This window comes from Kribbella sp. NPDC056951, from assembly GCF_042674205.1.
GTDB classification, from domain to species: Bacteria; Actinomycetota; Actinomycetes; order Propionibacteriales; family Kribbellaceae; genus Kribbella; species Kribbella yunnanensis.
The window spans coordinates 7,598-238,283 of the sequence record NZ_JBHUQZ010000008.1; the positions used below are offsets into that span (position 1 = coordinate 7,598).

The following is a 230,686-nucleotide window of genomic DNA, read 5'->3' on the forward strand; positions in this document are numbered from 1 at the left end:
CCCCACCACCCACCCCTCCCGTTGTGGGTGCAGACCCTGTTCTTTCTTTTTTGCGGGGGGTGGTCGCCCCGGCCTTCCAGCCGGTCACCACCCCCCTCGGTGAGGAGACACCTCGTGCTCTACTTCGTGGCGCGCCGCCTGGTCAGCGCGCTCAGTGTCGTGTTGGTCACGCTGATCGCGACCTTCGCGCTGTTCTTCGTCGCGCCGACCGACCCGGCGGCCGCGATCTGCGGTGATCGCAACTGCACCCAGGAGCGATACAACGAGATCAAGAAGAACCTGCACCTGGACCAGCCCAAGGTGCAGCAGTTCGCGGAGTACACCGCGGGCATTTTCGCCGGACGGACCTTCGAGACGTCTGGCGTCATTCAGGAGTGCAACGCACCCTGTCTGGGGTACTCCTTCAAGAACGACCGTCCGGTGACGCAGATGCTCAAGGACCGGTTACCGGTCACGGTGTCGCTGGTCGCCGGGTACGCCGTACTGGTTCTGACGATCGGTGTCTTCGTAGGCTCGATGGCTGCGAAGCGACGCGGGACGCTGGGCGACCGGGCGCTGATGAGCAGCACCTTGATCCTCAGTTCGGTGCCGTACTACATCGTGGCGCTGATGATCTCGCTCTACTTCACGATCCTCTACCCGATCCTGCCTCGTGGCGGATATACGCCGATCACGGACAACGCGGGCAAGTGGGCGGCCGGGCTGCTCACGCCCTGGCTGGTGCTGGGCATCTACAACTGCACGGCGTACGCGCGGTACTCGCGGGGCTCGATGGTGGAGACCCTGAGTGAGGACTACATCCGGACGGCGCGGGCCAAGGGCCTGTCGGACCGGAAGGTGACCTACAAGCACGCGCTGCGCTCGGGCATGATCCCGGTCATCACGATCTTCGGTCTGGATGTCGCGGGCAGTCTGGCCGGCGCGATCTTCACCGAGCGGATCTTCGACCTGCCCGGTCTGGGCAACCTGGTCCTGCAGAGCCTGGAGACCTACGACCTGCCCGTCATCATGGGCACCGTGCTGGTCGCCTCCGTGGTGCTGGTGGCGATGAACTTCCTGGTGGATATCGGCTACAGCCTGATCGACCCGCGGGTGAGGCTTTCGTGACCACTCCCGCCCCAGAAGACCGGAAGGACAGCATGGCCGAGAACGCAGGCGAGCAGCCGGCCGCAGCGGCGGCGGCCAAGCGCGGCCCGTCGGTCGCGACCCGTGAGCGCCGTGCCGGCCTCATGAACCCCAGCGGCGAGACGCCGTACCTCGTGGTCGAGGACCTGACGGTCAAGTTCCCGACCGCCGACGGCATCGTCAGCGCGGTGAACGGGCTGAGCTATTCGGTACCGCTCGGCCGCACGCTGTCGATCGTCGGTGAGTCCGGCTCCGGCAAGTCGGTGTCGAGCATGGCCGTGATGGGGCTGCACGACCGCAAGCGCACCCAGATCACCGGATCGATCAAGCTCGGCGGTGACGAGCTGATCGGCCTGTCCGAGAACGACCTGATGAAGATCCGCGGTGACGCGGTCGCGATGGTCTTCCAGGACCCGCAGTCCTCGCTGCACCCGCTCTACACGGTCGGCAACCAGATCTCCGAGGCCTACCGGGTGCACCACAAGGTCTCCAAGGACGTCGCCAAGAAACGCGCCCTGGAGATGCTCGACCTGGTCGGCATTCCCAACCCGGTACGGCGCTTCGGTCAGTACCCGCACGAGTTCTCCGGCGGTATGCGGCAGCGCGCCATGATCGCGATGGGTCTGGTCAACGACCCGAAGCTGATCATCGCCGACGAGCCGACCACCGCGCTCGACGTCACCGTCCAGGCACAGATCCTGGACCTGCTGAACAACCTGCAGAAGGAGTTCGGTTCGGCGATCGTCCTGATCACCCACGACCTGGGTGTGGTGGCCGAGATGGCGGACGACGTACTGGTCATGTACGCCGGTCGCTGCGTCGAGTACGGAACCGCCGAGGACGTGCTGGCGAACCCGCGGATGCCCTACACCTGGGGCCTGCTCGAGTCGATCCCGACGGTGTCGGCGGCGAGTGAGAAGCTGCGCCCGATCAAGGGTCTGCCGCCGAGCCTGCTGAACCTGCCGAGCGGCTGCTCGTTCAACCCGCGCTGCCCCTACAAGGACCGCGTCAAGGGTGAGCGCTGCACCACCGAACTGCCCGAGCTGCTGCCGGTCGACGGCGCCGGAGCCCACACGTCCCGTTGTCACCTGCACGACAAGGCCTCGATCTACGAGACCGAAGTCCTGCCGAGACTGAGCTGACGAGCGGACTGAGGAGACAGATGAGCGACACAGTACGTCCGATCGACCAGCCGGCCGCTCAGGGCGAGACGCTGCTTCGGGTCCGCGACCTGAAGATGCACTTCCCGATCAAGGAAGCCGCCGGTCTGGGCCGGACGAAGAAGGTCGTCCAGGCCGTCGACGGGGTCAGCTTCGACCTCAAGGCGGGGCAGAGCCTCGGCCTGGTCGGCGAGTCCGGATGTGGCAAGTCCACCACCGGCCGGATGATCACCCGGCTGCTCACCCCCACCTCGGGTGAGATCAACTTCAAGGGCACCGACATCGCCCGGCTGAAGGAGCGCGAACTGCGCCCGTTCCGCCGCCAGCTGCAGATCGTCTTCCAGGACCCCTACAGCTCGCTGAACCCGCGCCAGACGGTCAGCAACATCATCAGTACGCCGTTGCGCGTGCACAAGCTGGTCAAGAAGGGCGAGGAGCTCGGCCGGGTCCAGGAGCTCCTGGAGCGGGTCGGCCTGAACCCGGAGCACCACAACCGCTACCCGAACGAGTTCTCCGGCGGCCAGCGGCAGCGCATCGGGATCGCCCGCGCACTTGCGGTCGAGCCCGAGGTGATCATCGCCGACGAGCCGGTCTCCGCGCTCGACGTGTCCATCCAGGCCCAGGTGATGAACCTGCTGGAGGACCTGCGGCGTGACCTCGGGATCGCGTTCGTGTTCATCGCGCACGACCTCGGTGTGGTTCGCCACTTCTGTGACGAGGTCGCAGTGATGTACCTGGGCAAGATCGTCGAGCAGGGCCCGCGGGAGCAGATCTACGGCGCTCCGCAGCACCCCTACACCCAGGCGCTGCTGTCCGCGGCTCCGGACCTCGGCACGATCCGCGGCGTACCGCCGAAGGAGCGGATCCGGCTGGTCGGCGACGTACCCTCGCCGATCGACCCACCGAGCGGCTGCCGTTTCCGCACCCGCTGCTGGAAGGCCGAGGACATCTGCGCAACGCAGGAGCCGAAGCTCGAAGGCAAGCCGCAGTCGGCTCCCGGCCACGCCGCAGCGTGCCACTTCGCGGAGCCGAAGGTCGACCTCGTCGCCGAGATCGCCTGACCTGCAAGCACAAAGACCCCCTGCCTATCGGGCAGGGGGTCTACTTGTTTGGCCCTCCTTGGAGGTCCAGCCGTAGCCGGATGCCTGAGGTTGGAACCGGTGGGCCCCCGCCGCGCAGGGGGTCAGGAGGGGGCCCACCGGGTCTGGGGGGTGGTTAGGCTCGGCCGTGGGCTTGGCGGCTGCGGCGGCTGAGGGAGTCGATGGTGACGGCTATCAGGAGGACGCCGGCGGTGACTACGTAGCGGACGCTGGAGTCGAGGCTGAGCAGGGCGAGGCCGTTCTGGATCGACATGATCACGAAGGCGCCGAGGAGGGCGGAGTAGGCCGAGCCGCGGCCGCCGAAGAGGCTGGTGCCGCCGATGACGGCGGCTGCGATCGCGTTCAGGTTGGTGTCGGTGCCACCGCTGCTCTGGCCGACGGCGACCAGGCGGGCGGCGGCGAGGATGCCGCCGACGGCGGCGAAGGTGGAGCAGGCGGCGAAGACGGACAGGTAGATCATCCGGACGTTGATACCGGCGCGGCGGGCGCCTTCGACGTTGCCGCCGACCGCGACGACCGAGCGGCCCCAGCGGGTTCGGCGGATGGCGAAGTCGGTGACGACGACGAGGGCCAGGAAGAGCAGGAACATCGACGAGACGCCGCGGTCGCCGTTCAGGATGATCGCTGGGATCGCCAGTACGGCGGCCAGGGCGACGGCCTTGATGGCGATCATCGAGTGCGGGGCGGCGGACAGGCCGGCGGCGAGTCGGGCGCCGCGGGCGCGGAGGCGGGTGAGCACGTAGGCCACGACGACGACGGCGATCAGGCCGTACGACAAAGCCGGCGGCAGGAAGCTGCGGGCGGCGAAGCCGACCAGGGCCGAGTCGAACGGGAAGTTCAGGGTGCCTTCCTTGCCGAGCACCAGCAGTTGCAGGCCGAGGAAGCCGAGCAGACCGGCCAGCGTGATCACGAAGCTCGGCACGCCGAACCTGGTGAACAGTGCTCCGTAGAACAGTCCGATCACCAGCCCGAGCACGACGGAGATGATCAAGGAGATCACCAACGGCCAGCCCTGGTTGACGAAGGTGACGCCGAGGACGGCCGCAGCCAGGCCGCTCACCGAACCGACGGACAGGTCGATCTCGCCGAGCAGCAGGACCAGAACGATGCCGAGGGCAATGACTCCGATCGAGGTGGTCTGCAGGGTCAGGTTGACCAGGTTGCGGCTGGACAGGAACGAGCCGTTGGCGATCTGGAAGACCGCCCAGATGATGATCAGGCCGATCACCACCGGGACCGAACCCAGGTCGCCGGAGCGCAGCCGGCTGGTGAAGGCGGAGATCGCGCCGCTGACACCACGGCTGGCGATCAGGCGCTCGTCCTGCAGGTCGGCGGGCAGCTGGTCCGCGGTGACAACCGCGTCGCCGTTGCCGTTGGAGTCCTGCGGCCGGGTCTCGGATCCGTGCACGGTCATGATGCCGAGCCCTCCTCCCGCGTCCGGCGCGCCGCGCGCTCGGAGACGGCATTGTCGGTCGCGCCGGTGATCGCGGCGATGATGTCCTGGCTCTTGGTCTCGCTGACCTGGAAGACGCCGTTGTTACGGCCCAGACGCAGTACGGCGACCCGGTCGGCCACCGCCATCACGTCGGCCATGTTGTGGCTGATCAGGATGACCGCGAGACCGCGTTCGCGCAGCCGCTCGACGAGGTTCAGCACCTCGGCGGTCTGAGCGACGCCGAGGGCCGCGGTCGGCTCGTCGAGCATCACGACCTTCGGGTCGCCGAGCAGGCTGCGAGCGATCGCGACGGTCTGCCGCTGTCCGCCGGACAGGCTGGCCACCGGGATCCGCACCGAGGGGATCTTGGCCGACAGCTGCCGGAGCAGCTGCCAGGAGGAACGCTCCATCTCGATCTCGTCCAGCACCCGGCCCTTGCGCAGTTCGCGGCCGAGGTAGAGGTTCGCGACGACGTCCAGGTTGTCGCACAGCGCGAGGTCCTGGAAGACGGTCGCGATGCCCAGCTGCTGAGCCTCTGCCGGGCTCCCGACCCGCACCTCCTTGCCGTCGAACACCATGGTGCCGTCGTCGGCGGTGTAGACCCCGGCGATCGTCTTCACCAGCGTCGACTTGCCGGCGCCGTTGTCGCCGACCAGGGCGAGCACCTCACCGGCGCGGACGTCGAGCTCGATGTTCTTCAGGGCCTGCACGGCCCCGAACCGCTTGGAGATGCCCCGCAGCGCCAGCACCGTCGAGGTACCGGGTGGGGCGGGGGTGGGAATGACAGTCACTCGATCAGCCTCCTGAGGCTTCGTTCTGCCCATGATCCCGGCGTGGGCGCTGTCGGGGTAGGGCGACAAGGCAACGAACAAACATCCGACGCCGGTTCCGCCTCGACCTCACTCGGGGCGGAACCGGCGGCGGGGGTCAGCTCAGGCCGGCCGCGGTGCAGGCGGCCTGGAACGACGCGGTGCAGATGTCGGTCACCTTGTAGATGCCGTCCTTGACGACGGTGTCCTTGATGTTCGCCTTGGTCACGGCGACCGGGTCGAGGATCGTCGAGGGGACGCCCTTGAAGTCACCGGTCGACTCGGCCTTGCCGCCGCCGGCCAGGGCGACGGCAGCCTTCGCGGCGGCCTCGGCCTGCGGCTTGACGGCCTTGTAGATGGTCATCGCCTGGTCGCCGGAGACGATCCGCTGGATCGCGGCGAGTTCCGAGTCCTGACCGGTGACCGGCGGCAGCGGGGTCACGCCGCCACCCTTGAGCGCTGCGATGGCGCCGCCCGCCGTACCGTCGTTGGCCGCGTACACGCCGACCAGACCGTTCTTGATGGCGCTCAGCTGGCCTTCCATCCAGGCCTGGGCCTTGTCCGGGCTCCAGTCCGGGGTGTCGAACTCGGCGGCGATCTTGAAACCGCTGGAGTCGAGCACGCTGTGCGCGCCCTTCTTGAAGTCGGCGGCGTTCGGGTCGGTCGGCGAACCGTTGATCATGGCCAGGTTGCCGGAGGTCTTGCCGGCCGCCTTCAGGGTGTCCACCAGGGTCTGTGCCTGCAGCTTGCCGACGGCCTCGTTCTCGAACGAGACGTAGTAGTTGGCGCCCTCGATGAACCGGTCGTAGGCGATCACCGGGACGCTCTGGCCCTTGGCCGAGGCGACGACCGCGGCGGCGGCCTTGCCGTCGACCGGGTCCAGGACGAGCACGTTCGCACCCTGGGTGAGCGCGGCCTCGGCCTGCTGTTGCTGCTTGGCCGGGTCCTGGTCGGCGTTGCTGTAGATCAGCTCGCAGTCCGCACAGGCCGCCTTCAGGGCCTCGGTGAACAGCGGCCGGTCGAGGGCCTCGTACCGGGTGGTCTTCGACTCGGGGAGGAGCAGGGCGATCTTCTTGCCGCCGCTCTTCGAACCGCTCCCGGAGCCGCCGTCGTCGGAGCCACAGGCAACCAGCGAGACGGCAAGGGCCGAGACGGCGAGGCCGAGGCCGACGAGACGAGGTACTGACACGGACATATGCGACTCCTTGACGTGAAGGCCCGAGTAGGCCTGACCGAAGTCAAGACCCATCCCGGCTTTGACGTCAAGACTTGAATTCAAGAAATAGACATATCGTTGTTACGCGACTGTCTAATTCACCAGTGACTGCGTGGCGTGACTGTGGCTGAGCAGCGACGCGAGATGGATGGCTCCGAGGACGTCGGCTTCGTCACCCAGCGCAGCCGGTCGGAGCTCGACGGTAGCGGCCGCGCTCGGAATCGCGCACCGGTCGAGTGCCTCCCGAAGGGGGAGCAGGACCAGATCACCGGCCTCGGCGAGCAGGCCGCCGACCACGATCACCTCAGGATTCAGCAGGTTGACCAGCCCGGCCACGGCGACCCCGACCCGGCGGCCGGCGTCCTCGATCGCCCGGCGACAGCCGACGTCGTCCGCCAGAGCTCGGTGCACGATGTCCTTGAGCCGAAGCGGTCCGTGCGAAGCGGCCAGGCTGCTGATCAGCGCCCGGGATCCGACGAACGTGTCCAGACAACCACGGTTACCACAGCGGCAGATCGGCCCGTTCTCGTCGATTGTCACGTGCCCGATCTCGCCCGCCGTACCGGCCGAGCCGCGGAAGATCTCGCCGTTCAGCACGATGCCTGCGCCGACGCCGTACGAGAACTTCAGGTAGCAGCCGTTCTGAACCCCTTGCAGTGCGCCGTTCCGCAGCTCGCCGAGGGCCGCGAGGTTGGCCGTGTTGTCGAGGGCAACCGGTGCGCGCAGGTAGCCGGTCATCGCCTCGGCGACATTCACTCCACGCCAACCCGGCAGTACGGCGTCAGACCCGGCCTGGTGACTCACCGAGTCGACCGGTGTCGGCAACCCGAACCCGATCGCGGCAATCTCCTCGACCCCGGAACTGACAGTCTCGGACAAGTCGGCCAGCAGTCGCGCCACCCGCTCCATCCCGTCGTCGGCCGCGTGATCAGCCTGCAGCGGCATCGACTGCTGCGCGAGAATCTCGCGAGACTCGTCCGCGATCGCAACCCGGACATCCCTCTCCCCGAACGCAACCCCAGCCAACAATCCACCACCAGACGCAAGGCTCACCAGTACGGCGCGACGTCCGTTGCGGATGCTGCGCGACAACCCGACCATGCCGGCCTGGTCGAGCTCGCGCACCATGTTCGACACGGTCGCGGCCGACAATCCGGACGCGGCCGCGATCTCGACCTGCGTCAACGGACCGTGCTGCCGGACAACCCCCAGAACGCGCGCACGATTGGCTTCGCGCAGCGAAGTCTGCGACCCAGGCGCGGAGCGGCTTGCGTTCATTACATAAACATAACGGATCGCGGCGTGGTTGCACCCACACACCGCCCGACAACCGCCGACATGATCCTCCGCCTCACTCAAACCCCCAACGCCCCGCCCCAGACCCTAATCCACCCACCCCTCGCAGCCAGCCCCCGACGCACCCCACCTTGAGCACCCCTCAACCACCACGCCCCCCGCGCCACGACCGATCCGTGCTCAAGGTGATGCGTGCGGCCTTGAGCACGGCTCGACCATTTGTCGGCCTGCGATGTGGTTGAGGGGTGCTCAAAGTGGGGTTAGGGCTAGGGCGGTGAGGGTTACGGGGAGGGTTAGTTCGATGGCGGCGCCTAGTACGTCGCCTGTGGTGCCGCCTAGGGCGGATTGGGCTCGGCGGGTGGTGGCTAGGGCGGTTAGGACGGCTAGGAGGATGGTTAGGGCGGTGGGGGCGGGGGACGCGCTGAGCCAACCTGTGGTTTTGGGTGCGGTTAGCGCGGTTAGGGCTAGGGCGGGGACTAGTACGGCGAGGGTGGTCAGGAGGGCGGTTCGGGGGTGGACTGTGGCGGCTACTAGGGCGCCTAGGCCTTCGGGGCGGGCTGGGGGGATGGTGGTTCGGCAGGTCCAGGGGAGGGTTAGGCGGCTGGCGGTGGTGGCGATCAGGATGGCTTGCCAGCCGAGGTTGGCATGGAGGCAGGCTGTTAGGGCGGCTACGTCGACCAGGAGGACTCCGACGATGCTGACTACGCCGAAGGGGCCGATGTCGCTTTGTTTCATGATGCGGAGCATGGTTTCGCGGTCTCGGCGGCTGCCTAGGGCGTCGGCGAAGTCGGCCAGGCCGTCCAGGTGCAGGCCGCCGGAGAGGGCGGCTACGGCCAGGACGCCCAGTACGGCGGCGAGCAGGTCGGCGTCCGGTCGTACCAACTGGGCGAGGGCGACTACGCCGGCTGCGATTGCGCCGAGTACGGCGCCGACCAGTGGGGCGAGGATCATCGCTCGGCTGCCGACAATGCGGTCGACGTGGGACGGCATTCCGGCGGGGAGGATGGTGAGCAGGCCGAAGGCGAGGCGTAGTGAATCGATCATGTGAGCGGGAGGGTTCGGCCGGCGATCGTGTAGAGGGCCTGGTCTGAGGCGAGGGAGATGCTGGTGTTGAGGCGGCCCATCAGGTCGCGGAAGAGGCGGGTACCGGGGTCGGCGGGGACCACACCGGAGCCGATGTCGTTGCTGACGGCAACCACGATGCGCGGGGTCGCGGCCCAGGCTGCGGTGAGAGCGGCGATGCGGTCCTCGACCAGGGCTGCGCGGGTCAGGTCGGGCCAGATCTCGAGGGCGTCCATGGTCCGGGACAGCCAGAGCGTCAGGCAGTCGATCAGCAGCGGCTGACCGGGTTCCGAGAGCAGCGGGACGAGGTCGATCGTCTCGACCAGGCCCCACGACGACGGCCGCCGGGCCTGATGCTTGGCGACGCGCTCGGCCCACTCAGCACTACCCGAGTCGTCTCCGCCAGTGGCGACGTACAGGACGTTCGGTACGTCGGCCAGCAGCCGCTCGGCCGCCACGGACTTGCCGGAGCGGGCGCCGCCGAGGATGAGGGTGCGGTCAGGCATGCGGACTCCTTGGCTCGAAAACCACCGGGGTGTCGAAGGCAGCCTTCCGGGCGGTACGGCGGAACGCGTTCAGCACCGGCCGACCGAGCACCAGCACCAGTACGGCGCACAGCACGCCGCGCGGTATGTCCCAGCCAAGCGACGTCGCCACGACGAACAGCAGGTACCGGTGCAGGTTGTCCACCAGCGCGTCACCTGGGATGAACGAGAAGTCGCTGCCGAAGGTTGCGTACGGCCAGAACCACAGGTTCATCACCACGCCGTACAAGACACCAGCAACGAGCGAGTACGTCGCCAGCAGCAGCACCTCGAGTCGCCCACCAGCCCGCGGTAGCAGGCCGGCCAGACAGCCCACCCACGCACAGGCGAACATCTGGAACGGCATCCACGGTCCGACGCCACCACTGATCAGCGCACCACCCAGCAACGACACCGACCCCAGCACGAACCCGAACCCAGCCCCAAAGGCACGTCCGGCCAGCACCAGCAGAAAGAACCCAGGCTCCAAACCGGCCGTCCCTGGACCCAGTGCACGCAGCGCGGCCCCGACAGCCGCCAGCATCCCCAGCAGAGACACGACCTTCGCATCGATCCCGGACTCGGACAGCTCAGCCAGTACGACGGCCACCAGCAGCGGCAGCAGTAAGACGAACAGCCAGGGCGCATCGGTCGTGTGACCGATCGCAGACTCTCCCGCTTGATCGGTCTGCCAGAGCAGTGGCCAAGCGAACGCAAACACGCCAACCAGAGACGCGAGCAACAGCGTGCCGGTACTGCGCGGCCGCAGTCGGATCAGGTTCACGATGCGCGCTCCAGGGCCGTAGCGACCTCGCCAACGGTCAGGAACGGCAGTGGCGCCAGGATCTTTGCCACCTGCGGTGCAAACGCGGGGGAGTCCGCCACAACGGTCGCAGTCTCGCCCTCACTCACCAGCTCGCCGTCTGCGAGCACCATCACTCGAGTGGCGACCTCAGCCACCATCTCGACGTCATGTGTCGACAGCACGACCGCATGGCCGGCCGCAGCCAGCTCGCGCAGGATCTCGACCAGCCGCCGCTTGGCGCCGTAGTCCAGACCGCGAGTGGGCTCATCGAGCAGCAACAACGGCGGTGCACCACACAGTACGACGGCCAATGCCAGACACAGGCGTTGTCCCTCGGACAGGTCCCGTGGATGTAGCTGATCGTCCACACCCGGTGCCAGTCGTTCCAGCACCGCCCGACAGGTCCCAGCGGGCACGCGGAAGTCGGAATCCGCGCCAGCGCACTCGTCCACGACTGTTGCCGCATACAACAGGTCAGCCGGCTCCTGCGGTACCAGTCCGACCGCCTTGACCAGCTTGGCCGGTCGAGTACGACGGGGGTCCGCGCCAGCCGCGGTCACCGTGCCAGAGCGCGGCGGCACGATTCCCACCAACGCATTGAGCAGCGTGGACTTGCCAGCGCCGTTGCGGCCCATCAGTGCGACGATCTCGCCGGCCCGGATGCTGACCGACACCCCACGCAAGGCGGTCACGGCCCCATAGCCAACGATCAGGTCCTTGCAGCCGGCCAGCTCAGCCCCGGTCACAGCAGCTCGCCGCAATGGCTTCACATCAGCCAGCTGATCCCGCAGCGCCACAGCAGCTCGCCGTGCATCCCGCACCGACAGCGGTAGCGGAGACCACCCAGCCAACCGGCCGAGCTCGACCACCGGCGGTGCGACCGGTGCGGTCACCATCTGGTCGGCGGGAAGGCCGGTCGACACCAGTCCGATCCCGCCCGGTACCTCGATCACACGGTCGGCGTACTGCACCACGCGCTCGAGTCGGTGCTCAGCCATCACCACAGTGACGCCCAGGTCGTGCACGAGCCGCTGCAGCGCAGCCAGCACCTCCTCGGCCGCCTGTGGGTCCAGTGCGGACGTCGGCTCGTCCAGCACGAGCACAGCGGGATGCGAGGTCAGCGCTGCGCCGATAGCGGTTCGTTGCCGTTGGCCACCGGACAGTGACGTCAGTGCGCGGTCACGAACGTCCGCCAGCCCCAGCAGATCCAGCGTCTCCTCGACTCGGCGCCGCATCACGTCGGGCGCCGTACCGAGCGACTCCATGCTGTACGCGAGCTCGTCCTCAACAGTGTCTGTGACGAACCCAGTCATCGGGTCCTGCCCGACGAACCCGACCACATCGGCCAGATCGCGCGGCCGGTACTCCCGCGTGTCCCGCCCGTTGACCAACACCCGCCCGGCCAGCGTGCCGCCGGTGAAGTGCGGCACCAGCCCATTGATCGCCCGCAACAGCGTCGACTTGCCGGAACCGGTCCGCCCGATCACCAGCGCCAGCTCACCCTCGGGCACCGTGAAGCTCACATCCCGTACGGCGGGCGCCACAGCGCCGTCGTACGTGACTGTCACGTGGTCGAACTCGATCATGCGGCCCCCAGCCGATTAGGAGGCGCGGCCAGCGCCGGTGCCAGACCAATCAATACGCCGACCACCGGCAGCACCGGGATCGGCGGTACGACGAGTGGTCCGGCCAGCAGCAGTCCGTGCACCCCGCGGACCGCAGCGACCACCATGACAGCGGCAGCCGCCGCCCCGGCCGCAGTCACCAACCACTCCGGCAGCGCCCACGGGTCGGGCCGGTAGCGTGTACGCGTCACCCGCCGCCGACCGATGCCCAGCGCACCGACCGCAAGCAGCAGTCCGATCGCCAGTGCGGTCAGTGCGAACGGGAACGCGAGCGAATCCGTCAGCAGCGCGTAGACCCCGAGCAGAATGCCCAGCAGCCCCAACAGCACACACAACCCAGTGATTCGCCGCTGCCGACGCGGTACCTGCGCAGTCCGCCCATAGCCACGCGAATCCATCGCAGCGGCCAGCTCCACCGACCTGTCCAACGCACCCTCCAGTACCGGCATGGCCGTCGTCCGAAACGACCCGCGGGTGCGGCCACGAAGCCGCCGCGCAGCCCGGATCCGGCGCGCGTCGGTCACCAGCTGCGGTGCGAACGTCAGAGCGACCACACAGGCCACACCCATCTCGTAGAGGGCCCCCGGCAACGACTTGAGCAGCCGCCGCGGACTGGCCAGCGCATTGGCCGCACCGATACAACACAACATCACCGCGAGCTGCCCACCGTCGTACAGAGCGGTGACGACGGCCTCAGCCGTCACCTGCCCACCCAGCTTGACCCCGGCAGCCCAGTCCGGCAAGGGGATCTGCGGCAGCGTGAACAGCACGACGTTGCCCTGCGAGCGCGTCGACAGCAACGCCTGCAGGACGATCCGGATCCCGATCACCATCAGACCGAGCTTGAGGAACGCAGTGAAGCTGTGCGCCCAGGGAGCGTCGGTGCGGCGCGCAGCCACGACGAAGCCGGTCACCGCGAGGATCAGTACCAGCAGCACCGGGTTGCGGGTCCGGCTGGCGGCGACCGCCATCCCGAGAGCCCACAGCCACCAGGCCCCCGGATGCAGCGCCCGGGGGAGCGTCAGGCGGTGGACGGCACGCACTACGCTCTCGTGCGCCGGCGGCGCACCAGAACCACACCACCCGCGGCCAGAGCGCCGACGAGTACCACCACGAGAATCAGCGGCACCCAGGTGCCGCTGCCCTTGTTGTCGTCCGCCACCGATCCAGCCGGTACCTTCGACGAGCCGACCGGGTTGTCGATCTGCAACTGCACCGGCTGATCGGTCGCCGGGACCTGGATGTTCTTCACCGGCTCACCGCACCCCTTGGACGGGTAGCCGCCGATCCCGCAGGTGAGGCCCTTCTCGATCCGTGTGGGTCCGACCGCGGCCAGCACCTGCGCCCCGTTGGACTTCGGATCCGTCACCACACAGGTTCCAGCGGGGGTTCCGGCCTGTTCGCCGGCCGGCTGGTCTTCCGCCGTACCGGGGTCGATCACGACCGCCACCCGCTTCTTGCCCGTCTCGGCCGGGACGTCCTTGCAGATCGCCTCGAAGTCACCAGCAGCCCGCGGCACTCGCGGCTTGGCGCCACCGAGCGCATACCGCCAGCCCTCCACGGATCCATCAGCCGGTACGACGCCGTCCGGGCCCTTCTGCGCGAAGGACCACTGGCCCGAGCTCCACTGGTAGTAGCCCCAGAACTTGAACCCGTCCTCGGCATGCGCTTGCGTGGTGGCGGTCCCTGCGAGCAGGAGGCCCGCCACCAAGCTCAGAAGCAGTCGTTTCACAGTCACCGCAGCAGGGTAACCGCTACGGCTTGCTACTCCTGCGCCTCCAGGCTCATCGGGCCGTACACCTCACGCCCGTCCTCGAGCAGGAAGACCTGCCCGACACCCTTCTCGGCGAGCTCGCGCCAGATCTCGCCCAGCCAGCTCTCGGCGTCGCCCTGCGCCGAGAACTCGGTCCCGCCGACCTCGCTCGGGTCGACGACCGCACCGGTCGGGGTCTCGAACCGCCACACCCAGCTCATGAGCCGGGCCGGGTCTGCGGGGAGTTCTGCGCGGTCTTGGCCGGGTCGCGCTCGATGATGCTGCCGAGCGTCTCGTCGATCCGCTTCAGCACGGTCTCCTCGAGCTTCACGCCGGCGGCCTTCACGTTCTCCACGACCTGCTCGGGCCGGGAGGCGCCGACGATCGCGGAGGCCACGTTCGGGTTCTGCAGGACCCAGGCGACGGCCAGCTGGCCGAGCGACAGGCCGGCCTCGTCGGCGATCGGCTTCAGCTCCTGGACCCGGGTCAGGACGTCGTCGTTCAGGAACCGCTTGATCATGTTGGCGCCGTTCGCGTCGGTCGCCCGCGAGCCCTCCGGCGGCTGCTGCCCCGGCAGGTACTTGCCGGTCAGCACGCCCTGCGCGATCGGGGAGAACACGATCTGGCTGATGCCGAGCTCCTCCGACGCCGGGACCACCTCGGCCTCGATGGTGCGCCAGAGCATGCTGTACTGCGGCTGGTTCGACACGAACGGGATGCGCAGCTCGCGGGCCAGCCGGTGGCCCTCCTGCAGCTGCTCCGCGGTCCACTCCGAGACCCCGATGTAGAGCGCCTTGCCCTGGCGGACCACGTCGGCGAAGGCCTCCATGGTCTCCTCGAGCGGCGTCTCGGTGTCGAACCGGTGCGCCTGGTAGAGGTCGACGTAGTCGGTCTGCAGCCGCTTCAGCGACCCGTTGATCGACTCGTGGATGTGCTTGCGGGACAGACCGGTGTCGTTCGGTCCGCCGGGTCCGGTCGGCCAGTAGACCTTGGTGAAGATCTCCAGCGACTCGCGCCGCTCACCTGCCAGCGCCTCACCGAGGACCGATTCGGCCTTGGTGTTCGCGTAGGTGTCGGCCGTGTCGAACGTGGTGATGCCGGCCTCCAGGGCCGCCTGCACACACGCCTTGGCCTGATCGTTCTCCACCTGGGAACCGTGTGTGAGCCAGTTCCCGTACGAGATCTCGCTGACCTTCAAACCACTGTTGCCGAGATAGCGGAAGTCCATGACCCCGACCCTACAAGGTTCAGACCGGCTTCTCGCCGCGCTTGACCATCGGCTTCGGCAGCCGCCACCGGCGCATCTGCATGGTCCGCCGGACCGCGTAGAACCCGATGCCCTTGACCGGCTCACTCGGGAACTTCACCCCGACCGCCTTCTTCAGGCCCGCCGACAGCAGGAACCAGTCACCCGCGATGACCAGGATCATCACCAGGAAGAAGATGTTCACCAGCCCGGCCAACCAAGGGAACTGCCGCGAGAACACCACCCCGACCAGCGACACCACGAGCAGGATCGGCAGCGCGAACTCCATCACCGAGTAGCGGGCGTCCACGTAGTCGCGAGCGAAGCGCCGTACCGGGCCTTTGTCGGCGGCCGGCAGGTAGCGGTCGTCACCCGTCTGCAGCGCGGACTGCATCTTGGCCCGCTCGGTCCGCATCTTCTCCCGGCGCAGTGCCGACGCCTCCTTGCGGTTGCGTGGCTTCTTGTACGACGCCTTCCGGGCCGCCTCGGCTTCTTTGCGCGACGGGGTCGGCCGTCCCTTGCCGCCCGGCTTGGCCTGTGGCTCGGCGGGTACGGTGGGTGTTGTTGTATCGGACTTGGTACGACGGAACACGGGGTCTGAACCTCATTCGGCAGGACATCGCGACTCGGGGTGGTCCCCGGATGTAGACACCACTTTATCCGGGCCTGTCCCGATGGTGTGGTGACCCGTAGGGACATAGGGTGGTTGACACGCACGCCGGGTCGACGCTCCGGCACAGAAGGGGTACGGATATCGATGAGCATCTTCAAGCGGATGTCGACGATCTTCAAGGCCAAGGCGAACACCGCCCTGGACAAGGCCGAGGATCCTCGCGAAACCCTTGACTACTCGTACCAGAAGCAGCTCGAGCTGCTCCAGAAGGTACGCCGGGGAGTGGCCGACGTGGCCACCAGCCGGAAGCGGGTGGAGCTGCAGGCCTCGCAGCTGCAGGCGCAGTCGGCCAAGCTGCAGGACCAGGCGCAGAAGGCGCTCTCGATGGGCCGCGAGGACCTGGCCCGGGAGGCCCTGACCCGCAAGTCCGGGCTGCAGGGGCAGATCGACGACCTGACCACCCAGCACGCCCAGCTGCAGGGTGAGGAGGAGAAGCTGACGCTGGCCTCGCAGCGCCTGCAGGCCAAGGTCGAGTCCTTCCGGACCCGCAAGGAGACCATCAAGGCCACCTACACCGCGGCCGAGGCGCAGACCCGGATCAACGAGGCCTTCTCGGGCATCTCCGAGGAGATGAGCGACGTCGGTCTGGCCGTGCAGCGGGCCGAGGACAAGACCCAGCAGATGCAGGCCCGGGCCGGCGCGATCGACGAACTGCTGGCCTCCGGCGCGCTCGACGACGCCACCGGCACGCAGAAGGACAGCATCACCCTCGAGCTGGAGCGGATGTCGTCCACCTCCGGTGTCGAGGACGAGCTGGCCGCGATGAAGGCCCAGCTCTCCGGGGGCAGCGCCCCCAAGCAGTTGTCCGGTGAGGCGCCCGGGGCAGCCGCACAACCCGCCCAGCCAGTGCAACAGCCGGTAGCGGAGCCGGCGCGACCACAAGACGGAGACGTTAGATGATCGTTCGCATCATGGGTGAGGGCCAGTGGCAGCTCGCCGACGACAAGCTCGACCAGCTGAACTCGGTCGACGGCGACCTGGAGAAGGCCGTCGCGGCCGGTGACGAGGCCGGTTTCCGGACCGCCTTCGCCGCCCTGCTCGACTTTGTCCGGTCCGGCGAGAAGGTGCCGGACGAAGTGCTGCACGACTCCGACGCCATCCTGCCGCCGAGCGACAGCTCGCTGGCCGAGATGCGTGAACTGATCAGCGGCGACGGCCTGATCGCCGGCTGATCGACCCCCCTTCCGTCGCGGTAGCGTCGGCAAGAACCCCGAGAACCGATACCGGTTCTCGGGGTTCTTCAATTCCTCGGGGTGCTGTCCGCAGTGTGTCCATCGATCCACGCTGCGTTGCGCAGGGGTAAACACTCGCTGTCAATACTGTTCGCCCCCGGTCTGACGTAGTACTGTTCTGCCACGCCGTTGTGGGGGCGGCGTTGGACGACTGTCCGTGACGGGGAGTGGGTTGGTCACGGGCGTCGCTGTTCACCTGTGGGGGGTGACTGTGCGTGACTGAGTTTGTCATGTCCGAGGGGTTGGCCGAACCGGCTGATCTGCGGCCGGCGGCCTCGGGGGAACGTCGTCGGCCGGTCTGGGTTGTTCCGGACGAGGTGCAGGCGACCGTGCCGCGAGCGGCACGTTTCACCGAGGCGCGCTGGGTGGCCAAGTACCGGCGGGCTGCGCTCGCCGGTGACCTGACCGCGGCGCTGATCGGGGTTTCGCTGGCGTTGCTCGGCCGGTTCGGGGCCCAGATCAATCTCGCCTATCTGGTGATCGGGGCCTTGATCCCGGTCGCCTGGCTGATTTGTGTGGCGCTGGCCCGTGGCTACGAGAGCCGGTACTTCGGGACCGGGCCGGAGGAGTTCCGGTCCATCATCCGGGCCGCGGTGGCGCTGACCGCCGCGGTCGCGATCACGTCGTACGCGACCAAGAGCGAGGTCGCTCGTGGTTTCGTGCTGCTCGCGGTGCCGATGACGTGCCTGGCGGCGATGACCGGCCGCTGGGTGCTGCACCGGCAGATCTCCTGGCGGCGGTTCGCCGGCCGGTGCATGCGCCGGGTGCTGGTGGTCGGCCGCAACGACCAGGTGATCACGCTGCACCGGCACCTGGAGGAGCGGCCCGCCGACGGGTACGTCGTCGTGGCCAGCTGTCTGCCGCGTGGTGACGTCTTCGAGGAGCCCGTGTCGGACCGGCTCGGCCGGACCGAGATGGACATCCTGGCGGCCGTCGACCAGTACGACGTCGATGTCGTCGCGGTGGCGTCGGATCCGGAGCTGGCCGGGCACTCGCTGCGCAAGCTGTCGTGGGCGCTCGAACAGCGTGGGGTGGATCTGATCGTCTCGCCGGGCATCGTCGAGGTGGCCGGTCCGCGGATCTCGATCCGGCCGGTGGCCGGGTTGTCGCTCCTGCACCTGGAGCGGCCGTCGGTGAGCGGTGGTCCGCACCTGATGAAGGCGGTCTTCGACCGTGTCGTCGGGGTGCTGATGCTGCTCGCGGTGTCACCGATCCTGCTCGTCGCGGCCACGCTGGTGAAGCTGACCAGCAAGGGCCCGGTGCTGTTCAAGCAGACCCGGGTCGGTCGGGGCGGGGAGCAGTTCCCGATGTTCAAGTTCCGCACGATGGTCGTCGACGCGGAGGAGCGCAAGGCCGAGCTGGTCGCCCTGAACGAGGGCAACGGAGTGCTGTTCAAACTCCGCGACGACCCCCGGGTGACCCGGGTCGGCAAGTACCTGCGCCGCTTCTCGATCGACGAGCTGCCGCAGCTGGTGAACGTTCTCCGGGGGGAGATGTCACTGGTCGGCCCGCGCCCGCCGTTGCAGTCCGAGGTCGCGCTGTACGCGATCGACGACTCGCGCCGGATGCTGGTCAAGCCGGGACTCACCGGGCTGTGGCAAGTCAGCGGACGCAGCGATCTGACCTGGGAAGAGTCGATGCGGCTCGACCTGCGGTATGCCGACAACTGGTCGATCGCGCTCGATCTGCTGATTCTCTGGAAGACCGCCCGCGCCGTCCTCGGGAGCGACGGCGCCTACTGAATCGCACGACAACAAAAGAGCGGTGCATTCCCGAGGGGGGAATTCATGGTGCAACACCTCAGTGCCGAATCCGGTACTGATTCCGGGACGACCGAGGTAACAGTCCGGTCCGAGGCTGCGACCCTGGTGATCCAGGCCGCGTCCGGGGACCAGGGGGCCTGGAGCCGGCTGGTCGATCATTATGCGCGGCTCGTCTGGGCCGTCACCCGCAGTTTCCGGCTCAGTGACAGCGATGCCGCAGATGTTTCTCAGATGGTGTGGTTGCGGTTGCTCGAGCACATTCACCGCGTCGACCCCGAGCGGGTCGGCGCCTGGCTGGTCGTCACCACGCGCCGCGAATGCCTGCGTGTCCTGGCGTTTCGCAAGCGTGTGCTGCTGACCTACGAGTCGACGGCGTTCGAGGAGCAGCCGGGTGACCAGCCCGAGCTGGATGCCGACATGATCGCGTTGGAGCGGGCCGCCGATGTCCGCGAGGCACTGGAGACATTGCCGGACCGGTGGCAGCAGTTGCTCGGCATGCTGATGGCCGACCCGCCCGCGCCGTACGCGGAGATCTCGCAGAAGATCGGGATCCCGATCGGCAGCATCGGCCCCATCCGGGGTCGTTGCCTGGACAAACTCAGATTGCTGCTTGCCTCCTGAAACAGCAGTACTGAGTGAGCCCAGAAAAAAACTCAGCGTCCGGTTCCGAAGCGTCCAGGATCAGAGCATGATCCAGGCGGTGCGGACCGGGCGCTGAGTGCTGTTCGGCCACTGCAGCAGGAAGCTCACCAAGCGGGTGTCGCCCGGGCCGTCGGCCCCGCGGGACTCGACCTGGACCGGCCCGCACGGCGTCACCCGCAGCTCGACGGTCAGCTCTGCCTGACCTTGTACGTCGACGTCCAGGGTGATGCCGTGTCCGGCGAACCGCAGTTGCCGGCGGTCCTCGTGGCCCGGGGCGTCGACCCAGCTGTCGAAGATCACGTCGAGTACGTCGAGATCCCGCTCGTGCCGCCCGAACGCGGCATAGCCCACGGACCGCGTCATCGCGATCTGTGTGCCGACTCGTTCGGGGGGCGGGAGGGCCATCGGCGTCTCAGCGCTCCCCGGAAACCTTGATCACGGAGTCCTCGTCCTGTCCGTACGGCGCACCCTGCCAGGCCGCCCAGTTCACCGAGTTGCCCTGCTCGTGCACGATGAAGTTCCACGGACCGCTGTAGGTGTTGGCGTAGAACCGGTTGGCCTGCTTGAAGGTGATCGCGTCCTCGATCGTCCTGGCCTTGTACGGCGACCAGTCCGGGAAGGTACCCCAGTTCGAGAAGATCCCGTTGTACCCGCAGCCGGCGTTCGACGCGCACTTGGCGCCGAGCTTCTCGGGGTCGAGGTTGAACGTGTTGTCGTGCACGCGGACGTTCTGGGTCTTCCAGCGGCAGTCGCTCAGGTAGGGCTGCTTGGCGATGTTCTTCGCGTTGCAGGTCTTGATCGTGACCACGTCCGGGTTCACCAGCGTGCCGGACCCGGTGCTGGTGTTGGCCGGCGAGCCCGCGAACCGGTCGGCGTTCTCCCAGAGGATGACCCCGGACCAGTTGTCGGTGAAGACGTTGCCGGTGACCTCGAAGATCTGCCCGAACTGCCCGGCGACCCGCTTGTCCGCACCGGACTCGGAGATGTACAGCGCCGGGGCCGGGAAGCCTTCGTTCTCCGGTCCCTTGCCGAGTCCGTTGCGGATGAAGGTGTTCCGCCGGATCAGCGCGTTGTAGCTGGTCTCGTAGATCAGGCCTTCGGCGTAGTTGCCCGAGATGTAGTTGTCCTCGATCGTGAACGCCGTGTTGTTCGTGTCGGCCCAGAGCCCCGGGCCGTGGTTGTCGTGGATCCAGTTACCGCGCACCGCGGCCCCGGTCACCGTCCAGAACTTACCGCCGCCGGTACATCCGCAGGCCGGCCGGAGGTTCTCCCAGTCGTCGGTGTTGTTCCCGGTGATCTCGTTGCGTTCGACGGTGATGGCCAGGACCTCGGTCGGGTTGTACGCGTTGAAGCCGTACTGGCCGTTGTCCCGCAGACAGTTGCCCCGGACGACGTTCTTGCTACCGATCATCAGCCCGGCGCCGGCGTTCTTCTGGATCGTGCTCGACTCGATGGTCCAGCCGGTGGCGGAGTTGTGGTTCACCACGCCTTCGTCGTTGTTGCCCTTGGGTACGCCGAAGTTCTGGATGGTGAGGTTGCTGATCTTGACGTTGGGCGCGTAGCCGGTGAACGCGTAACGGTTGCTGTTGGCACCATCCAGTACGGCGCCGGGCGCGCCGACGTACCGGTTGCCCGCCTTCGGGATCACCTGGACGAACTCCCCGCCGGGCAGCTTGTGCGTGCCCGGGCTGAGCCAGAACGTCGTACCGGCCGGGTGCTGGACGGTCAGGTCCTGCACGTTCTGGCTGGTGGTCACCGTCACCGCGCCGGCCGGTGGCGTCGCCGGACCGTTGAGAGCTGCCGCACCGCAGATCGCGGACGGCGGCTTACCCGGCGCGGTCAGCGACTTCGCCGGCGTGGTCGTCGCACCGCCACTGTCGCCGCCGCCGAGGATCGGCGCACCGCCGGTCATCAGGGCCGCGGCTGACACCAGTCCGACCAGCGCGACCGCACTTCCGCCGACGACGGCGCGTCGTGAGCGGTACCACCTGGTGGGCTGTTCCATGGTTCTTCCTTCGGGGCCTGGCGGGCTGGTGGGGCAAGCTACGGGCTACCTGCTCGGGACCGGGTTGGCGATCGCGAAGCGGTAGACGTCGAGCAGTTGCTCGAGATTGGACTGCGGGTCGTGGACTGTCTCGTACGTCGTCCGGGCGTTGCGACCGAAGTCGACGTACCGGTCGGGGCAGGCGTCCACGTCGAGCAGGAGTTTGGCCAGCTCGTCGGGACGGCCCGGATCGAACAACGCGCCGTCGACACCGTCGGTTACGAGTTCGCGGAAGGAACCGTGTCCGGACGCCAGCAACGGGACGCCGACGGCCATCGCCTCGACCACCACCAGACCAAACGTCTCCTCCCATTCCGACGGCAGTACGACGGCTCGTGACTCGCCGATCAGACCGAAGATCTCGGGCTTGCTGAGCATCCCTTGCAGGTGCACCGAGGGCCGTTCGGCAGCCCAGGCGGTCACCTCGTCGAGCATCGGACCGCCACCGGCGACGGCCAGCTGCAACGCGTCGTCACCGGCGATCGCGCGGTACGCGTCCCAGCCCTTCATCAGCAGCGGCGCGCCCTTGGCGGCATCCAGCCGGCCGACATACGTCACCTGACGTTTCGGGGCTTGCACGGTCGGGCCGTCGTACGGGACGTAGTTGTAGCGGACGAAGCTGCGGTCGGGGTCGAAGTCCATCCCGGCCAGCAGGGTGCGCTGCGACTCGGAGATGAACAGGTACGCCGAGACCAGGTTCTGCCAGGTGCGTCGGTGGGAGCGGGTGTTCAGCACCGTCGTCGCCGTGGCGAGCTTCGAACCGCGGTAGCAGCTGTTGCGGATCGCGGGCAGCGGGTTGCCACCGGCGCAGTCGTGGCAGACCGAACCTTCGCGATAGAAGTCACCGCTTGCGCAGAGCAACTTGTAGTTGTGCAACGTGATCACCACGGGCACACCGGCCGCGCGGCAGGCGTAGAGCACCGACGGGCTGAGCACGGGGAACGTGTTGTGCACATGCACCACGTCCGGCTGGAAGTCCTTCAGCTCGGCGGCCAGGTCGCGCTTGCTCGTCGGGTTCCAGATCACGCGTGCGGGCAGCGTGGCCTTCTTCCAGGCCGGCCATTCCTCGATCTCGTCGCTCTGCCGCTCGAACAGCCGCACGTCGTGACCGAGCTCCGCGAGCGCCTCGCGTTCCTGGTCGACGACCCGGTTCTCGCCACTCGGCGCGGTCGACCGATATCTGTTGTGAACCAGCAGGATCTTCATCAGTCGCCGCCGTCTCGGGAAGGTCTCGGATACACCAGTGATGCCGCCAGCGTCAGCTCCAGGAAGTACGGCGACGCCTCGCTCAGCCCGGTCTCGGTGAACGACGCCACGACGCAGTACGCGACGATGAACAACGCGATCGCCCGCCGTGGGCCCTGTGGCGTGAACCAGGCACCGACGAAGACGAACAGCACCATCGCGATGTTGAATGCGACACCGAGCAGGCCGACGTCGTAGTAGGTCCCGAGCCAGTTGCTGTCGATCGGCAACCCGGTGAACGACTTGTTGGACAGACCGAAACCGAAGAGGGTCTCGAACGTCGTCCGTGGTTGCGCGAGGATCGCGTCCCAGACGAGGCGGCGTCCGGTCAGCGCGGTGACCTGCTCGGTGTCCTGACCGCGGGCCAGCCAGGTCGTCACCACGGAGCCCATGGTCAGTGCCCCGACCGAGAACACCCCGATGGCGATCGCGAACGTACGCCGCGCGCGGGCGCGGGCCGTGAACAGGCTGAGCCCGGCGACGATTCCGCCCACCAGCAAGGCGATCAGAGCGGTGCGGGTGTGGGTCAGTAGCAGCACCGGGACCGTGACCAGCACACTGATCAGGGCGACCTCTCGGCGCAGCAGACCGGCCATCCACAGGACGGTGGTCAGTCCGGTGGCAACCGCTGCGTAGTGACCGACCTGCGTTGCAGGGATCGGCCACAGGATGCCGGTCAGCCGGTCGTCGACGAACGCGCCTCCGGGCGATGCGAGCAGACCGGCGGCGACCGTGCCGATGACTGCCCACAGCATCATCAGGTGGGTCCGGACGAGGAGCAGGTCGCGCCGCGTCCACCACGGCGACAGCATCCAGAGCACGACCACGAAGATCAGCAGCCGGCCGGAGCGGTACAGCGCACCGACCAGGAACTCCGCCCGCAGGCTGGAGATGACGGCTTCGGTGACCAGCAGCGACGCCAGGAAGATGAACACACTGGGCCGCACCCGCAGTGGCCGGTTCACGGTCAGGACCAGGACCAGAGCGAGCAGCAGCGAACCCTGCGCGATCAGCCGGCCGAGCGCGCTCGGGATCGGGACCAGGAGCCGCGAGTCCGGGAAGAACGTGAGCACGTTCATCACCATCAGCACCCAGACCAGCTGCACCCGCCGCCGGCGGCGCCGCTCGGGCGGGACCGGGCGGAAGCCGGGCTTCGGCGCGAGCCGAGCCCCGAGTGTGGCCAACGCGTTCATCGCGAGAACATCTCGACGTCGGCAGAGACGGGAGCCGCCTCCGCCTCGGCCACGCCGACACCCTCGTCGGTCTTGTCCGCGTGCAGCACGATCGCGGAGTCGATCTCGAGACCGGCCAGGCGCAGCATGTCTCCGGTGGCCTTCAGCTTGGTCGCCGACGTCCGTCCGGCCGTCACGACGACGGCCGCGCGGGAAGCCCAGCTACCGAGGTGATCGGCGCCGAGCGCCGGTGACAGCGTCGCCAGCACGAGCACGATGTCGGCGATCTCCCAAGCAGCATCCAGCTGTACGTCGCCAGTGCCGGACGGGCGGTTCGTGTCGCCGATCCGTAGGTAGCAGCCCTCGGGCAGCAGCGCGTCCTTCTCCGGCAGGTGCACGGTGATCCGGCGATCCGGACCGTTGAAGCTCGAGTCCTGGGTGCCGGCCGTGGTGACCCCGAGCTTCGACGCGAGCTTCTGGTGCCCGGTGAGATCAGCGACCAGGACATGCTTACCCTCGTCGGCCAAGGCCACTGCCAGCGAGGCCACGGCCAGCGCACAGGTCTGTACGTCGTCCACGCTGACCACCGCCAGCGCCGGTGACGGCCGCTCGGCCCAGATGATCCGTCCGCCGAGGTGCTGCGACAGCAGCCGGACCCCGCGATGCTTCGACTGCCTCGGGCGCAAGAGCCTGCCGAGGGGGAGTCGCCGCGGCGGTCGGCCGGTGCTGAGCCGGACGCGGGCGCCGAGTGCGTTCGAGATGTCCTGACGCTTCCACAGCCGGTCCGAGATCAGTGCGCGGACGACGACGAAGCCGAGCCCGAGGAAGAGTCCGGCGATCAGGCCGGTACCGATCTTGAGCGCCAGCATCCGCTTGAAGGAAGTGGGCACCGGGGCCGGCGCGTCGAGCAGCCGGCTGCTGTTCATCTTCGACGCGATGGTGGTCGAGTCGAGCAGTTGCTGCTGGACGAACTTCACCTTGTCCTGTGCGGCGTTCAGCCGGGTCATCTCCGTGCTGTTCGGGCGCTTGGGATCGGCCGGGTCGTCGCCGGACGCCACGACGGCCTGTCGGGCCAGGGCCGCCTCGTTCTGGGCGGTGGTGAGGTCGCGGCGCAGCGGCACGTCCTGCAGCGCGATCTGCTCGCGCCGGAACTTCAGGAACGTCTGTGCGATCGTCGTGGCCAAGGTGGTCGCCTCGGCGTCGGACTTCGCGGTCGCGGTGATCTCCAGCACCCGGCTGGTGATCGGCAGCACCGTGAAGCTCTCCAGGAGCACGTCCGGTGTCACCGTGAGGTTCAGCGAGTCGATGACCCGGTTGGCCACCGTCCTGGTGGTGGCCAGGCTGACCTCGGTCGCCATCGCCTTCGGCGGGTCCTCGCCCTCGCGGGTCGTGATCAGGACCCGGGCCGCCGCGGTGTGCGGTGATGGCAGCACGTAGTTCGAGGCGAGGCCGCCCACGAGCCCGATCAGTGCGAGCAGCATCCACAGCCGGCGGTGCCGGACGATCGCGTCCCGCAGGAAGCGGAAGGTGACCAGGCTGTCCGGTGGGTAGGCGGATGAGCGCTCGGTGTCGAACAGACCGTCCCGGTCATCCCATGAGCTGGCGGAACCAGCCGGCTCCGAGTACTGCTGGTTCGTCATCGGGTCCGCCTTGCCGTGCCGGTGAGCAGCGTCGGGAGCCGCGAGCCGGAGCGCCGCTGCGACTGCGCGACCCGCCCGATGGTCCGGTCGAACGGATCGGGATCGGTGACCACGATGCCGTCGATGGTGCGGTCGTCCGCGGTGGTCGCGACGGCCAGCCGGGCCAGTTCCTCGGCCGTCACGGTGCCCGCCGAAAGCGCGATGATCGTGCGCGTGGTGCGCTCGCCGTCGAGCTGCGGTTCGGCCCGGTCGACCAGCGTCAGGTAGATGTCCAGAGCGGCCGATCCGCGGGGCTCCTGGTGGACCTGCTCGATCACCAGCGAGCTGGTGACACCGAACGTCGACGCGAACGCCGCGAGCTGGGGCCCGAGTGAGCGTGCCTTGTCGTCGTCTGCAAACGAGATGACGGTCAGCGAGGTCGCCGGACCGCCCTTCACATCCAGTTCGAGGTGGTGCAGGGTCTTGCGCAGACTCCACGCGTCGACCGCGGTGGGGTGGTAGTTCTCCAGCAGCTCCGCCCAGTCCGACGGATCCTGCGCGGCGTACGACGAGACCGAGGCCAGGACCGGGAGGCCGACCGCGTCGGCGATCTCGTCGCGCAACCGCAGCCGGCGGTCACCGCGAGCCCGGGCCAGCACGATGATCGCCCCGGCGATGGCACCGAGCAGTGCGCCCAGACCGCCGTACGTGCCGGCGTGGAGGAGCATGCTGCCGCCGCGTGCCTCCGCGGCGCCTTCCAGGAGCCGAGCGCCGGTGCGCTTGCCGAGGTCACCCGGCAGTTGCTTGTCGGTCGTGACGAAGACGAGGTAGACCTGCGCGACCGCGTTGGCGAGCCGGACGGCCTCACGGGCGGAGGTGCCCTTGGCCTCGATCCGGATCACGTCGTCGGTCACGGCCATCGCCTTGACCCGCTCGCGCACCACCTCGGTGGCCAGCGCGGGCTGCAGGTTCTGGCCGGCGCTGTGCAGGACCGGGCCGCTCTCGGCGATGTACACCTGAGTGTCGATGCTCTGCGAGCCGGCCGTGGCGCCTGCCACGATCTGCGGCGGCGGAAGCACCACCAGCGCGGCAGCCGAGTACATCGGCGGCCGCACAAAGGCGTAGGCCACGCCGAGCAGCAGTCCGATGACGGCCGCGATGACCACCAGCAACCGGCTCCGCCGAATGGCCTGCCACGACTTCTTCACATCAAGCTGCTGCGCGCTCACGCTTCGACCTCGCTGCGTTCGTTCACGCTGCCCCCTCCGAGCGAACGACTTCCCTGGTTCGCAGTAATAGAGGCGCTAGGGCGTGACCTGATACACCCGTCAGCGGAAACGGAACGTGCTGACCGCCGGCGTGTCCGGGCTGATCCGCCCGGCGCCGATCAGTGTGGTGATCGGGACCTTACGGCCGAATCGCGGTGAGTACCAGCCCAATAGCGGATCGTCACCACCGTGGTGCGCGGTCCAGGTCAATCCGGCCGGCAGTTCGGCGAGCGCCGTACCGTCTGGCCACTGCAGGCGGGCGGTGGAGCCGTCCAGCTCCGCGGTCACATCCGGGCCTAGGTGCCAGGCGATCCGTACGTCGGCCGCCGCGTCGAGGTGGTCCTCGACGCGCAGCGCACCGCCATCCAGTACGGCGTTCCGCCGGTGCGTGACCGGGGTGTCGCCGACGCGGTACCCGTCGTGTTCGGCATCCCACGTGCCGCGGGCGCCGTCGTACTGGCGGACCTGACCGGTGGCGCCGCGCAGCCAGAGGAATGCGCCGCCCCAGACGGACTGCTCGGTCCGGTTCACCTCGACGGTGTTGTGGCCGATCGTGGAGCGGAAGTAGTTCCGCCACTCCTCTTCACCGTGGTAGCAGTACGTGCCAGGGTCGGCGAGGATGTCGACGCCGCCGGCGCGTACCTCCAGCGAGAGCGCGTCGCAGTGCGCGTGGGCCGCGATGGACAGGAAGCCGTGCGGTCCGGCGTCGCCGCGGGCCCAGATCTCCGGGCCGTAGTCGGTACTGCGCAGAATCGTCAGACCGGCGTCGTTGAAGTGCCCTGGTCGCTCAGCGGGGCGGTCGCCTTGTTTGCCCTTGACCAGTACGCCGACCAGGGTCGAGGTCGCAGTTGCGGGGACCTGTGGCCACCAGTCGGCCGCACCGACCGCGGCTGCGCCCAGTGCGAGGTAGGCGGACCAGCTGTGGATGTTGGGCGGGTCGAGGACCAGAACCATGCCCTCGTCGTCGTCACCCTGGCGTGGTGGGCGCAGCGTGCTGTCCACGATCGCTGCGGACACATCCACTGTGCGGGTCAGGAGAGCCCAGGTGGACGGGCTTAGCGGGTGTCCGGCCAGGTCTGCCTCCAGAGCGGCGTACAGACCGAGCTCGGAGACGAAGCGGTGGTAGTCCGTCGCCAGCTCGCGGTTGACGCCGGAGGGGAAGGTGTTGGCGGCCAGCTCGCGTTCGAGCAGGGCGGCCGCATCGGTGCGCCATTTGGCGCTCTCGCGGAACCACGGGAACGCGCTGGTGCCGACTAGCTGTCCGGCTGCTTCGGCGATCACGTGGTTGTTGGCTGAGGACCCTCTGCTCTGGAACGCGGCCAGGTACCGCTGGTGCCAGTAGAGCTGGTTCAGCGCCAGCTCGTTGTGCTCGAACAGGTCGGTGATCTCCGGCCAGTCGTTGAGCAGTCGGCGGATCCAGGTCCAGCTGATCAGCCGGATGCCGATCTCGATGCCGCTGGCCCAGTGCACGCCGGACAGGAACGGGTTCGTGCGCCACCAGTCGTTGAGCTGCTCCGCGACGCGGTCGGCGTACTGGTCGTCGTGGGTCAGGTACCAGGCGGCGGCGAGCTGGGTGAGGTGGTGATGGCGGGACAGCTCCCACACCTGCTTGATGTTGCCGACCAGGTCCTCGTTGCGGTGGTTCAGCTTGAACGTGTACTGCGCCGGGTCGGACCTGCGTCCGGTGATCGGGTCGCGGAACCAGTCCGGGGTCACCAGGTCGGTGCGGTCGGTGCCGAGCACCTCGAGACGGCCGGCCATGATCGCGTCGGCGGTCTCGATGATCGCCTTGTGCGCATCCTCCGGTACGGCGCGGGCCGCGTGCGGGGGGAGCGTCGTACCGAAGGTCAGGTCCTTGCGGAGGGTGTGTGGCGCGGCTGCGTCCTGCCCGGGCTTGACTTGCTGGTAAGCCCAGGCAGTACGTCGTGCGTGGTCGGTCGTGCGCCAGATCAGTTCGGTGGGGGACATCCGGCGGAGGCGCCGGACGTACCACCCGATGGGTTGTCGGCTCATACCTTTTCCGCGGCGCCGGATGCCAGGCTGCGGTCTACGGCGATGGTGGCGCGGGTGGTGGCGATGAGCGCGTCGAATGAGATGGGCATCTTGGTGCCGTGCTTGACGGCGTTGACGAATGCTTCCAACTCGGTGCGCTGGCCCTTGTCGGTGCCACGGGCCTTCTTGGTGGCCGGTTTGCGGCCGGTCCAGACCGAGGCGCTGGCGAAGTTGTCGAGGCGCGCGTTGCGGCCGCCGCCGGTGATGTCGATCGTCTCTTTCGGGAACCGCGAGTTGCCGCCGCTCACGTAGCTGATCGTGCCGACACTGCCGTTGGCGAACTTGAGCGTGATGACGACATCGCCGTGCTCTGGGCCTGGTACGGCGTACACGTCGGTCGGCAGGCTGTCGAGCCACCAGGCGAGGGTGTCGATGAAGTGCCCGCCCTCACCGGCGAACCGGCTGCCTTCCTTGCCCTGGTCCAGGTACCAGCTGGACGGGTCGAGCTTGCCGGCGTTCACCAGGTACCGGATGGACTGGTTGCCGCCTGGGGTCCCGAAGCGCTGCTTCAGGTCGGTCAGCAACGGCGAGAACCTTCTGTTGAACCCGACCATGAGGCGGTCGTTGCCGGTCGCTTCCACTGTCGCCACGATCCGGTCGACGTCTTCGGTGGTGAGCGCCAGCGGCTTCTCCACGAAGACTGCCTTGCCTGCCTCGAGTGCCTGGCAGGTGAGGTCGGCGTGACTGCTGTGTCGCGTCACCACGAAGATCGCGTCGAGGGTGTCGTCGTTGAGCACCTCTTGGGAGTTCGTCGAGATCTGCTCGAAACCGAACTTCCGCTGGGCGTTGGCGGCGGAGAGGGATTTGTTAGTCGCCACCCGTGCCAGCGTCGCGTCCCCGTTGTTCTGCAGGTGCGGCAGCAGCATGCTGGACGCGTAGTTGCCCGCACCAATAAACCCAAGCCGAGCGGCGCCACTCGCCGGCCCTCCGGCCGGCTCGCGGCGCTTGGTGGGGGAGAGGGGGGCCGCAGTAGCCTCGCCCCCGGTGGCTGAGGTGGCAGCCCCGGCGGTGGTGCCCGCGGCTGCCTCGGCGGTGGCGGAGGTGACTGCCTCGGCGGTGGCTGACGTACCTTCAGTGGGTACGTCGGGGTATTCGAAGAGGAAGCCGACGCCGGGGAGGGAGCCGCTGCTGAGTTTGGCGTAGGCGTCGGTTGCGTCGGCGATGGGGAAGGTGCCGGCGATCAGGGACTGGATGTCTATTTGTTCTCGGGCGATCAGGTCTACGAAGCACTCCAGGTTGCGGCGTTCGGTCCAGCGGACGTAGCCGGCTGGGTAGTCGATGCCTTGGAGTTCGTAGCGGTCGTCGTAACGGCCGGGGCCGTAGGAGCGGGAGAAGCGGACGTCCAGTTCTTTGTCGTAGTAGGCGTTCCAGGGGAGATCCAACTTGGTTTTGCCGATGTCTACTACGCGGGCGCGGTCTCGGGCCAACCTCGCAGCTGTCTCGACGGGGCCGTTGGAGTGGCCGCCGGCGGCCAGCAGGATGTGGTCGGCGCCCAGGCCGTTGGATGCTTCTAGCAACGAGCGTTCCAGCGAGGCTACGCCGGCTTCGTCGGGGGAGGAGCAGGCCAGGGCGCCCGCCTTCTCGGCCATGCGGCAGCGGTCTTCGACGGTGTCGATGCCGAAGACGCGGACACCGGCGGCGACCAGCAGGCGCACGCAGAGCTGACCGACGAGGCCGAGGCCAATGACCACGGCGGTCTCGCCGAGCTGGACCTCCGCCTGCCGCACACCCTGCATAGCGATCGCACCGACGGTGGAGAACGCGGCCTGCTCAGCAGGCACGCCGTCCGGCACCGGGACACACAGGTTCACCGGCACCCAGTTGTACTCCGCGTGCAGCGCAAACTCGTTGCCCGCGGCAGCGACCAGCTGTCCGACGCTGAACTCCTCGGCACCAGCACCGACCTCGACAACCACACCGCACAGCGAGTAGCCCAGCGGCGTGTAGGAGTCGAGCTTGTTCATCACCTTCTGGTAGGTGCTTCGCAAACCCTGCTGGGCGACGGTGTCGAGCACCTTCTTCACCTGGTCCGGCCGCGCCTTCGCCTTGCCGACCAGAGACAGCTTGGCCTCGCCGACCTTCATCAGCTCGGTACCGGTCGAGATCAGCGAGTACAGCGACCGCACCAGCACCCCACCGGGCTGGCACCCGGGCGGCGGTACGTCGAGCACCGCCAGCTCACCGGACTTGTAGTTCTGCGCAACCTGCTTCATATGTCCAAGTCCTTAAGAGGTGATCGAGACGCCCAGCGACCGCATGTTGCGGGTCCAGGTCTCCAGGGTCAGCAACTGCCAGATCTGCTTCGAGTAGTCCTCACGCCCAGCCCGCTCGTCATCGACCAGACGCTGTACGGCGGCCTGCTGCAGGAAGCCGCTGCCGACGAGCTCACCGCGCAGCAGCGTGTCGTCGACCAGTTCACGCAGGTCGTTGCGGATCCATGCCCGCAGCGGTGCGCTGAACGACGCCTTCGGCCGGTAGATGATCTCCTTGGGCAGCCACGCCTCGGCCGCCTTCTTCAGCGCCAGCTTGCTGACCCCGCGGTGGATCTTCTGACTACCCGGGATCGAGAACGCGGCCCGCGCCACGATCGGATCCACGAACGGCGTCCGTACCTCAGTCGACGCGGCCATCGAGGACCGGTCGGTGTACGCGAGGTTCAGCCCCGGCAGGAACATCCGCGAGTCCGCCAAACACATCCGGTTCACGTGATCGTCGAGCGTGGTGTCGTGGTAGAGGTCGCTGTGTTCGGACAGCAGCTTCCCGACGTACGGCTCCAGGTCCGGACTCAACAGCCCGGCCAGCTGATCCCCGTCGTACATGGTGTAGCTGCGCCGGAACGCCTCTTCCTCCGGCAGGTTCGAGAAAGTCTCGAACCGCTTGGCCCACCGCGCATACCGCAGTCCGCGGCCGCGGACGGTCACCGGCAGCCGCCGTACCGTCGGACCGATCAGGCCGTTCCGCAGTACGCCGGGAAGCTGCTGGTACTGCGCTCCCATCACACACGCGAGGTGTTTGCGGTACCCACCGAACAGCTCGTCGGCGCCCATCCCGGACAGCAGCACCTTGACCCCAGCGTCCCGTGCGGTGTCGCACATCAGCAGGGTGTTGATCGCGGCCGGGTCGCCGATCGGCTCGTCGAGGATGTCGACGATCCGCGGCAGCAGGTCGACCACGTCCGGGGCGATCTCGATCTCGTGCAGGTCGATTCCGAACTGCTGCGCCACCTTGCGCGCGTAGATCGCGTCGTCCGGCATCGCTTCGAGCTTCTGGTCCTGCGACCGGAAGGTGATCGTGTACGAGTCGACGGACGGATCCATCTGCTTCGCCAGCACGGTCACCAGGCTGGAGTCGAGCCCACCACTCAGGAACGTCGACACCGGTACGTCGGCCACCATGTGCGCGGCGACCGACTCCTCGATCACCTGGCGCAGATCGGCCGGCGGACCAGCCGCAGCCTCGGTCGCGACGTCGGTCACGCGCCAGTACGTGTCGTGCCGGCTACTGCCGTCCGGCCGGAACTCGGCCCACGACCCCGGCGGCAGCTTCTCCACACCGTCGATCGAGCAACGCTGCTCCGGCAGCCAGTAGTAGAGCATCGACGAAATGAGCGCCCCGGGCTCGGTGCGCAGCTCCGGCCCGACCGCGGCGACCAGTGCCTTCAGCTCGGACGCGAAGACCACACCGCCCTGGCGGCGCAGGAAGAACAGCGGCTTGATACCCAGCGGGTCGCGGGCCAGGAACAGGCTGCCGCTTTCCTCGTCGAGCATCGCGAACGCGAACATGCCGCGGAAACGCCGCAGTGCGTCCGGACCCCAGCGACGCCACGCCTCCAGCACCACCTCGGTATCCGAGTTGGTCCGGAACGACACACCGGACTTCGCGAGCTCCGCCCGCAGTTCCTTGTAGTTGTAGAGTTCGCCGTTGTAGCAGAGCGTCAGACCGCGCTTGCTGAACGGCTGATCCGCACTGGACGACAGATCAATGATGGAGAGTCGTCGATGCGCCAGTACGGCGGAGACGTCGTCCTCCTGGAAGCGGTAGATCGCAGCAGCGTCCGGACCGCGGTGTGCGATCCGGTCGCTCATGGCCTCGGCCAGTGCCATCCCGTCGTGCTGCTGGTAGCAGCCGGCGATTCCACACACGTCAGGCTCCCGTGGCACGGACGACGCTGATCGGCGTCACGTGGCCGGTCAGTTGCCCGAACACTCCGAGGTACGCCTTCTGCTGGTGTTTCCAGGCGAGCACCTGCTCGACCCGCTCGCGGCCGAACCGTCCCATCCGGCGCCGGGCGACCTCGTCGTCGAGCAGGTCGACGATCGCCTGCCCATACTTCGCGACGTCGTTCGGCTCGACGTAGACGGCGGCCTCAGCGGCCGACACCTTGGTCTCGACCAGGTCGAAGGCGACGACGGGCAGCTCGAACGCCATGTACTCCATCGTCTTGTTCATCGTGGAGACGTCGTTCAGCGGGTTCTTCGGGTCCGGCGACAGACCGAGATCCGCGGTCGACATCACCGCGCGCACGGTCTCGTCCGGCACCCGGCCGGTGAATTCGATGTGCTCCTGCAGCCCGAGCTCGTCGCGCAGGGCGACCACCTCGTCGAACGAGTCGCCGCCGCCCATCAGCGTGAACTTGATGTCGGTCCGGCCGAGCTGCTTGACGATGTGGTCGGCCGCGCGGACCACGATGTCGACGCCGTCCTGCGGGCCCATCACACCGATGTAGGTGACCAGGTACGTGTGGCCGTCCCGCAACGACTCGTCGGCCTGGACGCGCTGCAGCTTCTCCGGGTCCGGTCCGGTGCGTACGACGGTGACGTCGTGGTTGGCCTTGCCGCTGCGCGTGATCGCGATCCGCCGGTAGGAGTCGTTGGTCGACGTCACGTGGTCGGCGGTCCGGTGCGTCATCTTCTCCAGGAACCGCAGTCCCTTGTACGGCAGGGACGTCGTACCGCCGAACCGGGACTGGAAGAGTTCCGGGCAGAGGTCGTGGTGGTCGAAGACGAACTTGGTCCGGTCCAGCCGGCGCAGCAGGATCGCGATCGGCCAGAAGATGTCCGGCGGGTTGCACGCCTGCAGCACCTGGAACCGGCCGGCCTTGCGAGCGCGCAGCACCAGCAGCAGCGTCATCAGGAACGAGTACGCGTACTCGACGATGAACCCGGCCTTGCTGCCGCCGGGGGCGTAAGCCTTGTACTGGTGGACGGCGACGCCGTCGATCACCTGGTACGACGGGTCACCCGGACCCTTCGGGCAGACCACGGTCACGTCGTACCCGGCGCCCTTGAGCGCCTTGCACTCCTCCCAGACCCGGCGGTCGAACGGGACCCACAGGTTCTGGATGATGATCAGGACACGCGGACTCACCAGGCCACCCCTTCGTATCCGGGCAGTGCCTCGACGTCGTTGCCGAGTCGGCCGCTGAGGTCGATGGTCCGGGCCGGTGGGGCGGCCAGCAGAGCCTCGATGGCCGCGGTGTCCGTGGCGCTCACCAGCGCGACATCGGCGCCGTCGAGTGCCGCGGCCGGGTCGTCGGTGAGCACCCGCTGCAGGTGCGGGAGCTTGGACTCGACGTGCCGCAGGTTCGCGCCGACCAGGCGGCTCGGGTTCACGATCGCGTCGTAGATGCGCAGGTTGTAGCCCTTGCCGATCAGCCGCTCGGCGAGCTCGACGTTCGGGCTCTCGCGCAGGTCGTCGGTGGACACCTTGAAGCTCAGACCGAGCAGTGCGACCTCGCGACCGGGACCGGCGATGACCCGGTCGACCACGTCGCTCACCGAACGCTCGTTGGTGGCCAGCGTGCCGGCCAGCAGCGGGAGTTCGGTGTCGTTGACCCGGGCCAGGTGCAGCACCGACCGCAGGTCCTTCGGCAGGCACGAGCCACCGAACGCGAACCCGGGCTTCAGGTAGTACGGCGAGATGTTCAGGCTGGTGTCCTGGACGAACAGCCGCATCACCTCACGGGAGTCGACCCCGTAGTTGCGGAAGATCCGGCCCATCTCGTTCGCGAACGAGACCTTGGTCGCATGGAACGCGTTGCAGGCGTACTTGAGCGCCTCCGCGGTCCGCACGTCGACCACCTGGACGTCCTGCCCGAGGAACCCGAACAGCTGCGTCAGCTGGACACCAACGTGCGGGAACTGCGTGCCGACGACCACGAAGGGCGGTTCGTAGAAGTCGGCCAGCCCGGACCCTTCCCGCAGGAACTCCGGACACATCGCCGTACCGAAAGTCACCCCAGCCGGCGGCGGTACGTCGGCCAGCACCTGCGCGACCACCTCGTCCACCGTCCCCGGCGGCACCGTCGACCGGATCACGATGCTGTGGAACCCGGACTCCGGCGGTACGACGACATGCGCGGCCTCCGCGATATCGCGCACCGCACGCTTGATGTACGTCAGATCCGTGCTGCCCGCCGGAGTGGACGGCGTCCCCACACAGATCAGCGAAACGTCAGCCCGATCCAGCGCGACCCGAGGATCCGTGGTGGCATGCAGCCGCCCCCCGGTCACCCCGTCCGCGACCAACTCGTCCAAGCCGGGCTCGACCACCGGACTGTGGCCCTCGGTGATCGGACCGACCTTGGCAGTGTCGACATCGACACCCCACACGTCATGCCCGGCCGCAGCCAGACAGGCCGCAGTCACCGACCCCACATACCCAAGACCGAATACGGCAACCTTCATAACGCCCCCCACAGGCTCAGAACATGGCAGCGCACAGAAGAGCACTCACCCGCCCCCGCTGATACACCCCACCCAAAATTCGCCGAAACTCACTTGGGGAGGGGCAGGGGCTTTCGGTCGTAGGTGTCCAGGACCAGGGAGGTGCTGGCGGGGCCTAGGCGGCCGACTGTGTCTACTACGCGTTGGAGGGTGGCGGTGTCGGGGGTGTGGATGTCCAGGAGGAAGCAGTCTTCGCCGGTGAGGCGGTAGGCGCTGGTGAGTTCGGGGAGGTCGCGGAAGAGGGCCAGGGCCTCGGGGATTCTGGCGTGGGTGGTGCGGAGGCGGATGACGGCGTGGATGGTGAGGCCGACCTGGGCGGGGTCGACTACGGCGGTGTAGCCCTTGATGACGCCTTGGCGTTCCAGGCGCTGGATGCGGGCCGAGACGGCGGGCTGGGAGAGGTTCACCTGGCGGCCGATGTCGGCTCCGCTGAGGCGGCCGTCCTGCTGGAGGATGGTCAGGATCTTCCGGTCGATGTCGTCCAATGGATCCGTCCTGTCCGGCGCCGGCTGCTTCGGAATCATCGGGACGGCGGTGTCGCGATGCGCGGAATCCGGCACGATGGCGGCTCGACCGATCGAGGGGACTCGCGCATGCATTACATCATCGTCCCGGGCTGGAACGGCTCGGATTCCGACCACTGGCAGTCGATCTGGGAGGCGGACTGGTTGCCTGGTGCAACCCGGATCGAGGTGGCTTCGTGGACGCATCCGGAGCGGGACGACTGGGTTGACGCCATCGAGCGGGCGGTTCGGGCGAGCGATGACGAGGTGGTGCTGGTTGCGCACAGCCTCGGGTGCTACGCCGTCACGCACTGGCTCGCGGCGGCTGCCGATCGTGCACAGGTACGTGGCGCCTTCCTGGTCGCGCCACCCGACCAGAGCGCCGAGGCGTATCCCACCGAGCTCCTGTCCACCTTCGAAGACGCGGGAACGGCGGTCAGCATCCCCGCCGTAGTGGTGACCAGCGACAACGACCCCTACTGCACGCTCGACGCCGCTGCGCGCATCGCCGGTGACTGGCAGATACCCCTCGTGGCCACCGGCGAGCTCGGGCACATCAACTCCGAGAGCAAGCTGGAGGACTGGGTCCTCGGCCAGCGGCTCCTGACCAGCTTCGTCGCCGGTCTCGGACGTCAGGCTTTGCGCAGCAGGTAGTACGCGTAGCGGTGGTCGAGGTTGTTGTGCGGGACCAGGTGGCAGGACAGGGGAGTCAGCCCCAGAGCGGCCATCTGGGTCCAGAAGACATCGATCGGGTACGTCGTCATGCTGGCAGCGACTGATTCGCGGTACCGGTGCCGGCGTGGAGCCGTGCGCCAGTCGGTGGTCTGGTACTTCGTCTGGACGAAGGCCAGGCCGCCCGAGGGCAGCAGGCTGTGGGCTATCCGCATCAGACGGAGGCCATAGTCCGGACTGGGGACCAGCTCCAGGACATAGAGACAGAGGAAGAGGTCGACCTCCCCGATCTGGGCGACTGCGGCCTCGGGGTGGGTCAGGTCGGCCTCCACGCCGGTGAAGGCGGTGGTGTCGCCGACCTGGCGAGCACATTCGACCAGGCTGTCGCGGTTGACGTCGACGCCGATGAACTCGCGGCAGTGCGGTGCGAAGGCGACGGCGTTGGTCCCGCCACCGCAGCCCCACTCGACGACGCGATTCAGACTGATATCGGGGCCGGCGAGCTTCGAGAAGAGCTCCCAGTGGCCGGTGCCGACCGAGGTCCAGTCGACCTCGCTGAAGACGTCCGCGTCCTGGAAATGCGAGTTCCCTCGCCAGTTGGGTGCGTTGGTCTGTGTCCAGTACGACCGCGCATCGTGTGCGAGCCGTTCCTCCGAGTGGCCGAGTCCCAGCTGGACCGTGGCCCGGTCGACGGCCTCGCGGAGCAGGCCTTTGGCAGATCCGATGACGCTCATGGTGCCCCCTCAGGTCGCTGGCCCCGCCCGGGCAGCGACATGGAAGAGAGCTGCGTCACAACGAGGTTGATACAGAGGATCCCCTTTCGATGTATCAAGACCGCTTCAGCCGGATCTGTATGAGGCGACAGGGGAGTGTCGGGGTGAGGGAGCGTACGGATGAGAGTGCTGGTCACCGGCGATCGGGGTTACATCGGGGCCGTCATGGTGCCGTTCCTCCGGGCTGCGGGACATGTGGTGGACGGTCTGGACACCGGCCTGTACGAGGGCTGTGACCTGCTGGGCGGGCCGGAGCCGATCGGCGACCGCAAACCGCGGGACATGCGGGACGTCACGGCCAAGGAGCTCGAGGGGTACGACGCGGTGGTCTGCCTGGCTGCCCTGTCGAACGACCCGCTGGGCAACCTCGACAAGGAGGCGACGTACTCGGTCAACCTGCGTGGCACGCTGAACGTGGCCCAGGCGGCCAAGGACGCGGGCGTCGAGCGGTTCCTGTTCGCCTCGTCCTGCAGCCTGTACGGCGCGGCCGGGTCCGAGGCGGTCGGCGAAGACGCCGAGATGTTCCCGGTAACGGCGTACGGGGAGACCAAGGCGCTGGCCGAGCAGGAGCTGTCGAAGCTGGCCGACGACAACTTCAGCCCGACGTACCTGCGCAACGCCACCGCGTACGGCGCCTCGACGCGGCTGCGGCTGGACATCGTGGTGAACAACCTGACCGCGGTCGCGCTGACCACCGGCCAGGTGCGACTGGAGAGCGACGGCACCCCGTGGCGGCCGCTCGTCCACATCGAGGACATCAGCCGCGCGTTCGGTGAGGTGCTGGAATCGCCGCGCGACCTGATCCACGACGAGGCGTTCAACGTCGGCCGGTCCGAGGACGTCGTCCAGGTCCGCGACATCGCCGAGATGGTCCGCCAGGTCGTGCCCGGCTCGACGCTGTCGATCGCCGACGGCGCCGGCCCGGACCTGCGCAACTACAAGGTCGACTTCAGCAAGCTGAACGAGACGTTCCCGGGCCTCAAGCTCGAGTGGACGGTCCGCAAGGGCGTCGAGGAGATGTACGCCGCCTACCAGCAGCACGGTCTGACGTACGACGACTTCACGTCGGCCCAGTTCGTCCGCCTGCGCCGGATCCAGCAGCTGCTTGACAAGAACCTGGTCGACAGCCAGCTGGTCCGCCAGACCGACGAGCAGTTCCCCGGCCCGCTCGCCGACTTCTTCAAGGAGACCAACTGATGGCTGCTGTGGAATGCCGCCTCTGCGGCGAGACCCTGAACCGGACGTTCGTCGACCTCGGGATGTCACCGCCGTGCGAGAGCTTCCTGCGCGCCGACCAGATCGACGCCGGTGAGACCTTCTACCCGCTGAACGTGCGGATCTGCGACAACTGCCTGCTGGTCCAGCTCCCGGCGTACGTCGCGGCCGATGACGTCTTCTCCGACTACCTGTACTTCTCGTCGTACTCGACCAGCTGGGTGGAGCACGCCCGCCGGTTCGTCGTCGACATGCAGGAGCGCCTCGACCTCGGCGCCGAGAGCCTGATCGTCGAGGCTGCCAGCAACGACGGCTACCTGCTGCAGCATGCCGTTGCCCTCGGCATCCCGGTGCTCGGGATCGAGCCGGCCGGGAACATCGCCGAGATCGCGAACGAGAAGGGCATCCGGACCGAGAGCTACTTCCTCGGCGAGGCGACCGGCACGGACGCGGCGGCCCGGCACGGCAAGGCCGACCTCGTTGCCGGGAACAACGTGTTCGCGCATGTCCCCGACATCATCGACTTCGCCAAGGGCCTGCGTGCGCTGGTGAAGGACGACGGTCTGGTGTCGCTGGAGTTCCCGCACCTGCTGCGGCTGATCGAGCGTCGTCAGTACGACACGATCTACCACGAGCACTACTCCTACCTGTCGCTCAAGACCGCCTCGCTCGCCCTGGAGAAGGCCGGCCTCAAGGTCGTCGACGTCCAGGAGCTGGCCAGCCACGGCGGTTCGATCCGCGTCTTCAGCACGCCCGTCGAGAACGCCGGTGAGCCGACCGAGCTCGTCGGCAAGGTCCTGCAGGACGAAGAAGACGCTGGTCTGCACACGGTCGAGGGGCACGCCGGGTTCGCCCAGGAGGTCTTCACGATCAAGGCCGAGCTGGTCGAGTTCCTGATCCAGGCGCAGCGCGACGGCAAGACCGTCGCCGGGTACGGCGCGCCCGGTAAGGGGAACACGCTGCTGAACCACTGCGGGATCCGCGAGGACCTATTGCCGTACACGGTGGACCGCAGCCCGCACAAGCACGGGCTGTTCCTGCCCGGGACGCACATCCCGATCTTCGCGCCGGAGCACCTGGCCGAGACGCGTCCCGACTACATCCTGATCCTGCCGTGGAACCTGCGCGACGAGATCGTCCACCAGCTCGGCTACGCACGGGAGTGGGGCGCGAAGTTCGTCGTACCGATCCCGCGTCTCGAAGTCATCTAGAACGTTTGTGGGGGGAAGGGAAATCCGATGAAGGTCGTGATCTTCTGCGGGGGGTTCGGGCTGCGGATGCGCAGCGGCGTGGACTCCGCACCGAAACCGATGATGACGATCGGCGACCGGCCGGTCCTGTGGCACGTGATGCGGTACTACGCACACTTCGGCCACACCGAGTTCATCCTCTGCCTGGGCTTCGGCGGTTCCGCGGTCAAGGAGTACTTCCTGCGCTACGAGGAGACGGTCTCCAACGACTTCGTGATGACGAAGGGCGGGCAGCGGATCGAGCTGCTCGACTCCGACATCAGCGAATGGAAGATCACCTTCGTCGACACCGGGATCGACACGAGCATCGGTGAGCGGCTGCGCCGGGTCCGGCCGTACCTCGAGGACGACGACGTCTTCCTGGCCAACTACGGCGACGTACTGACCGATGCGCCGATGGACAAGATCGTCGACCACGTGATCTCCAGCGATGTGACGGCGAGCCTGCTCGCGGTCCCGCCGCAGGCGTCCTTCCACGTGGTCGAGTTCGGTACCGACTCGCGCGTCACCGGGCTGCGGTCGGCGGCCGATCTGAACGTGTGGATCAACGGCGGCTACTTCGTGATCAAGAAGGAGATCTTCGACGTCCTGAACGAGGGCGAGGATCTGGTCGGCGACGCGTTCCCGCGGTTGTCCGCGGTCGGCAAGCTCGAGGCGATCCCGCACCACGGGTTCTGGGCGCCGATGGACACCCTCAAGGAACGCAGTCAGCTCGAGGAGCTCTACCGCTCGGGCAAGAAGCCGTGGGCGCTGTGGGCGCACGAGAACCGCCGGTCGAACGGCCAGCTGTCCACCGAGCCAGTAGTGGTGGCACTCTGATGCTCCCGTTTCAGCTCGGCCTGATCGACGGGCCGGTCCACATCGTTGCTCTCGGCGCCCATCCGGACGACATCGAGATCGGCTGCGGCGGCACGCTGCTGAAGCTGGCCGAGTCGGTACCGGAGCTGACCGCCGAGTTCGTGATCGCGACCGGTACGCCGCTGCGTCTCGACGAGGCACGGCATGCGGCGGAGCTGTTCTTGCCGGAGTGCGAGGTGACCGTCACGTCGGCCGGGTTGCCGGACGGCCGGCTGCCCGCGCACTGGAACGAGACCAAGGAGTTGCTCGAGGCAACGGCTCGCGGAGCCGGCCGGGCCCCGGACCTGGTCTTTGCCCCGAGCAAGCACGACGCGCACCAGGACCACCGGCTGATCGCCGAGCTGGCTCCGACGGTCTGGCGCAACCACCTGGTCCTGCACTACGAGATCCCGAAGTGGGACGGCGACCTCAGCCGGCCCTGGCTGTACGTCGACCTGACCGAGGAGCAGATGCGCGAGAAGGTCGCGCGGCTGCACAAGGCGTACCCGTCCCAGGTTCCGCACGACTGGTTCGACGAAGAGACGTTCACCGGACTCGCCCGGTTGCGCGGGATGGAATGCCGAGCCCGGTACGCCGAGGCCTTCACGACCGGTAAGGGGATGTTGACGTGGTGAACTGCCGGGGGTGTGCGAGCACGGACGTCGTACCGGTCGTGGATCTCGGGGATCAGCCGACCGCTGACCTGTTCCCGGCCGCTGACACACCTGGTCCGGACCCGCGCCATCCGCTGTCGCTGTGGCTGTGCCGCGTCTGCACGCTGGTTCAGCTCGGTCCGGTCGAGGCGCAGATCGCCGAGGAGCCGCTGGCGGTCGAGTCCGCGACGAGCCTCGCGCACGCCGAGTCGTCGGTGAAGGAGATTCTGCGCGACTACCCGGAGTTGGCCGGTGGCGTGGTCTTCGAGTTCGGCAGCCCGCACGGCGGCTCCTGGCTGGACCACCTGTACGCCGCTGGGTCGCGCCTGGCCGGTGATGGTGAGAAGGCCGACCTGGTCGTCGACGTACATGGTCTGGTCCACGAACCAGCCATGGGGGAGAGCTTCAAGCTGCGGGCCGAGCGGCTCGCGCCCGGCGGTCTGCTGGTGATGGAGTTCCACCACCTGTTGCCACTGTTCGTCGGCAACCAGTTCGACACCATCCGCCACGGGCACTGGTCGTACCAGTCGCTGCGCGCGGTCGGGAACATTGCCGCTCGCAACGGTCTGACGATCGAATCGGTCAAGCAGGTGGACATGTTCGGCGGCAGCCTGATGGTGATGCTGCGGCACACCGCGGACGCCAAGCCGGATGCTTCCGTCGACGTCGTCCTGGCCGACGAAGAGGCAGCCGGTATCGCGGACGAGATCCAGCTGGCCAGCCTCCAAGAGGCCGCGTCGCACGCGGCCGGCTCGCTGCACGCCGAGCTGACCCGGCACAAGGCCGCCGGCCGCAAGGTCCTCGGGTACGGCGCTCCTTCGAAGGCGCCGGTCCTGCTCGGCCTGAGCAATGTCGGCACGGACCTGCTCGAGTTCACTGTCGACAAGGCACCGGGTAAGCACGGCCGCCGGATCCCCGGTTCCTGCATGGTCCCGATCCGCCCGGTCGACGAACTGAAGGCTGCCCGGCCGGACGTCGTACTGGTGCTGACCTGGGATATCGCCGAAGAGGTGATCGCCCAGCTCGAGGCCGACGGCGGTTGGGGTGCGACGTACCTGGTTCCGCTCCCCGAGCCGCACGAGCTGAGGCGGTGAGCATGCAGGTAGAACAGGTAGCGGGTATCGCCGGTGCGCTGATCTTCCGGCCGACGCCGCATGTCGACGAGCGCGGGTTCTTCTCGCGCACGTTCGATCGCGACGTGCTGAAGAACGCCGGGCTCGATCCGGACGCTTTCGTGCAGGACAGCATCTCTCGCTCTCGCCGTGGCGTTGTCCGGGGAATGCACATCCGTGCGGGTGCCGGTGAGGCCAAGCTCGTCAGGTGCTCGTACGGCGCCGTGCTCGACGTGGTCGTGGACCTGAGGCCCGACTCACCGACGTACCGGCAGCGCGAGACCTTTGACCTGACCGGTGAGAACCAGGTGACCGTCTACGTGCCGGCGGGTTGCGCGCACGGGTTCCAGGCGCTCACCGAGCCGGCCGATGTGTCGTACCGGATCGACCGCGCGCACGACCCGTCCGAGGACGTCTCGATCCGCTGGGACGACCCGGACCTCGACATCCACTGGCCGCTGCCGGTCACGCTCATGTCCGAGCGGGATCTCGCTGCGCCTTCCCTGGCCAAAGCGATTGCGAGGCTTTCATGAGGCTGTATAGAACCAAGATGGCCTTCGACAAGTCGATCGCCGCCAACGCCCGGCTGCACAAGGCGATCCCCGGCGGTGCGCACACCTACGCCAAGGGTGACGACCAGTACCCCGAGGACATGGCACCGGTGATCGAGCGCGGCCTCGGCGCCCACGTCTGGGATGTCGACGGCAACGAATACATCGAGTACGGCTCCGGTCTCCGCGCAGTCAGCCTCGGTCACGCGCACCCGCGCGTCGTGGAGGCGGTGCGTGGTCAGCTGGAGCACGGCAGCAACTTCGTCCGTCCGAGCATCCTCGAGCTCGAGGCAGCCGAGCGTTTCCTGGCCTCGGTGCCGACCGCCGACATGGTGAAGTTCGCCAAGAACGGTTCGGATGCGACCACGGCCGCGGTCAAGCTGGCCCGGGCGATCACCGGCCGGACCAAGGTCGCGATCTGCTCCGACCACGCCTTCTTCTCGACCGACGACTGGTTCATCACCCGGACCCCGATGGCGGCCGGTATCCCGGACGCGATCGGCGACCTGACCGTGGCCTTCCCGTACGGCGACCTGGCCGCGACCGAGGAGCTGCTTCGCCGGTACGACGGCGAGATCGCCTGCCTGATCCTGGAAGCGGCGACCCAGCAGGAACCGCCGGCCGGGTATCTGGAGGGACTGCGCGACCTCGTCCACTCGTACGGCGCGCTGCTGGTGTTCGACGAGATGATCACCGGCTTCCGCTTCTCCGAGGCCGGCGCTCAAGGCGTGTACGGCGTGACGCCAGACCTCTCGACGTTCGGCAAGGCACTCGGCAACGGGTTCGCGGTGTCGGCCCTGGCCGGCAAGCGCGAGTTCATGGAACGTGGTGGTCTGCGCGACACCAACGAGCGCGTCTTCCTGCTGTCCACCACGCACGGCGCCGAGACGCATGCACTCGCCGCCGCGATGGCGGTCATGGACGTGTACGCCGAGGAGGGCATCGCCGCGCGGTTGCACGAGCTCGGGGACAAGCTCGCCGCCGGTGTCCGCGAGGTCGCCTTGGCCGCTGGTGTCGAGGACCACGTGCTCGTCCGCGGCCGGGCGAGCAACCTGGTCTTCGCGACGCTGGACGAGAACTTCGCCCCGTCCCAGCCGTACCGGACGCTCTTCCTGCGCGAGCTGATCCTCGGTGGCGTGATCGGCCCGTCGTTCGTGGTGAGCAGCGCACTCACCGATGCGGACATCGAGCGGACCGTCGAGGTGGTCGCGCAGGCCTGCACGGTCTATCGCAAGGCGCTCGACGCCCAAGACGTCTCGGCGTTCCTGCCGGGCCGTCCGGTTCAGCCCGTCTTCCGTAAGTACGCGTGATAGGAGCCGACCGGGGCGGTGGGGTGGGGAAGGAATTGAGCACTGTGGGACCGAAGTTGGCAGTGGCACACCGTTGGGCGTTCATCTGTCTGGCGGTGTTCCTGGCCTTGGCCGTGTTCGTCACAGTCGAGCCGACGGACAGCTTCGATCGCACGCTGAAGGAAGTATTCCGACCCGACGACGTCTGGGGACCGTGGCAGTTGGTCTTCGGCAACGTCGTCGATGGTGCCGGCCCACCGGTCGCCCTCGCCGCGCTTGCGGTGGCCGGTGCGGTCGCCGCCGTACGCCGGAAGTCCTGGTGGCCGGTGATCTACGTCGGCTGCCTCGCCGTGGTGACCGTATTCCTGACACAGGTCAGCAAGGCGATTCTCGGCCGGCCGGATCCGCACAACGACGTGGGCCTGTTCAACGGGTCCTATCCCTCCGGTCACATGGTCATCCTGCTCAGTTGCCTGGGCGGGATTCTGCTCGTCTGGCGGCAGCGACCGCCGTTGTGGGCGTGGTGGCTGGTGCTCGTGGCCGAGCTGACCATGGGCTTCTCACTGCTCCTGCTGTCCATGCACTGGTTCACCGACGTGGTCGGCGGCGGACTGCTCGCCGTACCGATCGTCACTCTCGCGGCCTCGCCGCGCCTCCTCGATCCGGTGCACCGGATCAACCGCCCTGCGGCCGTCGACTCAGTTGGGAGCCCGACATGACCCACCCCAGACTCAGCATCGGCCTACCGGTCTACAACGGCGAGGAGTACCTCGCGCAGTCGTTGGACGCGGTGCTCGGCCAGACGTACACCGACTTCGAGCTGATCCTGTCCAGCAACGCGTCCACGGACGGCACGGACGACATCTGCCGCGAGTACGCCGCGCGCGACGAGCGGATCACGTTCTACCGGCAGGACCGCAACGTCGGCGCCGCACCGCACCACGACTTCGTCTTCCAGAAGAGCCACGGTGAGCTGTTCAAGTGGGCTTCCGGTGACGACCTGTGGGGCCGGGACTTGGTTGCCAAGTGCATCGACCTGCTGGATGCGAACCCGGACGCCGTACTGACGCACACCTACACCGCTGCGATCGATGGCGAGGACAACATCATCCAGGCGCTGGAATACCCGCTGCACACCGATGCAGTGGAGGCGCCGGAGCGACTGCGGAGCCAACTGCGGGACGCCGATCTACCGGGCGCAATCCAGGCCGACGACTTCTACGGCGTGATCCGGTCGGACGTGCTGCGCAAGGTGAAGCCGCACGGCAGCTTCTACCACGCAGATCAGGTGTTCATGGCTGAGCTGGTGCTGCACGGCCGCTTCCTCGAGGTACCGGAGTGGCTGTACTTCCGCCGGCACCACGACGGCCGTGCCCTGCAAGCGAATCCGACCATCAGCAGCTGGTCCCGCAATCTCGATCCGAAGCGCTCGAACAAACTCGTGCACCCGCCGATCCGGCTGGTCGCCGAATACATCCTCGGCTACTACGCCGCCGTACGCCGGTCTCCGCTGAGCGCCGCGGACAAGCGCGCCTGCAAACGGCACATCCGGGATTGGCTGACGAGCCGAGTGACGCGTCGCCTGCCAGGCGCCGTACGGCCGGAGCCGATCCAGCACTACGGTGCGATCGACACGCTGTCGGTCTCAGCCGTCGTCGCCGGATCCGAGGGGCGCTGACGTGCGGATCGGTTTGTTCGGCCGGCTCGGTTCGGGGAACATCGGCAACGATGCGACCCTCGAGGCCGTCCTGGCCTACCTGAAGGCAGAGCGGCCGGACGCCGTTCTCGACAGCCTGTGCTCCGGACCGGAGCGAGTCACCGAACGGTACGGCGTACCGGCGGCGCAGCTCGGCTGGTTGGCCGGCTCGCAACCTGCACGCGGTCCGAAGCCGATCCGGGTGGCGGTGTCACTCGGCCGGATCGTCGCCGCGTCGGTGATCGACACCTGGCGGATCATGTCCTGGGTCCGGCGGCACGACGTTGTCGTCATTCCGGGGATGGGCGTGCTGGAGACCACGTTGCCGCAGCGGCCGTGGGAGCTGCCGTGGTCGCAGTTCGTGATGTCGCTGTCGGGCAAGCTGTTCGGCGTCAAGGTCGCCTTCGTCAGCGTGGGCGCGAACGTGATCCGCGAACGGGTCAACGGCTGGTTGCTGTCGCGGTCCGCCCGGCTGGCCTACTACCGCTCGTTCCGCGACGAGCAGTCGCTGGGTGCCGCGCAGAAGATGCGGATGGCCGGTCTGTCCGATCAGGTCTATCCGGACCTCGTCTTCGCGTTGCCGACGCCGCCGATCGCTCCGGCCGGCGACTGCGTCGGTGTCGGAGTGATGGCGTTCCCCGGCGGTGACGAGGACCGCGCCCACGCCGAGCAGATCCAGGAGGAGTACACGGCCAGGATGACGCAGTTCGTCGAGCGTCTGCTGGCCGACGGGCGCCGCGTCCGGCTGCTGATCGGCGACGAGGCCGACGAGGCAGTTGTGCTGGATGTGCAGTCCCGGGTCCAGTCGGCGCAGGTGGTGTACGAACCGTTCACGTCCACCGATGAGCTGATGAATCAGCTCGGCACGGTCGACACCGTCATCGGCACCCGTTTTCACACCGTGCTGTTCGGGCTGAAGCTCGGCAAGCCGACGATCGCGATCGGGTACGGACGCAAGCACCTCGCGGTGATGGAGCAGTTCGGTGTCGAGGAGTGGTTCCAGGACATTCGCGAGCTTGATGCCGAACGCCTGTACAAGCAGTTCGCGGCGCTCCAAGGCGAGCGGGTGCGGGTGGTCGGCACCATCGACGAACGGCTGCAGGTGGTTCGGGAGCGGCTGGACGAGCAGTTCGCCGAGCTGACCGCCGTACTGTTCGGGGGCCGACCGTGAGCGTGCGCAAGCAGGTCCTCGGGCGGTTGAGTTGGGGGATCGCCGATCAGGCGGTGTCCAGTCTCGGCAACTTCCTGCTCGGGGTGTTCGTGGCCCGGCTGATGGGGGCCGCGAGTCTGGGTGCGCTTGGACTGGCGTTTGTCGCGTATGCGATCGCTTTGAATTGCTCGCGGGCGCTGTCGACCGATGCGGTGATGGTTCGGTTCAGTGCGGCAGGGAAGGACAGTTGGCGGCAGGCGGTCGCCGCTGCGGGCGGGGTCGCGCTGTTCGTCGGCGTACTGAGTGGTCTGATCTGTGTGGGACTTGGCGTGGTGCTGAAGCAGCTCACGCCGGGATCCGAGGCCGGTGCCGCGTTCATTGCCCTGGGCATCGTTCTGCCGGGGTTGATGTTCCAGGACAGCTGGCGGTCGGCGTTCTTCGCTGCGGGTCAAGGCGCCAAGACGTTCGTCAACGACGCCGTGTGGTCCGTGCTGATGGTTGCCGTGCTCGCGGTCGGGTACGCCGCTGACGTCCGCGGCATCACCTTCGCGCTCCTCGTCTTCGGCGGTACGGCGTGGGTCGCGGGACTGTTCGGTATCTGGCAGGCGCGGATCCTGCCGCGGCCGGGGCTCGCTCTGGGCTGGCTGCGCAAGCACCGCGATCTGGGCATGCGGTTCCTGGTGGAGAACGTCGTACTGGGTGCTAGTGGTCAGATCCGCGCGCTCGTGGTCGCGACGACCGGTGGTCTCGCGGCCGCCGGTGCGATTCGTGGCGCGGAGATGGTGATCGGGCCGGTCGCTGCGCTGCTGATGGGGGTCGGCCAGGTCGCGGTTCCGGAGGCTGCTCGGGCGTTGACCCGCGGTCGTCGCGCGCTACTCCGCCTCGGTGCTGCCCTGAGTGGTGGGCTGGCGGTTGTCGCCCTCGCCTGGGGGGTGACCGTGATGGTCACGTTCCCGCTCGGGATCGGGCGGCTGGTGCTTGGCGATGTCTGGGCCGACGCGCGTGGTTTGGTCCTCGGCATCGTCGTGAGTTGTGCCGCTGGGTGCACCCACGTGGGTCCGTCGGCTGCTTTGCGCGCCCTTGGTCGAGCCGACCTGACCATGCAGTGCCAGATCGTCGTGACCACACTCTTCGTCGCGATGGCCGCGGCCGGTGCCGTGTTCTGGGGCGCCCAAGGCGCTGTGTGGGGGACCGCGATCGCGTCGATCGTCGGCGGCGGAATCTGGTGGAGCCGGTTGCAGAAGGCACAGCACGAGCACTTCGGTACGGCGCACCTGTCACCTGAGGGAGCGCCGGCATGAGAGAAGTGGTCATCGCGACGCTGATGAGACTCGAGGGCCCATCCGGTCTACAGAGTCACGTCCGCACCTTCGACGCCTACCTACGAGCAGAGTCCGAGCCGGTCAGCGTGGTCAGCCCGTTCGCAGCCCGCTCGCCGTTCGTCCTCCCGATCTTCGCCGCCCGAATCGGCATCCGCCGAATCAGCCGCCCGGCCGGGATCCGCTGGCACGAGTACTGGCACGCCCGCTACCTCGAAGCCGCTCTTCGCCGGCACCTGGCTTCGCGCCCTGATGCGGTGATCTACGCCCAATGCCCGATCAGCGCCGGCGTCGCCCTCCGAGTCCGCACCACGCAGTCCGTCGTGATGGTCGCGCACCTGAACATCTCGCAGGCCGACGAGTGGGCCGACAAGGGCGAGATCCCCCGCGACGGCACTCTCTTCCGCTCGATCCAGCAGCACGAGACCGACGTACTGAGCAAGCTCGACGGGATCGTCTACGTCTCCAGCTTCAACAAGTCCCAACTGGAAGCCCGCATCCCAGCCCTGCACAACGTGCCGAGCGCAGTATTCCCCAACCCGGTACCCGACAGCCCGCGCCCAGCCGTCGCGCCCTCGCCTGTCGCCGACCTCGTCACCATCGGCGGACTCGAACCGCGCAAGAACCACACCCACCTGCTCCGAATCCTCGGCGCCGCAGCAGCCCGCGGCCACCGCTACACCCTCTCCATCGTCGGCGACGGCCCCGAGCGAGCCGCCCTGCAGAAGCAGGCAACCGAGCTAGGCATCGCCGACCAGATCCGCTTCCTCGGCTACCAGTCGGACCCCCGGCCGATAGTCCGCCAACACCGCGTCTACTGCCACACCGCCACCATGGAAAGCTTCGGCATAGTCCTAGTAGAAGCCATGGCCGAGGGCCTCCCTGTCATCACAGCCCCCGTCGGCGGCATCCCCGACGTAGTCCACCCCGGCACCGAAGGCCTCTTCTGGCCCCTCGACGATGCCGATGCGGCCGCCGAGATCCTGATCAACCTGATGGAAGACCCCGCCACGCTCACCCGCCTGGCCGCAGCCGCCCGAACCACCTTCCAGCAAAACTTCGCCGCCGACGTAGTCGGCCGCCAGCTACACACCTTCCTCCACCACACCGCCCGCGTCGTAACCCACTAACCCCTGGCGCGCGTCTCGCCCAATGTGGCGGGCGTGCTGCCCAATGTGACGAGTGCGCCGTCGAGTGTGAGCTCCATGCCGTTCTCCATCGTTTACCGGCGGCAATCTCCCCACAGTCAAGCCAGGGCCGCTGGTGGTGGGCCCGCGACCGAAGCCACCGTGCCCCCAAAGGTGGGTCGCCTTGTCTTTGTGCACGAGATCGCACTTTGAGGGCCCACCAGTCATTTTCGCGAGCTCAGTGTGGTCGGTGGGTGCACAAAGATGAGGTGGGTGCACAAAGAGCAGCGGGGGTGTTCAGGAGTGGACGGCTGCTCTTTGGGGGCGAGGTGGGGGTGGGGCGGTGGAGGGGGCCGTCTTGCGGGCCGGCAGGGGTTAGGCGCTGGCGCCGAGGAGGACTAGGTTGCGTTTGGCTAGCTCGCCGGCGCAGCGGGTGGCTAGGCGCTGGGCCCACTGCCTTGGGTGGACGGCGATCAGCTGGAACTCGGTGACGTCCAGGCCGCGCTCGGCCAGGGTTGCCGCGAACTCGGCCTGTGACTCGGGGGCGAGCTCCGCGGTCGGGACGGTCTCGGCTAGTACGGCGCAACTGGCCCGATCGCGTCGGGCGGCCAGCCACACCGGCGCCTCCGGATCCGGCGCGTAGCTGCGGTACGCGTCGAGGCCGAAACCGATCAGGTCGTCGATGGTGGTCACCGGACTCCTTTGGTAGTGGGTGCGACTACTTGATTAGGGTTGCCTAAGTTCGTGGTCCGTGCAAGTTCTCTGCAACGGTTCTGCGTCGGTGGTCGCAGTACACCGCGGCGCGTAGTAACCTGCCGTGACTCGCCGTCAACATGCGGGTGAATTTTGAGAGCGAGGAAACCAGGATTTCACCGTCACTTAGTGCGGTGATCACCGTTTGACAGGTATGACGCGCAGACACGAGGAAGCGGAGTGAGCGGAGCTGAGGCGCCGGACGCGGTCGACGGCCGCCGTCCGCTCTGGGTGGTTCCGCATGAGGTTCCCGCCATCGTTCCCCGGTCGTCGCGCTCGACCGAACCTCGCTGGCTCGGGGTGTACCGCTGGGCCGCCGTCGGTGGTGATCTGCTGGCCGCGATGCTCGGGGTTTTCGTAGCGCTGCTGGCCCGGTTCGGTTCGGGGGTCGGCAGTGGCTATCTGATCGTGAGCAGCTTGCTGCCGCTGGCCTGGGTGGCTGCGGTCGCGTTGTCCAAGGGCTACGACCCCCGGTACTTCGGGACCGGGCCGGACGAGTTCCGGTCGCTGCTGCGGTCGGGGGTCGGGCTGACCGCGGCGGTGGCGATGGCGTCGTACGTGACGAAGACCGAGATCGCGCGCGGCTTCGTCGTACTGGCGATTCCGGTGATGTGTGCGGCCGCGCTGTGCCTGCGTTACGCGCTGCGGAAGGATCTGCACCGGCACCGGGTTCGAGGTCGTTGTATGCATCGGGTTCTTGTGGTCGGGCACAGCGTCCCGGCCGCAACCTTGTGTGAGCACCTCGAGAGCCGGCCGACGGATGGATTCCGGGTGGTCGCCACCTGCCGTCCGCGCACCGAAGAGGTGACCGACGGGCCGCTGCACGCCGATGAGCTGGACGAGGCGGACATCCTGGCCGCCGCCGACCGGCACGCGGTCGAGGTCGTCGCCATCTCCACCGACCCCGAGCTGGTCGGGCACTCGCTGCGCCGGCTGTCGTGGGCGCTGGAGCAGCGCGGGATCGAGCTGATCGTCTCGCCGGGCATCATCGAGGTCGCCGGTCCGCGGATCTCGGTCCGCCCGGTCGCCGGCCTGTCGCTCCTGCACCTCGAGCGGCCCTCGGTCAGCGGTGGACCGCACCTGATGAAGGCCGTCTTCGACCGGATCATCGCGCTCGGCATGATCATCCTGCTGTCGCCGTTGCTGATCGGTCTGGCGCTCGCGGTCCGGCTGTCGAGCCCGGGCTCGGTGTTGTTCCGTCAGCAGCGCGTGGGCCGCGCGGGTGCCGAGTTCACCATGCTGAAGTTCCGCAGCATGTACTCCGATGCCGAGCAGCGGCTGGGTGACCTCTATGCCTTGAGCGACGGCAACGGTGTGATCTTCAAGATGCGCGACGACCCGCGGATGACGCCGCTCGGCCGCTGGATCCGGCGCTTCTCGCTGGACGAGCTGCCGCAGCTGTTCAACGTCCTGCGCGGTGAGATGTCGCTGGTCGGCCCCCGGCCGCCGCTGTCCGAGGAGGTCGCGCTGTACGCTGCCGACGACTCCCGCCGGATGCTGGTCAAGCCGGGGATCACCGGCCTGTGGCAGGTCAGTGGCCGCAGCGACCTGTCCTGGGACGAGTCGGTCCGGCTCGACCTGCGGTACGTCGACAACTGGTCGATGACACTCGACCTGCTGATTCTCTGGAAGACCGCGCGTGCGGTGTTCTACGGCGCGGGAGCGTACTGATGCAACTTGATGCGACCGTCTACGTGGCGGGCCATCGCGGCCTCGTCGGCTCCGCGATCTGGCGGCGGCTGGAGGCGGCCGGGCACACCCGGCTGATCGGTGCCTCGTCGTCCGAGCTGGACCTGCGGGACCGGGATGCGACGTTCGCGTTCCTGGCCGAGCATCGGCCGGAGGTCGTGATCGACGCCGCGGCCCGGGTCGGCGGGATCCTGGCGAACCGCGATCACCCGACCGAGTTCCTCAGCGACAACCTGCGCATTCAGGTCAACCTGATGGACGCGGCCCTCGACGTACGGACGCCGCGGTTGTTGTTCCTCGGATCGTCGTGCATCTATCCGAAGTACGCCGAGCAGCCGATCCGCGAGTCGAGTCTGCTGACCGGCGAGCTGGAGCCGACCAACGATGCTTACGCGATCGCCAAGATCGCCGGGATCATGCAGGTCCAGGCGGTACGGCGGCAGTACGGTCTGCCGTGGATCTCGGCGATGCCGACCAACCTGTACGGGCCGAACGACAACTTCGATCTGACGTCGTCACATGTGTTACCTGCGTTGATCCGGCGGTTCCACGACGCGAAGGTCGCGGGCGCGCCGGAGGTGGTGTTGTGGGGGAGTGGTACGCCGCGCCGGGAGTTCCTGCATGTGGACGACCTGGCTGACGCGTGCCTGCATCTGCTGGAGACGTACGACGAGCCGGAGCCGATCAATGTCGGTGTCGGCGAGGACGTGACGATCCAGGAACTGGCTTCGTTGGTTGCCCGCGTTGTGGGCTACGAAGGGGCCATTGGCAACGATTTGTCCAAACCGGACGGGACGCCGCGCAAGCTGCTCGATGTGAGCCGCCTGCAGGCGTTGGGGTGGAAGCCGACCATCGACCTCTCCGACGGAGTGGCCGCCACCTACGCCTGGTACTTGGAGCACGCTGTATGAAGAAAGCGTTCGTGACTGGCATCACCGGGCAGGACGGGTCGTACCTCGCTGAGCTGTTGCTTGCCAAGGGCTACGAGGTGCACGGCCTGATCCGGCGGGCGTCGACGTTCAACACGAAGCGGATCGACCATCTGTACGAGGATCCGCAGCAGACGGGCAAGCGGTTGTTCCTGCACTACGGGGACCTGACCGACGGCTCGCGGCTGGTGACGTTGCTGGCCTCGATCCAGCCGGCCGAGGTGTACCACCTGGCCGCGCAGTCGCATGTGCGGGTGTCGTTCGACGAGCCGGAGTACACCGGTGACACGACCGGGATGGGGACGACGCGGCTGCTCGAGGCGATCCGAATGATCGGTCTGGACTGCAGGTTCTACCAGGCGTCGTCATCGGAGATGTTCGGTGCCACGCCACCGCCGCAGAACGAGTCGACCCCGTTCTACCCGCGCTCGCCGTACGGGGCGGCGAAGCTGTACGGGTACTGGATGACGCGGAACTACCGCGAGGCGTACGAGATGTTCGCGGTGAACGGGATCCTGTTCAACCACGAGTCGCCGCGGCGGGGTGAGACCTTCGTGACGCGGAAGATCACCCGCGCGGTCGCGGCGATCAAGCTGGGCAAGCAGGAGCGGCTGTATCTGGGGAACCTGGATGCGTGCCGGGACTGGGGGTACGCGCCGGAGTACGTCGAGGGGATGTGGCGGATGCTGCAGCACGACACTCCGGCCGATTACGTGATCGCGACCGGTACGTCGTACTCGGTGCGAGACTTCGTGTCGCTGGCCTTCGATCATGTCGGGCTGGACTGGGAGGAGTTCGTCGATCACGACTCCCGGTACGAGCGCCCGACCGAGGTCGACTCCCTGATCGGTGACGCGTCGAAGGCGAACACCGAGCTGGGCTGGAAGGCCCAGACCCACGTACCCGAACTGGTCCGCATCATGGTCGACGCGGATCTGGCCCTGCTGACCCCGGAGGACGACCGATGACCGATCTCGAGGCCCCTGCCACTGCAGCGGACCGGGTCGACGTACTCGGCATCCAGGTCAGCGTGACCAATCTCGATCACACCGTCGCGACGTTCGAGCGCTGGATCGACCACGGTGAGCGGCAGCTGGTCTGCGTCACCGACATGAACGCGCTGCTGCACGCCAAGGCGGACGAGCGGCTGACAGAGGTGTACAACACCGCCGGTCTCGTCGTACCGGACGGCATGCCGCTGGTCTGGGCGGGTAAGAAGGCCGGCTTTGAGCAGATGGACCGGGTGGCCGGGCCGGACCTGCTCGAGCGGGTGATGGCCGAGGCTTCCGAGCGTGGCTGGACGCAGTACTTCTACGGCGGTGCCGAGGGCGTGGCCGACGAGCTGCGGATGCGGTTCCAGGAACAGCACCCGGCATTGAAGGTGCTCGGGGTCGAGTGCCCGCCGTACCGGGCGCTGACCGAGGCCGAGGACGCCGAGACGGTGGACCGGATGAACTCGGCGCGGCCGGACATCATCTGGGTCGGACTCGGCGCTCCGAAACAGGAGCGCTGGATGGCTGAGCACCGCGAGCGGCTGAACGCGGCGATCCTGATCGGCGTCGGTGCGGCGTTCGACTTCCACACCGGGCGGCTGGACCGCGCACCGCTGTGGATGCAGCGCGCGGGGCTGGAGTGGAGCTATCGGCTCTACAAGGAGCCGCGGCGGCTGTGGAAGCGCTATCTGATCGGGATTCCGCGTTTCGGGATCGGCATCCTGCGTCGCCCGCCACGTGCTGTGTAACGTGCGGGAGTGAAGTTTCGGCCGCCCAAACTCAGTCGACTGGCCGGACCGGCCGGTCGCGCGGGATGGGGGTTGGCCGACCAGGCCCTGTCCAGTCTGAGCAACCTGGCCGTCGGTGTGGTGGTGGCACGGTCCAGCTCGGTCGCTGACTTCGGTGTGTACGCGCTGGCCTTCGGCGGCTACACGATCGCTTTGAATGTGTCCCGTGCGGTGGCCACTGAGCCACTGGCTGTCCGGCACTCCACTGACGGCCGTACGCCGGCCTGGGAGCGCGCGGTCCGAGCCAGTACGGCGACCGCGCTGCTGCTCGGCTTTCTCGGGCTACTGGTCGGGCTGGCGATCGCACTGTTCCCAGGTATGCCGTCGCGCGGGGTGCTGATCGCTTTCGCCGTCACCCTGCCAGGGCTGCTGCTGCAGGACGCGTGGCGCTGGGCGTTCTTCGTGGTGGGGGACGGCTACAAGGCCTTCCTGAACGACCTGATCTGGCTGCTCAGCATGCTCGCGATCTTCGGCGGCCTGTACCTGACCGATACCGCGTCCGCGTTCTCCCTCACCTTCGCCTGGGGACTGGGCGCGGTGATCGCCGCCGTCGCCGGTCGTTTCCAGACCGGGCTCGCGCCGCGCCGCCAGCTGATCCGAGAGTGGGTACGCCGGAACTGGGACCTGACCCCGAAGTACGTCGGGGAGATGCTGGCGATCTCCGGCACGATCCAGGTCTACATGCTCGGGATCACCGCAGCAGCCGGGCTGGCCGCCACCGCCGGTATCCGCGGTGCCCAGGTCCTGCTCGGTCCGGTGAACGTGCTCAACCAGGGCATCCGGATGATCTCGGTCCCCGAAGCAGGCCGTGCGCTGCGGCACTCCTACCGCAGGCTCTGGCTGGTCGGTCTGGCCATTTCACTGGGTGTTGGCGCCGGAGCGCTCGCCTGGGGAGCGGTGTTCCTGCTGCTCCCACCAGTCGTCGGCCGCGAGCTGCTGGGACCAGGTGTCTGGGCGCAGGCACACGCCGTACTGATCCCAGTGATCCTGCTCCAGGCCTTCGGTGCCTCGAATGCTGGCGCCTTCGCGATTCTGCGGGCCCTGGCGGCCGCTAACCGGGGTTTGGGCGTCCGGTTGGTCTCATCGGTCGCACTGGTCGTCTGTGGCGTCGGAGGCGCCTTCCTGGCCGGTGCCAGCGGCGCTGCCTGGGGCCTGGCCGGCGCGTCGTTCTGCACGCTGCTGCTGTGGTGGCATCAAGCCAACCGCGCCATCGCCTCTCACCGCCGCGCCAACGCCTGAGCTACCTGCGGTCTAACAGGCCGTCGAACTCGGTCGGGGTGACCGGGGCGTCCCCGCAGCGGAGCTGGGCGGCCACAGTGAGCGCGAACGACGCCGCGGTCGTCCACAGCCGCGCCCCGGGCCGGTGCAGCCCGATCAGCAGAGCCGTCGCGAGTGCTGCTCCGGCCAGCGCCGTACCGATCAGCTGCAGAGTCCGACGTGTCATGAGAACAGCATCCCGAACCCGAACCGGGGCCGGCATCGCCCAACAGAACCTACTTTGCCGGTACGACGTACGACCCCGGTATGACGTGGAACCCTGCCGAGAGCTACTTGACCGTGATGGTCGAGTAGCCGCCGCGGACGGTGTTCTTCCCGTCGGTGACCTCGATGCGGTACATCTGCGAACCGAGCGGCGCGTTGGGGTCGGTGAGCGTGATGCTCGGCCGGCTCCAGAACGTCGAGTTCGCGGTGGTGGTGGCGACCACCACGTTCGCCGAGCCGCGCAGCAGGCGGTAGGTGAGCGTGATGTCGTCGTTGTCGACCGAGGTCTGGACGGTCGCCTTGACCTGCTTGGTGACCGCGTTGGACAGCGTCGGCAACGCCGGGCCGAGCGGGAGAGCGCCGGTCCCCAGGTTGGTGAAGCGGGTCAGACCCTGCTGATTGGCGCCGTTCACCTTGGTGAAGTCACCGCCGACCCACAGGTCCGTGCCACCGGTCGCCGAGACCAGCGGACCGACCTGCGTCGGAGCCGCGGCGTTGGTGTTCGGGAACCAGGGCCCGAGCTTGCCGTCGGCCGGGTTCTGCAGCAGCAGGTAGTGGTTGCCGGTGCCCTCCGGGAACGCCGGACCGGCCGTGGACGCGCTGCAGTCGTGCGCGTGCGAGCCCTTGAACAGCCAGCCGCTCACCATCGTGATCGCCTCGGTGGCGCCGAGGCAGGTGTTCCGCCAGACCAGGTTGCCGGTGGCAACATCGGCCGCCCAGGTGCCGTCGAAACAGCCGCCGCCGTCACCGGCGTTGGCGAAGTACACCTTGGTGCCGACCGTCTCGATGTCCTTGACCCGGCTCTTGCAGGTCGAGGTCGGGTTCGGTACGGCGGAGGCCGCGGAGAACGGCAGGATCGCACCGGTCGAGTTGTTCACACTCGCCACGGCCCACCGGCTGGTGGTGCCGATCTTGGTGAAGGTGCCACCGAGGTAGACCTTCGAGTTGTCGTCGGCCGCGTCGATCGCGTACACGTCGGCGTCGGCGTTGGGGTTCCACGGCAGCAACGTGCCGTCGACCGTGCTGATCGCCGCCGCGCGGTTGCGGGCGACGCCGTTCACGAGTCCGAACGAACCACCGAAGTACAGGCTGTTGCCGCCGATGGCGAGCGTCTTGACCCGGTAGGACACGCTGGGCTTGATGTTCGCGATCAGGGCGCCGGTGGTGGAGTCGAAGGCGGCCACCCGGTTCCGGGTGACACCGTCGACCTTGGTGAAGTCACCGCCGACATAGATCCGCGAGCCGTCCGGCGACGCGACGATCGACCAGACCACGCCGTTCAGCACGTGGTTGAACGAGGTGTCGAGCGCACCGGAGCTGGTGCTGAACGCGGCCAGGTACGTCCGGCTGGTCTGGCTGGCGCCCGGGGCGGCACCGGGCGGACGGACGTTCAGGAAGCGGCCACCGACGAACGCCTTGTTCTTGGCGACGGCCAGGCCGAGCACACTCGCGTCGGTCTGCCAGGCCGAAGCCGGCAGCGCGGTGAGCGGGCCACCGGTGGTGACTGCGGTTTGGGCCGGCTGCAGAGCGACCAGGAGCCCGGCAACGCCGAGACCTGCCGCGCCGAGCGCAGCGATAAGTTTCCTCACTTTTATGAACCCCCCTCGGGTTCAAATGTACTCCGGGGACCGGCAGGCGGCCGGCGGGCGAATGCGAAGGGGCCGCCCGTGCGGGCAGCCCCCATGGTTCTACTGGACCTTGACGGTCGCTGTCGAGCTCTTGACGGTATTCCGGTCGTCGGTGACCTCGATCCGGTAGCCGACCGTCTGGCCGGACTTCACCCCGGTGTCGGTCACCGTGTAGGACTTCCGCTTGTCCCAGTAGTACGAGTTGTACTTGTAGGACCCGATCCTGGTGTTACCGCGGAAGACGTTGTACGTCAGCGTGATGTTGTCGAGGTCGTAGACATCGGTGAACTTGATGGTGACCTTGGCCCGGCCCGCCGTCAGGCCAGGAGCCTTCGGTACGGCGGGATACGCGCCACCCGGCGCACTGCTGAACCGGGTGAGTCCTTGCTGGGGCTTTCCGGCGACATGCAGAAAGTCGCCACCGGCCCACAGACCGGTGCTGTCACCGGCGAACGCCAGCGGGCCGACCTTCGTGGTGCTGTTCTGGTCGGCGTCGGTGTTCGGGAACCAGGGGCCGATCTTGCCGTTGGCAACACTCTGGACCAGCAGGAAGTGCGTGCCGGTGCCGTCGCCGAACGAGCCGTCCTGGCTGCAGTCGTGAGCGTGCGAGCCCTTGTAGAGCCAGCCGTCGATCGCCTTCAGCGCCTCGTTCGCGCCCAGGCAGTTGCTCTGCCAGAGCATCTTGCCGGTGGTGGCGTCGGCCGCGATGATCCCGTCGTAACAGCCAGGCCCGTCACCGCCGTTGCCGATGAAGACCCGGTTGCCGAGGGTGTCGATGGCCTTGACCCGGGTGGTGCAGTTCCAGGTCGGTTCCGGGATCCCGGCCGCGGCGGGGAACGCGAGCGCGGCCCCCGTCGTACTGTTCACCATTGCTACCGAGTAGTGATCGCGGCTGTTGATCGTGGTGAACGGTCCGCCGATGAACACCCGGGTGCCGTTGTCGGAGGTGGCGATCGCGTACACGTCGTCGTCCGCGTTCGGGTTCCACTTGAGCAGTGCGCCCGTGCTGAGCGTGACAGCGCCGACCCGGTTGCGGACCTGGCCGTCGATCTTGGTGAACGCGCCGCCGATGAAGACGCTGTTGCCGTAGACGGCCAGGGTCTTCACCCGGGCCGCGACAACCGGGTCCCACGACGCGGCGAGCTGGCCGGTGGCCACGCTGAACAGAGCGACCTTGCTGCGCTTCACGCCGTTCACCGTGGTGAAGTCGCCGCCGAGCACGACCCACTTGCCGTCGGGGCTGGTCGCGATGCTGTAGACCGCACCGTTCAGCTTCGGGGCGAAGGTGGTCGGGGCGCCGGTGGTCTTGTTGAAGGCGGCAACGTACGTGCGGACCGACTCCCGCTGGCCCTTGGCCGCGCCCGGCGGGCGGATCCTGGTGAAGAGACCACCGGCGTACACGGTGTTGCCCGCGATCGCCAGCGCGTTCACGCTGCTGTTCGTCTGCCAGGCCGTCTGCTTGACCGCGGAGACCGCGGAGCCGAAGCCCTTCGACGCAGCCTCGACCGGTGCACCGGACGGGATCAGCGCCGCGGCGACGACGGCCGCCGCGGTGACGAGGGCCAGAACTAGCTTCTTCATCAAGTTCCTTTGACTGGGCGGGGGATCAGTCGGCGGCGCGTGCCGCACGACGCACCAGCTGCGGACACTAGCGCCGTGGGCGGTCGGCTGGGAACCGACCCCCCACCACGTTATGACTTTGTGCTACAACTCCCCGACGGAATGCTCCCAGAGTGTTTATCGGGCATCGTAGTGGCCCTGCACCTGGACCGGACTCAGGGCGTAGGGGTAGACGGCCGCCTCGTCGATGCCGAGACCGGTCTGGGTGGCCCCGCCGCCCGTCCACGTGCTCGTGTTGTCGTACCCGATCCGCCACCAGCCGTAGTACAGGGCCGCCGTACCGGTGCTGGTGCTGCCGACCAGGACTCCGTCGACGTACAGCTTCAGCAGACCGTTGTCGAAGGTGCCGGCCACGTGGTGCCACTGGTTGTCGTTCTTGCCCGACGGGCTGGTCACGGTCCGCTGGGCGCCGTCGTTGACACCGAACAGGATCGCGCCGTTCGAGCGCATGTAGAGCATCCGGTCGCCGCCACCGGCGCTGTTGCCGGTCTTGGAGCTGCCGAAGCCGATGATGCGGCCGCCGCGTGTCGAGCTCTGCTTGACCCAGGCCTCGACAGTGAACTGCTGCGGCATGCTGTACGCCTTCTCGCCGACCATGCGGCCGCTGGTCGTGCTGGTGGACGCAGCGGTGTTCCCGGCAATCGCACCGGCCGCGCCGAGCGACATACCGGTGAAGGTGCCGTTGTTGCTCTGACTGGACGAGTCGACCGAGGTCGTCGTACCGGCGGGCTCGCCGAGCCGCCAGTACGCCTGCGGGCCGTCAGAGCCGATGATCTGGTCGTACGCCGTCGACTTCGCGCTCGCCACTGTCACCGCGTCGGAGTAGTTGCCGCGCAGTGTCGTCGTACCGTCGCTGACCTCGACCCGGTAGTTGGTGGACTCACCTGGGGTCACGGCGGTGTCGGTGTAGTGCAGCCAGGGGCGGTCCCACGGCGTCGACTTGGCGGTCCAGGTCGCGATGGTGGTGTTGCTGAAGCCCTTGAGCAGGCGGTAGGTCAGCGTGCTGTCGTCGTTGTCGACCACGGTCGGGAAGTGGATCTGCACGACACCCGGCTCGACGCTGTACGGCGTGAGCTTGGCCGGCTTCGCCGGTGCGGCCCCCGGACTCGCGTTCGTGAAGCGAGTGAGCCCCTGCTGGGCGACGCCGTTCGAGGTGGTGAAGTCGCCGCCGACCCACAGGTCGCTGCCGCCTGTCGCAAACGCCAGCGGTCCGACCTCGGTGGGCGGACCGGCGTTGGTGTTCGGGAACCACGGGCCGAGTGCTCCGTCGGTCAGCTTCTGGCTGAGCAGGAAGCGGTAGCCGAAGCCCTGCGGGAAGCCGCCGGCTCCCTGGTTCGCGCAGTCGTGGGCGTGCGAGCCCTTGTACAGCCAGCCGTTCACGACCTTGACCGCCTCGGTCGCGCCCAGGCACTGGTTCTTCCACTTCAGTGCGTTGGTCGCGATGTCGGCCGCCCAGGTGCCGTCGAAGCAGCCGCCGCCGTCACCACCGTTCCCGAAGTAGACGGTGTCGCCACTGGCGTCGATCGACTTCACGCGGGTGGTGCAGGACCCATTCGGCGGCGGTACGGCGGACGCCCCGGGGAAGGGGAGTACCGCGCCGGTCGCAGGGTCGAGGCTGGCCACGGTGTTCTGGCTGGTGCCGTTGACCTGACTGAACTGGCCTCCGGCGTACACCTTGGAGCCGTCGTCGGCCGCATCGACGGCGTACACGTCACCGTTGACGTTGGGGGCGAATGGCAGCAGCGCCCCGGTATCCGCGGCCACTGCGGCGAGGCGAGGCCGGTCCTGGCCGTTCACGAGGCCGAACGAACCACCGAAGTACACGGTGTTGCCGGAGACGGCGATCGTCTTGACCCGGTAGGACACGCTCGGCTTCCAGCTCGCGACCAGCGTGCCGGTGGCGGTGTCGAAGGCGGCGATCCGGTTCCGCGTGACGCCGTCGACCGTGGTGAAATCACCGCCGACGAAGATCCGGGAACCGTCCGCGGTCGCAGCGACGGCGTACACCTGGTCGTTGAGGACCGGGGCGAACGAGCTGACCAGCGCGCCCGTGCCCTGGTCGAACGCGGCCAGATAGGCCTGCGCGACCTCACTGGTCCCAGCGGCAGCACCTGGCGGCCGGACGCTGGTGAAGCGGCCTCCGGCGTACGCCTTGCCAGCGGCGACGGTCAGACCCTGCACACTGGCATTGGTCTGCCAGACCGGGCTGTCGGTGGCCGACAACGAGGCCTCGGTGCTCTGCGCCGCCGGCGCGTAGATCAGCGTTGCGGCGACCAATGCTGTAGCGGCTGCGATCGACGCAACGAACCATCTCTTCATGCTGCGATGTCCCCCTCGGACATAACCGGTCCCTCACGCGCCCCCGCGACCTTGGGCAAGAGAGTAGGGCACTCAGCGAGACCGACTCGCCACGCCTTGCCGTCGTAGCTATCCTGAGGCGCTGGTCGACGGAATGAGGTAGGGATGGAACCGGGCACTGTGGTCTGGCGGGAGACCGCTCAGTCACTGCTACGGCAGAAGTGGCTGATCATGGCCTGCATCGTGCTCGGTCTGATCGGGGCATCGGTTTTCGCGCTGTCCCAGACCCAGCGCTGGACGGCCTCCAGCCAGCTCGTCATCGGCCCGGCGGTACCGCCGGCCCTGGTCGGGAAGCTGCCGAGCAGCACCGACAAGACCGGTCCGCTCGGTATGGACCTGCCGGCCGAGACCCAGGCGCGGGTGATGGCCAGTCCGCGGTTGCTGCGCACGGTCGCCGAGTCGCTGGGGCTGCCGACGTCCGACCAGACCATTCAGGACCTCGCTGCGGTGACTCGGGTGAAGGCAGTCACCGACAACGCGTACCTCGTGACGACCGACGGGCCGACCGCGGCTCAGGCGGTTCAGCGCGCGAACGCGATCGCGACGACGTACTTGAAGCAACGCAACGACGCCGCGAAGGCGCTGCTGACCACACTGGCCAGCCAGGCGCAGGACCGTGCGAAGACGGCGACTGCCCAGTCGCGGTCGCTGGTCAGCCAGATCGACGAGGCTGTTCAGCGCGGCGACACCCAGACCGCGAGCCAGTTGCGCGACCAGCGTGTCGGGCTGGCCACCGAGGCCCGGCAGGCGGCCGACGATGCGGCGGCCATGCGGAAGGCGCTGACCGGTGTTGGCGCCGGGAGCGAGCTGGTCACTCCGGCCACGACCGACACCGCCTCCTCGTCACCGATGGTCGCGCGCGACATCCTGGTCGGCGGAATCCTCGGGCTGGTGCTCGGGTTCGGTCTGGCACTGCTTCGGTCGCACCTGACGCCGTACATCCTGACTCGCGACCAGGCGGCCCGCGCCTCGAGCTCGCCGGTGATCGCGGCCTCCGAGGGCAACCGGCGGCGGTTCTGGCACCGGTCCGCGCCCGAGCTCCCGCAGTACGAGATCACTGCGCTGGGCGCCGAGGCGAGCGGCGCGCTGGCTCGTCGCGAGCTGAACCCGCGCAGTTTCGGCGGTGGCGGTGCGGGCGCGCTGCTCGTCGTCTCGGCATCCACCAGCCCGAACGCGGCCGGTATCGCGCTCGCGATGGCCGAGGCGAACGCCCGCGACGGCCGCGAGACGCTGCTCGTCCTGGCCGACGTGGAGGGTACGCCGGTTCTTCCGCACGTGACAGGTCATGAGGGCCTGACCGACCTCGTCGTCGAGCCGGCCGCGACCCGCGCGATCCGCGCCCGCAAGCTCTTCCGCCCCGGCACGGTCGCCGACCTGTACGTCCTGCCGCCCGGCCTGAACCACGAGGAGACCGCCTCCGCGGTCGGCCCGTCGCTGGTACCCGGCATCATCGCCGACCTCCCGCCGGGCTACTCGGTCGTCATCCACGGCCCGGCTGCGGTCGGCCGGCACGGCATCTCGCCGCTCGCTGCCGCCGTCGAGGCCTCCGTCCTCGTGGTCCAGGTCGGCCACGACAAGGAGATGGACGTCGCCCGCCTCACCGCGGCTCTCCATTACGCCGGTGCTCCGGTGCTCGGCGTCGTACTGATCGGCGCCTCCGACCACGACGAGACTCTCGGCATCCCGCTCAACTACACGCCGACCGAATCTCCCACCCCCCACATCCGCTGACTGCGCCATGCAATCAGGCGCAGAGCTGTTCCGTCGGGGAGCGGAGTATCGAGTCGGCCACGGCTGGGCGCCGCGGCGGGACCGGCTGGCCCAGGCGGTCCCGGGCACGGTCGAAACGCCGTCGGAGAAGCCGGCCTGGTTCTGGCTGGCGCTGTGGTGCTTGTTCGTGCTCGGCGTGCAGCCGTGGTCGTCACGGGTCGCTGCGCCCCAGGGGACGACGGGTTCCACCAACAGCGTGATGAAGGGGCTGCTGCTCGGTGCGATCTTCCTGATCGCTCTGGCTGCCACGAAGCCTGGCTTCCGGACCCGCGTCAATCCGACCGGCACTCTCTACGTGCTGTACGTCATGTTCGCGACCGCGACGGCGTTCCTGCTGGCTGAGCCGCTGGGACCGTTGACCCGGTTGGCGCGGTTCCTGATCGGCCTTGTGCTGGTGTTCCTGCTGTGGCGTCCGCTCGTGCAGGTGCCGGAGCGGCTCGTCCGCGCGCATTTCTGGGCGCACATCCTGCTGGCAATCACAGTCGTCCTGAGCCTGGCGTATGCGCCAAGCCAGGCGTGGCGACCCCTGAGCTCCTTCGGCACCGGCTATCGCCTGCAGGGCGTCATCATCCCGATGCTGCCGCCCCGAGTCGGCGAGGTCGGCGCCATCCTGCTCGGCTTGGCGCTGATCGGCTTCATCTGCAAGAAGCTGTCCCTCGTACCGTCGGGAGCCTTGATCGGTCTCGGCGTCATCCTCATCGCCGCCAGCCGCACTCGCACGTCCGCCGCGGCAATCGCCTTCGGCCTGGTACTCGCCCTGCTGCTCACCCGCAAGACCTGGTTCGGTCGGTTGGCAACCCTCGGCGTACCGGCTCTGCTCGGTCTGGCCTTCCTGATGATCGGGTCGCTACACACCTGGCTGCTGCGCGGCCAGGGCACCCGCCAGATCAGCTCCCTGAGCGGCCGCACCACGAGCTGGCAGGCGGTGCTCGATGAGAAGGTCTCCGTCCAGACCGCGATCATCGGCCACGGCCTCGGCAACAAACGCGTGCTGCTGCGACGCGGCGAAGGCGATATCGACGTCATGGCCATCGACAACAGCTGGCTAGGCCTGTACTGGGAAACCGGCCTGCTCGCGGTCATCATCGTCGCCCTGGCCGTCATCCTCGCCTGGATCGCCGTCCTACGCGCACCCACGCCGTACATCCGGGCGTGCGGTGCCCTCCTCATGGGTTACGTGAGTGCTGCGTCATTGAACGAGAGCGGCCTATCCGACCTCTCCTCAATGACGGTTCACCTCCTGGTCGCCGCCGCCATCTGCGACGCCGACCGAATCCGCCACCGCTCCAAACGCCCAACCCCAGCCACCCGCTGAGCCGATGGGTTAGCTGGCGACGGAGTCTTGGTCGAAGCCGGCTTCTTGCCATTGGGGCCAGGTGAGGGATTTGCCGCGGTAGGCGAAGCGGGTGCTGCCGGGCAGCCGGTAGCTGTTGCGGCGAAAGGTGATGGCACCGGACGTCGTGGGGGAGCCCTTGTTCTCAACCACACCGGTGCTCGACCCGGCATCGTTCAGCACGATCAGGTTGCCCTCGACGACCACATCACTGAGCACATACCGCCCACGCGGACCCTCACCGCGAGTACGGGATTGAATCGAGATCCCGTTCCGGTTGTCCTTCACCAGGTTCCCGCGAACCTGAACACCGGCAGACGTGTTCACGTTGATCCCACCGCCGTCCCACAGACTCCCACCGGACCCCCGACCGGTGCCAAACCCGTTGCCCTCAACAACGTTCTTCTCAATCACGCCCGCATAGCTGATCTCGTACCGGATCCCGTCAGCCGCATTGTCCCGGATCCGGTTCGCACTGATCCGCCGGTCGTACTCGGCGATATCACTCCACAGCCCGACCCCGCGATTCCCGATGATGTCGTTCCCGGAAACCTCGCCCGACGACCGCGTCGACTTGATCCCGCCCGACTCCCAGTCCGCGATCCAGAACCCATCGGTGTTGTTCCGAGTCACCAGGTTCGCGGTGACCCGTGCGTCCGCCGACTTGTACTGCCCAAGCCCGAGCTGCCCGTTGTCGGCGATCGTGTTCCGACTCACCTGCGCCCCATCGGCCTCGATCAGCATCACGCCGACCGCATGGTTCCACCGAACCTCGTTCCCAGTGATGCGCCAGCCCCGACCAGCCTCCAGCGCCCCGCCCTGCGGTCGCGACGCGAAACGCTCGATCGTCAACCCAGTCACAGTGACCCGCTCCGCGCGACCCGTGAACGCGGCCGTCGTCCGCGACATCTCAACCTCGTGCCCACTCGGGTCATCGCCGACGTACACCGCATTGGCCGCATAGTCGCCAAAGAAGCTCCCCGGCTTCACCTCGCCCAAGCTCATCACCCGCGTCAGATGCTTGCCGTCCACGAACAACTGCTCCCCGCGCTGACAAGGATTAGCCCGGTTGTCCTCACACTGCCCCTTGAGCGGATACGCCGCCGGCAACACCCCGCGCACCACCCAACGATTGCCATCGCGCACCCAACCGGTCAGCGCCCTCGACCCCGTCAGCACGACCTCCGGCCCACCACCGAACCGGTCGCCGTCCCGCGGCACGATCGGCGTGCCGATCCGGTGCAACCCCTTCGCGAAGCAGTACGCCGTACCAGCCGGGTGCCCGTCGATCACCTGCTGCGGATCCGCGCCAACCGCAATCTCCACCCCGCTGCAAGCCTTCGCCGTACGAGGCCCCGTCGGCCCAAGCACAGCGGCCGCCGCCGCGGGTGGCTCCGTCGGAACGGTCACCGTCGTCGTCACCGGACCGGCCTTCCCGGACCCATCGTCGCCGCTCGTGCATCCACTGAGCAGCAACGCGAACCCGGCCGCGACAGCTGCCCATTGAAGGGGGACGCCGCCCACGATGACCCGACGCCTCATCCACCGTTCCTTCCAGCCCACCCAGCCGTACAGATCTGGTGGAGACTACAGCTACCTCAGGTACGTGTCCCGCGCGAGGTTGTAGGCCAGGTCCTGCGCGACCTCGAACGCGTCTTCCTCGTCCAGCCGATGCTGCACGACCAGGTCGGCCAGATAGCCCGCGTCGATCCGTCTGGCGAGGTCGTGCCGCGCCGGAATCGACAGGTACGCACGGGTGTCGTCCACGAAGCCCGACGTGTTGTAGAAGCCGGCCGTCTCTGTCACCAGCTCCCTGAACCGCCGCATCCCACCAGGACTGTCCAGGAACCACCAAGGCGCTCCGAGCCGGACCGCCGGATACACACCGGCCAGCGGCGCGAGCTCCCGCGAGTACGTCGTCTCGTCGACGGTGAACAGCACGATCCGGAAGCCCTCCGCATGCCCGAACCGCTCAAGCAGCGGCCGCAGCGAGCGGGTGAACTCGGTCGTGACCGGGATGTCGTGCCCCTGGTCTGGCCCGTACGTCGCGTGGATCGCCGGATCGTGGTCCCGCAGCACGCCCGGGTGCAACTGCATGACCAGCCCGTCCTCAGCCGACATCACCGCCGACTGGAACAGCATGTGCCCGGCGAACGCCGCCGCATCCTCGGTCGACACCTGACCCTTGAGCGCGTCGGCGTAGATCCGCTCGGCCTCCGCGTCGGACAGCGGTGTCGCCGCCGCGCTGAAATGCCCGTGGTCGGTCGCCTTCGCTCCCGCCTGCACGAACACCTGCCGCCGCTTCCGGATCGCCGCCAGATAACCGCCGTACGTCGAGGTGTCGACCTCGGCGAGCTGCCCGAGCTGCTCAGCCAGGTAGCTCCAGCCGGGCCGATCGAGGTGAACCACCGCATCCGGCCGGAAGGTCGGGATCACCCGGCCGGGCAGCTCCGCCTCGAGCTGTGCATGGAGGGCGAGGTCATCGGTCGCGGCATCGGTCGTGGAGAGCAGCTCGATCCGGAACCGGTCGAGCAACGCCCGCGGCCGGAAGTCGGGCTCGGCGATCCGCGCCGAGATCTGGTCGTACAGCTCGTCGGCCGTCTCGGGCGATGGGTGGACCGTCAGCCCGAGCACCTCGGCAAATTCGTGCTCCAGCCAGTACCGGCTAGGCGTCCCGCGGAACAGGTGCCAGTGCGCGCAGAACTCCCGCCAGACGTCACGCGGGTCGGCAGTCCGCGCGCCGTTGCGGCGGGGGAGGCCCAGCCGATCCGGCGAGACTCCTTGGGAGACAAGCATCCGGGTGACGTAGTGGTCCGGGATCACCAGCAACTCGGCCGGGTTGCCGAACGGCTCGTCGGCCGCGAACAGGCTGATGTCGACGTGCCCGTGCAGGCAGAGCAGCGGCAGATCCTTCGTCGACGCGTGGATCCGGCGCGCCAGGTCGCGTGACTCCCCGGCCGGCAAGGCGCGATCGGGATGGGGTTGCAGGGCCTTGGGCATGAGGACCTCCGAAATGTTCGGCTGCGACGCTTGACTGCGGCGAGTACTGAAAAGGATTGCAGTCCTTTGTCAGCGAGGCAAATCGGCGTGTCGCATGGTCGATTTGACAGTCGATTGCAACGGATTGCAGACTGATCGCATTCCGGCCGGAGGAGGTGGCGATGCCCGCGACGATTCGTGACGTGGCACTGCTCGCCGGCGTGTCTCCGTCGACCGTGTCCCGCGCGCTCTCGGTGCCGGACATGGTGAATGTGGACACCCGCGCCCGGGTGGCCATCGCCGTCGAGCGGCTCCACTACCACCCGAACCGGGCTGCCCGCGGACTCATCACCGGCCGCACCGGGAATGTGGGCCTCGTCGTCCCCGACGTCGCCAACCCGTTCTTCGCCAGCGTGGTCAAAGGTGTCCAGGCCCGGGCCCGCCGTGACGACATCGCGGTCTTCGTCGCCGACACCGACGAGGAGCCCGCGGTCGAGGCAGGCCTGATCCGGGCGTTGGCCAAGCAGGTCGACGGTCTGGTCCTCTGCTCACCCCGCTCGAGCGCCGAAGACCTCGCCGCGATCGCCGAGGAGACCAACGTCGTGCTGATCAACCGGGGCGTCATGGGCGTCACCGGCATCAGATTCGACGACGAGGACGCGATGCGGCAGGCGCTGGCGCACCTCGTCGCACTCGGCCATCGCCGGATCGCCTGGGTGGCCGGCCCGGAGGCCTCCTGGTCGAATCAGCACCGCACGGTCGGTCTGCGCGCCGCCGCCACGGCCCGCGATGTCGAGCTGATCGAGGTCGGGAACTTCGCGCCCACCTACGAGGGCGGTGTCGCCGCAGCGGATCAGGTCGTCGCCACCGAGGCGACCGCCGTCGTCACCTACAACGACCTGATCGCGATCGGCCTGCTGTCCCGCCTGCACGCCCGCGGAATCTCGGTACCGGACGACCTCAGCGTGCTCGGCGTCGACGACATCGAGATGTCCCGGATGGCCATCCCGGCGCTCAGCACGATCCGCCTGCCACAACAACGCGCAGGCCAGATCGCCGTCGAGACGCTAATCGGGCTGATCACGATGCCGGAGGCCGTGCCACCGCTCGTGCGGAGCAACGCACTGACCGGCGAACTGATCGTCCGCAACTCCACCGGCCCGGCGCCGTCCCCCAAAGGCTGAAAGAGGTCACCGTGAACAGGTTGAGTCTCGCCCACCTGCCCGTCGCCCCCGCCGTCGATCCGCGGTCCCTCTCGGTCGGTGTCGTACACCTCGGCCTCGGTGCCTTCCACCGCGCCCACCAGGCCGTGATCACCGAGCGAGCGGCCGCGCTGACCGGCGACACCCGCTGGGGCATCAGCGGCGTGAGCCAGCGCTCAGCCACCGTCCGCGAACAGCTCGCCCCCCAGGACGGCCTGTACTCCGTTCTAGAGCGTGGCGCCGGCGATCCGACAGTCCAGGTCATCGGGAGCATCCGTGAGGTGCTCACCGCGCCTGAGGGCCCCGAGGCGGTCGTGGCCCGGATCGCCGACCCGGCGGTCTCGGTCGTGACGCTGACGGTGACCGAGAAGGGCTACCGCGCCAAGAACGGCGCACTCGACCTGGACGACCCAGAGATCCAAGCCGACCTCACCGGCCGCCCCCCACGCACCGTCGTCGGCCAACTGGCCGCCGCGCTGGCCCGGCGCAACGACCCGCTGACGATCGTCTCCTGTGACAACTTGGTTGCCAACGGCCCCTTCCTCCGCCGGCTGGTCGCCGAGTACTTCGAAGCACTCGGCAAGGTGCCCGACGTGTTCGAAGCATCCCGCTTCCCCGCGAGCATGGTCGACCGCATCGTCCCCGCCACCACCGACGCCGACCGCGACGAGGCCGCCCGCCTGCTCGGCGTACGAGACGAAGCGGTTGTGGTCGCGGAACCGTTTCTGCAGTGGATCATCGAGGACGACTTCGCCGGCCCTCGCCCCGCGTGGGAGCAGGCGGGCGCAGTCCTCACTGCTGACGTAGCCCCCTGGGAGCAAGCCAAGCTCCGCATCCTCAACGCCACCCACTCAATGCTCGCCTACCTCGGTGCCCTCCGCGGCTACGAAACCATCGCCGAAGCAGTCCGCGACGAAGAACTCGCCGCCCTGGCCCACACCCTCATCACCGAGGACGTCATCCCCACCCTCACCCCACCCGACGGCCTAGACCTCCCGTCGTACGGCGCCACCGTGCTGGAGCGCTTCGCCAACCCAGCCCTCAAACACCGCACCACCCAGGTAGCCATGGACGGTTCCGTAAAACTCCCCGTCCGCCTCCTAGGCACAGTAGAAGACCGCCTAACAGCCGGCGCCGAACCCACCACCCTGGCCCTAGCCGTAGCCGCCTGGATGGTCTACGCCAAAACCGCCCCCACCCTCGACGACCCCCAAGCCCCCCTCCTCACCAAAGCCCTAACCAACGCCACCACCCCCACCGCAATCGTCGACACCCTCCTGGCCATCAACACCATCTTCACCCCCACCCTCGCCACCTCCACCCCCTTCCGAGACCTCCTAATCACCCACGTAACCACCCTGACCCGCCCCTAACCCACCCAGCCAGCTGTGTCCGAACGCCCCGCCGCACCACCTGCGGCCGGGCACGTACCCGCTGGCTGGCCGCCGCTGCGGCCGGCTTACAGATGGAGGGGTGGCTGGCCGGGTCTATGGCTGAGCCGCTTGGCGAGCCCGGCGACCGAGGTGCACGCCGCCTGGGCCTGACGGGCTGTGGTTGCCGCCGACAGCAACCAGGCTCGCAACCTGACCCGCCGCGGCGGGCACAGCCGATCAGCTGGTACGGGGTGCCGAGCGCGGTTAGTTGACTGGTCTGGGGTGCCGAGGGCGATTGGCTGACTGACTGGCGGAGTCGAACCTCCATCGGAACCACCAGATCCACCACGACCCGCCAACGAACGGCCGCCACCAAGCGTCCGACATGTCCCTTCACACCCGTCCGACATTTCCCGCCAGACCACAAGCCTGAAGCGGCAGCCGGGCGAGCCGAACGCCCAGCCGGTGCAGGTCCCCAGGCGAAGAGTCCGCAGCCCCGACGGACACCTCCAGCAACGAAGCCGAGCATCCTGCGACCGATCCGTTCCCGCTGCGCTGTTCCACGGGTACGGCGGCCCGGCCGGGACCCGCGATCGACAAGCCCCACCTCAGGCGCCCACCCCTCGCATCCAGAAACCACAGTCGGTCGTCCCGAGCTGCGCTCATCTCGGTCGCCGTCGGCATCTGGTCTGCGCCACCTAGCCGGTCAGCCTCAGGACACGTTCGGCTCGGTCGCCGACCGCATCCGGTGGCAATCGCCTAGCCGGTCCGCCTCGCGCGCGTCAGCGCGGTTGTCGGCTGCGTGCGGGTGTAGCCACTTGGCCGGTAGCTCCAGGCGATGGCCAGCGCGGTGGCGGACTGCTGTTGTTTTCCATCCACCTGGCCGGTTGGCCCAGGCGACGGTCAGCTTGGTCGCCGGCCGCATCTGATCTGCGGCAACCGAAGCCCGTCCGCCCTAGGCGGCGTACACCTCGGTCGCCGGCCTCGCCAAGCAGCTCAGCCACAGGTCTGGCCAGCCACACTTCCTCTGTAAGTCGGCCGCAGCGGCGGGCAACCACCGCCGTAGGTTCTCGGCCGCATCCGTGCCGCCGTTAGTCGGAGGTTTTTCGGCGCATACACCCGAAAAACTACCGACTAACGCGAGACGGTCGTGCGGCGGCAGATGTAGGGCGAGAGTGATCATCCATGAACCGGTCCCAGCCGAGGTCAGTGGGTTCGGGGCGGCAATTTTTGGGTGCTAATTGAGAAATTGTTACCGGCTTGGGCGGGTGGCGGACGTGGGGCACTCACCAAGCGGGGTTGGGGGTGGTTGCTGGGTGATGGTTGAGCGTGGGGGCGGGAGTTGGTGAGTGGGGGCGGTCCGCAGGTGGGTGGCTGGCGAGGTGAGTGGCCAGCCTGGTGAGGGGTTAGCGGGGTGGGGGGAGGCGGTTTTGGGTGAAGGTGCTGGTGGGGTCTTGGCCTTCTTGTTGCCATTGGCGGGCTGTGTACCAGCGGCCGGTTTTCTGGAAGCGGGTGGAGGTGAGGCTGTCCAGGCGGTAGGTGTTTTTGTCCAGGGTGACCTCGCCGGCGGGGATTACGGCGCCTGAGTTTTGGACCATGCCGGTGGCAGTGGTGCCGCCGCGCATGGTGATCAGGTTGCCGGTGACGGTGATGTCGCGGAGGAGGTTGACGCCCCAGGGGCCGGAGCCGCGGGTGCGGGACTGGATGGCGATGCCGTTGACGTTGTTGCCGACTACGTTGTCGCGGACTGTGACGTTCGAGGAGGTATTGATGTTGATGCCGCCGCCGTCCCACAGGGACTTGCCGGAGCCTCGGCCGGTGCCGTGGCCGTTGCCGGTGACGAGGTTCTTCTCGATGACGCCGTTGCGGCCGATTTCGAAGCGGATGCCGTCGGCGGCGTTGTCCACGATGGTGTTGTCGCTGAACGTGCGGTTGTCGTCGTAGGCGTCGCTCCAGAGGCCGACGCCGCGGTTGTCCTTGATCAGGTTGCCGGAGACGGTGCCGCCGTTCGACCAGGTGGTTTTGATGCCGCCGGATTCCCAGTCGGCGATCCAGAAGCCGTCGGTGTTGTTGTTCCGTACGTCGTTCTCGGTGATGGTCCCGTTGGTCGTGCTGTACTGGCCGACGCCGAGCTGGCCGTTGTCGTGGATGCTGTTCTTCTCGAGGGTCGCGCCGTCCGCGTTCACGAGCATGACGCCGACGGCGTGGTTCCAGCGGACCTCGTTGCCGGTGGCGCGCCACTTCGGGCCGAGGACGAGGGCGCCGCCCTGGGGTGCGGTGGCGAAGTGTTCGATCGTCAGGCCGCGGACCGTCACGCTGGCCGCGTTGGAGGCGATGGCGGTGGCGGTCTTCGACATCTCGACCGACTTCTTGCGCGGATCGGTGCCGAGGTAGACGGCGTTCGCGGTGTAGTCGGCGTAGAAGGTGCCGGCGGCAACCTTGTCGCGGGAGGCGACGCGGGTCAGGTGCTTGCCGTCCACGAACACTTGTTCGCGGAGGTAGCAGATGTTCGCCACGTTGTCCTCGCACTGCCCGGTCTGCGTGTACGCCGGGGGTAGCACTCCCGTGGTCACCCAGTCGTCACCGTTTGCCGCCCACTGGGTGAGGGGGATCGATCCGGTCAGTACTGCGCCGTTCTCGCCGGTGAGCACCTGGTTGGACTTCGGGGCGATGGTCGTGCCGATCCGGTGCAGTCCCTTGGTGAAGCAGAACGTCGTCCCGGCCGCAGCACCCGCCACCACCTTGGCCGCGTCATCCTCCGGCGTGATCTGCACACCGGGACACGCGGGATTCGCAGGAGGAGTCGTGGGGTCCGTGGTCGGCGTCGGAGTGGTCGGTCCAGGCGTAGGCGTCCCGGGCGTCGGCTTGCCGGTGGGATCGTCGGCCGGCCCGATGGCGATCAGGTCGTTGCCAGACTCGAGATCATCGGTTGGGTGGGCTGTGCCGGGGTCGGCGGTGGGGCGGGGGACTGCGCCCGGGGCAGCGTCGTCGGGTAGGCGGATGCCGACGGGGCTGTCCGGGGTGGGGACCGGGGTGCCTTGGGCGGTGGCGGCCAGGAGGGCAGCGGTGAGGGTGCCGGTGGCAACTACTGCGAGAACGGTGAGCGGTGGTTTCACTGAGGAGCCTCCGGGGGGCAACGTAGTTCCTCGGCGCACCCCCCAAGGCGCGACTTCAAGTCAGCAGCGTACTACGTCGGGTAGTCATTGCAACCCTCATTCCGTTGCTTTATGCACCAAATTTACAGACGTTGCAGAGGGCATCGATCACGCAGCGCGAATTCGGTTGCGAACAGTAATTGCGGCGCGCGCGTGATCAGTTCGCCAGGAAGGTGCTGATGGTGTCCAAGCCGGCGTCCTGCCAGCCGTCGGCGGTCAGCTTGGTGCCGAACTTGGCGAAGCGCTTGGCGCCGAGGGCGTCGAGCACGTACTTGTTGCCGGTGAACGTGACCTCGCCGGCCGGGACCGGGGAGGCGGTGTTCTGGACCATGCCGGTCGCAGCAGTGCCGCCGGTCATCGTCACGGTGTTGCCGGTGACCTCGATGTCGCGGAGGACGTAGGCGCCCCAGGGGCCGAGACCGCGGGTGCGGGACTGGATGGTGATGCCGTTGACGTTGCCGGAGACCGAGTTGCCGCGGATCTTCACGCCGGTCGATGTGTTCACGTTGATACCGCCGCCGTCCCACAGCGACGTACCGGAGCCGCGGCCGGTGCCGAAGCCGTTGCCGGTGATGGTGTTGTTCTCGATCACGCCGTTGCGGCTGATCTCGTAGCGGATGCCGTCGGCGGCGTTGCCGGTGATCTTGTTGCCGCTGATCACGCGGCCGTCGTCGGCGACGTCGGCCCACATGCCGACGCCGCGGTTGGCCTTGATCACGTTGCCGCTGACCGTGCCGGAGGAACGGGTCGACTTGATGCCGCCGGACTCCCAGTCGGCGACCCAGAAGCCGTCGGTGTTGTTCTCGCTGATCACGTTGCGGGTCACCGCGGCCGCGGCCGAGCTGTACTGGCCGAGGCCGAGCTGGCCGTTGTGGTGGATGAGGTTCCGGTCCACCTTGGTGTTGTTCGCCTTGACCAGCATCACGCCGACCGCGTGGTTCCAGCGGACGTCGTTCGCGGTCACCTTCCACGATGGGCCGGACACCAGTGCGCCGGCCTGCGGAGCGCTCGCGAAGTGCTCGATGGTCAGCCCGCGCACGACCACTCCGGTCGCGCCCGACTCGATCGCGGTCGCGGTCTTCGACATCTCGACCGCGTGCCCTGCCGGGTTGCTGCCGATGTACACGGCATCTGCGGCGTAGTCGGCGTAGAACGTCCCCGGAGCAACGGACGCCAGGCTCGCCACACGGGTCAGATGTGCTCCGTCGACGAAGACCTGCTCCCGCAGGTGGCAGATGTTCGCCTTGTTGTCCTCACACTGCCCAGACTTCCCGTACGCCGTCGGCAGCACCCCGCGGACGACCCAGCGATCGCCGTCGGCGGTCCAGCCAGTCAACGGCACCGACCCCGTCAGTACGGCGCGATCCGCGCTCGCCAGCACCTGGTTCGCCTTCGGGCGGATCGTGGAGCTGATCCGGTGGACGCCGGCCGCGAAGCAGAACGTCGTACCGGCTGCTGCCGCACTGACAACCTTTGCCGCGTCGTCGCCCGGATCGATCGACACACCGCGGCAGGGTCCCGCGAGGGCGGGACCGGCCGAGCCCTGGTCGACGACGGGCACAGTCGGTGCAGTGACGGAAGGCACCGGGACCGTGGGCTTCGTGGGGGCCTTCGACGGAACGGGCTTCTTCGACGACGGCTGCCCACCCGCGGTGCCCTTCGACGACGGGTGGTTCGTGGCGGGCTTCGACGCATGGTGGGTGGGCACCTTGCCCCGCGCGATCGAGGGATCCGAAATCGCGCGTGACTTCACGGCACTGGTGGCGTTGTTCTCGTGTGCGATCACCGGGAGGGCGACCGTAACGACCGCGACGGCAGCAGCGATGAACGCTGCGAACCATGCCGTAGAGCGCTTACTGCTCAAGGAAACCCTCCGGGGTTTGCGGTTCGACACCGGCCTGGATACACCAGCCGTAGCCACCGCGAGACTTAAGGTAGTGCCATGCGGGTCGCCATGTTGCACAACCGTTACCGGAGTGGTCAACCCAGCGGTGAGAACACCGTCGTCGCGCAAACGGTTGATTTGCTGGGTAACTCAGGACATGAGATCGACTTCTACGCTCGGAACAGCGACGACATCGCCGAGATGGGCCGAAAAGATCGCGCATTGTTACCGTTCCGCTCCGTATGGTCATTTTCGGCCGAACGCGATTTAACACAGCTATTGCAAGCGAACCGGCCCGATGTGGTGCATGTGCACAACACCTTCCCGCTGTTCAGTCCGTCGGTTCTGCGTGCGGCGCACCGGTTGGACCTGCCGGTGGTGGCGACTCTGCACAACTTCCGGCTGATGTGCGCGAACGCCGTACTGCAACGCGACGGTGGTCCTTGTGACTCCTGTGTCGGCAAGCTTCCGCTGGCCGGGGTGCGGCACAGCTGCTACCGCGAGTCCCGGGTGCAGACGCTGCCGTTGGCAACCAGCATCGGCATCCACAACACCATGCACACCTGGCAGCGGTACGTCACCAAGCTGATCGCGCCGTCGGAGTTCGTGAAGGAGCGGTACGTCGCTCACGGATTCGACGCGGACCGGATCGTCGTGAAACCGCATGCGGTGCCGCATGACGGTCAGGTCCGGACCGGGCCGGGTGATGCGGTGGTGTTCCTCGGGCGGCTGGTTGAGGACAAGGGGTTCGCGGATCTGTTGCGGGCCTGGGATTCCTCGCTCGGCAAGCTGGTGGTGATCGGGGACGGTCCACTGCGTGCCGAGGCCGAGGAGCGGGCCCGCGAAGACCTGTCGATTCAGGTTCTTGGTCAACTACCGTGGGCGGATTGCATGGATGTGCTGCGATCCGCGCGCGCCGTCGTCGTACCGGCGCGTTCGTATGAGACCTTCGGACTCGTGGTGGTGGAGGCGTTCGCGCACGGCGTTCCGGTGGTTGCGTCCCGGCTCGGCGCGCTGGCGGAGCTGGTGGACGACGGTGAGACCGGTGCGCTGGCCGAGCCCGGCGACCCGGAGGGACTGCGCAAGGCGATCGGGCTGGTGACGGATCCGGCGACTTCGGTAGCCTTCGGCGAGCGGGCCCGCCAGGTCTACCTGGACCGCTTCACCCCGGAGCGCGACCTCGCGGCCACCGAAAGGATCTACACGGATGCGATCGCCGAGCACGCGCGCGGCGAAGGTTTCCGGAAGGGACGCTGGGCACGTCGTGACGCAGAGGTATAGGGTCACCGCTGACGGTCAGGCCGCACATCGGCCCGGCCGCGCACCAGGACGCTCCGTGGGGGAGCCGCAGGGGGAACACAGTTTGTCGCAGCAAGGATTCTTGGCCGGGGTCTTCGACCTGTTCCACGTCGGGCACCTCGACGTGCTCGAGCGGGCCCGCCAGGCGTGCGACCGGCTGGTCGTCGGCGTGCTGACCGACGAGTGGGCGATGGACGCCTGGGGCGCGCGGCCCTTCGTGCCGCTGGTCGAGCGAGTCCAGATCCTGCAGCACCTGCGAGCGGTCGACGAGGTAGTCGTGATCGACGACGTGGATGTGCAACTGCTCAAAGGCCGGCTGGTCTTCGCGGCCGACGTCGACGGTGTCCTCGGTGCGGACGACCTGAACGGCGTACCGGGCCTGCACGAGCTTCCAGATGTACGGATGTCCTCCAGCACGATTCTGCGCGCGGCGATCGACCAGCGGCAGTCCCGCAGCTCGGTGGCATGACCGCCGGGTCCCTGGGCGAGGTCGTCGCCCGGCTCTCGCGGGCACAGAAGCCTTCGGCTGGTACGCCGGCTTATTCGCGGTTCGTGAATCGGCGGATCGGGCGGGTGTTCGCGGCGACCGCGTTTCTGGCCGGGCGGACGCCGAATCAGGTCAGCATCACCAGCGGGCTGTGTTCGCTGGCCGGGATCGCGCTGGTCGCGACCGTGCGGCCGTCGTTCGGGCTGGCGTTGGCGGTGACCGCGTTGCTCGTGCTCGGGTACGGGCTCGACTCGGCCGATGGTCAGCTGGCGCGGTTGCGGGGTGGCGGTTCGCCGCTCGGTGAGTGGCTGGATCACATGATCGACGCGGTGAAGATCGTGCTGCTGCACAGCGCCGTACTGATCTCGTTCTACCGGTTTGATGCCTTTAGCAACGAGCTGGTGCTGCTGATCCCGCTGGCCTATCTCTGCTTGTCGTCGGTGCTGTTCTTCGGGCTGATCCTGATCGATCAGCTGCGCCGCGGTCATGGTGGTGCCCAGAAGCCCAACCAGCGTGGCGATTCCGTGCTGAAGTCGTTGCTGATCGCACCGACCGACTACGGCGTACTGTGCCTGGTCTTCCTTGCCTTCGGCACCCCGTTGCTGTTCGCCGTCCTGTACGGCGGTTTGCTCGCGATCAACCTGTTGTTCCTGGCGGCGGCCGTCGCCAAGTGGTACCGGGAGATGGCTGCGTTGCAGCCGGTGCGCGGCTGATGGCCAATCTGATCATGGGCCGTGTCGGCTACGCGCCGGGTGTCTACGACATGTTCCACATCGGTCATCTGAACATCCTGCGCCGGGCCCGCGAGCACTGTGATCACCTGATCGCCGGGGTCGTCGAGGACGATGTGGTGACCCGGATCAAGGGCCGTCCGCCGGTCGTTCCGCATGACGAGCGGATGGATGTCGTGCGGGCGCTCGGGCTGGTCGACGAGGTGGTCAGCGACTGGTCGAGCGACAAGTTCGAGATGTGGAAACAACTCCGGTACGACGTCCTGTTCAAGGGCGACGACTGGAAGGGCACGGAGAAGGGGACCCGGCTCGAGCGGCTGCTCGGTGAGGTCGGGGCGCAGGTGCACTACTTCCCCTACACGGCGTCCACCTCGAGTACGGATCTGCGCCGCCTGCTGGAGGGCATGAACTGATGACGAGCCGTCCGAAGGTCCTGATCAGCGCGTACGCGTGCCGGCCCCAGGGCGGTTCGGAGCCCGGCGCAGGCTGGGCGTGGGCGAAGGCCGCGGCCCGCGATCACGACGTGTGGCTGCTGACCCGGCGGAAGTTCGCTCACGAGATCGCCGACGAGCTCGCGATCCGGCCGGTGCCCGGACTGACCGTCGTACCGCTGGAGCTGCCGCGCTGGCTGCTGAAGCTGCGGCGACGGCCCGCGGATGTGTACTGGTACTACCCGCTCTGGCAGCGGCTGGCCGCGCGGACCGCGCGTGAGTTGCACGCCGAGCACTCGTACGACGTCATTCACCACTTGACGTTTGCCGTCGACTGGATGGCGGCCGGTGTGGTTCGGCCGTCGTCGGCGAAGGTGATCTGGGGGCCGGTCGGTGGTTCGACGACCGCGCCGCTGTCGATGGCGCACTGGCTGGGACCGCGGGGTGTGGTCGGCGAACTGGTGCGCCGGGTCTACACGGGTCTCCGCCGGCACCTGACCGGGCGGAAGGCGGCTCGGACCGCGGACCTGATGGTTGCCCAGAACAACGATGTCGCCGAGACCTTCCGTTCCTACGCCCGGGAGATCGTCGTCCAGCCGAATGTCGCGATCAGCCGCTTCACCGCCTCCGGCCCGTACGAGCCGTTCGGGCCGCCGGGCGTGAAGACCGCGCTGTTCGTCGGCCGGCTGATCCCGTGGAAGGGCGTGCTACTCGCGATCAGCGCACTCGCCCGCCCCGAGGCCGCCAACTGGGTGCTCCGGATCATCGGCGACGGTCCGGACTGGGAGCGCGCCGAGCGGCTCGCCCTGCAACTCGGGGTCCGCGACCGCGTCGAGTTCACCGGCCAGCTACCCCGTGAGTCGGTGCTCGCCGCGATGTTCCGGGCGGACGCCGTACTGGCTCCTGCCCTGCGCGAAGCCGCCGGCTGGGCGGTCACCGAAGCCCTCGCCTCCGGGTGCCCCGTCGTCTGCCTCGACCGCGGCGGCCCCACCGTCATCGTCGGCCCCGGCGAAGGCGTCGTCGTCCCTTGGCAAGGCGATCCAGTCGGAGGTCTGGCCCAAGGCCTGGCCTCCCTCGATGGCCGCATCACCCCCGTCGACCGCTGGGGCCCCGACCGCCTACCGGACCTGCTCAGCAAGTGGTACGCCGGAGCCCACGTCTCGCATTGAGTTTCACGATCCGGGCAGTGACGTGGCACACGCGTCAGCTGTCCGTGGACGTGACACGATGATTGACGTGACGACGATTGCCGATGGCCCGAAGTCCCTGCCGCTGTTGTTCCTGGGTCAGAACACCGATCCGCACTCCGAGCGGGGTGTCGAGTGCCCCGGAGCGTTGCCGCCGGCATCCGATCCGGACCTGGTTGAGCGGGCTCTGAAGGCGAAGGCTGCGCTGGGTGACCAGGTATTCGTGCTGGGTCACCACTATCAGCGTGACGAGGTGATTCAGTTCGCTGACGTCACCGGCGACTCGTTCAAGCTCGCGCGGGACGCGGCGAACCGGCCGGATGCGCCGTACATCGTGTTCTGTGGTGTGCACTTCATGGCTGAGTCCGCCGACATCCTCACCAACGAGAACCAGACGGTGATCCTGCCGGACCTGGCGGCTGGGTGCTCGATGGCGGACATGGCGCGGATCCAGCAGGTCGAGGCGGCCTGGGAGGCTCTCGCCGACGCTGGGGTAGCCGATGTGACGGTCCCGGTCACCTACATGAACTCGAGCGCCGACATCAAGGCGTTCTGTGGCCGCAACGGCGGAGCGGTTTGTACGTCGAGCAACGCCGACGTGGCGCTCGCCTGGGCGTTTGAGCAGGGCGAGAAGGTGTTGTTCCTGCCGGATCAGCACCTCGGCCGAAACACCGCCGTACTGCAGATGGGCATCTCGCTCGACGAGTGTGTCGTCTACGACCCGCACAAGCCGGGTGGTGGGCTGACGAAGGAGCAGTTGACGGCCGCCAAGATGATCCTGTGGCGCGGGCACTGCTCGGTGCACGGGCGGTTCACGCCGGAGTCGGTCGACGACGTGCGCTCGCGGGTTCCCGGGGTGAACGTGATCGTGCACCCGGAATGCCGGCACGAGGTCGTCACCAAGGCCGACTACGTCGGGTCGACGGAATACATCATCAACGCGCTGGCGAAGGCCGAGCCTGGTACGTCGTGGGCCGTCGCCACCGAGCTCAATCTGGTCCAGCGGCTGGCCAAGCAGAACCCGGACAAGAACATCGTCTTCCTCGACAAGACGGTCTGCTACTGCGCCACGATGAACCGGATCGACCTGCCGCACCTGGTCTGGGCACTGGAGAACCTGGTCGCCGGTCACGTCGTCAACCCGATCAAGGTCGACGCCGACACTGAGCACTACGCCAAGATCGCCCTCGACCGCATGCTCGCCCTCCCCGGCAAGTCAGCCCGCGACTAGAGCCGCACGACACAACCTGTCGGCGGCGCGAGTCGTCTCCGGCAGGCGGTACCGCGGTGCAAGGTGCAGGGTGTGCCTGACTGCGGTCGCCAGGCTCACCCGGTGGCCGATCGAGACGTAGACCGGTTTGACCCGCTCCTGGGTCCGTACGACGGCACCCACGACCTCGTCGTCGAGCATCAGCTCTGCAGTCGCGCCGCGCGCCGCCCCAGGCTCGGCATGCGTCCCGACGAACGCCGTCTTGGCGACACCGATCGACGGGATCCCCGTCAGCACCCCGAGGTGTGAGGCGAGCCCGAACCGGCGTGGATGAGCGAGACCTTGCCCGTCGCACACCAGCAGGTCAGGTGTGGTCGAAAGCTGCTCGAGCGCGCTCAGCAGCCCCGGCACCTCGCGGAACGCGAACAGCCCGGGCACGTACGGGAACGCCGTGCGCCCGAGCACCACGGCGCGGTCAACCTCGGCGAGGGTCTCAAAATCCAGTACGACGATCGCCGCGGCCAGGCGGTCGCAGTCGTACGCGACATCCAGTCCGGCGGCGTACCGCGGAGGTCGGCCATCGTCGGTGCGGTCAACCTGGTCGCGCAGTTCGTGCTGAACGGCGATCGCCTCGGCCGCGCTGGTGGGCCAGCTCACCGGCCGAGTGTAGGGCGGATCTGTGCCACTCACTAAGTGACTTTTGGAGTGGCTGCGGGGTGTTGGCTGAGCGTGGAGGTCCGGGTGGTGGGGGAGTTGGTGAGTGTTGGCGGTCCGTAAAGGGTGTCCGGCGGATGGCTGGTGGGGAGCGAGTCTGGCTGTGGGTGGGGGAGGATGTGGGCATGCGAGTGCTGATTGCGCCGGACAAGTTTGCCGGGACGTTGACCGCGGTCGAGGCGGCTGCGGCCATCGAGGAAGGGTGGCGGCGGCGGGATCCGCAGGCTGAGGTGCTGGTGGCGCCGATGGCTGACGGCGGCCCGGGGTTCATCGACGTGCTGTCCGCGGTGGTGGACGGGAAGCTGCTGGCGGTGACTGTGCGCGGGCCGCTGGGCGAGGACACGCCGGCGACTGTGCTGCTCGCGGGGGAGACGGCGTACATCGAGACCGCGCAGGCGTGCGGACTGCACCTGGTGGAGCCGAAGGACCGGCGGCCAGAGGACGGTACGACGTACGGCGTGGGTCAGCTCATTGCCGCGGCTATCGATGCCGGGGCCAGGCGGATCATCCTCGGCCTGGGCGGTTCGGGCACGAACGACGCGGGTGCCGGACTGCTGGCCGCACTGGGTGCGACCGCGGTGGACGGCGATCTGGCGGCCGGTGCCGCCGGGCTGGCGGAGCTAACCGCGGTGGACCTGGAGCCTGCGCTGGCCCGGGTGGCCGGGGTCGAGTTCGTGGCGGCGAGCGACGTGGAGAACCCGATGCTCGGGCTGCGCGGCGCGACCAACATCTTCGGGACCCAGAAGGGCATCACCGACGAGCGCAAGCCCGCGGTGGACGGGTATCTGACCAAGTTCGCGGAGCTGGCCGGGCGGAAGACCGCCGACCAGAAGGGCGCGGGCGCGGCGGGCGGGCTCGGATACGCGCTGTTGCTGCTGGGCGCCGAGCGGGTGTCCGGGATCGACTTGGTCGCGGCGCTGACCGGGCTGAAGGAGAAGGCCGCCAAGGTCGATCTCGTGCTGAGCGGTGAGGGTGCGTTCGACTTCCAGTCCCGCGACGGCAAGGTGATCGCCGGGGTGGCCAAGGTCGCGAACGACGCGATGCGGCCGTGTGTGGTGCTGGCCGGCAAGGTGCTGATCGGATCGCGGGAAATGCGCACGATGGGGGTCGAATCGGCGTACTCGCTGGTCGACGCGGTGGGCGAGGAGCAGGCCTTTGCGGACCCGCACGGGTCGCTGGCCGCGGTGGCCGAGCGGGTGGCCAAGACGTGGGCGCGGTGAGCAAGATTCTTGATCCTCAAATTAGGTGTGCGACCATGGGAATGTTCGCGGACCGGGTGAGGTTGACCGGTGTTGACAGGATTTTTGCGAGATGACTGGAGTCAGGAATGACTGAAGCGCAGACCGAGCAGTCCGTCGCCACGGGTGTGCTCCTCACCGACGGGGCCGCAGCAAAGGTGAAGGCGCTGCTCGACCAGGAAGGCCGCGACGACCTCGCGCTCCGGGTCGCCGTACAGCCGGGTGGCTGCTCCGGGCTCCGGTACCAGCTGTTCTTCGACGAGCGCAACCTCGACGGTGACGTGGTCGCCGACTTCGACGGTGTGAGCGTCGTCACCGACCGGATGAGCGCGCCGTACCTCAAGGGTGCGTCGATCGACTTCGTGGACACGATCGAGAAGCAGGGCTTCACGATCGACAACCCGAACGCGACCGGCTCCTGCGCCTGCGGAGACTCGTTCAACTGATCCACCCCTGAAGCCCCCGGCCACCACTGGTGATCGGGGGCTTCGGCCTGTTCCGACACGCCGCCTGACCTGCGCACCGTGTGAAGCGAACGCTTGCTGGGTACGAGCCGCATATGTGGGACTACATCACCGAGCGGCACGCTCAGCTGCTCTATCAGAGCTATCAGCATCTGAGTCTGGTGATCCAGTGCGTGCTGCTGGCGACCGTGCTCGCCGTGGCGCTGGCAGTCTTCGTCCACCGCAACCCAAGAGTCGTCGCGCTCGCCGGAGGGGTCAGCGCGATCGGTCTGACCATCCCGTCGTTCGCGCTGCTCGGCCTGCTGATCCCGCTCGCCGGCATCGGTACGGCGACCTCCGTGATCGCGGTCACCTTCTACGCGACCCTGCCGATCCTGCGGAACGCCGTCGTCGGCCTGGCCGGGGTTGACGCCGCCCTGATCGAATCCGCCCGCGGAATGGGCATGGGCGCCGTCCGCACGCTCATGCGGATCGAACTGCCATTGGCCTGGCCGGTCATCCTGGCCGGGGTCCGGGTCTCCGCGCAGATGTCGATGGGGATCGCCGCCATCGCGGCGTACGTGCTCGGTCCCGGGCTCGGGAGCTTCATCTTTACCGGACTCACCCAGATCGGTGGCGCGAACGCGCTCAACTCAGCTCTGGTCGGCACCCTCGGAGTGGTGCTGCTCGCTCTTGTCCTCGACGCACTGCTGCTGCTCGCCGGCCGCCTGACCACCTCAAGGGGTATCCGTGTCTGAAACCACCGGTGTCGACATCGAGCTGATCGATGTCGTGAAGCGGTATCCGGGCCAGAAGCGCGCCGCCGTCGAGAGCCTCAGCCTGCACATCCCGGCCGGGGAGATCGTGATGTTCGTCGGCCCGTCCGGCTGCGGCAAGACGACCTCGCTGAAGATGATCAACCGCCTGATCGAGCCGACCTCGGGCACGATCCGGATCGGCGGTGAGGAGGTCGGACGGCAGCACGACGACGACCTGCGCCGCCGGATCGGGTACGTGATCCAGGGCGGCAGCCTGTTCCCGCACATGACGGTGACCCAGAACATCGCGCTGGTCCCGGGACTGCTCGGCTGGGACCGACGCCGTACGGCGGAACGTGTCGACGAACTGCTCGAGCTGGTCGGCCTCGACCCGGCGCGGTATCGCGATCGCTACCCGCGTGAGCTGTCCGGCGGTCAGCAGCAACGAGTCGGTGTCGCGCGCGGCCTGGCAGCGGATCCGCCGGTGATCCTGATGGACGAACCGTTCGGAGCCGTCGACCCGATCACCCGGCAGCGGCTGCAGGACGAGCTGCTCAGCATCCAGGAGGAACTGCGCAAGACGATCGTCTGCGTCACCCATGACTTCGACGAGGCGGTCAAACTCGGCGACCGGATCCTGATCCTGACCGAGGGTGCCAAGATCGCCCAGTACGACGTACCGGAGGCGATCCTGGCCAATCCGGCCGACCGTTTCGTCGCGGACTTCGTCGGGGCCGGTGCCGCGCTGAAACAACTCACGCTGAGCCGGGTCAGCGAGATCGACCTATGCCGCCGGACCGCCGCCCAGATCGGGGATCCGGCGATCGACGTCGTGCGGGCCGCGCAGACGGCCGGTGACGACTGTGTGGTGATCCTGGACGCGAAGCGGCGGCCGGTGGACTGGATGTGGACCCGCGACCTGCTTGACCTGGACCGGATTCCCGCACCGCATCACGACACCGACCTCGTCACCATCGACCGGCGAGCGACGCTGAACGACGCCCTCGACACGATGCTGGTCTCGAGCCACGGCAGCGCGGTCGTGACCGGCCGCCGGGACGAGTACCTCGGTGTCGTCGACTTCCAGGCCGTGCTCACCCGGATCCAGGAAACCCACGACGAACACAACCCCACTGAGGTTGTCGCATGACCACACTCGACTCCAGACCTCCGGAGGGTCTCGCTGATGCGAAAGCGGCTGCGGCAAGTCTGGCGAGCAGTCAGCCTCGGAGGCCGAGTCTGGGGTTGATGATCGGACAGCCGTTGTTCGTGGCGGTCGTGCTGGCCGGCTGGGCGATCTGGCGGTCGCAGGCCGAGCTGGACTCGATCGAGAAGCGTCAGCTGGACTGGGGGTTGCTCGGCCGGCTGACCGTCGAGCACCTGAAGCTGACGCTGGTGGCCACGGTCATCGTGCTCGCGATCGCCGTACCGCTCGGGATCGCACTCACCCGCCCGCGGTTGCGGCGAGCCGCGCCGCTTGTGGTCGCGGTGGCGAACGCCGGACAGGCGGCGCCGGTGATCGGGCTGATCGTGCTGCTCGCGATCTGGCTCGGCTTCGGCTTCTGGACCGCGATCCTCGCGTTGTGCCTGTACGCGATCCTGCCGGTACTGCGGAACACGATCGTCGGCCTGCAAGGTGTGGATCGGACCCTGGTCGAGGCCGGCCGGGGGATGGGGATGTCGAACCGGTCGGTGCTCGGCCGCATCGAGCTGCCGCTCGCCGTACCGGTGATCATGGCCGGGATCCGGACCGCGCTCGTCCTGGTCGTCGGGACGGCGACGCTGGCCACGTTCATCGACGCCGGTGGACTCGGCAGTCTGATCACCACGGGCATCCGGCTGCTCAGGTATCCCGTGCTGATCAGCGGCGCGATCCTCGTTGCCGCGCTGGCGTTGCTGATCGACTGGGCGGGCCGCGTCCTCGAAGAGGTCACCCGGCCGAGGGGACTGGGATGAAAAAGCTACTAGCCCTCGGTATGGCGTTCGTGCTCGCGGGCTGCGGTCTCGGGACCAGCGGCGGCTTCGTGCCAACGGGTTCGCTGAACGGTCCGCTGAAGTCCGTAGCCCTGGATGGGTTGACCATCGGGATCGGCTCCAAGAGCTTCCAGGAGCAGCTGATTCTCGGCAAGATCGCCGCGATCCTGCTGCAGTCGGCGGGCGCGGAGGTGAAGGACCTGACCAACATGCCGGGCAGCGACACGTCTCGGCAGGCGATGTTGCAGGACCAGATCCAGTTCGCCTGGGAGTACACCGGGACCGCGTGGATCTCCTACCTCGGCCATGACAGCGGCATCCCGGACAAGCAGCAGCAGTACGACGCGGTCGCCAAGGAGGACCGCGAGAAGTACGGACTGATCTGGCTGAAGCCGGCGCCGATGAACAACAGCTACGGGTTCGCGGTCACCCGGAAGACGGCCGAGCGGCTGAAGATCAACAAGCTCTCGCAGGTCGCGTCGCTGCCCGCCAAGGAGCGCACGTTCTGCGTCGAGTCCGAGTTCGCCAACCGCAACGACGGCTTCGAGCCGATGCTCAAGCACTACGGCATCCCGCTCGGTACCGGCGTCCAGCGCAACGACATCCGGACCCTCGACACCGGCGCCGTGTACGTCGCCACTCAGAACGGCGACTGCTTGTTCGGCGAGATCTTCACCACCGACGGCCGGATCAAGTCACTCGACCTGGTCGTGCTCGAGGACGACAAGAAGTACTTCCCGGCGTACAACGTGGCGCCGGTGGTGAGCAAGAAGGTGCTCGACCGCTACCCGCAGCTGCCGAAGCTGTTCGAGCCCGTGTCGGACAAGCTCACCGACGAGGTGCTGATCGACCTGAACGCCCAGGTCGACGTCGACGGCCGCGAGCCCGCCGACGTCGCCATGGACTGGCTGGTCAAAGAAGGATTCGTACTGCGCGACTAGGGCGGTACAGCTCGGCCGCGGCGATCGACACCGCGACCGACAGCAGCAGGAACCCGCCGTACGTCGTCACGAGCCCGGCCCCAGACGGGTCTTGTCGACTGATCCACCAGAACAGCAGGACGCCGCCCGCAATCCCGATCACGCCGGCCGACCGCGACCAGAGTCGTCCGAACCACAACAGTCCACCGAGGAGCAGGGCCGGGATGAAGACCATCCCGGGCCCGGCCAGGTCGACCACGCAGACCAGGGCGAGCAGTCGCCACCAACGCGACCGGCCGGCCGAACGGACGCCGTACAGGACGCCGAACGTGAGGACGAGCGCGGGCCGGCGGCAGCGGCACGAGGAATGTTCACCAGGACACGGGCAGACAGGCTTGGCGTGGGCCCGCCGCGCCGTGGTGGTCGGTCGGCATCTCGTGGATGACGACCGCGCGGGTGCCTGGCAGCGGGGTGAACGGGACGCGGGTGAGCGAGAATCCGGTCCCGGCCTGGGTCACCTTGAAGTCCAGCCACACCTCGGTGGTCTCGTCCACCTTCGGCGGGACGATTCCGGCGACGGTGTCGGAGTTGTAGTGCGGTCCGGCCGCGGCGCCGTTGCCGGTGACGCAGGGGCCGGTGTGCAGGTGAGCGCCGAATTCGCGGCCGGCCACCGATTGGTCGATCCCGCGCACCTTCAGGATCACCAGACTGCGGCCCTGTCGCTGGACCATCAGGAACTTGGCGCGGGCGTGGTCGAACGGCCCGGCGGTGCCGAGCTGCAGATCACGAAGGTTGCCGCGAGCCCGCACCACCTCGGCGGGGCTACTGGCTTGGGCGGGCGCCACACTGACCACGGTCGTGGTCAGCAGGACCGCCGCTGTCGCTGCGAGATACCTGGGTACTGTCATGACTCCCCCTATCGGGTCCATGCTGGGAGCAGGATCACTTCTACAGACGGGCCGTGGTGCCGGTCCGGGTGACACGGAAAATAAGCTCCTCGCGCTGTCACCCGGTTGATCGACTCACTCGTCCGTCAAAGTGATGGGGGCTATGAGTGAAACCGCAAGACTGGTGGGCGCCGGGGCGGATTCCGACGCCTTGGTCGTCACGCTGTTCCGGGCGGAGGGAGCACGGCTGACCCAGCTGGCCCGGTGGTTCGTCGACGACCGGACGGCTGCCGAAGACCTGGTTCAGGAGGCGTTCCTGCGGCTGGCCCGCAACCAGCACCGGATCAACGATCAGGATCGCGCGGCGGCGTACCTGCGATCGATCGTGATCAACCTGGCCCGCGACCACAACCGGCGCGGTCTGGTCTCGCTGCGGCACCGGCCACCGGCCGAGGTGGACGAGCGCTCCGCCGAGGACCTGGCGGCCGAGGACGAGAGCCGCCGCGAGGTGATCGAGGCACTCCGCGATCTACCGCGCCGGCAGCGTGACTGCGTCGTACTGCGGTACTACCTCGAGCTGTCGATCGACGCGATCAGCAAGACCCTCGGACTGTCGCCGAACTCGGTGAAGACCCATCTGCGACGCGGTCTGCATTCGCTCAAGACACATTTGGAGGAGCCGGATGACAAGTGACCAGTCGCCCATTGAGCGAAGGTTGCACGAGGCACTCGGGCCGGCGCAGCCGCGGACGACCTCGCCCGACCTGTTCGACCGGGTGCTCGGCAGCATCGCCGACGATCGGGCCCGGCGCCGCCGGATCCGGTACGGCGCTCTGGCCGCGGTCACCGTCGCTTCGTTGCTCACGGCAATTGTCTTGCTGGTCACCCCGCGGAAGAACGGACACCTGCTGATGAACTGGTGGATTCTCGAACTGTTCACGACCGCCGTACTGATCGGGCTCGCGCTCTGGCTCGGCCCGTTCATCAAACGCTTCGGCCGGGCCTATGCCGCGGATGTCTTCCACGACAACCCGCAGACCGGCAAGAGCTACATCGTGCTGACCGACATCGTCTACTACCTGATCTTCGCCGCGTACATCCTGTTCACGGTCACCTTGGAGCCGCGTGAGTCCTGGGGGCTGAACGTGCTGCCCAGCCAGGTCGCCTTCGAGGCGGCCCGGCTGGGCGGCATCCTGCTGATCATCGGGGTGCTGCACGGCCTGAACATCGTGCTGATGCCCGTCCTCGGCCGCCTCTTCTCACTCAACCGCCGGCTGCCCTAGTGGGCCGAGACTCCTTCGCGGGCGCGCTTCGGGAGCAGCCAGGTGACAGCGAGGCTGACGATGAAGAGCGCGATGGCGACCAGGACAGTTGTCTTAGTGGCGCCAAGGAAGGCGTGGTCGGGCAGTAGCTGGAAGAAGACCGTGCCGAGGACCGCGACACCGATCGCGCCGCCGAACTGCTGCATGGCGGTCAGTACGCCGGAGGCCGAGCCGGCAGCCTCGTCGTCGATCGAGGCCAGGATGATGTCGAACAGCGGCGCGAACACCATGCCGGAACCGATGCCGCAGGCAAGCATCGCGGGGACCAGGTTCCAGACCGTGGTGGCGTCGCCGTAGTGATGCAGCGTGAACCACATGCCACCCATGGCCAGCGTCATCATCGCGACGCCGAGTTGCAGTGCCGTGCGCCCGAGCCTCGGCGCGAGCAGTCCGCCGGACAGCGGTGCGCCGATCGCGATACCGAGCGAGAACGGCACCATCGAGAGGCCGGCCTTGAGCGGGCTGTAGTGCAGTCCGAGCTGGGTGAACAGGTTGAGGACCAGCGTGAACCCGGACATCGCCAGGAAGAACGTGGTGATCACGGCGAGACCGGCGACGTACCCGCGATTGCGGAACAGGGACGGATCGATGACCGGGTTGCCGGAGCGTCGCTCGCGCCAGACGAAGAGCGCGAAGACCGGGATCGAGGCAACCATCATCACGATCGACCAGACCGGCCAACCGAGCTCGCGGCCCTGGACCAGCGGGTAGATCAGCAGCCCGGAGGCGAGGCTGACCAAGAACACACTGGCCGCGTCGAGCCGCTGCGCACCGGCAGTCTTCAGCTCGGGCATGAAGCGCAGTGCGCCGAAGATGGCCAGCAGACCGATCGGGACGTTGATGAAGAAGATCATCCGCCAGCCCTGGCCGAACCAGTCGGCGTCGATCAGCACACCGGCCAGGATGGGGCCGGCGACCGCGGACAGGCCCATCACCGGGCCGAACAGTGCGAACGCCTTGCCGATCTCTGCGGGCGGGAAGACGGACTTCAGGATCGCGAATCCCTGCGGGATCATCACCGCGCCGAGCACGCCCTGCGCGACCCGGCTGCCGATCAGCAGTTCCGGCGACGTGGCCAGCCCGCAGAGGGCGGAGGCGAGGGTGAAGCCGACCGCGCCGATCAGGAACAGGCGGCGGCGGCCGACCAGGTCGCCGAGCCGGCCGAAGGTGATCAGACCGATCGCGAACGCGAGGGTGTAGCCGGCCAGCATCCACTGCATGGCGGACTCGGATCCGCCCAGTTCGGCGCGGATCGACGGGGCGGCGATGTTGACGATGGTGGCGTCGACGAGATCCATGATCTCGGCGACGAGCACGGTGGCGAGGACGATCCAGCGCCACCGGTACGCCGTTGGTTCGGCGGCCACGGGGTCCGTGGCGAGGGTGGGGGTGCTCATCGATGGCTCCAATGCGAACGGTGTTCGTTGACGAACACTGTTCTACGCGCGAACATTGTTCGTGTCAAGTACAGTGTTCGCTACCATGGGTCGTATGACCCACACCCCGTGGCAGCCGATCAGTCCGGTCAAACCCGCCCGCCCGGTCAAGGAGCCGTTGACCCGCGAGCGGATCGTCGACGCCGCGATGCGGCTGATGGTCGAGCAGGGGTACGACGCGGTGTCGATGCGGAAGATCGCCCAGGTGCTCGATACCGGCCCGGCCTCGTTGTACGCGCACGTCGCGAACAAGAGTGAGCTCGACCAGTTGCTGGTCGACCGGGCGGCTGAGCAGATGAAGCTCCCCGAGACGCCTGATCCGGAGCGCTGGCAGGAGCAGCTCAAGGACGCGATGCGCGAGATGATCCGCGTGATGCGCGCGAACCCGGGCGTCGCGCGCGCCGCGATCGGCAACGTTCCGCTGGGGGAGCAGGCCTTGCTGATGACCGAGCGGATTCTCGCCATCCTCAAGGCCGGCCGAATCCCCGACCAGGCCGCCGCGTGGGCGGTCGATCTGATCCCGCTCTACGTGACCGCGGTCGCCTTCGAGGAGACCGTTCAGAATGCCGCGGCCTGGACGCCGGAGGATGTCACGCACTTCACCACTCAGATGTCGGAGTTCTTCAAGCAACTCCCTGTTGACCGCTTCCCGTTCACCGTCGCGCTGGCGGTGCCCATGACCTCAGGTGCCGAAGGCGACGAACGTTTCGAGTTCGGCATCACGGTGATCGCCGCCGGCCTGGCCTCTCTGGCCGAGAAGGACTAGATCTTCTCGACCGTCCCGGCGGCGCCGTCGACCGTGACGAGGTCGCCGGTCGCGAGGCGGGTGGTGGCATCCGGTACGCCGACCACCGCCGGAATCCCGTACTCCCGCGCCACCACCGCGCCGTGCGAATTGGCACCGCCCATCTCCATCACCAGCCCACCGGCGGTCAGGAACAGCGGGGTCCAGCCGGGATCGGTCGATGGCGCGACGAGGATCTCGCCGGGCTCGAGCTGAGCGCCGACCGGATCGAGGATCACCCGGGCCTTCGCGGTCACCGTGCCGGCCGACGCCGGGCTGCCGATCAGCGCGCCCTCGGCGGCCTGGGGAATCGCCAGCGTCTCAGGCTCGACGCCGTCCGACTCGATCAGTCGCGGCACCCGGCGGCGGCGCAGCTCTTGGTCGTACGCCGCGCGGCGCTCGGTGACGATCGCCCGCAGGTCGACCGGCGACCGGAGCTCGCGCAGATTGAGAAAGAAGACATCGGTGGGGGAGTCGAGGCGCCCGGCCGCGACCAGTTCGGCGCCGACCTGACGGAGCTCCCGTCGAGCTGCAGCGAGGATGCGGACAAGTAGGTACTTCGGAGTCTCGCGCAGACCGGCGAGTTCGCGGGTCCGGCCGAGGGCGAAGCGCGCGATCCGGCCCCGCAGCGGGCTGACCCGCAGCGCCAGCTCAGCGATCTTCGCCGAGGCAGCCGCCGAACCCGCCTTGAACTGGAGATCGGGAGCGAGTGCTGGATCGGTCTGCCGCAGATAGTTGGCCAGAACGCCGATGAGGTGAGCCGGGTCCTCCGACCAGCGCGGCAGGCCGAGGTCGATCTCAGCCACCGCGCGATGACCATAGACACCGAGGAAAACGGACAGTCCATCCTGCGCGACCTTCGGCAGTCCACCGGATCGGTAGCGCTCGGCAACGATCTCGGCCGGCTCCTCGAATGCCTCGGCCGACGCCTCGTCGGCACGAATCCGCTGCGCCAGCGACCACAGCTCAAGGTCCATCTCGGTCGTCACGTTGTGCGGTAGCCCGCGTAGCACGGTCTGCAGCTCGCCCGGCTGAACCGCCTTGCCGAGCACAATCCGCGCAACGGCCAGCATCAGGAATCCCGCGGCCGGTGCGGGCAGCAGTCGCGGTATCAACGGGATGACCTCGCGCCGCAGCAGCCGCTCGACGAAGTCCAGTCGCGCGGTCGCGGAACGCGAAGCGGCCGCCAGTAGCAAATCCAGTCGCGCGGAGGTCCGGCGTACCTGGAAGTGGGCGAGGCCCGGCGCCAGGATGGCGGCCAGCACGCGGAGTGGTACACCCCTCCGAAGCACCACTCGCGCGAGCCGACCGCCGGCTTCCCGGCGCGACGACGTCAGTACGGCGAATCGCGGGTCCTCGAAGACATGTCGCAGTACGGCGGCCGATCGCGCCTCCATCACGTCGAACACCCGCGGCACGATCGTCCGGCCGACCGTACTGCGCACGGCCGGGGTCAGGTCGACGAAGAACCGCTGCCCGGCCTCCGTGTACGCCGGTGGTCCGTCGAGCGGCTCGTCGACCCGCGCACCGAACAGCTCGGCCACCGAGGTCGCGATCAGCCGGAATCCGGCCAGTCCCATCGGCGTGATCGGCCGGACCAGACCCTGCGCGAGACTCGCGCACAGGTAGATCCGCGGGCTCGATCCGTCCATCCGCTGCGGCGGAATCGGGTAGAGCGTGGTGATCGGGCGGGCCTGTGTCAGCCAAAGCTTGCCTTCGGCATCGAGTGCCCATTCGGTGTCCTGCGGTGTGCCGTAGTGCGCCTGCACCTGCCCGCCGAGCGTCGCGAGGGCGCGCACCTGCTCATCGGTCAGGCAGTCATGGACGAGCCGGCGCTCGTGGATCGCGCCGCTGGCGGTGTCGACGACGAAGTGGTCCGGGTTAACCGCACCGGAGACAACCGCCTCGCCGAGTCCGGGGGCGGCGTCGATGACGGCCTCGTTGCGCCGGCCGGTCAGTGGGTTCGCCGTGAACAACACGCCTGCGGCCTTGGTGTCGACCATCCGCTGCACGACAACCGCGAGTGCGACCGTGTCCTGATCAACCTCGTTGGTCTCGCGATAACTCCAGGCCCGATCAGTCCACAGCGACGCCCAGCAACGCCGTACGGCGTCCACTACGGCGGCGGCCCCGACCACGTCGAGGTAAGTGTCCTGCTGCCCGGCGAAACTCGCGAAGCCCAAGTCCTCGGCGGTCGCCGACGAACGGACAGCCACCGGAACGTCGGTCCCCAGTTCCGCGTAGGCCGAGCGAATCGCGGCCTCGATGTCGGCAGGCACCGCGGTTGCGAGGATCGCTTCCCGCCTCGACGCCGCGTCGCCGACCGCCGGAGCGACCTGCCGGTACGCCGGAGTTGTCACGCAGAAACCGTCCGGGACCGGGAACCCGGCGCGGAGCAGGATGCCCAGGTTGACGGCCTTGCCGCCGACCGAATCCAGCTCGTCGGCGCCCACCTGCCCCAGTTCGACTACCCAGTTGGTCATGTGCGCCCCTTCCCGAGCCTTAGCAGGAGGTTAACGGGCCCGGGACCAAGAATTCAATAAGTGATGAATTACTGGTTGTGTGAGCCGCCTCACCGGGGGTGCCCGGCTCAGCCGAGCAGCCGGACCGCGGCCAGCAGGTAGGCCCGGGCGGCGATCGTGAGCTCGGCGATCGGGACGGACTCGTCGGCGCGGTGCGCCTGATGCGCCACCGAACCCGGTCCGAGGATGACGACCGGGATGCCGAGGTCGCGGTCGACGTACCCGCCGTCGCAGGCCGCGCCCCACCCGGCCAGCGGAACGTCCGGACCACCGGCGTCGCGACGGGCGGCCTCGGTGATCTCGACCAGTTCGGCGTCGGCCGGGGTCTCGAACGGCGGCATCTCCATCGGCATGTCCAGGTCGACCGTCAGCCCGCGGTCCTCCAGGTGCAGGGCGGCGACGCGGTCACGCAGGTTGTCGAGGACGGCCGCGGGGGATTCGCCCGGCAGCAGCCGGCGGTCGGCGACGACGACGCATTCGGCCGGCACGATCGATCCGCCGGTACCGCCGTTGATCTGGCCGACGCTCCAGGTCGCCGGACCGAGCAGGGGATGCGGATCCGCGGCGAGCTCGGCGTGCAGGCGCTCGATCTCGGTGATGATCGCGGTCGCGCCGTAGATCGCGTTGGCACCGGCCGCCGCGTTACCGGCGTGGACCGCGCGCCCGTGGACGGCGACCCGCAGATAGGAGTCGCCCCGTGCCGCGATGATCGTCTGCAGATCCGTCGGCTCGGCGGTGATGCAGGCCGCGTAGGAGCGAGTGTTGTCCCGCACGAAGGCGCGGATGCCCTTGCCGGTCTCCTCTTCGTCGACCACGGCCGCCAGCTCGACCGGGCCGCTCAATTCGACGTCTCGCAAGGCGGCGAGTGCGGCCACCGCGGCAGCCAGCCCGCCCTTCATGTCGGTGGCGCCACGTCCGTAGATCCGGCCGTCGCGGATTTCCGCGCCGTACGGGTCGGTGGTCCAGCCGGCACCGACCGGTACGACGTCGGTGTGGCCGAGCAGGAGCAGTCCCGGGCCGGTGCCGTTGCCGACAGACAGGCTGATGTTGTCCCGCCCGGGCTCGACTGTCGTGGTTTCCACGGTCAGTCCGAGTTCGCGGCCGACCGCGTCGAGGACGGCGACGGTCGCGGCCTCCTCGCCGGGTGGGTTCTGACCGGTCGCCCGGACCAACGCCGTACAGACCCTGAGCAGCAGGTCCTCGTCGATCCGGGCGAGCAGACGCTGTTCTTCGGCGGTCGTCATACCGCCAACACTAGGTCAGCGGACAGGGGAGTAGTCGTCCCAGACGACGCTGTTGCCGGCGATGTAGGCGCGGAAGCTGAAGGTGGCGGCCGAGCTCCACCGATAGCTGGCCTTGCCGTTCGAGCCCGCCTTCACCTTGGTGAGCTGCTTCCAGGTCGAGGTACCGGCCTGCTTGTACTGCAGGACGATCTCCTTGCCGCCCCACGGAACGAACTTGTTGATCGCCGGACGGTAGTTGCCGGCCGCGGTGTTCAGTGTGTAGGTGCCGCGCGACTTGGTGACGGTCAGGTCCACGGCCGAGACGAACTTGTTCATCCGGTTGAAGGTCGCCAGCTTCGCCACCGCGTTGCCTTCGGAGTCCTCGCCGTCCTCGTCGCCGGTGAAGGTCACGACGCCGACCGGCGAGACCTCCGAGTAGAGCGTGAACTTGGCCTGCCGGCTGCCGTTGAGGAACTCGATCAGGATGTTGTCCGGGTCACCCTTCTGACGGCCGTGCCAGTCGGCGTTGTACAGGTTCGCCGGGCAGCCCTTGCCGTAGGTGATCGTGTAGTGCGTCTGGCGGTTGTTCATGACGAGCCGCTCCGGCACCGCCGGGTAGCACGTCGGCAGTTCGGCAGCGGCCTGCGGGGCCGCGGGTGCGGCGGCCTGAGCGGGTACGGCGGCCGCGAGGCCGGTCGCCAGCAGGCCAGTTGCCGCGAGCAACGACAGGGTGGAGCGCATGGAGGTCCCCTAAGGTGTGATGACTTTGGCTGTCCGCCACGCTAGACAGCCGAAGCCCACCCCGGTGGGGGATCGACCTGATCGTGCATGTTCGGCGGGACCGCGTTGCCCGATCAGGTCAGCACCCGTTGCCCTGGGCCCTCACTCCGAGGTGAGAGTGAACTCCGTCGGTGCGAACGACACGTTCAGCCGGCCGTCCACCGTCATCCGCCCGTCGCCGATCCGGCAGCTGAAACGCGCCGAGTGCGGCCCCTCGAGCCAGCGGATCGTCGCTACCAGTGCGTCACCGTCGCCGTACGACGTGGTGACGACCCGCTCACTGCCGGCGTCGCTCTCGCGCCAGCCGCCGGTGGTGAAGAGATGACTGTCCGACCCGAAGGTGAGGGATGCGCTGCCATCGGCGTCCCAGCGGACCGACTGCAGGAAGCCCGGATTCTCGCCGAAGGTGTAGGTCTGCCCGTCGCCGCCTTGCGCTGCCGGGCCGGTCGGTGCCGGGATCTCCAGCACCTCGGGTCGTGCCACCACCGGCACCTCTTTGCCTTCGAGGGCAGGCAGCAGGTGATCCCAGATCAGGTCCAGCTCGGCCTGCATGTTGGAGGCGGCGCTGGTGACGATCAGCACCGCGTCGTGATCGGGGATGCCCAGGATGAACTGACCGAACGCACCATCAGCCCGATAGGTGTTGTGCCGGCCGCGCCAGTACTGGAAGCCGTAGCCCAACCGGCTGTCCGTGTTGGTCTGGTTGTCGTTGGACACCTGCTTGGTGGTCGCGGCCTCGATCCACTCGGCAGGGACCAGTTGCGAACCGTCCCAGACACCGTGCTGCAGCGCGAGCTGCCCGATCTTCGCCATCGACTCGGTGCTCAGACTGAGCCCCCAGCCGCCGAAGTTGATCCCCTCCGGCGACGATCCCCAGGTCGCCTCGGTGATTCCGAGCGGCGTGAACAGCCGCGACTGCAGGTAGTCGAGCAGGGTCTCGCCGCTCACTCGCTGCAGAATCGCGGACAGCATGTAGGTCGCGCCGCTGTTGTAGACGAACGGCGCACCGGGCTCGTGCTGCACCTCGAAACCGAGGAACGACCGCACCCACCCGCGGTCCTGGCTCATCTTCTCGACGGTGTCCTCGGAGTGCCCGGTGCTCATCGTCAGCAGATTCCGCACCGACATCGCGGCCAGGTTGTCGCTGATCGTCTCCGGCAGATCCTCGGGCCCGAAGAACGAGACCACCTTGTCGTCGATCGTCAGCAGCCCGGCGTCGACGGCCAGCCCGATCGCGATCGCGGTGACACTCTTCGACACCGAGTAGAGCGTGTGCGGATCGGCCAGCCGGTACGGCGCCCACTCCGCCTCCAGCACGACGTGTCCGTGCCGCAGCAGGATCACGGTCTGGAACTCCTGCTCGGACGCGTCCATGGCGGCCACGAACGCGTCGATCGCGGCGGCGGATAGTCCTTGGTCGGTTGGGGTACTGCGTGGAAGGCTGCTCACCCCAGGCACGCTATCTTCCCGGACGGACAAAATCAGTTGAGTTCTTGGCATGCGGCCGTGATCGTCAACCCGATCAAGCAGGCAGACGTCGAACAGTTCCGCCGTACCGTCGGCGATGCCTTGACCGCGCGCGGTGCCGGCGCGGTGTCCTGGTTCGAGACCACGGCCGAAGATGCCGGCGTCACGATGGCCCAGGAGGCGATCGCCGCGGGCGTCGACCTGGTCGTGGTGGCCGGTGGTGACGGGACGGTCCGGGTGGTCTGCGCCGAGCTGGCCGGTACCGGGATCGCAGTCGCGGTCCTACCCGCCGGCACCGGCAACCTGCTCGCCCGAAACCTGGGCATCTCGCTCGATTTGGACACCGCGCTCGCCGAGGTCCTCGACGGGACCGACCGCCGGATCGACAGCGTCCGGATCTCCGGCGACAACCTGCCGGACGACCGGTTCGTGGTGATGGCCGGTCTGGGTCTGGACGCCGCGATCATCGACGATGCCCCGGACGATCTGAAGGCGCGGGTGGGCTGGGCGGCGTACGTATGGTCGACGGTGAAGAACCTCAACCACCCCGTGGTCCGGGTCGAGCTCACAGTCGACGACCGGCCGCCGATCCGCCGCCGCGCCCGCACTGTGGTGATCGGCAACGTCGGCACGCTGCAGGCGAACATCCCACTGCTCCCCGACGCCACTGCGGACGACGGAGTCATCGACCTCGTCGTCCTGGCGCCCCGACGCATCAGCCACTGGCCGCGGCTCGTCCTGGGCTTGGTCATCAAGCCCTGGCGCGAACGCCACCTGGAGCGCTTCACCGGCCGCCGAATCCAAGTCACCACGGACCGTGTGGCCCGGCGTCAGTTGGACGGCGACATGATCGACCCCGGCCGCACTCTCACGGCCGAGGTCGATCCGTCATCGCTGGTGGTCCGCGTGCCGGCTACCTGACTTCCAGTACGGCGACTGTCCGGGCCGGCACCTGGATCGTGCCGGTCGCGGCGGTCCAGGTGGTCTGCTTCACCACCGGGTCAGAGCCGCTGGCCTGTACTGGGGACAACGCCGCCGACTGCCCTGCCAGCCCGGGCACTGTCTGCGTGACCGTCGACCCGGTGCTGTTGAAGACGACCAGCACACCCTTGAGCGCCGGGTCGACGTTCGGACCGACGGTGTCGTCGATGCGCATCGTGACAACACCTGGTGTCGCGCCACTCAGCGGATAGCTGAGCTTGGCCTTGATCAGGTCCGCCGAACCGAGCCGGAAGAGCGGTGTGGAGAAGCGCAGCTTCAACAGATCCGCAGCGGCCGCCGAAGCAGTCTGTACGTCGGTCGCGCTCGGCTTCAACGCCGGATTGCCGAGCAGCGGCTTCATGTAGGCCCACTTCGCCTCGTTATCCGTCTTCGGCGGCAGACCGTGCCCGAAGCCGTTGTCGGCGCCGGTCCAGTCCAGCGTGTTGAACCAGTCGCCGGAGTCGTAGGAGTTCCGGTCCAGCGACTTGCTGCGCAGCATGTCTGCACCCGCATGCCAGAACGACGGCGTCTGCGCGAGTGCGGTCGTCGCCAGCGACAGCGTGTTCATCCGGACCCGGTCTGCCATCGGCAAGTCCGTTGGCAGCTTGAAGGTCAGGGTGTCCCAGAGCGTCTCGTTGTCGTGCGCGTCGACGTACGTGACCACCTCAGCCGGCTGGTCGGCGTACCCGGCGGGGGAGCCGTTGTAGTCGACCGCATCACCGCGCACTGTCGCGCCAGTCTCCGCAGAGCGGAAGCTGAACGACCGCAGGTTGCCGGCCAGGCCCAGCTGGATCAGATCGGTGTCGTGCGCGAGGCGCTTGGCCCGGTCCGCTGCTGAGCCGTTGATCGGGTCGCCGTTCGGGTCACTGGCCGCTCCGGAGCCGAAGCCCTGCACCCGCGGGTTGTCGTCGAACGGACCGCCGCCCCGGACCGCATCGCGCAGCCGGTCGGAGAAGGTGCCGATCCCGGTGCCACCGAGATTGCCCTGACGCGCCTGCACGAACAGGGCGTCGTTCGCGACCTCACCGAAGTTCCAGCCCTCGCCGTACAGGTAGACGCTCTTGCCGTCGACACCGTCCTTGGCCAGCGTCAGTTTGTCGAGCGCGGCCCGCACCTTCAGCATGTTGGCCTTGGTGTGGTGCCCCATCAGGTCGAAGCGGAACCCGTCGACGCGGTAGTTGCGCGCCCAGCTCACAGTGCCGTCCACCATGATCTTCTCCGCCATGGCGTGCTCGGTGGCGATGTTGCTGCAGCAGGTCGAGGTCTCGACCTTCCCGGTCGCGTTCAGCCGCTGGTAGTACCCGGGCACGACCTTGTCCAGCACGGACGTCGGCGCCTGCCCGGCGGCGGGCGTGTGGTTGAAGACCTGGTCCAGTACGACGCGCAGCCCGGACCGGTGCAGTCCACCGACCATGGTGCGGAACTCGGCGACTCTCGCGAGCCCGTCCTTCTGTGTCGCGTAGGAGCCCTCCGGCGCCAGCCAGTGGAAGGGGTCGTATCCCCAGTTGAAACCGTCCTTCGCCGCCACCGCGCTCACACACGCCTGCTGCTGCTCGGAGTCTGCCGGGAACGACTTGAGATCGCAGACAGGTGTCTGCTGACCGGTCTCCGGGATCGAGGCGATGTCGAACGTCGGCAACAAGTGAACCGTGTTCAGACCCGCCTTCGCCAACGTCCGCAGATGCTTCGTCCCATCACCCTCATCCGCAAAGGCGAGGTACGTGCCGCGATGAGCGGCCGGCACAGTCGGGTCGCTGATCGAGAAGTCCCGGACATGGAGCTCATAGATCGTCGAGTCGACGGACTGCGCCAACTTCGGCGCAGCAGTGTTCGACCAGAGCGCAGGTTTGCCCGCGGGATCGTTGAGATCCACTGCGACCGAATGGGTTGAGTCGGTGGTCAGTGCGGCCGAGTACGGGTCGGTGACGACGTTCGTCTCCACCTTGCCGGTGCTGGGCGCATACACCTGCACCTCATAGCGGTAGGGCGCATTCTTGAACGACCGCGCGCCTCGGACCGACCAGGAGCCGTCGTCAGCGCGCTGCATCGGCAGCCGCTGCCCGCCGACCTGTAGTGCCACGCTCTGGGCAGTTGGAGCCCACAGCGTGAAGGTCGGAGTGCTTCCGCTCCAGCTCACTCCGTACGTACGTTCGCTTGCTGATCCGTACACATCGTCGAGCACACCGGGGATCTGTACGCCGGTCGCATCCAGCAGCCGCCCGGCATCGTCATACTGAGCCAACCCGAGCTGTCCGGTCAGGATCTTCCGTACGTCGCCCTGGTCGAGCCGCAACGTGGTGTACCCGGGGCGCACCTCACGCGGGTCGTAGCGCAACCCGACCGACGTACCGCCGATGTCATCCGCGTCGACCTTCAGCCCGCCGGTCGTCGACCAGTGCAGCCGCCAACGCGACTGCTCCGGATGGGCGACCGCCGGTACGGCGAGGGTGTCGCGGGAGAGCCAGTAAGCCTTGGCCTGGCTGAGGTCCGGCTGCGCACCGGGCTTGGAGGTCGTCACAGTGAGCGCATGGGTCGCGAGCACGTACGAGAACGTGACGACGAGTCCATCACCCGGCACGGTGATCGGTATGTTCTGAGCCGGGTAGCTCTCGTCCCACGACAGGTTGTGCGCGACCTTGGCCTCATAGCTGCCCGCTCCGATCTCACTCGTCGACCAGGTGTAGGTACCGTCACCGTCGGCGTCCGTCAGCCAGGGTCGCATGCAGGACGGGTCCCAGTCGGCCGGACAGCCCAGTTCCGACTGGAACGAGCCAGGCACGGTGATGATCGGTCCCTCCGCGGTGGAGGTGGCGGAGTGCCGGCCCTGCTCGTAGTAGAACGTCACCGGCCCGGCCGGTGCCGTGTAGGAGATGTTGGCGCCGTTCTGGTTGCCACCGGCGCCGTAGTTCACATCCCAGTTCTTGTTCAGCGCTGCCTTGTACGCGTGCTCACCGGCCGGGATCGTGTAGGTGCGCTTCCATACCTTGTCCTTCGGGTCGAGCACCAGCTGCGCCTGGTCGCAGTCCGGCGACCAGTCCGCCGGGCAACCCATCTCGCTGTTGTGATCACCAGGAACACTCACATTGGCCGGCTGGACAACCGGTCCCGTCTCACCACCGCCACCTGGCTTCGGTGCGTCGCCGACCACGCCGTACGAGCCGGACACCGAGTAGTGGCCCGCCGAGTCTCGCAGTACAGCGCGGTACTCGAGCAGCGTGCCCTTCGGCACACCGCTGACATCCTGGAACACCCGGTACGGCGCGTTGTCGTCAGAGCCGAGCCGCTGCCAGGCCGACGTACCCACTGGGCGGTAGCCGAAGGTCACGGTGACCGGTGTGTTCGCCGGAACGGCCGCACCGATCTCAGCCCGACCACCCACAACCCCGCCCGGCTCGGGCGACGACAAGTAGACCGCAGGAGCCTTGGAAGGTGCAGGCACCTTGCTCTGAGCCTGGTACACAGTCACCGACAGAGGCGCCTGGCTGAGCAGCACCCGACCCTCGCGGTCGGTCCGCACCGGCTTGGCGCCGCCATACACAGGCTTGAGCCACGTGTGCGGCCCGTACGTCGGAATCGTCGCGGACTTGGCCGTGGTCGCATTGTTGGCGACCACCAGGTACTCCACGTTGTCCGCACCAACCCGGCTGAACGCGTACAACCCACCGGCGTTCGACGAGTACCGGTGTACCTGCCGCCCGTCCGACAACGCCGGGTACTGGGCGCGCACGTTTGCCATGGCTGCGATGTGCTTGTACATCGGCGCGTTGACGTCGTACCGGTCCTTGCTGCCGATCGTCGTCGTACCGGTGCCGTCGACGACCTCGTCGTCGGTGTAGTCGGCGGTCTTGGTCGCGAACATGTCCTGCCGCGCGTCCTTGTCACCACCTGGACCGGTGAAGCCCTGCTCGTCGCCGTAGTAGACCACCGGCTGGCCGCGCGTCAGGTACATGAGCGAATGCGCCAGCTTGTCGCGGGCGAGCAGGTCCGGCCCGTTGGCGCCGCCCTGCTTGAGGAAGGTGCCCACCCGGCCCATGTCGTGGTTCCCGAGGAACGTGGGTAGCTGGTACGCGTTCGAGTCCGCATCGGTGTAGTAGTCGTCGTTCGCGTAGAAGTCCCGGACCTTCGTCGCGGGGTCGCCCTTGGCGAACGTCACCGCGTTCTGCTGGAACCCGAAGTCGAGTGTCGCCTGCAGTGCACCAGCGGTCGTGTAGGTCGACATGAACTTCGGGTCCGCGTCGAACACCTCGCCGAACATGAAGAACTTCTTGGATCCGGCATTACGAGCCGCAGCGAGGATGGCGGGTGAGAACTTCTGCCAGAACTCGAGGTTGACGTGCTTGACGGTGTCGATCCGGAAACCGTCGATCCCCAGCTCGGCCCAGGTCTTGTAGACGTCGATCATCCCGTCCCGCACCCGCGGCTGCTCGGTGAACAGGTCGTCCAGCCCGACGAAGTCGCCGTACTCGGCCGATTCGCCGGCGAAGGTCGAGTCACCGCGGTTGTGGTAGAGCGTCGGGTCGTTCAGCCAGGCCGGGACCTTCACGGTCTCGTCGGCCGGAGTCTTGAAGACCGGCACGTTCGGGAACGAGGTGTTGCGGTCCAGCGGCGGGAAGGTGTCACCACCGGCATAGGTCTTGTCGTCGAAGACGTTCCCGGCCGCATCCTTGTACGGCGTCGTCGACTTCGGGATGTAGCCGTACTGACCGGACTGGTACGCGATCACATCAGCTGTGTGGTTGGTGATGATGTCGAAGAAGACCTTCATCCCCTTGCGGTGCGCCTGGTCGATCAGCTGCTTCATGTCCGCGTTGGTTCCCAGGTGCGGATCGATCTGGGTGAAGTCGGTGATCCAGTAGCCGTGGTACCCCGCACTCACATCGGCGCCCGCACCTTGCACCGGCCGGTTCTTGAACGACGGCGTGAGCCAGATGGACGTCGTACCGAGCGCCTTGATGTAGTCGAGCTTCTGGATGACTCCGGTCAGGTCACCACCGTGGTAGAAGCCTTTGTCGGCCGGATCGAGCCCGGTCTGCAGCCGGTCGCCGGTCAGACCGCCGGCGTCGTTGCTCTTGTCCCCGTTGGCGAACCGGTCCGCCATCAGGAAGTAGAACCGCTCCTTGGTGAGGTCCTGTCGCAGGCTCGGTGTAGCCAGTGCCTTGTCGGCTGCTGTCACTCCCGTCCCGGCCAGCTCCACTGGTCGCACTGACACCACATGCGTCTTGTCGTCGTAGCTGAACGACAGCTTGGCCGGTCCCTCGATCCGCAGTGGGATGTTCGGTCCGTTCAGCACCCCACCGGCGCCGTAGTTCTCGTCCCAGCTCCCGTTGACGGTGACCTTGTACTCGTACGACCCGGCCGGTACGTCGAACACCTTCGTGTACGGCGCCGCCGTCCCGAGACTGCTCGCCGTACAGGCGGGGTCCCAGTCACCCGGACAACCCAGCTCACTCTGCAGTGAGCCGGCGAGCGTGATCACCCTGTCCGCCGACACCTGTGCCTGTGCTGGAGCCCCCAGCCCCGAGACCACCATGACTGCGGCCGCTACCCCTGCTGCCGAACGCCTGTACCCGCGCATTTGCTGCCCCTCCCGTGCCTGGTCCCCGGGGACGCTAGCCCGGGCCACAGAGGCACGGAAGGCTTCGAACGTCACAAAACGGACGGTGATTTCACCAGGATCAAAAGGTCTAGACCAATGCTTGGCGCTCTCGCTCGCGGCGGTTGACGATGGACGTCCGCCCGATGTGCAGGAGGTCCCCGTGCGCCGTCCCTGGAAGCTTTTCGCGCTTGCGCTCGCGAGTGCGTTGGTGGTGACGATCAGTCCACCGAACCCGCCCGCCCAAGCAGTACGTCCGTCTGCCGGTGGATTGTCGGTCTGGACGGAGTCGGCGTACACCTCGGTCTTCCGCGACAGCCGGCCGTCCGCCGAGTCCGGCCAGGACCTGACCCTGGACACGGCTCGCAACGACTACGAGGGAGCGCAGATCGTCTTGCGCCGCTCGCCGGCGTACACCATCACCGGTGTCGACTTCACGGCGCTGACCGGTCCCGCGGGCTCCATCGCGGCGTCCAACCTCAGCTACAACTTCGTCGGCTACGAGAGCCTCAACTACAACTCGTCGGTCACGCCGCTGCTCCGCACCGGCGCCGGTCTGTTCCCGGACCGGCTGCAGAACGACCCGTCGCTAGCGGTCGAGCCGGACAAGACCCAGTCGATCTGGATCCGCGCCTACATCCCGACCACGGCCGCCGGTGGGCTCTACACCGGCACGGTGACGGTCCGGACCAGCGTCGGAGACATCCAGGTCCCGATCACGGCGAACGTGCGCGACGTGGTGATCCCGCCGACCAAGGACAGCGAGTTCACGAACGTCCTGTGGCACAACATGCTCGGCCCGTCGTCCTGGGACCACGGTGCGGGTGACACGGTCGAGCTCACCTACCACGTCAAGCGGTACGACGACGCCTGGTGGAAGATCGTCGACAACTACGCCGCCATGCAGGCCAGGTACCGCGGCAACAACCTGCAGTTGCCGGTGATCCACCTGCTCCGCGAGGGCGGCAGCAAGGTGGACGACGCGGGCAACTACCAGTTCACCTGGACGCGCTTCGACCAGGTGGTCGAGCGGATCATGCGGGCCGGGCACATCAAGCGCCTGGAAGGCTTCACGATGTCCGGGCCGCACGACGACCGCAAGTCGCCCTGGTACGACCCCAATCGGCCGCAGGGCAAGTTCCTCACCGAGGTGCTCGGGAAGACCCTTCCGGGGACCACGCAGGCTTCCTTCAGCTGGGTGGACTGGGACTCCACCCCGGCCACCAAGTGGAACGACCAGTTCTTCCCCGCACTGCGGGCGCACCTGATCGAGAAGGGCTGGGACAAGATGTGGTGGCACCACGTCTCGGACGAGGCCGGCAGCCCGACGTGGTTCACCCTCGAGCGCACCATCCGCGCCCGGTGGCCCGAGGTGAAGATCGGTGACGCCATGCTCTGGTCGGGCGTGGAGCAGTCCAAGGAAGCCGACGTCATGATCCCCATCCTCGACGAGTACGACCGGCACCGGGCCACGTACGACAAGGAGCGGGACGACCACGGCAAGCAGCTCTGGCTGTACAACTGCATCGGTCCGGCCGGGAACTTCCTGAACAGGTTCGTCGACCAGCCGCAGTGGCACCAGCGGATGACCATGTGGTACGCCTACTCGCGCGGTGTCACCGGCTACCTGCACTGGGCCTGGATGAACTGGCAGTACCCGATGAACGACCAGCCCGGCAAGGGCGACGGCTTCATCGTCCGGGCGGACACCAACCCGAGCCGGATGACCTTCGAGTCCTCGCCCCGCTACGAGTCGCTGCGCGACGGCATCGAGGACTGGGAAGTCCTGAACCTGCTGGGGAAGCGCAACCCTGGCCTGGCCAAGGACCTGGCCACCAGCATGGCGCAGCGCGGTGACAAGTACGTCATGGACACCACCTTCCAGCAGCGCATCCGGCGGATGGCTCTGGATGCGGCAGCCGGCCTGCCGGTGATCGCTCAGGACCACGCCCTCGACAAGACCGCCACCAGCAGCTCGTCTGCCGGCGCCGGGTTCGAGGCGAGCAAGGCGGTTGACGGAAACGACGTCACCGGCTGGCGCCCGGCCACCGGGACGCAGTGGCTCCAGATCGACCTGCGGAACCAGAGCCGGCTGGACGGCATCCACCTCAAGTGGTCCGCCGCTCCTGCGAACAACTACCGCGTGAAGACCTCGTACGACGGCACCAACTGGGTGGACGCCTATTCGACCACCACAGGTGACGGCGGTGACGACTTCATCGGATTCGTCGGCAAAGCGCGCTACCTGCGACTCGAGGTGACCGGCGGAAGCTCGGCGTACCAGCTGAACTCGTTCGAGGTCTCCGGGCACCGGCTGGCCCTGGCCAACCTGGCGGCCGGCAAGACGTACCACCTGCTGCCGAACCCGGACGATCAACCGGATGAGGGCAATCGCCAGCTCACCGACGGCCAGATCGGGGACGACTGGTCGGACCTGCGGGGCGTGGGCTGGAAGACGATCAAGAACGCCAACCGCTACACCGACATGACCATCGACCTCGGCTCGGTGCAGCGGGTCGCCGAGGCGAAGGTGCATGCCTACGAGGAGTACCAGCACTACCGCCCGGACGAGCTGACGGTTCTGACCAGTACGGACGGGACCAACTACACCGCGCGCAAGACGGTCACCGGTGTCGACCCGGCCGGGCAGTCGAAGGTCTGGTACGACATCGCGTTCCCGGCGGTGCAGGCGCGCTGGGTCCGGGTGTCGTTCAATCACCGCGGCACGGACCCCGGCACGGTGACCCTGATGGATGAGCTGGAGGTGTACGGCGCCGGCTCGGCCGTGGGGCCGGAGGAGCCGGCAGGGTCGTCGGCGTTCGCGTGGAAGTACCAGAACCACGTGTTCGCGCCGGCAACCAACGGGAACCTCCAGCACTGGTGGTCTTCTCCCGGAATCGGTGTGGAGCGCGATGTGTGGCCCGCCGCCAGTCCGGTCGAGGGCAAGCCGGTCGGCCTGGCCTTCGACAACCAGCAGCACGTCTTCGCGCGCAGCAAGACCGACACCTTGCTCACCTCGTCCTGGACCGAAGGGCAGGCAGCAGTCCAGACGGCCGACCTAGGTGGCGCGGCCTACTCCGACCCAGCACCGGTGGTCTGGGGCAACCAGCGCCACGTCTTCGCTCGCTCGGCTGACGGTGGTCTGACCCACTGGTCCTGGGACGCGGCGAGCGGTCAGCAGGTCAACACCTGGCCCAAGGCCGCCGTACCGATCGCAGGTAAGCCGTCCGCCTTCGCCGCTCGCGATGAGCTGCACGTAGTCGCCCGGGGCACGGACAACCGCTTGTATCACTGGTGGTGGAAGGCAGACGCTCCCCAACCGCAGGTCGAGTCCTGGGGCGGCGAGGCGTACTCCGATCCCACGACCTTCACCTACGACGGCCAGAACCACGCCTTCGCCAAGGCCGCCGACGGACAGCTGTTCCACTGGTGGTCCGACGTGGACGGACTTCGCAGCGACAAGTGGACCGGCGCACCGGCCGGCTTCAAGGGCACTCCGGCCAGTTACCGCTACGGCACCCAGCAACACGTGGTGGCCAGAGGTGCTGACGACACCTTGTACCACTGGTGGTGGGACCAGCCGACCGACAAGATCACCTTCGCAAACTGGGGTGGTCAGGTCCAGTCCGACCCGGCCGTGTCGGTCTACAACAACCAGCAGCACATCTTCGCCCAGTCGGCCACCACAGCCCTGAGCCACTGGGAATGGGACCCGACGACCGGCTTCAAACGGGACACCTGGTGAAGCGCCACTGGTTACTGGTCGCTGCGCTCGGCGCGGGGTTGTTGACCACAACAGCCCCGGCCGCCGCAGCAGACGACCTGCCCACCCTGTCTCCAGCACCACAGTCGATCCGCCGCCTCGGTTCCGACCTGTCCGGGCTCACCGTGGTCAAAGAGACCGGTACGGCGAGCGCACGCGCCGCCGGTGCGTTGTCGGCCTGGTCCCTGCCGTCCGCCGCCGGTCTGAAACCCGGTGGCTATGTCCTCGGCATCGGCTCATACCAGGGCGAGAAACTGGCAGTCCTGGTCGGCCATGACGCGGCCGGCACCTTCTACGGTGAGCAGACGCTCGCCCAGCTGACCAAGGCCGGCTCGGTGCCCAGTGTGGCGATCGTCGACGAGCCTGCGTTCGCACTCCGCGGTGGCATGGAGTCGTTCTACGGCCAGCCCTGGCAGCAGGCCGATCTGCTGAACCACCTGGACTTCCTGGGCCGGCACCGGATGAACGCGTTCCAGTACACGGTCAGCGGCGACCCGCACACCGCAGGTGCCGAGTGGCGCACGCGTTACACCGGCGCAGATGTCGAACGGATGCGCGGGGCGATCGAGCGCGCCAAGGCGAATCAGGTGGAGTTCATCTACCGGATCAACCCCGAGGCCAACGCCTCGCCGGAAATCGCGAAGCAATTCGGGATCTGCCACATCCGTCAAGCGGACAAGGACGCGCTGATCGCCAGGTACCAGCAGCTCTGGGACCTGGGCGAGCGGACGTTCTCGATCGGCTGGGACGACGTGGGCGGCGAGTTCCGCTGTCCTGAGGACGAGCGCGCCTTCGGCTCTGATGCGAGCCCGCTCGGGGCGGCCCAGGCCCATGTGGTCAACGACGTCTACGACCGCTTCGTCAAGACCCACCCCGGTGCCCGGCTCCTCACCGTCCCGACCGACTACTGGGGTACCGGCACGACGCCGTACCGCACCCGGTTCGCCGCACTGATCCCGACCGACGTGGACATCTTCTGGACCGGTCGGGAGGTGGTGTCACCGACGATCACCACGGACGACGCGGCTGCGGCGTCGGCGGCGTTCGGTGGCCGCAAGTTGCTGATCTTCGACAACTACCCGGTGAACGACTACACCCCGACAGCCCAGCACCTCGGTCCGCTCGTCGGCCGGGACGCCGGTCTGCCGCAGTACGCGACGGGTTTCCTGATCAACGAGATGCAGGAGGCAGAGCCGTCGCTGATCGCCCTGGGTACCGCCGCGGAGTACGCCTGGAACCCCACCGCCTACCAGCCGCAGGCGGCCTGGCAGCGGATTCTCACCGAGCTCGGTGGTCCGGCCGCTGATGCGCTGCGCCGGTACGCCGAGGTGCACACCGGCTCGGTACTCACCGCTGACTCGTCGGCGCCTCTCACGCCACACGTGCGCGCATTCATCGAGGCGTATCGAGCCGGCCGGGACCTGACCGCTCCGGCTGCTGCACTGACCGACTACCTCGCTCGTCTGGGTGCCGCTCCGGCGGAGTTGCGGGCCGGGCTCGGCAATCCATCGTTCCTGCGCGACTCCGAGCCCTGGCTGGCCCGGACCGAACGCAGGAGCCGGGCCGGTATCGCCGCCGTACGGGCGCTGCAGGCCAAGGCTGCTGGTGACCTGACCGGCTACCGGGCCCGGCGCGACGAGATCTACGCCGCGCTGAACGACGCGAACACGTCGTTCCGGCTCGCGGTGCCGGGCACTCTGGACGACCTGCTCGATCTCGCCGGCGTTGCGCGAGGGACCGATGTCGTCCGGCACGACAACGGCGCCATGTCGGTGTTCGAGCGGAACCGCAACGGCATGATCCAGAGCACGTCGCAGCGGACAGCCGGCAGCACGTGGGATCCGTTCGTCAACCTGTGGCCGGTGGACGCCGCTGGGAAGCCAGAGGTCGTCGTCCGGCGCGACGGTGGGCTGACAGCCTTCGTGCGCCACGCCGACGGCCGAATCCGGACCAGTCGGCAGACCGGCCCGGGTGGCGACTGGGGCGCTTGGGAGATCGTGCTGGACCTTGTCGTCGGTGGTGACCCGGCCGCCGTGGTCGGGGACGACGGACTGATCAGCCTGTTCGTCCGCGGTACCGACGGTGTGCCAGTCACGATCTGGCAGCGTGACGGTGGCTGGCGGTCCGAGAAGATCGGCGGGACCACCATGGTGGGCAAGCCCGCGGTGGACGTCAGTCTTGACGGTCTGATGGTGATGGTGGTGCGAGATACGAACAACAAGCTGCAGAACAGCTGGCAGCCGAGTATCGGCAGCGCCTGGGTGCCGTGGAAGGAGCTACCGGGCTCGATCGGCTCTGACCCGGACCTCGTGATGAGTTACAGCGGTGCGTTCAGCGTCTTCTACCGGACCCCCGAGAACGCGGTCTCCACGACCTGGCAGCCGTCCCGGGGTGCCGCCTTCACCGGGCTGGCCCGGCTGGGTGGCATCACTGCCCAGGGCAGCCCACGAGTCACCCTCGACAACACCGGCGGACTCAGCCTGTCCGTCCGTGGGTCCGACAACCGCGGCTGGGTGATGTGGCAGCTCACTCCCGGCGGCAACTGGCAGGACGGGAAGCTGAATGGAGAGCAGGTGGCCCACTCCGACGTCCGCAACACCGACAGCGTCGGGGGAGCCGGCGTGACGTTCACGATCGATGCCGACGGCAAGCTCCGGACGTCGTGGCAGTCCGCCCTCGGTTCGGGGTGGAGCGGGTGGGCCGACCTGGGCGGTTCGCTCAGCTGAACAAGCCGGGCAGGGTCGTCTCGATCGGAGTGCGCAGCACGGTCGCCGCCTCTTCGTCGTACGGCGTCTCCTGCGCGTTCAGGATGATGAGTGGTTTACCCGCTCGCAGGGCGATGTCACACAGCCCTGCGGCCGGGTAGACCTGCAGTGAGGTGCCGATCGCGATGAACACGTCAGCAGCTTCGGTAGCGGCGACTGCGGCGTCCAGGACGGTCACGTCGAGCGCCTGGCCGAACGAGATCGTGGCGGACTTCAGAATGCCGCCGCACACCTCACACGCCGGGTCCTCGTCACCGGCGTCCAGCCGGGGGAGTACGTCGGCCATGGGGATCCGCCGCTCGCACTGCAGGCAGTCGACGAACCAGACCGTGCCGTGCAGTTCGTGAACCAACTCCGGTGCCGACCCGGCCTTCTGATGCAGGCCGTCGATGTTCTGCGTGATCAGACCGGTCAGCCGGCCCTGCCGCTCCAACTCGACCAGTGCGAGATGACCGGCGTTCGGCTCGGCCGTCCACGCCGGTGCGGCCAGCCGGAACTTCCACGCCTCCACGCGCACCTCGCGCCGAGCGACGTACTCGTCGATGTCGAACATCGCCTGTGCCGCCGGGTTCTTCGTCCACACCCCTTGCGGCCCCCGGAAGTCGGGGATCCCGGAGGCAGTGGAGATCCCTGCCCCAGTCAGTACGGCGATGCGGTCGGCGTCGATCACGCCTCGGACTGTATCCAGTCTGTCGCGAGCACCGACATCATGACCTCGTCAACCCACTCGCCGTCCCACAGCAACGCGTCCCGGAACACGCCCTCGACCACGAACCCAGCCTTCTCGTAGGCACGCTGGGCCCGCGGGTTGAACGCGTACACGCCGAGGCTGATCCGATGCAGACCGATCTTCTCGATCCCGTAGCCGACGATCAGCCGGGTCGCCTCGCTCCCGAGCCCACGGCCCTGCCCGGAAGCCCCGATCAGGATCCGGAAGTTGCAGGACTGGTTGTCCGGGTCCCACTCGTTCAGCACCGCCTCGCCGACAACCAGCCCGGAGGCCTTGTCGACGATCGCGAGGTCCAGCCGGTCGGTCTGATCCTGCCGGGTCCGGTACCACTGCCGGGCCCGCTCCTCGCCGATCTCCTCGTGGCTCCCGGTCAACCGGGCCACGTCCGGGTCGTCCATCGCCGCGGCGAGCGCGGGGTAGTCGTCCTCGGTCACCTGTCGCAGTACGACGAGCTCACCAGTCAGCGTCGGCTTGTCAGAAAAGTCGGTCACGCAGCGGAGTGTGTCAGCTGACCCGCCGGACCACATACACATTTTCGGACGCCGAAACCAGCTCCTGCGACCGCATCCGGCACCAGGCCGGGATGTCCGTCGCCGCAGCGGGGTCGTCGGCCAGCACGATCACGGTCTCGCCCACGGCGACAGTCGGTAGCGCCTTGGCCAGTTTGATCACCGGGAGTGGGCAGAGCAGCCCACGGCAGTCCAGCTCCACGTTCACATCCCAACCTCCGCCCGGATCCGCGCCACGATCCCCGGCAACACCGTGCAGAACCGGTCGACCTCGCCGTACGTCGTCGTCCGGGCCAGCGAGACCCGGACATTGCCGTGGGTGAGCACACCCATCGCCGCCAACACATGTGACGGTCGCAACGTACTCGACGTACAGGCGGAGCCACTGGAAACAGCGAAGCCCGAAGCGTCCAGTGCGGTGACCAACGCCTCACCGTCCACGTAGAGACACGAGAACGTGAGCACATGCGGCAGACGGTCCTCCGGATCACCCACCACCTCGACATCGGCAACATCCGCGGCCACCCGCTGCCGGATCTCCGCGATCCACGCCCGGTGCTGCCGGTCCAGCTCCGCAGCCTCCGCCAGCCGGGCCTGCAGCGCGGCCGCTGCGGCCAGCAGGTTGGGAACGTCAGGGAACCCGGGGGAGAGGCCGTCCTCCCGCTCGTCCATCGGCCAGGCCGGTGCGATCCGGGTGCCCTTCCGAACCGCCAGCAGCCCGACACCCGCCGGGCCACCCCACTTGTGCGCACTCGCCGTCAGTACCGACCACCCACCCGGTACGACGTCGTGCCCGAGCGACGCCGCTGCGTCGACGAACAGCGGCACGTCGCCACACGCCGCAGCCGCCCCCTCGATCGGCTGCCGCGTCCCCACCTCGTGGTTGGCCGACTGCAGCACCGCCACCGCCACTCCGGGCTGCCGGACTGCCTCGGTGAACGCCTCCAGGTCCACTCGGCCCAGCAGGTCCACCCCGACCTCCACACCGGCATCACCAGCCGTGTGCAGTACGGCGGAATGCTCCACCGCACTGTGGACGACCGCCGCCCCGACCCGCCGCCGAGCAGCCAGTACGGCGGACAGTCCGGCGCGGATGGCCGCCGTACCGGAGGTGGTCAGGTAGAGCTCGTCAGGGCGCACTCCGACGCCCTCGGCAAGTACCGCCCGGGCGTTGTCCAGCAGCAGCCGGGCCGTCCGTCCCTCGTGGTAGAGGCGGACCGGATCGGCCCACCCGGAATCCACTGCCGAGAGCAACATTTCCCGCGCGGCCGGATGCAGAGGCTCCGCCGACGCAGCGTCCAAATACCCACGCTCATCCACAGGGGAAACGCTAAGGCCTACCTATGCGCAGGACGGCGTTTGGTGTCCAGTAGTGTTTGGTCGTCAGTCTCACTTGGGAAGGGAAAGGCGCCCCGTGGGTTCGAACGGCACGTCCGGAGTGGAGGAGCGCATGGCAGGTCCTGCCCGCGCCACACGTCCGGCGAAACGACGGCTGCTGGCCGCGGCGGCAACGGTGCTCGGCACCGTGCTGCTGACCGGTTGTTCGTCGGAGACCACTGAGCAGTGGAAACGACTCGGTCTCCCCGAGGCCGCCTCGGACCGGACCGAGGCTGTCCGCAGTCTCTGGATCGGCGCGTGGATCGCGGCCTTGATCATCGGCGTCGCGGTGTGGGCCCTGATCCTGTACGTCGTGGTGCGCTACCGCAAGCGCAACGACGAGGCACCCAAGCAGGTGCGGTACAACCTGCCGCTCGAGGTGCTGTACACGCTGGCCCCGTTCGCGATCATCGGGGTGCTCTTCTTCTACACCGTCGAGCACGGCAACCAGATCACCAGGATGTCGGGCACGCCCCAGCACACGGTGAACGTGGTCGGCCAGCAGTGGCAGTGGACCTTCAACTACAAGGAGCAGGTCAACGGGCAGGAGGGCGTCTGGGAGACCGGCACGCTCGACAAGCCCGCCGAGCTGTGGCTCCCGGTGAACGAGTCGGTGCACTTCGACCTGACCTCGCCGGACGTCATCCACTCCTTCTGGGTCCCGTCGTTCTACTTCAAGCTCGACGTGATCCCGGGCCGGACCAACAAGTTCGAGGTCACGCCGACCAAGACCGGTACGTTCGCCGGCAAGTGCGCCGAGCTCTGCGGGCTCTACCACAGCCGGATGATCTTCAGTGTCAAGGTGGTCACCCGCGCCGAGTACGACCAGCACCTCAAGGAACTGGCCGACCGCGGCCAGACCGGTGCCGCCGTCGGCGGCAAGGACGCGACCACCATTCCTGGTCACGGTGAGCAGGAGGGCGGGAAATGACCGACTTCGCCGAGCGCTCCGGCGCCATCGGGACGAGTGCGGCACTGCCGCGGCGGCGTAGCAAGGGCCAGATCGCGGTCAAGTGGATGACGACGACCGATCACAAGCTGATCGGCCACCTGTACCTGATCACCTCGTTCGCGTTCTTCCTGATCGGCGGCGTGATGGCGCTGCTGATCCGGGCCGAGCTGGCCAAGCCGGGTCTGCAGATCGTGAACGAAGAGGTCTACAACCAGCTCTTCACGATGCACGGCACGATCATGCTGCTGCTCTTCGCGACGCCGCTGTTCGTCGGCTTCGCGAACGTGATCATGCCGGTCCAGATCGGTGCTCCCGACGTCGCGTTCCCGCGGCTCAACATGTTCAGCTTCTGGCTGTTCCTGTTCGGCGGCCTGATCACGATCAGCGGCTTCTTCACCCCCGGTGGCGCCGCCGACTTCGGCTGGTTCGCCTACGCCCCGCTGTCGAACGCGGTCCGTTCGCCGGGGATCGGCGGTGACCTGTGGATCATGGGTCTGTGGATGGCCGGTCTGGGCACCATCCTCGGTGCGGTGAACTTCGTCACCACGATCATCACCATGCGCGCCCCGGGGATGACGATGTTCCGGATGTCGATGTTCACCTGGAACATCCTGGTGACCTCGATCCTGGTCCTGATCGCCTTCCCGATCCTGGCCGGCGCGCTGCTGATGCTGGAGGCGGATCGAGCCTTGGGGGCTCACGTCTTCGACGCCGGGAACGGCGGTCCACTGCTCTGGCAACACCTGTTCTGGTTCTTCGGGCATCCAGAGGTCTACATCATCGCGCTGCCGTTCTTCGGCATCATCACCGAGATCCTGCCGGTCTTCAGCCGCAAGCCGCTGTTCGGCTACATCGGCCTGGTCGCCGCGACGCTCGGTATCGGCATCCTCTCGGTGGCGGTGTGGGCCCACCACATGTTCGTCACCGGAGCGGTGAACCTGCCGTTCTTCTCGTTCATGACGTTCTTGATCGCGGTCCCGACCGGGGTGAAGTTCTTCAACTGGATCGGCACGATCTGGGGCGGATCGGTCTCGTTCGAGACCCCGATGCTCTGGTCGATCGGCTTCCTGACGACGTTCCTGTTCGGCGGCCTGACCGGCATCATCCTGGCCTCGCCGGCGCTGGACTACCAGCTGTCCGACTCGTACTTCGTGGTCGCGCACTTCCACTACGTCGTCTTCGGCACGGTGGTGTTCGCGATGTTCGCCGGGTTCTACTTCTGGTGGCCGAAGATGACCGGCCGGATGCTCGACGAACGCCTCGGCAAGCTGCACTTCTGGCTGCTGTTCATCGGCTTCCACACGACGTTCCTGGTGCAGCACTGGCTGGGCGTCGAGGGGATGCCGCGGCGCTACGCGTCGTACGGGGCGAACGAGGGCTTCACCACGCTGAACGAGGTCTCCAGCGTCGGCGCCTTCGTGCTCGGCCTGTCGATGCTGCCGTTCTTCTACAACGTCTACAAGTCCCGCAAGGCACCGCTGGTCAACACCGACGACCCGTGGGGCTGGGGCCGATCCATGGAGTGGGCGACCAGTTCGCCGCCGCCGCGGCACAACTTCGACAAGCTGCCGCGGATCCGGTCCGAGAGCCCGGCCTTCGACCTGCACCACCCGGAGCTGGCACTCGCCGAGTACCCGGCCAACCGGGCCGCAGCTGACAACTTGCTCGATGCCGGCGAGGACCAGGGCCGCGTGGCCCTGCTCGAGGAGAACGCGGCGAAGAACGAAGGGAAGGACGGCGCGTGAAGGTCGAGGCCTGGGTCTTCGGACTCCTGAGCGTGTTCGTACTGGTCGTCACGCCGATCTACTGGCTGATGTCGGAGGACCCGACCGGGACCACCGCACTGGTGATGACGTTCTTCCTGTCGCTGCTGATCGCGTTCTACCTCAGCGTCACCGCCCGCCGGATGGACGCCCGTCCGGAGGACCGCAAGGAAGCCGAGATCGTGGACGGGGCCGGTGAGCTCGGCTTCTTCCCGCCGCACTCGTGGTGGCCGCTGTTCTGCGCCCTCACGCTGTCGGTGGTCGTGCTCGGCCTGGTCTTCGGCTGGTGGCTGTTCATCGCCGGGTGCGCGATCGGGATCGTCACGCTGTCGGGCTTCATCTTCGAGTACTACCGCGGTGACCACGCTCACTGATAGTTGAAAGCATCATGAGAACGCCGTCCGGGCCAACCGGACGGCGTTTTCGTGCGTCTGAGGAACGACGGGTTACGCTGGGCGGCGGTTGACGGATACAGGGGAGAACTGGGGAATGGTAAGCAGGAAACACGGCCTGGCCGTGGTGGGAATCGCGGCGATGCTGCTGGCCGGCACCGCGTGCAGCGACACCGAGGGCGGCGCCAAGCCGGGCCCCGGTGGCACCCAGAGCAGCAGTACGCCGGGTGTGTCGACGCCTCCCGGCACCTCGGCGACGCCGTCGGACAACCCGGCCGCGGCCAATGTCGCGGTGGTCCCGGCGAACGGCGCCAAGGCGGTCGCGCCGGACAAGCCGGTGACCGTGACCACCTCGGTGGGCACGATCAAGTCGGTCACGCTCAAGGACGACGACGGTGACACCGTCGACGGCACCCTGAACGCCGACAAGACCCAGTGGACGGCCGGCCCCGGGGTCAAGCCCGGAGCGACGTACACGCTGAGCGGCTCGGCCGAGGGCACCGACGGCGCGAATGTGCCGATCTCCTCGAGCTTCACCACCCTGAAGGCGACCAGGAACCTGAAGGCCTCGGTCGTCCCGCTGAACGGCGAGACCGTCGGCGTCGCGCTCCCGATCCAGATCTACTGGAACAACCCGGTCACCGACCGCGCCGCGGTCGAGAAGCGGCTCGAGGTCAAGACCTCGGTCCCGGTCGAGGGCAGCTGGCACTGGGTGAACAACAAGCAGGTCAACTACCGGCCGAAGGCGTACTGGCCGGCCGGCACCAAGGTCACGGTGCTGATCAAGACCGCCGGGGTGAACGCCGGCAACGGCACCTGGGGTGCCGCCAGCCGCGAGATCAAGTTCGCGATCGGCAAGTCGGTGGTCAGCAAGGTCGACGTAGCGAAGCACACGATGACGGTGACCATCAACGGCAAGCTGGCCCGCACCATCCCGATCACCGCCGGCAAGGACGGCTTCACCACCCGCAGCGGGGTGAAGGTGATCATGGAGAAGTTCGCCACCAAGCGGATGGACGCCCGGACCGTCGGCATTCAGCCCGGCGACCCGGAGTACTACGACATCCACGACGTGAAGTGGGCCCAGCGGGTGACGAGCTCCGGCGAGTTCATCCACGGCGCCCCGTGGTCGAGCGGCAGCCAGGGCAGCGCCAACGTCAGCCACGGCTGCGTCGGGATGAGCCTGGCCAACGGCCAGTGGTTCTTCAACCAGACGCTGCGCGGCGACCCCGTCGTGGTGACCGGCACCAAGCGGTACATGACCGCCGGTAACGGCTGGACCGACTGGAACCTGCCCTACGAGAAGTACAAGCAAGGCTCAGCGCTCAGCTAGCTAAAGGGCTAGAGGGCCATCAGGGTCGCCTCCTGCCAGCCGCCGCCGGCAGCGTAGCGACCCGAGCTCCACGGATTGCTGGTCGTGGCGCCGCTGTGGGGATACACCCCCGCGGCGCCACTGCTGTCACGGACAGTGATGTCCAACCGACCGTCCCCGGTCACGTCCTGCAGCAACATCACGTTGGCCAGCCCCCAGCCGCTCCCTGCGGCGATCTGAGCGCCTGTCGCGGTCACATGGACAGTCAGGTTGCCGGACCCGTCCCGGGCCACCAGATCGGCACGTCCGTCGCCGGTGACATCACCGACGAGCAGGGCGGTGGTCGAGTTCCAGTTCACCCCGACACTGAACGGTCCGGTCCAGTTGGCCGCCGTACCGGATTTGCCGTTGTGCGGGTAGGTCCACATGCTGCCGTCGCGGCGGCGGCTCACCAGGTCCGGCTTGCCGTCACCGGTCAGGTCACCCATCCCGATCCAGTCCGCGATGTCCCAGCCGGTGAGGCCGGTCGAGTACGGCGAGTTCCAGCCGGCCGCGTTCCCGCTCAGCCCGTTGTGCGGATACACGTGGAGGGTCTGGTCATTGCGGACCATCACCAGATCCGCCTTGCCGGTGCCGGTCGCGTCGGCCAGGAAGATGACCCGGGCGATGTCCCACCCCGTCGTGTTCGTGTCGTAGGAGGTCGTCCACGGGTTGCTCGCCGACTGACCGTTGTGCGGGTACACGATGAGGCGGCCGTTCCGGCGGATCACCATGTCGGCCTTGCCATCGCCAGTGACGTCGATCATCAGTTGACCTCCGTTCCGTTGACGACCAGCCGCTCCAGTCCCGGGACCGGAGGCCGGTGAACCGTGACCTTGCTCGGGTTCTGCGCCCAGTTGGTCGAGTGGGTGACGTTGAGTGTCTTGCCGTCCGCGGACAGCCGGAAGCGCAGCGACATCGGTCCGAACAGCGTGGGCATTTTGTCGAACACCGTCTCGGAGTCCTTCGAGATCCAGGCGAGCGGGCAGATCCGGAGCAGGTGTAGTTCGCCGGCGGTCACCGCGTCGTCGATCACCGCGTGCCGGGCGGCCCAGGTGATCAGCGGCTGGGTGAAGAGCGTCCCGTACATGCCGTGCCGATGCTCGCCGGAGATAAACGTGTCCGGCGAGATCGCGCCGGTGAGCAGGCCGTACAGCCCTTCGAGGAAATGTGCGCGGTCGCCTCGCTGCCAGCTGTGGAAGAGGTTCCAGCTGTAGCAGGGCTCACCGCTGCTCTGCTCGTGATCCAGGACGACCCGGTCGAGCGCGGTGTGGTGCGCGGGGTCGAAGTTGGCCACGTTGGGGCCGACCCGGAAGAACTCGACGAACGACGTCATCAGCGGATCGTCGGCGGGGAGCAGATCGGCATAGACCGACATCAGGGCGCCACCGTCGAACGCTTCCAGGTCCGGCCAGGCGCTCTCGTTGCCGTAGAACTTGCTGGGCAGGATCGGGTGCTTGACGCCGCTCGGATCGGTCCACCGCGGCGCGGTCGTCGCCTCTTGGCGAAGTGTGTTCGCGTAGATGGTCCGGAAGGAGTCGGCGAGCTGCGCGAACTCGTTCGCTCGCGGGTGCGAGATCCGCTGCAGCAGCTGTACTGCGGTCCGTAGACCACGGTGGATCCAGGCCTGACTCGAGATCGCCTGCTGGACCTGGGCGGTGTCGTTCGCCTTGCCCGGTGGCATCAGCCCCTTCACCGCCGCATGCCCCTGGTACTGACAGGCCCGCTGGATGAACTCACAGGCCTTCACGATCGGCGTCAGCCAGCGGTTCAGGAACGCCTGGTCCCCGCTGAGCAACACGTGCCGGGCCGCCGCCTCCAGGATCGCGCCGTGGTCGCTGAGCCAGTGGAACGGCTGCAACTGCGCTGGGGTGGCAAAGAAGCCGTCATGGGAGAACTGCTTGTAGTCGTCACCCGGCGGCTCCACCGTGCCCTGGACCGCCAGATACAGCTCCAGATGCGACGCCACCACGTCGTGGTAGCCGAGGAGGTCCAGGAACATGTGGCTGACCATCGAGGTCGGCGTACTCCACAGCATGTCGTAGCCGTAGGAGCCGGACAGGAAGGTGTGCTTGCCGGTGTCCGGGCTCTTCTCACCGATGATCTCGGCCAGCTGCACGCTGCGACGGAAGAACTGGTCGACATACGGCTCCGGCGTGCTGATGGACGCGGCGGTGGCCGGCTTCTTGGCCCAATACGTCTCCGCCTGCGCGAGAGCACCGGCGTACCCGAGGGCTAGCTCAGCGTCGATCTCAGCACGCGGCTGGGGGAGCATCGGCACCAGTACGTCGACGTAGGCGCCCTTGCGAGCCTGGATGTTCACCGTGAGGTCGTACACCCCGTTCGCGCCGGTCAGCGTGGTCGCACCGGGCACGCTGACTGCCATCCGGACCAGTCCGGCGCTGTCGAAGACCCGGGCGGGCACAGGCTCCGGTCCGGGGTTGAAGACCTGCTCGATCTTCAGAGTGGTGTCGAGCGGTGCCGTTGACGGGATGACCTCCATGGTGACGAAGGCGTCCTGCTGCTGCGGCGGATCGATCCGGTGCTTGATGTATGCCTTGCTGAGCCGCAGAACGAAGGAGAACGACGCCGGCGGCCGCACCTCACTCACCTGCTCGATCGAGAACCGCGTCCATGCGTAGATCGGCTCCAGCGCCGTCTGGACGTCAGGGGCACCGCGGAGATGCGCGAACACCGACTGACGCAGTACGACGCCCTCCTGCCGCCGGTGCTCGGTCCACAGCACCGGCGTGTGCTTGTCCTGCTGCCAGCCCTGGATGCCGACTCCGAAGTCGCCCTTGTACAGGTAGTAGCGCCCGGTCGGCATCGGCGGGGTGACCCCGCGGTCCGGCATCACGGGGGTTACCTGGAAGTCCTTGTTGACGTAGGCGTCCAGGTACGGCTTGGGGTGACCGACCGGCAGCGCCACCGCCGGCTGGCACACCATGGTGCCGTTGTAGAACATGTCGAACCGGAACAGGTGCGACTTCCACCCGACCGGCGTCCAGACACCCCGCTGTGGGGCCCACCACCGCAGGGCCTCCTGGACATTTGGTTCGCCGAACACACCCGCCGCCTGAGCCTGCTGGGCCTGGGCAACTGCGGCGGGCGCGGCGGCCGCCGTACTGGCTGCTGTGCTGGTGGACGTCAGACCGGCGGCAGTCGCAGCACCGGCCAGTTGGAGGGCGCGTCGTCGAGACAATTCGGGCGGCATGGAAGAAGTTTTCGACATACCGAAGACGCGCGCAAGCAGTTAGACCACAACGAAAAACGCCCCCGGCCTCAGCCAGGGGCGTTCTCGGTACTGCGTCAGTGCTTGTCGGGCGTGACCTCGTGGAAGGCTTCCGTCTCGGTCAGCTCGTGCACGTCGTCGTCGTGACCGTGCGAGTGCGCGTCCTCGATCTCCGCCGCGGTCGGCTTCTGCACCGCGTCCGCGTAGTAGAAGCGGCTCAGCTTGGCGCGCACCTTGTTGAGTGCCCGGCGCGGGGCGCGAACCCCGTTGTCGTCGGTCTCCGGACCCACCTCGTACGGCACGAGCCGGTCGTGCGCGGTGAGCTCGTAGGCCTCGAAGTTCGAGATCGGCGTGTGCCGCTCCGAGTAGCCGCCGTCGGGGGAGCGGACGATGATGCCCGACTCCAGACCGTGCAGCAGCCGCTCCTGGTCCGCGCGCTGCAGCGAGATCGCGATCCGCCGGGTCACCCAGAAGGCGAGCACCGGACCGAGGAACACCGCGACCCGCAGGAACCAGGTCACCTTGTTCAGCGACACGTCGAAGTGGGTCGCCACCAGGTCGTTACCGCCACCGATCCACAGCAGGCCGTAGAAGGTGATGAAGGCGGCACCGATACCGGTCCGGGTCGGCACGTTGCGCGGCCGGTCCAGCAGGTGGTGCTCCCGCTTGTCGCCGGTGATCCAACTCTCGATGAACGGATACAACGCGACCAAGGTGACGAAGGCAGGTGGTATCAGCAGCGCCGGTATCAGCAGGTTCCAGCTGAGGGTGACGCCCCAGAAATGGGACTCGAAGCCCGGCATGATGCGGACCGAGCCTTCCAGCCAGCCCATGTACCAGTCCGGCTGCGAGCCGGCCGTTACCTCGGCAGGGTTGTACGGCCCGTACAGCCAGACCGGGTTGATCTGCAGCAGCGCGCCCATCAGCGCGGTGATGCCGAACACGACGAAGAAGAAGCCACCGGCCTTGGCCATGTAGACCGGCATCAGCGGGTAGCCGACGACGTTCTTCTCGGTCCGCCCGGGACCGGCGTACTGGGTGTGCTTGTGGTACACGACCAGGAACAGGTGTGCCGTGACCAGGGCCAGGATCAACCCCGGGATCAGCAGCACGTGCACGGTGAAGAACCGGGACACGAACTCGTCACCCGGGAACTCGCCGCCGAAGATGAAGAAGCTCAGGTAGGTCCCGATGATCGGGGACGCCTGGATCATGCCCTGGGTGATTCGCAGCCCGGTACCCGACAGCAGGTCGTCGGGGAGGCCGTAGCCGATGAAGCCCTCGATGATGCCGAGGAACAGCATCCCGAAACCGATCACCCAGTTCAGCTCACGCGGCTTGCGGAACGCGCCGGTGAAGAAGATCCGGAGCAGGTGCACCATCATCGCGGCGATGAACAGCACGGCCGCCCAGTGGTGGATCTGCCGCATCAGCAGACCGCCGCGGACGTCGAACGAGATGTCCAGCGTCGAGGCGTAGGCCTCGGACATGTGCAGGCCCTTGAGCAGGCTGTACGAACCCTGGTACTCGACCTCGGCCATCGACGGCTTGAACCAGAAGGTCAGGAAGATGCCGGTGAGGATCAGGATGATGAAGCTGTACAGCGCGATCTCGCCGAGCATGAACGACCAGTGGTCCGGGAAGACCTTGCGCAGGTTCTTGCGGCCGATCTTGCCGATCCCGAGCCGGTCGTCGACCCACTTGACCGGCGCCGGAAACTCTGCCGTGGCGGCAGGCTTTTCTTTCGTGTCAGACACTGGTGTCACCCTCGTTCCCAGAAGCTCGGGCCGACCGGCTCGGTGAAGCCGCTCTGCGCGACCAGGTAGCCCTCTGCGTCCACTGCCAACGGTAGCTGAGGCAGCGGCCGGGCAGCAGGCCCGAAGATCACCTTCGCGCCGTCGGCCAGGTCGAACGTCGACTGGTGGCACGGGCAGAGCACGTGGTGCGTGGTCTGCTCGTACAGGGAGATCGGGCAGCCCACGTGGGTGCAGATCTTGGAGTAGCACAGGATGCCGTCGATACCCCAGTTCTCACGACCGGGCTTGGTACGGATCTTGTTCGGCTCGATCCGGACCACGATCACCGCGGCCTTCGCCTTGGCGTTCTGGTACTCGACCGCGCTCTCCTCCTGCAGTGGAGTGAGGTTGGCCGGCTGCGCGTTGACCAGCTGACCGACCTGCAGGTCGGACGGCTTGATCGGGCGGTCGGTGACGTCGTTGACGACCCGGATGCCCTTGGCCCAGATGGTGTTGTACAGGCTGCGGCCCGGCAGCGGACCGAGGTCACGCAGCAGCACGATGGCCGGCAGGCCGAGCAGGCCCATCGCACCGAGCAGCGAGCGGCGGATCAGCTTGCGCCGGCCGAAGCCGGACTCGGCCGCACCCTCCTTGAAGCCCTCGATGATGTCGGCCTTCTGCTCCGGCGAGGAGTTGGCGTCGTGCCGCAGCTCGACGATCTCGGTGTCGACCATCAGCTGCTTGGCCCACTGGATCGCCCCGGCGCCGATCAGGAACAGCCCGACGCCCAGGCACAGGCCCAGCGTCATGTTGTTCGCGTTACCGGACAGCGGACCGAACTCGAGGATCGCGTCCCGCGGGATCGCGAAGTACGCGACGCAGGCGCCGAGGGCCAGCAGGCCGGCCAGCGTGAACATCGTCGCGACCTGACGCTCCGCCCGGTCGGCGGCCTTCGGGTCGATGTCGGTGATCCGGTACTCGTGCGGCTCCAGACCCGGATCCGCGATCGGCTCGGCCACCTCGACCGTGCCGTGGTGCTCGTCGTCCGCCTTCACAGGCAGGTTCTTGTCACTCATTCGGCGCTCGCCCCCTCAGCCTTGTGTGCTGCGCCGGGGCCCTTGGCCTTCACGCCCTTGGCGCCGATCCAGACCGCCACCGCGACCAGCAGGCCGATACCGACCAGCCAGCCCCACAGACCCTCGGACACCGGGCCGAGCCGGCCGAGACCGAAGCCACCCGGGTCCTTCTGCTCCTGCAGCGCGTGCAGGTAGGCGATGATGTCGCGCTTGTCCTCCGGCAGCATCACCTGGTCGGAGAAGACCGGCATCTGCTGCGGACCGGTGAGCATCGCCTCGTAGATGTGCTTCGGGTCGACGTTCATCAGCGACGGCGCGTACTTGCCGTTGGGCAGCGCGCCACCCTTGCCGGCGAAGTTGTGGCAGGCCGTGCAGTTGGTCCGGAACAGCTCGCCACCACGGGTGACCTGCTCGTCGGTGGCCTTGCTGATGTCGTACGCGTCGGTCGCCGGAACCGCCGGGCCCGGGGCCAGCGAGGCGACGTACGCGGCCAGGGCCTCGATCTCCTCCGGCGTGTAGGCGGGAGTCTTCCGCGGGACCTGGGCGCCCGGCTGCATCGCGGGCATCCGGCCGGTGCCGACCTGGAAGTCGACCGCGGCCGCACCGACACCGATCAGCGACGGGCCGGCCATCTTGCCCTCGCCGTTCCCGCTGCCTTCGGCGTTCAGGCCGTGACAGCTGGAGCAGCCGACCGCGAAGAGCTTCTTGCCCTCTTCGATCTGCTGGGACTGGGCCGAGTTGTCGGCCACCGCGCTGCCAGGGGCAAACGCGGCGTACGCCGAGCCCACTGCCAGGAGGCCGAACAGGAGCACGACGAGGCCGGCGGACCGGTGCCGTCGTCGCGCGGAGAGAAAGCGCGCCGGTGACAAGGAGGTTCTCTTCTCACTCATTTGAGCAGGTAGATGGTCGCGAACAGGGCGATCCAGACCACGTCGACGAAGTGCCAGTAGTACGACACGACGATCGCCGAGACGGCCTGTTCGTGGGTGAACTTGCGGGTCATGTAGGTCCTGGCCAGGACGAACACGAAGGCGATCAGGCCGCCGGTCACGTGCAGGCCGTGGAAGCCGGTGGTCAGGTAGAACACCGACCCGTACGGCGAGGACGAGATCGTGATGCCCTCGTGGATCAGCGTGGCGTACTCCGTCACCTGGCCGGCGATGAAGACCGCGCCCATCAGGTACGTGAGGATGAACCACTCACGCATCCCCCACTTGAGGAAGTTCGCCGCGGAGCCGACCCGGCCGACCCGGCCGTGCTCGGCCGCGAAGACGCCGAACTGGCACGTCACCGAGGAGAGCACCAGGATCAGCGTGTTGGTCAGCGCGAACGGGATGTTCAGCATCTCCGTCGACGCGTCCCAGAGCGTCTCCGTCCCGGGCGCCGCGGTCGCGGTCGTCACCGACCGGATCGTGAAGTACGCCGCGAACAGAGCGGCGAAGAACATCAGTTCGCTCGCTAGCCAGACGATCGTGCCGACACTGACCATGCTGGGACGGTCGTGGTGTCCGTGTTCACGAGACGCTGGGAGCGCAGTTGCAGTGGCCACGCCGTCATTATGTCGGTCCACCCCGGAAGTACTACGACCACCCCCATGCATGTCGCACTACTGTTGAAAGGTGCTTCCTCTCCACGCCGGGCCCGGTGACCAGATCGCGCCGTTCACACCCCTGCGGTTGCTGACGGCCTGGACCTTCGAACCGGTGTTACTCGCCGTGATCATCGCGGCCGGTGCGCTCTACCTGTACGGCGTCCGCCAGCTCCGCAAACGCGGTGACAAATGGCCCGTCGGGCGGACCGTCGCGTTCGTCGGACTGGGGCTGGGCAGCGCGGTGATCGCGACCCAATCGGCGCTGGGCACCTACGACACGGTGCTGCTGAGCGTGCACATGGCTCAGCACATGGTCCTGTCGATGCTGACGCCGCTGATGATGGCGCTCGGCGCGCCGGTCACCCTGGCGCTGCGGACGCTGCCCCAGCGGCCCCGGAAATGGTTGCTCTCCGTATTGCATTCGCGGATCGCGAAGGTCGCCTGCTTCCCGCTGATCGGCTTCACACTGTTCGTCCTGAGCCCCTGGGTGCTCTATTTCAGCGGCATCTACGACGCCACGCTGCGCTCGACCGCGCTGCACGACCTGCTGCATTTCCACTTCGTGCTGGTCGGATCGCTGTTCTTCTGGCCGCTGCTGGGCATCGACCCGGTCCCGGGGCGGGTGATCTACCCGTTCCGGCTGATCATGACGTTCCTCACGTTGCCGTTCCACGCGTTCCTCGGGATCACGATCATGTCCGCGAACAAGCTGATCGCCGAGGACTGGTACACGAGTTTCGAACGCTCCTGGCCGCCCTCGCCACTACACGACCAGTTCATCGCCGGCGGCCTGTTGTGGGGCTCCGGCGACATCGTCGGGCTGGTCTTCTTCGGCGTTCTGTTCGTCCAATGGGTGCGCGACTCGCAGCGTGAGGCGCGCCGCGAGGACCGCCGCCTGGACCGGTTGGAGGAACAGGCGCGCCGGGCTGAACAGACACCCCGGTAGCATTCAGCTGTCCAGTCGCCTTTTTCACAGCTTGGGATGAATCGATGAGCTCAGAGCGTCCGCTGAAGGTTCTCGTCTACAGCGACGACCGTACGACGCGGGAGTCCGTCCGGCTCGCGCTGGGCAAGCGCCCGGCCGCCGATCTGCCCGCCCTCGAGTACGTCGAGTGTGCGACCGAGCCGGCCGTGATCAAGACCATGGACAAGGGCGGGATCGACCTGGCCATCCTGGACGGCGAAGCAGTGCCGGCCGGTGGCATGGGGATCGCCCGGCAGCTGAAGGACGAGATCTTCAACTGCCCGCCGGTCCTGGTCATCACCGGCCGTCCGCAGGACGCCTGGCTGGCCACCTGGTCGCGCGCCGAGGCCGCGGTCTCGCACCCGATCGACCCGGTCCGGTTCGCCGAGGTCACCGCGGACCTGCTCCGCGCCGTGGTCGCCAAGCTGCCCGCCACCACCTGATCCCGGCGATGGCCGCCTACACCTGGCCGCAGGTCCTCAACCCGCTGCTGCGCGGCGAGGACCTCGAGGTCACCGCCACCGCGTGGGCGATGGAGCAGATCCTCTCCGGCGCCGCGTCCCCGGCCCAGCTGGCCGGCTTCGTGATCGCGCTCCGCGCCAAGGGTGAGACAGTCACCGAGGTCGAGGGCCTGGTCACGACCATGCGCGACTTCGCGACCCGGATCTCGGTCCCCGGCCGGACCCTGGATGTCGTCGGTACCGGCGGCGACCAGGCGCACACCGTGAACATCAGCACGATGTCCGCGATCGTTGCCGCCGGCGCCGGTGCGAAGGTCGTCAAACACGGCAACCGCGCCGCATCCTCGGCATGCGGAGCGGCCGACGTACTGGAGGAGCTCGGGATTCCGCTCGACCTCACCGCGGCGCAGGTCGCCGAAGTGGGGGAGCAGGCCGGGATCACCTTCTGCTTCGCGCCCGCGTTCCACCCCGCGCTGCGACATGCCGCCGTACCGCGGCGAGAGCTCGGCGTACCGACGACCTTCAACTTCCTCGGTCCGCTGGCGAACCCCGGTGATCCTTCCGCCCAGGCGGTCGGCGTCGGCGACGCCCGGGTCGCCGGGCTGATGGCCGGCGTACTGGCCCGGCGCGGGATCGACGCCCTGGTCTTCCACGGGGACGACGGGCTGGACGAACTCACCACCCGTACGACGTCTCAGGTGTGGAACGTCGGTGGCGGAGAGGTGGAAGGGCCGTTCACGGTCGACCCGCGCGATCTCGGCATCGAGCCGGTGTCGGCGGATGCGCTGAAGGGTGCGGACGCGCCGTACAACGCCAAGGTCGTCCGGTCGCTGCTCGAAGGCGAGGCGGGCGCTGTGCGCGACGTCGTCCTGCTGAACGCCGGGGCGGCGCTTGCCGCCTATACCCCGGTCGAGGGTCCGATTACCGCGCGGATCCGCGCCGGGATGGACCTCGCCGCCGAGGCGATCGACTCCGGCGCGGCCAAGGACGTCCTGGACCGCTGGATCGCCGCCTGCGCGACTGTGCGCGGCTAGCTGTTGGCCGGCGGGACTCGCGTCCCGCCGGATCTCAACGGCTGATCTTGATCTCGCTGACCTTCGTCCGCCACACCTGAATCCACGTCGGCGTCGTCCCCGCGATGTCCCCGATCGACACCGCCGCCGTACCGTCCCCGCGGTCGACGACCGCGATCAGCACAGTCGAGAACGTCTCCTTCAGCTTCGGCGCCTTGACCGCCACCCGCGTGGTGATCTCGTGCCCCTTGTGCCCATCCACGGTGATCGCCTTGTGCGTCGTACCGGAGATCTTCGCGCCCTCGCCGTACAACCCGATGATCGCCCGCGACCCGGCTTGCGTGGCGGCCGCCTTCAGCCCGGCCGGCGTACTGGTCACCTTGAACGTCGGCGTCAGCTGACCGAACGAGACGTAGTTCCCCCAGTCGGCTTCCTTGTTGTAGTTCTCGTGCACGGTCAGCCAGATCGCAGCCCCGCCGTACTGCCCCGACCGCTCACCGGTGTTCGTCCACGTCGACCCCATGATCGGCATCGTGTCCTTGTTGGCAGCAACGATCAACGCCCCCAACACCTCTCCCCGAGGCGGCGGCGTCTCAGAAGGCTTCACCGAAGGACTAACCGTCCGAAACCCCGGATTCCCCGAAGGCAACGCAACGGGTTGAACCGCATCAGCCCGAGTCCAGATCCACCCAACACTCAACGCGGTAGCCGTCAAAGCAGCCACCACCAAAACCAAAGCCCCAACCAACCGAGCCCGAGCCCCCGAGTCCCCACCAGGCCTCAAAACCACCCCATACCCCTCAGCCTCAGGCACCCCAACCCGCTTAGACCCCGACCCACCAGCCTGCTCGCCACCGGACACAGCTCCCGGCCCACCAGCCCCCTGCCCACCCTGCTGCGCAGCCGAGGGCCGCCCAACCTGCTGCGCAGACACCGGCTGAGCCTGCTGCGCGTACGACGGCAGCCCACCCGGCACACCCGCCTGCCCAGCCCGAGGCCCGTACTGCACTGGCCCGCCCTGAGCCACACTCGGCCCACCCTGTGACCCACTCGGCCCGCCTTGTGATCCAGCCGGCGCACCCTGCGGCCCACTCGGCCCGCCTTCTGATCCAGCCGGCCCGCCCTGCGGCCCACTCGGCACACCACCAGGCTGATTGCCCGGTCGCTGCCCTTGAGGTCCACCTGGCCCGTTGCCCTGCGGAACACCCCACTGCGCGCCCTGCGGACCCTGGGGACCTGCCGGCCCACCCTGCGGTCCAGCAGACCCAACTCCGGGCTGAGTGCCCGCCCGCTGACCCGGCAACCCGCCTGGCGCGTTCCCGTGCGGACCTGTCGGCCCAGCCGGTCCATTGCCTTGCGGAACCCCCTGCCCGCCCTGCGGTACCTGGGGACCCGTCCGCCCAGCCTGCGACCACGTCGGGCCCACAGCAGGCTGAGAGCCCGGCCGCTGACCTTGCGGTCCACCTGACCCGTAGCCCTGCGGCATCCCTCCCTGCCCGCCCAGCGGAACCTGGGGTCCCGTCGGCCCAGCCGGTGCCGAGCCCGCCCCGTGCACAGGCGGTCGGCCTTGCGGCCCAGCCGTCATCTGCCCAGGCCGCGGCCCAATCCCTTCCTGCCCCGGCGGCAGCCCAGGCTGACCCGCCTGATTCGCCTGACCCGCCTGCATTGGGTGTGCGGACTCACCGGGCAGCACGTGCTGACCTGCCTGCATTGGCTGACCTAGCTGTCCGGGCTGTCCCGGCCGCGTCGGCTGACCCGCTTGCACCCGCTGACCGGGTTGTCCGGGCTGCACCGACTGTCCCGCCTGCTCCGGCTGACTCGGCCGACCCGCCTGGACTGTGTGTCCGGGGTACCCCGGCCGTGCTGGCTGCGCAGGCTGACCCGACTGCACGGGACCGGGCTGTGTCGGTGGGCCGGAGGGTGCGGGCTGACCGCCGTACGGACCTGCAGGCGGTTGCGCGCCCTGCCCGGGGTGCTGCGCGAACTGAGGGCCCGGCTGTGATCCGCCCTGCGGCGCATACCCCGGTGGCTGACCCACTGCCGGCCCCTGTGCGGGGGAGCGCGGTGGCGGAGGTGGTGGCGGCGCAGGTGCAGGCGACTGCCCCATCAGCACGTCATCCGATCCACCCGACGATACCGGGGGAGCACCCAGTCCACCCGCGACCGGCGCATTGCCCAGCCCACCGGTTGCCGGAGCACCCGGACCGCCCGCGACCGGAGGAGTGCCACCGACGAGCGGCGGCGTCTCCACCTCCGTTGGCGGGCGTGCGGGGGCTACGGGCGGCGGTGGTGGTGCGCTGTGCCGGCCGGAGCGTGGTGGGGGCGGATAGTTGTTCTCGTTGTCAGCCAACGTTGATTCCCTTGTAGGCCTGGCTTTCGGCCGCCTTCAGGTCTGGGCGGTTGGTGGGGATGTCGCTGATGTACGCGACGGCCGTCCCGTCCCCGAGGTCAAAAACGGCCACTGTCAGGGTAAGCACCCGGGCGGTCACCTTGCCCGACTTGGCGGTGATCGTCTGCTGTACGAACCAGCCCGACTTGTCCGACCGCTTCACCTGGCCGTTCAGCCCCGGCTTCCGGGTGATCGCGATCCCGCCGTACAGCGACGCCGGCACCTCGTTCGCCAGCGCCAGCGCGCTCGCCTTCGGGTCCCCGCCGTACCCGGCCTGGTTGCCCAAGGCACCGACAAAGATGTTCGCGTACCAGTTGTTGGTCCCGTCGAACTTCTGCTGCAGCACGATGTACTGCCCGCTCGAGTCGAGCAACTGCGGTACCAGCCGCTTGCGGTCCGACCACAACCCCGTACGACGAGGGAACGAGATCGCGGTCGCCGCAATCCGCTCACCTTCGTGCAGCTTCGGATTCTTCGACTCACCGGGCTTGGTCGCGCCGGTCGGCTGATTCGTCGGCTGGCTGGTCGGCGTCGTCGGCCCAGGATCCGCCTTCTTCTTGTCACCAGGGTTCACGATCAGGAACACCGCGGCGACCACCAGCATCACCAACGCGATCCCACCACCGACGATCAACGGCAACTTCGCCCCAGACCGCCCGCCACCGCCACCCGAAGACTTCTTCTTCGAACTCCCACCAGATTTCTTCTTGGTGGCCTTACCTCCACCCCGACCAGGCCCACCGCTCCCCGGCCCCGCACCCCACCCACCAGCCTGCTGCCCGCCACCCCAAGGCCCACCCTCAGCCTGAGTAGTAGCCGCCCCACCCTGCCCAGCCCCCCAACCAGCCTGCTTCTGCTCACTCGCGCTCTGCTCGGTTCCAGCCCCCCACCCACTAGCCTGCTGCCCACCCCAAGGCCCACCATCCCCCTGCCCAGCCCCCCAACCACCAGCCCCACCCTGCTGACCACCACCCGAGGACTGCCCACCCGAGGACTGCGTACCCCAGGACGTGCCGCCTGCCTGCTCATCACCCGCGGCCTGCTGCGCACCCCAAGACGCACCACCCGCTTGCCCATCGTCCGCGGCCTGCTGCGCACCCCAGGACGTGCCGCCCGCCTGCTCACCACCCGCAGCCTGCTGCCCACCCCACGAGCTCACCTGGCTCTCAGGCGCACCACCCGCGGTTCCCGACGACTGGCCCTCGGCAGCCGCATCCACGCCCCAGAGCTGAGCCTTCCCCTCCGAAGCCGCAACCCCCCAGCCCTGCTGAGCCGGCCCCTGCTCCAGATCCGGATCGACTCCCCAGCCCGACTGCCCCTTCGCGCCCCCACCACCCGTCTGCCCACCCGAGGCCGGCTGCACCTGGGTAGCGTCATCCCCGGTCTGCCCACCCCAGCTCGGCTGCGTCTGAGCACCGCCGTCACCGGTCTGCGAACCCCAGGTCGCCTGCGCGGCCCCGTCATTCGTCTGCCCGCCCCAGGTCGGCTGGACCTGGGTGGTGTCGTCACCGCCCTGGCCGCTCGTGCTCGGCTGTGCCTGGGGTGCGTCGTCTCCGGACTGTGCACCCCAGGTCGGTTGAGCCTGCGCGCCCCCGCCACCCGTCTGCCCACCCCAGGTCGACTGCACCTGAGTAGCTTCGTCACCGGGCTGCTCGCCCCAGGTCGGCTGAGTCTGCGCACCACCGTTTCCGGTCTGTGCTCCCCAGGCCGGCTGGACCTGAGTGGTTTCGTTGTCCGGCTCACCGGTCTGGAGTTCGGTGGTTTGCTCCGCGGCGCTCGTCTCGCGGGGTTTGCGGGCGGCGTTCGGGGCCTGGGTCCAACTCACGTCGGACCACCCCTGCTCACCACCAGCGGCCGCCACGTCACCAGCGCCAGCCGCTACCTCGTCACCGCCGCCGGCCGCGGTTGCCCAAGCTCCCGTCGTACCAGCCTGCGCCCCACCGTCCGCCTCCGCGCCCCACCCACTGGCCGCGGTCTGCGCTCCGGTGTCCGCCTCCACACCCCAACCACCGGCCTCAGCCGGCACGTCCGCCTCAGTACCCCACCCGCCAGCAGCACTCACGCCCGCCTGGACGTCGGTTTCGCCCTCGACACCCCAATCGCCACTCGAAGCACCCCACCGAGCATCACCCGAGTCCGCCACACCAGCATCCGCGTGAGCACCAGCCGCCGCATCCGCCGCACCGGCACCCGCATGAGCACCTGCCGCCGTACCGGCATCCGCAGGAGCACCTGCCGCCGTACCGGCACCCGCATGAGCACCTGCCGCCGTACCGGCGTCCGTCTGAGCACTTGCCGCCGCGTCCGCCTGAGCGTCCGCGTGAACACCTGCCGTGTCTGCCTGCGCATCTGCTGCCGCGCCAGCCTGGGGGTCGGCGTGTGGCGCGTCCGCCTCGGGGGTGTCGGCGAGTCGCAGGGTCCACCCGTTGGGGGCCGTCTGCTCCTCAGACTGCGACGTAGGAGCGGGCTCAACCACCTCGGGAATCGGCGGCTGCGTCCAGTGCTCTGGCGGCGCCGGCGCGATCTCCGGAGCGTTCCAGGTGGCCCGCGCCCGCTCGAACGGCGTCAGCCCGTCACCCGCACGCACCTCACCGCCGGCCACGGCAGCCGTGCCACCATCCACCGGCCCGACCGCGGCCAACCTCGGCCCGCTCTCCGGCTCGTCCGGATTAGGCCACCAACCACCCTGCTGCGGAGGTGAAGTCGTATCCCACCCAGTCTGCGTCGCACCCCAGGTCGGAGCAGACCCCTCCTGCGTAGACGCAGTAGCCCCCCACACACCCTGCTGAGGCTCAGCGACGACCTCAGGCTCAGCCGAGACAGGCTCATCCACCGTCTCAAGCTCCGTAGAACCGACCGTTTCCTTCTCGGTCCGATTGGTCCACTGTTTCCCGTTCCACCAGCGGATGGTGTCGGGCTGCCCGGTCGGGTCCGGGTACCAGCCTGCGGGAGGGTTGCTCATACGTTCACCGTAACTTCAGCGCGTGTCAGAAAGGGCGTGGTTCCGAGCCTCAGACACCGTCCTCCTGGCCCAGGCTGAAGGCGGCCTCCAGGTCGTGCGTCGAGTACGCGCGGAAGGCGATGTGCGTCTCCGTGCTCAGTACGCCGGGAACTCGGTTCACGCGGTCCGGAATCACCGTCGCCAGTTCGTCGTGGTGGGCGACCCGGATCATCGCGATCAGGTCGAGCCCGCCGGTCACGGAGTACACCTCGCTGACTCCCGCGATGGCCGCCACCTGCTCGGCGACCTCCGGAATCCGCGCGACATCGGCCTTGATGAACACGATCGCGGTGACCATGTCGTCCTCTCCTCGAAGCACACTCGGACGTGCCGAAGCATAGTGGCGGCCACCCCCGGAGCAGCGGAGAACCCATCGATTTGCCGCATTCGAACGGGTGTTCTAATATGAATGCATGACGATTCACTCGGCCTGCGCCCCCGACGAGCAGATGCTCGCCGGGAGTTTCGCGAGCCGAGCGGGCCGCCGGATCGCCATCGTTCCGCCGCCCGATTCCCGGCCGGCAGGCACCTTCTTCCCACCCAGTGATCCGTGCCAGCCACCCGACGACATCTACGACAACGCGTTCGACGTCGACGACCCGGAGGCGCCGACGGTGATCACCGAGGAGGATCTGTACGACGACGACCTCCCGCCGATGTCGGCCGTCGACCAGTTGGAGTGGGAGCTGTGGGCGTCCGCCGACCAGGACGAAGCCGAGCGGTTCATGCTGCGCCAGTCCGCTCCGGCCTGGGTGTTCCTGCCGCCCGGCGGCGACCTGGCGGCTGCCTTGGAACAGGTCCGCCCCCAATGCCTGTCACCGATGGCCTTGATCGAGTACCTCAAGGCGACCTCGCGACTGGCGTCCTGGGCCGAGGCGCTGAAGGCCGGCTCCATGGCGTCGTTCTTTCGCCAGCGCAAGGCTCAGGAGGCCGAGACGCCGCGCCCTGAGGTGATCGACTCGTCAGGCCGACCAGTCGACCCGGAGCGCTCCTGGGCCGCTGAGATCGGCGCAGCACTACACCTGTCGACGAACACCGCCACCCGGCACATCGAGACCGCCCTGCACCTCACTGGCCCCGTCGCTGCCACCATGACCGCGCTGCGGACCGGCGCTCTCTCGTGGTCGAAGGCCCTGGCCATCTCCGAAGCAACCCGAGGACTGTCCGACGACGACGCAAGGTCGGTCGAGGCCCACGTCCTGCGCCGGGCGCCGTCGCAGACCAACGCGAACCTCCGGCGGTCTCTCCGCACCCAGGTCGCCAAGCACCAAGCCGCCACCGAAGCCGACCGTCACCGAGACGCCGTCCGCGAACGCACCTGCAAGATCGTCCCCCTGCCCAACGGCATGGCCGGCCTGTGGGTCGTCCACACCGCCGACCAGATTCAGCAGATGTGGGTAGCAATCCAAGCCATGTCCGACCTGGCAAAGCGCCCCGCTGCCCGTACCGCTGACTCTGCCCAGACCGCTGACCCTGCCCAGACCGCTGACCCGGTCCGTACCGCCGACCCCGCCCGCACCGCGGACTCCGCTCCGGACCGCACCGCGGATCCCGCTCCAACAGCGCCAGATCTCACGGCCTCCCGGGCGACCGCCCCTGAGCCGACGCCGGCAGAGCCTGGTGCCGAATGCGCGTCCAACATGTCCACGGAGCCCGGGTCTGCTGCTCCAACCGATCCCGCGAGCGGCGTTCCCGATCGCGAGCCCGGCGCTCCCGATCACGCCGAAGGCCGCCCTTCCGTAGCCCCTGTGGACGCCAAGCCCTCCAAGCCCTCCAAGCCCTCCGAACCGACCGGAGCCGCCGCGTCGACCGGAGCCGCGTCGACCGAGCGTGATCAGCGGAACGCCGAGCAGCGAAGGGCTGATGTAGTGGCGGACCTGTTCGGCCACATTGTCCACAACGGACTGGACTGGCTCGAACGCCGTCTGCCGGACCAGCATCGCCGCCGCCCACACATCGAGGTGCTGATTCCAGTCAACACACTGCTCGGCCTCGACGACGATCCGTGCGAACTGACCGGGTACGGCCCGATCTCCGCTGAGATGGCACGCCGAATCGCCGAAGGCGGGACCTGGAGGCGTCTCCTCACCGACCCGGCGACCGGTGTCGTCCTGGAAGCCTCGACCACCCGCCACGACCCAGCCCCGTCGGTCAGCGAGACGCTGCTCGCCCGGCATCCGGTCTGCGCCTGGCCCGGTTGCAATCGGCCGTCCCGCGAATGCGATCGCGACCACGGCACGCCGTTCGCCGTCACGGGCCGCACCAGCCTGGCCGGACTAGCGCCGTACTGCGAGTATCACCATGTCATCAAAGACACCCCGCGCTGGGGTTGGAAGACCGAGAACCACCCGGATGGCTCGATCACCCTGGTTGCTCCCACCGGTCACCGCTACACCACTGTCCCACCAGCCCGCGGCCCGATCACCCAGCGGTCCGAAACGCCCCCAGCCTCGGCGCAACCTCCGTACGACGGTCCGCCGTCCGCACTCAGCAGATCGCGGCCGTCGCCCCAGCCGGCATCCGGCAACGCGACGCCTGCCAACCCGCTGTCGACCCAGTCACGGTTCCCGTTGACCGGTCAGCCGCTCGTGGATCCGCCGCCGTTCTAGCGGTGCCGACTTCGGCACATTCCTGGAGCGCTCGTACCGCTCAGCTGGCTCGGGCCGGGCCGAGGGGGCGGAGGCGGCGGCGTTCGGTCGGGTGGTGGAGGTCGGCGTTGGCGTTGTCGATGCGGGTGAGGTGGCGGCCGGCGCCGGTGATCGGGCAGGTCCAGGTGCCGTCCATCTCGACCAGGCGGATTCCGGGCTGGTCCAGCCAGCGCAGGACCAGGTCGATCTCCTCGGGGGAGGCGGTGGCGACCGGGCCGATGCCGGGCAGCACCGTTTCGGCGGAGGCTCGCAGCATGTCGAGGTACCGCCGTGGATCCGTCCCGCGCGGGCTGACTCCGGCCGCGGCCAGCCGCCCACGTCGGATCACGTGCAGCTCCCACCCGCCGTCGTCGGTACGGCGGGCCGCGCAGATCTCGGCGCAACTCGTGACGGACGCCATCCGCTGCATCCGCGCCGAACTCCGCACGAACGCGCTCAACCGATCCCGATGCACCGCCGCGTCCTCGAAGCGCTCGTCGGCAGACAGTACGTCGATACGCCGGTCGAGGGCGTCGATGACCGGGGTCGGGTCGGCGGTCAGTGCGGTTCGCAGGTTGTGCACGAATTCGCCGTACGAATCGGTGGAGATGCGGCCGTCACAAGGCGCCACACAGCGCCCCATCTCCGCCAGCACGCACGGCGACAGCCGGGGTGTCCGCGACATCCGCGCCGTACATTGGCGGATCGGGAAGGCTTCGTGCAGCGCGGCCATCGCGCGCTCGGCGGTTTTGCGGGAGCTGAACGGGCCGAGGTAGCCGCCGTCGTCGTCACGCACCTGTTTGACCAGCGAGAGCCGGGGGAACGGCTCGACGGTGACCTTCAGCCAGTGCTGCCGCTCGGGGAACTTGGAGCGCCGGTTGTACCGCGGCTTGTGTTCCGCGATCAGCCGGAGCTCCCGGATCTCGGCCTCCAACGAGGTGCCGCATTCGATCCCGCGGACGGCGGTGGCGATTCCGACCATCTCGCCGATCCGGTTGCGGGTTTCGGAGGCGGTGAAGTACGAGCGCACGCGATTCCGCAGGTCCTTCGACTTGCCGACGTACAGCACCTCGCCGCGGTCGTCGGTGAACAGGTACACACCCGGTGCATGCGGCAACGACTCGGCCAGGTGCCGCTTGGCCCGCACCGCGGGGGCGACGCGCGAGTTGAAGGTCTGCAGATCCTCGAGAGTCTGTACGCCGAGGGATCCGACCCGCTCGAACAGTCCGTGCAACACGTCGACGGTGGCACGCGCGTCGGAGAGGGCACGGTGGTTCGGGGTCGTGGTGGCGCGGAACAGTTTGGCCAGCGTCCCGAGTTTGCAGTTGGGCGCCTCGTCCGGTGTGATCACGCGGCGGGCGAGCAGTGCGGTGTCGACGACGGTGAAATCGGGCCAGTCGTACCCGTGCACGAGGCTGTCGTGCTTCAGGAAGCCCATGTCGAACGGCGCGTTGTGCGCCACCATCACGCAGCCGCGGGCGAACTCGAGGAACGCCGGCAGCACCGAGTCGATCCGGGGTGACGAGGCAACCATCGGGTTGGTGATCCCGGTCAGGACCGCGATGAACGCCGGAATCGGCTCGCCGGGATTCACCAGCGTCTGGAACTCGCCGACCACCTCACCGGCCCGCACCTTCACCGCACCGATCTCGGTGATCCCGGACTCGCCGGGCGCACCGCCGGTCGTCTCCAGGTCGACCACGCAGAACGTGATGCTGTGCAGCGGCGTCCCGAGGTCGTCGAAACTCGGCTGCACGCCACGGATCGGCAGCGGCGTCTGCGGCGGCGGGCTGGTCATGGCAACGACGCTAAGAGCCGCCACCGACAATTCCGCAGGTGACACGCGAGCGAGTCGACTACCCTCTCGGTATGCGTACACAGGCGATCACCGGGAAATCGGCCCTCATGCCGGTTCGGTGTGGTCTGCATCACGGGCCGCAGGCGATGGCCGTCACCCCAGCCGGACTGCGGACCGGTGACTGAGGCAGGCACCGCCGCGAGCTCCGCCGCTACGACTTTGCCCGAACCCGTCCGGCAACGAGTCCTCACTCTTGCCGCGCAGGCGCTCGGCCAGCTTCCCGCGACCGATGTCCCGGCGCCGCTGCGCCGGTTCGCGAGCTTCGCCCCGGCCAAGCGCGCCAAGCTCTCGGCGTCCGTGCTCGGCCCGATCCTCGAGACCGACGAGCATTTCCGCCAGCTGACCGCGTTCCAGGTACGCCGGGAACACGCGGAGCTCGGCGATGCGGTCGCCGAGGGCATCCCGGTGCCGATGGCCGACCCGGTCGAGGTCGCCGCACTGGCCTACCTGCTGCGCCCCGACGAGTGGGAGCTGCGAATCGCCGCGGCCGCCCAGCTCCCGGCCGAGACGCCACGAGCGGACGACGAAGCCATCAACCGGCTGTCGGATCAGCTCGACCAAGCCCGCACCGAGACCCGCCAAGTCCGCGAGCGGCTCCGCGAACAGGTGAACGAGCTCAAGGCCGAGAACGTCACCCTGCGCCGCAAGCTCAACGAGGCCCGCCAACGCATCACCGGCCTCCAGAGCGACCTCGAGCAACGCACGACCGAAGCCGAGACGGCAGACGAGCGCGTCGATGCCGCCCGCAACGAGGTCGAACGCGAGCTCCGCCGACTACGAGCCCGCATCACTGAGCTAGAGGCAGTCGAACACGCAGCCCGTCGTACGGCGGGCCAGGAGCGCGAGCTGGCGTCGACGCGCACCCGCCTGTTGCTGGACACCGTGTTAGAGGCGGCCAGCGGTCTCCGCCGCGAGCTGGCGCTACCCCCAGGCGGTGACCTGCGCCCAGCCGACACAGTCGCCGGCACCGAGCCCGAAGCCGCCCCAGTAGGCCGGACCGCGCCAGAGGACGACCCAGCCCTGTTCGACGAGCTCCTGGCCCTGCCACAGGTCCACCTGATCATCGACGGCTACAACGTGACCAAGACCGCCTGGCCGACCTCACCACTCCACTCCCAACGCCAGCGCCTCGTCACAGCACTTGGCGCCCTGGTCGCCCAACGCCGGATCGAAGTAACCGTCGTCTTCGACGGCGCCGAACTATCCGGCCCCGTGCAGCTGAATCCACCCCGCGGCGTCCGCGTCCGATTCAGCCCAGCCGGCGTCATCGCCGACGAGGTCATCCGCCAACTCGTCCGCGCCGAACCCCCAGGCCGCCCGATCGTCGTCGTCTCCACCGACCGCGAGGTAGCCGAGAGTGTCGGAAAACTCGGCGCCCGCTCACTGTCCGCAACCAGCCTGATCAGCCGCATCGCCCGCGCCTGATTTCAGCAGCCGATCAGAAACTGTCGGCGGCGTTCTCTAGCGTCCTTCTCAGCCGGACGCAAGTCCGGGTGCTTCCCCACTTTGGAGGACGTTGTGCTGATCGACTGCGACGCCTGTCTGATGCGTGGTCCCGGCTGCCAGGACTGCGTAGTAACAGTAGTCCTCGGCTTCGCCGCCGAACGCGCTACTCCCATCCGCATCGACGACGAAGAGCGGGCCGCCCTGGACGCGCTGGCCGAGTCCGGACTGGTGCCTCCGTTACGGCTGGTGCACGCCGTCAGCAGTGTCGAGGTCGACGCTGCTGCCGAAACCGCTGCAGGTGAAGGCGAAACGGCCGTCGGCCTGGGGTGATCCGACGTTAAGTTTGGATCAAACCCGAGGGGCGAATTGCACCGGTCACGAAACGGTCACTACTGTTACGTCCTGTTGCCTCAGGGTGCCGGTTGATAGGACCGGCCGGGCAGCGCGGAAGCCGAGGGAGTGACCTCGCCGGTAGTACGGGCGTTAAGCCTGTAGAACCACCGGCGTGGTTGACGGGGACGGCGTCGAGCAGAGGAAGGGACCGACCGGGCTGTGTCCACCGGACGCATCAACCGCACCAAGGGAATCGCCCTCGCCGCCATCACCAGCACCGCTGTCGTCGCCGGTGTGCTGTTCATCCAGTCGGGAGCGGACGCAGATCCGAAGCCGACACTGGACGAGGCGAAGAAGCAGGTTGCTGCACTGCAGCACAAGTCGGAGGAAGCCGGTGAGGCGGCCAACGACCTGCGCGGGCAGATCAGCTCTTCCCAGGCTCGGTTGAAGGCTCTGCAGACCGCTGTCAACAAGCAGCAGGCCCAGGCTGACGTGGTCAAGCGTCAGATCGGGTCGCTCGCGGTCGCTGGGTACCAGACTTCCGGGATGTCGACGACGGCGCAGTTGCTGCTGTCCTCCAACCCGGACCAGTTCCTGAGCCAGGCCTCCACCGCCCAGGCCTTCGCCGGGCAGCAGAACGCCGTACTGCGGAAGTTCCAGGACGCTCAGGGCAAGGTCGCCGACTTGCAGGCCAGCGCGAAGAGCGAGCTCGCTCAGTTGCAGGCGGTGCAGGCGCAGCAGAACAAGCTGATCGCGGAAGCCAAGAGCAACCTGGACGCTGCGGAGAAGGTGCTCGGCAAGCTCAGCGACGCCGAGCGCGAGCGGATCCGGAAAGAGAACGAAGAGGCAGCGGAGAAGGCGCGCAACGAGCGTCCGAGCCGCGATGGCGACCGGATGGACGACCTGCCGATCCCGGCCAACGGGCGCGCGGGAGTCGCCGTCAAGGCCGCGATGAACCAGCTTGGCGACCCCTACGTATGGGGTGAAGAGGGACCGAGTTCGTTCGACTGCTCCGGCCTGATGCTGTACGCGTGGGGCAAGGCGGGCGTCTCGCTGCCGCACTCGTCCAAGGCGCAGGCCAATGAGGGCCGTCGGGTCAGCAAGAGTCAGCTGATGCCGGGCGATCTGATCTTCTTCTACAGCCCGGTCAGCCACGTCGGCATGTACATCGGCGGCGGCCGGATGGTGCACGCGCCGCGCCCGGGTAAGAGCGTCGAGACGTCCTCGATCAACACCATGCCGTACAACTCGGCCATCCGGCCGGGCTGACCCGTCGGCTTGCGATACTCACCGGCTCCGGGGTCTCGTCCCCGGAGCCGAGTCGTTTCACGACCGTCCAAGTGCTCTACTGTCGGAGGAGGCACGTAGTGTCGCGCCTGACTGGGGCAGGTGAGCAGCGAGGGGTCGAAGTGATCGACGAGCAGGGCGATACCGTGCCGATGCCCGCTGTCGAGCACATCGGCCAGGGCGAGCACGTCCAGGACGAGCTCAAGCCGGCGGAGCCGAAGGCGCCGTCGCCGTTCAGTGGAGTGATCGTCAAGAAGGTCGCCATTGGGCTGGCGGTCTGTCTGGTGGCGGGGGCGGGGTACGCGGGGCTTCGCCAGGTCGCCAATGCGCCTGCGGATCCGAATGCGCCGGTCGGGTCGCACGATCCGCAGACTTCCGCCACGCCTGATGACGAGGCGGCAGCCGGTGTTCAGCGGGCTACCGACGGTGGCGCCGTACTGCAGGCGATGGCGGACGCGGTGAAGAAGGACGACCGCAGCGACTTCCTGGACACGGTCGACCCGCAGTCGACTGCCTTCAAGACCAGTGCGCGGACGATCTTCGCGAATCTCGAGCAGCTCCCGATCGGGACCTTCCAGTTCCGTTACATCAGCGACGACATTGGCGCGCTCCCGCCCGATCGGACGGCCGAGCTCGGTGGTACGGCGTCCTGGCTCGCGCAGGTCGAGGTGTCCTGGCAGCTCGTCGGGTACGACGTGAAGCCGGCGCGCGCGATTCTTCCGGTCACGTTCGTCACCCGGGACGGGAAGACGTACGCCGCTTCGTTCTCGGAGCGCTTCGTCGCGGGGCAGCGGCGTCCGGTGTGGACGCTGGGTGCGCTCGATGTCGCCAAGGGTGAGCGCAGCCTGGTGATCAGCCTGAAGTCCGAGGCGCAGGCGAAGGCGTACGTCGCGGTCGCGGACCGGGCGGTCTCTTCGGTCAGCAAGGTGTGGGGCAAGGCGTGGCCGCAGAAGGTGGTTGTGTACCTGCCGGCCAAGCAGTCGCAGATGGAGGCCGTGCTCGGCGCCGCACCGAACACGTACACGCAGATCGCCGCGGTCACGATGGCGGAGCTCGATCAGCCGCAGAGTGGTGCGCCGGTGCGGATTGTGGCTAACCCGAAGCTGTTCGAGGAGCTCGGCAAGCAGGGCCGCCGGATCGTGCTGACTCACGAGACCACGCATGTCGCGTCGACGGCGACCGCGTCGCCGGTGCCGTTGTGGCTGGCGGAGGGGTTCGCCGACTATGTCGCGTTCACCGCCGTGCCGGTGCAGGACGAGTCGGCGGCGAAGGAACTGTTCAAGGCGATCCGGGCCGGCAAGGTCCCGGCGACGCTGCCTGACACGAACGCGTTCGCGGCGTCGTCGGCTGATTTGTCCCAGGCGTATGAGTCAGCGTGGCTGGCTTGCCGGCTGATCGCGGAGCGCGAGGGGCAGTCGGCGCTGGTGAAGTTCTATCGCGCGGTGCATGCGTCGAAGAGTTCGACCGGGCTGGCTGATGCGTTCAAGTCGAACCTGGGGATGACCGAGCAGGAGTTCGTCGTCGAGTGGCAGAAGTACCTCAAGAGGCTCGCTGGTGTCTAAGTGGGCGCCGCGGGTTACGGCCCTCGTCCTCGCGGCCGCGCTGGTCGTAGTGATCGTCACCACGACCCCCTGGCACCTGATCGACCTGCCGACGCCTGATCCGGGGCTGGACTTCACACCGGCCGAGATCGCCCGCCAGCAAGCGTTCCGGGCCGAGCTGTTGCCGTGGTCAACTACTTCGTGGGTGCTGTCGGTGGTCGTCCCCCTCGTGGTCGGGTTCAGTCCGCTCGGGCGCCGCTGGTACGACGCTCTCCGCATCAGCCGGTGGTATGTCGCCGTACCGGTGCTGATCGCGGGTCTCGGACTGCTCACCAGCATCATCACGTTGCCCACCGACATTTTGGCCGAGCGGGTCACCCGGGCGTACGGGTTGTCGGTGCAGGGGTGGGGATTGTGGGCTCGCGATCGGGCGGTGAACTGGCTGCTGGCTGCGCTGGCGATCGCCGTGATCGCGGTGTGTTTGATCGGGCTGGCGCGGCGTCGTCGGACGAGCTGGTGGTTGCCCGCGGCCATTGTTACCGCGCTGCTGGTGCTTGGGGTTTCGTTCGCTTATCCGGTGTTGGTTGAGCCGCGGTTCAACAACTTCACGTCGATGCCGGCGGGGGCGCAGCGGGATGATTTCCTGCGGCTCGCGGCGGAGGACGGCGTACCGGTCGAGGATGTGTTGGTTGCTGATGCGTCGCGGCGGACGACTGCGTTGAATGCCTATGTTTCCGGGTTTGGGTCGACGCGGCGGTTGGTTGTGTACGACACGCTGCTGAAGGAGACGCCGCCTGCTCAGACTCGGTTGGTGGTGGCGCACGAGCTCGGGCATGCGGCCGAGGATGATGTGCTGCATGGGACGCTGATCGGCGTACTCGGGGCTGCGTTCGGGGTTGTGCTGTTGGGCGCGTTGCTCGGGGCAAGGATGGCGGATCCGCGGCGTACGGCGGCGTTGCTGGCGCTGATCGCGATCGGTACGACGGTCTCGCTGCCGGTGCAGAATCTGGTCAGCCGACGGATCGAAGCGCGTGCGGACTACCACTCGCTGCGGCTCACGAACGATCCGTCGAACTTCATCGCGATGGAGCACAACCTCGCGGTGACGAACATCTCCGGTCTGACGCCGAGCCGGTGGCGGTACTGGATGTTCGCGTCCCACCCGACCGCGCCGGAGCGGATCGCGATGGGACGTGCCTGGGCCGCGCAGCGATGACGGTTCTCGTTGTCACCAACGATTTCCCGCCGCGGCAGGGTGGGATCGAGACGTTCGTCCGATCGTTGTGTGACGAGCTGCCCGACCTGGTCGTCTACACGTCGAGCGAGCCCGGCGACGCCCAGTACGACGCGACGCTGCCGTTCCCGGTGATCCGCGACCGCACGTCGATGCTGCTGCCGACCCCGAGGGTGACTCGTCGCGCTGTCGAGCTGATGAGCCAGTACGGCGCCAACCGCGTGGTGTTCGGTGCCGCCGCGCCCCTCGGTTTGATGGGACCGTCGTTGCGCCGCGCCGGCGCCCACCGAATCGTTGCCATCAGCCACGGTCACGAAACCTGGTGGGCCACCGTCCCTGGTACGCGACAGGCTCTCCGGCGGATCGCGGATGCCGCTGACACGCTGACCACGGTGTCGTCCTGGTGCGCCGAGCAGATCGCGCCTGCGCTGTCACCGGACGCAGTACGCCGAATGCGCCGCCTGACGCCGGGAGTCGACACCACGCGCTTCTTCCCAGGCTGCGGGGGTGGTCCTAAGGACGGACCTCTGGTGGTTTGTGTTTCTCGGCTGGTGGCTCGTAAGGGGCAGGACACGTTGATTCGGGCTTGGCCTGGGGTGTTGGCTGCGGTGCCGTCTGCCCGGCTTCTGTTGGTGGGCGGCGGGCCTGATCGCGCCAGGCTGGAGCAGTTGGCTGCGGCTACCGGAGTACGCGACGAGGTGGTGTTTACCGGGCCTGTGCCGTGGAGCGACATTCCGCCGTACCTGGATGCTGCGGATGTGTTTGCGATGCCGACGCGGACCCGGCGGTTCGGGTTTGAGCCGGAGGCGCTGGGGATTGTCACGTTGGAGGCGTCGGCGACCGGGAAGCCGGTGGTGATCGGGGACTCCGGGGGGACTGCGGATACCGTCCGGCACGGGGAGACGGGCTACCTCGTGGACCCGTACAACCCGGTGGCGGTCGGGGTGCGGATCGTGGAGTTGCTCGAGGATCCAGCGAAGGCGCAGCGGATGGGGGCGGCTGGGCGGCGGTGGGTTGAGGAGGAGTGGTCCTGGCAACGGTCCGGGGCCACGCTGAGAGAACTACTGGACATCTAGCTGGTGCGTTCGTGTACTCTCGCTCGTATGCATCAGATGTTCAGCCTTGTAGCAGCCGTACGAGCTTCGTGCTCTCCGGCTGCCGCTGCCTGACATCTTCTTCCACCACCGGCGACCGGAAACGGTTCGCCGGTTTTGTCGTTTCTGACGCCAGGTGACTCGGTTCCGGTCTTCTCACCAAAAGGACCAGAACCATGACCACCACGCTCCAGAAGACCATTTCCCGCACGTTCATCGACTTCTTCCAGCAGCATGGGCACATCCCGACCACCGGGTCCACGCTCATCCCGCGGCTCGGCGATCCGGTGTTGTTCACAACCTCGGGGATGCATCCACTGACGCCGTACCTGGAAGGTGAACCGCATCCGATGGGTCGCCGGCTCGTCGGGATCCAGCGCTGTCTGCGCACGACGGATCTCGATGAGGTCGGCGACCCGACGCACCTGACCGTGTTCGAGATGCTCGGCTCGTGGTCGCTCGGCGACTACGGCAGCGGCCAGACGCTGCGCTGGGGATACGAGTTGCTGACCGAGGGCTTCGGGATCGATCCGCGCCGCCTGTACGTGACCGTGTTCGGTGGGGACAGTCAGGTCCCGCTCGACCAGGAGTCGTTGCAGACCTGGCAGGAGCTCGGCCTGCCGATCGAACTGACCACCGAGGACAACTGGTGGTCGAACGGCCCGACCGGTCCCTGCGGTCCGGACTCGGAGATGTTCGTGTGGACGGGTGACGGAGACCCGATCGGTACGCCGACGACCGACGACCGCTGGGTCGAGGTCTGGAATCACGTGATGATGCGGTACCGACGCCACGACGACGGTTCGCTGGAAACCCTGCAGCAGCAGAACATCGACACCGGTCTCGGCCTCGAGCGACTGACGATGCTGCTGGAAGGCAAGGATTCCGTGTACGAGACCTCGCTGTTCGAGCCGTGGATGCGGCAGATCCCGCAACTGTGGAACCTCAACACTGAGGAGCAGCGAATCGTCATCGACCACCTGCGGTCGAGCATCGTGATCGTCGGGGACGGGGTGCACCCGTCCAACACGGGACGCGGTTACGTCCTGCGCCGCCTGATCCGCCGGGTGCTCACCATCCTGTGGAGTGGCGACGAGTCCAGGTCGTTGTCGGACCTGCCGCTCGAGCTGTTCGAACACACGCTGAACCACTTCCACCAGGGCGAGTCGGTGACGCTGGTCCGGCGGATCCTGATCGATGAGGAGATCCGGTTCAGCAACCTGCTCGATCGTGGCCGCAAGGTGCTCAGCCACGAGCGGTTCCACAAGTCGCTCGACGAGACCGATTACGAGTACCTGCACGAAACCCACGGCCTGCCCCGCGAGCTCGTGGCCATGCTCCTATGAAAATGGCCTTAGGTGAGGCTGGGATCCAGTACGTCGGTGGGCCGGGGGACCTCAGGAGGAGCGACCTTCCCCACCGACGACTGGGCCACGAAGGCACCGATCAGCACGATCACCCCGCCGATGATCTGGTTGGTGGTCAGGCGCTCGTTCAGCAGGATCAACGCAAACAGGCTGGCGGCGACAACTTCGACGTACGCGACTGCACCTGCGACGGCCGCCGACAACCGTTGTACGGCGGTCGCTCCGGCGAGGTAGGCGATGACCGTGCTCACGACGATCAACCAGGCGGCCAGGAGCCACCCGGGCGCATGCCGGTTGCCCATCGCGACCGAGTCGCTGAGCACGTGCCACGGCGTGCGCCACGGGACTGCGATCAGGGTCAGTACGGCAGCACCGACCACGCTGCCGGCAGCGGTCATCACGAGTGGATCGGCGACGCCGGTCAGCTTGTCGATCAGGATGAAGTACGTCGCCTGGCACGCGGCGGCGGCGAGTCCGGCCAGCAACCCGATCAGATCGATGGTGAGCCCGGACCAGATCTCGGCCACCGTGGCGAGCCCGAGCAGGGCGATTCCGACGCCGATCGCGGCCGATCGCGGAACCGCGATCTTCTGACCGAACTTCAGCCACAGCACGACCAACACCGGGCCGGAGAACTCGAGCATCAGCGCGACCCCGACCGGCAACCGGCTGGCCGCGATGAAGAACAGCGTCTGGCAACCGGCGATGCCGGTCAGTCCGTACAGCACCAGCGGCTTCCAGGACGCCCGCGCGGCGCGCAGTCCTGCGCTGCCCCGGAGTACCAGGACGAGCGGGACCAGCAGCAGCGCCGCGCCCAGGATCCGGATCCAGGCGGCCTGCTGCGGGGTCAGACCCGCGCCGATCAATGCCTTCGCGAACGGTCCGGAGCCACCGAAAGTCACGGCCGAAAAGATCGCGAAACCGAGCCCCACCGACTTCGTGCTGTACATGAGCATAACGTTCTCATGCTCATTACATGACTGTCGAGGCCCGTCTCACAGCAGCACGTCTCACAGCACGTTGACGGCGCGCGCGGCGACCACCGCGATGGTCAGCAGGGCGATCGCCGACTGGATCGCCATCAGTACCTTCACCCGCGCGGTCAGCGGCATCGTGTCGGTCGGGCTGAACGCCGTCGCCGCGGTGAACGCGACGAACAGATAGTCCGTGAACCCAGGCAGCCACTTCCCCCACCCCGGCAGATCGACGGTCATCTGCGGGAACAGCAGATCCGCCCGCTCCTCGGTGCGCTCGTGCTCGGGCGCGCGGGCGAACGGCCCGCCGCGGTCGACCTCCCAGTACCAGACGCCGAAGGCAACGACGTTCGTCGCCCAGATCAGAGCCGCCGCCTTTACCAGCACCATGCCGTTGGTGGCTTGGCCGGAGTTCAGATAGACGATCAGCTCGGCCAGATAGATCGCGTTGGCCAGCACGAGGACGGCCAGTAGGGCCAGCTCGACCCAGCGCAGCCAGGGCTCGTCGCGACGCAGATGAAACGGGTTCATCCAGATCAGCGGGAGCAGGAGCAACGCACCGAGCGCCGGCATCACCCAGCGCGGGAACGCGGCGATCTGCGTCGGCACCAGCAGCTGCAGGATCAGTACGGCGACCACCGCGAGCGAGGCCGGCCAACGCCGGATGTGCCGCATCTTCATCCCGACAGTATGGCTGCGTCGATGACCGCCTGCCCCACTTCGGTACGCCGGTAATGCACCTGATGACCGGTACGGCGGCGTGTCGCGAGCCCGGCGTCGTGCAGCGCGGACAGGTGTTCAGCGACCGTTGCCAGCGCCAACCGGTACTCCGCAGCGAGCGCACTGGTCGTGGCCGGTGGGTCGAGCGCGACCAGCAGGGTGGCGCGCGTTCGACCGAGCAACCGGGCGAGTGGATCCGGGGGAGCGGGCGCGTCGGACCAGAGTCGGGCCGCACCGCGTGCCGGATAGATCAGCGATGGTTGGTAGTTCGGATCGACGATCATCACCAGATACGGCCAGGCGAAGACTCCAGGGACCAGCAAGAGGCCCTGGCCGGTGAGCCTGGCGTCGGGTTCGCGATAGCGGTCCGCGATCAGGCGATCATCCGCCCAGCTCAGCGTCGGGTGCAGATCGTCGAAGAGCGCGGCCAGTCCACCGTCGGTGAGCTGGCTGCCGCGATAGGCGATGTCGTCCTCGAGGAACCGGCTGATCTTCGGCCAGTCAGGCTTGATCAGTGCGTGCCACGCACTCTCGATTTCATCGGCCAGCCGATCGCGAGCGCGAGCCGGATTGGTCAGCATCCGGTCGATCTCAGGGGCTCCGGGGTTGTTGAGTTCGTCGCGCGAGCGGATCAGCTCCCGCCGGACCCGGTCGATCGGCGTACTGCGGATCCGGGCCAGCTCAGTGCTGATCTTGGCCCGGGACGCCTTGGGTGGCGGGGTCAGGAAGTCCGGCGAGAAACCGACGCGTGGTTGAACAGCGCGAAGTCCGCTGAGGTCCAGACCTGCGGCCGCTTCGGCCTTGGCGGACACCCAGGGCGCGTACATCGGCCGGTGCCGGATCCCGTTCAGCACCCGTACGGCGGACACGGTCTCCCACAGCGGCGACGCTCCGAACCGGCAGCGCAACGCGTCGCTCTGGGTGAAATGCAGGACGCTCATCCGGCCGAACTTTCGGTCACAACCAAAAGTCTAGGTTGCGGACGTACAGGTCGGACAGTCTTCGGGTGTGAGGTCCTATCGAGCCGTCCTGAGTCTTCCCGGTCTGCGCAATGTGTTCGTGGCGCATGCCATCTCCATGCTGGGCACCATCGCAGCCCAGGTGGCGTTGTCGATCCTGATCTTCGAACGCACCGGTTCACCGTTGCTCTCGGCCCTTGTTCTGGCCTGCTCGTTCCTCCCGTACGCCGTCGGCGGCATCCTGCTGTCATCGATCGCCGACCGCTTCCCGGCGCGCCGTGTCTTGGTGGTCTGCGATGTGTTGAGTGCGCTCTGTATTGCGCTGATGCTGATCCCGGGATTGCCGGTTGGCGCGTTGCTCGGGCTGTTGCTGGCGACCGGGGTGATCGCGCCGATCTTCGCCGGTGCCCGCTCGGCGAGTCTGGCGTATCTGTTGCCGGTCGACCTGTTTCCGATCGGCCGTTCGTTGCTGCGGGCAATCAGTCAGGTGGCGGTGCTGACCGGGTTCGCGCTCGGTGCGGCCGCGGTGGCGGCGGTCGGTGCACCCTGGTTGCTCGCGGTCGACGTCGTGACGTTCCTCGTGTCCGCGTTGCTGATCGGACTCGGTACGCCGTACTCACCGGCAGGCGAGCGGAGTCGCAGTACTGTGCGCGACTCGTGGTCCGGTCTGCGGCACGTGTTCGCCCACCCGCGGTTGCGACCGCTGATCCTGCTGACCTGGGTGGCGCCGGCCTTCTCGGCGGTTCCCGATGGGCTGGCGGTCGCCTACTCGGCCCAGACCGGCGCTGCACCGGCTGCCGCCGGAGCACTCTTCACTGGGTATGCGGCCGGCACTGTACTCGGCGAGCTCGTCGTCGCTCGGCTTACCCCTTCCGTGCGGCGACGGCTCGTCGTTCCACTACTGCTGGCCAGTCAGCTGCCCGCAATCGCCTTCCTGGCCAGGCCATCCGTACCGGTTGCGGCCGTGCTGCTCGCGGTCGCTGGTGCTGGGTACGCGTTCAACCAGGCGGTCGATCCGATGATCCTCGACGCGGCAGACCCGGCGTACCGGGGTCGGCTCTTCACCGTGCAGACCAGCGGGCTGATGGCGATCCAAGGGGTGAGTATCGCCTTGGCCGGTGTGGTCGGCACGTTGCTGGCGCCGAGCGTGACGATCGCCGCCGCTGGCGTCTGTGGAACGATCGTCACTCTCCTGATCGCATACCGCGCCCTAGGTGTTCACCGCCAGCGCTGGTTGGGACCGCCGTTGCGGCCGAGGGTGTAGACGTCACCGCCTCCGTTGCTGTCGAGGTACCGGCCGGTGGCTCCGTGCTTGATGTCAAGTTCAGGGCTCCGATACCACCACTGATAGGTGTTGTTGACGTTGCACGGGTTGCTGTAGACGACCCCGTTCGCGTTGGCGTCGAGACAGAGTCCCGTGGCGATGTTCTTGAGCATCCCGAACTCGGGTCGCGCCGACGGCACGTAGTCCCACTTGTGCTCGTTGAATCCCGAGCAGCCGGTCGTTCTGATCAGTTGCGAATCGTGGACGTTCGCAGTCAGGCAAAGCTTGGTGGCGTCGTTCTGGAGGGTGATCACCGCGGTCACCGAGGCCGGAGCCGCGGCGGCTGGGACGGCTGTCGTGCCAAGTCCAGCCAGTAACACAATGGCGCTGAGGCCTGCTCGAATCTGCATGCGACAACACTAGGTAGCTGTATACAGAGCGCAACGATTTTGAACAGCATGGAAATCAGGCGCTGGAGCGAATGATCAACGGGGCGGTGACGAGACGGCCCGGTTGATCGTCGGCGCCGGTGATCTCCAGGAGGGCTCGGTCGAAGAGGCAGGAGGCGATGTCGCGCAGCGGGATGCGGGCGGTGGTCAGGGGAGTGTCGAGCATGCTGGCGAACGGGAAGTCGTTGAAGCCGGTGACCGCGACGTCCTCGCCGACCTGGAGGCCGCGGCGTTGCAGGGCGCGCATCGCGACCACTGCGAACGCGTCGTTGTCGGCGACGAGAACATCCGGGGGAGCGCTCTCTGACACGTAGCCGGCGACCTCTTCCAGCGTCCGGAAGGAGCGAACCTCAGTGTGCGGGAACTCGCGGACGAAGCCCTGTTCGCGCTGGTGGATCCAGGGCAGCGAGCCGTCGGTCCGCAGGTAGAGAGCGCTCTCTCTGCCGCTCTCCCGGAGGTGCCGCGCGATGCCGGCCATCGAGGTCTCGTTGTCCACGTCGACCCAGCACTGCCGGTGCTGGGGTCCTGTGCGGCCGAAGGCGACGAACGGGAACCGCCGCTGGCTGAGGAACTCGATCCGCTCGTCGTTCGGCATCGTCTCCAGTACGACGATCGCGTCGACCTGGCGGGCGGCGATCAGCTTCTCGTAGAGCGCTATCTCGGTTGCTCCCGCGGTCGGCGTGGTCACGTGCACGCCGTACCCGGAGACCGCTGCAGCCCGGACCAGGCCGTCGAGTAGACCGTGCAGGAAGCCGCCGAGACCGGGGTTCTCCTCGCTGACCTCGTCGTACAAGGGGAGGCCGATCACCTGGCTGCGTCCCGACGACAGCGCCCGGGCGGCGTGGTTCGGGGTGTACCCGAGCTCGTCGATCGCCGCCTGCACTGTCTGGACCGTCGAGTCGCTGACCCGGTGCGGTGCGTTCAGGACGTTCGACACCGTCATCGCGGACACCCCGGCAAGCCGGGCGACATCCGCAACCGTCGTACGGCGTGGTCGTGACACCATCCAGCCCCCCTCAGTTCTGTTCGATGCGGGCAACCCCGGCCGTCGGTACGTCGACCACCCACAGTCCGGCAGGCGGAGTCGTCGTACGGCGGTAGACCTCTGCGCCCGAACAGTCCGACACTACGAGGTCAACCGGTCCGGGACCGGCACCTTCGACCAGGAGTCGCGGTTCGCTACCGCCATTCACCAGGACGACTGAGCGATCCGACGAAGCGAGCTGCACCACCGGGTTGGTGAACGCAGCCACCACAGTCGTCGCTCCGACAGCCCGGACCTGCGCATAGCGCGCGTCCGACCGCGACGGCAGCAGGACACCGTTCTGCAGTACGTCGAAGTGCTCGCGCATGAACGCCAGCCAGTACCGAACGACAGCGTCATGCGAGGCCGGCAGGGATTCGAGCTCCATCGAAACCTGCACCGTGCTGAACAGCGCACCGATGAACTGCTGTGCCACCGTCTCCGGCGTGGCCGACGGATGCCACATCAGCATGTCCGAGTGCACTGCGCGATCCCCGGCGAGCAGTCTGCTGTCTATGGTGCGGACGCGGTTCTCCACCGGGTCCATCGCGCAGTCCCCGGCACGCAGGAACGTGCCGAACTGCCAGAGCCGCGGGTTCACGTAGTCCTGCCGGAACTCGATCAGCACCTCGTCGCCCAGCGCGTCCCGCACCGCCTGCAGCAACAGTTCGACGCCCTCGTCGATCGACGTGCAGTCGGCGTCAGGTGCATCCGGGACCGGACCGTCCCACGCCCACGAGTCGATGAAGTCGATCTTGAGCCCGTCCACACCCCAGTCGCGCACCGGCCGGACGCAGCACTCGACCAGGTGCTCGCGCACCTCGGAGTAGCGCGGGTCCAGCACCGCCACGACCTCGCCGTCGGCGAATCCGAGCACGCGGTCCTTCAGCTGCTCCCACGCCTTGGAGTGCACCCCGATCAGCGGCGGCGCGATCCACAGCACGTAACGCAGTCCGAGTTCGTGCACCCGGCGTACATGCTCGGTCATGTCGGGGAACTTGCCACTGGTCGGCTCCCAGTCACCGCAGTAGGCATACCCGCGCGCAGTGCTGTCGGTCTGCCAGCCGTCGTCGACGATGATCGCCGCACACCCGTACGCCGCGCTGGCGCGAGCGTGGTGCTCGACGGCTGCGGCCGACACGTGCTGATGGTCGCTGTACCAGGTGGAGTACATGGGCTGCCGAGCGATCTCCGGTACGGCGGCGATCCGGTCGCCGAGGTCGGTAGTCCAAGCGGCGGTGACACCGCGCAGGGCCTCGGCGAAGTGCACGTCGCGCAGATCGATCCGCAGTACGAAGCTGGTTGATTCGATGTCGTCGGCAACCAACTCGATCAGCTGCTCGGCGGTCTCCTCGTTCACCCCGATCGCGAACTCGCAGCCGCGGACGTGCGCAGACAGCGACACGGTCAGCAGACTGCGGTCCTGGTCGTCGACCAGGCTGCCGACCGGCGCGGACCGGACCGAGCGGATCCGGCGTCGCGATCCCCAGTCGGTCGGGAGCTCCCGGCGCGCACCTTGCGAGGCCCGCCAGAGCGTCACCGCCGACCCGGTCGGCCACGTCCACTGCAGAGTCACCGGACCGTCCGCGACCACCTCGAAACGCAGTACGCCGGGCACCTCGGTCGGTAGCGCGGTCACCGATTGCGCGCCGGTCGCCGTACCGCTCCGTCGTACGGACCCCGCCAGGATCTCGAATGTCGTCACGGCGGCGACTATAGCGGTAAAACCGGCTGCGCTGAAGTATTGACGGAATTGGTCTACCTGCTTACTTTAGCTAGGAATTTTACCGCTAATATGAGGAGCGCAAGTGCTCACTGTGAGCTCCGACTCCAGCTATGTCGAGGACGCCTTCGCCTGGGCGTCGCGGCGTGCCCTGGACTGGGTCCAGACCGACGCTCAGCCGGGCAACCTGCCGTCGTACTGGGCCGGCTATCCGTCCCGGGAGCTGTTCTACTCGCGCGACATCTGTCACCAGGCCGCCGGTGCGCACCTGCTCGGTCTGGACGCGGAGAACTTCGCCATGTTCCGGCACTTCGCCCGGTCGGCGACCGCGCGCCGGAAATGGTTCCCGATCTGGGCGTTCCACTTCGACGGCCGGATCGCGGCCCTCGACTACCACGACGACGAGCACTTCGTCCGGGAGATCCCCGCGGTGTTCGACCTTTGCTACCGGGCGCTGGAACAGTACGACTGGACCGGCGCCCGCCGATGGCTCGACGACCCCGACCTCGCGACCTACTACGAGACGAGCGTCGGTGAGTTCGTCACGGCTCACGACGCCGATGGTGACGGCATCCCCGAGGCCGGCGGCACCGCCGACATCTTCCTCGGCACCGCGACCTACAACGAGCGCGAGGCGCCTCTGCTGATCGCGGGCGACGGGCTCGCGACGCACTACGCCGTACTGCGGAAGCTCGGCCGGGACGCGGAGGCGGATCGGATCGAGGCGACGTACCAGACCTTGTGGAACGGCGAGCACTATGCGCGCGGGGTCACCAAGGACGGCCTGGACTTCGACTGGGGGCTGGAGTCGCACACGCTGGCGCCGCTGTTCGGGCTCGGTGGGAACGAGCAGTCGCTCGACTGGCTCGAGTCCAAGATGAACTCGGATCCGCCGAAGAACATCGAATCGCTGAGCTACTACCCGGAACTGCTGTTCAAGTACGGGCGCGACGAGTCCGCCTGGCGCTGGACGAAACATCTGATCGACAGCCGGGACGACTATCCGGAGATCTCGTTCACCGTCGTCGAACACCTGGTCGCGGGCCTGCTCGGACTGCGTCCCAGCAAAGGCGCGGCGTTGAGTATCGAGTCCCATCTGCCTGCCGAGATCGGCCGGCTGACCGCTGACCACGTGCGGATCGGTGACTGGGATCTGCGCATCACCCAGGAAGCCCGGCACGCCACCGAAGTCACCGTGCACAGCGGACCTGGCGCGCTGCCGGTGACTGTCGGCGCCGAAACACATCCCCTCGAACCGGGCCGGACGGCCCGCTTCACCCCTTAAGGACCCCGCATGAAGCTTCGTTTGATCCCAGCCGCCGCCGCGCTCCTGCTCGCGGCCGGTTGCGCCACGACCAGCCAGCCGGCGAGCAACACGTCCAAGGACTCCGCCGACATCACGTTCTCGTTCTGGGGGACGAACTCCGAGGCCGCCTCGCTGAAGGCGATCGCGGCCGCGTTCGAGCAGGCCAACCCCGGGACCAAGGTGACCACCAACTGGATCCAGGCCGACTACGAGCAGAAGATCCAGACCTCGATCGCGGGCGGCACCCAGTCGACCGTGATGGAGATCAGCAACAGCAGCCTGGCCGGGTTCGTGCCCAGCTTCGCCGAGCAGCAGGTCGATCCGGCCAAGTACGTGCAGCCGAACATCTCGTCGGCTCTGCAGTTCGAGGGCAAGTACTACGCGATGCCGTTCGCCGCCAAGCCCAAGGTGATGGCGATCAACGTCGACTCCTTCAAGGCCGCCGGCGTCCCGTTGCCGAGTGCAACGACTCCGCTGACGCTCGACGAGTTCAAAGCGCTCGCTGCGAAGCTATCCCACGGTGACGGCAAGGCGCGCGTGTTCGGCTCGAGCAATCTCTGGTACCGCGGCTGGCTCACCGCCGCCGGGGGCGGCTACTACAACGCCGACGCGACCGCGTGCACGTTCGGCGACGAGACCGGTGTGAAGACCGCGCAGTACGTCGTCGATCTGCAGAAGGAGCGGTTGGCTCCGACGTCGACCGACGTACAGGGTCAGGATCAGGCGCAGTGGTTCGCGGCCGGCCGGCTGGCGATGTTCAGCGACTTCGGGCCGTGGACGGTCGCCGACTTCGCGAAGATCGCGAAGCCGAACTGGACGCTGGTCCCGGTCCCCGGCAAGGGATTCCCGATGGAGGTCGACGGCCTCGCGATCAGCAAGAAGGCGACCGGTAAGCAACTCGAGACGGCGAAGAAGTTCGTCGAGTTCGCCGGGACCGCGCAGGCCGCGCAGGACCTGCTCATCCAGGGGAACACGGCCCTCGGCGTACCGGTGATCGCCGCGTCGACCGCGACCCTGGAGAAGGTCCTCCCGGCCGATCGCAACCTGGCCGCGTTCACGACCGCGCTGAAGACAGGCCTGGTCGGACCCTCGGTCGCCAGGGAGGCGCAGATCTCCGGTGACGCCGAGAAGGGGATGAACAGCTACACCCCGCTCGGCACCGGCAAGGACGATGTCGCCAAGGTGCTGCCCGACCTCGCCACCAAGTGCACGGCGGCGCTGCAGAAGTGAACCCGACAATCGGCTGGATCCGCGAACTGGCGGCGTCGTGGGGCGTACCCGCCGTCCTCGTGCCGCTGGTCCCGTTCCTGCTTCTGCTGATCGCTCTGTACGCCGTGCTCGGGCTGGCGGCGTACGCGGCGCGGCGACGGTGGCCGCGGGCCGACAAGACGATCGCGTTCTGGATGTTCATCTCGCCCTGGCTGATCGGGTTCGCGATCTTCACGGTCGGGCCGATGATCTCGTCGATCTACGTCAGCCTGACTTCGTGGGACCTGATCACGCCACCGCAGTTCGTCGGTTTCGCCAACTACACCGAGGCATTCCAGGACCCGCGGGTCGGCCAAGCGCTGAAGGTGACACTCCTGTACGGCGTGATCAGCGTGCCGCTGCAGACTGCGCTCGCCTTCGTGGTCGCGTTGCTGCTGAACGCCGAACTGCCCGGGATGCGGTTCTTCCGGACCGTCTGGTACCTGCCGAGCCTGGTGTCCGGCGTGGCCCAGATGGTCTTGTTCCTCTGGGTGTTCAACCCGCAGTACGGGCTCGCGAACGACGTACTGGGCAAGGTCGGGATCGAGGGACCGGGCTGGTTCAACGACGCGTCCTGGGCGCTGCCGACGGTGATCCTGATGAGCCTGTGGACGGTCGGCGGCGCGATGGTGATCTACCTGGCCGGGCTGAAGGACGTGCCGACGAACTTGTACGAGGCAGCCGCGATCGACGGTGCCGGACCGCTGCGGATGTTCTGGCACGTGACCATGCCGCAGATGTCGCCGATCATCCTGTTCAACGCGCTCACCGGGATCATCGGCTCGCTGCAGATCTTCACCCAGGGCTTCGTCGCGAACGGCGGCCCGAAGGACTCACTGCTGTTCTTCGTCTACTACCTCTACGACAACGCGTTCCAGAACTTCCGGATGGGCTACGCGTCCGCGCTGGCCTGGATCCTGTTCGTCGTCATCCTCGCGCTGACCACGGTGACCCTGCGGGGGAGTGCCTTCGCTGTCTATTACGAGACTGAGTTGACCAGACGGAGGAAACGATGAAGCGCCGGGGCCTGCTCTCCACAGTTTGCCTGTACGTCGTACTGGTCGTCGGCTCGGTGGTGTTCGTGTACCCGTTCCTGTGGATGATCGCCACCTCACTGCGGTCCCTGGCCGGCGTGGGCAGTTCGGGGGCGAGCGTCGTACCGCAGGAGTTCTTGTGGGACAACTACCGGCGGGCGGTGACGTCGTTCCCGTTCTGGCGGTACACGCTGAACTCGGTGCTGACGACGTTGATCCCGATCGTCGGAACGGTCTTCTCCTGCACGCTGGCTGGGTTCGCGTTCGCGCGGTTGCGGGTGCGGTTCTCGGGGATCGTCTTCGGGATCGTGCTGGCGACGATGCTGCTGCCGGGGGAGGTGACGATGGTTCCGCAGTTCATGCTCTTCAACAACCTCGGGATGATAGACACCCTCTATCCGCTGATCCTGCCGGCGTTCTTCGGGTCGCCGTTCTTCATCTTCCTGTTCCGGCAGTTCTTCGCGCGGATGCCGTCCGAGCTGGCCGACGCCGCGGTGGTGGACGGGTGCGGCTGGTTCCGGACGTTCTGGCTGGTTTATCTGCCGCTGGCCCGGCCGGCCGTGGTGGCGGTCTCGATCCTGCTGTTCATGGGGTACTGGAACAACTTCCTCGGACCGGCGATCTACATCAATTCCGACCAGTGGAAAACGTTGCCGCTGGCCCTGGCCGGGTTCCAGTCGGTGAACGGCACGGACACCCCGTTGCTGATGGCAACCTCGCTGCTGATCACGCTGCCCTGCCTGGCGCTGTTCTTCGCGGCCCAGAAGCACATCACGCAAGGGATTACCTTCACCGGCGGAAAGTAATTGTCGGTAGCGTGGATGGTCCTCGCCGTCGTCACGTATGCCGCTCCGGTCAGTCTGGCCGGAGCGTCTGTGTCCCCCGCCCACGCCGAGAGCGCATCCGCGTCTCACGGCACGACTGCGATTCCCATGCCCGCAGACCTTAAGGGCAAGGCGAAAGTACTGGCTCCGCCGCCCGGCGGCTGGTCTGTACCGAGCCAGCGCAACTACACCATCACCGCCTCCTGTCAGTCGCACGCAGCTGCCATCCGGCAGGGTGCAGCAGCTTGGCAGGGTCTTCGGGAAGGTGGCGGTACTCCGGTCGAGTGCCGCAACGGCTACATCACCGACTGCGGTGGTGGCAGCAATGTTGTCGGCTGCAACTGGGGAGCCGGGCAACGAATCGCCTTGTACATGGGCGGTGTGAACGACGATGCGCTGCTGGTAGCGCACGAGTTCGGCCACAACTGGTACGGCCACTCGACCGTCCGGTGCGCCGCCTGGGACAGCCCCACCACGGTGATGTCACCGACCATCTGTAACTAGCTGGTTGGTGGTCCGGTCCGCACCTGCCGGCGGACCGGGTCCACTAGGCTCCCAGAATCCCTTGCTGGTAACCCTTCGCGACTGCCGCGGCCCGATCGTTCACGTCCAGCTTGGTGAAGATGTGGCTGAGGTGCGTCTTCACCGTGGCCTCGCTGATGAACAGCTCGCGCGCGATCTCGCGGTTCGAGGTGCCCTTCGCAACCAAGGCCAGTACTTCGCGTTCCCGGGCAGCCAACGGGCTCGGCGCCGGCGACTGGACGGCGGAGACCAGCCGGTTGGCGACCGCGGGGGAGAGCACCGCCCTTCCTGCCGCGGCCTCACGCACGCCGAGGAACAACTCCTCCGGCGGAGCGTCCTTGAGCAGGTAGCCGGTCGCACCGGCCTCGATCGCGGGCACGGTGTCGGTATCGGTGTCCCATGTGGTGAGCACCAGCACCTTCGCCCGGGCGCCGCGTCGCTGCAGCTCCGCGATCGCCTCGAGACCACTGCCACCGGGCATCCGCAGATCCATCAGGATCACGTCTGGGTCGAGCTCGGCCGCGAGTGCGACCGCCTCGACACCGTTGGACGCTTCGGCGAGCACGGTGAAGCCGGGGACCGACTCGAACATGCCGCGCAGCCCGTTGCGCACCACCGGATGGTCGTCGACCAGTAGTAGCGAGATCACGTGGTTCCCCGTTCGTCGACGACCAACGGTACGCGGGCGGAGACCGCCGTACCGGATCCTGGTTCTGCTTCCACCGTGAGTGAGCCGGCGATCCGCTCGGCGCGGGCCCGCATGCCGTCCAGACCGAACCCGCCGGTGCCGGTGCGGTTCGGAAGGTCCAGCGGATTGAATCCCGCGCCGTCGTCGCGCACGTCGAGCGTCACCTCGCCGTCCATGAAGCTGAGCGTGACACCGACTCGGGATGCGCTGGCGTGTTTGCCGACATTCGCGAGCGCCTCCTGGGTGATCCGGAGCAGCGTCGCGGAGATCTCGCCGTGCAGTCGTTGCGCGGACCCGGTGACTGTCAGGACAGTCGGTACGCCGGTGCGCTCCGTCCACTGGTCGACCGTTTTGCGCAGCGCCTCCGGGAGGCCGTCGTACGAGAGCCCTTCCGGAGCGAGGTTCTGGACCGAGCGGCGGGCCTCACCGAGGCTGTGCCGGGCCAGGTCGGTGGCCCGGGCGACATGCTCGTCCGCGACCTTCGGATCGGTCGTGGTCGAGACGACCTGCAGCTGGGCGATGATGCCGGTCAGCCCTTGTGCGAGCGTGTCGTGGATCTCCGCGGCCAGCCGACGGCGTTCATCGGCGACGCCGGCCTCGCGCGCCTGGATGAGGAGCTGCGCGTGCAGGGCGGCGTTCTCTTCGTGTGCCTGCTGGAGTTCGGCGATGGTGACGGCTCGCGCCCGCGACCGTTCCTCCTCCTGCTCCGAGAGTCGCCCGACGAAGGTCAGCAATCCGTTGTTGACCCCGAGCAGGCAGCCGAACACGATCCACCCCATCGCCCCGTCGGTCGGGATGCCGCCGATCTGCGCGAACGAGATCGGCACCGAACACGCGAACAGCGCGAGCCGGCGCCGGCGACGTCCGGGGACGAGGGCGTGCGCATCGAAGTACCCCGCGGCCATGAAGAACGCGAAGAAGCCGTTCAGCAGCGCGAGAGTGGCACCCAGCATCCAGCGGAGCACGAAGTAGGTGACAGAGACCCAGTCCGGCTCGGAGCGCCGGCGGCCCGCCCAGAGCCAGCCCAACTGGAGGACGACGGCCCCGCCGACCAGCGCGAGGACGAGGCGCTGCTTCCAGAGCTCCGGCGTGATCAGGTCGGAGGTGACGATCGCCAGGATGCCGGACAGCACGAGCAGCGTGGGCGGCGCCAGCCGGGTGAACAGGGCCCGGCGCCGATCGATGGAGTCGCCCGCTGTCGTCACGACCACAGTCTGCACGCTATTCCCAGCGGAACCAGCGCATCGCGGCCGCCGACAGGACCACGGCCCAGGCAGCCAGTACGCCGAGATGCGACCAGGCGGGCCAGTCGCCGCGCGCGGCCTCGCCGAGCGCCTCGGCCGCGGCACCGAACGGGGTGAGGGTGACGATGCGTGCCATCACGTCCGGCATCGCCTGCACCGGCACCCACACGCCGGCGGTGAACAGCGCCGGGAAGTAGGCCACAGTGCCGATCGCGGAGGCGATCTTGGCAGTCCGCGCCACAGCCGTGATCAGCGCGCCCAGCGAGAGTGCCGCAGTCGCAGTGAGAACCAGCGTGAGCGCATAGCCCAGCGGCTGACTCGGCAGCTTGACGCCGAACCCGAGCCGGCCGATCGCCAAGCAGAGCACCACCGAGGCCAGAGCTGCACCGCCGGCCAGAATCATCTGCGCCGACAGCAGAGCGGCCGGGCGAACCGGCGTCGTCGACATCCGGCGCAGGATGCCGCGCTCGCGGTACCCGGTGAGAACGGGCGGCAGCATCTGCAGACTGGTTGTGATCACCGAGACCAGTACGAGCACGGGGACATAGACGTCGATCGTCCGCAGACCGCCGAGACCCGCCTCGGGGTTTCGGAAGGACGGGATCGAGCCGAGGATCACCAGCAGGATCGACGGAAACGCCAGCCCCCAGAACAGAACCCCGGGTTCACGCCGGAAGAGCCGGGTCTCGGTCCGCAGAACAGCGGCGTACGGCGAGGTGGTGGCGCTCATGAGGTGGCTCCGGTCAGGTTCAGGAAGGCGTCGTCGAGGGTCGCGTCGGTGACGCGGAGCTGATGTGCGGTGATGCGGTGCCGCGCAAGCAGCGAGATGACCGCGTTGACGGTGTCGTCGGTGCCGCTCAACGTGATCCGCCCGTTCTTGTGCTCGACCGACGCGAGCGCGGGCAGCGCAGCCAGCTCCTCGTCATCGACGGGCGTTGACGGCGTGAACGAGATGACCGTCGAGCCCGCAGACCGTGCGATCAGTCCGTGCGGGGTGTCGAGTGCGGTGATGCGGCCCTGGTCGATCAGGGCGATCCGGTCACACAGCCGCTGCGCTTCCTCCATGAAGTGCGTGACCAGTAGAACCGTGACGCCGCGCGCCCGCACGTCCTCGACAACCTCCCACGTGTCGCGGCGAGCCCGCGGGTCGAGCCCGGTGGTCAGCTCATCCAGTACGACGATGCGCGGATTGCCGATCAACGCGAGCGCAATGAACAACCGCTGCTTCTGCCCACCACTCAACGTGCCGAACCGCTTCTTCAACATGCTCGCAAGCCCCAGCCGCTCCGCGAGCGCCCGCCAATCCGCCGGGTCCGGGTAGAAAGCGGCATACAGCTCAAGTGCCTCCTGGACGGTGAGCTTCGCCTGCAACTCACTCTCCTGCAGCTGAGACCCCAGCACCTTCGTCACCGCCACCCGATCCTGAGCCGGATCCAGCCCAGCGACCCGCACCTGCCCACCGTCCGCAACCCGCAACCCCGAGATGCACTCCACAGTCGTCGTCTTCCCAGCCCCATTAGGGCCGAGAATCCCGAAGATCTCCCCTTCCCCGATGCTGAAGGAAACATCGTCCACCACCACCCGCCCGCCGTACGACTTCCGCAACCCACTCACTTCCACGACCGATTCCATACCCCGAGTCTCGGCCGCACCCCCTTCCCCCCACATCCCCCGTTGAGCTCAACCCCACATCCCCCAATCGGCTGATCCACCAGGCGGGGGAGGTTGTTCTAGGACTGGGTGAGGAGGGCGCCGGTGGATTGGAGGCGGGTTCGGGCGTGGGTGGGGTTGATGAGGGATTCGGGGGAGTGGATGCCGGGGGCAACGGGGGTGCCTTGGAGGGTTAGGAGGCGTTCTACGCCTAGGGCGATGCCTGCGGCGGTGACGGGGCGTTGGCCGCCGGGGTGGGTGAAGTTGTGGGTGGTGGTGCGGGAGGCGGTTGACAGGCGGATTCGTACGTCGTGGGACGGGGTGCCGTGGTGGCGGCGGCCGGTGGATTCGCCCATGGCGAAGGCGAAGCGGACGTTGGGGGCGCCGGTGGCGAGGGCGAGACTTGGTACGTCGAGGATGCCGACGTACTGGCCGGGGAGGGTGTTGCCGTCGAGTCCTTCGACCTTGGTTGCGGGGTCGGCGAGCCAGCGGAAGGTGCCGTTCTCGCGGATGAGGGCTGCGGGGGATGCGTCGGCGAGGCGTTCCATGTCGGTGGCTGAGGCGGGGCCGCCGGCGTCTTGGTCGTCGAGGATTGCGGTGATCTCGATCGTTTCGACCGGGCCGAATTCGCGGGCTGCTTCGAGCGCGACGAGCGTGATGGCGCCGGCGGCCCAGTGGCTGGCTAGGAGGATCGGGGCGGTGGTGGGGCGCTGGGCGGTTGCGATCACCTCGGGTGCGATGTCGGTCAGGCCGCTGGAGATGCTCAGGTACGAGATCCCGTGGTCCTGGGCGTAGCGCAGACCGTGCAGGTGCTGGTCCCAGACGGTGGCGACGACGGCTGAGTACGACGTCGCGTCCGCCAGACCGAGGTCTTGTCGGGACAGGTCGGTCGTGGTGGCGGTCGCCGTACCGAGGGTGTCGGCGACACCCTGGGCGCGGGCGAGGTCGCGGCCGGCGATGGTCAGGGGGAGGTCGGGATACCAGTCGCGGAGCGTTGCTGCCGTACTGGAACCTGCTTGTCCTGAGCCGCCGAGCATGAGTACCGGGTGCATCATTCCTCCTAAGCTACATTTTGTAGACTACAAGTTGTAGCTTATGATCTGGGGCAACGCAAGGAGGGGCATGGCGGCTCGGATGTCCAAACAGGCAAGGCGCGATCAGTTGCTGGAGGCTGCCCTCGCGGTGGTCCGCGAGCGAGGGACCGACGGGCTCACGCTGGTTACGCTCGCCGAGGCGGCGGAGGTCAGCCGGCCGATCGTGTACGACCATTTCGGGACTCGCTCGGGGCTGTTGCTGGCGCTCTACCGGCTGCTCGACGAGCAGCATCGGGCTGCCGTCACCCAGGCGCTCGAGGGTGCCGCGTCAGCGGCAGATACCGCGGATGTCCTGAGTGCGGCCTACTTCGCTTGCGCGACTGATCTGCCGGAGTTCGCAGCGGTGTCCGCGGCTCTGAAGGGTGATCCGGAGGCGGAGGCCGCCCAGCACGAGTTGCTGGGCGACTACGTGAAGCTGATGGTGGGGGCGCTCAAGCCGCACTCGGCGCTCGCGCCCAAGGCGCTGCGGCTGCGGTGCCTGGGCCTGCTGGGCGCGGCCGAGGCGTTGACCGTCGAGCTGAACCACGGACGCATCACGGCCGGCGAGGCAGTGACTGCCTTCGCCGGCCTGATGCGCTGAACTACTTCGTGTAAAGGGCCTCGACGTCAGCTTCGTGGTTCGCCATCACGATGTGGCGGCGCAGCGAGAGCTTCAGGGACAGCTCGCCGGACTCCTGGGTCCAGTCGATCGGCAGGATCTGGAACTTGCGGATCGCCTCCGCCTTGGAGACCGTGCCGTTCGCCTCGTCGACCGCTTTCTGGATCTCGGCGATCAGGTCGGCGTCATTGGTCAGCGAGGCGACGTCGGTCGGCTTGTCGTGCGCGGTCGCCCACGGAACGATGTTCTCCGGGTCGATCGTGATCAGCGCGGCGATGAACGGCTTGCCGTCGCCGACGACCATGCACTGGCTGACCAGCGGGTGCAGGCGGATCTGGTCCTCGAGCACGGTCGGGGCGACGTTCTTGCCGCCGGCCGTGACCAGGATCTCCTTCTTGCGCCCGGTGATCTTGATGAAACCGTCGACGTCGAACTCACCCAGGTCGCCGGTGTGGAACCACCCGTCGGCGTCGATCGCTGCCGCCGTACCCTCGTCGTTCTTCCAGTAACCCGACATCACCTGGCCGCCCTTGAAGAGCAGCTCGCCGTCGTCCGCGACACCGACCGTCACACCAGGAAGCGGCCGGCCCACGGTGCCGATGCGGATGTCGTCCGGCAGGTTCACCGCGACCGCGGCGGTGGTCTCGGTGAGGCCGTAGCCCTCGAGAACCGGTACGCCGATGCCACGGAAGAAGTGACCGAGTTTGTCGCCGAGCGGCGCGCCGCCGGAGACGGCGTACTGGACCTTGCCGCCGAGGACCGCGCGGAGCTTGCTGAAGACGAGGCGGTCGAAGAGGGCGTGCTTTGCCTTCAGGCCGAAGGACGCGCCACCCTTGTCCTGCGCCTGGGAGTAGGCGATCGCGGTCTCCGCGGCGGCGTCGAAGATCTTGCCCTTGCCGCTGGAGTGCGCGTTCTGGCTGGCCGAGTTGTAGACCTTCTCGAACACCCGCGGCACGCTCAGGATGAAGGTGGGCTGGAAGGAACCGAGGTCGGCGACCAGGTTCTTCACGTCCGGGCTGTGCGCGACCTTGACCCGCTTCATCACGCAGCCGACCTGGATGATCCGGGCGAAGACGTGGGCCAGCGGCAGGAACAGCAGCGTGCTCGCGCCGTTGGTGTCGAACAGTTCGTCGAGGATCTTGACCGCCGGGGTCAGCTCGGCGAGGAAGTTCCCGTGGCTGATCTGACAGCCCTTCGGCCGGCCGGTTGTCCCCGAGGTGTAGATCAGCGTGGCCAGGTCGTCGGGCGTTACGGCCGTACGGCGCTTGTCGTACTCGGCGTCGGAGATCTGGCGGCCGAGCTCGGTGAGCTGGTCGACGGCGCCGGCCTCGATCTGCCAGACCTCCTGCAGTGCCGGGGCCTCGGCCCGGGCGGACTCGACGACAGCGCCGTGGGTCGCGTTCTCGACGACGGCCACGACGGCCTCGGAGTCGGTCAGGATCCACTGGACCTGCGACGGTGACGAGGTCTCGTAGATCGGCACGGTGACCGCGCCGATGCTCCAGATCGCATAGTCGATCAGGGTCCACTCGTAGCGGGTCGGGCTGAGCAGTGCGACCCGCTCGCCGTGCTTCACGCCGGCCGCGATCAGGCCCTTGGCGACCCCGATCACCTCGGCGGCGAAGTCGGCCGCGGTGACGTCCTGCCAGGCCTCACCCGACCGGCGGCTGAAGACCGGCAGCTCGGGATGCGAGGACGCGTTGGCCCACACCGGGTCGCTCAGGCTGCCGGTGGGCGGCTCAGTCACAGCAGGAACGGCGTACTCACGCATCCACGGTCTCCTCAGTCGGTCACGAATTGTCGACTTTCGCGGCACGCTACAGTCACCTACCCGGAAGTAGCCAGGTTTATGTGACCCAGGGAACTAGGTTCTAGGCATGCCCACGCTCGACATCAGTTGCGACGACTTGGTCGTTGCTGATCCAGCCTACGTCGCCGAGCGGCTCGGCTCCGACACCCTGTGGCACGAATGGTGGCCGGAGCTGACCTTGACGCCGTCCGAGCGGCGCGGTCTGGAGGGGGTCCGCTGGGCTGTCACCGGGGCCGCGATCGGTACGGCGGAGTGGTGGCTGGAGCCGGTTCGGGACGGGGTCGTCGTGCACTGGTACCTGCGGGTCGATCCGGCTCGCCCGGTCCGGGGCCGGGCGCTGACCAGGGTGCGGGAACGGTACGTGACGCAGTACCGGGAGCGGTTGTGGGCGTTCAAGGACGAAGCCGAAGCGGGCCGCGCCGCAGGCGAGCGACGTACCGGGCACCAACCCGCGATAGTCTCTCGCTCTGAGCAACTCCCGCACGATCAGTACCCGTTTGAGCAGGCCCGGCAGCGAAGAGGTGAATCGATGGCGGAACAGACCACCTCGACCATCGTGGTGAACGCGACCCCCAAAGAGATCATGGCGGTGATCGCGGACTTCGCGGCGTACCCGGAGTGGGCCGACTCGATGCGGGAGACCCAGGTGCTGTCCACCGACGAGGCCGGCCGGCCCAAGCAGGTCCGGTTCAAGGTCGACGCCGGCGCGATCTCCGACGAGTACACGCTGGACTATGTCTGGTCCCGCAACGAGGTCACCTGGACGCTGGTCGAGGCCAAGATGGTCAAGGGGATGGACGGCGCGTACGTGTTGCGCGACCTGGGGGCAGAGGGGACCGAAGTGACGTACCGGCTCGCAGTCGACGTGGCGATCCCGATGATCGGCATGCTCAAGCGCAAGGCCGAGAAGGTCATCATCGACACAGCCCTGAAGGGGCTCAAGAAGCGCGTCGAGTCCTGATCAGACGTGACTCGGGTACTGCTGTACACAGGTAAAGGTGGCGTCGGCAAGACGACGTCGGCCGCGGGCACGGCCACGCTCGCCGCGTTGCGCGGGCTGCGCACGCTGGTGCTGTCGACGGACGCCTCGCACTCGTTGTCGGACGCCTTCGACTCCGAGGTCGGCCAGGAGCCGACCGAGATCGACGACCTGCTGTTCGTCCAGCAGATCGACGCGCAACGCCGGTTCGAGCGGTCCTGGGGTGACATCCAGGCCTATCTGCGGTCCGTGCTGCACATGGTCGGCGTGGACCCGATCGAGGCCGAGGAGCTGACCGTGCTGCCGGGCGCCGAGGAGGTGCTCGCGCTGCTCGAGGTGCGCGACCACGTCCGGTCCGGGCGCTGGGACGTGATCGTGGTCGACTGCGCGCCGACTGCCGAGACACTGCGGCTGCTCGCACTGCCCGATGCGCTCAACTGGTACATGGAGCGGATCTTCAACGCCGAGCGCAAGGTGATGCGGACGTTCCGGCCGTTCCTGAGCCGGTCGTCGAGTATCCCGATGCCGGACGACACCGTCTTCGACGCGCTGCGCCGGTTGCAGAGCGACCTGGCGGACATTCGCGCGTTGCTGGCCGGCCCGGACGCTTCGGTGCGGCTGGTGCTGACGCCGGAGGCTGTGGTGGTGGCGGAGGCTCGACGTTCGCTCACGCGCTTGTCCTTGTACGGGTATCGGGTCGACGGCGTGGTGGCCAACCGGGTGTTCCCGGCGGCCGGCGCCGACACCTGGCGACGGCAATGGGTCGCGGCTCAACGCGGCATCCTGGAAGAGGTGGCCGATTCGTTCCGGCCGTTGCCGATTTGGGAGTCGCCGTACCGGGTTTGTGAGCCGGTCGGTGTTGAGGAGTTGGCCGCTTTCGCAGTCGAGATGTACGGCGGGGATGACCCGTTCGCGCGGGCCACCGAAGAGACTTCGTTGTGGGTGGATCGGCACATCGACACCGACGGCCGCACGTACACGCTGACGATGCCGTTGCCGCTGGCCTCCGCTTCGGAACTCGAGTTGGCGCGTCACGGTGACGAGCTGATCATCACGGTCGGGTCTTACCGGCGGGTGCTGCCGTTGCCGGCGGCGCTCGCTCGGGGTGTGGTGGCCGGGGCGCGGTTGGACGACGGGCGGCTGCAGGTGCGGTTCTCGCCGCGCGAGGTGGCGCGACCGCTGCCGATCGAGACGGCGTCCGAGCTGGCTCAGGGGCTGACGGCTGAGTACAACGCTCAGCAGGAGCCGCGCGAGGCTGCGATCGGAGAGAGCCGGTGAGCCCCAAGGAAACGGTGGGGTCGGTCGCTGAGGAGGCCGCCAAGCTGTTCGCCGTACTGCAGGCTGCTGCTGGTGAGCACACAGCTGAAGAGCCGGCTGATTCGCATGAGCACAAGGCCGGCCCGGACTGTGTTTGGTGCCCGGTGTGCCAGCTGATCAACAAGGTGCGCAACACCAGCCCGGAGACGATCGAGCAGCTCTCGACAGCCGCCGCCCACGTGCTCGGCTCGGTCCGTACGTTGCTGGAGTCGGCGGCCGAGGTCGCCCGGCAGAAGCAGGAGGACGCAGCGTCGCGTTCCTCGAAGTCTGAAGAGGAGCCGGTCGCACCCAAGGTGGACCGGATCGACGTGAGTGAGGACCCCGAACCATGGGACTGACCATCGGTATCGATGTCGGCGGGACGAAGATCGCCGCCGGTGTCGTGGACGCGGACGGCACGATCGGTGCCCGCACCCATCGCGACACCCCGGCCGACTCGGTCGACGCCACCGCTGCGGCGATCGTCGACGCGGCCGCCGAGCTGATCGCCGCGCACGAGGTTGAGGCGGTCGGGATCGGTGCGGCCGGGTTCGTTTCGTCGGACCGGTCGACTGTGCTGTTCGCGCCGAACCTGGCTTGGCGGGACGAGCCGCTCGGGGCCCGGGTCGCTGAGCAGCTGAAGATCCCGGTGGTGGTGGAGAACGACGCGAACGCCGCAGCCTGGGGTGAATTCGCCTTCGGTGCCGCGCGGGACGCCGAGCACATGGTCTGCATCACGGTAGGTACCGGTATCGGCGGTGGCGTGGTGATCGACGGTGAGCTGCTGCGTGGTGCGCATGGTGTCGCCGCCGAGCTCGGCCACATGCGCGTCGTACCGGGTGGTCATCGGTGTGGTTGTGGAGCGCGTGGTTGCTGGGAGCAGTACGCATCTGGGCGGGCGCTGGTGCGCGAGGGGCGTGCGCAGGCGGAGTCCGGTTCGCTGGCCGCTGCGCAGATGCTGAGCGTCGGCGGGATCACTGATCCGGCTGAGTTGACCGGGCCGATGATCACCGAGGCCGCCGCCGCGGGGGATCCGTGCGCGATGGAGCTGCTGGAGGATCTCGGCCGGTGGCTGGGTGAAGGGCTGGCCAGTATCGCCACGCTGTTCGACCCGACCACGATCGTCATCGGGGGTGGCGTGAGCGCGGCCAAGGAGCTGCTGATGAAGTCGGCCCAGGTCGCGTTCGAGAAGAACCTGCCGGCGAAGGCGAACCGGCCGCACCCGTCGTTCGGGCTCGCTCAGCTGGGCAACGACGCGGGCATGATCGGTGCCGCAGATCTGGCCCGTCGGCCCGTCCCGGTCAAGTGATTCGAGTGCTGCGGGATACTGGATCTACCGAGGGGGACACGACGAGGAGGCTCGTGTGGCTCTGACGCAGGCTTTGACGATCGGCATCGACATCGGTGGCACCAAGGTCGCCGCCGGTGTGGTCGACCCCGAAGGCAACATCCTGGACCGGCTGCGCCGGGACACGCCGACCAAGGATCCGCGCGAGACCGAGGACGCGATCGCCGAGATCGTCCGTGACCTCGAGTCGCGGCATGACGTGATCGCGGTCGGCATCGGAGCCGCCGGATTCGTCGACGGGACCCGGTCGTCGGTGCTGTTCGCACCACACCTGGCCTGGCGGCACGAGCCGCTGCGGGACGCGGTCGAACGACGCCTCGGCGTACCGGTTGTGGTTGAGAACGATGCGAACGCGGCGGCTTGGTCGGAGTGGCGCTTCGGGGGTGGGCAGGGCGAGAGCCACCTGGTCTGCGTCACGCTGGGTACCGGTATCGGCGGGGCGATCCTGAACGACGGTGCGTTGCAGCGCGGGAAGTTCGGTATCGCGGGGGAATTCGGGCACATGCAGGTCGTGCCGGGCGGGCATCGCTGTGAGTGCGGCAACCGTGGTTGCTGGGAGCAGTACGCCTCCGGGAACGCGCTGACCCGGGAGGCGCGGGAGCTTGCGCTGTCCGGTTCGCCGGTCGCGCACAATCTGTTGCGGGCGGCCGGTGGGGACCCGCGCAAGATCAACGGACCGATGGTCACCGAGCTGGCGAAGGACGGCGATCCGGTCGCGGTCGAGCTGCTCGAGGATGTCGGTCGCTGGTTGGGGATTGGGCTGGCCAACCTGGCGGCTGCTTTGGACCCGGGCACCTTCGTGATCGGTGGTGGGGTGTCGGACGCGGGTGAGCTGCTGCTGGCGCCGGCGCGGGAGGCATTCAAGCGGACGCTGACCGGCCGTGGTTTCCGGCCGGAGGCGCGGATCGTGCGTGCGGTGCTGGGGCCCGAGGCGGGCATGGTTGGTGCGGCCGACCTCGCCCGCGAAGAGGCAACCTGGTTGCGCCGGGTCCGCGTCAAGACAACCGCAGTCACGGCGAAGACAGCTGCTGCGCGCGGCCGGTCCACGCGGGTCGAACGAGCCGCCCGCAAGTCGGCCGCCCGCCGTACCGGCCTCCGCGCCGCCTCGGCCCCCGAGACGACCGTCGAGCTGGACGACTCGGAGGCATGACCGAACAGCCCGCCGTCCTCAGGGTTCTCTCCTACAACGTGCACCGGTGGGGGGACGACCGGGAGGCGTTGGCTCGGGTGGTGCGGGCTTGTGCGCCTGATGTGATGTTGGTGCAGGAGGCTCCTACGTGGTGGGGGACTCGGCGGAAGCGGCGGGCTATGGCGGCTAGTTTTGGGCTGCGGTACGTCGCCGCTTCGGCGCGGAACGCGGTTTTGGTTGCTGACAGCATCGATCTCGTGCAGGCGTTGCACTGGCGGATTTGGCGGCCGTTCGTCCGTCGTCGGCTGCGGCTGATTGCGACGCAGCTGCCTGGCGGTGCGGTCGGTGGGCGGGTGACGTTGGGGTCGGCGGAGTTGGCGCTGGTCGTGTGCCATCTGGGGCTGCACATTCTTGGGCGGCAGCACGAGTTGGAGCAGGTACTGCGCGGCTGCCGATCGTTCGGTACGCCGTACCTCCTCGTCGGTGATCTCAACGAGACGCCGGACGGTCCGGTCTGGAAGCGATTGGCCGATGAGGGGCTGGTCGACCTCGGGGTGGACGCCGGGCCGACGTTCAGTTCGAGTGATCCGCATAAGCGGATCGACGGGGCGCATGTCTCGCCGGAGCTCTCCGGGCGGATTCTGCCGATGCCGCCGGAGGTCGCGGACGACCTCCCGAAAGCATCCGACCACCTTCCCCTCTTGATTGAACTCCACCTCTGAGACATAGGATCTCTCCTATGGTGAATCCGGTGAGCAGCTTGCGCTACGACCGTCCGGCAGGGGAGTGGGTTGAGGCGTTGCCGCTGGGCAACGGCCGGATCGGGGTGATGTGCTTCGGCCGGCCCGGGACCGAGCGGCTCGCGCTGAACGACGAGACGCTGTGGTCCGGCAGCCCGGAGACGCAGCGGCTGCTCTCGGTACCGAAAGGTGCGGTCGGATCGCAGGCTGTGCAGGCGGTTCGGGATGCCGTCGCGGCCGGCGACGTACGGCGGGCGGAGGAACTCGCCGGTGGTCTCCAGGCCGGTCACTCGCAGGCCTACCTGCCGCTGGGCGACCTCCTGCTCGACTACACCGTCGACGGCGAGCCCACGTCGTACCAGCGTGCCCTCGACCTCGATTCGGCGACGGCCACCGTTGAGTACGAGATCGGAGGTCTCACCGTTCGCCAGGAGGCGTTCGTGAGTCATCCGGCGGGCGTGTTCGTCGTCCGGGTGACGGCGTCGGCGCCGATCGGGGTAACCGCCCGGCTGATCACGCAACTGCAGTCCTCGCCGGTTGAAGGCGGTCTGCTGATCCAGGCTCCCGCCGACGTCGCCCCGCCACACCGCCCAGGCGTCGTACCGGTCCGCTACTCGGATGGCCCCGACCGGGGGATGGCCGCCGCAATCGCGCTCCGCATCGCCAGCAACGGCTCGGGTGGCGGGATGTCTGCGGCCGACGCCACTGAGATCACCTTCGTCTTGTCGACCGCGACCGGTTACGTGGATCCGGCGACCGCGCCGACGCGGACGGGCGAGGAGTGTTTTGCTGAGGCGGACGAGCGGGTGCGGGCCGCGCTCAGCCGTGGGTACGACGAGTTGCTGGCTGAGCATGTTGCCGACCATCGCGCGCTCTACCGCCGGTCGACGTTGGACCTCCCCGCGACGGACGCGGCCGAGCTGCCGACCGACCAGCGGCTCGCGCACTCCGACGATCCCGCGCTCGCCGCGCTGATCTTCAACTACGGCCGGTACCTGATGATCGCGAGCTCGCGGCCGGGTGGTCTGCCGACCAACCTGCAGGGGATCTGGAACGACATCCTGCAGCCGCCGTGGAGCTCCAACTACACGGTCAACATCAACACCGAGATGAACTACTGGCCGGCCGAGACCACCAACCTGTCCGAGTGCCACGAACCGCTGCTCAGCTATCTCGGCCACCTCGCCACGGCGGGCCGCCGTACGGCCGAAGAGCGCTACGGCGCACCGGGCTGGACCGCGCACCACAACGCCGACGCGTGGTGCTGGACCGTCCCGGTCGACGGCAACCCGAAGTGGTCGAACTGGCCGATGGCCGGCACCTGGCTGGTCCGGCATCTGTGGGAGCACTACGCGTTCACCGGCGACCGTGAGTTCCTCGAGCGCGCGTGGCCGGTGCTGCGGGGCGCCGCGGAGTTCTGCCTCGACTGGCTGACCGAGCTCCCCGACGGCACGCTCGGTACGTCGCCCTCCACCTCCCCGGAGAACGAGTACGTCGCCGCCGACGGCGAACCGGCGTCTGTCACGGTCTCGTCGACGATGGATCTCGCGCTGATCGCCGACCTGTTCGACCGCTGCGTCGAGACCGCCTCGGCACTCGGGCTGACCGACGTACTGGTGGATGAGTTCGCGGCCGCCCGGAAGCGGATCCCGGAGCCGTCGATCGGCAGCCAGGGCCAACTGCAGGAGTGGGCGGCTGATCTGCCTGAGCAGGATCCGCACCACCGGCACATGTCGCATCTGATCGGACTGCACCCGGGCGACCTGATCACCCCGGACAGCACACCCGAACTCGCGGCCGCAGCCACGCGGACGATGGACCTGCGCGGCGACCAGGCCACCGGCTGGTCACTCGCCTGGAAGATCAACCTCCGTGCCCGTCTCCGCGACGGCGGGGCCGCGCACCGGCTGGTCCGCGCGTTCCTGACCCTGGCTGACGACACCGAGACCGACTACGTCGGCAGCGGCGCAGGCGTCTACCCGAACCTGCTGTGCGCGCACCCGCCGTTCCAAATCGACGGCAACTTCGGCGCGACCGCAGGCATCGCCGAAATGCTCCTCCAAAGCCACACCGGCGAGCTGGAACTCTTCCCGGCTCTCCCGACCGACTGGCCCACCGGCACCATCACCGGCCTCCGAGCCCGCGGCGGCGTCACCATCGACCTCACCTGGTCCCCGGCCAGCCGCAAAGCCACCTTCACCGCCGACCACGACCAGACCCGCACCATCCGGTACGGCGACAGCCGCGTCCCACTCGAGTTGGTCGCCGGATCGACGTACCGGCTGGACCTCCTCGCACTGCCATAATCGCCTGAATGGCGAAACGTTCCAGCCGCGCCTGGCGTGAGTATCGGGCCGACTATCTCAGTCGGCCCGACCAGGCATCCGAAAGCGCCCGGATCCTCACCGGTGCCAAAGTTTGTTCGCGCCTGCTCGCGATCGGCGCCGTACTGTGTCTCGCCACGATCGCGGCCCGGCTGTTTACCGGCAGTGCGGACTTGTCCCTCGGGGGCGTCACTCTTCCGCTCGACTTCGCCTGGGTGGGGCTGTTGGCACTGACAGCGGCGCACGCGTTCACCGGTGCGTTCCTGGCCCATCGCATCACGGCCTACCTGCCGTACCTGCACCTGCCCGAGCAGGCCCTGCAGGTGTTCCGCGAGGTCACGAGCAGCGGCAATCCGTTCGTCTTCGGGATGCGCTCCCGGGCGCTGCCCCGACGCCCCGGCGGCAGGTATCACCCGATGAGCCTGCGCGATCCGTCGGCCTGGGTCGCGTACGGCGCGGCTGTGATCCTGCTGCTCGCGGTCATGCCCTGGCGCGTGGAGGCGGGCCGGATCGTCCTCGGCAGCTGGACCCAGGTGGTACTGGCGGTCGTCCTCCTCGCCGTGAACTGGTGGGCCGGCTCGGTCTGGATGGTTTCGCTCTCCCGGCTGCACTACCTGGGGAGCGAGCTCCGCGATCTGCCCAGCGGACCGCTCCGCCGCGACGAACTGCTTCGCCTGCTGGAACCGCTTGAGCCCGCGTACGTCGAGGCGTTGTCCGAGGTCGATCTCTACCGGCTCGCGAACCTTCTGCAGCGCTTCATCGAGTTCCCGGTACCGCGCTCCGATGTCCGCCTGTGCATCGGCCCGCACGCCGAGACCCGCCGCCAGTACCGGGTCGGGCCGACGGGCCTTTGCGTGGGCCACTACCAGCGGATCGAAGCCACCTATCTGCAGGTCACGGCGGTGGGGCAACCGCTCGTGCTGTCCGAGCTGTCCCGCGGGGCCGGGGCGTCCGAACGCATCCAGCGCTGGTCACCTGACCACTCGTCACCCGAAGAAATCGAGCGCTGGGTGTCCGGACGCGGCCGGCGCTGGCCCGGCCGCCGCAAGCTTCGAGGCCCCAAGCGCGACCGTTGGTGGCGCTTCGTCTCCTAGCTCTTCTTCTTCCGGTTGAGGAAGGCGAGCATGGCCTCCTGGGCGGCGGGGGAGCCGAAGAGGCCGGCGGAGAGTTCGGCGAGTTCGGTGCCGCGGGCGTCGATGTCGGCGAGGAGTTCGCGGTTGAGCAGCTTCTTGGTCTCGCGGAGGCCCTGCGGGACGCCCTTGAGGACGGACTCGAGCAGGGAGTCGAGGGCGGTGTCCAGCTCGTCGTCCTTCACGGTGAGTGTGACGAGACCGAGGCGCGCGGCCTCCAGGCCGTCGAAGGCGTTGCCAGTCAGGAACGTGTACGCCGCCGCGCGGTCGTTCAGGCGGGCGAGCACGGTCAGCGAGATCGTCGCGGCCGCGAGTCCGAGGCGGACCTCGGTCAGGGCGAACGTCGTACTGGCTCCGGCGACGCTGATGTCGGCGGCCGCCACGATGCCGATACCGCCCGCGCGGACTGGGCCGGCCACTCGCGCGATGACGGGCTTGGGGTTGGCGACAATGGCGCGCTGGACGTCGACCATGCGCTGAGCGCCGACGCCCATGCCGACACTCGTCGCCTCGGACATGTCGGCACCCGAGCAGAACACGTCGAGCGCCGAGCGGATCACGATCACCCGTACGGCGTCGTCCGCGGCCGCGCTCTCCAGGTGCTCCAGGAGTTCACCCGTGAGTTGCTGGGAGAGCGCGTTCTTGTTGTGCGGCGAGTCCAGGGTGATGGTCGCCACGCCGTCGGCGGTGCTCAGGTGCACAAGCTCGGTCATGGGTTCATCCAAGCAGTCAGGGGGTGGACTTGAGGTTGAGCGGGTCCGCGTGCCGGTGGACCAGCTTCCAGTCGCCATCCTCGACCCTGAACACCATCGTGACCCGCAGTTCGTGATGATGCTCACCCGGGCGGTCGACGTACCGGACCGTGCAGCGCTCGATCGCGACCGTGTACGCCGAGTCCGGGCCGACGTGCTGGTCGAGGTACTCGAACTGGACCTTCGCCCCGCTCGGCGCGAACTGGGCGGCCGCCCACTCGTACCGTGGCCCGACCTGCGACCACCCGGTCTCGCGGCCGCCGAATCCACCGAAGATCGAGCTCACCTCGCTGTGCGACACCAGTGGCATCCACGACGAGACATCACCGTTCACGAACGCGGAGTTGGCCTCTTCGAACCGGCGCAGGAACGACGTGAAGTCTGGGGTCACCCGGCTATTTTGCCTCGGCGTACGACGGCGACAGTTCGCGGGCCAGGTGCTCGACGAACAGGCCGACATCCGTGACGATGCCGCGTGCCTGGGTGGAGCCGCGGTCCGCGAGCTTGGTCACCGTGGCAGGGTTGATATCGACGCAGGTCAGCGGGATCGAGGCCGGCAGGATGTTGCCGGTGGCAACGGAGTGCAGCATGGTGGCGGCCATCAGGCAGTAGCCGACGCCGGCCAGCTCGTTGCGCATCGCGCGCTGGCCCTCGAGGACGTCGGTGTAGACGTCGGGCAGCGGGCCGTCGTCGCGGACCGAACCGACCAGGACGAACTTGTTGCCCTTCTTGACCAGCGCGTGCATCACCCCGGAGGTCAGCACGCCTTGCTCGACAGCGGCCGCGATCGAACCGGCTTTGCGGATCGTGTTGATTGCGCGGATGTGGTGCTCGTGGCCGTGCTCGACGCCGCGACCGCGGGCCAGGTCGACACCGAGCGACGTACCGTAGAGGGAGGACTCGATGTCGTGGGTGGCCAGTGCGTTCCCGGCGAACAGGATGTCGACGAAACCGGCCTCGACCAGCGCGACCATGGCCGGTGCGGCGCCGGTGTGCACGATGCCCGGGCCGCCGACCCAGAGCACCTTCTGGCCGTTCGCCTTCGCCTCGCGCATCCCGTCGGCGACCTGCTGGACCAGCACTCGCTGCGGCTTCTCGCTGGACACGTCGGACTCCATGAACCCGAAGTCCCCTTCGGTGCTCGCGACGATCGGCGGGGTCACCTTGACACCCTGCGCGCTGGAGATGATCCGCATCCCGGCCTTGACCTCGGACATCGGGATCGTCCGGACGGTGGAGCCCTCCACCAGTAGCCCGCAGTCCATCTCAGGGTTCTGTACCAGCACCCAGTGGCCGTCCAGCCGGACGCTCGTCGGCAGGTTGGTGGTCGAGTAGAAGCCGTCCGGGAAGACGCCGTCCTGGGTCACCTCGGTGATCTCCGGGGTCCCGGGGTCGACCAGGTTCGCGCCCTTGGTCTGGATCCGCATCAGCAGCCGCTGCAGCGACTCCTCGTCGTCCGCCCCGACCGTCATCCGGACCGTCGACGGGTCGTCCTTGTCGTAGCCGAGGTCGAACTTGTCCAGCGTGTACTCACCGCCGTACCCGCGGATGTCGTCGAGCACCCGGGACAGCAACCCCGAATCCATCAGGTGGCCGGTGATCTCGACCGTCTCGCTGACCTGCACGGGGTACCTCCCTCACCAAGAACGTCAGATTGTCCGACGATCTGCTGATGCTAACTCACACCACGGCTCCGTCGTCCGGGGTGTCGTCCTGGGGAAGCCGATCCTTCATCCGGATGACCAGGGTGAGGAAGCCGCCGATGAAGCCGGCCACCGCGAGCGCGGTGATCCGGCTGTCGCCGAAGTCGAGGATCGCGGCCAGGATCAGCAGGATCGGTCCGCCGAGCAGGCCGAGCCAGGCGAGCCGGCTGATCCAGTCGAGCTTCGGGCCACGGGTCGGCTCCGGTGGGATGTAGTGGTCATGCGGGTCGTCGGCGGGCCGCTTCGGCCGGGCCTCGGGCTCGTCCTCCGGGTCGTCGCCGACGATCAAACCAGCCGGTACGTCGATCAGCGGCTCATACTTCTCGTCGACATCCTCGCTCGCCGGCCAACGCGGTACGGGAGTCTCGCCGCCGTCGTGCCCCGGGGCGGAGGGTGCGTTGAACTGCTCGACCAGCGACTTCCACTCCGCGTCCTCGGTGCTGCGCACGATCACCGGGCGGGCCTGCTCGATCTGGTCGGCGTCGACGAACAGCTCGTCCGGCACGTTGTCGGAACTCTCGCAGTACGCCGCGATGCCCGCCTTGGCCAGCGCGGCCAGAACCGCCTCGGCGACCAGTGGGTCGATGCCGCCGAGTGAGGTGTACTCCGCGGCGGTCAGGCCGTTGTCACGCATCGGCGGGGCCGGTCACGCGGGCAATGAAGGCTGCCGAGTCCGCGAAGATCCGTGGCGCGTCGTTGTCCAGCGTCGCGACGTGATAGCTGTCCTCGAGCAGGGTCTCGGTCACGTCGCGCGACGAAATCGACGTGAGGACCCGGCGGGCAGAGCTGGCTTCGACCACGTGATCGACAGTACTGCGGAAAAGCAGCACCGGCTGGGTTACTTTCGGCAGATCCGCCTGGACGACCTTCCACAGCTGCGACAGCGAGTGCGCCGCCCGCAGCGGCATCCGGGAGTAGGCGCCCTCGTCCACACCGGGCTTCTTGATGTCGTTCGCGATGCCCGGGAACGAGGGGATCACCTTCGACAGCAGTGGCAGCAGCCCGAGCCGCTTGTCCTCGGTGCTCACCGACGGGTTGATCACGACGACCCCGGAAATGTCGGCGCCGTGCTCCTCGGCCAGCCGCAGGACGAGCGCTCCGCCCATCGACAGTCCGATGACGACCACCTGGTCGTGCTCCTGCCGAAGCCGCGTCAGCTCGCTGTCCAGTACGCCGTACCACTCCGGCCAGCTGGTGCGGTTCATCTCCTGCCAGGTGGTGCCGTGACCGGGCAGCCGCGGCACAGCCACGCCGTACCCGAGATTGGCCAGGTGCTCGCCGAACGGGCGCATGGCGCGCGGTGAGCCGGTGAATCCGTGGCTCAGCAGGACGCCGACAGCGGCGTTCTCACCGGTCCCGGAGCTGCGGAACTCCTCCGCATGGACTTGCACTGGCACGGTCGACTCCTCGCCCGGTCGTGGTTCCTCACAGCGTTCGTCAAATGGTCGCATCTGGACTTCATCCAGTCTGCATCCAGGTGACAACACGGTGAGCAACACCAACATTCCTGGCGGTGACATTGCCTGAGGGGGAAGCTGGAACGTAGTCTCCGCACCGGCGGGCACTGGTGCCGGAGGCGGTAGAGACCGACCATGGACGGGTACCGAGTCGGTGATGACGTATGTCGGGCGAGTGACGGAGGTCGAGGCGGATGCTGTACCTGCTCATCAGACAGTTCATCGTTGCACCATTCGTGAAGCTGTTCTTCCGGCCGAAAGTGACCGGCCTGGAGCACATCCCGACCAGCGGCCCGGCGCTCCTGGTCAGCAACCACCTCGCGTTCGCCGACTCGATCTTCCTGCCGGTCGCCGTACCGCGGCAGATCGTCTTCCCGGCCAAATCGGAGTACTTTACCGGTCCCGGCCTCAAGGGCAAGCTGACAGCGACCTTCTTCCGGTCCATCGGCCAGATCCCGATCGACCGCTCCGGCGGCCGCGCCTCACTGGCCGCCCTGAACACCGGCCTGGACATCCTGAAGAAGGGTGAACTCTTCGGCATCTACCCCGAAGGCACCCGCTCACCCGACGGCCGCCTCTACAAGGGCAAGACCGGCGTCGCCCGGATGGCCATCGTCGCCGGCGTCCCGGTGATCCCGGTCGCGATGATCGACACCCACAAACTCCAGCCCCCAGGCTCGGTGCTGCCGAAGGTCTGGCGCCGCGAGCCCGGCAAACTCTTCCCCCGGATGAACCGCCCCGGCGTCGCCATCGGCGAACCCCTGGACTTCTCCCGCTACGAAGGCATGGAGCGCGACCGCTTCGTCCTCCGCTCGGTCACCGACGAGATCATGTACGCCCTGATGGACCTCTCCGGCCAGGAGTACGTCGACATGTACGCCGACAAGGCCAAAGAACTCATCAAGGCCGGCGAGTCCGTAGACGACCACCTCCGCCTCGGCGACACCAAAGCCTCCTGACCCGGCGTCGTACCCCGGTGTGACTGAGACGGCGGTGCGGGGCTGGTGGGGGTCGCTTAGGGTAAGGACATGCAATTCGCGACGTTGAGTGCCGGGGAAGTGCCTGGGGTTCCTAGTTTGGACGAGTTGCGGGGGCTGAAGCCGCTGCAGCAGCCTGAGTGGCCTGATCCGGTGGTGCTGGAGCAGGTGATCGGGGAGCTGCGGACGTTGCCGCCGCTGGTGTTCGCGGGTGAGTGTGACGACCTGACGACCAAGATCGGGGCGGTGGCCCGGGGTGAGGCGTTTCTGCTGCAGGGTGGGGATTGCGCGGAGACGTTCGACGGGGTGACCGCGGAGAACATCCGGGCGAAGTTGCGGGTGTTGCTGCAGATGTCGGTGGTGCTTCAGTACGCGGCGAGTGTGCCGGTGGTGAAGGTCGGGCGGATCGCGGGGCAGTATGCGAAGCCGCGGAGTTCCGGTGCGGAGACTCGGGACGGCGTGACGCTGCCGTCGTACCGGGGGGATGCGGTCAACGGGCTGGAGTTCACGCCGGAGGCGCGGATTCCGGATCCGCGGCGGTTGCGTGGGGTGTACAACGCGGCGGCCGCGACGCTGAACCTGACGCGTGCGTTCACCACCGGTGGGTACGCCGACCTGCACCAGGTGCACGCCTGGAACACGGACTTCGTGCGGTCGTCGCCGGTGGGTCAGCGGTATGAGCAGTTGGCGACCGAGATCGAGCGGGCGCTGGCGTTCATGCGGGCGTGTGGCGCGACGGCGGACGAGTTCAAGACGGTGGATTTCTACGCCTCGCACGAGGCGCTGATTCTTGAGTACGAACACGCGCTGACCCGGATCGACTCGCGCACCGAGCAGCCGTACGACGTCGGTGGGCACCTGCTGTGGGTGGGGGAGCGGACCCGGCAGCTGGACGGCGCGCATGTCGAGTTCCTGGCGTCGTTGAGCAATCCGCTGGGTGTGAAGATCGGGCCGACCACGACGCCGGAGTACATCCGGGCGCTGATCGACAAGCTGAACCCGAAGGGCATCGAGGGCCGGTTGACCTTCATCACCCGGATGGGTGCGGGCAAGATCCGCGACGGGCTGCCCCCGTTGCTGGAGGCGGTGCGTGATCACGGTTCGCCGATCGCGTGGGTGTGCGACCCGATGCACGGGAACACGTTCGAGACGCCGAACGGGTACAAGACGCGCAGCTTCGACGCGGTGATGGACGAGGTCCAGGGCTTCTTCGACGCGCATCAGCAGGTCGGCACGTGGCCGGGCGGTATGCACATCGAGCTGACCGGCGACGACGTCACCGAGTGTGTCGGTGGTGGTGAGGCATTGGTGGCTGAGGATCTCGCGAACCGGTACGAGACCGCCTGCGACCCGCGCCTGAACCGGCACCAGTCGCTCGAGCTCGCGTTCCTGGTCGCCGAGCGGTTGCGAGCCGCACGAGCATGATCGACCTCCGGTCGGACACCGTCACCCGGCCGTCGGCGGGGATGCTGGCGGCGATGACGAGCGCGCCGGTCGGCGACGACGTGTACGGCGAGGATCCGACGGTCAACCGGCTCGAGGAGACCGTCGCGGGACTGCTCGGTCACGAGGCCGCGCTGTTCACGACCACGGGGTCGCTGGCGAACCTTCTCGGCGTACAGGCGTTGATTCCGCGCGGCGGGGAGCTGCTGTGTGAGGAGAGTGCCCATGTGGTGCGCGCCGAGCTCGGCGGGCACGCGGTCGTCAGCGGCGTCACCACGCGCACGTGGAGCGCGCCGGCCGGGCAGATCGACCTCGAGCAGATCCGGGCGCTGATCGCGCCCGACCTCGGCCCGTACTTCGTCACCACGTCAGCCGTCTCGGTCGAGAACACGCACAATTTCGGCGGCGGCGCGATCCAGCACGGGTACGACGCTCTGGCCGACGAGCTCGAATCTCGTGGCATCCCGCTGCACCTGGACGGCGCTCGACTGTGGAACGCGGCCATCGCCACCGGGCGCACGCTAGCCTCGTACGCCGTTCGTGCGAGCGCCGCGAGTGTGTGTCTGTCCAAGGGGCTGGGCGCGCCGGTCGGGTCGGTCCTCGTTGGTTCCACGGAGTTGATTCGCGAAGCCCGTGTCTGGCGCAAGCGCCTCGGCGCCGGGTGGCGGCAGGCCGGCGTACTGGCTGCTGCTGGTCTGTATGCGCTCGAGCACAACATCGATCGCCTGGCCGAGGATCATGCCAACGCGCGCCTGATCGCTGAGGTCCTCGCTGACGCCGCGCCTGGTTCGGTCAAGCCGGATCAGGTCGACACAAACATCGTCGTCGCCGACCTGTCAGTCACCGGCAAGACCGTCGCCGAGGTTGTCGCGGCCGCCCGCACTGAGGGCCTCCTCGTCGGCGGCATCGGCGCCACCCAGCTCCGCGTAGTCACCCACCTGGACGCGTCCAGCGCCGAGTGCCGCACTGCCGCCGAGACCCTCGCCCGCCTCCTCACCGCTGATTAGGTCGATCGGCGGGCGGCGAAGCGTTGGCGGACGGTGATGGTGCCGTCGGCGTCCTCGTCTTCGTTGCGCCACTGGAAGCTGTCCTCGGTGATCTCGGTGAAGATCCAGCGGGTCTTCGCCGCCTTGGGCTCGCGGGCCTCGAGCGTGATGCTGTCCGGGCCGGGATGACCGATGAACGTCATCACCACGCCGTGCTTCGGGCCCATCCAGGTCGACCGGAAGGCACCCAGCTCGGGATCGTGCAGGCGAATGGTGAGACCCCACTCGCCGTCGCCGTCGAGAGCCCGGGTCGCGCGGCTCGGCGTGATCCAGATGTCGGCGACCGCGCGGCCGTCGAGCGCCCAGCCGAAATGCCACTCGCCCTTGGTCTCCCGGGTCACCCCGCCGTCGTCGTCGTACCAGGTCACGTCGAGGTCCCAGCTGCCGATCAGCGGGGCGAACGGCCGGAGCGCCTGCTCGAACTCCGGCCGGGGAGCGTCGGAGACCATCAACCCTGCCAGTACCAAAGCTGCCTTTGCACCTGTCATGACAGGAATCTAGCGCGGCGCGAGGCCACTGAACACCCGGTGGATGCCAGGGCTAGGTAGTTTATGTTTAAATAGTTGAATGACTGACATTCGGATTCTGGGGATCTCGGGAAGCCTGCGGGCCGGCTCGCTGAACACCGCGTTGCTGCGGGCGGCGCAGAAGTACGCGCCGGCCGGGGTGACGATCGACCTGTACGACGGGCTCGCGGAGTTGCCGCATTACAACGGCGACCTGGACACCGAGGAGAACCTACCGGTGCAGGCGCGGGAGCTGCGGGACCTGATCCGGGCGGCGGACGGCGTACTGATCGCGACCCCGGAGTACAACTACTCGATCCCGGGTGCGCTGAAGAACGCGATCGACTGGGCCTCGCGGCCGGCCGCGACGTCGTCGTTGCTGCACAAGCCGGTGGCGATCATGGGCGCGGCACCGACGAACTTCGGCACGGTCCGGGCGCAGCTGGCGTTGCGGCAGGTGTTCGTCTGGACGCACTCCGATGTCGTGGTGAAGCCCGAGGTGATGGTGTTCCGGGCGCACGAGCGGTTCGACGGGGCCGGGAACCTGATCGACGAGGACACCATCACGCTGGTCACCTCGCTCGTCGACGCCCTCGCCGCGAAGATCCGCAGCGCCGCCGAGTAAGCTGCGAGCTGTCGAATCGGCAGCGTGTTCGGGGAGAGCCGTGCGAGAGATCGTCGTGTTCAGCGGAAGTGCCCACACCGACCTAGCGGAGCGGATCTGCGCCGATCTCGGCGTTCAGCTCTCACCGGTCGAGATCCATCGTTTCAGCAACGACTGCTTACAGGCACAACTGCAGGCGAACTGCCGGCAGCGTGATGTCTACATCGTGCAGCCGCTGGTACCGCCGACGCAGGAGCACCTGATGGAGCTGCTGCTGATGATCGATGCGGCCCGTGGTGCGTCGGCGCAGCAGATCACCGCGGTGATGCCGCACTACGCGTACGCGCGGTCGGACAAGAAGGACGCGTCCCGGATCTCGATCGGCGGCCGGCTGGTCGCCGACATGCTGGTCACCGCCGGGGTCGACCGAGTGCTGACGATGGCGCTGCACGCACCCCAGGTGCACGGATTCTTCTCGGTACCGGTCGACCATCTGACCGCGATCGGCGTGCTGGCGGATCACTTCCGCGGCCGGGACCTGAGCGACACGATCGTGGTCAGCCCGGACCTGGGCGCTGCCAAGACGGCCACTCAGTTCGCCCGGCTGCTCGGTCTGCCGGTCGCGGCGGGCAGCAAGCAGCGGCTGGCCGACGACCGGGTCGTGATCGACGCGATCGTCGGTGACGTGACCGGGAAGCGGGCGATCGTGCTCGACGACGAGATCGCCACCGGCGGTTCGATCATCGAGTTGCTGGACCGGCTGAAGGACCGCGGTGTCACCGAGGCCGCGGTCGCCTGCACGCACGGTCTGTTCGCCGGGAAGGCCGTCGAGCGGCTCCGGTCGCACCCGTCGATCACCGAGGTGATCAGCACCGACACGGTCCCGCGGCCGGACGGCTTCCCGGAGCTGCAGGTCAGCTCGGTGGCCGGTCTGTTCGCCGAGGCGATCAAGCGGATCCACGGCGGTGAGTCCGTCAGCAGTCTGTTCGACGGTGTCGACCCGACGCACGCGCCGCCGCAGCCCAAACTGCCGTTCTAGCCGAGCTCCAGCGTCGTACTGGCGAAGATGCCGTCGTGGTCGAGATCCGGTACGGCGCCTGTGTACATCCGCGCGCATTCGAAGGTCGGCACCAGCCCTAGTCGCTCGACCAGCTTCATCGCGGGCAGATTCCGGTCGGGCACGTCCAGCCCGACCGACTGCCCAGCTGCTAGTTCTGAGATCAGTGCGGCGGCGATCTCGTCCGACGCCGCATAGAGCGGTCCGATCCGCGAGCCGCTCCGCGCGGGCCGCAGTACGGCGAACCCTGTCAGCTGCCCGTCGCGAATCGCGGCGAGTGAACGGTAGCCGGGCAGGCTGATCCACTGAGCCAGGAAGGCGTCCCGGGCGGCCGGGAAGAACCGCCGATCGTAGGCAACCAACTGATCGAACGGGACCGACCGCCCGTCGACCAACCCGGTATCCGTTGTGGTGACTGCAGGGATGCCTTCGTGGCGGATGTGGTTCCAGGCGTGGCGGAACCCGGACTTCTGGTAGTTCGCTTGCTGGTCGACCACTCCGTCGAGCGCGACGTTGCGGTCGCCGAAGTGCTTCATCACGTGCTGCCAGATGCGGATCCCGTAGCCCTTGCCGCGCTCGGACGGCCGCACGATGTACAGCCCGAGAAAGCCGAAGTCCGGGCCGTACCGCACGCCCGAGACCGACGCGATCGGCTCACCGTCCAGCCGGCCGACGAAGAAGCCGTTCGGGTCCGCGGCGGCGAAGGCGAGCGCGTCCGACACGCCCGGATTCCATTGCTCCTCGGCCGCCCATTCGGTGAACCGCTGGATGTCGGCCGCGCCGGCCGTCGCGATCTCGAACGCCATACCTACCCTTCGCAACACACTCGATGCAGCCACTCGGGTTCGTGCCACCAGTACTCCGCGTCGTGCGCGTGGGCCTTGGCCTTGCTGAGACCCGCGCTGGTGTTCGCCTTCCCGGCATACGGTGCCAGGAGTTGATCGATCGTGTGCAACTTGCCCGCGATCATGACCCGATCGACCGCAGCCGCTGCCCGAATGTCGGCCAGCGGATCGCCGGTCACGAACGAGAGGTCGGCCTGGGCACCGGGTTTGATCACCCCGAGCTTGTCCTCGAGATTGAGCCAGCGCGCCGGGTTCCGCGTCGCGGTCGTGAGGGCCTCGTACGGCGTGAATCCGCCGGCCACCATCGAGCGCAGATTGGCGTGCAGCGAGATCGCGATGTTGTCCAACGGGGTATCGGTCCCGGAGATCACCAGTCCACCGCCGCGGTGGATCCGCAGCACCATGTCGACGTTCCCGCGCAGGAGCTCACGCGTCGTCACCCCGGCCGGCCCGGAGGCCGTGTCCACCTCACCGCGCAGATACGTGTACTCCCACGCCGGGAACAACGTCGTCGTACGCCGATCCGTCAGCAGCGACGGATCGTCGACATGCGCCATCGTCGAGTTGAACAGCGTCGGTGTGACGGACAGCCCGGCCTTGGTGAACAGCGTGACGACATCGGCGTACGCGCGGCCGAGCCGACTGACCGTGTGCGAGTACCCCAACCGGTTGGTTGCCCCGGTGTGCTCCATCCCGTCCATGCCGAGGTGCTCAGCCGGGTAGAGGTAGTGCGACGACAACTGCAGACCAAGCCGGTGTACGGCGGCGATCGCGCGCCGCTGGTAGTCGATCGGCAACCGGACATAGGTCTTCACCAGGTCGTACGCGAGCCCCTCGACCCGATCGAGCTCGAGACCCAGTTGCCGCACGGACAATGTCGGTCGCATGAAGTTGTAGTAGACCCGCGAACCGTCGATCGCCTCACCGGTTGCGAAGTACCGGGGACCGGTCAGAGAACCGTGAGAGAGCGCTTCCCGCGTTTCCTGCATCTGGTACGCCGGGTCGCCGGGAGAGCGCGTACTCGTGATCCCGTAGGCCAGCCACAGGTTCCCCTGCCGCGCACCCCACGCCCGGCCGCGCAGATGCCAGTGGTTGTGCGCGTCGATCAGCCCGGGCATCACGGTCAGCTTGGAGGCGTCGATGTCCGCCCGCCCTTGATGCGGCCGCACGGCGGCGATCCGCGAACCGTCGAGGACGATGTCCACGTCCCGCCGGAGAGCGGTCTCTCGGCCGTCCCAGAGCGCACCGGCGTGGATCGTGACGTGCTGCTTGATCGTTGCCCGCCGCCACTTCAGGTCGAGGGCGACCGTGCGCGGGCGCGATCCGTGCAGGTCGACCCGACGGAGACGACCGTTGTTGAGGTACAGCAACGTGTCGCTGTCCTGCCAGACGGGTGAGTCGGTGACCTCCGCGGTGATCGCCCGCGGTTCCCCGGTGAAGCGGCCGCGTTGGTCGACAGGGACGACGTACAGGAGGCTCTCGACGACGAATGCGAGGTGGCGGCCGTCGGGCGAGAAGACCGGGCCGTCGTCGCCGCGGGTGGCGAGTGAGCGGAACGGCATCGGTTCGACGTACTCGAGGGCGGCGGTGGCTACGTCGACGTACAGGAGCTGGCTGGTGCCTTCGCGGAAGCGTTTGGAGAACGGCTTTACCGCGGCGAGCACCAGCGTCTTGCCGTCGCGCGACCAGCTGACGCGGCCGGGTTGGAAGAGCGGTGGGGTCACTTGCCGGACGGCGTTGGTGCCGAGGTCGAGGACCCACGCGATCCCGTCCTGGTCCTGGTACGCGACCTGCTTCCCGTCGGGCGAGAAGCGCGGTGCGGTCTGCGCGCCCGGCAACGTGGAGAGCTTGCGATTCGTGCCCGCGGCGAGGTCGTGCAGCCAAAGGTCGGCGGTACCGTCACGATCGCTTGCGTACAGCAACGACTTCCCGTCCGGAGAGAAGTCGGGGTCGCTGTTGAAGTAGCCATCGGCAACAATCTTGCGCGGTTGCCCACGGCCACTCGTTGCCGCGAGCCACAAAGCGTTCAACGCCCGGAAGGCGATCCAGCGACCGTCCGGTGAGGCGGTCGGACCGGCGATCCCGAGGACCGGCCGGGCGCCGGTCGACTCCACATCCGGCGACTTCGGTCGCGGCCGGCGCGCGGTGATCGGCACGGTGGCAGCAAACGGTACGACGGTATGCGCGCCGCCGAGGCGATGCCGGACCACGTGGCCGTCCGCCGTGTACACGAGCTCGTCGGCCGACACCCACGACGGCGGTACCGCGAACACGTCCTTGCCGCTGGTCACCTTCTGATCGCCGACCACCAGGTCGCACACGGGCCCGGCGAGCCGGACGTACGCGAGCTGGCCGGTGGGGGAGTAGGCGGGACCGTAGACGCTGCTGCCGGTCTGCGCCGCGACGACGGTACGACGGATGCCCGTGGCGAGGTCGACTTCCGCGATCGAGGATGCGTCGACGGTGAACGCGATCTTCGTGCCGTCGGGGGAGACGATCGGCTCAGCCTCTTCGGCCGGCTCGTCGGTGAGGGTCGTGATTGCGCCGCTCGCCAGGTCTAGCCGGTGGATGCCGTAGCTGCCGGTGCTGCCGCGGTCGGAGGAGAAGACGACCGATCCGCCGTCCGGAGTGAAGTACGGTTCGCGGTGATCGTTGCGGCCGGTCGTTAGCTGACGGAGGTTGTTGCCGTCGGCATCGATCAGCCAGAGGTGGAAGTTGCCGTCGCGGTAGGACTGGAAGACGATCCGCCGGCTGTCCGGTGACCAGCGGGGCCGGGTCGCGTCCTGCAGGTCGTCGGTCAGTCGCCGGGAGACGCCACCGGCGGCCGGGGTCACCCAGATCGCGGTGACCAGGTCGAACGCCAGCCACCGACCGTCCGGCGAGACCGCGGTCATCAGGTTCGTGCCCTCGCTCAGCACGGCCTGATGTGGTGACTCACGAGCCGCCTGGTTGAGCGTCGTACCGGCGGTCGCAGTGGGCGCGGCCTGCACAGCGCCGGCAGCGGCGACGCCGCCGCTGAGTTGGAGTGCCCGGCGCCGCGAGATGCTCCAGGTGCCGGGGTCGATGGAATCCTCGTGAACCACGGTCGTTCCAATCCCTCGGGGGCGGTCCGGCCGTCACCGGCCGAACGGGACTCTCCCGACACTGCCAGCCGCAAAGGTCACCAACGACCCTGATCGGCGCGTCGCGCCCCAACGCAGAGCCGCCGCTCCGGAATCCGGAACGGCGGCCTCGTACTGCGTTCGATCAGTGCTCGATACCGGCCCGCGAGGTCTTCGGCAGCAGGAACGCTGCCGCGAAGGCCAGCGCCAGGCCGCCGATCGTGGCCAGCAGCGCGGTCTGGGTGCCGTCGAGGGCGGCGATCGCCCGGGTCGCCGCGTCGGCCGCCGATACCTTGCCCATGAAGATCGTCCCGATCACCGCGATCCCCAGTGCGATCCCGACCTGCTCGAACGAGCCGAGCATGCCGGTCGCGGAACCGACCTCGTCGTCGCGGACCCCGCTCAGGATGATGTCGAACATCGGCACGAAGACCATGCCCATCCCGATCCCGCCGATCAGCGTCGGTACGGCGATGTCCCAGCTGCCGACGCTCAGATCGGTCAGCGCGAGGACGGCGTACGTCCCGGCCAGGCCGGCCGCCATCAGGGCGAGGCCGATGTGCAGCAGCTTGCGGCCGAACTTCTGCATCGTCATCCCGGAGATCGCCGAGCCGATGAACGCACCGAGGGCCCAGGGAGCCATCGCCAGGCTGGCGTGGATCGGGGTGTAGCCGAGGCCGACCTGGAGGAACATGCCGAGCACGAACGTGCCGGCCAGCGCGCCGAAGAAGACGACCGCGAAGAAGACACCGGACAGGTACGGGCGGCTCTTCAGCAGCCGGGGCTCGATCAGTGCGGTGGCGCCGTTGCGGCTGCGGCGGGACTGGTGGATGCCGAAGCCGGCCAGGATCGGCAGCGACGCGGCCAGCAGCAGCTTCGACCACAGCGGCCAGCCGAGCTCATGACCCTGAACCAGCGGGTAGACCAGGGCGACCAGTCCGGCGCTCGCGATCAGCAGACCGGGGATGTCCAGGGAGACCTTGCGCGTGGTGGGCTTGGTGTCCGGCAGGTGCTTGGCGGAGACGATGAAGCTGAACAGGCCGATCGGGATGTTGATCAGGAAGATCGCGCGCCAGCCGGTACCGAACAGGTTCAGGTCGAGCACGGTGCCGCCGATGATCGGGCCGAGTACGGCGGCCAGCCCCATGATCGGGCCGAAGAAGCCGAACGCCTTGGTCCGCTCATCGGGCTCGAACAGGTCCCGGACCAGTCCGAAGCCTTGCGGGAGCATCACCGCGGCAAACGCTCCCTGGGCGACCCGGGAGGCGATCAGCATCTCCGGCGACACCGCGAGGCCGCACAGGAACGACGTCACGGTGAAACCGGCGACACCGATCAGCAGCGCCCGCTTGCGGCCGACCAGGTCGCCGAGCCGGCCGCCGACCAGGAGCAGGACGGCCAGCGCCATCGTGTAGCCGGCGGCCATCCACTGCAGGCTGGCGTAGGAGCCGCCGAGATCGCCCCGGATGGCCGGTGCCGCGACGTTCATCACGGTGGAGTCGAGCAGATCCATGACGGACGCGGTCATCACGGCGGTGAAGGCGAGCCAGCGCTTGCGGAGCCGCCGGGGTACGGCGGCGGTGGCGGTCTCGGTCTGGGGGAGTACTGCGACTGCGGTCATCTCGGCTCCTCAAACGGAACGAACTGTTCTGTTCCAAACTCTAGCGGAACGGAGCATTCCGTTCAAGTGCTAATCTGGGTGACATGACGAAAGCTCTGAGTGGCCGCCAGGCGCAGGCGGCCCGGAACGACGAAGTGATCCTGGCGGCGGCCCGGGCGGTCTTCATCGCCGATCCCGGTGCGCCGATCGCCGCGGTCGCCGAGCAGGCCGGCGTCGGGATCAGTGCGCTGTACCGCCGGTATACGAGCAAGGAGGAGTTGCTGCGGAAGCTGTGCGGCGACGGCCTGAACCGCTACATCGCCGAGTCCGAGAAGGCGCTCGCCGACGACCGCGAGCCGTGGGTTGCCTTCACGGCGTACCTGCGGGCGCTCGTCGACGCCGACACGAACTCGCTAACCCAGCGGCTCGCGGGCACCTTCACTCCGACACCCGAGCTGTTCGAGGCCGCCGTACGGGCTGGTGAGCTGGATCGGGCCATCTACGCGCGGACGAAGGAGCACCTCCGGCCGGGGATCGTGGTCGAGGACTTCGCGGTGATCCTCGAGCAGATCACCTCGATCAAGCTCGGTGACGACGCGCGGACCCATCAGCTCCGGCATCGCTATCTGACGCTCATGCTGGAGGCGATGCACCGCTCCGGTGAACAACCGGGCGGCGAGCTCCCAGGCCCGCCGCCCACTGTCGACGAGCTGACCGACCGCTGGCGGACCTGAGCTCCTGGATATCGTCTGCGCATGTCTTCGCGTGTGCAGGCCCTCGGTGTGGCTGCTTTCTGTGTTCTGGTGGCAGTGGTCGCCGCAGTGCTGGTCGACAGCCGGCTCGACCGGCACTGGATCCTGCGGGGCCTGACGCTGGGGCTCGCGCTGTGCTGCGCGGCGCTGCTGCTCGGCGACCAGAAGCGGCGGCTGCGGCGCATCATCGTCGCGGTGGGGCTGGCGATGTTCGGGGTGGTGTTCCCGGTGACGACCACTACCTGGGCGAGTCCGCCGGAGATCGACTTCGCACTGCAGGTTGCGACGGATGCCAAGGTGGCGGCGGAGAAGGCGGCGAGCTCGGTGGTCTCTGTCGACGATGTGAAGGCGGCCGCTGCGGCTCGTGGTGGCGCGGTCGGGTCTCCGTTGACCGATAAGACGCCGGAGGTGCGTGGCGCGGACGCCTATCCGCTCATCCTGCGCGCGGATCCGGCCCAGGGCCGGCCGTGGGCCTGCCTGAGCTTCGTGGGGCTGTCAGCCAAGGTTCGCCCCTGCTGATTCGGTCCAGGGGGCTGGGCAATCGATTTCTCATCGCCTAGGGTCGCCCGTATGACTCTTTCCGGAATCAGCGCGCTCGTGGATGTCGAGACGCGTTCCATCAGTGCGGAGAACCCGACCGGTGAGCCGGGGCAGGGCGGCCGGCGGACCGAGGGGACCGGTGCCCACGCGGCCCGCGACCTCGGTCAGGGCTGGAAGGTGTCTCCGTCGATCGAGATCGGGCCGGGGGAGACCGCCACCCTGGCTGACATCACTGGCTCTGGTGCGATCACCCACATCTGGCTGACCACTCATGTGGACCACTGGCGGCGGCTGGTACTGCGGGGACACTGGGACGGCGATGAGGCCCCAGCGATCGAGACTCCGGTCGGTGACTTCTTCTGCTCTGGTTGGGGCAAGTTCGCTCAGGTGAACTCGCTGCCGGTCGCCGTGAACCCGAACGGCGGCTTCAACTGCTACTGGGAGATGCCGTTCCAGTCCCAGGCGACTCTGACGCTGGAGAACACCCACGACGAGACGGTGGTCGTCTACTTCCAGGTGGACTACTGGCTGGGCGCCGTACCGGACAAGTCGGCGTACCTGCATGCGCAGTGGCGGCGGAGCAACCCGCTGGCGGCTGCGACCGTGCACACGCTGCTCGACGGTGTGGAGGGGCCGGGGCACTACGTGGGCACGTACCTCGCGTGGGGTGTCAACAGCAGCGGCTGGTGGGGTGAGGGCGAGGTGAAGTTCTATGTGGATGACGACGAGGAGTTTCCGACCATCTGCGGTACCGGGACGGAGGACTACTTCGGTGGCGCGTGGAACTTCGACGTACCGCATCTGGGTGGGTACACCGAGTTCAGTACGCCGTACCTCGGGATGCCGCAGGTGATTCGGCCGGACGGGCAGTACGCGAGCCAGCAGCGGTTCGGCATGTACCGCTTCCACCTGCCGGATCCGATCCGCTTCCGCTCGAAACTGCGCGTCGACGTACAGGCGCTGGGCTGGCGGTCGGGTGGGCGCTATCTGCCGTTGCAGGACGACATTGCGTCGACTGCGTTCTTCTACTCGGCCAAGACCAGTACGCGGCGGCCGGACGCACCGGTGCACGACGTGATGGAGATTTGCTAGGGGATCGGCAGCGGGCTGTCGAGGGCCTGGTCGGCGAGGACGACCAGGGCGGCAGTCCAGCCCAGGGGAGCCTCGCCGGCGGGCTGGTGGTCGCGGTTGACCTTCTCCGGCAGGCTTCCGCTCGGTGTGCGGTAGTGATCGAGCCAGCTCAGGATCTCCGCAGCTGTGGTGCGGTCGCCACGAGCTGCCGCGCTCAGAGCGAACATGGCTGTCTGCGGCGTCCACGAGACACCGTCCGCCCGCCACTCCTCGCCGGGGTCCTGGCCGCCATTCGGTTGAGTCAGGGCAGCGCGAGCCTTGACGATCGCCTGGGTGACCACCTCGCGCTCCGGAGCGAACGGTGGGCCGAGGACGGTGACGATCGCGTCGGCGCCACCACCTAGCCGGGCTGGCGGCAGTCCGGGTTCCACAAAGCTTTCCGCGTACGGCGGGGTGCGCGGATAGTCCGGTGCGAATCGGCGCTCGGTTGCCGTGGACAACGTGTTGAGCGCGGCCTGCCAGCGGTCCGCCTCAGCGGTGTGGCCGAGGTCGCTGGCGATCCGGATCGCAGCACGCAGTCCGGTCAGCAGCGGTGCGACTGTGCCCAGAGTGACCTCTGACTCGGGCCGCTCCCAGTAGTCGGGTGACGGACCGGGGAGGCCGTTCGACCTGAGCTCACGGGTGATCTGGTCGGCGGACTCCCGGACCATCTCCCAGTGCCGGTCACCGCTACGGCAGAACCACGTGGCCCACGGCACCCAGCCGGAGCCGTCGAGCTGTGCCTCGCGGCCATCTGCGACCGGTTGGCCGGTCTCGAGGTACCGGGCCTCCCAGCGTCCCGAGACGGGTTTGATCCGGTCCAGGAAGTCCAGCACCCGCGCGGCTTCGGCGTCCTGGCCGACTGCACAGCGGGCCGCTGCGACGAAGGACGCGTCCCGTGGCCAGACGTAACGCCAGGGGCCGTCCCAGCCGGCCAGCGTGGCACCACTGGGCAGGGTGAGGGCATCCAGGTCGGAGAGGGCTTGTGCGCGGAGGTCGCGGCGTTCCTCGCCTTTGGAGCGGTGTGGCACGCCGTCGGCGACCAGACCGGGCTGTGGGTAGAGGTCGAGGTTCAGTGCGCCACCACCGCCGATGACAGCCAGCACAACGGCGATCGCCGCGGTGGGGAACCACCGGACCCGCCGCGCGCTGTTGTCCCGCATCGAACCCCCTATTGGGCGAGGTGCTGCACTTCGGCTTCGAACTTCCGCCGTGGCGCCAGCTCGACCAGGAACATCGCTGCCAGCACCAGTGCGCCGCCGGTCAGCATCCGCCAGGTGACACTCTCGGTGCCGAACAGCACTGCGAACGACGAGGCGAACACCGGCTCCATGGTCATCGCGATCGCAGCCCGGGTGGGCGTCAGATGGGCCTGTGCCCAGGTCTGCACGATCAGTGCGAGCGCACCGGCGATCAGGGCCATGTAGATCACGCTGATCCAGTCCCGGGTGTTGCTGGGGACCGAGAACCCACCAGGGATGGCGCCGACCGCGCAGACGCAGGTGATCACGACCATCTGGAGCGCAGACAGCCCGAAGGCGTTCTGTGGTGTGGACCAAGCGCCCAGACCGATGATGTGCAAGGCATACAGGCCGGCGGACGCCAGAGTGAGCAGCTCACCGGTTCCCAGACTGAACCCGCGCAGCGCGAGCACACCGAGGCCGACTGTGGCCAGAACCACAGCTATCCAGGCCCAGCGGCCGATCTTGTGCCGCAGGATGACCGCAGCCAGTAGTGGCGTGAAGACGACGTACATGCCGGTGACGAAACCGGAAACGCTCGCGTCGGTGTGCCGCAGGCCTTCGGTCTGCACCAGCTGGGCGATGCCGTAGGTGATGCCCAGGGCAACGGCCCGGCCGCGGTCCATGCGGTCCAGCCGGGCGATGGCCGTCGGGTAGATCAGCAGCAGCGCGACCGACGCGATCAGGAATCGCAACGCCAGGTAGTCGGCGACGTCCATCCTGGTGAGCAGGTCCTTGGTGAGGAAGAACGTCGATCCCCACGCCGCCGCCACGGCGAGCAGCGCCACTACGGCAAGGCGCGAGCGATTCACGCGGACAGCTAATCACCCCGCCCTGGTGGCGACCAAAACGCCGTACCTAAAGGACTGTGATGGTGATGGTGCTGCCCGGGCGGACCTTCTGGCCGGCTCCGGGGCTCTGCGCGGCGACGATGTTCAGGCCGATGTTCAGCGCCGCCTTCTCGACCTTCACCTCGAACCCGGCTGCCTTGAGGATCTGCTGGGCCTCGCTGGTCGACTTCCGCTTCACATTCGGTACGTCGACCAGTGGCGGGCCTTTGGAGACGACCAGCTGCACCTTGTCCTTGGCGTGTAGCGTGCCGCCCCGCGGGGTCTGGCTGATCACAGTGCCCTCGGGCACCTTGGCGTCGTACTGCTCGGTGCGGTTGACGATGAACCCGAGCTTGCGCAGTGCCTTGTTCGCCTCGCGATAAGTCTTGCCGGTGAAGTCGGGGACCGCGATCGGCCGCTTCCCCTTGCTCACCACGAAGTTCACCGCAGTGTTGGGCGCGACGACCATGTTGAAACGGGGGTAGAAGGCAATCACTCGCCCGGCCGGCACAGCCTCGTTGTACTGCTCGTTGATCTGGCCCTGCACGAGCTTGATCGCCGCGATCGCCCGGTTGGCGGCATCCAGGTCCAGACCGGCGAGCTGCGGCACGCGGTACCGCTCCGGCCCCTTGGAGACGGTGAGGTGGATCTCACCGTTCTTGCGGATCCGCTCACCCGGCTTGGGGTCGGTGGACATGACCTGTCCCTTGGGGACGTCCTCGGAGAAGTCCTGGTTGGACAGGGTGGTCCGCAACTCCACCTTCTGCGCTTCGACCGACGCCGACGCCGGAGTCAGCTTCACGAGGTCAGGAGCCGTTGTATAGCGGTGGATGCCGTAGTACCAGGCCGAGGTGCCGATAGCGACGGCGGCCAGCAGGATGAGGATGAGCGCGATCAGACCGCGGCTCGGCCCCCGCCGTACTGGATTTCGCGGGACCGGCTGACCGGTCGGACGGCCGTGCTCCACCGGTACGACGATCGTCTCGTGCTTGAGCACGCTCACCGGAGTCACCGGGGTGACCTCGCGCGTGTAACCGTCGTCGTAGTCGCTGTCCTGCCGGATCTGCTGGATCGGCACGGTCAGGTCGCCAGTGAGCTCCGGGTCGTCCGGCAGACCTTCTTCGAGCGCACTGCGCACTCGTCGGACCTGACGGCTCAGCACGCGCGCATCGGCCGGCCGTAGGTCGCGGTCCCGAGCTGTGGCGCGCTGCACGAGCGCATCGACGTACGGCGGGATTTGCGGCTGCACCAGGGACGGAGCGGGCACGTCCGCGTGCACATGCGCGTAAGCGACCTGGATCGGGGTGTCACCGCTGTGAGGCTTCTCACCGGTCAGCAGTTCGTAGAGGAGGATGCCGGACGAGTACACGTCCGAGCGGGCGTCCGCACTGCCGTCGGTGACCAGCTCAGGTGCCAGGTAGGAGACCGTGCCCATCAGCAGGCCCTGAGTCGCAGTGTTGCCGGTGGCACTCACCGCACGAGCCAGACCGAAGTCGGCGACCTTCACTGTGCCGCTGTCGGAGAGCAAGACGTTCTCCGGCTTGATGTCGCGGTGGACGATGCCGGCATCGTGCGCCGCGGACAGCGCGGACAGGATCGGCGCCAGCAGGTCGAGTGCGCGGGCAGGGGAGAGCGGTGCGTGCTCGCGGATCAGGTCACGCAGCGTGCGGCCGGGGATGTACTCCATGGCCAGGAAGAGGGTGCCGTTGTCGTCACCCTGGTCGAACACCGCGACCACGTTCGGGTGCGAGAGCTTGGCGGCGGCGCGGGCCTCGGCGACGAAGCGGCGGGCGAACTGGGCGTCGTCACCGAGACCGTCGTGCATGATCTTGAGCGCGACGATCCGGTCCAGCCGCATGTCCAGCGCCTGGTAGACGGTGGCCATGCCGCCCTTCGCGACCCGGGCGCCCACGCGGTAGCGGCCGTCGAGCACACGCCCGACGAGGCGGTCGCCTACCTGCGTGTCCACGTCGTCCGTCACTACTGGTGAGCCGCCTCTCAAGCTACCTCTGCTCCACAGAGTGTAGATAAGGCTCCAGGTCGACCGTGCCAGGCGCACCGCTGTCCGGGCTGGTCAAACGGTCACTTGAGCGGGTTCCAGCCCTTCTCGAACTGGCCCTTCAGCCGCAGCACGTTCTTCACGTAGAGCTTGGTGTCCGGGTACATCCCGTTACGCCGCACTCCGCCCAGGCCTTGGTAGTAGCCCGCTACGGCGATGTCCAGCTTCGCTGCGCCGGTCAGGTGGTCCAGCAGCACCACACCGGCTGTGACGTTGTCCTGGGCCTTCAGCAGGTCCAGGTCGCGGCCGACGATGCTGGAGGAGAACCGTCCGGTCGACGGGATCACCTGCATCACACCGATGGCGTTGGCGGGGGAGACCACGCGCTGCTTCCAGCCGGACTCCTGCCAGCTCACCGCGAGCGCCAGCTCCGGATCGACGCCGTACCGCTTGGCTGTCGCGACGATCAACGTGCGCATCTGCGCACGGGTCGGGAGGTTGCGCTTCTTCAGAGTGGCTCGGTTCCGGTCGGCCTGGGCGACGATGTGGTCGGCGTAGGTGCGTCCGGCGAAGGTGTTGTTCTTCTTCTTCTTCTTAGTGCTCTTCTTGGGTGCTGTCGCCTTGAGCTTCACCGGCACCCGTAGGGTCTTACCCGCGAAGATGCGGTCGCTGGCCCGCATCCGGTTGGCCGCCAGCAGGTTTGCCTGCGAGCACCGGAACCGCTTGGCGATCTTGGAGATCGTGTCGCCCGGTTTGACGACGTACGTGCTCATGCGGAGCTGGGAGCGCTTGGCCGGCGTCTTGGCGGCCGTCCGGCTCTTGGGTGCGGCCTTGGGCGCTCCGGGCAGTTTGAGGACCTCGCCGGCGTAGATGGCGTTGCCGTTGCCGGGGAGCTTGTTCAGGGCGACCAGGGTTCGGACGCTGGTCCCGTAGCGGGTGGCGATGTGGCTGAGCGTGTCACCGCTCTTCACCGTGTAGGCGCCGAAGCCCGGCGACCCGGCGGTGATCACCCCGGCGGCCAGCACCGGTACCGCGATTCCGGTCAGTACACGTACGACATTTCGCATGGTCCATCTCCCCGTGTCACGTCACTTGACCGTAAGTGCTGGTACGGATGTGACAACAGGGGCTAATGGGGTGATTGTTACGCCTGTAACTCAATGTTTATATTGTTTGACCGAAACGGCTCCGCAAAAAAGGTTTACCGAGATCCGGGAGCGTGCCGGTGCGGACGGTCTCGGTCAGGATCGCCGCGGTGATCGGGGTCAGCAGCACGCCGTTCCGGTAGTGACCAGTTGCCCAGAGCAACCCATCGAGCCCGGACGGCCCGAGGATCGGTGCGTTGTCGGGGGTGGCCGGCCGGAGGCCCGCGATCGTCTCCACCAGTTCGAGTTCGTCGGTGACCGGCAGCACGGTCCTTGCATCGCGCAACAAAGCGAACACGCCGCCGGCGAGCACTCTGGTGTCGTAACCGAGCTCGTTGCTCGTGGCACCGACCACCAGCTCACCACCTGGGCGGGGAACCAAATAGACCGAGAATCCACGCGCGGTCGCACGGACTGTGTGATTGAGCGCCGGGCGATATGCCTCGGGTACGCGGAGCCGCAGTACTTCGCCTTTGACTGGGCGTACCGGAGCGCGCAATTCAGTCGGTACGCCTTTCAGTTGTGCCGACCACGGTCCGGTCGCGGCAATCACCTGACCAGCGTGTACGGCGCTCCCATCCGCGAGCTGAACGCCGATTGCCGTCGTACCGGAGGTGATGACGTGGTCGACGCTCTGGCGCATCACTGTGACGCCGGAGACCTCGACTGCGCGGAGGAGTGCGGTGACTGCTTGCCGGTTGTCGACAGAGTGGTCGCCCGGGACCCAGACGCCGCCGGAGACCCCATTTGCCAGCAGTGGCTCGCGTTTACGAGCCTCGCGACCGGACAGCACCTCTACGGCCAGACCGAGGTTGCTCTGGTACTCCGCCAGTCGACGTAGCTCGGCTGCGTCGTCGACGTCGTACGCGACCGACAGTGTGCCGGTCTGGTGCAGTCCGGCGGACAGGCCGGTCGCTTCCTCGAGCCGTGCGGCGAAATCGGGCCAGGCGTCGACACCGGCCAGATTGAGCGCGAGCAGGTCGTCCTCGCCGTACTCGACCTCTGTGACCGGGGCGAGCATGCCGGCGGCGACTATGGAGGTCTGCTCGCCCGGAGTCGGGTCGCAGACCGTCACCTGCAGACCGTCCACCGCCAACTGCCAGGCGGTCGCCAGACCGATCAGCCCGCCGCCAATCACCACCACATCGGACGTGTGCTCAGGCATGCCGTCACCCTACGTCCGGGGCGGCATGGCAGGCTGTGTCGTGTGACTGAGTCCACGGACCGCCTGCAGGACGCACGCCTGTACCTGTGTACCGACGCGCGCGAGAAGCAGGGCGACCTCGAACAGTTCCTGGACGCCGCGCTGGCCGGCGGCGTCGACATCGTGCAGCTCCGTCAGAAGGAGATGGAGGCTGCTGACGAGCTTGCGGCGCTGGAGGTGTTCGCGGACGCCTGTAAGCGGCACGGCAAGCTGCTGGCGGTGAACGATCGGGCCGACATCGCGTTCGCGTCCGGAGCCGACGTACTGCACCTGGGGCAGCGCGATCTGCCGGTGCACGCGGCTCGGGGTGTCATCGGATCGGATCCGATCATCGGCCGGTCCTGTCACACCTTCAGCCAGGTGAACGCAGCCGTGGCAGAGCACGGGTCGGAGTACTTCTGTGTCGGACCGACGTGGGAGACCCCGACGAAGCCTGGTCGCCAGGCCGCTGGACTGGAGCTGGTTTCGTACGCTGCAAGCCGTCAGCAATCAAAACCCTGGTTCGCGATCGGCGGTATCGATCTCGACCGGCTGGACGAGGTTGTCGCGGCCGGTGCGACCCGAGTGGTCGTCGTACGGGCGATCACTGCGGCTGACGACCCAGGTGCGGCAGCTGCGGAGTTCAGCCGCCGACTGCGGGGTGCCGGGTGACGAACCCGAAGACCGTCCGCATTGTCGCGGTCGTGCTGATCGCCATGCTGGTGATCACGCTGGCCGCATCGCTGTTCGGATGTGCGCCCGCGAAGACGTCGACGCCGAGTGTCGATCCGGTCAGTGGCCTGCGCTATGTCGCAGTGGCTGATCTGCCGCGGGAGGCGCAGGACACCCTGAAGCTGATCGACAAGGGCGGCCCGTACCCGTACAACCGCGACGGTGTGGTCTTCGGTAACCGCGAGAAGATCCTGCCCAAGCAGAACAACGGCTACTACCACGAGTACACCGTGAAGACGCCGGGGGAGCGGGACCGTGGCGCGCGCCGGATCGTGACCGGCAAGAGCGACGAGCGCTACTACACCGACGACCACTATGCATCGTTCCGCCGGATCGCGGAGGATAACGGATGACCGACCTGCGTGCCTTGCTGACCGAGGGCCTGCGCCCCGGCGTCTACCGCTGGCAGTCCAGTCGCAGCGCCGACGACGTACGGCGCGAGGTGGCCGCAGCCGGCTGGGACTTCGTTCTGCTGGACACCTCGGATGTCCACGACAAGACAGGCTTCCTCGACCTCTGTGCGACGGCCTTCGACCTCCCCCGCTGGTTCGGCCGCAACTGGGACGCCCTGGCGGACTCCCTGAGCGACCGCTCGACCGGTGAGCCCGAGATCGTCCTGTGGACCGGTGTCGAGCACCTGCTCGAACACGACCACGAGACCGTCGACGTGGCACTGCAGATCTTCAGCGAAGACAGCGCCAACTCCGGCCAGCTCCGCTTCCTCATCCACTCACAACCGGACGCGGACACCCCGGCTCTGCTCAGCGCACTACCTGTCCTCTAGCAGCCAGTTGAGCACGTGGTCGGTCTGGCTCGGCAGCACGTGCCCTGCGTTCGGAAGGACGACTGTTGCGTTCGGCAGTCGCCGTGCGGTCTCTTGTGAATCGAGCATCCGGTCACGCCCACCGACGATCACCATCAGGTCGAGCTTGCTCAGCTGGTCGTCGGTGAAGATCGGTAGCTGTACCCGCCGCGGCTGGAAATGCTTGTGCACCAGCAGTGCGAACTCGCCGGTGTCTCTGCGCCGCTCGGCCGGTAGCGGTCCGGCGACCAACCGCATGGTCTGCAGAACGCCCCACCGCCCCCACGGCAGGAGGAAGATCGCCGGCAGGTAGATGAGGGACTTCTGCCGGCCGATGCCCGACGGGCTCAACAGTGCAAGCTTGCGGACCTTGCCCGGTCGCCGGATCGCATAGTCGGTCCCGATCCAGCCACCCAGCGAGCTCCCGACCATCAGAACCGAGCCCTGGATACCCAGTCCTTCGAGAACGTCGTCCAGCCAGACCGCGTGGTCGTCGGAATCGAGCTCCGGGCGCACCTCGGCGCTAAGACCGGGATCGCCGAGCAGATCGACCGCGTGCACGCGATAGTGCACTGACCAGGCCGAGATGTCGTCTATCCAGTCGAGCGACGTACTGGCCGACCCATGCAGCAGCACGAGCGGTGGTGCGTCGGCGGGACCGCAGCTGACTACGAACGTGTCGCCTGCACCAGTCGGTACCAGACGCTGCTCGTTCGGCACCGGCCATTGGGCCAGCAGTGCCCGGTACTGCTCGTGGACAGCGTCACGGCCTGCTGCGGACTTGAAGTACATGCCAGCAGACTAGATGCGGAAAGTCAGAGCACCCGGGATGTTGCGGCGATCGCGAGATCGGTCAGGCCCTTTCGGGCAGTGTCGTCGGCCAGGGGAGCGCGGTCGAGGGCATCGAGCGCGTCCTCGGTGTGCTCGGTGATCAGGTCTTCGCAGGCCTGCACGGCGCGGGAGTCCTGCAGGATCTCGCGGAGTAGCTGGATCTCGTCGTCGTCCAGGTCAGGGCGGCCGAACAGACGGTCGAACTCGGTCAGCTGCACCTCGGACGCGTGGTCGACCGCGTAGGCGACGAGGACAGTCCGCTTGCCTTCACGGAGGTCGTCACCGGCGGGCTTACCGGTCAGGGCCGGGTCACCGAAGACGCCGAGCAGGTCGTCGCGCAGCTGGAAAGCCTCGCCGATCGGGCGTCCGTACGCCGACAGAGCGTCGATGAGGCGTTGGTCGCAGCCGGCAAGTGCGGCGCCGACGTGGAGCGGACGCTCGACCGTGTATGACGCGGACTTGTAGCGCAGGACGCGTTGCGCCAGATCCATGTCGGACTCGCCACTCGCCTGGGCCACGAGGTCCAGGAACTGTCCTGCGGTCACCTCGACGCGCACTGAGTCGAAGAAGCGTGATGCGCGAGCCAGGGCGGCCGCGTCGAAGCCGGACGTGTGCAGGAGCTCGTCTGCCCAGATCAGGCACAGGTCGCCGAGCAGAATGGCCGCACCAACCCCGAAGTTCACCGGATCGCCACCACGGCCGGATGCCTCCGACCTGGCCCGCTGCAGCTCTTCGAAACGCCGGTGCGCCGCCGGGGCACCACGCCGTACGTCGGAAGAGTCCATGACGTCGTCATGGACCAGAGCGCTGACGTGCAGCATCTCCAGACTGGCTGCCGCGGTCAGGATCGGCTGGGCCGAGTCACCGCCGGCAGCACGGAAGCCCCAGTAGCAGAACGCCGGTCGCAGCCGCTTGCCGCCGCTGGTCGCGTCCCGCGCGGCCTGTACCACCTCGGCCAGCTCCGGGCCGATGGCCGTCAGTCGCTGCTGCTGCAGGTCCAGGAAGCCGGTCAGCGCGCGCTGGACCTCGGCCGGGATGTCCACTTCGCCATACACGTCTCGGAGCGTAGTCGGTCGCTGCGCCGACGCCGACGGCGCGGGTAACCTTGGCGCATGGCAAACGGACTTCCCTCCACGCTCCCCGGCAGCACTCCGACTGTCCGTGAGCTGCTGGCCAGTGGAAGCCGGTCCTTCTCCTTCGAGTTCTTCCCACCGAAGACTCCGGAGGCCGAGGACGTGCTGTGGCGCTCGCTACGCGAGATCGAGCAGCTACGCCCCACCTTCGTCTCGATCACGTACGGCGCCGGCGGTACCACCCGGGACGGCACGATCCGCGTCACCGAGCGGGTCGCGCAGGACACGTCGCTGACGCCGATCGGTCACCTCACCTGCGTCTCGCACTCCCGCGACGAGCTGCGCTCGGTGATCGGTGCGTACGCCGGCTCCGGCGTACGGAACATGCTGGCACTGCGCGGAGACCCGCCTGGCGGTCCGAACCAGCCGTGGGTCGCACATCCCGAGGGGCTGAACCACGCGGTCGAGTTGGTCGAGCTGATTCGTGAGCTGGGCGACTTCTGCGTCGGTGTGGCCGCGTTCCCGGACAAGCACCCGGAGGCTGAGTCGCTGGAGGCGGACGCACAGGTGCTGGCGGCCAAGGCACAGGCCGGTGCGGACTACGCCATCACCCAGATGTTCTTCGGAGCGGATGACTACTTCCGGCTGGTCGACCGGGCGGCTGCGCTCGGCTGTGAGATCCCGGTGCTGCCGGGCATCATGCCGGTGACCAACATCAAGCAGATCCAGCGGATGGCCGACCTGACCGGGATGGCGCTGCCCAAGCCCGTCACAGACCGGCTGCTGGCCGTCGAGGAGGATCCGGCCGCGGTGCGGGCAGTCGGCGTGGAGATCGCGACCGAGCTGTGCGAGCAGCTGCTGGCCGGTGGCGCCCCGGGCATCCACTTCATCACGCTGAACCGCTCGACGGCGACCCGGCAGGTCTTCCAGAACCTGCGCAGCCACGTCAGCTCCTAACACCCCTATTCTGGTCGGATGGCTGACCCGTCCGACCTGCTGGTCGATCGCACCCTCGTCCTGCTCCGGCACTCCAAGGCAGTGCCGCCGGAGTCGATGCCGGACCTGGAGCGGCCGCTCGCGGACCGCGGCCGCGCGGACGCCGCCGCGGCCGGCCGGTACCTCGTTGCCCAGGGCATCGAAGCGGACCTGGTCCTGTGCTCACCGTCGCAGCGCACCCGCGAGACCTGGCAGTACGCCGCCGAGGCCGGTGCGACCGCTGCAGACGTCTGGTACGACCGGCAGATCTACAACGCCGACACAGTCGAGCTCCTGGACGTCATCCGCGAGGCGCCGGCCGAGGCGCGCACAGTGATCATGGTCGGGCACGCGCCGGGCATCCCATGGCTGGCCGACGAGCTGGCCCTGGATGGCACCAGCCCGGAGCGCGTGCAGCTCACCCAGAAGTACCCGACCTCCGGACTGACCGTCCTGCACCTGACCTGTCGCTGGGCGGACCTGTCCGCGGACGACGCCGACCTGGTCTCGTACGTCGTACCGCGCGGCTAGACGCTGGCCGGACAGTTACCGTCGGCCGGTAGTTGCCCGGTGAGCCAGTACTGCGTCGCCTTCGTGTCGATACACGGGTTCGGCCTGCCCAGGTACGACGCGTGGTTGCCGCCGTTCTCCACCAGGAGCCGTGAGCCCGGCAACACGGCGTGCATCCGGCGCGCGCCGATCAGCGGCGTCGGACCGTCGTACCGGGGCTGGATGAGCAGGATCGGCGGGACCTTGCTCGAGCCGATCTTGGTCTGCTGCACCGGACCCACCGGCCAGAAGGCGCACGGGGCGGAGTACCAGGTGTTCAGCCAGGCGATGTACGGCGCCCGGTGGTCCGCGATGCTGGTCTCCCAGTGCCAGGTGCTCCAGCTCCGGGGCCAGCCGGGGTCGGTGCAGTTGTAGGCCAGCATGGCCGGATCCACTGCCTGCAAGGCGAGCTGGTCAGTGACGGACAGCAGTGCGGACGGGTCACCGTGCCGGTACTGGACGATCGCGTCGGCGACATCGGACCACTGGTCATCCGTGTACAGGCTGCCGGCCAGCAGGTCGTCGACCTCCGAGATCCCGGCTCGACCACCGGCCGGCTTCTTGGCCACATCGCTGCGCAGCTTCTCCCAAGCCGCCTGCACCGTCTTCGCGGCCTTGCCCAGGTGGTAGGTCTTGTCCCGCGCAGCAATCCAGGCGAACAGCGCCTGCACACGGGCCTGCAACGCGGTGTCCTGCTCATAGCCCGACCGGTACGTCGAGACCAGCGGGTCGACCACACTGTTGAGGATCATCCGGCCGGTGTGCTGCGGGAACATCGTCGCGTACGTCGCGCCGAGCTTGGTGCCGTACGAATAGCCCAGGTAGTCGATCTTGTCGCGCCCCAGGGCGATGCGGATCCGGTCCATGTCCCGGGCTGTGTTGTCGGTGGTGATGTATGGCAGCAGATCCTTGGCCTTGCGACCGCACTGCTCCGCGACCTGCTTCGCCTGTTGGATGCGCTGCTGCTCTTGCTTCGCATTCGATGGCTTGTAGGGGAGTGCCGGGTGCTTGACCAGCTTGCTGAAGTCCCCGCAGTCCACCGGCGTGCTCTTGCCAACTCCGCGCGGGTCGAAGCTGAACACGGCGTACTGGTCGTTGACCTTCTCCGGTAGCCCGCCGCTGACCTGATGCTCGACACCGATCCCGGAGGCACCCGGTCCGCCCGGGTTGACCAGCATGTAGTGCTTGGCGCTCAGACTGCCGACGGCAGACACCATCAACGTGATCTGCCGGCCGTTCGGCTTCGCGTAGTCCAGTGGGACCTTCAGCGTCGCGCAATAGGTGCCCCGGGGTGCTCCGGCGTCAGGTGGGCACTCGCTCCACTTGAGCTTGGTCGGGGCGGCAACAGCGGGCGCAGTGAGCTGCGCGGCCAGCGAAACGACGACAACGCCGATCGCGGCCGCGCGCAGAACCTTCGTCAAGACGCACTTCTCCCGGGTCAGGAGGCGCGGGCGGGCAGCCAATGGGTGGTGCTGTTAACAGTAATCATGCGCTGGGTAGCGCGGGTCAGGACGACATACAGCGCTCTGACACCGCCCAGCGTGTCGCTGACGATCCGGTCCGGCTCGACCACCACGACAGCGTCGTACTCGAGGCCCTTGGACTCCAGCGGGGTGAGTGCGACCACGCGTGGGTTCCCGAGCTCGGCCAGCACCCGCTCCACGGCCGGACGCTGCGCCGGCGTCACGATGACTCCGACCGTGCCCTCGACGAGCTGCAGCAGCTCGGCAGCGGCATCACCGGCGGCCTCCGCGATCTTGCCGGCGTCGAAGATCCGGTGCTCCGGGTCGATCCCGGTCTGGCGGACCGCGTTCGGCAGGTCGGCGTCCGGCAGGGTCTGCCGGATCACCTCACCGGCGAACGCGTAGATCTCGGCCGAGTTGCGGTAATTGGTGGACAGTCGGAAGCTGTGCCGCTGCAGGTGCGACAGCATCGAGTCCATCGCCGCGCGTGCCTCGTCCGGGTCCGGCCAGGAGCTCTGCGCCGGGTCACCGACGATCGTCCAGCTGGCCTGCGGTCCGCGCCGGGTGACCATCCGCCACTGCATGGGGGAGAGGTCCTGCGCTTCGTCCACCAGGACGTGCGCGTAGTCCGCCGGCTCTTCAGCCTCCCTGGCCGCCGCGGCCCGGGCCCGGCGCTCGGAGGTGGTCAGCACCTCGTTCACACCGTCCGACAGACCTTCCATCCAGTCGAACTCTTCGTCTCGGGACTCCTGGATCGGTGGGCGGCCGAGGTACGTGCCGAGCTCGTCCAGCAACGCCACGTCGGCGACGGTGAACTCATCCGTACCGCGGATGGCCGCGGCCAGCGTCTCGATCTCGACCGGCGTCAGCTCGTTGCGAGCCCAGCGCTGCAACCGGCGTGGGTCACCGAGCCAGCGCAGTACCGCCTCTGGGGTCAGCACCGGCCACCACTGACTGAAGAACGTCCGGAACGCCGGAGTGTCGGTGACGCGGTCCCCGAATGCCTCGCGGTCGCCGTACACACCAGTGCGGAGGTCCTCCGGGAACCGCTGCCACAGTGCGGCCACCAGACCCTTGCGGGCCTCGGATGCGGCACGGTTGCGCGGTGTGCGACGCAGCGCGTTCCGACGGACGTTGTCCAGCTGGTTGGTGTCTACCTCGACCGTGGCGCCACCGATGAAGACCCGCAGCGTGGTGGGTGCGTTCGGCACCCGGTCTCGCGCAGCACGCGACAGTACGCCGCGCATCCGCAGCGAGCCCTTGATTGCGGCCGCATCGGCATCGTCGACCGCAGTGGCCTTCACACCGTCGACCAGCTCGCCCACTGCGCGCAGCGACACGGTGTTCTCACCGAGGCTCGGCAGAACGCGCTCGATGTAGGCCATGAACGCTGCTGACGGGCCGACCACCAGAACGCCGCCACGCTCGAAGCGGCGGCGGTCGCTGTAGAGCAGGAACGCCGCGCGGTGCAGGGCGACCACCGTCTTACCGGTGCCCGGCCCACCGCCGATCACGGTGACTCCGCGGGCAGGTGCCCGGATGGCTTTGTCCTGCTCGGCCTGGATGGTGGCGACGATGTCGCGCATCGTGTGCCCACGGGCCCGCGACAGCGACGCCATCAGTGCGCCCTCGCCCATCACCGGCAGATCCTCCGGTGCGCGCTCCGGCGCGAGCAGGTCGTCCTCGATCCCGATGATGCGCGGACCCTTGTTCCGCAGCACGCGGCGGCGGACGACCTTCAGCCGATCGGTCCCGGTCGCCCGGTAGAACGGCTCGGCCGCCGGTGCGCGCCAGTCGATGACCAGGGGCTCGTACTCGGCGTCGCGGACCCCGATCCGGCCGACGTACAGGCTCTCGAGCTCACTGGCCGCCGCAGCGACCGGCTGGTCGTCGCCCTGGTCGGAGTCGAGCCGGCCGAACACCAGGCCCTCGTGCTCCGCGTCCAGCTCCGCGATCCGGCGGGCGGCCGCGAACACCAGCACGTCCCGCTCGTACAGGCCGGTCTGCTCCTCCTCACGGACCCGGCCGACGTTCTGGGCCTGGGCCCGCGCGTGACCGTCCACCGCGATCCGGGATGCCGATCGAGCCGCCACGTCGACCCGGTCGTACACCAGGTCAACGTGCTGTTGCTCAGCCGCCAGCTCAGCCCGCTCGACGTTGTCGTCATCGGCCGGCAGGGGGGTTTGATCCACCGAGATCCTCTCTACTGCCGGGCACCACCCCGACACGAAACACAGGAACGTCCAATCTTAGTGCGCGGTGTTTACCAACCCCAGACGGGGCTCAGGCCTTCCCGATGGCGTCGGCGACGATGGCAGCACCCAGAGTGGTGGCGGGGACGCCGGATCCGGGGTGGGCGCCGGCGCCGACGCAGTAGAGGCCTTTGACGGGGGAGACGTTAGCGGCCCGGCGGCGGGCGGTCCGGTAGCCCTCCCAGGCCACTCCGGCCCACCAGGACGGGGACACCTGGCGGGAGACCACCTTGTCCCGGATGTGCAGGCCGCGGGCGACCAGCAGGTCCAGTACGTCGTCAGTGGGGTAGCCGTGGACCAGGACCGACCATGCCTGGTGTCCAGCGGGTGCCTGACCGCCCGTGCGCACCACGACGGTCGGCGTACCGTGCAGGACGGTTTCGAACGGCAGCGCCGGTAGGGGCTCCTGCAGACCGAGGTGTACGACGTACGCGGCCTGGGCCTGGTGTGTCGCCAGGGCGCGCTTGCGCACCTTCTTGGCTGCCCTGTCGTTGACCAACCGCCCGTAGAGGTCGCGGGGGTCGATATCGCTGACCACGATGTCCGCGGCCAGCTCTTCACCGTCAGCTAGCCGCACACCGGTCACAGCGCCGCTCATGGTGGTGACTGCGACCACTTCGGCGTTGGTGCGGACGGTGATCTTGCGTTCGCTGGCTCGCTGCACCAGTGCGTCCGCGATAGCGCCGAATCCGCCCGGGATGGTCCACCTGCCGAATGTGCGCTCCAGGTACGACCACACGCCGACATAGCCCGGGGTGAGCGTCGCATCCGAATCGCCCTGGGCGGCGAAGTGCCGCAGTACGGCGCGGGCGCGTTCATCGGAGAGGCTGCGCTGGGCGACCTTCTCCAGCGACTGCCAGGGCTTGAGCGCGCGCACTGTGCTGAGCGGCAGCCGGTGGTTGAACGGCAGCTCGCCTTCGAGAGGTGGTTCGAGCGACGTAGTGCGCAGGAGTTGCCAGGTGTCGGCGTAGCTGTCGACCAGCTCGGTCCACTGCTGCGCCACCTGTGCACCGGCCAAGTCAGTCCACGCCTCGTGCTGAGTGCCACGGTCGTTCAGGGGCAGGTCGAGCACAGAGCCGTCAGCGAACATGTGCCGACGTGAGTCGAGCACAGGCTCGAGCTGAACGAGACTCTCGATCGGGCGGCCACTCTTGCGGAACAAGTCCCGCAGAGCGGCCGGGAGCGTCGTACTGGCTGCTCCCGCATCCCACTGGAAACCGTCGGCCTCGATGCGGCCGAGGACTCCGCCCAGTCGCTCGTCCCGCTCGCAGATGGTGACGCTATGGCCCAGTTTGGCCAGCCGCACCGCACTGGCGAGACCGGCAAGGCCGGCCCCGATGACAATCACTCCGGCCATCAGACAGCACTGCTCCCGGTGGCCGGATCACCGCGTTTGTCCCGCCAGGCCTTGAATCGCACCCAGCCACGCCGGATGAACCGGAAGGCGACGTACACACCGATCAACCCGAGCAGCAGCAGGACCGCGGCGATGATGAGGGCGATCTCTGGGTGGAACGCGGCCAGCGACATCACACCGGCGACGGCGACGTCCTCACCGGACGAAGCGGCGATGTTGGTAACGGGCTCGGGGGAGGTGTTGATGGCCAGCCGCAGGCTGGACTTCACCGCATGCGAGAGCAATGCGGTGAGGCCGCCGGTGGCCACGATCGCTGCCTGCTGCAGGGTGCTCGCCTCGCCGGACATCAGCGCCGCGATGATCGCGCCGACCGTTGGCCGGATCACGGTCGAGATCGCGTCCCAGGCCGAGTCGATGTACGGGATCTTGTCCGCGACGAACTCGAAGGCGAACAGGACAGCTGCCGCGATCAGCACGCCGTTGCTGGTCAGCGCGGTGGGCACGTCGTCGGCCCCGGCGAACCGGCCGAGCAGACCGAGAATCAGCACACAGGCGTAGGCGTTGACCCCACTGGCCCAGCCCGCTGTGAACGCCAACGGTAATGCTTCCACCGGCCTACCTTTTCGTCAGAATCGAACCTCAGAAGGGCGAGTCTTGGTAAACCGTTGACAGCGCGGGTCGCCTCGACTAACAGTGATCAGACTGCCAGCCTGTGTGACCGGCAGCCCCCGCCCTCGGGTCAGGAGAAACCAACATGCTGCGTCGTTCGAAGATTCTCGCCGCACTCGCGGCGGTAGCGTTGCCGATCACGGTGACCGGCGTGTCGTCCGGTGGTCCGCCGGCTGCTGCCGCGCCACCGGATACGAGCAGTACCGCGGCGTCGGCGTTCAACGCGGCCGCTGCGAAGTACGGCGTACCGGAGTCGGTGCTGCTGGCCGTCTCGTACGCGGAGAGCCGCTGGGACGACCACCAGGGCGCATCGAGCTCATCGGGCGGCTATGGCCCGATGCACCTGACGGCTGTCGACCCGAGCAGGTCCGTGGACCTGTCAGGTAAGCAGAAGGTCGGCAAGGCCGAGTCGCTGCGCACGCTGTACAAGGCGTCCCAGCTGACCGGCCTGGACCCGGTCGCGCTGCGCACGGACACGGTTGCCAACATCTCCGGTGGTGCGGCCCTGCTGGCGTCGTACCAGCGTTCGCTAGGCCTGCCGGTGGGCGCGGACACGTCCGCAGCCCAGTGGTACGGCGCAGTGGCGTCGTACGCCGAGGCTTCGGACCGCGCGGGTGCGACCGGCTTCGCCGACGACGTCTACTCGATCATGGCGCGCGGTGCGGCCCGTACGACGAACACGGGTCAGCAGATCGCGATGCCGGCGGTCAATGTGGTGCCGGACAAGTCGCAGGCGAGCAAGCTGGCACTGCCGGCCGGTGTGAAGCAGGCGAACTCCGATGTCGAGTGCCCGGCCTCACTGGGGTGCGAGTGGCTGCCCGCGCCGTACGAGAAGACCGGTGCCGGTGTCGGTGACTACGGCAACCACGACCTCGCGAACCGGCCGAAGACCGGCAAGATCGACTACATCATCATTCACGACACCGAGGGTGGCTGGCAGGGCACCCTGAACATGGTGCAGGACCCGAACTACGTGAGCTGGCAGTACACGATGCGCTCGTTCGACGGGCACACCTGGCAGCACGTGAAGGCGAAGGACGTCGCCTGGCACGCGGGCAACTGGTACGTCAACATGCACAGCATCGGCATCGAGCACGAGGGCTTCGCCGCTCAGGGCGCCACCTGGTACACCGAGTCGCTCTACCGCAACTCGGCCAAGCTGGTGAAGTACCTGGCCGCCAAGAACCACATCCCGCTTGACCGCGCCCACATCATCGGCCACGACCAGGTGCCCGGCACACTGCCCACCACAGTCGGCGGCATGCACTGGGACCCGGGCCCGTACTGGGACTGGGAGCACTACTTCGACCTGCTCGGTGCGCCGATCTACGGGCACTCGATCTTCCCGGCCAAGGCCGGCTCGATCGTCACCATCAAGCCGGGCTTCTCGGGTAACGCGCAGGTCGTTACCGGCTGCGCAGGTGCGGGCGTGCCGTGCCCGACGCAGGGCACGAACTTCGTCTACCTGCGCCAGGCGCCGGACGACAACGCCCCGCTGGTCACCGACCTTGGTCTGCATAAGGATGGCGCACCCGGCACCACCGCGACCTGGGACCACAGTGCACGGGTCGCCGCCGGCGCGCAGTACGTCGTCGCTGAGCGCCAGGGCGATTGGCTGGCCGTCTGGTACCTGGGTGCGAAGGGCTGGTTCAAGAGCCCGAAGTCCGCACCGGACGCGTTTGCCAAGCCGGGTGTCGTGGTGACGCCGAAGGCCGGCAAGACATCGGTGCCGGTGTACGGGCGTGCCTATCCGGAGCAGTCGGCGTACCCGGCTGGTATTCCGTACCAGGCCGTCACGCCGCTGCAGTACTCAATCGGTGAGGGTCAGTCCTACCCGCTGAGTGACGCGTCCATCGAGACCGACTACTACCGCGCGGTGACGTTCGACGCGGACCCGCCGGCCGACCACGTGCAGGTGCTCGGTAAGGACCGGTACTACCAGATCTGGTTCGGGCACCGGATGTTCTACGTCCGCGCCGCCGACGTGGACATCAAGCCCGCGTTCTGAGTCAGTTGACGGTGATCTGGGTGGCCCCGGTGAGCTCCAGCAGTTCGGTGTAGCTCGTCGGGAACACCGAGTGCGGAATACCGGCGGCCGCCCAGATCACGTCGTACTGCTGCAGTGCCGTGTCGACGTAGGTCGGCACGGGTCCGGGGTGGCCGACCGGAGCGACTCCGCCGATCGACTGACCGGTGTGCTCCTTGACGAACTCCGGTGTGGCGCGCCGCAGCTTGCTGACGCCGAGCTCGGCCGCCACCTTCGCGGTGTCGACCCGGTGCGCGCCCGAGGTCAGGATCAGGACTGGTGCGCCGTCACCGTCGAAGATCAGACTGTTCGCGATCGCACCGACCTCGCAGCCGAGCTCAGCCGCCGCAGCAGCGGCGGTCGGGACCGCCTCGTCCAGAATCTTGATCTCACCGGTCGCACCGGCTGCCTGGAGTGCGTCGGCGACGCGTTGCACGTTGGGATGGTTACTCACCCCACGAAGCCTATGTGAGCGTCGCTGCCCCAAAGGACACATTAAATCGGTCGCACCAGATCGCCACGCTGCGGAAGTCGGCCAGGTCGACGCTCGCCGGGATGGGGTAGTTCTGGTTGCCATGGTTGCCTTTAAGGCGGCCCAGCGTCTGATAGCGGCCGTCGTCGAACACATGCCAGCCGGCCCGTCCGGGCAGGACCTCCGCGTCGCTCAGCCACACTCTGAGGTCCGGACCGTCCGACGTGTCGAGGTTCTCCAGCCGGAGGACGCGGGAGCCGTCGGGAAGCTGCAGTACGGCGACGCTGCCCGAGGTGTCGTGTTCGTGCGAGATCAGGCTGCCTTTGGCCAGGACCTTCGTGGTGGCTGCAGGAGTCGCCGAAACTGTCGGTGGCGTGGTCGACGATGGCTTTATGGAGATCGGAGCAGTGCTCGAGGAGGCGGTCGGCAGCGCCTCGTCGACGACCTTGTCGGTGACCAGCCGCCACGGCTGGAAGAGCGGCAGCGCGATCGCTGCCGCCACGACGGCCGCCGCTGCTCCGGCCAGTGCTATCCGCTTCATCGCCGATCCCTTCTGTGCGGTGGCTCCAGTCTGTGGCCCGGATCGGTCGCACGGCGACGCGCCGGGATTACGGCCCGTTGACGATTGCCGCCGGGCGACGCTACGCTTCCAGTGTTCGAACAGATGTTCGATTACCTCCGGCCCGGCCTCGTCGGGAGACCGGCCGGAGGTGACCCGGGCAGCTGGACGGCCCCGGTGCGGAGTTGCGGCCGCATCGGGATCCGGTGCTCCCGGTGGGCCGGGTGCCGTGGTGGACCTCGACCCCCACCCCGGCCCCGCCCATCGGGACTCCGACCCGCCGTCGGGCACGAGCAGCCGCGGTTCACACACGGGAGGCGATGGAGCATGTGGGAGTTCGACGAGGCCGTCGAGGTGCGTTCGAGTGTCGTGGACGGCCTCGAGTCTCCTGAGCAGTTCCTCTGGCGCGGCCGGTTGTGGGTGGTCTGCTCCGTGCAGGCGCACTGGACCGAGACCGCGGCCTGGTGGGAGCGCGGCGTGATCGGCGCGCCCGGGTCCCCGGAGCCGGGGATGGCGACGGTGGGCGCGGTGGCGGCCGGACTGTTCGAATCGGGCTCGGGAATGGTGACGAGCCCAGCAGCCGTTGGTGTCTTGGACGCGGACTGGGGTCCGCGACGCGCGGTGTACCGAGTGGAGGCGGGCTGCGGCCGGCACGGACGGCGGGAGCTGTTCGACCTGGCCCACGACCCCGACTCGGGCCGCTGGCAACTGGAAAGGGTGACCGACCGATGACCGTTTCTCCGGTATCTCCGATCGCCGCCGGCGCCGCCGGCCGCGAACTGTCCCGCGCCCGCGCCGCCCTGGCCGAGGCGATCGACACGAGCGACCACCTCATCCGCTACTCGAGCGCACACATCGCCGCCCTCCGGGTCGCGGCCGCGGTCCTCGCCGTCCGCGCCCGCCTGGTCCGCACCGGCACCCGCCGCCGCGTCCAGCGCAACGCCTGGGTCCTCCTCGCCGAGGTGGCCCCCGAGTTCGCCGAGTGGGCCACCTTCTTCGCCGCCGGCGCTTCCCAACGCGCCGCGGCCGAGGCGGGCCTCGAGCGCTCCGTCACCACCCGCGAGGCCGACGACCTCATCCGAGCCGTAGAAACCTTCTACACCCAAGTAGAAGCAAGCCTCCGCCTCTCCACCACCCCCGCCCTCACCGCCACCACCGACCCGGCCTCAGTCCTAGCCCAACCCTGGATGCAAGCCAGCTGACCCACCCCGATCACCAGCCCACCAACCCCACAGGCGCGGGGTAGGTGGGCTGGCTCGCGTCTACCTCCGCGGTACGCGCAGTGCTGGGGAAGTAGGGTGTGGCGCGTCGGGGGTTGGTGTGGTGGAAGGGGTTTTGGGTGATGGTGGATCGGCGGCGGCGGGCCGTGCGGACGGCGCTGGTGGGCGAGGCTCTGCGGGTTGCGTTGGCGGGGCGGGCTCGGGTCGATCCGGGGTCGGGGCTGGACATTGTGGACCTGGGTGGCGGGACCGGTGGGTTCGCGGTGCCGTTGGCGGTGGAGGGGCATCGGGTGACGGTGGTCGACCCGAGTCCGGATGCGTTGGCGTCGCTGGAGCGGCGGGCTCGTGATGAAGGTGTGAGCGAGCTGGTGCGTGGGGTGCAGGGTGATGCGGCGGAGCTTCCTGGGGTGGCGGGGGAGTCGAGTGCGGACGCCGTGTTATGCCATGGGGTGCTCGAGTACGTCGATGATCCCGTGCAGGCGTTGCAGGCGATGGCGTCGGTGTTGCGGGAGGGCGGCGTACTGAGTCTGCTTGTTGCCCAGCGCAACGCGGTGGTGCTGGCGCGGGCGCTGGCCGGGCATCTGGCCGAGGCGCGGGTCGCGTTGCAGGATGCGGACGGGCGGTGGGGTGCGAATGACCCGATGCCGCGGCGGTTCGACGAGGCGGCGATCGGTGCGCAGCTCGCGGATGCCGGGTTCATGGTGCATACCGTGCACGGGGTGCGGACGTTCGCGGATCTGGTTCCGTCGGCGTTCGTCGACTCCGAGCCGGGCGCGGCCGAGTCGCTGGCCGAGTTGGAGCGGACTGCCAGCCAGCACCCGGCCTTCCGGGCGCTCGCGACGCAGCTCCACATTCTCGCCACTCGCTGACGCCGGTACGGCGCTCTGCCGGGCAAATGTTGCGGAGTGTGGTTGGTCACGCGGTTTCCGTTCCGGGAGCGGTTCCGGAACGGAACTGGGGCCGGAAGGGCAGCCGACACGCCCGTGGAGTGGCGCGATCGAGGGCAGTGTGACGAGGGGAGTTGCGGGACCGTGACGCGCGGGACAGGCGGTCAGGGTTTCGTGTGACGCTGGCGCGGCCTAGACTGGAGGCGGCCTATCGAGATCGCGCTCACCATGGAGGGATCGACGGTGCCCCTCTCGGAAGAAGAGCAGCGCCAGTTCGAGCAGCTCGAACGCGCCCTGGCAGCGGAAGACCCGAAGTTTGTCTCCGCCATGCGAGGGACCAATGTGCGCGCTTACTACAAGCGCCGGGCGGTGCTCGCCGGCGTCGGATTCGTGCTGGGCATCGCGGTGCTGATGACCGGTGCAATCATCCCCAACACGATCATCGGCGTCATCGGCTTCGTGATGATGGTCGCCTGCCTCTATGTGGCCGCGCTGAGTATGAAGCGGATCAGCAACGCCGGGGATGACGACGACATCCCGCCCCCGCCGCCGCAGTCCAAGCGGCACCGGACCAAACACGACTCCTCCGGCAGCTTCATGGAGCGGATGGAAGATCGCTGGCGCCGCCGCCGCGACGAAGATCTCTGAGTCACCCAAGCAGTCGTTTCACCAACAACACCCCGAGTCCCTGGTGGGCTCGGGGTGTTCTCGTTGCTGGGGCCGGTGACCCTCAGTTGGCGTGCCGGCGGCGGAGGATCGTGCTCCGCAACCGGGCCAGCAGCAGGTCGAACTCGTCCAGGAGATCGGACGCCTCGGTGGTCCCGCGGCTCAGGTACCAGCGCCACGACGCCGGCAGCAGCCGCGCGCGCCAGCGCCGACGGGCCGGTGCCTGCTTCCACAGTGCCTTCCGAATCACCGTCACGTCCGGTCGCAGATCCGTGGCCACATCGGCCTGACCGGCGTACCGCATCGCTTCGACGCTGCGGGCGAGCCGCAGGGCCGACGGATGTGCCTCATCGGGCAGTTTGGTGACGAGCCATTCGCCCGTCTGCCGAGGTGTCGAGACGTCGTTCCAGTCCAGGCCCAGGTCCCGCGACGTGTCGCGGACCTCCGACCAGAGTCCTTCGGCCGCGACCCGGCTCGGTGCGCGGCTGTAGCGACGCCGGCGGTTCAGGCTGCGCAGGATCCACGGAATCAGCAGGACCAGTACGACGATTGCCGCGATCCCGAGTGTCCGAGCGCCACCGTTGGTGAACCAGTTGCCGCTGTCGAAGGCCGCGGCACCGTTGTCGTCGTTCAGGTTGCGGCCGTTTTCCGGCTTCTCGATTCCCGGGTCCTCGGTCTGGCCCGGCGTGGTCGGCGCGGTGGTCGGTGCCGTGGTCGGGCTGGTCGGGTTCGACGACGGGATCGTCCACTCCGGCGTACTGGCGACGCGGGAGGCCGGGGTCGGCTCGAACCGGACCCAGCCGACGCTCTCGAAGTACAGCTCCGGCCAGGCGTGCATGTCGTGCATGCGAACCGTGTACTGACCGTTCGCCCCGGCCTGGCCGGGCAGGAAGCCGATGCCGACCCGGGACGGGATCCCGGCGATCCGTGCCATCAGCGCCATCCCGGTCGCGAACTGCTCGCAGTACCCAGTCTTGTTCTCGAGCAGGAAGTCCTCGATCGCCTTCATCCCGCTGCCGCGCTGGTTCGTCGTGCTGTAGGTGTAGCCACCCTCGGTGCGGAACCACTTCTGCAGGGCCACGGCCATCAGGTATTTGTTGCCGTTGGCATCTGCCGTGATCTGCCGGGTCAGGTCGGTGATCCTCGGCGGCACGCTGCGCGGCAGCCGGGAGCTGATCTCGTCGGGCGCGCCTCGCGAGATCGCGTCGCGCAACTGCTCTTCGGTGGGCCGAAGGTCGTAGGCGGTCACGTTGTACTTCTTGCCGCTGACCACCGCACCGTCGGTCGAGGAGACGTCCAGCGAGCTGGCGTCGTACTGCCAGTTGCGGCGCAGTGAAATCGACTGGGCCGGGTAGGGGATCGGTGCGAACTGGGACCGGAAGACCTTGTTGACGTCGATCTCCATCTTGACCTTCTGCACCCGCGCGAGGTCACCGGTGAACCCGGGGGGTGGGACCAGTTCGTCCTCGATCTTGCGGCCCCGGTTCTTCCGGTCGGAGATCCGCCAGGTGTTCCCGTCGAACTGGTCGAGGGAGGTCAGCCGCAGGTAGGTGCCACCGGACGGACCGCCCTTGTAGGTCAGGGCGACGTCGTTCTTGGGGCGTTTGAGGTTCTTGCCCATGTCGAGCATCGGGTCGGTCGTGGAGATCGACGCACCGAGACCGGTGCCGCCGGTACCGCCACCGCCCAGCCCGTTGCCGATCACGCCCTCGGGGAGTGTCGGCAGGAGCGCGGGGAGGATCGCGGCCAGGGCGACCACGCTGAGGCCGATCCGCCGCCCGGCCTGGCCGAGGGCAGACGCCTCCACCGGCTCAGCCGCGTCCAGATGGGAGACACCGGAGATCCGCCGGCCCCACCGGCTGAGCCGGCTGCGGCCCTCGGCGGACAGCAACACGATGTAGCCGATGGCCGGCGGGATGAACAGCAGGGCGGGCAGTCCGCCGTGCACGGTCGCGGCCGGCACGGTGTACATGATCAGCAGGAGTAGCCCGGCCCATGCCGCCTGCCGAATCTGTACGGCGATGACGTGGATCAGCAGGCCGGTCGCCGAGATCACCGTGGTGGCGAACAGCAGCAGGTTGTCGTCCGGAGGCAGGGGAGCGCTGTACTGGTTGATCGAGCTCATCGCGCTGACCAGCTGCGAGTTGAACTCGATCGCGGTGGCGCCGGTCGGCACCAGCCCGAACTTCATCGTCTCCTTGAGGAAGAAGAGCGAGATCAGCTCGACGAGCACGATCAACTGCACCACCGGTACGACGACCCGTGGCGCGCGCAGGTTCTGCAGCAGCACGCCGACGCCGGTGACGATCGCGCACAGGAACGCGCTGATGAACAGGAACGGCCCCGAGAAGACCGGAGTCAGCACCAGCGACCCGAGGACCGTTGCACCCCAAGCAGCCAACGAGATTCTTGCGTGTCCGGTCATGCGATTCTCCCGGTCCTCAGTCCTAGTCCGGACCAGACGGTGGGTAGCTGGTCGCCGCGGCGGACTCTGGCGACTCGCCAGCCGTTGCGGCGCAACTCGTTCTCGGTGGCGTCCGTGGCGGCGGTCAGGCGGGCCGCCTTCTCGGTCGCTTCGGCGCCGACTGCCCAGCTGGCCGCGTCGAGCACGAGGGCGACGCCGGTGGCCTGGCTGGTCCGCCAGCGGTTGAGTGCGGTGATGTCTTCACTGGCGCAGGCGCCGAGGATCGCGATCACCAGACTCGGCTCCTGGGCGTGCCGATCGACGGTGAGTAGCGGGCCGATTTCGGCGTACCGATGCTCCTCGACCGTGGCGCACTCGGTGAGCAGTTGCTGCGAGGTCAGCGGTTGGTGGACGGCGGTCGACGAGCGGTGGTTGATCGCCGAGAGGGTGGTCGGACCGCCGAGCATGGTGGTCGCATACCCGCGGCGGATCCGGTCGGCGCCGATCGAGGCGGCCGCGCTGACTGCCCATTCCAGGCTGGACGACGGGCCGTGGCCGTGGTGCGAGATCGTCCGGGCGTCGATGAAGAGGGCGCACCGGCTCTGCCAGGGCTGCTCCTCGCGACGCACCATCAGCTCACCGCGGCGTGCGGTCGAGCGCCAGTGCACCCGGCGCAGGTCGTCACCATCGCGGTACTCGCGGACGGTCGCGTCCTCCTCGCCGGCCGAGGCGATCGCGCGCGGCCGGTTCTCACCCGAGCCGGCGCGGTCCGCACCCAGTCGGATCTCAGGCAGTTTGTAGACCCGCGGTGTGACCAGCAGATGCTGGCTGCGGGTGAACGTCCGGCTCGTCTCGACCAGACCGAACGGGTCAGCCACCGTGAGCATCAACGGCCCGACCTGGAACAAGCCCCGTACGTCGGACTTCACCGGATACGAGACGGTACGTCGCCAGTTCGGGCTGACGCGGTCGACGACGAACCGGGGCCGGTGCCCGAGGACATAAGGAATGCGGTCCTCGAGCAAGAGCAGCCCGGCCGGCATCCGGCCTTCGTTGCTCAGTGCGAGCTCGACTGTGGCCTGCGTCCCGACCGGGATCTGGTTCGGGGTGAGGCTGCGGCGGACCTGCAGCCGCAGCCGGGTCCGGCCGACGACCAGGGCAGCGACGACCGGAAGCGCGACGAGCAGGATGCCGACGCGCAACAGGTCCTTCTGCCCGAGCAGCAGCGCACACAGCGACGCGGTGATCCCGGCCGCCACGAACGCCCGCCCTCTGGTGGTCAGCCCGCGGAGTGCCTGCCGCATGGCTCAGTCCCGACGCGTGCGGGGCAGCGGCACCGAGGAGACCAGCCCAGCGACGATATCGGCTGCGCCGCGCCCACCGAGATGCGCTTCAGCCGCGGGAAGGACCCGGTGCGAGAGCACCGGCACTGCCAGCTCCTGGATGTCGTCCGGCAGGACGAACTCACGGGAGTCCAGCGCTGCCGCGGCCCGGGCTGCCCGGATGAGGTGCAACGTTGCCCGCGGCGATGCCCCGAGACGCAGCTCCTGCGAACGACGGGTCGCGCCGACCAGGCCGACGGCGTACTCCTTCACCGACTCCGAGACGTGCACGGACTGCACGGTCTTCACCAGGCGGAGGATCTGCTGGCCGTCGGTGACCGCCTGCATGTTCGCCAGCGGGTCGTCGGCGGCGTGCCCGTCGAGCATCCGCAGCTCGGCGGCCGGCTCCGGGTAGCCCATCGACACGCGGGCCATGAACCGGTCGCGCTGAGCCTCGGGCAGCGGGTACGTGCCCTCCATCTCGATCGGGTTCTGGGTGGCGATCACCATGAACGGCGCCTCGAGCAGGTACGTCGTGGTGTCGACGGTGACCTGTCGCTCCTCCATCGACTCCAGCAGCGCGGCCTGCGTCTTCGGCGAGGCGCGGTTGATCTCGTCGCCGACGACGATGTTCGCGAACACCGCGCCGGGTTTGAACTCGAAGTCGCGGATCTCCTGGTTGAAGACCGAGACACCGGTGATGTCGGACGGCAGCAGGTCCGGCGTGAACTGGATCCGGCGCACGCTGCAGTCGATCGACTTCGCCAGCGCCTTGGCGAGCATCGTCTTGCCGACGCCCGGTACGTCCTCGATCAGTAGATGACCTTCGGCCAGCAGGACGGTGATGGCGACCTCGACCACGTCGGGCTTGCCTTCGATCACCTGCTCGATCGCGCGGCGGACTCGTCCGGCGACTTCGGACAGTTCGTCGAAGTCCCCGCCTCCTGCCAGCGGGCTGGTCGCGGTGGTGCTCACCCTGAGTCCTCCCCATTGATTGACGGCCGACACATTCTCACCCGGAGTGAGGGTCGGACCTAGAGCAGCGGATGTTTCGTTACCTGGCGTTTCGGTCCCCCTCCCAGCGTACGGGCGGGGGAAATCCCGGGTGCGCCGTTCGACGTCCGGAACGGGCATTCGGTTCGCACTCTTCTTCTACCCGTTCCGCCACTTCTCCCCACCACGTCCTCCATTTCGCTCCACCAAGCCACCGAACGGCCCCCGAACAAGTCCCTGCAGGCTCAGCGACACGCGGGACACGCCCTGCCGATTTGCGCTCAGGGTGGGGTGTGGGGGGCGGAAGTTGGTTGACGGTGGGGCAAAGTGGAGTAAGGTGGAGCGCAGTGGAACCGAAGTGGTGGAAACAGCTCGCCTGAGACGGAGAGTCCGCAACGGGGAGGTGGAGCGTGTTCCTCGGAACTCACTTCCCCAAGCTCGACGACAAAGGACGGCTGTTCCTGCCGGCGAAGTTCCGGGACGAACTGGCCGAAGGCCTGGTGATCACCCGTGGGCAGGAGCGGTCGCTGTCCGTGTGGCCCGAACGCGAGTTCGTCCAGCTGACCGAGCAGCTGAAGCAGGCGCCGATCACCAACAAGGGTGCGCGGGACTACCTGCGGATGTTGTTCGCCGGAGCCTCCAACGAGGTGCCGGACAAGCAGGGCCGGGTCACCATCCCACCGATGCTGCGCGATTACGCGGGACTGGATCGCGACTGTGTCGTCATCGGGGCGATGAACCGGGTGGAGATCTGGAACACGGAGAACTGGAACAGGTACTCGCAGGAGCAGGAGCAGGCGTTCGCCGATCTCTCCGAAGAGGTCCTTCCCGGCATCTTCTGAACAAAACAATGGGCTAGCGGCACCGCGAGCACACCGGCCGTCCGGTGAGATCACGGGTCCGACCTCCGACTTCAGTGTTGACGCCACTTCCCCGGCGGCAAACGACGAAGTACTTCCCCGGACGTCGTACCCGCGATCTGACCGGACGGAGTCGTCTCCGGACCGCTACCCGGACAGCAGTACAAAGCAACGAACCTGCGGGGGCAGGGTCGCTCCCGCAGCGACGAGAAGGGTCGAGGGCTATGGATGCGTCGGAGCGGCATGTGCCGGTGATGCTGGAGCGCGTGGTCGCGCTGCTGGCTCCCGCACTCGCGCAGCCCGGCGCTGTTCTCGTTGACGCGACTCTCGGCCTCGGAGGTCACTCCGAGGCGTTCCTGCAGCAGTTCCCCGAGATCCGGCTGATCGGCCTGGACCGGGACCCGGCCGCGCTGCGGCTGGCCGGTGAGCGGCTGGCGCCGTACGAGGACCGCATCTCGCTCGTGCACGCCGTGTACGACGAACTGCCGCAGGTGCTCGAGGAGCTCGGCGTACCGGCCATCGACGGCATCCTGTTCGACCTCGGTGTCTCGTCGATGCAGCTGGACGAGGCGGACCGTGGCTTCGCCTACTCGCAGGACGCGCCGCTGGACATGCGGATGGACTCGACCGGTCCGACCACTGCGGCCGACATCCTGAACACGTACAGCGCGGCCGACCTGGCTCGCATCCTGTTCCAGTACGGCGAGGAGAAGTTCGCCCGCCGGATCGCGGACCGGATCGTGCGGGAGCGCGAGACCGAGCCGTTCACCAACAGCGCGCGACTGTCCGAGCTGGTGCGCAACGCGATCCCGCAGGCAGCCCGGCGTACCGGCGGTCACCCGGCCAAGCGCACGTTCCAGGCGCTGCGGATCGAGGTGAACGGCGAGCTCGAGGTACTGCGCCGGGCGCTGCCGGCGGCGTTGGCGGCGCTGGCGCTGCACGGGCGGATCGTCGTGATGAGTTACCAGTCGCTCGAGGACCGGATCACCAAGCAGACGCTGGCGGCCGGCACCAAGACCGACGTACCGGACGACCTGCCGGTGATTCCGGCAGGCCATGAGCCATATCTGCGGGTCCTGACCCGGGGCGCCGAGCGGCCGACCGAAGAGGAGGTCGCGGTCAACCCGCGGGCGGCCTCTGCTCGCGTGCGGGCGGCCGAGCGGGTCCGGGAGAAGGGAATGGTGGCCTGATGAGCACTGTGTTCAGCCCGCAGAAGGCGCGGGTCCAGCCGGCCACGCCGCCCGCGAAGCGGTCGGAGCCGAAGCTCCGCGTGGTGTACGGCGCGCCGTTCCGGCCGCCGCGGATGCCGTTCGTCATCTTCGTGGTGTCGCTGCTCGCGGCCGGCCTGATCGGCCTGCTGCTGCTCAACACCGAGTTGCAGCGCGGCACCTTCGGCATCACCAAGCTGAACGACCAGGCCGGCCAGCTGCGCGACCAGCAGGAGCAGCTGGAGAAGCAGGTCCGCACGCTCGAGTCGCCGCAGAACCTGGCGGACCGCGCACTGAAGATGGGCATGGTGCCGAACCCGAACCCGGTCTTCCTGCGACTGTCCGACGGCCAGGTGCTCGGCGTACCCAAGGAAGGCAAGGCAGGCACCGGCAAGGCGATGTTCGGGCCGGGCACACCGGAGGGCGTGAAGCCGCCGGTCACCCCAGCCACGACCAAGCCGCCGGTCACCAAGCCCCGAACGGCGACCACCAAGCCGGGGACCACGAAGCCGCCGGCGAATGCGCAGACCAAGAAGCCACCGGTCAAGAAGCCGGTGACACCGGGCGCCACCAAGCCCGGTACGACGAAGCCACCCGCCAACACGACCACCGGGGGATGATCGGATGACGGACCGACGGGGAAACGAGCCGCCACGCAAGGGCGGATCCGGCCGCGGCACTCCGCCGCGTTCCACCCCGTCTCGTCCGTCCTCCGCTACAGACCGCACTCGCGCCACCCCGCAGCGTCCCGAGTCCACCCGCGAACGCCTCCTCCGCCAGGCCCAGGAACAAGCCGACGCCGAGCGCCGCGCCGCAGCCCGAGCCCAGAAGCGCCCGGCTGCTGATGCGCCGCGCAAGCGCGTTGCGCCAAAGGCAGCCGGCCCCCGCAAACAGGGTGCGCCGACGCGTCGCCCCGCCAGCGCGGGCGGTCCGCGGAAGGTGGCTGCCAAGAAGGCGCCGGCTAAGAAGAGCACTGCGCGGAAGCGGCCGCCTCAGAACCGTCCACAGCCGCGGCCGAAGAAGCCACGCGTGAAGAAGCCGCCGCGGACGCTGAAGCTCGGCCGCTCGACGCTGCGCCTGCGGCTGACGTTCGGCGTGATGGCGTTCGTGTTGTCGCTGTTCGCCGGCCGCCTCGTCCTCCTGCAGGGCGTGGACCCGGACAGCTACGCGCTGGCCGCGAGCAAGGAGAACAACAAGACGTACGTCCTGCACGCGCCGCGCGGCTCGATCACCGATCGCAACGGCGTGGAGTTCTCGGTCACCGAGGACACCGTCGCGATCATCGCGGACCCGAGCCAGACCAAGCCGGTCGCGTCGCAGTTGGTGTCGATCCTGGCGCCGAAGCTCGCCGGTACGACGACCCCGGCCGAGCTGCTCACCGCCCTGACCGGCAAGGGCCGGTACGTCCGGCTGGCCAAGGAGGTCCCACCGCAGACGTGGAACGAGATCCAGGCCGAGGTCAAGGCCGCGAACAAGGTGATCGCCCAGCAGAACAAGGGCAAGCCGAAGGAGCAGAAGGCCCCTGCACTGATCGGCCTCTACACCGAGGCGGACCCGATCCGCAGCCACCCGAACGGCAGCATCGCAGCGACCGTGGTCGGTATCACCGGCGATGACGGCAAGGGTCAGTCCGGTCTCGAGTACGGCCTGAACAGCAAGCTGTCCGGTCAGGACGGCAAGGCGATGTACGAGACCGACGCGAACGGCAACAAGATCCCGAACGCGAACCACACCGTCGAGGAACCGCGCCCCGGCGTCGGCGTCCAGCTGACCCTGGACCGCGACCTGCAATGGTTCGCGGAGCGCCGGATCCAGGAGGCCGTCAAGCAGTACCAGGCCAGCGGCGGCACGGTGATCGTGCAGGAGGTCAAGTCGGGCGAGATCCTGGCGATGGCCAACTACCCGACCTTCGACCCGAACAAGAAGAAGTTCACCTCGAGCGACCTGCACAACCCCGCGCTGGAGCGCACCTACGAGCCGGGCAGCGTGCAGAAGGTCGTCACGATGGCGGCGCTCGCCGATGCAGGCCTGATCGACCTGAACACGAAGCTCAAGGTGCCGGGCACGATCGACGTCCAGCGCCGCACGATCAAGGACCACTGGAACCACGGCGACCTGAACCTGACCATCGCCGGTGTGATCGCGAAGTCGTCGAACGTCGGCACGATCATGGCCGCGCAGCAGATGCGGATCCCGCAGTTCGTGAAGTACCTGCACGACTTCGGCTTCGGCGAGCCCACCGGCCTGAACTTCCCCGGTGAGAGCAAGGGCCGGCTGATGCAGGGCGACGAGTGGCCGGAGATCACCCGCTCGAACGTCGCGTTCGGCCAGGGCCTGTCGGTGAACGCGGTCCAGGAGACTGCCGCGGTCAATGCGGTCGCCAACGGTGGCGTCTACGTTCCGCCGAAGCTGGTCCGGAACTGGATCGAGCCCAACGGCAGCCTGACCCCCAACAACGCGGCCCCACCCCGCCGTGTGGTGAGTGCGAAGGCCGCCAAGGAGGTGGCCACCATGATGGAGGCGGTGACCGCCGAGAAGGGCACTGCGCCGCAGGCGGCGATCGACGGCTACCTGGTGGCCGGCAAGACCGGTACGGCGCAGCAGGTCGACTCTGCGTGTGGTTGCTACCGCAAGTGGGCGACTTCTTTTGCCGGATTTGCTCCTGCCGACAACCCGCGGTTCGTTGTGTACGTCGTACTGCACGACCCGACGGGTGCTCGGGGTGGTGGCTTTCAGGGAGGTCCGGTGTTCCGCGACGTGATGAGTTTCGCGCTGCAGAAGTATGCAGTCCCGCCGACGGGGGCGAAGCAGCAGAACGTCCCGATCACCTGGTGATCCAGGTTGTGACGCAGGGTCAGGTAGGTGTGACAGGGTCCGGAGCGGTAGCCTCTGGGCCCGTGTCCACCCCTACCGCCGCAGGCGGTGCCGTAGCAGCGATCAGACCCCGGCACGTGGTGCCGGTGACCCTCTCCGACCTGGCGTTCCTCGTCGGAGCGGCGGCCCCTGATCGGCCGGCCGAGATCACCGGAGTTACCCTCGACTCCCGTTCCGTCCTCCCCGGCGACCTGTACGCCGCGCTGCCCGGTGCGAACACGCACGGCGCCGCATTCGCCGCCAAAGCCCAGCAGTCCGGTGCAGCCGCCGTACTGACTGATCCGGCCGGTGCGGAGCGCGCCCGGGAGACCGGCCTGCCGGTGCTCGTGGTCGACAAGCCCCGCGATGTGCTCGGCGGAGTCGCAGCGCACATCTACGGTGAGCCGACGAGCCAGATGCGACTGCTCGGGATCACCGGGACGAACGGCAAGACCACCACCAGCTTCCTGCTCGACGCGGTACTGCGGCGGCTCGGCCCGGCCGGGATGATCGGCACGATCCAGACGCGCATCGGCGACGAGGTGGTGAAGAGCACCCGGACCACTCCGGAAGCCACTGACCTGCAGGCGCTGTTCGCTGTAATGCGTGAGCAGTCCGTGCAGTGGTGCTCAATGGAGGTCTCCAGTCACGCCCTGGCGATGGGGCGGGTGGACGGCGCGCGGTACGCGGTGGCCGGCTTCACCAACCTCACCCAGGACCACCTCGACTTCCACAAGACGTTCGAGGAGTACTTCGCCGCCAAGGCATCGCTGTTCACCCCGGAGCGGTGTGATCTGGCCGTAGTGAACATCGACGACGAGTACGGCCGCCGCCTGGCCGCGCAGACCGTCGTACCGCTCGTGACCGTCTCTACGACGCGTGCGGCCGACTGGACGGTCGCCGACTCGCACCTGTCCGAGCACGGCACGACTGTCATCGACATCCAGGGTCCCGGCGAGACGCTGACCGTGGAGATCACCCTGCCGGGTGACTTCAACGTGGCGAATGCCCTGCTGGCCACGGTGATGCTGCGGCAGGTGGGTGTCCCGGCTGAGGAGATCGCCGCCGGGCTGCGGTACGCCGCCGTACCAGGCCGGATGGAGACCTTCACCCGCGACGACGGTCTGCAGGTGATCGTCGACTACGCGCACACCCCGGATGCGGTCGCGCTGGCACTGCAGGCGGCGCGCGGTGCGACCAAGGGCCGACTGTTCGCAGTGGTGGGCTGCGGCGGTGACCGTGACCCCGGCAAGCGGCCCGCGATGGGCGCAGCAGCAGCCCGTACGGCGGATGTCGTGATCGTCACCGACGACAACCCGCGCAGTGAGGACCCGGCCAGTATTCGGGCCGCTGCGATCGACGGCGCCCGCGAGGCGGTCCCGGCGGTCGACCTGCACGAGATCGGCGACCGTCGGCAGGCGATCGCCACTGCGATCGAGCTGGCCGGTCCCGGCGACACAGTCGTCGTACTGGGCAAGGGCCATGAGACAGGCCAGGATGTCGGCGGTGTGATCCACCCGTTCGACGACCGCGAAACCGTGCGTGAGCTGTTGGAGGCTGAGCAGTGATAGGCGTCAGGTGCGAGGAGATCGCCGCAGCGGTCAACGGCGAGCTGGCGGGGGTGGACCCCGCAGCTGTCGTCGACGGCGCCGTGGTGACCGACTCGCGTGAGGCCGTCCCGGGCGGGCTATTCGTAGCCCTCCCTGGTGAACGCGTCGACGGCCACGACTACGTGGCCGCGGTCACCGAGTCCGGAGTCACCGTCTCCCTGACGACCCGCCCGGTCGACGGCTACCCGTGTATCGTCGTCGCCGACACCCAGCAGGCACTCGGCGACTTGGCCGCACTGGTCATCAGCCGCCTCCCAGACCTGACGATCATCGGCTTGACCGGTTCCTCCGGTAAGACCAGTACGAAGGACCTGCTCGCTCAGCTGCTCGCGCCGTACGGCCCGACCGTGGCCGCGATCGGCTCGCAGAACAACGAGATCGGCCACCCGCGGACCGCGCTCAAGGCCGACCGCGAGACCCGCTTCCTGGTCGCCGAGATGGGCGCCCGGCACCTCGGCGACATCACCTACCTGTGCCGGATCACGCCGCCCAAGGTCGGACTGGTCCTGAACGTCGGCCACTCGCACATCGGTGAGTTCGGCAGCCAGGACGCGATCGCGGTCGCCAAGGGTGAGCTGATCGAGGCGGTGCAGCCGGGCGGGACCGCCATCCTGAACGCCGACGACCCGCGGGTTGCCGCGATGGCCAGCCGGACCGAGCAGAACGTCGTCACCTGGGGTGAGGCGCCCGGAGCCGACGTACGGGCCACCGAGGTCGAGCTCGACACGCTCGGGCGGCCCGGCTTCACACTGCAGCTCGGGGGCGAGGCACACGCCGTACAGCTCCAGCTTGTCGGTGAGCACCAGGTTGCGAACGCGCTTGCGGCCGCGGCTGCTGCGCAGGCTGTCGGTCTGACGCCGGCGCAGATCGCCGAAGGGCTCAGCGCGGCGACGGCGGCGTCGAAGTGGCGGATGGAGGTGCACGAGCGCCCGGACGGCGTCACGATCATCAATGACGCCTACAACGCCAACCCCGAGTCGGTCCGCGCCGCGCTGAAGGCGCTGGTCGCGATCGGCCGCTCCCGCAACGCCCGGACCTGGGCGGTGCTCGGCCCGATGGGTGAGCTGGGGGACAGCCACACCGAGGAACACGACGGGATCGGACGCCTCGCCGTACGGCTGGATGTGCAGCGGCTGCTCGTGGTGGGCGAGGCAGCCCGCCCGATCCACCTCGGTGCGTCACTGGAAGGATCGTGGGGCAACGAGTCCGCGTACGTCGACACGATGGACGAAGCGCTCGAGTTGCTGGGCAAGGAACTGCAGCAGGGTGATGTGGTGCTGGTGAAAGCATCCCGGTTCGTCGGACTCGACAAACTGGCGACCGCGCTGATCGAGGAGGGCGTGCAGTGATCTCGATCCTGTTCGGTGGCGCCGTCTCGATGGTGCTCACCCTGATCGGTACCCGGTGGGCGATCGCACTGCTGGCGAAGCGCGGCTACGGCCAGGAGATCCGCACCGACGGCCCGACGTCGCACGCGACCAAACGCGGTACGCCGACCATGGGCGGTCTGGTCTTCATCATCGCGACCATCGTCGGGTACTTCGCGGCGAAGCTGTTCACGATGACCGAGCCGACCGCTTCGGCGCTGCTGGTGCTGTTCCTGCTCGCGGGGTGCGGCGCGGTCGGGTTCGTCGACGACTTCATCAAGATCTTCCGCCAGCGCAGCCTGGGGCTGCGCAGCAAGGCGAAGCTGGCCGGGCAGACGATCGTCGCGGTGACGTTCGCGGTGCTCGCGCTGCAGTTCCCGGACGCGCGCGGCCAGACGCCGGCATCGCCGTTCATCTCGTTCATCCGTGACATCAGCTGGCTGCAGCTGCTGCCGGTCCTGGTCGTGGTCTGGCTTCTGCTGCTGATCAACGGCATGTCGAACGCCGTCAACCTGGCCGATGGTCTGGACGGTCTGTCGGCTGGTGCGTCGATGATGGTGTTCGGCGCGTACACGCTGATCTGCATCTGGCAGTTCAACCAGAGCTGCGCTACCGCGCCGGGCTCGAAGTGCTACGAGGTGCGCGATCCCCACGACCTGGCGGTGGTGGCCGCCGCATTGACGGGCGCGTTGTTCGGCTTCCTGTGGTGGAACGCGTCTCCGGCCAAGATCTTCATGGGCGACACGGGCTCCCTGTCACTGGGTGGCGCGATGGCCGGCCTCGCGGTGATGACCCGGACCGAGCTGCTCGTCCTGCTGCTCGGCGGCCTGTTCGTGATGATCACCGCCTCGGTGATCCTGCAGGTCAGCATCTTCAAGTTCACCAAAGCCACGACCGGCACCGGGAAACGGCTCTTCCTGATGACACCGCTGCACCACCACTTCGAGATGCTCGGGTGGGAGCAGATCAACGTCGTGATCCGGTTCTGGATCATCCAGGGTCTGTGCACCGTGATCGGCCTCGGTCTCTTCTACGCCGAGTGGGTGGCCGGATGAGCCTGACCACTCGCACCGACGACGGCTGGTCGACCACTCGCTTCGTCGTCCTCGGCTTCGGTACGGCGGGCTACGCCTGCGCCGACTCGCTGTTGCAGGCCGGCGCCCAACACGTGATCGTCCTCGACGATCGCGACAACGAGGCGTTGCGCGACAAGGCGCAGATCCTCGAGGTGCTCGGCGCGACGATCACCCTCGGCGAAGGCAGTACGGCGACGCTCCCGCCGGACGTCGACATCGTGGTGACGTCACCCGGCGTACCGCCGTCCGCGCCGTTGCTGGCTCAGGCTGCTGAGCGTGGGGTCCCGATCTGGAGTGAGATCGAACTGGCCTGGCGGCTGCGTGATCCCGCCAACGCCGCGCCTTGGCTGTGCGTCACTGGTACCAACGGCAAGACCACGACCGTGCAGATGCTGACCGCGATCCTGACCGCGGCCGGCCACCGGGCAGTTGCCGCAGGCAACGTTGGGCTGCCGCTGCTGGAAGCCGTCATGGACCCCGAGCCGTACGACGTGATCGCGGTCGAGCTGTCCAGCTACCAGCTGCACTTCACCCACTCGATGTCCGCGCACTCGGCCGCCGTACTGAACCTGGCGCCGGACCACATCGACTGGCACGGCTCGATGGACGCCTACGCGGCGGACAAGGGCAAGATCTTCACCAACTGCCAGGTCGCCTGTGTGTACAACGTCGCCGACAAGGTGACCGAGCACCTGGTCGAAGAGGCCGACGTGATCGAGGGCTGCCGTGCAGTCGGCTTCACCCTCGGTACGCCGGGTCTGTCGATGGTCGGCCTGGTCGAGGACCTGCTGGTCGACCGGGCGTTCGTGGAGCAGCGGCAGACGTCCGCGCTGGAGCTGGCCAAGCTCGAGGACGTGAACCCGCCGGCACCGCACAACGTGGCGAACGCGCTCGCCGCGGCCGCGCTGGCCCGGGCCTTCGGCGTACCGGCGACTGCCGTCCGGGACGGGCTGCGTGGGTTCAGTCCGGACAAGCACCGGATCGCCCATGTCGCAGAGGTTGCCGGGGTCAACTACGTCGACGATTCCAAGGCCACCAACCCGCACGCGGCGCAGGCGTCGTTGCTCGCCTACGAGCACGTCGTGTGGATCGCCGGGGGACAGGCCAAGGGTGCGACCTTCGACGAACTGGTGATCGCGGCCAAGGACCGGCTGCGGGCCGTAGTCCTGCTGGGGCAAGATAAGGCCGTCATCGCCGAAGCACTTGAGCGACACGCTCCGGATGTCCCGAGGATCGTCGTCGAGTCAACGGACACTGGAGCCATGGAGATCGTGGTGGGGGAAGCGGCGAAGGTCGCACAGGTGGGTGACACCGTGCTGCTGGCACCAGGCTGCGCATCCTGGGACATGTTCGCCAACTACGGAGCCCGTGGGGACGCCTTCGCCGAAGCCGTACGCGTTCTCGCGGACTGATCCGGGGTGATCGCGTGACGTCGATCGCTGACCCCCCGGACGACAGCAAGACGCGTCCGCCGGAACGCCCTTGGATCGCGGCGATCCGCGAAGTGCTCGATCGTCCGCTGACGTCGTACCACATCCTGCTCGGCGCCACCGGCCTGCTGCTGGTGCTCGGCTTGCTGATGGTGCTGTCGGCCTCCAGCGTGCTGTCGCTGCGCGCGAACGGGAACAGCTACACGATCTTCGTCCGCCAGTTGATCTGGGTCGGGGTCGGTCTTCCGATGGCGTACGTCGCCTCCCGGATGACGCCGCGGCACTTCCGGATGCTGGCCTACCTCGCGTTGCTCGGCGCGGTCTTCCTGCTGGTGCTCACGTATGTGCCGGGGCTGGGGAAGGGCGTCAAGGGCAACAACAACTGGCTGACGCTGGGCGGTCCGCTGCAGATCCAGCCGAGTGAGTTCGCCAAGCTCGCGCTGGTGATGTGGTGCGCGGATCTCTATGCCCGCAAGCAGAAGCTGCTCACCCAGTGGAAGCACCTGCTGGTGCCGATGGTTCCGGTCTGCGGACTGATCATCGCGCTGGTCGTCGGTCAGCACGACCTCGGTACGTCGCTGGTGCTGATGGCGATCATGATCGGGATGATCTGGGTGGTCGGTGCGCCGACCCGGCTGTTCGTCGCGACGATCGTCGCGGTCGGCGGCGTCGCCTGGTACTTCGTCACCACGGCCAGTCACCGGATGGAGCGCGTCACCTCGTTCATGAACCCGTTCGCCGATCCGACCCAGGTCGGGTGGCAGGCGTACCACTCGTTCTACGCGCTCTCGACCGGCGGCTGGTGGGGCGTCGGGATCGGCAACAGCCGGCAGAAGTGGGGCAACCTGCCGGAGGCGCACACCGACTTCATCTTCTCGGTGATCGGTGAGGAGCTCGGCCTGTTCGGGTCACTCACCGTGCTCGCCCTGTTCCTCACCCTGGCCTATGCCGGGTGCCGGATCGCGACCCGGAACACCGAACCGTTCGTCCGCTATGCGGCCGCCGGCATCACCGTCTGGATCATGGCCCAGACGCTGGTCAACCTCGGCGCCGTGATCGGACTGCTACCGATCGTGGGGATTCCGCTCCCGCTTTTGTCGTACGGTGGTTCCGCACTGCTGCCGACGCTGATCGCGGTCGGCATGCTGC

The 230,686-nt window shown here is 67.9% G+C and carries 199 protein-coding genes (1 of these 199 only partly in view); 104 read left to right on the forward strand and 95 right to left on the reverse strand.

Annotation, left to right across the window (positions count from 1 at the left end; all coding sequences use genetic code 11):
- Nucleotides 1-114 precede the first annotated feature (114 nt).
- Genes ACFTSF_RS27820 through ACFTSF_RS27830 form a run of 3 tightly spaced genes read left to right on the forward strand, consistent with a single transcriptional unit; the run spans nt 115 to nt 3,346 of the window.
- Nucleotides 115-1,107 carry an ABC transporter permease gene (locus ACFTSF_RS27820; protein ID WP_380156903.1) on the forward strand — a complete coding sequence of 331 codons (993 nt, stop codon included), beginning with the start codon at nt 115-117 and terminating at the stop codon, nt 1,105-1,107.
- A gap of 32 nt (nt 1,108-1,139) precedes the next feature.
- Complete coding sequence (locus tag ACFTSF_RS27825) at nt 1,140-2,267, forward strand: ABC transporter ATP-binding protein (protein ID WP_380156905.1); 1,128 nt, start codon at nt 1,140-1,142, stop codon at nt 2,265-2,267.
- A 20-nt stretch (nt 2,268-2,287) separates the two neighbouring features.
- Complete coding sequence (locus ACFTSF_RS27830) at nt 2,288-3,346, forward strand: dipeptide ABC transporter ATP-binding protein (RefSeq protein ID WP_344150277.1); 1,059 nt, start codon at nt 2,288-2,290, stop codon at nt 3,344-3,346.
- A gap of 154 nt (nt 3,347-3,500) precedes the next feature.
- Here ACFTSF_RS27830 and ACFTSF_RS27835 read toward each other — a convergent pair whose 3' ends face one another.
- The 13 genes from ACFTSF_RS27835 to ACFTSF_RS27895 all read right to left on the reverse strand — a co-directional run bounded on the left by ACFTSF_RS27835 (nt 3,501) and on the right by ACFTSF_RS27895 (nt 15,748).
- Nucleotides 3,501-4,799: a sugar ABC transporter permease gene (locus tag ACFTSF_RS27835; RefSeq protein WP_380156908.1), complete on the reverse strand. Its 1,299-nt coding sequence runs from the start codon at nt 4,797-4,799 to the stop codon at nt 3,501-3,503.
- Nucleotides 4,796-5,611 (reverse strand): ATP-binding cassette domain-containing protein, encoded by an 816-nt coding sequence (locus ACFTSF_RS27840; protein ID WP_344150283.1) that lies wholly within the window; start codon nt 5,609-5,611, stop codon nt 4,796-4,798. The genes ACFTSF_RS27835 and ACFTSF_RS27840 overlap by 4 nt, the downstream gene beginning before the upstream one ends.
- Nucleotides 5,612-5,747: 136 nt before the next feature.
- On the reverse strand, nt 5,748-6,824 hold the full coding sequence (locus ACFTSF_RS27845; RefSeq protein WP_344150286.1) for a substrate-binding domain-containing protein: 1,077 nt from the start codon (nt 6,822-6,824) through the stop codon (nt 5,748-5,750).
- Between the two features lie 114 nt (nt 6,825-6,938).
- Nucleotides 6,939-8,123 (reverse strand): ROK family transcriptional regulator, encoded by a 1,185-nt coding sequence (locus ACFTSF_RS27850; RefSeq protein WP_344150289.1) that lies wholly within the window; start codon nt 8,121-8,123, stop codon nt 6,939-6,941.
- Between the two features lie 267 nt (nt 8,124-8,390).
- Complete coding sequence (cobS, locus tag ACFTSF_RS27855) at nt 8,391-9,185, reverse strand: adenosylcobinamide-GDP ribazoletransferase (protein WP_380156911.1); 795 nt, start codon at nt 9,183-9,185, stop codon at nt 8,391-8,393.
- Nucleotides 9,182-9,709, reverse strand: coding sequence for a bifunctional adenosylcobinamide kinase/adenosylcobinamide-phosphate guanylyltransferase (locus ACFTSF_RS27860; protein WP_380156913.1), 528 nt, complete (start codon nt 9,707-9,709; stop codon nt 9,182-9,184). Before ACFTSF_RS27860 ends, cobS begins: the two co-directional genes overlap by 4 nt.
- Nucleotides 9,702-10,511, reverse strand: a complete 810-nt coding sequence (locus ACFTSF_RS27865; protein ID WP_344150298.1) for an ECF transporter S component — start codon at nt 10,509-10,511, stop codon at nt 9,702-9,704. The genes ACFTSF_RS27860 and ACFTSF_RS27865 overlap by 8 nt, the downstream gene beginning before the upstream one ends.
- Nucleotides 10,508-12,118, reverse strand: a complete 1,611-nt coding sequence (locus tag ACFTSF_RS27870) for an ABC transporter ATP-binding protein (RefSeq protein WP_380156915.1) — start codon at nt 12,116-12,118, stop codon at nt 10,508-10,510. Before ACFTSF_RS27870 ends, ACFTSF_RS27865 begins: the two co-directional genes overlap by 4 nt.
- Nucleotides 12,115-13,200: a CbiQ family ECF transporter T component gene (locus tag ACFTSF_RS27875; protein WP_380156916.1), complete on the reverse strand. Its 1,086-nt coding sequence runs from the start codon at nt 13,198-13,200 to the stop codon at nt 12,115-12,117. Before ACFTSF_RS27875 ends, ACFTSF_RS27870 begins: the two co-directional genes overlap by 4 nt.
- Nucleotides 13,200-13,895 (reverse strand): SCO2322 family protein, encoded by a 696-nt coding sequence (locus ACFTSF_RS27880; RefSeq protein ID WP_380156917.1) that lies wholly within the window; start codon nt 13,893-13,895, stop codon nt 13,200-13,202. The genes ACFTSF_RS27875 and ACFTSF_RS27880 overlap by 1 nt, the downstream gene beginning before the upstream one ends.
- Nucleotides 13,896-13,921: 26 nt before the next feature.
- Complete coding sequence (locus ACFTSF_RS27885) at nt 13,922-14,131, reverse strand: hypothetical protein (RefSeq protein ID WP_380156919.1); 210 nt, start codon at nt 14,129-14,131, stop codon at nt 13,922-13,924.
- Nucleotides 14,128-15,138: an aldo/keto reductase family protein gene (locus ACFTSF_RS27890; protein ID WP_380156921.1), complete on the reverse strand. Its 1,011-nt coding sequence runs from the start codon at nt 15,136-15,138 to the stop codon at nt 14,128-14,130. The genes ACFTSF_RS27885 and ACFTSF_RS27890 overlap by 4 nt, the downstream gene beginning before the upstream one ends.
- Nucleotides 15,139-15,157: 19 nt before the next feature.
- The gene (locus tag ACFTSF_RS27895) at nt 15,158-15,748 is read right to left on the reverse strand and encodes a DUF3043 domain-containing protein (protein WP_380156923.1); all 591 of its coding nucleotides are present in this window, start codon (nt 15,746-15,748) and stop codon (nt 15,158-15,160) included.
- Nucleotides 15,749-15,913: 165 nt separating this feature from the next.
- Here ACFTSF_RS27895 and ACFTSF_RS27900 point away from each other — a divergent pair, with 165 nt between their 5' ends.
- The 4 genes from ACFTSF_RS27900 (at nt 15,914) to ACFTSF_RS27915 (ending at nt 19,445) form a co-directional block, all read left to right on the forward strand.
- Entirely contained in the window at nt 15,914-16,729 is an 816-nt protein-coding gene (locus tag ACFTSF_RS27900) for a PspA/IM30 family protein (RefSeq protein ID WP_344150319.1), read from the forward strand.
- Nucleotides 16,726-17,001, forward strand: coding sequence for a hypothetical protein (locus ACFTSF_RS27905; RefSeq protein WP_344150322.1), 276 nt, complete (start codon nt 16,726-16,728; stop codon nt 16,999-17,001). Before ACFTSF_RS27900 ends, ACFTSF_RS27905 begins: the two co-directional genes overlap by 4 nt.
- A 275-nt stretch (nt 17,002-17,276) precedes the next feature.
- Nucleotides 17,277-18,803, forward strand: coding sequence for a sugar transferase (locus tag ACFTSF_RS27910; RefSeq protein ID WP_380156925.1), 1,527 nt, complete (start codon nt 17,277-17,279; stop codon nt 18,801-18,803).
- Nucleotides 18,804-18,848: 45 nt separating this feature from the next.
- Complete coding sequence (locus ACFTSF_RS27915) at nt 18,849-19,445, forward strand: RNA polymerase sigma factor (RefSeq protein WP_380156926.1); 597 nt, start codon at nt 18,849-18,851, stop codon at nt 19,443-19,445.
- 60 nt (nt 19,446-19,505) lie between these two features.
- On the opposite strand, the gene ACFTSF_RS27920 is transcribed toward ACFTSF_RS27915, so the two are convergent.
- From ACFTSF_RS27920 to ACFTSF_RS27975, 12 genes are all read right to left on the reverse strand, one after another.
- Nucleotides 19,506-19,829: a hypothetical protein gene (locus ACFTSF_RS27920; RefSeq protein ID WP_344150331.1), complete on the reverse strand. Its 324-nt coding sequence runs from the start codon at nt 19,827-19,829 to the stop codon at nt 19,506-19,508.
- A gap of 49 nt (nt 19,830-19,878) precedes the next feature.
- Nucleotides 19,879-21,471 carry a right-handed parallel beta-helix repeat-containing protein gene (locus ACFTSF_RS27925; protein ID WP_380156928.1) on the reverse strand — a complete coding sequence of 531 codons (1,593 nt, stop codon included), beginning with the start codon at nt 21,469-21,471 and terminating at the stop codon, nt 19,879-19,881.
- 45 nt (nt 21,472-21,516) lie between these two features.
- A complete protein-coding gene (locus ACFTSF_RS27930; RefSeq protein ID WP_380156930.1) occupies nt 21,517-22,716 on the reverse strand; it encodes a glycosyltransferase in 1,200 nt (399 codons plus the stop codon).
- A complete protein-coding gene (locus ACFTSF_RS27935; RefSeq protein ID WP_344150340.1) occupies nt 22,716-23,948 on the reverse strand; it encodes a hypothetical protein in 1,233 nt (410 codons plus the stop codon). The genes ACFTSF_RS27930 and ACFTSF_RS27935 overlap by 1 nt, the downstream gene beginning before the upstream one ends.
- Nucleotides 23,945-25,567 (reverse strand): hypothetical protein, encoded by a 1,623-nt coding sequence (locus tag ACFTSF_RS27940; RefSeq protein WP_380156932.1) that lies wholly within the window; start codon nt 25,565-25,567, stop codon nt 23,945-23,947. The genes ACFTSF_RS27935 and ACFTSF_RS27940 overlap by 4 nt, the downstream gene beginning before the upstream one ends.
- Nucleotides 25,564-26,775 (reverse strand): Wzz/FepE/Etk N-terminal domain-containing protein, encoded by a 1,212-nt coding sequence (locus ACFTSF_RS27945; protein WP_380156934.1) that lies wholly within the window; start codon nt 26,773-26,775, stop codon nt 25,564-25,566. Before ACFTSF_RS27945 ends, ACFTSF_RS27940 begins: the two co-directional genes overlap by 4 nt.
- A gap of 99 nt (nt 26,776-26,874) precedes the next feature.
- Complete coding sequence (locus ACFTSF_RS27950) at nt 26,875-28,827, reverse strand: alginate lyase family protein (protein ID WP_380156936.1); 1,953 nt, start codon at nt 28,825-28,827, stop codon at nt 26,875-26,877.
- Nucleotides 28,824-31,079, reverse strand: a complete 2,256-nt coding sequence (locus ACFTSF_RS27955) for a bi-domain-containing oxidoreductase (RefSeq protein ID WP_380156938.1) — start codon at nt 31,077-31,079, stop codon at nt 28,824-28,826. Before ACFTSF_RS27955 ends, ACFTSF_RS27950 begins: the two co-directional genes overlap by 4 nt.
- Before the next feature lie 12 nt (nt 31,080-31,091).
- Nucleotides 31,092-33,008, reverse strand: a complete 1,917-nt coding sequence (gene asnB, locus ACFTSF_RS27960) for an asparagine synthase (glutamine-hydrolyzing) (protein WP_380156940.1) — start codon at nt 33,006-33,008, stop codon at nt 31,092-31,094.
- Nucleotide 33,009: 1 nt separating this feature from the next.
- Complete coding sequence (locus ACFTSF_RS27965) at nt 33,010-34,233, reverse strand: glycosyltransferase family 4 protein (RefSeq protein ID WP_380156942.1); 1,224 nt, start codon at nt 34,231-34,233, stop codon at nt 33,010-33,012.
- Nucleotides 34,230-35,552: a UDP-glucose dehydrogenase family protein gene (locus ACFTSF_RS27970; protein WP_380156944.1), complete on the reverse strand. Its 1,323-nt coding sequence runs from the start codon at nt 35,550-35,552 to the stop codon at nt 34,230-34,232. The genes ACFTSF_RS27965 and ACFTSF_RS27970 overlap by 4 nt, the downstream gene beginning before the upstream one ends.
- An 89-nt stretch (nt 35,553-35,641) precedes the next feature.
- Nucleotides 35,642-36,190, reverse strand: coding sequence for an Lrp/AsnC family transcriptional regulator (locus ACFTSF_RS27975; protein WP_380156946.1), 549 nt, complete (start codon nt 36,188-36,190; stop codon nt 35,642-35,644).
- On the opposite strand from ACFTSF_RS27975, the gene ACFTSF_RS27980 reads away from it, so the two are divergent.
- Entirely contained in the window at nt 36,185-36,748 is a 564-nt protein-coding gene (locus ACFTSF_RS27980; RefSeq protein ID WP_380156948.1) for an RBBP9/YdeN family alpha/beta hydrolase, read from the forward strand. The two genes, ACFTSF_RS27975 and ACFTSF_RS27980, sit on opposite strands and share 6 nt — an antisense overlap.
- Here ACFTSF_RS27980 and ACFTSF_RS27985 read toward each other — a convergent pair.
- Nucleotides 36,727-37,500 carry a class I SAM-dependent methyltransferase gene (locus ACFTSF_RS27985; protein WP_380156950.1) on the reverse strand — a complete coding sequence of 258 codons (774 nt, stop codon included), beginning with the start codon at nt 37,498-37,500 and terminating at the stop codon, nt 36,727-36,729. The genes ACFTSF_RS27980 and ACFTSF_RS27985 overlap by 22 nt on opposite strands.
- Nucleotides 37,501-37,659: 159 nt before the next feature.
- On the opposite strand from ACFTSF_RS27985, the gene ACFTSF_RS27990 reads away from it, so the two are divergent.
- The 12 genes from ACFTSF_RS27990 to ACFTSF_RS28045 are packed head-to-tail and all read left to right on the forward strand — an operon-like array spanning nt 37,660 to nt 49,741.
- Nucleotides 37,660-38,736 (forward strand): NAD-dependent epimerase/dehydratase family protein, encoded by a 1,077-nt coding sequence (locus ACFTSF_RS27990; protein WP_380156952.1) that lies wholly within the window; start codon nt 37,660-37,662, stop codon nt 38,734-38,736.
- Nucleotides 38,736-39,965: a class I SAM-dependent methyltransferase gene (locus tag ACFTSF_RS27995; RefSeq protein ID WP_380156954.1), complete on the forward strand. Its 1,230-nt coding sequence runs from the start codon at nt 38,736-38,738 to the stop codon at nt 39,963-39,965. Before ACFTSF_RS27990 ends, ACFTSF_RS27995 begins: the two co-directional genes overlap by 1 nt.
- 27 nt (nt 39,966-39,992) lie before the next feature.
- The gene (locus ACFTSF_RS28000) at nt 39,993-40,823 is read left to right on the forward strand and encodes a sugar phosphate nucleotidyltransferase (RefSeq protein WP_344150379.1); all 831 of its coding nucleotides are present in this window, start codon (nt 39,993-39,995) and stop codon (nt 40,821-40,823) included.
- Nucleotides 40,823-41,476 carry a PIG-L family deacetylase gene (locus ACFTSF_RS28005; RefSeq protein WP_344150382.1) on the forward strand — a complete coding sequence of 218 codons (654 nt, stop codon included), beginning with the start codon at nt 40,823-40,825 and terminating at the stop codon, nt 41,474-41,476. Before ACFTSF_RS28000 ends, ACFTSF_RS28005 begins: the two co-directional genes overlap by 1 nt.
- Nucleotides 41,470-42,588: a class I SAM-dependent methyltransferase gene (locus ACFTSF_RS28010; RefSeq protein WP_380156956.1), complete on the forward strand. Its 1,119-nt coding sequence runs from the start codon at nt 41,470-41,472 to the stop codon at nt 42,586-42,588. Before ACFTSF_RS28005 ends, ACFTSF_RS28010 begins: the two co-directional genes overlap by 7 nt.
- A 2-nt stretch (nt 42,589-42,590) precedes the next feature.
- Complete coding sequence (rfbC, locus tag ACFTSF_RS28015; RefSeq protein WP_380157341.1) at nt 42,591-43,139, forward strand: dTDP-4-dehydrorhamnose 3,5-epimerase; 549 nt, start codon at nt 42,591-42,593, stop codon at nt 43,137-43,139.
- Complete coding sequence (locus ACFTSF_RS28020) at nt 43,136-44,467, forward strand: glutamate-1-semialdehyde 2,1-aminomutase (protein WP_380156957.1); 1,332 nt, start codon at nt 43,136-43,138, stop codon at nt 44,465-44,467. Before rfbC ends, ACFTSF_RS28020 begins: the two co-directional genes overlap by 4 nt.
- A 44-nt stretch (nt 44,468-44,511) precedes the next feature.
- The gene (locus tag ACFTSF_RS28025) at nt 44,512-45,165 is read left to right on the forward strand and encodes a phosphatase PAP2 family protein (protein ID WP_380156959.1); all 654 of its coding nucleotides are present in this window, start codon (nt 44,512-44,514) and stop codon (nt 45,163-45,165) included.
- On the forward strand, nt 45,162-46,124 hold the full coding sequence (locus ACFTSF_RS28030) for a glycosyltransferase family 2 protein (protein ID WP_380156961.1): 963 nt from the start codon (nt 45,162-45,164) through the stop codon (nt 46,122-46,124). The genes ACFTSF_RS28025 and ACFTSF_RS28030 overlap by 4 nt, the downstream gene beginning before the upstream one ends.
- 1 nt (nt 46,125) lies before the next feature.
- Nucleotides 46,126-47,313: a polysaccharide pyruvyl transferase family protein gene (locus ACFTSF_RS28035; protein ID WP_380156962.1), complete on the forward strand. Its 1,188-nt coding sequence runs from the start codon at nt 46,126-46,128 to the stop codon at nt 47,311-47,313.
- The gene (locus ACFTSF_RS28040; RefSeq protein ID WP_380156964.1) at nt 47,310-48,593 is read left to right on the forward strand and encodes a hypothetical protein; all 1,284 of its coding nucleotides are present in this window, start codon (nt 47,310-47,312) and stop codon (nt 48,591-48,593) included. Before ACFTSF_RS28035 ends, ACFTSF_RS28040 begins: the two co-directional genes overlap by 4 nt.
- Nucleotides 48,590-49,741, forward strand: coding sequence for a glycosyltransferase family 4 protein (locus ACFTSF_RS28045; protein ID WP_380156966.1), 1,152 nt, complete (start codon nt 48,590-48,592; stop codon nt 49,739-49,741). Before ACFTSF_RS28040 ends, ACFTSF_RS28045 begins: the two co-directional genes overlap by 4 nt.
- 372 nt (nt 49,742-50,113) lie before the next feature.
- Here ACFTSF_RS28045 and ACFTSF_RS28050 read toward each other — a convergent pair whose 3' ends face one another.
- On the reverse strand, nt 50,114-50,431 hold the full coding sequence (locus ACFTSF_RS28050) for an IucA/IucC family protein (protein WP_344150409.1): 318 nt from the start codon (nt 50,429-50,431) through the stop codon (nt 50,114-50,116).
- 240 nt (nt 50,432-50,671) lie between these two features.
- On the opposite strand from ACFTSF_RS28050, the gene ACFTSF_RS28055 reads away from it, so the two are divergent.
- From ACFTSF_RS28055 to ACFTSF_RS28075, 5 genes are read left to right on the forward strand one after another with little or no spacing between them, the layout of a single operon-like run.
- Complete coding sequence (locus ACFTSF_RS28055) at nt 50,672-52,162, forward strand: sugar transferase (RefSeq protein ID WP_380156969.1); 1,491 nt, start codon at nt 50,672-50,674, stop codon at nt 52,160-52,162.
- Complete coding sequence (locus ACFTSF_RS28060; protein WP_380156971.1) at nt 52,162-53,091, forward strand: GDP-L-fucose synthase family protein; 930 nt, start codon at nt 52,162-52,164, stop codon at nt 53,089-53,091. The genes ACFTSF_RS28055 and ACFTSF_RS28060 overlap by 1 nt, the downstream gene beginning before the upstream one ends.
- The gene (gmd, locus tag ACFTSF_RS28065; RefSeq protein WP_344150418.1) at nt 53,088-54,077 is read left to right on the forward strand and encodes a GDP-mannose 4,6-dehydratase; all 990 of its coding nucleotides are present in this window, start codon (nt 53,088-53,090) and stop codon (nt 54,075-54,077) included. Before ACFTSF_RS28060 ends, gmd begins: the two co-directional genes overlap by 4 nt.
- Nucleotides 54,074-54,850: a WecB/TagA/CpsF family glycosyltransferase gene (locus ACFTSF_RS28070; protein WP_380156973.1), complete on the forward strand. Its 777-nt coding sequence runs from the start codon at nt 54,074-54,076 to the stop codon at nt 54,848-54,850. Before gmd ends, ACFTSF_RS28070 begins: the two co-directional genes overlap by 4 nt.
- Before the next feature lie 9 nt (nt 54,851-54,859).
- Nucleotides 54,860-56,128 (forward strand): hypothetical protein, encoded by a 1,269-nt coding sequence (locus tag ACFTSF_RS28075; RefSeq protein WP_380156975.1) that lies wholly within the window; start codon nt 54,860-54,862, stop codon nt 56,126-56,128.
- A gap of 1 nt (nt 56,129) precedes the next feature.
- Here the strand turns inward: ACFTSF_RS28075 and ACFTSF_RS28080 are convergent, their stop codons facing one another.
- The 4 genes from ACFTSF_RS28080 to ACFTSF_RS28095 all read right to left on the reverse strand — a co-directional run bounded on the left by ACFTSF_RS28080 (nt 56,130) and on the right by ACFTSF_RS28095 (nt 61,938).
- On the reverse strand, nt 56,130-56,333 hold the full coding sequence (locus ACFTSF_RS28080) for a hypothetical protein (RefSeq protein ID WP_344150427.1): 204 nt from the start codon (nt 56,331-56,333) through the stop codon (nt 56,130-56,132).
- Between the two features lie 103 nt (nt 56,334-56,436).
- Complete coding sequence (locus ACFTSF_RS28085) at nt 56,437-57,960, reverse strand: fibronectin type III domain-containing protein (protein WP_380156977.1); 1,524 nt, start codon at nt 57,958-57,960, stop codon at nt 56,437-56,439.
- Nucleotides 57,961-58,059: 99 nt separating this feature from the next.
- Entirely contained in the window at nt 58,060-59,580 is a 1,521-nt protein-coding gene (locus ACFTSF_RS28090) for a fibronectin type III domain-containing protein (protein WP_344150433.1), read from the reverse strand.
- A gap of 156 nt (nt 59,581-59,736) precedes the next feature.
- Nucleotides 59,737-61,938, reverse strand: a complete 2,202-nt coding sequence (locus ACFTSF_RS28095) for a LamG-like jellyroll fold domain-containing protein (protein ID WP_380156978.1) — start codon at nt 61,936-61,938, stop codon at nt 59,737-59,739.
- Nucleotides 61,939-62,082: 144 nt separating this feature from the next.
- On the opposite strand from ACFTSF_RS28095, the gene ACFTSF_RS28100 reads away from it, so the two are divergent.
- Both ACFTSF_RS28100 and ACFTSF_RS28105 read left to right on the forward strand, forming a co-directional pair.
- A complete protein-coding gene (locus ACFTSF_RS28100; RefSeq protein WP_344150437.1) occupies nt 62,083-63,708 on the forward strand; it encodes a Wzz/FepE/Etk N-terminal domain-containing protein in 1,626 nt (541 codons plus the stop codon).
- A gap of 7 nt (nt 63,709-63,715) precedes the next feature.
- Nucleotides 63,716-65,062 (forward strand): O-antigen ligase family protein, encoded by a 1,347-nt coding sequence (locus tag ACFTSF_RS28105; protein ID WP_380156980.1) that lies wholly within the window; start codon nt 63,716-63,718, stop codon nt 65,060-65,062.
- Between the two features lie 9 nt (nt 65,063-65,071).
- Here ACFTSF_RS28105 and ACFTSF_RS28110 read toward each other — a convergent pair whose 3' ends face one another.
- Both ACFTSF_RS28110 and uxaC read right to left on the reverse strand, forming a co-directional pair.
- Entirely contained in the window at nt 65,072-66,622 is a 1,551-nt protein-coding gene (locus ACFTSF_RS28110) for a right-handed parallel beta-helix repeat-containing protein (RefSeq protein ID WP_380156982.1), read from the reverse strand.
- A 51-nt stretch (nt 66,623-66,673) separates the two neighbouring features.
- Complete coding sequence (gene uxaC / locus ACFTSF_RS28115) at nt 66,674-68,080, reverse strand: glucuronate isomerase (protein ID WP_380156984.1); 1,407 nt, start codon at nt 68,078-68,080, stop codon at nt 66,674-66,676.
- 161 nt (nt 68,081-68,241) lie between these two features.
- Here uxaC and ACFTSF_RS28120 point away from each other — a divergent pair, with 161 nt between their 5' ends.
- Together ACFTSF_RS28120 and ACFTSF_RS28125 are read left to right on the forward strand one after the other, a co-directional pair.
- Nucleotides 68,242-69,243: a LacI family DNA-binding transcriptional regulator gene (locus ACFTSF_RS28120; protein ID WP_380156985.1), complete on the forward strand. Its 1,002-nt coding sequence runs from the start codon at nt 68,242-68,244 to the stop codon at nt 69,241-69,243.
- Between the two features lie 11 nt (nt 69,244-69,254).
- Nucleotides 69,255-70,634: a mannitol dehydrogenase family protein gene (locus ACFTSF_RS28125; RefSeq protein WP_380156987.1), complete on the forward strand. Its 1,380-nt coding sequence runs from the start codon at nt 69,255-69,257 to the stop codon at nt 70,632-70,634.
- 1,406 nt (nt 70,635-72,040) lie between these two features.
- On the opposite strand, the gene ACFTSF_RS28130 is transcribed toward ACFTSF_RS28125, so the two are convergent.
- Together ACFTSF_RS28130 and ACFTSF_RS28135 are read right to left on the reverse strand one after the other, a co-directional pair.
- Nucleotides 72,041-73,750: a right-handed parallel beta-helix repeat-containing protein gene (locus ACFTSF_RS28130; protein ID WP_380156989.1), complete on the reverse strand. Its 1,710-nt coding sequence runs from the start codon at nt 73,748-73,750 to the stop codon at nt 72,041-72,043.
- 196 nt (nt 73,751-73,946) lie between these two features.
- Nucleotides 73,947-75,653, reverse strand: coding sequence for a right-handed parallel beta-helix repeat-containing protein (locus tag ACFTSF_RS28135; protein WP_380156991.1), 1,707 nt, complete (start codon nt 75,651-75,653; stop codon nt 73,947-73,949).
- A gap of 90 nt (nt 75,654-75,743) precedes the next feature.
- On the opposite strand from ACFTSF_RS28135, the gene ACFTSF_RS28140 reads away from it, so the two are divergent.
- From ACFTSF_RS28140 to nadA, 6 genes are read left to right on the forward strand one after another with little or no spacing between them, the layout of a single operon-like run.
- Nucleotides 75,744-76,955 (forward strand): glycosyltransferase family 4 protein, encoded by a 1,212-nt coding sequence (locus tag ACFTSF_RS28140; RefSeq protein WP_380157343.1) that lies wholly within the window; start codon nt 75,744-75,746, stop codon nt 76,953-76,955.
- Nucleotides 76,956-77,010: 55 nt separating this feature from the next.
- Nucleotides 77,011-77,442, forward strand: coding sequence for an adenylyltransferase/cytidyltransferase family protein (locus tag ACFTSF_RS28145; RefSeq protein WP_380156992.1), 432 nt, complete (start codon nt 77,011-77,013; stop codon nt 77,440-77,442).
- Entirely contained in the window at nt 77,439-78,173 is a 735-nt protein-coding gene (locus tag ACFTSF_RS28150) for a CDP-alcohol phosphatidyltransferase family protein (RefSeq protein ID WP_380156994.1), read from the forward strand. The genes ACFTSF_RS28145 and ACFTSF_RS28150 overlap by 4 nt, the downstream gene beginning before the upstream one ends.
- The gene (locus tag ACFTSF_RS28155) at nt 78,173-78,604 is read left to right on the forward strand and encodes an adenylyltransferase/cytidyltransferase family protein (protein ID WP_380156996.1); all 432 of its coding nucleotides are present in this window, start codon (nt 78,173-78,175) and stop codon (nt 78,602-78,604) included. Before ACFTSF_RS28150 ends, ACFTSF_RS28155 begins: the two co-directional genes overlap by 1 nt.
- On the forward strand, nt 78,604-79,791 hold the full coding sequence (locus tag ACFTSF_RS28160) for a glycosyltransferase family 4 protein (protein WP_380156998.1): 1,188 nt from the start codon (nt 78,604-78,606) through the stop codon (nt 79,789-79,791). The genes ACFTSF_RS28155 and ACFTSF_RS28160 overlap by 1 nt, the downstream gene beginning before the upstream one ends.
- A gap of 58 nt (nt 79,792-79,849) precedes the next feature.
- Nucleotides 79,850-81,040: a quinolinate synthase NadA gene (nadA, locus tag ACFTSF_RS28165; RefSeq protein ID WP_380157000.1), complete on the forward strand. Its 1,191-nt coding sequence runs from the start codon at nt 79,850-79,852 to the stop codon at nt 81,038-81,040.
- On the opposite strand, the gene nfi is transcribed toward nadA, so the two are convergent.
- Nucleotides 81,026-81,676: a deoxyribonuclease V gene (gene nfi, locus ACFTSF_RS28170; RefSeq protein ID WP_380157002.1), complete on the reverse strand. Its 651-nt coding sequence runs from the start codon at nt 81,674-81,676 to the stop codon at nt 81,026-81,028. The two genes, nadA and nfi, sit on opposite strands and share 15 nt — an antisense overlap.
- Nucleotides 81,677-81,858: 182 nt before the next feature.
- On the opposite strand from nfi, the gene ACFTSF_RS28175 reads away from it, so the two are divergent.
- From ACFTSF_RS28175 to ACFTSF_RS28200, 6 genes are all read left to right on the forward strand, one after another.
- Nucleotides 81,859-82,953: a glycerate kinase gene (locus tag ACFTSF_RS28175; protein WP_380157004.1), complete on the forward strand. Its 1,095-nt coding sequence runs from the start codon at nt 81,859-81,861 to the stop codon at nt 82,951-82,953.
- A gap of 107 nt (nt 82,954-83,060) precedes the next feature.
- Nucleotides 83,061-83,417: an iron-sulfur cluster assembly accessory protein gene (locus tag ACFTSF_RS28180; RefSeq protein WP_344150476.1), complete on the forward strand. Its 357-nt coding sequence runs from the start codon at nt 83,061-83,063 to the stop codon at nt 83,415-83,417.
- A gap of 80 nt (nt 83,418-83,497) precedes the next feature.
- Nucleotides 83,498-84,172, forward strand: coding sequence for an ABC transporter permease (locus ACFTSF_RS28185; protein ID WP_380157006.1), 675 nt, complete (start codon nt 83,498-83,500; stop codon nt 84,170-84,172).
- The gene (locus tag ACFTSF_RS28190) at nt 84,165-85,322 is read left to right on the forward strand and encodes an ABC transporter ATP-binding protein (protein ID WP_380157007.1); all 1,158 of its coding nucleotides are present in this window, start codon (nt 84,165-84,167) and stop codon (nt 85,320-85,322) included. Before ACFTSF_RS28185 ends, ACFTSF_RS28190 begins: the two co-directional genes overlap by 8 nt.
- Nucleotides 85,323-85,420: 98 nt before the next feature.
- Nucleotides 85,421-86,128, forward strand: coding sequence for an ABC transporter permease (locus tag ACFTSF_RS28195; protein WP_380157008.1), 708 nt, complete (start codon nt 85,421-85,423; stop codon nt 86,126-86,128).
- Nucleotides 86,125-87,087 (forward strand): glycine betaine ABC transporter substrate-binding protein, encoded by a 963-nt coding sequence (locus tag ACFTSF_RS28200; RefSeq protein ID WP_380157010.1) that lies wholly within the window; start codon nt 86,125-86,127, stop codon nt 87,085-87,087. Before ACFTSF_RS28195 ends, ACFTSF_RS28200 begins: the two co-directional genes overlap by 4 nt.
- On the opposite strand, the gene ACFTSF_RS28205 is transcribed toward ACFTSF_RS28200, so the two are convergent.
- Both ACFTSF_RS28205 and ACFTSF_RS28210 read right to left on the reverse strand, forming a co-directional pair.
- Entirely contained in the window at nt 87,059-87,325 is a 267-nt protein-coding gene (locus ACFTSF_RS28205; RefSeq protein WP_380157012.1) for a hypothetical protein, read from the reverse strand. The two genes, ACFTSF_RS28200 and ACFTSF_RS28205, sit on opposite strands and share 29 nt — an antisense overlap.
- A 112-nt stretch (nt 87,326-87,437) precedes the next feature.
- Complete coding sequence (locus ACFTSF_RS28210) at nt 87,438-87,974, reverse strand: hypothetical protein (RefSeq protein WP_380157014.1); 537 nt, start codon at nt 87,972-87,974, stop codon at nt 87,438-87,440.
- Nucleotides 87,975-88,116: 142 nt separating this feature from the next.
- Between ACFTSF_RS28210 and ACFTSF_RS28215 the strand changes: the two genes are divergently transcribed.
- Both ACFTSF_RS28215 and ACFTSF_RS28220 read left to right on the forward strand, forming a co-directional pair.
- The gene (locus ACFTSF_RS28215; RefSeq protein ID WP_344150497.1) at nt 88,117-88,647 is read left to right on the forward strand and encodes a sigma-70 family RNA polymerase sigma factor; all 531 of its coding nucleotides are present in this window, start codon (nt 88,117-88,119) and stop codon (nt 88,645-88,647) included.
- Nucleotides 88,637-89,236 (forward strand): hypothetical protein, encoded by a 600-nt coding sequence (locus ACFTSF_RS28220; protein ID WP_380157016.1) that lies wholly within the window; start codon nt 88,637-88,639, stop codon nt 89,234-89,236. Before ACFTSF_RS28215 ends, ACFTSF_RS28220 begins: the two co-directional genes overlap by 11 nt.
- Here the strand turns inward: ACFTSF_RS28220 and ACFTSF_RS28225 are convergent.
- On the reverse strand, nt 89,233-90,672 hold the full coding sequence (locus tag ACFTSF_RS28225) for a DHA2 family efflux MFS transporter permease subunit (protein ID WP_380157018.1): 1,440 nt from the start codon (nt 90,670-90,672) through the stop codon (nt 89,233-89,235). The two genes, ACFTSF_RS28220 and ACFTSF_RS28225, sit on opposite strands and share 4 nt — an antisense overlap.
- A 94-nt stretch (nt 90,673-90,766) precedes the next feature.
- On the opposite strand from ACFTSF_RS28225, the gene ACFTSF_RS28230 reads away from it, so the two are divergent.
- On the forward strand, nt 90,767-91,477 hold the full coding sequence (locus ACFTSF_RS28230; RefSeq protein ID WP_380157020.1) for a TetR/AcrR family transcriptional regulator: 711 nt from the start codon (nt 90,767-90,769) through the stop codon (nt 91,475-91,477).
- Here ACFTSF_RS28230 and ACFTSF_RS28235 read toward each other — a convergent pair.
- From ACFTSF_RS28235 to ACFTSF_RS28250, 4 genes are all read right to left on the reverse strand, one after another.
- The gene (locus ACFTSF_RS28235) at nt 91,474-93,978 is read right to left on the reverse strand and encodes a PEP/pyruvate-binding domain-containing protein (RefSeq protein WP_380157022.1); all 2,505 of its coding nucleotides are present in this window, start codon (nt 93,976-93,978) and stop codon (nt 91,474-91,476) included. The genes ACFTSF_RS28230 and ACFTSF_RS28235 overlap by 4 nt on opposite strands.
- Before the next feature lie 107 nt (nt 93,979-94,085).
- On the reverse strand, nt 94,086-95,261 hold the full coding sequence (locus ACFTSF_RS28240) for an ArgE/DapE family deacylase (protein WP_344150512.1): 1,176 nt from the start codon (nt 95,259-95,261) through the stop codon (nt 94,086-94,088).
- Between the two features lie 15 nt (nt 95,262-95,276).
- On the reverse strand, nt 95,277-95,981 hold the full coding sequence (locus ACFTSF_RS28245; RefSeq protein WP_380157023.1) for a hypothetical protein: 705 nt from the start codon (nt 95,979-95,981) through the stop codon (nt 95,277-95,279).
- Between the two features lie 141 nt (nt 95,982-96,122).
- Nucleotides 96,123-97,469, reverse strand: coding sequence for a serine hydrolase domain-containing protein (locus tag ACFTSF_RS28250; RefSeq protein WP_380157025.1), 1,347 nt, complete (start codon nt 97,467-97,469; stop codon nt 96,123-96,125).
- Between the two features lie 36 nt (nt 97,470-97,505).
- Between ACFTSF_RS28250 and ACFTSF_RS28255 the strand changes: the two genes are divergently transcribed.
- Entirely contained in the window at nt 97,506-98,408 is a 903-nt protein-coding gene (locus ACFTSF_RS28255; protein WP_380157027.1) for a diacylglycerol/lipid kinase family protein, read from the forward strand.
- Here ACFTSF_RS28255 and pulA read toward each other — a convergent pair.
- Nucleotides 98,401-104,043, reverse strand: coding sequence for a pullulanase-type alpha-1,6-glucosidase (pulA, locus tag ACFTSF_RS28260; RefSeq protein ID WP_380157029.1), 5,643 nt, complete (start codon nt 104,041-104,043; stop codon nt 98,401-98,403). The two genes, ACFTSF_RS28255 and pulA, sit on opposite strands and share 8 nt — an antisense overlap.
- Before the next feature lie 181 nt (nt 104,044-104,224).
- Between pulA and ACFTSF_RS28265 the strand changes: the two genes are divergently transcribed.
- Nucleotides 104,225-107,806, forward strand: coding sequence for a glycoside hydrolase domain-containing protein (locus ACFTSF_RS28265; RefSeq protein ID WP_380157031.1), 3,582 nt, complete (start codon nt 104,225-104,227; stop codon nt 107,804-107,806).
- The gene (locus tag ACFTSF_RS28270; RefSeq protein WP_380157033.1) at nt 107,803-110,550 is read left to right on the forward strand and encodes a beta-N-acetylglucosaminidase domain-containing protein; all 2,748 of its coding nucleotides are present in this window, start codon (nt 107,803-107,805) and stop codon (nt 110,548-110,550) included. The genes ACFTSF_RS28265 and ACFTSF_RS28270 overlap by 4 nt, the downstream gene beginning before the upstream one ends.
- Here the strand turns inward: ACFTSF_RS28270 and ACFTSF_RS28275 are convergent.
- From ACFTSF_RS28275 to ACFTSF_RS28290, 4 genes are read right to left on the reverse strand one after another with little or no spacing between them, the layout of a single operon-like run.
- Nucleotides 110,543-111,259 (reverse strand): NAD-dependent deacetylase, encoded by a 717-nt coding sequence (locus tag ACFTSF_RS28275; protein WP_380157034.1) that lies wholly within the window; start codon nt 111,257-111,259, stop codon nt 110,543-110,545. The two genes, ACFTSF_RS28270 and ACFTSF_RS28275, sit on opposite strands and share 8 nt — an antisense overlap.
- A complete protein-coding gene (locus ACFTSF_RS28280) occupies nt 111,256-111,810 on the reverse strand; it encodes a GNAT family N-acetyltransferase (protein ID WP_380157036.1) in 555 nt (184 codons plus the stop codon). The genes ACFTSF_RS28275 and ACFTSF_RS28280 overlap by 4 nt, the downstream gene beginning before the upstream one ends.
- Nucleotides 111,811-111,823: 13 nt before the next feature.
- The gene (locus ACFTSF_RS28285; RefSeq protein ID WP_380157038.1) at nt 111,824-112,036 is read right to left on the reverse strand and encodes a sulfurtransferase TusA family protein; all 213 of its coding nucleotides are present in this window, start codon (nt 112,034-112,036) and stop codon (nt 111,824-111,826) included.
- Nucleotides 112,033-113,148, reverse strand: a complete 1,116-nt coding sequence (locus ACFTSF_RS28290; RefSeq protein ID WP_380157039.1) for a cysteine desulfurase family protein — start codon at nt 113,146-113,148, stop codon at nt 112,033-112,035. Before ACFTSF_RS28290 ends, ACFTSF_RS28285 begins: the two co-directional genes overlap by 4 nt.
- A gap of 130 nt (nt 113,149-113,278) precedes the next feature.
- Between ACFTSF_RS28290 and coxB the strand changes: the two genes are divergently transcribed.
- The 4 genes from coxB (at nt 113,279) to ACFTSF_RS28310 (ending at nt 117,645) form a co-directional block, all read left to right on the forward strand.
- Nucleotides 113,279-114,136 (forward strand): cytochrome c oxidase subunit II, encoded by an 858-nt coding sequence (gene coxB / locus ACFTSF_RS28295; protein WP_344150542.1) that lies wholly within the window; start codon nt 113,279-113,281, stop codon nt 114,134-114,136.
- 86 nt (nt 114,137-114,222) lie between these two features.
- Nucleotides 114,223-115,902, forward strand: a complete 1,680-nt coding sequence (gene ctaD / locus ACFTSF_RS28300; RefSeq protein ID WP_344151221.1) for a cytochrome c oxidase subunit I — start codon at nt 114,223-114,225, stop codon at nt 115,900-115,902.
- Nucleotides 115,899-116,294 (forward strand): cytochrome c oxidase subunit 4, encoded by a 396-nt coding sequence (locus tag ACFTSF_RS28305; protein WP_344150545.1) that lies wholly within the window; start codon nt 115,899-115,901, stop codon nt 116,292-116,294. Before ctaD ends, ACFTSF_RS28305 begins: the two co-directional genes overlap by 4 nt.
- A gap of 115 nt (nt 116,295-116,409) precedes the next feature.
- Nucleotides 116,410-117,645, forward strand: coding sequence for an Ig-like domain-containing protein (locus tag ACFTSF_RS28310; protein WP_380157042.1), 1,236 nt, complete (start codon nt 116,410-116,412; stop codon nt 117,643-117,645).
- An 8-nt stretch (nt 117,646-117,653) separates the two neighbouring features.
- Here the strand turns inward: ACFTSF_RS28310 and ACFTSF_RS28315 are convergent, their stop codons facing one another.
- The 6 genes from ACFTSF_RS28315 to ACFTSF_RS28340 all read right to left on the reverse strand — a co-directional run bounded on the left by ACFTSF_RS28315 (nt 117,654) and on the right by ACFTSF_RS28340 (nt 125,256).
- Nucleotides 117,654-118,430, reverse strand: a complete 777-nt coding sequence (locus tag ACFTSF_RS28315; RefSeq protein WP_380157044.1) for an FG-GAP repeat domain-containing protein — start codon at nt 118,428-118,430, stop codon at nt 117,654-117,656.
- Complete coding sequence (locus ACFTSF_RS28320; protein WP_380157046.1) at nt 118,430-120,877, reverse strand: hypothetical protein; 2,448 nt, start codon at nt 120,875-120,877, stop codon at nt 118,430-118,432. Before ACFTSF_RS28320 ends, ACFTSF_RS28315 begins: the two co-directional genes overlap by 1 nt.
- A gap of 95 nt (nt 120,878-120,972) precedes the next feature.
- Complete coding sequence (locus tag ACFTSF_RS28325; RefSeq protein ID WP_380157047.1) at nt 120,973-122,652, reverse strand: cytochrome bc complex cytochrome b subunit; 1,680 nt, start codon at nt 122,650-122,652, stop codon at nt 120,973-120,975.
- Nucleotides 122,653-122,657: 5 nt separating this feature from the next.
- Nucleotides 122,658-123,707 carry a Rieske 2Fe-2S domain-containing protein gene (locus ACFTSF_RS28330; RefSeq protein WP_380157049.1) on the reverse strand — a complete coding sequence of 350 codons (1,050 nt, stop codon included), beginning with the start codon at nt 123,705-123,707 and terminating at the stop codon, nt 122,658-122,660.
- Nucleotides 123,704-124,597: a c-type cytochrome gene (locus tag ACFTSF_RS28335; protein ID WP_380157050.1), complete on the reverse strand. Its 894-nt coding sequence runs from the start codon at nt 124,595-124,597 to the stop codon at nt 123,704-123,706. The genes ACFTSF_RS28330 and ACFTSF_RS28335 overlap by 4 nt, the downstream gene beginning before the upstream one ends.
- Nucleotides 124,594-125,256, reverse strand: a complete 663-nt coding sequence (locus tag ACFTSF_RS28340; protein ID WP_344150566.1) for a heme-copper oxidase subunit III — start codon at nt 125,254-125,256, stop codon at nt 124,594-124,596. Before ACFTSF_RS28340 ends, ACFTSF_RS28335 begins: the two co-directional genes overlap by 4 nt.
- Before the next feature lie 70 nt (nt 125,257-125,326).
- Between ACFTSF_RS28340 and ACFTSF_RS28345 the strand changes: the two genes are divergently transcribed.
- The 3 genes from ACFTSF_RS28345 to trpD are packed head-to-tail and all read left to right on the forward strand — an operon-like array spanning nt 125,327 to nt 127,757.
- Entirely contained in the window at nt 125,327-126,244 is a 918-nt protein-coding gene (locus tag ACFTSF_RS28345) for a cytochrome c oxidase assembly protein (protein ID WP_344150569.1), read from the forward strand.
- 44 nt (nt 126,245-126,288) lie between these two features.
- Nucleotides 126,289-126,705, forward strand: coding sequence for a hypothetical protein (locus ACFTSF_RS28350; protein WP_344150572.1), 417 nt, complete (start codon nt 126,289-126,291; stop codon nt 126,703-126,705).
- An 8-nt stretch (nt 126,706-126,713) separates the two neighbouring features.
- Complete coding sequence (gene trpD, locus ACFTSF_RS28355) at nt 126,714-127,757, forward strand: anthranilate phosphoribosyltransferase (protein ID WP_344150575.1); 1,044 nt, start codon at nt 126,714-126,716, stop codon at nt 127,755-127,757.
- A 34-nt stretch (nt 127,758-127,791) separates the two neighbouring features.
- Here trpD and ACFTSF_RS28360 read toward each other — a convergent pair whose 3' ends face one another.
- The 3 genes from ACFTSF_RS28360 to ACFTSF_RS28370 all read right to left on the reverse strand — a co-directional run bounded on the left by ACFTSF_RS28360 (nt 127,792) and on the right by ACFTSF_RS28370 (nt 133,424).
- Entirely contained in the window at nt 127,792-128,343 is a 552-nt protein-coding gene (locus ACFTSF_RS28360) for a hypothetical protein (protein WP_380157053.1), read from the reverse strand.
- A 1,735-nt stretch (nt 128,344-130,078) separates the two neighbouring features.
- Nucleotides 130,079-133,087, reverse strand: a complete 3,009-nt coding sequence (locus ACFTSF_RS28365; RefSeq protein WP_380157054.1) for a DUF2510 domain-containing protein — start codon at nt 133,085-133,087, stop codon at nt 130,079-130,081.
- Between the two features lie 49 nt (nt 133,088-133,136).
- Nucleotides 133,137-133,424 (reverse strand): Lrp/AsnC ligand binding domain-containing protein, encoded by a 288-nt coding sequence (locus ACFTSF_RS28370; protein ID WP_344150587.1) that lies wholly within the window; start codon nt 133,422-133,424, stop codon nt 133,137-133,139.
- Nucleotides 133,425-133,539: 115 nt separating this feature from the next.
- Here ACFTSF_RS28370 and ACFTSF_RS28375 point away from each other — a divergent pair, with 115 nt between their 5' ends.
- Entirely contained in the window at nt 133,540-135,735 is a 2,196-nt protein-coding gene (locus tag ACFTSF_RS28375; RefSeq protein ID WP_380157056.1) for a DUF222 domain-containing protein, read from the forward strand.
- Between the two features lie 40 nt (nt 135,736-135,775).
- Here the strand turns inward: ACFTSF_RS28375 and ACFTSF_RS28380 are convergent, their stop codons facing one another.
- Entirely contained in the window at nt 135,776-137,551 is a 1,776-nt protein-coding gene (locus ACFTSF_RS28380) for a DEDD exonuclease domain-containing protein (RefSeq protein WP_344150593.1), read from the reverse strand.
- Nucleotides 137,552-137,728: 177 nt separating this feature from the next.
- On the opposite strand from ACFTSF_RS28380, the gene ACFTSF_RS28385 reads away from it, so the two are divergent.
- The 7 genes from ACFTSF_RS28385 to ACFTSF_RS28415 all read left to right on the forward strand — a co-directional run bounded on the left by ACFTSF_RS28385 (nt 137,729) and on the right by ACFTSF_RS28415 (nt 145,892).
- Nucleotides 137,729-139,036: an NYN domain-containing protein gene (locus ACFTSF_RS28385; RefSeq protein WP_380157058.1), complete on the forward strand. Its 1,308-nt coding sequence runs from the start codon at nt 137,729-137,731 to the stop codon at nt 139,034-139,036.
- Between the two features lie 93 nt (nt 139,037-139,129).
- On the forward strand, nt 139,130-139,387 hold the full coding sequence (locus ACFTSF_RS28390) for a hypothetical protein (RefSeq protein ID WP_344150599.1): 258 nt from the start codon (nt 139,130-139,132) through the stop codon (nt 139,385-139,387).
- Nucleotides 139,388-139,609: 222 nt separating this feature from the next.
- A complete protein-coding gene (locus tag ACFTSF_RS28395; RefSeq protein WP_380157060.1) occupies nt 139,610-140,659 on the forward strand; it encodes an NlpC/P60 family protein in 1,050 nt (349 codons plus the stop codon).
- A gap of 98 nt (nt 140,660-140,757) precedes the next feature.
- The gene (locus tag ACFTSF_RS28400; RefSeq protein ID WP_380157061.1) at nt 140,758-142,239 is read left to right on the forward strand and encodes a hypothetical protein; all 1,482 of its coding nucleotides are present in this window, start codon (nt 140,758-140,760) and stop codon (nt 142,237-142,239) included.
- The gene (locus tag ACFTSF_RS28405) at nt 142,232-143,434 is read left to right on the forward strand and encodes a M48 family metalloprotease (RefSeq protein WP_380157063.1); all 1,203 of its coding nucleotides are present in this window, start codon (nt 142,232-142,234) and stop codon (nt 143,432-143,434) included. The genes ACFTSF_RS28400 and ACFTSF_RS28405 overlap by 8 nt, the downstream gene beginning before the upstream one ends.
- Entirely contained in the window at nt 143,431-144,528 is a 1,098-nt protein-coding gene (locus ACFTSF_RS28410) for a glycosyltransferase family 4 protein (RefSeq protein WP_380157065.1), read from the forward strand. The genes ACFTSF_RS28405 and ACFTSF_RS28410 overlap by 4 nt, the downstream gene beginning before the upstream one ends.
- A gap of 194 nt (nt 144,529-144,722) precedes the next feature.
- Complete coding sequence (locus ACFTSF_RS28415; protein WP_380157066.1) at nt 144,723-145,892, forward strand: alanine--tRNA ligase-related protein; 1,170 nt, start codon at nt 144,723-144,725, stop codon at nt 145,890-145,892.
- 8 nt (nt 145,893-145,900) lie between these two features.
- On the opposite strand, the gene ACFTSF_RS28420 is transcribed toward ACFTSF_RS28415, so the two are convergent.
- Genes ACFTSF_RS28420 through ACFTSF_RS28430 form a run of 3 tightly spaced genes read right to left on the reverse strand, consistent with a single transcriptional unit; the run spans nt 145,901 to nt 148,548 of the window.
- The gene (locus tag ACFTSF_RS28420; protein WP_380157068.1) at nt 145,901-146,863 is read right to left on the reverse strand and encodes a DMT family transporter; all 963 of its coding nucleotides are present in this window, start codon (nt 146,861-146,863) and stop codon (nt 145,901-145,903) included.
- A gap of 60 nt (nt 146,864-146,923) precedes the next feature.
- Complete coding sequence (locus ACFTSF_RS28425) at nt 146,924-147,568, reverse strand: hypothetical protein (RefSeq protein ID WP_380157070.1); 645 nt, start codon at nt 147,566-147,568, stop codon at nt 146,924-146,926.
- A complete protein-coding gene (locus ACFTSF_RS28430; RefSeq protein ID WP_380157072.1) occupies nt 147,565-148,548 on the reverse strand; it encodes a DUF5937 family protein in 984 nt (327 codons plus the stop codon). Before ACFTSF_RS28430 ends, ACFTSF_RS28425 begins: the two co-directional genes overlap by 4 nt.
- Before the next feature lie 67 nt (nt 148,549-148,615).
- Between ACFTSF_RS28430 and ACFTSF_RS28435 the strand changes: the two genes are divergently transcribed.
- Nucleotides 148,616-149,830: an MFS transporter gene (locus ACFTSF_RS28435; protein WP_380157074.1), complete on the forward strand. Its 1,215-nt coding sequence runs from the start codon at nt 148,616-148,618 to the stop codon at nt 149,828-149,830.
- On the opposite strand, the gene ACFTSF_RS28440 is transcribed toward ACFTSF_RS28435, so the two are convergent.
- The 3 genes from ACFTSF_RS28440 to ACFTSF_RS28450 are packed head-to-tail and all read right to left on the reverse strand — an operon-like array spanning nt 149,785 to nt 153,008.
- The gene (locus ACFTSF_RS28440) at nt 149,785-150,240 is read right to left on the reverse strand and encodes a ricin-type beta-trefoil lectin domain protein (RefSeq protein WP_380157076.1); all 456 of its coding nucleotides are present in this window, start codon (nt 150,238-150,240) and stop codon (nt 149,785-149,787) included. The two genes, ACFTSF_RS28435 and ACFTSF_RS28440, sit on opposite strands and share 46 nt — an antisense overlap.
- A gap of 55 nt (nt 150,241-150,295) precedes the next feature.
- A complete protein-coding gene (locus tag ACFTSF_RS28445; protein ID WP_380157078.1) occupies nt 150,296-151,285 on the reverse strand; it encodes a LacI family DNA-binding transcriptional regulator in 990 nt (329 codons plus the stop codon).
- 10 nt (nt 151,286-151,295) lie between these two features.
- Complete coding sequence (locus ACFTSF_RS28450; protein ID WP_380157080.1) at nt 151,296-153,008, reverse strand: glycoside hydrolase family 36 protein; 1,713 nt, start codon at nt 153,006-153,008, stop codon at nt 151,296-151,298.
- Between the two features lie 103 nt (nt 153,009-153,111).
- Between ACFTSF_RS28450 and ACFTSF_RS28455 the strand changes: the two genes are divergently transcribed.
- From ACFTSF_RS28455 to ACFTSF_RS28475, 5 genes are all read left to right on the forward strand, one after another.
- Nucleotides 153,112-154,311: a hypothetical protein gene (locus ACFTSF_RS28455; RefSeq protein WP_380157081.1), complete on the forward strand. Its 1,200-nt coding sequence runs from the start codon at nt 153,112-153,114 to the stop codon at nt 154,309-154,311.
- A 9-nt stretch (nt 154,312-154,320) separates the two neighbouring features.
- Nucleotides 154,321-155,562, forward strand: a complete 1,242-nt coding sequence (locus tag ACFTSF_RS28460) for an extracellular solute-binding protein (protein WP_380157083.1) — start codon at nt 154,321-154,323, stop codon at nt 155,560-155,562.
- Nucleotides 155,559-156,596 carry a carbohydrate ABC transporter permease gene (locus ACFTSF_RS28465; protein WP_380157085.1) on the forward strand — a complete coding sequence of 346 codons (1,038 nt, stop codon included), beginning with the start codon at nt 155,559-155,561 and terminating at the stop codon, nt 156,594-156,596. Before ACFTSF_RS28460 ends, ACFTSF_RS28465 begins: the two co-directional genes overlap by 4 nt.
- Entirely contained in the window at nt 156,593-157,420 is an 828-nt protein-coding gene (locus ACFTSF_RS28470; protein ID WP_380157087.1) for a carbohydrate ABC transporter permease, read from the forward strand. The genes ACFTSF_RS28465 and ACFTSF_RS28470 overlap by 4 nt, the downstream gene beginning before the upstream one ends.
- Nucleotides 157,421-157,546: 126 nt before the next feature.
- A complete protein-coding gene (locus ACFTSF_RS28475) occupies nt 157,547-157,942 on the forward strand; it encodes a hypothetical protein (RefSeq protein WP_380157089.1) in 396 nt (131 codons plus the stop codon).
- Nucleotides 157,943-157,985: 43 nt separating this feature from the next.
- Here ACFTSF_RS28475 and ACFTSF_RS28480 read toward each other — a convergent pair whose 3' ends face one another.
- From ACFTSF_RS28480 to ACFTSF_RS28500, 5 genes are all read right to left on the reverse strand, one after another.
- Complete coding sequence (locus tag ACFTSF_RS28480; protein ID WP_380157091.1) at nt 157,986-158,609, reverse strand: response regulator; 624 nt, start codon at nt 158,607-158,609, stop codon at nt 157,986-157,988.
- Nucleotides 158,606-159,853, reverse strand: coding sequence for a histidine kinase (locus tag ACFTSF_RS28485; protein ID WP_380157093.1), 1,248 nt, complete (start codon nt 159,851-159,853; stop codon nt 158,606-158,608). Before ACFTSF_RS28485 ends, ACFTSF_RS28480 begins: the two co-directional genes overlap by 4 nt.
- Before the next feature lie 16 nt (nt 159,854-159,869).
- Entirely contained in the window at nt 159,870-160,622 is a 753-nt protein-coding gene (locus tag ACFTSF_RS28490; protein ID WP_380157095.1) for an ABC transporter permease, read from the reverse strand.
- Complete coding sequence (locus ACFTSF_RS28495) at nt 160,619-161,524, reverse strand: ABC transporter ATP-binding protein (protein ID WP_380157097.1); 906 nt, start codon at nt 161,522-161,524, stop codon at nt 160,619-160,621. The genes ACFTSF_RS28490 and ACFTSF_RS28495 overlap by 4 nt, the downstream gene beginning before the upstream one ends.
- A 98-nt stretch (nt 161,525-161,622) precedes the next feature.
- Complete coding sequence (locus ACFTSF_RS28500; protein ID WP_380157099.1) at nt 161,623-162,594, reverse strand: saccharopine dehydrogenase; 972 nt, start codon at nt 162,592-162,594, stop codon at nt 161,623-161,625.
- A 70-nt stretch (nt 162,595-162,664) separates the two neighbouring features.
- Here ACFTSF_RS28500 and ACFTSF_RS28505 point away from each other — a divergent pair, with 70 nt between their 5' ends.
- Nucleotides 162,665-163,216 carry a TetR/AcrR family transcriptional regulator gene (locus ACFTSF_RS28505; protein ID WP_380157100.1) on the forward strand — a complete coding sequence of 184 codons (552 nt, stop codon included), beginning with the start codon at nt 162,665-162,667 and terminating at the stop codon, nt 163,214-163,216.
- A gap of 1 nt (nt 163,217) precedes the next feature.
- Here ACFTSF_RS28505 and ACFTSF_RS28510 read toward each other — a convergent pair whose 3' ends face one another.
- On the reverse strand, nt 163,218-165,005 hold the full coding sequence (locus tag ACFTSF_RS28510; protein WP_380157101.1) for an AMP-dependent synthetase/ligase: 1,788 nt from the start codon (nt 165,003-165,005) through the stop codon (nt 163,218-163,220).
- Between the two features lie 106 nt (nt 165,006-165,111).
- Here ACFTSF_RS28510 and ACFTSF_RS28515 point away from each other — a divergent pair, with 106 nt between their 5' ends.
- From ACFTSF_RS28515 to ACFTSF_RS28550, 8 genes are read left to right on the forward strand one after another with little or no spacing between them, the layout of a single operon-like run.
- Nucleotides 165,112-166,005, forward strand: coding sequence for an SRPBCC family protein (locus tag ACFTSF_RS28515; RefSeq protein ID WP_344150671.1), 894 nt, complete (start codon nt 165,112-165,114; stop codon nt 166,003-166,005).
- A 6-nt stretch (nt 166,006-166,011) separates the two neighbouring features.
- A complete protein-coding gene (locus ACFTSF_RS28520; protein ID WP_344150674.1) occupies nt 166,012-167,301 on the forward strand; it encodes an ArsA family ATPase in 1,290 nt (429 codons plus the stop codon).
- Entirely contained in the window at nt 167,298-167,678 is a 381-nt protein-coding gene (locus ACFTSF_RS28525) for a hypothetical protein (protein ID WP_380157104.1), read from the forward strand. Before ACFTSF_RS28520 ends, ACFTSF_RS28525 begins: the two co-directional genes overlap by 4 nt.
- Nucleotides 167,669-168,628 carry an ROK family glucokinase gene (locus tag ACFTSF_RS28530; protein ID WP_344150680.1) on the forward strand — a complete coding sequence of 320 codons (960 nt, stop codon included), beginning with the start codon at nt 167,669-167,671 and terminating at the stop codon, nt 168,626-168,628. The genes ACFTSF_RS28525 and ACFTSF_RS28530 overlap by 10 nt, the downstream gene beginning before the upstream one ends.
- Before the next feature lie 55 nt (nt 168,629-168,683).
- On the forward strand, nt 168,684-169,817 hold the full coding sequence (locus ACFTSF_RS28535; protein WP_380157106.1) for an ROK family glucokinase: 1,134 nt from the start codon (nt 168,684-168,686) through the stop codon (nt 169,815-169,817).
- On the forward strand, nt 169,814-170,518 hold the full coding sequence (locus tag ACFTSF_RS28540; RefSeq protein WP_380157108.1) for an endonuclease/exonuclease/phosphatase family protein: 705 nt from the start codon (nt 169,814-169,816) through the stop codon (nt 170,516-170,518). Before ACFTSF_RS28535 ends, ACFTSF_RS28540 begins: the two co-directional genes overlap by 4 nt.
- 29 nt (nt 170,519-170,547) lie before the next feature.
- On the forward strand, nt 170,548-172,842 hold the full coding sequence (locus ACFTSF_RS28545) for a glycoside hydrolase N-terminal domain-containing protein (RefSeq protein ID WP_380157109.1): 2,295 nt from the start codon (nt 170,548-170,550) through the stop codon (nt 172,840-172,842).
- 8 nt (nt 172,843-172,850) lie between these two features.
- Complete coding sequence (locus ACFTSF_RS28550; RefSeq protein WP_380157110.1) at nt 172,851-173,954, forward strand: hypothetical protein; 1,104 nt, start codon at nt 172,851-172,853, stop codon at nt 173,952-173,954.
- Here ACFTSF_RS28550 and ACFTSF_RS28555 read toward each other — a convergent pair.
- From ACFTSF_RS28555 to ACFTSF_RS28575, 5 genes are read right to left on the reverse strand one after another with little or no spacing between them, the layout of a single operon-like run.
- Nucleotides 173,951-174,703: an enoyl-CoA hydratase-related protein gene (locus tag ACFTSF_RS28555; protein ID WP_380157112.1), complete on the reverse strand. Its 753-nt coding sequence runs from the start codon at nt 174,701-174,703 to the stop codon at nt 173,951-173,953. The two genes, ACFTSF_RS28550 and ACFTSF_RS28555, sit on opposite strands and share 4 nt — an antisense overlap.
- A gap of 16 nt (nt 174,704-174,719) precedes the next feature.
- The gene (locus tag ACFTSF_RS28560) at nt 174,720-175,133 is read right to left on the reverse strand and encodes a YybH family protein (protein ID WP_380157114.1); all 414 of its coding nucleotides are present in this window, start codon (nt 175,131-175,133) and stop codon (nt 174,720-174,722) included.
- A 4-nt stretch (nt 175,134-175,137) separates the two neighbouring features.
- Nucleotides 175,138-176,367 (reverse strand): TIGR00300 family protein, encoded by a 1,230-nt coding sequence (locus tag ACFTSF_RS28565; RefSeq protein ID WP_380157116.1) that lies wholly within the window; start codon nt 176,365-176,367, stop codon nt 175,138-175,140.
- A gap of 55 nt (nt 176,368-176,422) precedes the next feature.
- Nucleotides 176,423-177,079, reverse strand: a complete 657-nt coding sequence (locus ACFTSF_RS28570; RefSeq protein ID WP_380157118.1) for a hypothetical protein — start codon at nt 177,077-177,079, stop codon at nt 176,423-176,425.
- Complete coding sequence (locus tag ACFTSF_RS28575) at nt 177,072-177,842, reverse strand: alpha/beta hydrolase (RefSeq protein WP_380157120.1); 771 nt, start codon at nt 177,840-177,842, stop codon at nt 177,072-177,074. Before ACFTSF_RS28575 ends, ACFTSF_RS28570 begins: the two co-directional genes overlap by 8 nt.
- 254 nt (nt 177,843-178,096) lie before the next feature.
- Between ACFTSF_RS28575 and ACFTSF_RS28580 the strand changes: the two genes are divergently transcribed.
- From ACFTSF_RS28580 to ACFTSF_RS28590, 3 genes are all read left to right on the forward strand, one after another.
- Nucleotides 178,097-178,861 (forward strand): lysophospholipid acyltransferase family protein, encoded by a 765-nt coding sequence (locus ACFTSF_RS28580; protein WP_344150709.1) that lies wholly within the window; start codon nt 178,097-178,099, stop codon nt 178,859-178,861.
- Between the two features lie 69 nt (nt 178,862-178,930).
- A complete protein-coding gene (locus tag ACFTSF_RS28585; protein ID WP_344150712.1) occupies nt 178,931-180,304 on the forward strand; it encodes a class II 3-deoxy-7-phosphoheptulonate synthase in 1,374 nt (457 codons plus the stop codon).
- On the forward strand, nt 180,301-181,329 hold the full coding sequence (locus ACFTSF_RS28590; RefSeq protein WP_380157122.1) for a threonine aldolase family protein: 1,029 nt from the start codon (nt 180,301-180,303) through the stop codon (nt 181,327-181,329). Before ACFTSF_RS28585 ends, ACFTSF_RS28590 begins: the two co-directional genes overlap by 4 nt.
- Here the strand turns inward: ACFTSF_RS28590 and ACFTSF_RS28595 are convergent.
- Nucleotides 181,326-181,856, reverse strand: coding sequence for a hypothetical protein (locus tag ACFTSF_RS28595; RefSeq protein WP_380157123.1), 531 nt, complete (start codon nt 181,854-181,856; stop codon nt 181,326-181,328). The two genes, ACFTSF_RS28590 and ACFTSF_RS28595, sit on opposite strands and share 4 nt — an antisense overlap.
- A 79-nt stretch (nt 181,857-181,935) precedes the next feature.
- Here ACFTSF_RS28595 and ACFTSF_RS28600 point away from each other — a divergent pair, with 79 nt between their 5' ends.
- Together ACFTSF_RS28600 and ACFTSF_RS28605 are read left to right on the forward strand one after the other, a co-directional pair.
- The gene (locus ACFTSF_RS28600; protein WP_380157125.1) at nt 181,936-182,499 is read left to right on the forward strand and encodes an NADPH-dependent FMN reductase; all 564 of its coding nucleotides are present in this window, start codon (nt 181,936-181,938) and stop codon (nt 182,497-182,499) included.
- Nucleotides 182,500-182,539: 40 nt separating this feature from the next.
- Nucleotides 182,540-183,517, forward strand: coding sequence for a ribose-phosphate diphosphokinase (locus ACFTSF_RS28605; RefSeq protein ID WP_380157126.1), 978 nt, complete (start codon nt 182,540-182,542; stop codon nt 183,515-183,517).
- On the opposite strand, the gene ACFTSF_RS28610 is transcribed toward ACFTSF_RS28605, so the two are convergent.
- From ACFTSF_RS28610 to ACFTSF_RS28620, 3 genes are all read right to left on the reverse strand, one after another.
- Entirely contained in the window at nt 183,514-184,341 is an 828-nt protein-coding gene (locus ACFTSF_RS28610; protein WP_380157128.1) for a GNAT family N-acetyltransferase, read from the reverse strand. The genes ACFTSF_RS28605 and ACFTSF_RS28610 overlap by 4 nt on opposite strands.
- A 2-nt stretch (nt 184,342-184,343) precedes the next feature.
- On the reverse strand, nt 184,344-187,463 hold the full coding sequence (locus ACFTSF_RS28615) for an amidohydrolase family protein (protein WP_380157130.1): 3,120 nt from the start codon (nt 187,461-187,463) through the stop codon (nt 184,344-184,346).
- A 163-nt stretch (nt 187,464-187,626) separates the two neighbouring features.
- A complete protein-coding gene (locus ACFTSF_RS28620; protein ID WP_380157132.1) occupies nt 187,627-189,102 on the reverse strand; it encodes a DHA2 family efflux MFS transporter permease subunit in 1,476 nt (491 codons plus the stop codon).
- Nucleotides 189,103-189,185: 83 nt separating this feature from the next.
- Between ACFTSF_RS28620 and ACFTSF_RS28625 the strand changes: the two genes are divergently transcribed.
- From ACFTSF_RS28625 to ACFTSF_RS28635, 3 genes are read left to right on the forward strand one after another with little or no spacing between them, the layout of a single operon-like run.
- Nucleotides 189,186-189,815 (forward strand): TetR/AcrR family transcriptional regulator, encoded by a 630-nt coding sequence (locus ACFTSF_RS28625; RefSeq protein WP_380157133.1) that lies wholly within the window; start codon nt 189,186-189,188, stop codon nt 189,813-189,815.
- A 21-nt stretch (nt 189,816-189,836) separates the two neighbouring features.
- The gene (locus ACFTSF_RS28630; protein ID WP_380157135.1) at nt 189,837-190,352 is read left to right on the forward strand and encodes a hypothetical protein; all 516 of its coding nucleotides are present in this window, start codon (nt 189,837-189,839) and stop codon (nt 190,350-190,352) included.
- Between the two features lie 51 nt (nt 190,353-190,403).
- Nucleotides 190,404-191,465: a glycoside hydrolase family 172 protein gene (locus ACFTSF_RS28635; protein ID WP_380157137.1), complete on the forward strand. Its 1,062-nt coding sequence runs from the start codon at nt 190,404-190,406 to the stop codon at nt 191,463-191,465.
- On the opposite strand, the gene ACFTSF_RS28640 is transcribed toward ACFTSF_RS28635, so the two are convergent.
- The 5 genes from ACFTSF_RS28640 to thiO form a co-directional block, all read right to left on the reverse strand.
- Nucleotides 191,462-192,646: a glucoamylase gene (locus ACFTSF_RS28640; protein ID WP_380157139.1), complete on the reverse strand. Its 1,185-nt coding sequence runs from the start codon at nt 192,644-192,646 to the stop codon at nt 191,462-191,464. The two genes, ACFTSF_RS28635 and ACFTSF_RS28640, sit on opposite strands and share 4 nt — an antisense overlap.
- 8 nt (nt 192,647-192,654) lie before the next feature.
- Nucleotides 192,655-193,536 (reverse strand): DMT family transporter, encoded by an 882-nt coding sequence (locus tag ACFTSF_RS28645; protein ID WP_344150748.1) that lies wholly within the window; start codon nt 193,534-193,536, stop codon nt 192,655-192,657.
- Between the two features lie 46 nt (nt 193,537-193,582).
- A complete protein-coding gene (gene pknB, locus ACFTSF_RS28650) occupies nt 193,583-195,535 on the reverse strand; it encodes a Stk1 family PASTA domain-containing Ser/Thr kinase (protein WP_380157141.1) in 1,953 nt (650 codons plus the stop codon).
- A gap of 101 nt (nt 195,536-195,636) precedes the next feature.
- Nucleotides 195,637-196,620 (reverse strand): LysM peptidoglycan-binding domain-containing protein, encoded by a 984-nt coding sequence (locus ACFTSF_RS28655; protein ID WP_380157143.1) that lies wholly within the window; start codon nt 196,618-196,620, stop codon nt 195,637-195,639.
- 97 nt (nt 196,621-196,717) lie between these two features.
- Nucleotides 196,718-197,863, reverse strand: coding sequence for a glycine oxidase ThiO (gene thiO / locus ACFTSF_RS28660; RefSeq protein WP_380157144.1), 1,146 nt, complete (start codon nt 197,861-197,863; stop codon nt 196,718-196,720).
- A 42-nt stretch (nt 197,864-197,905) separates the two neighbouring features.
- Here thiO and thiE point away from each other — a divergent pair, with 42 nt between their 5' ends.
- The 3 genes from thiE to ACFTSF_RS28675 are packed head-to-tail and all read left to right on the forward strand — an operon-like array spanning nt 197,906 to nt 199,397.
- Nucleotides 197,906-198,553, forward strand: coding sequence for a thiamine phosphate synthase (gene thiE, locus ACFTSF_RS28665; protein ID WP_380157146.1), 648 nt, complete (start codon nt 197,906-197,908; stop codon nt 198,551-198,553).
- Nucleotides 198,550-198,966, forward strand: a complete 417-nt coding sequence (locus ACFTSF_RS28670; protein ID WP_380157148.1) for a ribonuclease domain-containing protein — start codon at nt 198,550-198,552, stop codon at nt 198,964-198,966. The genes thiE and ACFTSF_RS28670 overlap by 4 nt, the downstream gene beginning before the upstream one ends.
- Nucleotides 198,963-199,397, forward strand: coding sequence for a barstar family protein (locus ACFTSF_RS28675; RefSeq protein ID WP_380157149.1), 435 nt, complete (start codon nt 198,963-198,965; stop codon nt 199,395-199,397). Before ACFTSF_RS28670 ends, ACFTSF_RS28675 begins: the two co-directional genes overlap by 4 nt.
- Here the strand turns inward: ACFTSF_RS28675 and ACFTSF_RS28680 are convergent.
- Nucleotides 199,383-200,207 (reverse strand): alpha/beta fold hydrolase, encoded by an 825-nt coding sequence (locus ACFTSF_RS28680; RefSeq protein ID WP_380157151.1) that lies wholly within the window; start codon nt 200,205-200,207, stop codon nt 199,383-199,385. The genes ACFTSF_RS28675 and ACFTSF_RS28680 overlap by 15 nt on opposite strands.
- A 23-nt stretch (nt 200,208-200,230) precedes the next feature.
- Nucleotides 200,231-201,301: a polyprenyl synthetase family protein gene (locus ACFTSF_RS28685; protein ID WP_380157152.1), complete on the reverse strand. Its 1,071-nt coding sequence runs from the start codon at nt 201,299-201,301 to the stop codon at nt 200,231-200,233.
- A 57-nt stretch (nt 201,302-201,358) separates the two neighbouring features.
- Here ACFTSF_RS28685 and metF point away from each other — a divergent pair, with 57 nt between their 5' ends.
- Nucleotides 201,359-202,276: a methylenetetrahydrofolate reductase [NAD(P)H] gene (metF, locus tag ACFTSF_RS28690; protein WP_380157154.1), complete on the forward strand. Its 918-nt coding sequence runs from the start codon at nt 201,359-201,361 to the stop codon at nt 202,274-202,276.
- 18 nt (nt 202,277-202,294) lie between these two features.
- A complete protein-coding gene (locus tag ACFTSF_RS28695) occupies nt 202,295-202,825 on the forward strand; it encodes a SixA phosphatase family protein (RefSeq protein ID WP_380157156.1) in 531 nt (176 codons plus the stop codon).
- On the opposite strand, the gene ACFTSF_RS28700 is transcribed toward ACFTSF_RS28695, so the two are convergent.
- From ACFTSF_RS28700 to ACFTSF_RS28715, 4 genes are all read right to left on the reverse strand, one after another.
- Nucleotides 202,822-204,264: an alpha/beta hydrolase gene (locus ACFTSF_RS28700; protein WP_380157158.1), complete on the reverse strand. Its 1,443-nt coding sequence runs from the start codon at nt 204,262-204,264 to the stop codon at nt 202,822-202,824. The genes ACFTSF_RS28695 and ACFTSF_RS28700 overlap by 4 nt on opposite strands.
- 17 nt (nt 204,265-204,281) lie before the next feature.
- Nucleotides 204,282-206,498 (reverse strand): HelD family protein, encoded by a 2,217-nt coding sequence (locus ACFTSF_RS28705; RefSeq protein ID WP_380157160.1) that lies wholly within the window; start codon nt 206,496-206,498, stop codon nt 204,282-204,284.
- 91 nt (nt 206,499-206,589) lie between these two features.
- On the reverse strand, nt 206,590-207,915 hold the full coding sequence (locus ACFTSF_RS28710) for a phytoene desaturase family protein (protein WP_380157161.1): 1,326 nt from the start codon (nt 207,913-207,915) through the stop codon (nt 206,590-206,592).
- Nucleotides 207,915-208,511: a DUF4126 domain-containing protein gene (locus ACFTSF_RS28715; RefSeq protein WP_344150789.1), complete on the reverse strand. Its 597-nt coding sequence runs from the start codon at nt 208,509-208,511 to the stop codon at nt 207,915-207,917. Before ACFTSF_RS28715 ends, ACFTSF_RS28710 begins: the two co-directional genes overlap by 1 nt.
- A gap of 158 nt (nt 208,512-208,669) precedes the next feature.
- Here ACFTSF_RS28715 and ACFTSF_RS28720 point away from each other — a divergent pair, with 158 nt between their 5' ends.
- On the forward strand, nt 208,670-210,592 hold the full coding sequence (locus ACFTSF_RS28720; protein ID WP_380157163.1) for an N-acetylmuramoyl-L-alanine amidase: 1,923 nt from the start codon (nt 208,670-208,672) through the stop codon (nt 210,590-210,592).
- Between the two features lies 1 nt (nt 210,593).
- Here ACFTSF_RS28720 and ACFTSF_RS28725 read toward each other — a convergent pair whose 3' ends face one another.
- A complete protein-coding gene (locus tag ACFTSF_RS28725; protein WP_344150794.1) occupies nt 210,594-211,064 on the reverse strand; it encodes a YbaK/EbsC family protein in 471 nt (156 codons plus the stop codon).
- A gap of 10 nt (nt 211,065-211,074) precedes the next feature.
- Nucleotides 211,075-211,623 (reverse strand): DM13 domain-containing protein, encoded by a 549-nt coding sequence (locus tag ACFTSF_RS28730; RefSeq protein ID WP_380157165.1) that lies wholly within the window; start codon nt 211,621-211,623, stop codon nt 211,075-211,077.
- A gap of 345 nt (nt 211,624-211,968) precedes the next feature.
- Here ACFTSF_RS28730 and ACFTSF_RS28735 point away from each other — a divergent pair, with 345 nt between their 5' ends.
- From ACFTSF_RS28735 to ACFTSF_RS28750, 4 genes are all read left to right on the forward strand, one after another.
- Nucleotides 211,969-212,373 carry a DUF6504 family protein gene (locus ACFTSF_RS28735; RefSeq protein ID WP_344150800.1) on the forward strand — a complete coding sequence of 135 codons (405 nt, stop codon included), beginning with the start codon at nt 211,969-211,971 and terminating at the stop codon, nt 212,371-212,373.
- On the forward strand, nt 212,370-212,843 hold the full coding sequence (locus tag ACFTSF_RS28740; RefSeq protein WP_380157167.1) for an SAV_6107 family HEPN domain-containing protein: 474 nt from the start codon (nt 212,370-212,372) through the stop codon (nt 212,841-212,843). The genes ACFTSF_RS28735 and ACFTSF_RS28740 overlap by 4 nt, the downstream gene beginning before the upstream one ends.
- Nucleotides 212,844-212,983: 140 nt before the next feature.
- Nucleotides 212,984-213,730 carry a methyltransferase domain-containing protein gene (locus ACFTSF_RS28745; RefSeq protein WP_344150806.1) on the forward strand — a complete coding sequence of 249 codons (747 nt, stop codon included), beginning with the start codon at nt 212,984-212,986 and terminating at the stop codon, nt 213,728-213,730.
- A gap of 261 nt (nt 213,731-213,991) precedes the next feature.
- A complete protein-coding gene (locus ACFTSF_RS28750) occupies nt 213,992-214,396 on the forward strand; it encodes a DUF3040 domain-containing protein (RefSeq protein ID WP_344150809.1) in 405 nt (134 codons plus the stop codon).
- An 82-nt stretch (nt 214,397-214,478) separates the two neighbouring features.
- Here ACFTSF_RS28750 and ACFTSF_RS28755 read toward each other — a convergent pair whose 3' ends face one another.
- The 3 genes from ACFTSF_RS28755 to ACFTSF_RS28765 are packed head-to-tail and all read right to left on the reverse strand — an operon-like array spanning nt 214,479 to nt 219,064.
- A complete protein-coding gene (locus tag ACFTSF_RS28755; protein ID WP_380157170.1) occupies nt 214,479-216,839 on the reverse strand; it encodes a transglutaminaseTgpA domain-containing protein in 2,361 nt (786 codons plus the stop codon).
- Entirely contained in the window at nt 216,836-218,122 is a 1,287-nt protein-coding gene (locus ACFTSF_RS28760) for a DUF58 domain-containing protein (protein WP_344150815.1), read from the reverse strand. Before ACFTSF_RS28760 ends, ACFTSF_RS28755 begins: the two co-directional genes overlap by 4 nt.
- A 3-nt stretch (nt 218,123-218,125) precedes the next feature.
- Nucleotides 218,126-219,064: an AAA family ATPase gene (locus tag ACFTSF_RS28765; RefSeq protein WP_380157345.1), complete on the reverse strand. Its 939-nt coding sequence runs from the start codon at nt 219,062-219,064 to the stop codon at nt 218,126-218,128.
- Between the two features lie 479 nt (nt 219,065-219,543).
- On the opposite strand from ACFTSF_RS28765, the gene mraZ reads away from it, so the two are divergent.
- The 9 genes from mraZ to ftsW all read left to right on the forward strand — a co-directional run.
- Nucleotides 219,544-219,975: a division/cell wall cluster transcriptional repressor MraZ gene (mraZ, locus tag ACFTSF_RS28770; protein ID WP_132410748.1), complete on the forward strand. Its 432-nt coding sequence runs from the start codon at nt 219,544-219,546 to the stop codon at nt 219,973-219,975.
- A gap of 242 nt (nt 219,976-220,217) precedes the next feature.
- Nucleotides 220,218-221,183: a 16S rRNA (cytosine(1402)-N(4))-methyltransferase RsmH gene (gene rsmH / locus ACFTSF_RS28775; RefSeq protein WP_344150819.1), complete on the forward strand. Its 966-nt coding sequence runs from the start codon at nt 220,218-220,220 to the stop codon at nt 221,181-221,183.
- Nucleotides 221,183-221,821: a hypothetical protein gene (locus ACFTSF_RS28780; protein WP_380157172.1), complete on the forward strand. Its 639-nt coding sequence runs from the start codon at nt 221,183-221,185 to the stop codon at nt 221,819-221,821. Before rsmH ends, ACFTSF_RS28780 begins: the two co-directional genes overlap by 1 nt.
- A 4-nt stretch (nt 221,822-221,825) precedes the next feature.
- Nucleotides 221,826-224,036, forward strand: coding sequence for a peptidoglycan D,D-transpeptidase FtsI family protein (locus tag ACFTSF_RS28785; protein ID WP_380157174.1), 2,211 nt, complete (start codon nt 221,826-221,828; stop codon nt 224,034-224,036).
- A 62-nt stretch (nt 224,037-224,098) separates the two neighbouring features.
- Nucleotides 224,099-225,622 carry a UDP-N-acetylmuramoyl-L-alanyl-D-glutamate--2,6-diaminopimelate ligase gene (locus ACFTSF_RS28790; RefSeq protein WP_380157176.1) on the forward strand — a complete coding sequence of 508 codons (1,524 nt, stop codon included), beginning with the start codon at nt 224,099-224,101 and terminating at the stop codon, nt 225,620-225,622.
- Nucleotides 225,619-227,013 carry a UDP-N-acetylmuramoyl-tripeptide--D-alanyl-D-alanine ligase gene (gene murF / locus ACFTSF_RS28795; protein ID WP_380157178.1) on the forward strand — a complete coding sequence of 465 codons (1,395 nt, stop codon included), beginning with the start codon at nt 225,619-225,621 and terminating at the stop codon, nt 227,011-227,013. The genes ACFTSF_RS28790 and murF overlap by 4 nt, the downstream gene beginning before the upstream one ends.
- A 29-nt stretch (nt 227,014-227,042) precedes the next feature.
- Nucleotides 227,043-228,086, forward strand: coding sequence for a phospho-N-acetylmuramoyl-pentapeptide-transferase (gene mraY / locus ACFTSF_RS28800; protein WP_380157347.1), 1,044 nt, complete (start codon nt 227,043-227,045; stop codon nt 228,084-228,086).
- Nucleotides 228,083-229,519 (forward strand): UDP-N-acetylmuramoyl-L-alanine--D-glutamate ligase, encoded by a 1,437-nt coding sequence (gene murD, locus ACFTSF_RS28805; protein WP_380157179.1) that lies wholly within the window; start codon nt 228,083-228,085, stop codon nt 229,517-229,519. Before mraY ends, murD begins: the two co-directional genes overlap by 4 nt.
- A gap of 14 nt (nt 229,520-229,533) precedes the next feature.
- A protein-coding gene (ftsW, locus tag ACFTSF_RS28810; protein ID WP_344150837.1) for a putative lipid II flippase FtsW crosses the window boundary here: on the forward strand, nt 229,534-230,686 show its 5' portion. The gene runs 95 nt beyond the window's last position; the window shows 1,153 of its 1,248 coding nt (coding positions 1-1,153); the start codon lies at nt 229,534-229,536; the stop codon falls past the right edge of the window.

What these genes read in the sequence shown, in the direction of transcription:
- ACFTSF_RS27825 (WP_380156905.1), top strand. Translation starts at nt 1,140, where the DNA reads ATGGCCGAGAACGCAGGCGAGCAGCCGGCCGCAGCGGCGGCGGCCAAG.
- ACFTSF_RS27830 (WP_344150277.1), top strand. Translation starts at nt 2,288, where the DNA reads ATGAGCGACACAGTACGTCCGATCGACCAGCCGGCCGCTCAGGGCGAG.
- ACFTSF_RS27835 (WP_380156908.1), bottom strand. Translation starts at nt 4,799, where the DNA reads ATGACCGTGCACGGATCCGAGACCCGGCCGCAGGACTCCAACGGCAAC.
- ACFTSF_RS27845 (WP_344150286.1), bottom strand. Translation starts at nt 6,824, where the DNA reads ATGTCCGTGTCAGTACCTCGTCTCGTCGGCCTCGGCCTCGCCGTCTCG.
- ACFTSF_RS27850 (WP_344150289.1), bottom strand. Translation starts at nt 8,123, where the DNA reads ATGAACGCAAGCCGCTCCGCGCCTGGGTCGCAGACTTCGCTGCGCGAA.
- cobS (WP_380156911.1), bottom strand. Translation starts at nt 9,185, where the DNA reads ATGATCGATTCACTACGCCTCGCCTTCGGCCTGCTCACCATCCTCCCC.
- ACFTSF_RS27860 (WP_380156913.1), bottom strand. Translation starts at nt 9,709, where the DNA reads ATGCCTGACCGCACCCTCATCCTCGGCGGCGCCCGCTCCGGCAAGTCC.
- ACFTSF_RS27870 (WP_380156915.1), bottom strand. Translation starts at nt 12,118, where the DNA reads ATGATCGAGTTCGACCACGTGACAGTCACGTACGACGGCGCTGTGGCG.
- ACFTSF_RS27885 (WP_380156919.1), bottom strand. Translation starts at nt 14,131, where the DNA reads ATGAGCTGGGTGTGGCGGTTCGAGACCCCGACCGGTGCGGTCGTCGAC.
- ACFTSF_RS27890 (WP_380156921.1), bottom strand. Translation starts at nt 15,138, where the DNA reads ATGGACTTCCGCTATCTCGGCAACAGTGGTTTGAAGGTCAGCGAGATC.
- ACFTSF_RS27900 (WP_344150319.1), top strand. Translation starts at nt 15,914, where the DNA reads ATGAGCATCTTCAAGCGGATGTCGACGATCTTCAAGGCCAAGGCGAAC.
- ACFTSF_RS27905 (WP_344150322.1), top strand. Translation starts at nt 16,726, where the DNA reads ATGATCGTTCGCATCATGGGTGAGGGCCAGTGGCAGCTCGCCGACGAC.
- ACFTSF_RS27915 (WP_380156926.1), top strand. Translation starts at nt 18,849, where the DNA reads ATGGTGCAACACCTCAGTGCCGAATCCGGTACTGATTCCGGGACGACC.
- ACFTSF_RS27920 (WP_344150331.1), bottom strand. Translation starts at nt 19,829, where the DNA reads ATGACGCGGTCCGTGGGCTATGCCGCGTTCGGGCGGCACGAGCGGGAT.
- ACFTSF_RS27925 (WP_380156928.1), bottom strand. Translation starts at nt 21,471, where the DNA reads ATGGAACAGCCCACCAGGTGGTACCGCTCACGACGCGCCGTCGTCGGC.
- ACFTSF_RS27930 (WP_380156930.1), bottom strand. Translation starts at nt 22,716, where the DNA reads ATGAAGATCCTGCTGGTTCACAACAGATATCGGTCGACCGCGCCGAGT.
- ACFTSF_RS27935 (WP_344150340.1), bottom strand. Translation starts at nt 23,948, where the DNA reads ATGAACGCGTTGGCCACACTCGGGGCTCGGCTCGCGCCGAAGCCCGGC.
- ACFTSF_RS27940 (WP_380156932.1), bottom strand. Translation starts at nt 25,567, where the DNA reads ATGACGAACCAGCAGTACTCGGAGCCGGCTGGTTCCGCCAGCTCATGG.
- ACFTSF_RS27950 (WP_380156936.1), bottom strand. Translation starts at nt 28,827, where the DNA reads ATGAGCCGACAACCCATCGGGTGGTACGTCCGGCGCCTCCGCCGGATG.
- ACFTSF_RS27955 (WP_380156938.1), bottom strand. Translation starts at nt 31,079, where the DNA reads ATGAAGCAGGTTGCGCAGAACTACAAGTCCGGTGAGCTGGCGGTGCTC.
- ACFTSF_RS27970 (WP_380156944.1), bottom strand. Translation starts at nt 35,552, where the DNA reads ATGAAGGTTGCCGTATTCGGTCTTGGGTATGTGGGGTCGGTGACTGCG.
- ACFTSF_RS27980 (WP_380156948.1), top strand. Translation starts at nt 36,185, where the DNA reads ATGCATTACATCATCGTCCCGGGCTGGAACGGCTCGGATTCCGACCAC.
- ACFTSF_RS27975 (WP_380156946.1), bottom strand. Translation starts at nt 36,190, where the DNA reads ATGCATGCGCGAGTCCCCTCGATCGGTCGAGCCGCCATCGTGCCGGAT.
- ACFTSF_RS27985 (WP_380156950.1), bottom strand. Translation starts at nt 37,500, where the DNA reads ATGAGCGTCATCGGATCTGCCAAAGGCCTGCTCCGCGAGGCCGTCGAC.
- ACFTSF_RS27990 (WP_380156952.1), top strand. Translation starts at nt 37,660, where the DNA reads ATGAGAGTGCTGGTCACCGGCGATCGGGGTTACATCGGGGCCGTCATG.
- ACFTSF_RS27995 (WP_380156954.1), top strand. Translation starts at nt 38,736, where the DNA reads ATGGCTGCTGTGGAATGCCGCCTCTGCGGCGAGACCCTGAACCGGACG.
- ACFTSF_RS28000 (WP_344150379.1), top strand. Translation starts at nt 39,993, where the DNA reads ATGAAGGTCGTGATCTTCTGCGGGGGGTTCGGGCTGCGGATGCGCAGC.
- ACFTSF_RS28005 (WP_344150382.1), top strand. Translation starts at nt 40,823, where the DNA reads ATGCTCCCGTTTCAGCTCGGCCTGATCGACGGGCCGGTCCACATCGTT.
- rfbC (WP_380157341.1), top strand. Translation starts at nt 42,591, where the DNA reads ATGCAGGTAGAACAGGTAGCGGGTATCGCCGGTGCGCTGATCTTCCGG.
- ACFTSF_RS28020 (WP_380156957.1), top strand. Translation starts at nt 43,136, where the DNA reads ATGAGGCTGTATAGAACCAAGATGGCCTTCGACAAGTCGATCGCCGCC.
- ACFTSF_RS28030 (WP_380156961.1), top strand. Translation starts at nt 45,162, where the DNA reads ATGACCCACCCCAGACTCAGCATCGGCCTACCGGTCTACAACGGCGAG.
- ACFTSF_RS28045 (WP_380156966.1), top strand. Translation starts at nt 48,590, where the DNA reads ATGAGAGAAGTGGTCATCGCGACGCTGATGAGACTCGAGGGCCCATCC.
- ACFTSF_RS28060 (WP_380156971.1), top strand. Translation starts at nt 52,162, where the DNA reads ATGCAACTTGATGCGACCGTCTACGTGGCGGGCCATCGCGGCCTCGTC.
- gmd (WP_344150418.1), top strand. Translation starts at nt 53,088, where the DNA reads ATGAAGAAAGCGTTCGTGACTGGCATCACCGGGCAGGACGGGTCGTAC.
- ACFTSF_RS28070 (WP_380156973.1), top strand. Translation starts at nt 54,074, where the DNA reads ATGACCGATCTCGAGGCCCCTGCCACTGCAGCGGACCGGGTCGACGTA.
- ACFTSF_RS28080 (WP_344150427.1), bottom strand. Translation starts at nt 56,333, where the DNA reads ATGACACGTCGGACTCTGCAGCTGATCGGTACGGCGCTGGCCGGAGCA.
- ACFTSF_RS28090 (WP_344150433.1), bottom strand. Translation starts at nt 59,580, where the DNA reads ATGAAGAAGCTAGTTCTGGCCCTCGTCACCGCGGCGGCCGTCGTCGCC.
- ACFTSF_RS28095 (WP_380156978.1), bottom strand. Translation starts at nt 61,938, where the DNA reads ATGAAGAGATGGTTCGTTGCGTCGATCGCAGCCGCTACAGCATTGGTC.
- ACFTSF_RS28100 (WP_344150437.1), top strand. Translation starts at nt 62,083, where the DNA reads ATGGAACCGGGCACTGTGGTCTGGCGGGAGACCGCTCAGTCACTGCTA.
- ACFTSF_RS28105 (WP_380156980.1), top strand. Translation starts at nt 63,716, where the DNA reads ATGCAATCAGGCGCAGAGCTGTTCCGTCGGGGAGCGGAGTATCGAGTC.
- ACFTSF_RS28110 (WP_380156982.1), bottom strand. Translation starts at nt 66,622, where the DNA reads ATGAGGCGTCGGGTCATCGTGGGCGGCGTCCCCCTTCAATGGGCAGCT.
- uxaC (WP_380156984.1), bottom strand. Translation starts at nt 68,080, where the DNA reads ATGCCCAAGGCCCTGCAACCCCATCCCGATCGCGCCTTGCCGGCCGGG.
- ACFTSF_RS28120 (WP_380156985.1), top strand. Translation starts at nt 68,242, where the DNA reads ATGCCCGCGACGATTCGTGACGTGGCACTGCTCGCCGGCGTGTCTCCG.
- ACFTSF_RS28140 (WP_380157343.1), top strand. Translation starts at nt 75,744, where the DNA reads ATGTTGCACAACCGTTACCGGAGTGGTCAACCCAGCGGTGAGAACACC.
- ACFTSF_RS28150 (WP_380156994.1), top strand. Translation starts at nt 77,439, where the DNA reads ATGACCGCCGGGTCCCTGGGCGAGGTCGTCGCCCGGCTCTCGCGGGCA.
- ACFTSF_RS28155 (WP_380156996.1), top strand. Translation starts at nt 78,173, where the DNA reads ATGGCCAATCTGATCATGGGCCGTGTCGGCTACGCGCCGGGTGTCTAC.
- ACFTSF_RS28160 (WP_380156998.1), top strand. Translation starts at nt 78,604, where the DNA reads ATGACGAGCCGTCCGAAGGTCCTGATCAGCGCGTACGCGTGCCGGCCC.
- nadA (WP_380157000.1), top strand. Translation starts at nt 79,850, where the DNA reads ATGATTGACGTGACGACGATTGCCGATGGCCCGAAGTCCCTGCCGCTG.
- ACFTSF_RS28175 (WP_380157004.1), top strand. Translation starts at nt 81,859, where the DNA reads ATGCGAGTGCTGATTGCGCCGGACAAGTTTGCCGGGACGTTGACCGCG.
- ACFTSF_RS28180 (WP_344150476.1), top strand. Translation starts at nt 83,061, where the DNA reads ATGACTGAAGCGCAGACCGAGCAGTCCGTCGCCACGGGTGTGCTCCTC.
- ACFTSF_RS28195 (WP_380157008.1), top strand. Translation starts at nt 85,421, where the DNA reads ATGATCGGACAGCCGTTGTTCGTGGCGGTCGTGCTGGCCGGCTGGGCG.
- ACFTSF_RS28200 (WP_380157010.1), top strand. Translation starts at nt 86,125, where the DNA reads ATGAAAAAGCTACTAGCCCTCGGTATGGCGTTCGTGCTCGCGGGCTGC.
- ACFTSF_RS28210 (WP_380157014.1), bottom strand. Translation starts at nt 87,974, where the DNA reads ATGACAGTACCCAGGTATCTCGCAGCGACAGCGGCGGTCCTGCTGACC.
- ACFTSF_RS28215 (WP_344150497.1), top strand. Translation starts at nt 88,117, where the DNA reads ATGAGTGAAACCGCAAGACTGGTGGGCGCCGGGGCGGATTCCGACGCC.
- ACFTSF_RS28220 (WP_380157016.1), top strand. Translation starts at nt 88,637, where the DNA reads ATGACAAGTGACCAGTCGCCCATTGAGCGAAGGTTGCACGAGGCACTC.
- ACFTSF_RS28225 (WP_380157018.1), bottom strand. Translation starts at nt 90,672, where the DNA reads ATGAGCACCCCCACCCTCGCCACGGACCCCGTGGCCGCCGAACCAACG.
- ACFTSF_RS28230 (WP_380157020.1), top strand. Translation starts at nt 90,767, where the DNA reads ATGACCCACACCCCGTGGCAGCCGATCAGTCCGGTCAAACCCGCCCGC.
- ACFTSF_RS28235 (WP_380157022.1), bottom strand. Translation starts at nt 93,978, where the DNA reads ATGACCAACTGGGTAGTCGAACTGGGGCAGGTGGGCGCCGACGAGCTG.
- ACFTSF_RS28240 (WP_344150512.1), bottom strand. Translation starts at nt 95,261, where the DNA reads ATGACGACCGCCGAAGAACAGCGTCTGCTCGCCCGGATCGACGAGGAC.
- ACFTSF_RS28245 (WP_380157023.1), bottom strand. Translation starts at nt 95,981, where the DNA reads ATGCGCTCCACCCTGTCGTTGCTCGCGGCAACTGGCCTGCTGGCGACC.
- pulA (WP_380157029.1), bottom strand. Translation starts at nt 104,043, where the DNA reads ATGCGCGGGTACAGGCGTTCGGCAGCAGGGGTAGCGGCCGCAGTCATG.
- coxB (WP_344150542.1), top strand. Translation starts at nt 113,279, where the DNA reads ATGGCAGGTCCTGCCCGCGCCACACGTCCGGCGAAACGACGGCTGCTG.
- ctaD (WP_344151221.1), top strand. Translation starts at nt 114,223, where the DNA reads ATGACGACGACCGATCACAAGCTGATCGGCCACCTGTACCTGATCACC.
- ACFTSF_RS28310 (WP_380157042.1), top strand. Translation starts at nt 116,410, where the DNA reads ATGGTAAGCAGGAAACACGGCCTGGCCGTGGTGGGAATCGCGGCGATG.
- ACFTSF_RS28315 (WP_380157044.1), bottom strand. Translation starts at nt 118,430, where the DNA reads ATGATCGACGTCACTGGCGATGGCAAGGCCGACATGGTGATCCGCCGG.
- ACFTSF_RS28320 (WP_380157046.1), bottom strand. Translation starts at nt 120,877, where the DNA reads ATGCCGCCCGAATTGTCTCGACGACGCGCCCTCCAACTGGCCGGTGCT.
- ACFTSF_RS28330 (WP_380157049.1), bottom strand. Translation starts at nt 123,707, where the DNA reads ATGAGTGACAAGAACCTGCCTGTGAAGGCGGACGACGAGCACCACGGC.
- ACFTSF_RS28335 (WP_380157050.1), bottom strand. Translation starts at nt 124,597, where the DNA reads ATGAGTGAGAAGAGAACCTCCTTGTCACCGGCGCGCTTTCTCTCCGCG.
- ACFTSF_RS28350 (WP_344150572.1), top strand. Translation starts at nt 126,289, where the DNA reads ATGAGCTCAGAGCGTCCGCTGAAGGTTCTCGTCTACAGCGACGACCGT.
- trpD (WP_344150575.1), top strand. Translation starts at nt 126,714, where the DNA reads ATGGCCGCCTACACCTGGCCGCAGGTCCTCAACCCGCTGCTGCGCGGC.
- ACFTSF_RS28365 (WP_380157054.1), bottom strand. Translation starts at nt 133,087, where the DNA reads ATGAGCAACCCTCCCGCAGGCTGGTACCCGGACCCGACCGGGCAGCCC.
- ACFTSF_RS28370 (WP_344150587.1), bottom strand. Translation starts at nt 133,424, where the DNA reads ATGGTCACCGCGATCGTGTTCATCAAGGCCGATGTCGCGCGGATTCCG.
- ACFTSF_RS28375 (WP_380157056.1), top strand. Translation starts at nt 133,540, where the DNA reads ATGACGATTCACTCGGCCTGCGCCCCCGACGAGCAGATGCTCGCCGGG.
- ACFTSF_RS28380 (WP_344150593.1), bottom strand. Translation starts at nt 137,551, where the DNA reads ATGACCAGCCCGCCGCCGCAGACGCCGCTGCCGATCCGTGGCGTGCAG.
- ACFTSF_RS28410 (WP_380157065.1), top strand. Translation starts at nt 143,431, where the DNA reads ATGACGGTTCTCGTTGTCACCAACGATTTCCCGCCGCGGCAGGGTGGG.
- ACFTSF_RS28415 (WP_380157066.1), top strand. Translation starts at nt 144,723, where the DNA reads ATGACCACCACGCTCCAGAAGACCATTTCCCGCACGTTCATCGACTTC.
- ACFTSF_RS28420 (WP_380157068.1), bottom strand. Translation starts at nt 146,863, where the DNA reads ATGTACAGCACGAAGTCGGTGGGGCTCGGTTTCGCGATCTTTTCGGCC.
- ACFTSF_RS28425 (WP_380157070.1), bottom strand. Translation starts at nt 147,568, where the DNA reads ATGAAGATGCGGCACATCCGGCGTTGGCCGGCCTCGCTCGCGGTGGTC.
- ACFTSF_RS28430 (WP_380157072.1), bottom strand. Translation starts at nt 148,548, where the DNA reads ATGAGCGTCCTGCATTTCACCCAGAGCGACGCGTTGCGCTGCCGGTTC.
- ACFTSF_RS28440 (WP_380157076.1), bottom strand. Translation starts at nt 150,240, where the DNA reads ATGCAGATTCGAGCAGGCCTCAGCGCCATTGTGTTACTGGCTGGACTT.
- ACFTSF_RS28445 (WP_380157078.1), bottom strand. Translation starts at nt 151,285, where the DNA reads ATGGTGTCACGACCACGCCGTACGACGGTTGCGGATGTCGCCCGGCTT.
- ACFTSF_RS28460 (WP_380157083.1), top strand. Translation starts at nt 154,321, where the DNA reads ATGAAGCTTCGTTTGATCCCAGCCGCCGCCGCGCTCCTGCTCGCGGCC.
- ACFTSF_RS28470 (WP_380157087.1), top strand. Translation starts at nt 156,593, where the DNA reads ATGAAGCGCCGGGGCCTGCTCTCCACAGTTTGCCTGTACGTCGTACTG.
- ACFTSF_RS28475 (WP_380157089.1), top strand. Translation starts at nt 157,547, where the DNA reads ATGCCCGCAGACCTTAAGGGCAAGGCGAAAGTACTGGCTCCGCCGCCC.
- ACFTSF_RS28490 (WP_380157095.1), bottom strand. Translation starts at nt 160,622, where the DNA reads ATGAGCGCCACCACCTCGCCGTACGCCGCTGTTCTGCGGACCGAGACC.
- ACFTSF_RS28495 (WP_380157097.1), bottom strand. Translation starts at nt 161,524, where the DNA reads ATGGAATCGGTCGTGGAAGTGAGTGGGTTGCGGAAGTCGTACGGCGGG.
- ACFTSF_RS28500 (WP_380157099.1), bottom strand. Translation starts at nt 162,594, where the DNA reads ATGCACCCGGTACTCATGCTCGGCGGCTCAGGACAAGCAGGTTCCAGT.
- ACFTSF_RS28505 (WP_380157100.1), top strand. Translation starts at nt 162,665, where the DNA reads ATGGCGGCTCGGATGTCCAAACAGGCAAGGCGCGATCAGTTGCTGGAG.
- ACFTSF_RS28510 (WP_380157101.1), bottom strand. Translation starts at nt 165,005, where the DNA reads ATGCGTGAGTACGCCGTTCCTGCTGTGACTGAGCCGCCCACCGGCAGC.
- ACFTSF_RS28515 (WP_344150671.1), top strand. Translation starts at nt 165,112, where the DNA reads ATGCCCACGCTCGACATCAGTTGCGACGACTTGGTCGTTGCTGATCCA.
- ACFTSF_RS28530 (WP_344150680.1), top strand. Translation starts at nt 167,669, where the DNA reads ATGGGACTGACCATCGGTATCGATGTCGGCGGGACGAAGATCGCCGCC.
- ACFTSF_RS28540 (WP_380157108.1), top strand. Translation starts at nt 169,814, where the DNA reads ATGACCGAACAGCCCGCCGTCCTCAGGGTTCTCTCCTACAACGTGCAC.
- ACFTSF_RS28550 (WP_380157110.1), top strand. Translation starts at nt 172,851, where the DNA reads ATGGCGAAACGTTCCAGCCGCGCCTGGCGTGAGTATCGGGCCGACTAT.
- ACFTSF_RS28555 (WP_380157112.1), bottom strand. Translation starts at nt 174,703, where the DNA reads ATGACCGAGCTTGTGCACCTGAGCACCGCCGACGGCGTGGCGACCATC.
- ACFTSF_RS28570 (WP_380157118.1), bottom strand. Translation starts at nt 177,079, where the DNA reads ATGCGTGACAACGGCCTGACCGCCGCGGAGTACACCTCACTCGGCGGC.
- ACFTSF_RS28580 (WP_344150709.1), top strand. Translation starts at nt 178,097, where the DNA reads ATGCTGTACCTGCTCATCAGACAGTTCATCGTTGCACCATTCGTGAAG.
- ACFTSF_RS28585 (WP_344150712.1), top strand. Translation starts at nt 178,931, where the DNA reads ATGCAATTCGCGACGTTGAGTGCCGGGGAAGTGCCTGGGGTTCCTAGT.
- ACFTSF_RS28590 (WP_380157122.1), top strand. Translation starts at nt 180,301, where the DNA reads ATGATCGACCTCCGGTCGGACACCGTCACCCGGCCGTCGGCGGGGATG.
- ACFTSF_RS28595 (WP_380157123.1), bottom strand. Translation starts at nt 181,856, where the DNA reads ATGACAGGTGCAAAGGCAGCTTTGGTACTGGCAGGGTTGATGGTCTCC.
- ACFTSF_RS28600 (WP_380157125.1), top strand. Translation starts at nt 181,936, where the DNA reads ATGACTGACATTCGGATTCTGGGGATCTCGGGAAGCCTGCGGGCCGGC.
- ACFTSF_RS28610 (WP_380157128.1), bottom strand. Translation starts at nt 184,341, where the DNA reads ATGGCGTTCGAGATCGCGACGGCCGGCGCGGCCGACATCCAGCGGTTC.
- ACFTSF_RS28620 (WP_380157132.1), bottom strand. Translation starts at nt 189,102, where the DNA reads ATGACCGCAGTCGCAGTACTCCCCCAGACCGAGACCGCCACCGCCGCC.
- ACFTSF_RS28625 (WP_380157133.1), top strand. Translation starts at nt 189,186, where the DNA reads ATGACGAAAGCTCTGAGTGGCCGCCAGGCGCAGGCGGCCCGGAACGAC.
- ACFTSF_RS28630 (WP_380157135.1), top strand. Translation starts at nt 189,837, where the DNA reads ATGTCTTCGCGTGTGCAGGCCCTCGGTGTGGCTGCTTTCTGTGTTCTG.
- ACFTSF_RS28635 (WP_380157137.1), top strand. Translation starts at nt 190,404, where the DNA reads ATGACTCTTTCCGGAATCAGCGCGCTCGTGGATGTCGAGACGCGTTCC.
- ACFTSF_RS28640 (WP_380157139.1), bottom strand. Translation starts at nt 192,646, where the DNA reads ATGCGGGACAACAGCGCGCGGCGGGTCCGGTGGTTCCCCACCGCGGCG.
- ACFTSF_RS28655 (WP_380157143.1), bottom strand. Translation starts at nt 196,620, where the DNA reads ATGCGAAATGTCGTACGTGTACTGACCGGAATCGCGGTACCGGTGCTG.
- thiO (WP_380157144.1), bottom strand. Translation starts at nt 197,863, where the DNA reads ATGCCTGAGCACACGTCCGATGTGGTGGTGATTGGCGGCGGGCTGATC.
- ACFTSF_RS28675 (WP_380157149.1), top strand. Translation starts at nt 198,963, where the DNA reads ATGACCGACCTGCGTGCCTTGCTGACCGAGGGCCTGCGCCCCGGCGTC.
- ACFTSF_RS28680 (WP_380157151.1), bottom strand. Translation starts at nt 200,207, where the DNA reads ATGTACTTCAAGTCCGCAGCAGGCCGTGACGCTGTCCACGAGCAGTAC.
- metF (WP_380157154.1), top strand. Translation starts at nt 201,359, where the DNA reads ATGGCAAACGGACTTCCCTCCACGCTCCCCGGCAGCACTCCGACTGTC.
- ACFTSF_RS28695 (WP_380157156.1), top strand. Translation starts at nt 202,295, where the DNA reads ATGGCTGACCCGTCCGACCTGCTGGTCGATCGCACCCTCGTCCTGCTC.
- ACFTSF_RS28710 (WP_380157161.1), bottom strand. Translation starts at nt 207,915, where the DNA reads ATGGCCGGAGTGATTGTCATCGGGGCCGGCCTTGCCGGTCTCGCCAGT.
- ACFTSF_RS28720 (WP_380157163.1), top strand. Translation starts at nt 208,670, where the DNA reads ATGCTGCGTCGTTCGAAGATTCTCGCCGCACTCGCGGCGGTAGCGTTG.
- ACFTSF_RS28730 (WP_380157165.1), bottom strand. Translation starts at nt 211,623, where the DNA reads ATGAAGCGGATAGCACTGGCCGGAGCAGCGGCGGCCGTCGTGGCGGCA.
- ACFTSF_RS28735 (WP_344150800.1), top strand. Translation starts at nt 211,969, where the DNA reads ATGTGGGAGTTCGACGAGGCCGTCGAGGTGCGTTCGAGTGTCGTGGAC.
- ACFTSF_RS28740 (WP_380157167.1), top strand. Translation starts at nt 212,370, where the DNA reads ATGACCGTTTCTCCGGTATCTCCGATCGCCGCCGGCGCCGCCGGCCGC.
- ACFTSF_RS28745 (WP_344150806.1), top strand. Translation starts at nt 212,984, where the DNA reads ATGGTGGATCGGCGGCGGCGGGCCGTGCGGACGGCGCTGGTGGGCGAG.
- ACFTSF_RS28755 (WP_380157170.1), bottom strand. Translation starts at nt 216,839, where the DNA reads ATGACCGGACACGCAAGAATCTCGTTGGCTGCTTGGGGTGCAACGGTC.
- ACFTSF_RS28760 (WP_344150815.1), bottom strand. Translation starts at nt 218,122, where the DNA reads ATGCGGCAGGCACTCCGCGGGCTGACCACCAGAGGGCGGGCGTTCGTG.
- rsmH (WP_344150819.1), top strand. Translation starts at nt 220,218, where the DNA reads ATGGATGCGTCGGAGCGGCATGTGCCGGTGATGCTGGAGCGCGTGGTC.
- ACFTSF_RS28780 (WP_380157172.1), top strand. Translation starts at nt 221,183, where the DNA reads ATGAGCACTGTGTTCAGCCCGCAGAAGGCGCGGGTCCAGCCGGCCACG.
- ACFTSF_RS28785 (WP_380157174.1), top strand. Translation starts at nt 221,826, where the DNA reads ATGACGGACCGACGGGGAAACGAGCCGCCACGCAAGGGCGGATCCGGC.
- mraY (WP_380157347.1), top strand. Translation starts at nt 227,043, where the DNA reads ATGGTGCTCACCCTGATCGGTACCCGGTGGGCGATCGCACTGCTGGCG.
- murD (WP_380157179.1), top strand. Translation starts at nt 228,083, where the DNA reads ATGAGCCTGACCACTCGCACCGACGACGGCTGGTCGACCACTCGCTTC.